Source organism: Serratia sp. HRI, assembly GCF_010119335.3.
GTDB lineage: Bacteria > Pseudomonadota > Gammaproteobacteria > Enterobacterales > Enterobacteriaceae > Serratia > Serratia nevei.
The window spans coordinates 2,348,144-2,578,829 of sequence record NZ_CP083690.1; the positions used below are offsets into that span (position 1 = coordinate 2,348,144).

Annotated in this window: 185 protein-coding genes, 12 tRNA genes, 6 rRNA genes, 4 other RNA genes, 2 pseudogenes and 1 riboswitch (2 of these 210 cut by a window edge); of the genes and pseudogenes, 53 read left to right on the forward strand and 156 right to left on the reverse strand. The window is 59.6% G+C overall.

What is annotated here, in order from left to right:
• From GF111_RS11370 to GF111_RS11380, 3 genes are all read right to left on the reverse strand, one after another.
• Nucleotides 1-442, reverse strand: partial view of a YncE family protein gene (locus GF111_RS11370; protein ID WP_038879328.1) — the beginning only. Its footprint begins 791 nt before the window's first position; 442 of the gene's 1,233 nt are visible here — the first part of the coding sequence; its start codon is at nucleotides 440-442; its stop codon lies off the left edge, out of view.
• Between the two features lie 47 nt (nucleotides 443-489).
• Nucleotides 490-3,399 carry a condensation domain-containing protein gene (locus tag GF111_RS11375; RefSeq protein WP_147190227.1) on the reverse strand — a complete coding sequence of 970 codons (2,910 nt, stop codon included), beginning with the start codon at nucleotides 3,397-3,399 and terminating at the stop codon, nucleotides 490-492.
• Between the two features lie 78 nt (nucleotides 3,400-3,477).
• A complete protein-coding gene (locus GF111_RS11380) occupies nucleotides 3,478-5,571 on the reverse strand; it encodes a TonB-dependent receptor (RefSeq protein ID WP_038879335.1) in 2,094 nt (697 codons plus the stop codon).
• A 535-nt stretch (nucleotides 5,572-6,106) separates the two neighbouring features.
• Between GF111_RS11380 and GF111_RS11385 the strand changes: the two genes are divergently transcribed.
• The gene (locus tag GF111_RS11385) at nucleotides 6,107-7,717 is read left to right on the forward strand and encodes a condensation domain-containing protein (RefSeq protein ID WP_147190225.1); all 1,611 of its coding nucleotides are present in this window, start codon (nucleotides 6,107-6,109) and stop codon (nucleotides 7,715-7,717) included.
• 64 nt (nucleotides 7,718-7,781) lie between these two features.
• The gene (locus tag GF111_RS11390) at nucleotides 7,782-10,877 is read left to right on the forward strand and encodes an amino acid adenylation domain-containing protein (protein WP_147190223.1); all 3,096 of its coding nucleotides are present in this window, start codon (nucleotides 7,782-7,784) and stop codon (nucleotides 10,875-10,877) included.
• A 42-nt stretch (nucleotides 10,878-10,919) separates the two neighbouring features.
• Here the strand turns inward: GF111_RS11390 and GF111_RS11395 are convergent, their stop codons facing one another.
• Nucleotides 10,920-12,263, reverse strand: coding sequence for a condensation domain-containing protein (locus tag GF111_RS11395; protein WP_147190221.1), 1,344 nt, complete (start codon nucleotides 12,261-12,263; stop codon nucleotides 10,920-10,922).
• A gap of 276 nt (nucleotides 12,264-12,539) precedes the next feature.
• Nucleotides 12,540-13,856, reverse strand: a complete 1,317-nt coding sequence (gltP, locus tag GF111_RS11400; protein ID WP_015376334.1) for a glutamate/aspartate:proton symporter GltP — start codon at nucleotides 13,854-13,856, stop codon at nucleotides 12,540-12,542.
• A 901-nt stretch (nucleotides 13,857-14,757) separates the two neighbouring features.
• On the opposite strand from gltP, the gene acs reads away from it, so the two are divergent.
• From acs to actP, 3 genes are all read left to right on the forward strand, one after another.
• On the forward strand, nucleotides 14,758-16,716 hold the full coding sequence (gene acs / locus GF111_RS11405) for an acetate--CoA ligase (RefSeq protein WP_038879348.1): 1,959 nt from the start codon (nucleotides 14,758-14,760) through the stop codon (nucleotides 16,714-16,716).
• Between the two features lie 91 nt (nucleotides 16,717-16,807).
• Entirely contained in the window at nucleotides 16,808-17,119 is a 312-nt protein-coding gene (locus tag GF111_RS11410; RefSeq protein WP_004930047.1) for a DUF485 domain-containing protein, read from the forward strand.
• Nucleotides 17,116-18,777 (forward strand): cation/acetate symporter ActP, encoded by a 1,662-nt coding sequence (gene actP / locus GF111_RS11415; RefSeq protein WP_147191815.1) that lies wholly within the window; start codon nucleotides 17,116-17,118, stop codon nucleotides 18,775-18,777. Before GF111_RS11410 ends, actP begins: the two co-directional genes overlap by 4 nt.
• A 173-nt stretch (nucleotides 18,778-18,950) precedes the next feature.
• On the opposite strand, the gene rrf (GF111_RS11420) is transcribed toward actP, so the two are convergent.
• The 5 genes from rrf (GF111_RS11420) to GF111_RS11440 form a co-directional block, all read right to left on the reverse strand.
• Nucleotides 18,951-19,066, reverse strand: a 5S ribosomal RNA gene (gene rrf, locus GF111_RS11420).
• A gap of 99 nt (nucleotides 19,067-19,165) precedes the next feature.
• Nucleotides 19,166-22,073: ribosomal RNA gene (locus GF111_RS11425) — 23S ribosomal RNA — on the reverse strand.
• Nucleotides 22,074-22,280: 207 nt separating this feature from the next.
• Nucleotides 22,281-22,356 (reverse strand) — tRNA-Ala (locus tag GF111_RS11430).
• 128 nt (nucleotides 22,357-22,484) lie between these two features.
• Nucleotides 22,485-22,561 (reverse strand) — tRNA-Ile (locus GF111_RS11435).
• A 74-nt stretch (nucleotides 22,562-22,635) separates the two neighbouring features.
• A 16S ribosomal RNA gene (locus GF111_RS11440) occupies nucleotides 22,636-24,177 on the reverse strand.
• Together the 16S, 23S and 5S rRNA genes with 2 tRNA genes alongside form the textbook arrangement of a ribosomal RNA operon.
• 636 nt (nucleotides 24,178-24,813) lie before the next feature.
• Here GF111_RS11440 and purH point away from each other — a divergent pair.
• Both purH and purD read left to right on the forward strand, forming a co-directional pair.
• Nucleotides 24,814-26,403, forward strand: a complete 1,590-nt coding sequence (gene purH / locus GF111_RS11445) for a bifunctional phosphoribosylaminoimidazolecarboxamide formyltransferase/IMP cyclohydrolase (RefSeq protein WP_100247391.1) — start codon at nucleotides 24,814-24,816, stop codon at nucleotides 26,401-26,403.
• Between the two features lie 48 nt (nucleotides 26,404-26,451).
• Nucleotides 26,452-27,735, forward strand: a complete 1,284-nt coding sequence (purD, locus tag GF111_RS11450) for a phosphoribosylamine--glycine ligase (RefSeq protein ID WP_047729328.1) — start codon at nucleotides 26,452-26,454, stop codon at nucleotides 27,733-27,735.
• A 48-nt stretch (nucleotides 27,736-27,783) separates the two neighbouring features.
• Here the strand turns inward: purD and GF111_RS11455 are convergent, their stop codons facing one another.
• The 6 genes from GF111_RS11455 to nudC form a co-directional block, all read right to left on the reverse strand.
• Nucleotides 27,784-28,455 carry a DUF1481 domain-containing protein gene (locus GF111_RS11455; protein WP_102780024.1) on the reverse strand — a complete coding sequence of 224 codons (672 nt, stop codon included), beginning with the start codon at nucleotides 28,453-28,455 and terminating at the stop codon, nucleotides 27,784-27,786.
• A 36-nt stretch (nucleotides 28,456-28,491) separates the two neighbouring features.
• Entirely contained in the window at nucleotides 28,492-28,764 is a 273-nt protein-coding gene (gene hupA / locus GF111_RS11460; RefSeq protein WP_004929874.1) for a nucleoid-associated protein HU-alpha, read from the reverse strand.
• Nucleotides 28,765-28,953: 189 nt separating this feature from the next.
• Nucleotides 28,954-29,544, reverse strand: coding sequence for a YjaG family protein (locus GF111_RS11465; RefSeq protein WP_025160203.1), 591 nt, complete (start codon nucleotides 29,542-29,544; stop codon nucleotides 28,954-28,956).
• Between the two features lie 48 nt (nucleotides 29,545-29,592).
• Complete coding sequence (gene nfi / locus GF111_RS11470) at nucleotides 29,593-30,279, reverse strand: deoxyribonuclease V (RefSeq protein ID WP_055317534.1); 687 nt, start codon at nucleotides 30,277-30,279, stop codon at nucleotides 29,593-29,595.
• Between the two features lie 9 nt (nucleotides 30,280-30,288).
• Nucleotides 30,289-31,353, reverse strand: coding sequence for a uroporphyrinogen decarboxylase (hemE, locus tag GF111_RS11475; RefSeq protein ID WP_033636735.1), 1,065 nt, complete (start codon nucleotides 31,351-31,353; stop codon nucleotides 30,289-30,291).
• Nucleotides 31,354-31,391: 38 nt separating this feature from the next.
• Nucleotides 31,392-32,159, reverse strand: coding sequence for an NAD(+) diphosphatase (gene nudC / locus GF111_RS11480; protein WP_038872949.1), 768 nt, complete (start codon nucleotides 32,157-32,159; stop codon nucleotides 31,392-31,394).
• A gap of 101 nt (nucleotides 32,160-32,260) precedes the next feature.
• On the opposite strand from nudC, the gene GF111_RS11485 reads away from it, so the two are divergent.
• The 8 genes from GF111_RS11485 to GF111_RS11520 all read left to right on the forward strand — a co-directional run bounded on the left by GF111_RS11485 (nucleotide 32,261) and on the right by GF111_RS11520 (nucleotide 39,993).
• Nucleotides 32,261-32,764 carry an Rsd/AlgQ family anti-sigma factor gene (locus tag GF111_RS11485; protein ID WP_033655324.1) on the forward strand — a complete coding sequence of 168 codons (504 nt, stop codon included), beginning with the start codon at nucleotides 32,261-32,263 and terminating at the stop codon, nucleotides 32,762-32,764.
• Between the two features lie 39 nt (nucleotides 32,765-32,803).
• Nucleotides 32,804-32,928: riboswitch (TPP riboswitch) on the forward strand.
• A 114-nt stretch (nucleotides 32,929-33,042) separates the two neighbouring features.
• The gene (gene thiC / locus GF111_RS11490; RefSeq protein WP_147190664.1) at nucleotides 33,043-34,986 is read left to right on the forward strand and encodes a phosphomethylpyrimidine synthase ThiC; all 1,944 of its coding nucleotides are present in this window, start codon (nucleotides 33,043-33,045) and stop codon (nucleotides 34,984-34,986) included.
• Complete coding sequence (thiE, locus tag GF111_RS11495) at nucleotides 34,979-35,629, forward strand: thiamine phosphate synthase (RefSeq protein WP_038872934.1); 651 nt, start codon at nucleotides 34,979-34,981, stop codon at nucleotides 35,627-35,629. The genes thiC and thiE overlap by 8 nt, the downstream gene beginning before the upstream one ends.
• Nucleotides 35,622-36,371 carry a HesA/MoeB/ThiF family protein gene (locus GF111_RS11500; RefSeq protein WP_038872931.1) on the forward strand — a complete coding sequence of 250 codons (750 nt, stop codon included), beginning with the start codon at nucleotides 35,622-35,624 and terminating at the stop codon, nucleotides 36,369-36,371. The genes thiE and GF111_RS11500 overlap by 8 nt, the downstream gene beginning before the upstream one ends.
• Nucleotides 36,368-36,568: a sulfur carrier protein ThiS gene (gene thiS / locus GF111_RS11505; RefSeq protein ID WP_038872928.1), complete on the forward strand. Its 201-nt coding sequence runs from the start codon at nucleotides 36,368-36,370 to the stop codon at nucleotides 36,566-36,568. Before GF111_RS11500 ends, thiS begins: the two co-directional genes overlap by 4 nt.
• A gap of 1 nt (nucleotide 36,569) precedes the next feature.
• Nucleotides 36,570-37,349, forward strand: coding sequence for a thiazole synthase (locus GF111_RS11510; RefSeq protein WP_038872925.1), 780 nt, complete (start codon nucleotides 36,570-36,572; stop codon nucleotides 37,347-37,349).
• Nucleotides 37,349-38,482, forward strand: a complete 1,134-nt coding sequence (thiH, locus tag GF111_RS11515; protein WP_038872921.1) for a 2-iminoacetate synthase ThiH — start codon at nucleotides 37,349-37,351, stop codon at nucleotides 38,480-38,482. Before GF111_RS11510 ends, thiH begins: the two co-directional genes overlap by 1 nt.
• A gap of 815 nt (nucleotides 38,483-39,297) precedes the next feature.
• A complete protein-coding gene (locus GF111_RS11520; protein WP_049193488.1) occupies nucleotides 39,298-39,993 on the forward strand; it encodes a response regulator in 696 nt (231 codons plus the stop codon).
• Here GF111_RS11520 and GF111_RS11525 read toward each other — a convergent pair.
• From GF111_RS11525 to GF111_RS11605, 17 genes are all read right to left on the reverse strand, one after another.
• On the reverse strand, nucleotides 39,979-41,253 hold the full coding sequence (locus GF111_RS11525) for a sensor histidine kinase KdpD (RefSeq protein WP_147190666.1): 1,275 nt from the start codon (nucleotides 41,251-41,253) through the stop codon (nucleotides 39,979-39,981). The two genes, GF111_RS11520 and GF111_RS11525, sit on opposite strands and share 15 nt — an antisense overlap.
• A 1-nt stretch (nucleotide 41,254) precedes the next feature.
• Nucleotides 41,255-41,719, reverse strand: coding sequence for an oxidoreductase (locus GF111_RS11530; protein ID WP_147190669.1), 465 nt, complete (start codon nucleotides 41,717-41,719; stop codon nucleotides 41,255-41,257).
• Nucleotides 41,719-42,165 carry a GNAT family N-acetyltransferase gene (locus tag GF111_RS11535; protein WP_049202132.1) on the reverse strand — a complete coding sequence of 149 codons (447 nt, stop codon included), beginning with the start codon at nucleotides 42,163-42,165 and terminating at the stop codon, nucleotides 41,719-41,721. The genes GF111_RS11530 and GF111_RS11535 overlap by 1 nt, the downstream gene beginning before the upstream one ends.
• 167 nt (nucleotides 42,166-42,332) lie before the next feature.
• Nucleotides 42,333-46,556 (reverse strand): DNA-directed RNA polymerase subunit beta', encoded by a 4,224-nt coding sequence (rpoC, locus tag GF111_RS11540; RefSeq protein ID WP_047729347.1) that lies wholly within the window; start codon nucleotides 46,554-46,556, stop codon nucleotides 42,333-42,335.
• 118 nt (nucleotides 46,557-46,674) lie between these two features.
• A complete protein-coding gene (rpoB, locus tag GF111_RS11545) occupies nucleotides 46,675-50,703 on the reverse strand; it encodes a DNA-directed RNA polymerase subunit beta (protein WP_004929900.1) in 4,029 nt (1,342 codons plus the stop codon).
• A 332-nt stretch (nucleotides 50,704-51,035) separates the two neighbouring features.
• Nucleotides 51,036-51,401: a 50S ribosomal protein L7/L12 gene (gene rplL / locus GF111_RS11550; RefSeq protein ID WP_004929903.1), complete on the reverse strand. Its 366-nt coding sequence runs from the start codon at nucleotides 51,399-51,401 to the stop codon at nucleotides 51,036-51,038.
• A gap of 63 nt (nucleotides 51,402-51,464) precedes the next feature.
• Nucleotides 51,465-51,962 carry a 50S ribosomal protein L10 gene (gene rplJ, locus GF111_RS11555; protein ID WP_047729348.1) on the reverse strand — a complete coding sequence of 166 codons (498 nt, stop codon included), beginning with the start codon at nucleotides 51,960-51,962 and terminating at the stop codon, nucleotides 51,465-51,467.
• Between the two features lie 338 nt (nucleotides 51,963-52,300).
• Nucleotides 52,301-53,005 (reverse strand): 50S ribosomal protein L1, encoded by a 705-nt coding sequence (gene rplA, locus GF111_RS11560; protein ID WP_019456443.1) that lies wholly within the window; start codon nucleotides 53,003-53,005, stop codon nucleotides 52,301-52,303.
• A 3-nt stretch (nucleotides 53,006-53,008) separates the two neighbouring features.
• On the reverse strand, nucleotides 53,009-53,437 hold the full coding sequence (gene rplK / locus GF111_RS11565; protein WP_015376316.1) for a 50S ribosomal protein L11: 429 nt from the start codon (nucleotides 53,435-53,437) through the stop codon (nucleotides 53,009-53,011).
• Between the two features lie 165 nt (nucleotides 53,438-53,602).
• Complete coding sequence (gene nusG, locus GF111_RS11570; protein ID WP_004929914.1) at nucleotides 53,603-54,148, reverse strand: transcription termination/antitermination protein NusG; 546 nt, start codon at nucleotides 54,146-54,148, stop codon at nucleotides 53,603-53,605.
• Nucleotide 54,149: 1 nt separating this feature from the next.
• Complete coding sequence (secE, locus tag GF111_RS11575; protein WP_004929916.1) at nucleotides 54,150-54,533, reverse strand: preprotein translocase subunit SecE; 384 nt, start codon at nucleotides 54,531-54,533, stop codon at nucleotides 54,150-54,152.
• 260 nt (nucleotides 54,534-54,793) lie between these two features.
• Nucleotides 54,794-55,978 carry an elongation factor Tu gene (gene tuf / locus GF111_RS11580; protein ID WP_015376315.1) on the reverse strand — a complete coding sequence of 395 codons (1,185 nt, stop codon included), beginning with the start codon at nucleotides 55,976-55,978 and terminating at the stop codon, nucleotides 54,794-54,796.
• Between the two features lie 109 nt (nucleotides 55,979-56,087).
• Nucleotides 56,088-56,163 (reverse strand) — tRNA-Thr (locus GF111_RS11585).
• A gap of 6 nt (nucleotides 56,164-56,169) precedes the next feature.
• Nucleotides 56,170-56,244 (reverse strand) — tRNA-Gly (locus GF111_RS11590).
• Nucleotides 56,245-56,280: 36 nt separating this feature from the next.
• Nucleotides 56,281-56,396, reverse strand: a non-coding RNA gene (locus tag GF111_RS11595) — RtT sRNA.
• Nucleotides 56,397-56,442: 46 nt separating this feature from the next.
• Nucleotides 56,443-56,527: transfer RNA gene (locus GF111_RS11600), tRNA-Tyr, on the reverse strand.
• 25 nt (nucleotides 56,528-56,552) lie between these two features.
• Nucleotides 56,553-56,628: transfer RNA gene (locus tag GF111_RS11605), tRNA-Thr, on the reverse strand.
• A gap of 396 nt (nucleotides 56,629-57,024) precedes the next feature.
• Between GF111_RS11605 and GF111_RS11610 the strand changes: the two genes are divergently transcribed.
• Both GF111_RS11610 and coaA read left to right on the forward strand, forming a co-directional pair.
• The gene (locus GF111_RS11610; protein WP_038874432.1) at nucleotides 57,025-57,573 is read left to right on the forward strand and encodes a GNAT family N-acetyltransferase; all 549 of its coding nucleotides are present in this window, start codon (nucleotides 57,025-57,027) and stop codon (nucleotides 57,571-57,573) included.
• Nucleotides 57,574-57,792: 219 nt separating this feature from the next.
• Complete coding sequence (gene coaA / locus GF111_RS11615) at nucleotides 57,793-58,743, forward strand: type I pantothenate kinase (protein ID WP_033636718.1); 951 nt, start codon at nucleotides 57,793-57,795, stop codon at nucleotides 58,741-58,743.
• 45 nt (nucleotides 58,744-58,788) lie between these two features.
• On the opposite strand, the gene birA is transcribed toward coaA, so the two are convergent.
• The 11 genes from birA to GF111_RS11670 all read right to left on the reverse strand — a co-directional run bounded on the left by birA (nucleotide 58,789) and on the right by GF111_RS11670 (nucleotide 71,922).
• Nucleotides 58,789-59,751, reverse strand: a complete 963-nt coding sequence (birA, locus tag GF111_RS11620; RefSeq protein WP_060435485.1) for a bifunctional biotin--[acetyl-CoA-carboxylase] ligase/biotin operon repressor BirA — start codon at nucleotides 59,749-59,751, stop codon at nucleotides 58,789-58,791.
• Nucleotides 59,748-60,785, reverse strand: a complete 1,038-nt coding sequence (gene murB / locus GF111_RS11625; RefSeq protein WP_047729353.1) for a UDP-N-acetylmuramate dehydrogenase — start codon at nucleotides 60,783-60,785, stop codon at nucleotides 59,748-59,750. Before murB ends, birA begins: the two co-directional genes overlap by 4 nt.
• A 375-nt stretch (nucleotides 60,786-61,160) precedes the next feature.
• Nucleotides 61,161-61,276: ribosomal RNA gene (gene rrf / locus GF111_RS11630) — 5S ribosomal RNA — on the reverse strand.
• Between the two features lie 99 nt (nucleotides 61,277-61,375).
• Nucleotides 61,376-64,283: ribosomal RNA gene (locus GF111_RS11635) — 23S ribosomal RNA — on the reverse strand.
• A gap of 239 nt (nucleotides 64,284-64,522) precedes the next feature.
• Nucleotides 64,523-64,598, reverse strand: a tRNA-Glu gene (locus GF111_RS11640).
• Nucleotides 64,599-64,686: 88 nt separating this feature from the next.
• Nucleotides 64,687-66,228, reverse strand: a 16S ribosomal RNA gene (locus GF111_RS11645).
• A gap of 391 nt (nucleotides 66,229-66,619) precedes the next feature.
• Entirely contained in the window at nucleotides 66,620-67,153 is a 534-nt protein-coding gene (gene hemG / locus GF111_RS11650; RefSeq protein ID WP_025304933.1) for a menaquinone-dependent protoporphyrinogen IX dehydrogenase, read from the reverse strand.
• Between the two features lie 21 nt (nucleotides 67,154-67,174).
• Nucleotides 67,175-68,626, reverse strand: coding sequence for a Trk system potassium transporter TrkH (trkH, locus tag GF111_RS11655; RefSeq protein WP_004934492.1), 1,452 nt, complete (start codon nucleotides 68,624-68,626; stop codon nucleotides 67,175-67,177).
• Nucleotides 68,627-68,661: 35 nt separating this feature from the next.
• Complete coding sequence (locus tag GF111_RS11660; RefSeq protein ID WP_047729358.1) at nucleotides 68,662-69,276, reverse strand: IMPACT family protein; 615 nt, start codon at nucleotides 69,274-69,276, stop codon at nucleotides 68,662-68,664.
• Nucleotides 69,276-70,607: a Xaa-Pro dipeptidase gene (pepQ, locus tag GF111_RS11665; protein WP_047729359.1), complete on the reverse strand. Its 1,332-nt coding sequence runs from the start codon at nucleotides 70,605-70,607 to the stop codon at nucleotides 69,276-69,278. Before pepQ ends, GF111_RS11660 begins: the two co-directional genes overlap by 1 nt.
• Before the next feature lie 112 nt (nucleotides 70,608-70,719).
• Nucleotides 70,720-71,922 (reverse strand): MFS transporter, encoded by a 1,203-nt coding sequence (locus GF111_RS11670; RefSeq protein WP_186766917.1) that lies wholly within the window; start codon nucleotides 71,920-71,922, stop codon nucleotides 70,720-70,722.
• A gap of 233 nt (nucleotides 71,923-72,155) precedes the next feature.
• Here GF111_RS11670 and fadB point away from each other — a divergent pair, with 233 nt between their 5' ends.
• Together fadB and fadA are read left to right on the forward strand one after the other, a co-directional pair.
• A complete protein-coding gene (gene fadB, locus GF111_RS11675; protein ID WP_038874192.1) occupies nucleotides 72,156-74,345 on the forward strand; it encodes a fatty acid oxidation complex subunit alpha FadB in 2,190 nt (729 codons plus the stop codon).
• A gap of 10 nt (nucleotides 74,346-74,355) precedes the next feature.
• A complete protein-coding gene (fadA, locus tag GF111_RS11680) occupies nucleotides 74,356-75,519 on the forward strand; it encodes an acetyl-CoA C-acyltransferase FadA (protein ID WP_025304928.1) in 1,164 nt (387 codons plus the stop codon).
• Between the two features lie 172 nt (nucleotides 75,520-75,691).
• Here fadA and fre read toward each other — a convergent pair whose 3' ends face one another.
• From fre to pepE, 3 genes are all read right to left on the reverse strand, one after another.
• Nucleotides 75,692-76,393, reverse strand: coding sequence for an NAD(P)H-flavin reductase (fre, locus tag GF111_RS11685; protein WP_004934474.1), 702 nt, complete (start codon nucleotides 76,391-76,393; stop codon nucleotides 75,692-75,694).
• Nucleotides 76,394-76,443: 50 nt separating this feature from the next.
• On the reverse strand, nucleotides 76,444-77,940 hold the full coding sequence (gene ubiD, locus GF111_RS11690) for a 4-hydroxy-3-polyprenylbenzoate decarboxylase (protein ID WP_048232423.1): 1,497 nt from the start codon (nucleotides 77,938-77,940) through the stop codon (nucleotides 76,444-76,446).
• 86 nt (nucleotides 77,941-78,026) lie between these two features.
• Nucleotides 78,027-78,752 carry a dipeptidase PepE gene (gene pepE / locus GF111_RS11695; protein WP_147191149.1) on the reverse strand — a complete coding sequence of 242 codons (726 nt, stop codon included), beginning with the start codon at nucleotides 78,750-78,752 and terminating at the stop codon, nucleotides 78,027-78,029.
• A 246-nt stretch (nucleotides 78,753-78,998) separates the two neighbouring features.
• Here pepE and rfaH point away from each other — a divergent pair, with 246 nt between their 5' ends.
• A complete protein-coding gene (gene rfaH, locus GF111_RS11700) occupies nucleotides 78,999-79,487 on the forward strand; it encodes a transcription/translation regulatory transformer protein RfaH (RefSeq protein ID WP_004934466.1) in 489 nt (162 codons plus the stop codon).
• Between the two features lie 45 nt (nucleotides 79,488-79,532).
• Here the strand turns inward: rfaH and hemB are convergent, their stop codons facing one another.
• The 12 genes from hemB to udp form a co-directional block, all read right to left on the reverse strand.
• A complete protein-coding gene (gene hemB, locus GF111_RS11705) occupies nucleotides 79,533-80,555 on the reverse strand; it encodes a porphobilinogen synthase (RefSeq protein ID WP_033636707.1) in 1,023 nt (340 codons plus the stop codon).
• 14 nt (nucleotides 80,556-80,569) lie between these two features.
• Nucleotides 80,570-81,352, reverse strand: coding sequence for a 3'-5' ssDNA/RNA exonuclease TatD (gene tatD / locus GF111_RS11710; RefSeq protein ID WP_038874208.1), 783 nt, complete (start codon nucleotides 81,350-81,352; stop codon nucleotides 80,570-80,572).
• A gap of 53 nt (nucleotides 81,353-81,405) precedes the next feature.
• Nucleotides 81,406-82,176: a Sec-independent protein translocase subunit TatC gene (gene tatC, locus GF111_RS11715; protein ID WP_047729370.1), complete on the reverse strand. Its 771-nt coding sequence runs from the start codon at nucleotides 82,174-82,176 to the stop codon at nucleotides 81,406-81,408.
• A 3-nt stretch (nucleotides 82,177-82,179) separates the two neighbouring features.
• Complete coding sequence (tatB, locus tag GF111_RS11720; protein ID WP_038874181.1) at nucleotides 82,180-82,749, reverse strand: Sec-independent protein translocase protein TatB; 570 nt, start codon at nucleotides 82,747-82,749, stop codon at nucleotides 82,180-82,182.
• Nucleotides 82,750-82,752: 3 nt separating this feature from the next.
• A complete protein-coding gene (gene tatA, locus GF111_RS11725) occupies nucleotides 82,753-83,016 on the reverse strand; it encodes a Sec-independent protein translocase subunit TatA (protein ID WP_004934452.1) in 264 nt (87 codons plus the stop codon).
• Nucleotides 83,017-83,096: 80 nt separating this feature from the next.
• On the reverse strand, nucleotides 83,097-84,728 hold the full coding sequence (ubiB, locus tag GF111_RS11730) for a ubiquinone biosynthesis regulatory protein kinase UbiB (protein ID WP_038874180.1): 1,632 nt from the start codon (nucleotides 84,726-84,728) through the stop codon (nucleotides 83,097-83,099).
• Nucleotides 84,725-85,333, reverse strand: a complete 609-nt coding sequence (locus tag GF111_RS11735) for an SCP2 domain-containing protein (RefSeq protein WP_038874179.1) — start codon at nucleotides 85,331-85,333, stop codon at nucleotides 84,725-84,727. Before GF111_RS11735 ends, ubiB begins: the two co-directional genes overlap by 4 nt.
• A 13-nt stretch (nucleotides 85,334-85,346) precedes the next feature.
• The gene (ubiE, locus tag GF111_RS11740) at nucleotides 85,347-86,102 is read right to left on the reverse strand and encodes a bifunctional demethylmenaquinone methyltransferase/2-methoxy-6-polyprenyl-1,4-benzoquinol methylase UbiE (protein ID WP_025304918.1); all 756 of its coding nucleotides are present in this window, start codon (nucleotides 86,100-86,102) and stop codon (nucleotides 85,347-85,349) included.
• Nucleotides 86,103-86,180: 78 nt separating this feature from the next.
• Nucleotides 86,181-87,728, reverse strand: a complete 1,548-nt coding sequence (gene rmuC / locus GF111_RS11745) for a DNA recombination protein RmuC (protein ID WP_048232418.1) — start codon at nucleotides 87,726-87,728, stop codon at nucleotides 86,181-86,183.
• 140 nt (nucleotides 87,729-87,868) lie between these two features.
• Nucleotides 87,869-88,399 (reverse strand): DedA family protein, encoded by a 531-nt coding sequence (locus tag GF111_RS11750; protein WP_019455291.1) that lies wholly within the window; start codon nucleotides 88,397-88,399, stop codon nucleotides 87,869-87,871.
• Between the two features lie 79 nt (nucleotides 88,400-88,478).
• Entirely contained in the window at nucleotides 88,479-89,261 is a 783-nt protein-coding gene (locus GF111_RS11755; protein ID WP_047729376.1) for a tyrosine-protein phosphatase, read from the reverse strand.
• 130 nt (nucleotides 89,262-89,391) lie between these two features.
• The gene (gene udp / locus GF111_RS11760) at nucleotides 89,392-90,153 is read right to left on the reverse strand and encodes a uridine phosphorylase (protein WP_004934432.1); all 762 of its coding nucleotides are present in this window, start codon (nucleotides 90,151-90,153) and stop codon (nucleotides 89,392-89,394) included.
• Between the two features lie 486 nt (nucleotides 90,154-90,639).
• Here udp and GF111_RS11765 point away from each other — a divergent pair, with 486 nt between their 5' ends.
• A complete protein-coding gene (locus GF111_RS11765; RefSeq protein ID WP_038874174.1) occupies nucleotides 90,640-91,467 on the forward strand; it encodes a dienelactone hydrolase family protein in 828 nt (275 codons plus the stop codon).
• Nucleotides 91,468-91,551: 84 nt separating this feature from the next.
• Here the strand turns inward: GF111_RS11765 and metE are convergent, their stop codons facing one another.
• Entirely contained in the window at nucleotides 91,552-93,840 is a 2,289-nt protein-coding gene (metE, locus tag GF111_RS11770) for a 5-methyltetrahydropteroyltriglutamate--homocysteine S-methyltransferase (protein WP_162419885.1), read from the reverse strand.
• 90 nt (nucleotides 93,841-93,930) lie between these two features.
• On the opposite strand from metE, the gene metR reads away from it, so the two are divergent.
• Nucleotides 93,931-94,875 carry an HTH-type transcriptional regulator MetR gene (gene metR, locus GF111_RS11775; RefSeq protein ID WP_038874173.1) on the forward strand — a complete coding sequence of 315 codons (945 nt, stop codon included), beginning with the start codon at nucleotides 93,931-93,933 and terminating at the stop codon, nucleotides 94,873-94,875.
• Nucleotides 94,876-94,911: 36 nt separating this feature from the next.
• Here metR and GF111_RS11780 read toward each other — a convergent pair whose 3' ends face one another.
• Nucleotides 94,912-95,772: a carboxylate/amino acid/amine transporter gene (locus tag GF111_RS11780; RefSeq protein WP_048232416.1), complete on the reverse strand. Its 861-nt coding sequence runs from the start codon at nucleotides 95,770-95,772 to the stop codon at nucleotides 94,912-94,914.
• 151 nt (nucleotides 95,773-95,923) lie between these two features.
• Here GF111_RS11780 and GF111_RS11785 point away from each other — a divergent pair, with 151 nt between their 5' ends.
• Entirely contained in the window at nucleotides 95,924-96,253 is a 330-nt protein-coding gene (locus GF111_RS11785) for a hypothetical protein (protein WP_094461171.1), read from the forward strand.
• On the opposite strand, the gene GF111_RS11790 is transcribed toward GF111_RS11785, so the two are convergent.
• The 12 genes from GF111_RS11790 to GF111_RS11845 form a co-directional block, all read right to left on the reverse strand.
• Complete coding sequence (locus GF111_RS11790) at nucleotides 96,234-97,190, reverse strand: AEC family transporter (RefSeq protein WP_094461170.1); 957 nt, start codon at nucleotides 97,188-97,190, stop codon at nucleotides 96,234-96,236. The genes GF111_RS11785 and GF111_RS11790 overlap by 20 nt on opposite strands.
• A 60-nt stretch (nucleotides 97,191-97,250) precedes the next feature.
• A complete protein-coding gene (ugpQ, locus tag GF111_RS11795) occupies nucleotides 97,251-97,988 on the reverse strand; it encodes a glycerophosphodiester phosphodiesterase (protein ID WP_047729384.1) in 738 nt (245 codons plus the stop codon).
• Complete coding sequence (locus tag GF111_RS11800; RefSeq protein ID WP_047729386.1) at nucleotides 97,988-99,058, reverse strand: sn-glycerol-3-phosphate import ATP-binding protein UgpC; 1,071 nt, start codon at nucleotides 99,056-99,058, stop codon at nucleotides 97,988-97,990. Before GF111_RS11800 ends, ugpQ begins: the two co-directional genes overlap by 1 nt.
• A gap of 5 nt (nucleotides 99,059-99,063) precedes the next feature.
• On the reverse strand, nucleotides 99,064-99,909 hold the full coding sequence (ugpE, locus tag GF111_RS11805) for a sn-glycerol-3-phosphate ABC transporter permease UgpE (protein WP_019455301.1): 846 nt from the start codon (nucleotides 99,907-99,909) through the stop codon (nucleotides 99,064-99,066).
• Nucleotides 99,906-100,793, reverse strand: coding sequence for a sn-glycerol-3-phosphate ABC transporter permease UgpA (gene ugpA, locus GF111_RS11810; protein WP_015376293.1), 888 nt, complete (start codon nucleotides 100,791-100,793; stop codon nucleotides 99,906-99,908). Before ugpA ends, ugpE begins: the two co-directional genes overlap by 4 nt.
• 78 nt (nucleotides 100,794-100,871) lie before the next feature.
• Nucleotides 100,872-102,191 (reverse strand): sn-glycerol-3-phosphate ABC transporter substrate-binding protein UgpB, encoded by a 1,320-nt coding sequence (gene ugpB / locus GF111_RS11815; protein WP_147191127.1) that lies wholly within the window; start codon nucleotides 102,189-102,191, stop codon nucleotides 100,872-100,874.
• A 187-nt stretch (nucleotides 102,192-102,378) separates the two neighbouring features.
• The gene (locus GF111_RS11820) at nucleotides 102,379-103,566 is read right to left on the reverse strand and encodes a PLP-dependent aminotransferase family protein (RefSeq protein ID WP_047729390.1); all 1,188 of its coding nucleotides are present in this window, start codon (nucleotides 103,564-103,566) and stop codon (nucleotides 102,379-102,381) included.
• Between the two features lie 44 nt (nucleotides 103,567-103,610).
• On the reverse strand, nucleotides 103,611-104,312 hold the full coding sequence (livF, locus tag GF111_RS11825) for a high-affinity branched-chain amino acid ABC transporter ATP-binding protein LivF (protein ID WP_038874157.1): 702 nt from the start codon (nucleotides 104,310-104,312) through the stop codon (nucleotides 103,611-103,613).
• A gap of 268 nt (nucleotides 104,313-104,580) precedes the next feature.
• Nucleotides 104,581-105,351: a high-affinity branched-chain amino acid ABC transporter ATP-binding protein LivG gene (livG, locus tag GF111_RS11830; protein WP_038874156.1), complete on the reverse strand. Its 771-nt coding sequence runs from the start codon at nucleotides 105,349-105,351 to the stop codon at nucleotides 104,581-104,583.
• Nucleotides 105,348-106,631 (reverse strand): high-affinity branched-chain amino acid ABC transporter permease LivM, encoded by a 1,284-nt coding sequence (locus GF111_RS11835; RefSeq protein WP_038874155.1) that lies wholly within the window; start codon nucleotides 106,629-106,631, stop codon nucleotides 105,348-105,350. The genes livG and GF111_RS11835 overlap by 4 nt, the downstream gene beginning before the upstream one ends.
• Nucleotides 106,628-107,554, reverse strand: a complete 927-nt coding sequence (gene livH / locus GF111_RS11840; RefSeq protein ID WP_038874154.1) for a high-affinity branched-chain amino acid ABC transporter permease LivH — start codon at nucleotides 107,552-107,554, stop codon at nucleotides 106,628-106,630. Before livH ends, GF111_RS11835 begins: the two co-directional genes overlap by 4 nt.
• Before the next feature lie 117 nt (nucleotides 107,555-107,671).
• A complete protein-coding gene (locus GF111_RS11845) occupies nucleotides 107,672-108,787 on the reverse strand; it encodes a branched-chain amino acid ABC transporter substrate-binding protein (protein ID WP_134267471.1) in 1,116 nt (371 codons plus the stop codon).
• 405 nt (nucleotides 108,788-109,192) lie between these two features.
• Here GF111_RS11845 and panM point away from each other — a divergent pair, with 405 nt between their 5' ends.
• From panM to GF111_RS11860, 3 genes are read left to right on the forward strand one after another with little or no spacing between them, the layout of a single operon-like run.
• On the forward strand, nucleotides 109,193-109,585 hold the full coding sequence (gene panM / locus GF111_RS11850) for an aspartate 1-decarboxylase autocleavage activator PanM (RefSeq protein WP_038874152.1): 393 nt from the start codon (nucleotides 109,193-109,195) through the stop codon (nucleotides 109,583-109,585).
• Nucleotides 109,582-110,799: a DUF3142 domain-containing protein gene (locus tag GF111_RS11855; RefSeq protein WP_147191384.1), complete on the forward strand. Its 1,218-nt coding sequence runs from the start codon at nucleotides 109,582-109,584 to the stop codon at nucleotides 110,797-110,799. Before panM ends, GF111_RS11855 begins: the two co-directional genes overlap by 4 nt.
• Before the next feature lie 43 nt (nucleotides 110,800-110,842).
• A complete protein-coding gene (locus GF111_RS11860) occupies nucleotides 110,843-112,861 on the forward strand; it encodes a hypothetical protein (RefSeq protein ID WP_370633553.1) in 2,019 nt (672 codons plus the stop codon).
• Nucleotides 112,862-112,924: 63 nt separating this feature from the next.
• Here the strand turns inward: GF111_RS11860 and rpoH are convergent, their stop codons facing one another.
• The 4 genes from rpoH to ftsY form a co-directional block, all read right to left on the reverse strand.
• Entirely contained in the window at nucleotides 112,925-113,782 is an 858-nt protein-coding gene (gene rpoH / locus GF111_RS11865) for an RNA polymerase sigma factor RpoH (protein ID WP_038874147.1), read from the reverse strand.
• Nucleotides 113,783-114,100: 318 nt separating this feature from the next.
• Nucleotides 114,101-115,054, reverse strand: a complete 954-nt coding sequence (ftsX, locus tag GF111_RS11870; protein WP_033636680.1) for a permease-like cell division protein FtsX — start codon at nucleotides 115,052-115,054, stop codon at nucleotides 114,101-114,103.
• Complete coding sequence (gene ftsE, locus GF111_RS11875; protein ID WP_004934337.1) at nucleotides 115,044-115,715, reverse strand: cell division ATP-binding protein FtsE; 672 nt, start codon at nucleotides 115,713-115,715, stop codon at nucleotides 115,044-115,046. The genes ftsX and ftsE overlap by 11 nt, the downstream gene beginning before the upstream one ends.
• A gap of 5 nt (nucleotides 115,716-115,720) precedes the next feature.
• The gene (gene ftsY / locus GF111_RS26710) at nucleotides 115,721-117,301 is read right to left on the reverse strand and encodes a signal recognition particle-docking protein FtsY (RefSeq protein ID WP_147191388.1); all 1,581 of its coding nucleotides are present in this window, start codon (nucleotides 117,299-117,301) and stop codon (nucleotides 115,721-115,723) included.
• A 242-nt stretch (nucleotides 117,302-117,543) separates the two neighbouring features.
• Here ftsY and rsmD point away from each other — a divergent pair, with 242 nt between their 5' ends.
• Nucleotides 117,544-118,164: a 16S rRNA (guanine(966)-N(2))-methyltransferase gene (rsmD, locus tag GF111_RS11890; protein ID WP_033636678.1), complete on the forward strand. Its 621-nt coding sequence runs from the start codon at nucleotides 117,544-117,546 to the stop codon at nucleotides 118,162-118,164.
• Nucleotides 118,154-118,426, forward strand: coding sequence for a DUF1145 family protein (locus GF111_RS11895; protein WP_004934327.1), 273 nt, complete (start codon nucleotides 118,154-118,156; stop codon nucleotides 118,424-118,426). Before rsmD ends, GF111_RS11895 begins: the two co-directional genes overlap by 11 nt.
• A 3-nt stretch (nucleotides 118,427-118,429) precedes the next feature.
• Here GF111_RS11895 and GF111_RS11900 read toward each other — a convergent pair whose 3' ends face one another.
• Nucleotides 118,430-118,786 carry a DUF2500 domain-containing protein gene (locus GF111_RS11900; RefSeq protein ID WP_055317088.1) on the reverse strand — a complete coding sequence of 119 codons (357 nt, stop codon included), beginning with the start codon at nucleotides 118,784-118,786 and terminating at the stop codon, nucleotides 118,430-118,432.
• A 160-nt stretch (nucleotides 118,787-118,946) separates the two neighbouring features.
• Between GF111_RS11900 and GF111_RS11905 the strand changes: the two genes are divergently transcribed.
• Nucleotides 118,947-119,573: a lysoplasmalogenase gene (locus GF111_RS11905; protein WP_047729406.1), complete on the forward strand. Its 627-nt coding sequence runs from the start codon at nucleotides 118,947-118,949 to the stop codon at nucleotides 119,571-119,573.
• 40 nt (nucleotides 119,574-119,613) lie between these two features.
• On the opposite strand, the gene GF111_RS11910 is transcribed toward GF111_RS11905, so the two are convergent.
• Together GF111_RS11910 and GF111_RS11915 are read right to left on the reverse strand one after the other, a co-directional pair.
• On the reverse strand, nucleotides 119,614-119,991 hold the full coding sequence (locus tag GF111_RS11910) for an AprI/Inh family metalloprotease inhibitor (protein ID WP_047729408.1): 378 nt from the start codon (nucleotides 119,989-119,991) through the stop codon (nucleotides 119,614-119,616).
• A 55-nt stretch (nucleotides 119,992-120,046) separates the two neighbouring features.
• Complete coding sequence (locus GF111_RS11915; protein ID WP_038874135.1) at nucleotides 120,047-121,510, reverse strand: serralysin family metalloprotease; 1,464 nt, start codon at nucleotides 121,508-121,510, stop codon at nucleotides 120,047-120,049.
• Between the two features lie 682 nt (nucleotides 121,511-122,192).
• Here GF111_RS11915 and GF111_RS11920 point away from each other — a divergent pair.
• Entirely contained in the window at nucleotides 122,193-124,511 is a 2,319-nt protein-coding gene (locus GF111_RS11920) for a zinc/cadmium/mercury/lead-transporting ATPase (RefSeq protein ID WP_048232403.1), read from the forward strand.
• A gap of 59 nt (nucleotides 124,512-124,570) precedes the next feature.
• On the opposite strand, the gene GF111_RS11925 is transcribed toward GF111_RS11920, so the two are convergent.
• The 3 genes from GF111_RS11925 to tusA all read right to left on the reverse strand — a co-directional run bounded on the left by GF111_RS11925 (nucleotide 124,571) and on the right by tusA (nucleotide 125,350).
• On the reverse strand, nucleotides 124,571-124,846 hold the full coding sequence (locus GF111_RS11925) for a type II toxin-antitoxin system mRNA interferase toxin, RelE/StbE family (protein WP_048232401.1): 276 nt from the start codon (nucleotides 124,844-124,846) through the stop codon (nucleotides 124,571-124,573).
• The gene (locus GF111_RS11930) at nucleotides 124,846-125,043 is read right to left on the reverse strand and encodes a hypothetical protein (RefSeq protein WP_033649649.1); all 198 of its coding nucleotides are present in this window, start codon (nucleotides 125,041-125,043) and stop codon (nucleotides 124,846-124,848) included. The genes GF111_RS11925 and GF111_RS11930 overlap by 1 nt, the downstream gene beginning before the upstream one ends.
• A gap of 61 nt (nucleotides 125,044-125,104) precedes the next feature.
• Entirely contained in the window at nucleotides 125,105-125,350 is a 246-nt protein-coding gene (gene tusA / locus GF111_RS11935; protein WP_025304890.1) for a sulfurtransferase TusA, read from the reverse strand.
• 220 nt (nucleotides 125,351-125,570) lie between these two features.
• Between tusA and GF111_RS11940 the strand changes: the two genes are divergently transcribed.
• The 3 genes and pseudogenes from GF111_RS11940 to GF111_RS11950 all read left to right on the forward strand — a co-directional run bounded on the left by GF111_RS11940 (nucleotide 125,571) and on the right by GF111_RS11950 (nucleotide 127,361).
• Nucleotides 125,571-126,230 carry a 7-cyano-7-deazaguanine/7-aminomethyl-7-deazaguanine transporter gene (locus GF111_RS11940; RefSeq protein ID WP_047729415.1) on the forward strand — a complete coding sequence of 220 codons (660 nt, stop codon included), beginning with the start codon at nucleotides 125,571-125,573 and terminating at the stop codon, nucleotides 126,228-126,230.
• 51 nt (nucleotides 126,231-126,281) lie between these two features.
• Nucleotides 126,282-126,717, forward strand: a pseudogene (locus GF111_RS11945) (GNAT family N-acetyltransferase).
• Between the two features lie 80 nt (nucleotides 126,718-126,797).
• Nucleotides 126,798-127,361, forward strand: coding sequence for a DcrB family lipoprotein (locus tag GF111_RS11950; protein WP_047729417.1), 564 nt, complete (start codon nucleotides 126,798-126,800; stop codon nucleotides 127,359-127,361).
• Between the two features lie 35 nt (nucleotides 127,362-127,396).
• Here the strand turns inward: GF111_RS11950 and glpC are convergent, their stop codons facing one another.
• The 3 genes from glpC to glpA are packed head-to-tail and all read right to left on the reverse strand — an operon-like array spanning nucleotide 127,397 to nucleotide 131,500.
• Nucleotides 127,397-128,596 carry an anaerobic glycerol-3-phosphate dehydrogenase subunit GlpC gene (gene glpC, locus GF111_RS11955; RefSeq protein ID WP_055317090.1) on the reverse strand — a complete coding sequence of 400 codons (1,200 nt, stop codon included), beginning with the start codon at nucleotides 128,594-128,596 and terminating at the stop codon, nucleotides 127,397-127,399.
• Complete coding sequence (glpB, locus tag GF111_RS11960) at nucleotides 128,593-129,861, reverse strand: glycerol-3-phosphate dehydrogenase subunit GlpB (RefSeq protein WP_055313077.1); 1,269 nt, start codon at nucleotides 129,859-129,861, stop codon at nucleotides 128,593-128,595. Before glpB ends, glpC begins: the two co-directional genes overlap by 4 nt.
• Nucleotides 129,851-131,500 (reverse strand): anaerobic glycerol-3-phosphate dehydrogenase subunit A, encoded by a 1,650-nt coding sequence (gene glpA / locus GF111_RS11965; protein ID WP_048795660.1) that lies wholly within the window; start codon nucleotides 131,498-131,500, stop codon nucleotides 129,851-129,853. The genes glpB and glpA overlap by 11 nt, the downstream gene beginning before the upstream one ends.
• A gap of 364 nt (nucleotides 131,501-131,864) precedes the next feature.
• Between glpA and glpT the strand changes: the two genes are divergently transcribed.
• Together glpT and glpQ are read left to right on the forward strand one after the other, a co-directional pair.
• On the forward strand, nucleotides 131,865-133,217 hold the full coding sequence (glpT, locus tag GF111_RS11970; RefSeq protein ID WP_047729425.1) for a glycerol-3-phosphate transporter: 1,353 nt from the start codon (nucleotides 131,865-131,867) through the stop codon (nucleotides 133,215-133,217).
• Nucleotides 133,218-133,300: 83 nt separating this feature from the next.
• Nucleotides 133,301-134,380, forward strand: a complete 1,080-nt coding sequence (gene glpQ, locus GF111_RS11975) for a glycerophosphodiester phosphodiesterase (protein WP_015376272.1) — start codon at nucleotides 133,301-133,303, stop codon at nucleotides 134,378-134,380.
• Nucleotides 134,381-134,597: 217 nt separating this feature from the next.
• Here glpQ and yigL read toward each other — a convergent pair whose 3' ends face one another.
• Nucleotides 134,598-135,395 carry a sugar/pyridoxal phosphate phosphatase YigL gene (gene yigL, locus GF111_RS11980; RefSeq protein ID WP_047729429.1) on the reverse strand — a complete coding sequence of 266 codons (798 nt, stop codon included), beginning with the start codon at nucleotides 135,393-135,395 and terminating at the stop codon, nucleotides 134,598-134,600.
• Between the two features lie 4 nt (nucleotides 135,396-135,399).
• The gene (gene pldB, locus GF111_RS11985; protein ID WP_047729431.1) at nucleotides 135,400-136,443 is read right to left on the reverse strand and encodes a lysophospholipase L2; all 1,044 of its coding nucleotides are present in this window, start codon (nucleotides 136,441-136,443) and stop codon (nucleotides 135,400-135,402) included.
• 147 nt (nucleotides 136,444-136,590) lie between these two features.
• On the opposite strand from pldB, the gene rhtB reads away from it, so the two are divergent.
• Nucleotides 136,591-137,211 carry a homoserine/homoserine lactone efflux protein gene (gene rhtB / locus GF111_RS11990; protein WP_025304879.1) on the forward strand — a complete coding sequence of 207 codons (621 nt, stop codon included), beginning with the start codon at nucleotides 136,591-136,593 and terminating at the stop codon, nucleotides 137,209-137,211.
• 46 nt (nucleotides 137,212-137,257) lie between these two features.
• On the opposite strand, the gene rhtC is transcribed toward rhtB, so the two are convergent.
• From rhtC to pldA, 3 genes are read right to left on the reverse strand one after another with little or no spacing between them, the layout of a single operon-like run.
• Nucleotides 137,258-137,878 carry a threonine export protein RhtC gene (rhtC, locus tag GF111_RS11995; RefSeq protein ID WP_016929486.1) on the reverse strand — a complete coding sequence of 207 codons (621 nt, stop codon included), beginning with the start codon at nucleotides 137,876-137,878 and terminating at the stop codon, nucleotides 137,258-137,260.
• A 12-nt stretch (nucleotides 137,879-137,890) separates the two neighbouring features.
• Entirely contained in the window at nucleotides 137,891-139,723 is a 1,833-nt protein-coding gene (gene recQ / locus GF111_RS12000; protein WP_147190539.1) for an ATP-dependent DNA helicase RecQ, read from the reverse strand.
• 43 nt (nucleotides 139,724-139,766) lie between these two features.
• Nucleotides 139,767-140,645: a phospholipase A gene (pldA, locus tag GF111_RS12005; protein WP_038874113.1), complete on the reverse strand. Its 879-nt coding sequence runs from the start codon at nucleotides 140,643-140,645 to the stop codon at nucleotides 139,767-139,769.
• 203 nt (nucleotides 140,646-140,848) lie between these two features.
• Here pldA and GF111_RS12010 point away from each other — a divergent pair, with 203 nt between their 5' ends.
• The gene (locus GF111_RS12010) at nucleotides 140,849-141,319 is read left to right on the forward strand and encodes a thioesterase family protein (protein WP_033649641.1); all 471 of its coding nucleotides are present in this window, start codon (nucleotides 140,849-140,851) and stop codon (nucleotides 141,317-141,319) included.
• Nucleotides 141,320-141,385: 66 nt separating this feature from the next.
• Nucleotides 141,386-142,273 (forward strand): EamA family transporter RarD, encoded by an 888-nt coding sequence (rarD, locus tag GF111_RS12015; RefSeq protein WP_047729434.1) that lies wholly within the window; start codon nucleotides 141,386-141,388, stop codon nucleotides 142,271-142,273.
• Between the two features lie 16 nt (nucleotides 142,274-142,289).
• On the opposite strand, the gene corA is transcribed toward rarD, so the two are convergent.
• Complete coding sequence (corA, locus tag GF111_RS12020; protein WP_004934262.1) at nucleotides 142,290-143,240, reverse strand: magnesium/cobalt transporter CorA; 951 nt, start codon at nucleotides 143,238-143,240, stop codon at nucleotides 142,290-142,292.
• 446 nt (nucleotides 143,241-143,686) lie between these two features.
• Here corA and GF111_RS12025 point away from each other — a divergent pair, with 446 nt between their 5' ends.
• Nucleotides 143,687-144,160 (forward strand): WbuC family cupin fold metalloprotein, encoded by a 474-nt coding sequence (locus GF111_RS12025; RefSeq protein WP_025160392.1) that lies wholly within the window; start codon nucleotides 143,687-143,689, stop codon nucleotides 144,158-144,160.
• A 41-nt stretch (nucleotides 144,161-144,201) separates the two neighbouring features.
• Here GF111_RS12025 and uvrD read toward each other — a convergent pair whose 3' ends face one another.
• From uvrD to GF111_RS12055, 6 genes are all read right to left on the reverse strand, one after another.
• Nucleotides 144,202-146,364, reverse strand: coding sequence for a DNA helicase II (gene uvrD, locus GF111_RS12030; protein ID WP_038874108.1), 2,163 nt, complete (start codon nucleotides 146,362-146,364; stop codon nucleotides 144,202-144,204).
• A gap of 78 nt (nucleotides 146,365-146,442) precedes the next feature.
• Nucleotides 146,443-147,159, reverse strand: a complete 717-nt coding sequence (yigB, locus tag GF111_RS12035) for a 5-amino-6-(5-phospho-D-ribitylamino)uracil phosphatase YigB (RefSeq protein WP_047729437.1) — start codon at nucleotides 147,157-147,159, stop codon at nucleotides 146,443-146,445.
• A complete protein-coding gene (gene xerC / locus GF111_RS12040) occupies nucleotides 147,159-148,070 on the reverse strand; it encodes a tyrosine recombinase XerC (protein WP_033654013.1) in 912 nt (303 codons plus the stop codon). The genes yigB and xerC overlap by 1 nt, the downstream gene beginning before the upstream one ends.
• Nucleotides 148,067-148,780 (reverse strand): DUF484 domain-containing protein, encoded by a 714-nt coding sequence (locus GF111_RS12045; protein WP_147190541.1) that lies wholly within the window; start codon nucleotides 148,778-148,780, stop codon nucleotides 148,067-148,069. Before GF111_RS12045 ends, xerC begins: the two co-directional genes overlap by 4 nt.
• Nucleotides 148,777-149,601: a diaminopimelate epimerase gene (dapF, locus tag GF111_RS12050; RefSeq protein WP_038874096.1), complete on the reverse strand. Its 825-nt coding sequence runs from the start codon at nucleotides 149,599-149,601 to the stop codon at nucleotides 148,777-148,779. Before dapF ends, GF111_RS12045 begins: the two co-directional genes overlap by 4 nt.
• A gap of 71 nt (nucleotides 149,602-149,672) precedes the next feature.
• Nucleotides 149,673-149,879, reverse strand: coding sequence for a lipoprotein (locus GF111_RS12055; RefSeq protein ID WP_048232385.1), 207 nt, complete (start codon nucleotides 149,877-149,879; stop codon nucleotides 149,673-149,675).
• Between the two features lie 78 nt (nucleotides 149,880-149,957).
• Here GF111_RS12055 and cyaY point away from each other — a divergent pair, with 78 nt between their 5' ends.
• A complete protein-coding gene (cyaY, locus tag GF111_RS12060) occupies nucleotides 149,958-150,278 on the forward strand; it encodes an iron donor protein CyaY (protein WP_004934237.1) in 321 nt (106 codons plus the stop codon).
• 36 nt (nucleotides 150,279-150,314) lie between these two features.
• On the opposite strand, the gene GF111_RS12065 is transcribed toward cyaY, so the two are convergent.
• Nucleotides 150,315-152,867 (reverse strand): class I adenylate cyclase, encoded by a 2,553-nt coding sequence (locus tag GF111_RS12065; RefSeq protein ID WP_038874091.1) that lies wholly within the window; start codon nucleotides 152,865-152,867, stop codon nucleotides 150,315-150,317.
• Between the two features lie 316 nt (nucleotides 152,868-153,183).
• On the opposite strand from GF111_RS12065, the gene hemC reads away from it, so the two are divergent.
• From hemC to hemY, 4 genes are read left to right on the forward strand one after another with little or no spacing between them, the layout of a single operon-like run.
• Nucleotides 153,184-154,125 (forward strand): hydroxymethylbilane synthase, encoded by a 942-nt coding sequence (gene hemC / locus GF111_RS12070; RefSeq protein ID WP_147190543.1) that lies wholly within the window; start codon nucleotides 153,184-153,186, stop codon nucleotides 154,123-154,125.
• Nucleotides 154,122-154,862 carry a uroporphyrinogen-III synthase gene (hemD, locus tag GF111_RS12075; RefSeq protein ID WP_038874086.1) on the forward strand — a complete coding sequence of 247 codons (741 nt, stop codon included), beginning with the start codon at nucleotides 154,122-154,124 and terminating at the stop codon, nucleotides 154,860-154,862. The genes hemC and hemD overlap by 4 nt, the downstream gene beginning before the upstream one ends.
• Nucleotides 154,863-154,884: 22 nt before the next feature.
• A complete protein-coding gene (hemX, locus tag GF111_RS12080; protein WP_038874084.1) occupies nucleotides 154,885-156,009 on the forward strand; it encodes a uroporphyrinogen-III C-methyltransferase in 1,125 nt (374 codons plus the stop codon).
• 3 nt (nucleotides 156,010-156,012) lie between these two features.
• The gene (gene hemY, locus GF111_RS12085; protein ID WP_147190545.1) at nucleotides 156,013-157,209 is read left to right on the forward strand and encodes a protoheme IX biogenesis protein HemY; all 1,197 of its coding nucleotides are present in this window, start codon (nucleotides 156,013-156,015) and stop codon (nucleotides 157,207-157,209) included.
• 431 nt (nucleotides 157,210-157,640) lie between these two features.
• Here the strand turns inward: hemY and GF111_RS12090 are convergent, their stop codons facing one another.
• The 21 genes from GF111_RS12090 to trxA form a co-directional block, all read right to left on the reverse strand.
• On the reverse strand, nucleotides 157,641-157,868 hold the full coding sequence (locus GF111_RS12090) for a hypothetical protein (RefSeq protein WP_186766939.1): 228 nt from the start codon (nucleotides 157,866-157,868) through the stop codon (nucleotides 157,641-157,643).
• A 46-nt stretch (nucleotides 157,869-157,914) separates the two neighbouring features.
• A non-coding RNA gene (locus GF111_RS12095) (RtT sRNA) lies at nucleotides 157,915-158,043 on the reverse strand.
• A 35-nt stretch (nucleotides 158,044-158,078) separates the two neighbouring features.
• Nucleotides 158,079-158,155: transfer RNA gene (locus GF111_RS12100), tRNA-Pro, on the reverse strand.
• A gap of 74 nt (nucleotides 158,156-158,229) precedes the next feature.
• Nucleotides 158,230-158,316, reverse strand: a tRNA-Leu gene (locus GF111_RS12105).
• Nucleotides 158,317-158,357: 41 nt separating this feature from the next.
• A tRNA-His gene (locus tag GF111_RS12110) sits at nucleotides 158,358-158,433 on the reverse strand.
• Nucleotides 158,434-158,499: 66 nt separating this feature from the next.
• A tRNA-Arg gene (locus tag GF111_RS12115) sits at nucleotides 158,500-158,576 on the reverse strand.
• Nucleotides 158,577-158,711: 135 nt separating this feature from the next.
• Complete coding sequence (locus GF111_RS12120; RefSeq protein WP_038874078.1) at nucleotides 158,712-160,115, reverse strand: amino acid permease; 1,404 nt, start codon at nucleotides 160,113-160,115, stop codon at nucleotides 158,712-158,714.
• 366 nt (nucleotides 160,116-160,481) lie between these two features.
• Nucleotides 160,482-161,222: a lipopolysaccharide N-acetylmannosaminouronosyltransferase gene (gene wecG / locus GF111_RS12125; RefSeq protein ID WP_147191366.1), complete on the reverse strand. Its 741-nt coding sequence runs from the start codon at nucleotides 161,220-161,222 to the stop codon at nucleotides 160,482-160,484.
• Between the two features lie 14 nt (nucleotides 161,223-161,236).
• Entirely contained in the window at nucleotides 161,237-162,604 is a 1,368-nt protein-coding gene (gene wzyE, locus GF111_RS12130; protein WP_038874075.1) for an ECA oligosaccharide polymerase, read from the reverse strand.
• Nucleotides 162,601-163,686 carry a TDP-N-acetylfucosamine:lipid II N-acetylfucosaminyltransferase gene (locus GF111_RS12135; RefSeq protein ID WP_047729453.1) on the reverse strand — a complete coding sequence of 362 codons (1,086 nt, stop codon included), beginning with the start codon at nucleotides 163,684-163,686 and terminating at the stop codon, nucleotides 162,601-162,603. The genes wzyE and GF111_RS12135 overlap by 4 nt, the downstream gene beginning before the upstream one ends.
• Nucleotides 163,683-164,933, reverse strand: a complete 1,251-nt coding sequence (gene wzxE, locus GF111_RS12140; RefSeq protein WP_147191367.1) for a lipid III flippase WzxE — start codon at nucleotides 164,931-164,933, stop codon at nucleotides 163,683-163,685. The genes GF111_RS12135 and wzxE overlap by 4 nt, the downstream gene beginning before the upstream one ends.
• A gap of 1 nt (nucleotide 164,934) precedes the next feature.
• The gene (rffA, locus tag GF111_RS12145) at nucleotides 164,935-166,065 is read right to left on the reverse strand and encodes a dTDP-4-amino-4,6-dideoxygalactose transaminase (RefSeq protein WP_147191369.1); all 1,131 of its coding nucleotides are present in this window, start codon (nucleotides 166,063-166,065) and stop codon (nucleotides 164,935-164,937) included.
• Nucleotides 166,052-166,783: a dTDP-4-amino-4,6-dideoxy-D-galactose acyltransferase gene (gene rffC / locus GF111_RS12150; RefSeq protein ID WP_147191371.1), complete on the reverse strand. Its 732-nt coding sequence runs from the start codon at nucleotides 166,781-166,783 to the stop codon at nucleotides 166,052-166,054. The genes rffA and rffC overlap by 14 nt, the downstream gene beginning before the upstream one ends.
• A complete protein-coding gene (gene rfbA, locus GF111_RS12155) occupies nucleotides 166,761-167,642 on the reverse strand; it encodes a glucose-1-phosphate thymidylyltransferase RfbA (RefSeq protein WP_094460671.1) in 882 nt (293 codons plus the stop codon). Before rfbA ends, rffC begins: the two co-directional genes overlap by 23 nt.
• A gap of 48 nt (nucleotides 167,643-167,690) precedes the next feature.
• Nucleotides 167,691-168,764: a dTDP-glucose 4,6-dehydratase gene (gene rffG / locus GF111_RS12160; RefSeq protein WP_186766902.1), complete on the reverse strand. Its 1,074-nt coding sequence runs from the start codon at nucleotides 168,762-168,764 to the stop codon at nucleotides 167,691-167,693.
• The gene (wecC, locus tag GF111_RS12165; protein WP_094460670.1) at nucleotides 168,755-170,017 is read right to left on the reverse strand and encodes a UDP-N-acetyl-D-mannosamine dehydrogenase; all 1,263 of its coding nucleotides are present in this window, start codon (nucleotides 170,015-170,017) and stop codon (nucleotides 168,755-168,757) included. Before wecC ends, rffG begins: the two co-directional genes overlap by 10 nt.
• Nucleotides 170,014-171,144 carry a non-hydrolyzing UDP-N-acetylglucosamine 2-epimerase gene (wecB, locus tag GF111_RS12170; RefSeq protein WP_055317098.1) on the reverse strand — a complete coding sequence of 377 codons (1,131 nt, stop codon included), beginning with the start codon at nucleotides 171,142-171,144 and terminating at the stop codon, nucleotides 170,014-170,016. The genes wecC and wecB overlap by 4 nt, the downstream gene beginning before the upstream one ends.
• Before the next feature lie 85 nt (nucleotides 171,145-171,229).
• The gene (wzzE, locus tag GF111_RS12175) at nucleotides 171,230-172,282 is read right to left on the reverse strand and encodes an ECA polysaccharide chain length modulation protein (protein WP_147190161.1); all 1,053 of its coding nucleotides are present in this window, start codon (nucleotides 172,280-172,282) and stop codon (nucleotides 171,230-171,232) included.
• 20 nt (nucleotides 172,283-172,302) lie between these two features.
• The gene (wecA, locus tag GF111_RS12180; protein WP_147190159.1) at nucleotides 172,303-173,400 is read right to left on the reverse strand and encodes a UDP-N-acetylglucosamine--undecaprenyl-phosphate N-acetylglucosaminephosphotransferase; all 1,098 of its coding nucleotides are present in this window, start codon (nucleotides 173,398-173,400) and stop codon (nucleotides 172,303-172,305) included.
• Nucleotides 173,401-173,696: 296 nt separating this feature from the next.
• Entirely contained in the window at nucleotides 173,697-174,956 is a 1,260-nt protein-coding gene (gene rho / locus GF111_RS12185; protein ID WP_004934188.1) for a transcription termination factor Rho, read from the reverse strand.
• A gap of 400 nt (nucleotides 174,957-175,356) precedes the next feature.
• Nucleotides 175,357-175,683: a thioredoxin TrxA gene (gene trxA / locus GF111_RS12190; protein ID WP_004934187.1), complete on the reverse strand. Its 327-nt coding sequence runs from the start codon at nucleotides 175,681-175,683 to the stop codon at nucleotides 175,357-175,359.
• 131 nt (nucleotides 175,684-175,814) lie between these two features.
• Here trxA and rhlB point away from each other — a divergent pair, with 131 nt between their 5' ends.
• Together rhlB and ppx are read left to right on the forward strand one after the other, a co-directional pair.
• Nucleotides 175,815-177,101: an ATP-dependent RNA helicase RhlB gene (gene rhlB, locus GF111_RS12195; RefSeq protein ID WP_038874055.1), complete on the forward strand. Its 1,287-nt coding sequence runs from the start codon at nucleotides 175,815-175,817 to the stop codon at nucleotides 177,099-177,101.
• Nucleotides 177,102-177,106: 5 nt separating this feature from the next.
• Nucleotides 177,107-178,603, forward strand: a complete 1,497-nt coding sequence (ppx, locus tag GF111_RS12200; RefSeq protein WP_048232357.1) for an exopolyphosphatase — start codon at nucleotides 177,107-177,109, stop codon at nucleotides 178,601-178,603.
• 32 nt (nucleotides 178,604-178,635) lie between these two features.
• Here ppx and rep read toward each other — a convergent pair whose 3' ends face one another.
• Nucleotides 178,636-180,660, reverse strand: coding sequence for a DNA helicase Rep (rep, locus tag GF111_RS12205; RefSeq protein ID WP_004934177.1), 2,025 nt, complete (start codon nucleotides 180,658-180,660; stop codon nucleotides 178,636-178,638).
• 109 nt (nucleotides 180,661-180,769) lie between these two features.
• Between rep and ppiC the strand changes: the two genes are divergently transcribed.
• A complete protein-coding gene (gene ppiC, locus GF111_RS12210; RefSeq protein ID WP_004934175.1) occupies nucleotides 180,770-181,051 on the forward strand; it encodes a peptidylprolyl isomerase PpiC in 282 nt (93 codons plus the stop codon).
• Between the two features lie 25 nt (nucleotides 181,052-181,076).
• Here the strand turns inward: ppiC and GF111_RS12215 are convergent, their stop codons facing one another.
• The 9 genes from GF111_RS12215 to bcsR all read right to left on the reverse strand — a co-directional run bounded on the left by GF111_RS12215 (nucleotide 181,077) and on the right by bcsR (nucleotide 197,113).
• A complete protein-coding gene (locus GF111_RS12215) occupies nucleotides 181,077-182,579 on the reverse strand; it encodes a pitrilysin family protein (protein ID WP_038874051.1) in 1,503 nt (500 codons plus the stop codon).
• A 259-nt stretch (nucleotides 182,580-182,838) separates the two neighbouring features.
• Nucleotides 182,839-184,125, reverse strand: a complete 1,287-nt coding sequence (locus tag GF111_RS12220) for a dicarboxylate/amino acid:cation symporter (protein WP_038874048.1) — start codon at nucleotides 184,123-184,125, stop codon at nucleotides 182,839-182,841.
• A 274-nt stretch (nucleotides 184,126-184,399) separates the two neighbouring features.
• Complete coding sequence (gene hmsP, locus GF111_RS12225; protein ID WP_110593601.1) at nucleotides 184,400-186,406, reverse strand: biofilm formation regulator HmsP; 2,007 nt, start codon at nucleotides 186,404-186,406, stop codon at nucleotides 184,400-184,402.
• 229 nt (nucleotides 186,407-186,635) lie between these two features.
• Nucleotides 186,636-190,109 carry a cellulose synthase complex outer membrane protein BcsC gene (gene bcsC / locus GF111_RS12230; RefSeq protein WP_038874042.1) on the reverse strand — a complete coding sequence of 1,158 codons (3,474 nt, stop codon included), beginning with the start codon at nucleotides 190,107-190,109 and terminating at the stop codon, nucleotides 186,636-186,638.
• Nucleotides 190,091-191,203 carry a cellulose synthase complex periplasmic endoglucanase BcsZ gene (gene bcsZ / locus GF111_RS12235; protein ID WP_080347974.1) on the reverse strand — a complete coding sequence of 371 codons (1,113 nt, stop codon included), beginning with the start codon at nucleotides 191,201-191,203 and terminating at the stop codon, nucleotides 190,091-190,093. Before bcsZ ends, bcsC begins: the two co-directional genes overlap by 19 nt.
• 5 nt (nucleotides 191,204-191,208) lie before the next feature.
• Entirely contained in the window at nucleotides 191,209-193,515 is a 2,307-nt protein-coding gene (gene bcsB, locus GF111_RS12240) for a cellulose biosynthesis cyclic di-GMP-binding regulatory protein BcsB (RefSeq protein WP_055317102.1), read from the reverse strand.
• 62 nt (nucleotides 193,516-193,577) lie between these two features.
• On the reverse strand, nucleotides 193,578-196,181 hold the full coding sequence (gene bcsA, locus GF111_RS12245) for a UDP-forming cellulose synthase catalytic subunit (protein ID WP_047729469.1): 2,604 nt from the start codon (nucleotides 196,179-196,181) through the stop codon (nucleotides 193,578-193,580).
• Nucleotides 196,178-196,918, reverse strand: coding sequence for a cellulose biosynthesis protein BcsQ (gene bcsQ, locus GF111_RS12250; protein ID WP_047729472.1), 741 nt, complete (start codon nucleotides 196,916-196,918; stop codon nucleotides 196,178-196,180). The genes bcsA and bcsQ overlap by 4 nt, the downstream gene beginning before the upstream one ends.
• Nucleotides 196,919-196,921: 3 nt before the next feature.
• On the reverse strand, nucleotides 196,922-197,113 hold the full coding sequence (gene bcsR / locus GF111_RS12255; protein WP_038874033.1) for a cellulose biosynthesis protein BcsR: 192 nt from the start codon (nucleotides 197,111-197,113) through the stop codon (nucleotides 196,922-196,924).
• 189 nt (nucleotides 197,114-197,302) lie between these two features.
• On the opposite strand from bcsR, the gene bcsE reads away from it, so the two are divergent.
• The 3 genes from bcsE to bcsG are packed head-to-tail and all read left to right on the forward strand — an operon-like array spanning nucleotide 197,303 to nucleotide 200,713.
• Nucleotides 197,303-198,871, forward strand: coding sequence for a cellulose biosynthesis protein BcsE (gene bcsE / locus GF111_RS12260; RefSeq protein WP_047729474.1), 1,569 nt, complete (start codon nucleotides 197,303-197,305; stop codon nucleotides 198,869-198,871).
• Entirely contained in the window at nucleotides 198,858-199,061 is a 204-nt protein-coding gene (gene bcsF, locus GF111_RS12265; protein ID WP_004934139.1) for a cellulose biosynthesis protein BcsF, read from the forward strand. The genes bcsE and bcsF overlap by 14 nt, the downstream gene beginning before the upstream one ends.
• The gene (gene bcsG, locus GF111_RS12270) at nucleotides 199,058-200,713 is read left to right on the forward strand and encodes a cellulose biosynthesis protein BcsG (protein WP_055313129.1); all 1,656 of its coding nucleotides are present in this window, start codon (nucleotides 199,058-199,060) and stop codon (nucleotides 200,711-200,713) included. Before bcsF ends, bcsG begins: the two co-directional genes overlap by 4 nt.
• A 299-nt stretch (nucleotides 200,714-201,012) precedes the next feature.
• On the opposite strand, the gene dppF is transcribed toward bcsG, so the two are convergent.
• The 15 genes from dppF to GF111_RS12345 form a co-directional block, all read right to left on the reverse strand.
• The gene (dppF, locus tag GF111_RS12275) at nucleotides 201,013-202,002 is read right to left on the reverse strand and encodes a dipeptide ABC transporter ATP-binding subunit DppF (RefSeq protein ID WP_047729477.1); all 990 of its coding nucleotides are present in this window, start codon (nucleotides 202,000-202,002) and stop codon (nucleotides 201,013-201,015) included.
• A complete protein-coding gene (dppD, locus tag GF111_RS12280; protein ID WP_004934132.1) occupies nucleotides 201,999-202,979 on the reverse strand; it encodes a dipeptide ABC transporter ATP-binding protein in 981 nt (326 codons plus the stop codon). The genes dppF and dppD overlap by 4 nt, the downstream gene beginning before the upstream one ends.
• A gap of 15 nt (nucleotides 202,980-202,994) precedes the next feature.
• A complete protein-coding gene (gene dppC, locus GF111_RS12285; RefSeq protein ID WP_038874021.1) occupies nucleotides 202,995-203,897 on the reverse strand; it encodes a dipeptide ABC transporter permease DppC in 903 nt (300 codons plus the stop codon).
• 11 nt (nucleotides 203,898-203,908) lie between these two features.
• Nucleotides 203,909-204,928: a dipeptide ABC transporter permease DppB gene (gene dppB, locus GF111_RS12290; RefSeq protein WP_043129106.1), complete on the reverse strand. Its 1,020-nt coding sequence runs from the start codon at nucleotides 204,926-204,928 to the stop codon at nucleotides 203,909-203,911.
• 170 nt (nucleotides 204,929-205,098) lie between these two features.
• Nucleotides 205,099-206,706 carry a dipeptide ABC transporter periplasmic-binding protein DppA gene (gene dppA / locus GF111_RS12295; protein ID WP_047729481.1) on the reverse strand — a complete coding sequence of 536 codons (1,608 nt, stop codon included), beginning with the start codon at nucleotides 206,704-206,706 and terminating at the stop codon, nucleotides 205,099-205,101.
• A 601-nt stretch (nucleotides 206,707-207,307) separates the two neighbouring features.
• Complete coding sequence (locus GF111_RS12300) at nucleotides 207,308-208,999, reverse strand: glycosyl hydrolase family 18 protein (RefSeq protein ID WP_038874014.1); 1,692 nt, start codon at nucleotides 208,997-208,999, stop codon at nucleotides 207,308-207,310.
• A 425-nt stretch (nucleotides 209,000-209,424) separates the two neighbouring features.
• Nucleotides 209,425-209,553, reverse strand: a non-coding RNA gene (locus tag GF111_RS12305) — RtT sRNA.
• Nucleotides 209,554-209,589: 36 nt separating this feature from the next.
• Nucleotides 209,590-209,718: non-coding RNA, RtT sRNA (locus GF111_RS12310), on the reverse strand.
• 36 nt (nucleotides 209,719-209,754) lie between these two features.
• Nucleotides 209,755-209,831, reverse strand: a tRNA-Pro gene (locus tag GF111_RS12315).
• Nucleotides 209,832-209,951: 120 nt separating this feature from the next.
• Nucleotides 209,952-211,283 carry an MFS transporter gene (locus GF111_RS12320; RefSeq protein ID WP_038875891.1) on the reverse strand — a complete coding sequence of 444 codons (1,332 nt, stop codon included), beginning with the start codon at nucleotides 211,281-211,283 and terminating at the stop codon, nucleotides 209,952-209,954.
• Between the two features lie 95 nt (nucleotides 211,284-211,378).
• Nucleotides 211,379-212,923, reverse strand: a complete 1,545-nt coding sequence (gene uhpB / locus GF111_RS12325; RefSeq protein WP_055312449.1) for a signal transduction histidine-protein kinase/phosphatase UhpB — start codon at nucleotides 212,921-212,923, stop codon at nucleotides 211,379-211,381.
• Entirely contained in the window at nucleotides 212,920-213,510 is a 591-nt protein-coding gene (gene uhpA, locus GF111_RS12330) for a transcriptional regulator UhpA (RefSeq protein WP_038875895.1), read from the reverse strand. The genes uhpB and uhpA overlap by 4 nt, the downstream gene beginning before the upstream one ends.
• Nucleotides 213,511-213,629: 119 nt before the next feature.
• On the reverse strand, nucleotides 213,630-215,324 hold the full coding sequence (eptB, locus tag GF111_RS12335; protein WP_038875898.1) for a kdo(2)-lipid A phosphoethanolamine 7''-transferase: 1,695 nt from the start codon (nucleotides 215,322-215,324) through the stop codon (nucleotides 213,630-213,632).
• Between the two features lie 225 nt (nucleotides 215,325-215,549).
• On the reverse strand, nucleotides 215,550-215,975 hold the full coding sequence (locus tag GF111_RS12340; protein ID WP_004934114.1) for an organic hydroperoxide resistance protein: 426 nt from the start codon (nucleotides 215,973-215,975) through the stop codon (nucleotides 215,550-215,552).
• 160 nt (nucleotides 215,976-216,135) lie between these two features.
• Nucleotides 216,136-216,600 (reverse strand): MarR family winged helix-turn-helix transcriptional regulator, encoded by a 465-nt coding sequence (locus GF111_RS12345; protein ID WP_038875900.1) that lies wholly within the window; start codon nucleotides 216,598-216,600, stop codon nucleotides 216,136-216,138.
• 97 nt (nucleotides 216,601-216,697) lie between these two features.
• On the opposite strand from GF111_RS12345, the gene GF111_RS12350 reads away from it, so the two are divergent.
• Nucleotides 216,698-217,297 (forward strand): HD domain-containing protein, encoded by a 600-nt coding sequence (locus GF111_RS12350; protein ID WP_047729488.1) that lies wholly within the window; start codon nucleotides 216,698-216,700, stop codon nucleotides 217,295-217,297.
• Here GF111_RS12350 and GF111_RS12355 read toward each other — a convergent pair whose 3' ends face one another.
• The 4 genes from GF111_RS12355 to GF111_RS12370 all read right to left on the reverse strand — a co-directional run bounded on the left by GF111_RS12355 (nucleotide 217,298) and on the right by GF111_RS12370 (nucleotide 223,120).
• Complete coding sequence (locus GF111_RS12355) at nucleotides 217,298-218,668, reverse strand: carbohydrate porin (RefSeq protein ID WP_369916783.1); 1,371 nt, start codon at nucleotides 218,666-218,668, stop codon at nucleotides 217,298-217,300.
• Between the two features lie 151 nt (nucleotides 218,669-218,819).
• Entirely contained in the window at nucleotides 218,820-220,223 is a 1,404-nt protein-coding gene (locus GF111_RS12360) for a glycoside hydrolase family 1 protein (RefSeq protein ID WP_094460666.1), read from the reverse strand.
• A gap of 14 nt (nucleotides 220,224-220,237) precedes the next feature.
• Nucleotides 220,238-222,100, reverse strand: a complete 1,863-nt coding sequence (gene bglF, locus GF111_RS12365) for a PTS beta-glucoside transporter subunit IIABC (protein ID WP_147190157.1) — start codon at nucleotides 222,098-222,100, stop codon at nucleotides 220,238-220,240.
• Nucleotides 222,101-222,361: 261 nt separating this feature from the next.
• Complete coding sequence (locus tag GF111_RS12370) at nucleotides 222,362-223,120, reverse strand: SDR family NAD(P)-dependent oxidoreductase (RefSeq protein ID WP_038875906.1); 759 nt, start codon at nucleotides 223,118-223,120, stop codon at nucleotides 222,362-222,364.
• Nucleotides 223,121-223,234: 114 nt separating this feature from the next.
• Between GF111_RS12370 and GF111_RS12375 the strand changes: the two genes are divergently transcribed.
• Together GF111_RS12375 and GF111_RS12380 are read left to right on the forward strand one after the other, a co-directional pair.
• On the forward strand, nucleotides 223,235-224,098 hold the full coding sequence (locus GF111_RS12375; protein WP_102779465.1) for a LysR family transcriptional regulator: 864 nt from the start codon (nucleotides 223,235-223,237) through the stop codon (nucleotides 224,096-224,098).
• Nucleotides 224,099-224,191: 93 nt separating this feature from the next.
• A complete protein-coding gene (locus GF111_RS12380) occupies nucleotides 224,192-224,941 on the forward strand; it encodes an NAD(P)-dependent oxidoreductase (protein WP_038875909.1) in 750 nt (249 codons plus the stop codon).
• Nucleotides 224,942-224,992: 51 nt separating this feature from the next.
• Here GF111_RS12380 and GF111_RS12385 read toward each other — a convergent pair whose 3' ends face one another.
• The 7 genes and pseudogenes from GF111_RS12385 to GF111_RS12415 all read right to left on the reverse strand — a co-directional run.
• Nucleotides 224,993-225,229 carry a DUF4282 domain-containing protein gene (locus tag GF111_RS12385; protein WP_019452598.1) on the reverse strand — a complete coding sequence of 79 codons (237 nt, stop codon included), beginning with the start codon at nucleotides 225,227-225,229 and terminating at the stop codon, nucleotides 224,993-224,995.
• Between the two features lie 193 nt (nucleotides 225,230-225,422).
• Nucleotides 225,423-226,589, reverse strand: a complete 1,167-nt coding sequence (locus GF111_RS12390) for an MFS transporter (protein ID WP_148940397.1) — start codon at nucleotides 226,587-226,589, stop codon at nucleotides 225,423-225,425.
• Nucleotides 226,590-226,763: 174 nt separating this feature from the next.
• The gene (locus tag GF111_RS12395; protein WP_224217840.1) at nucleotides 226,764-227,507 is read right to left on the reverse strand and encodes a nucleotidyltransferase domain-containing protein; all 744 of its coding nucleotides are present in this window, start codon (nucleotides 227,505-227,507) and stop codon (nucleotides 226,764-226,766) included.
• A gap of 1 nt (nucleotide 227,508) precedes the next feature.
• Nucleotides 227,509-228,021: a DUF962 domain-containing protein gene (locus tag GF111_RS12400; protein WP_147191915.1), complete on the reverse strand. Its 513-nt coding sequence runs from the start codon at nucleotides 228,019-228,021 to the stop codon at nucleotides 227,509-227,511.
• Between the two features lie 206 nt (nucleotides 228,022-228,227).
• Entirely contained in the window at nucleotides 228,228-229,271 is a 1,044-nt protein-coding gene (locus tag GF111_RS12405; protein WP_047729502.1) for a virulence RhuM family protein, read from the reverse strand.
• A gap of 89 nt (nucleotides 229,272-229,360) precedes the next feature.
• Nucleotides 229,361-230,194, reverse strand: a pseudogene (locus GF111_RS12410) (DUF4942 domain-containing protein).
• Between the two features lie 132 nt (nucleotides 230,195-230,326).
• Nucleotides 230,327-230,686 carry the 3' portion of a TA system toxin CbtA family protein gene (locus tag GF111_RS12415; protein WP_147191515.1) on the reverse strand. It continues 9 nt past the right edge of the window, so 360 of the gene's 369 nt are visible here — the last part of the coding sequence; its start codon lies off the right edge, out of view; its stop codon occupies nucleotides 230,327-230,329.

Below are 230,686 nucleotides of genomic sequence, written 5' to 3' on the forward strand. Positions count from 1 at the left end.
TGATGCCCGCCTGCTTGTAAGCCTGCTCCAGCACCGCTTTGTCCAGCAGCTTGATGCTGCCCAGCGCGTGGTTGGTGGTGGTGTCCACCACCCCGACTTCGCCGTTGAAAGCCTGCGTCAGGTACAGGCGATTGCCCGCGTCGTTCAGCGCCACGCCGAAGCCTTTCACCTGCAGCGGGATCTCTGCCTTGATCGCCAGGGTGTTGGGATCCAGCCGCAGCACGCGGGAGCGCGCCTCTTCCTTCCAGTCCGGCGCGCTGACGAACAGCGCCTGTTGCGAGGTGCTGTAGGCCATCTCCACCACCGTCGATGACAGCGCCTCGCGCTTGATGTCCTGCGGTTTGATGCCGACATCGTCCGCCTGCGCGGCGCCGGCGACCACCAGAGAGGCCGCCACCAGCAGCGACAGTAACGCGCGCGGGGTTGCTAGGGTTCCAGACATCCTTTTATCTCCTTGAAAATCATGCTTTCGGTTAGAGTGAAACAACGTCATGCCTGCGGCCCGGGCGGCAGCGCCGCCAGAGCGATATCGCCAGCGATGTGCTGCGCAAACTGGGTAAAGACGTGCTGAACGCCGTCGGCGATCAGATGGGCCTGCTCCCGGCTGTAGTGGTCCTGGCGGTAGGTCATCATCACCCGCAGGGATTTCTTCCCGGCCAGATCGTCTTCCATCACCTCAAACTGCAGGCCGAGCAGCGATTCGGCTTTCTCCGGCTCCACCTGACGGTAGGCGATCGCGCTGCCGTCCTGCAGCCGGAACTCGCCGTTCAGCTTGATGCGGCTGTGGATCTGGATAAACACTTCAAACATGTGGTTCTTGCGGTCGGCGTCCACGCCGAACAGCCCTTCCTCCACCAGATCGATCGGAATATCGGTGTACGGCAGCGAGCCGTTGATGGTGTTTTTCACCTGGCTGACCAACCCGGCCACCGTCAGCCCCTCGTCGAAGCGCACGCGGTGCACCACTACGGTGGTGAAGTAGCCGACGGTATCGAAGAACTCGGCGTCGTTACGGCCGGAGGTCGAGGTGCCCACCAGCAGATCCGCCGGGCCGCCGAGCAGGCGCAGCGCCGAGGTAATCCCGGCATACACCACGTTGAACAGCGAAGCGTTGTTGCGGCGGGCGAGCTGATACAGGCCTTCCGCCACGGCAGGATCGACCTCGAACTCCAGCCAGCCGCCGTTGACGTCCGCCGGTGCCGGCACCGCCGGGTGGGTGGACGCTTCTTGCCGGAAGATCGGCTGGCCGACCGGCGCGCCGCGCAGCGCGTCGAGCCAGTAGTCCAGATGTTGCTGCTGCACCCCGGAGGCCCGCTGCTGCCGGGCGAAAGTGTGGAACTGCGGCGGTTGCCCGCTCCACTGCGGCGCCTGGCCGACGACGCGATGGCGATAGGCGACGCCCAGCTCATCCATCATCAGGTTGAGCGACCATTCATCCAGCACCACATGGTGGAACAGCAGCGACAGCAGCTGTTGGCCGTTGTCCGCATCGCGCAGCAGCGTGACGCGCAGCGGCAGCTCGGCGGCCAGATCGAACCGGTGCTGGCCGGCATCGGCCAACAGGGCGGCGGCGTTGCCCGCCGGCGTTTCCTGAGAGAAGCGGAACCATTGGTAGTCCGACAGTTCGGCGGCCGGCACCACCACCTGCACCACCTCGCCCTGCTGCTCGACGAAGCGTGAACGCAGCACGGTATGGCGAGTCATGACGTCGATAAACGCCTGACGCAGCGCCGTTTCATCCACCGCATCGAAGAAGCGCAGAGAGAACGGCAGGTTGAAAATCTCGTCATGGCCAAAGGCTTCATACACCTTCCACAGCGATTCCTGCGCCAGCGACAGCGGCGCCTGCGCGCGATCATGGTCGTCGGCGGTGGCCACCGCGGCATTCGGCTGCGCGACGTTCAGGCGTTTGGCGTAGCCCGCCAACCCGCGCGCCGTCGGATGGCTGAACAGATCGTTAATGTTGATTTCGATCTGATGCAGGCTCAGCAAGCGACCGATCACCCGGGTAGCGACCAGCGAATGGCCGCCGCGATCGAAGAAGTCTTCATCCAGGGTCATTTCCGGCGCCACCAGCGCCTCACGGAACTCCTGCAAAATCAGCGGTGCAACGCTTTCGTCCGCGTCGCCGTTCGCCGCCGGCGCGGCCATCGCCGGGGAAGCGGCCTCAGCCGCCGGCAAGGCGACGGCAATCCGCTGCCCGGCCAGGAACGCGCTGAACTGCTCCAGCAGGAAAGGCGCCACATGGGGAGACAGGCGCGGGTCGGTGACCAGCTCGAGCGTCAGCGTTTCTGCCTCCGGCAAGCCCAGCAGCAGCGCCAGTTCAAACAGCGTATGCAGCGGCGGCAGCAACAGGCGTTCGGTGTGAACGCCTTCCAGCCGCCACTCTGCGGCCAGATCGTCGCGCCAGGCCACCAGCAGCTGCGCCCGTTGCGGGTCCGGCTGTTCAGCCACGGCCTGCGCCAGCAGCCGCTGCCCGACATCGCTCTCGCCATGCTGCACGGTCAGGCGCATCAGCGGCGGCGCCGTCAGGCCAAGCTCCAGGCCGACGAACTCCGCCGTTTCTGCGGCCGGCACGCACAGCTGCACCGCTTGGCCGCCGGCCTGCGCGGCGACGAACTCGGCAAACCGTGCCGCCACCGCCGCCAGCAAGGCCCGCGGCGTGTCGTTGGCGGGCAACAGCGAGCGAGCAATGCGCGTGACCACGCGCGAGCCCACCGGCGGCAAGGCTTCAGCGCGCTGCGCCGGGCTGCGGTAATCCTGCAGCGAGACCGCCTGGCGCACCCACGGCAGCTGCGGCTCCGAGGTTTCCGCCAGCTCGACCGGCGCCACCGCGAAAGACAGAGGCATCGCATCCCCGTTGTAACGGGCGGACAGCATCGCCGGCAGGTGGCGCCACGGCAGCGTTTCCGCCAGGATGTCATGCAAGACCACGCCCAAAATCACGGCATCGCCCGGCATGAGCAACAGCAGGCAGCGCAGCGGCGCTTCGCTTTCCAGTTCAAACGGCGTTGCCTGCGCCTGCAGCAGGCAACCCATGGCGTGTTGTTCGTCCGCCACCTGACGAAGGCTCACCGGCAACGGCGCCGAGCCGGCGGGGCGTTTCACCAGACCGTTTTCGTCCTCAAAAACGTAGCGCACGTCCACGCCCGGCGTTTCCCGCACCAGCGCCTGCAGCGCCGCCGTCAGTTGGGCAACATTCACCTTTCCCGTCAGGCGCCAGGCCAGCGCCCGCTGCCCGCGTGCGTCACCCTGCTGCAGATGGGCAAACCATGCCCGCTCTTCGGCTTCGCTCACCGGCCGTTCGCCGTTCGCTGACGTCGCGCCCAGCGCCTGAAACGCGCTCTCCAGCCGCTGGGCCTCTTCATCGCTCAGAATGCTGTCAAAATCACCGATCACTGCGTTATCTCCTTTGCCCGGCCGTGCCGGGATAGCGCATAAAAAGGGGGACATTCGTCCCCCGTCATCGCGATAGCGTTAGAAATTCAGCTCAACTGCTGCGCCGACCATGCGCGGGCGCTGCTGCGTCGCGGTGTAGATGTCGTTGCCACCAACCATAATGCGGCGCTCGGAGTCGAACAGGTTTTGCGCAAACAGCGTGGCGCGCCCATAGGCGAAGGTGTAGGCCAGTTGGGCGTTAGCCGACCAGTAGGAACCTATACGCCCGCGCGAATCGTTGTCATACGCCGAGTAATAGGAGTCCGAGAACGCCACGTTAGTGCTCACTTCCCACCCTTTCAGGAACTGATATTTGGCGCCCATGTTGGCGGTGTAAGCCGGCGCGCGTCCCAATTCATGCCCTTCCACGCCGCTGCCCGAGAACTTTTTGATCTTGGTTTTCAGCAGACCAACGTTACCGAACAGCTCGAAGTCCCAACGCGGCTGCCAGGTGGCGCCGATTTCCGCACCGTAGGTTTCCACCTTGTCGGCGTTACGGATCACGCTGGAGTTTTCACCCAAGTAATAAGGCAGCTGCATGTCTTTGTAATCGTTGTAGAACACGTTGCTGGTCAGCACCACGTTGGCGTCTTTCAGGTGATGACGGGTGTACAGCTCATAGTTCCAGACATACTCGGAACCGTAGGTGTAACTGACGATCGGACTGCTGAGAGTAATGCCCGCGCCGCCGGCGTTATAACCGCGGGCGATCTTGGCGCCGTAGGTTTGAGTGTCCGTCGGTTTCCAGGCCACGTCCAACTTCGGCAGGAACACGGTGTAGGTTTCGTCGAAGTCGATGCGCACCGCCTGGCTGCCACCGTTGCGTTTGCGATGTTCGCGTTCCAAACGGCTGGCGGCGGTCACGTCCACCTGCGGCGTCAGCGCATAGGTCAACTCAGCGAAGGCCGAGTTAGTGTCGGTTTTATCTTTAAACGTCGCGCCGCCGAAGATATTGACGAACTCATCCTGCTTGGCGTGAAAATAACGCAGCCCCGCCAGCCCGTGCAGGCGACTGTCCGCGCCGCCGAAGCGCACCACCGGCTCCACGTGCACCTCTTTGCCGCCGATGTCGGCGTACGGCAACTTATAAGCCGTGGCACGGTTAATGTTGAAATCGGTATAGATAACGCGGTTTTCCAACGCCAGGCCATCGGAGGCCTCCCAGGCCAGATCCCAGATACCGCTGTTCACATTGCTTTTGAACACCGGCCGGCGGATGTCGTGACGCGCACTCGCAGGATGCGGTTGCGGGTTGAGGCTTTCGTTCTGCGGCGCGGAGCTGCCGAAGTGGTTAAAGGTCAGTTTGGTGGTCAGATCGCGCAAACCGGCCGGATTGAACAGCAGCTTGGCGCGAGCGGTGGTGGCCTCCACTTCACGCGGATCGCCCACCGGCTCATAGGCCGGCAGGTCAGCATCGCTGCGGCGGCGCTGGCGATCGACGCTGACGCGAAACGCCAGCTGATCTTCCACCAGCGGGCCGGACGCCATGGCCGCCAACTGTGAAGAGTGCTGATTGCCGGCCCCGCCCTTGAAGGCGCTTTCCCATTCGAAGGTCGGATCTTTACTGGCCATGACGATGGCGCCGGCGATGGCGTTGCGCCCCTGAATATAACTTTGTGGGCCGCGGAACACTTCAACGCGATCCAGATCCCACAGCGATTGCGGTCCGTAGGCTTGTTCGTTATAGGTCAGCGAACGGCCGTCCAACGACAGATTGAGGCGCGGACGGGTGCCGCTGAGGAAAGCGCCAGCACCGGTGGTCGGGCCGGAGCCGTCAACGCCACGCACGGTTGGCAGATCGTTGCCGATGCCGACATCCACCACGTTGGGGGTCATGCGCAGCAAATCGGGAACCTGTGTCGCATTAGGCATTGAGGCGATGCGGTTGCTGTCGAACACTTCGACGCTAGAGCCGGTGTCAAAAATGGAACGTTTGATCTTCTCACCGGTGACCAGCAGCGTTTCCGCGTCCTGGTAGGTTTCGTTGCTCTTCGTTTCCGCCGCATTGACGTTACCGATCGCCAGTGAACAAACCCCTAAAAATACGGAGGAAAACGCCCCAATGGCTTTCAACCCCGCTTTTTCCCCGTTTCCTACGCTTTCATGCCGTTGAGCCGCAAAATGCTTGCCCATAGATGTCTTCTCCTTTCATCCCAGAGGTGCACAAAATTTGATTTTTTTTTACACAACCTACATCGACACTCACACAGACCATGACGCTCCGGCCTTCCCGACCTTTGTGTTGCTTATCCCTGCGGCAAACCCATGCCTTCCGCGGCCCGACGGGTGCGGCCCCGTCCACGGCCAAGCCGCCGGCGGAGCGGCCGGCAGCTTGTATAAAAACGTAAAATAATGTTAAGAATGATAATATTTTGCATTTTCTAATGCAAATCATTATCAACAAAGGTGCGAGGCAGGCCGCGATAGCCGCCAGAAAACCTTATACTTTCGCAGGTAAAACAGGCGCTGTAATAACAAGCAATCATTACAATACTAAGAATAATATAGATAAATTATTCACACCCAACGATACCCCCGTCAGCTCTCGCTAAAACCCCTTATAGATAGCACCCTCGCGCCAAATGGATCAAATAATAATAATTTTCATTCCTATTAACATTTGGATATATTCTTGCAGTCTCGTTGGCTGAATCAAAATGGATACCCGATGAAAGCTTTGACCACGATGCAGGCCGCCTATTGGGTAGGCCGACAGTCCGCTCCTCCCCTCGGCGGCATGGCCGCCCACCTGTATGCGGAATTCGACGGCGGCGAGCTGGATCTCGCCCGACTGCGCCAGGCCGTCGATGCGCTGTACCTGCGTCATCCGCTGTTGCGCCTGCGCATTACCGATGATGGCCGCCAGACGATCGCGCCTCCCGGCCCCCGGCACGCCTTGCATCTCGACGACTGGCGGCACGCCGATACAGCGACGCTGGCAGCCGCGCTCGCCGCCAAACGCCAGGCAAAAAGTACCCAGCTGCTGCCGCTGGAACAGGGCGTGCCCTGCGATATCAGCCTGAGCCTGTTGCCGGAAGGGCGCAGCCGCCTGCATGTCGATCTCGATATGATCGCCGGCGATGCCATGAGTTTTCGCCTGTTGATGGAAGATCTGACGGCGTTTTATCACCAGTGCCCACCGGTGCCCTTCCATGACGCGCCGCCGGCCTACTTCGATCACCTCGCACAACGTGACGCCGACGAGGCGCTGCGTCAGCGGCGCGAACGCGGTCAACGTTGGTGGCGTGAGCGCCTGGCGCAGGTGCCACCGGCGCCGCGCCTGCTGCGCACGCCGGACCGCTGCCGCAGCGATCGCCTGGCCATACAGCTGAATGCAGAGGAAAGCCGCGCGCTGGAGAACGTCGCCAAACGGCACCACACCTCGCTCTCGACGCTGTTTCTCGCACTGTTCGCCCTGGCCGTCGGCCAGGGTTGGAACATGACGCGCTTTCGGCTCAACGTGCCGCTGTTCCACCGCGAGAGCGAACGGGAGGACGCGCATCGCCTCATCGGCGATTTCTCTAACCTGGTGCTGCTCGGCGTGGAGCTGATCCCGACGGAAAACCTGAGCGCCTTCTGCCGGCGCCTGATGACGCAGCTGGCGGAGCTGATCGAGCATGCGGATTACCCCGGCGTGAGCGTGATGCGCGATCTGTCGCGCCTGCACGGCAGCCTACAGCCTTCACCGGTGGTGTTTACCGCCGGTTTCGGCATCCGCGGCAAGACGCTGTTTTCCGAACGGGTCACCGACACCTTCGGCCGTCTCGGCTGGGTCATCTCTCAGGGGCCGCAGGTGGCGCTGGATGCGCAAGTCGCCCACGTCGACGACGGCATTCTGATCAACTGGGACGTGCGGCTCGACGCGTTCCCCGAGCAGGTGCTGCCACGCCTGCTGGCCTGTTACCGGGCGCTGCTGCACCTGGCCGCGCGGCAAACGGCGGCGTTCGATCGCCCGCTGTCGCACCTGCTGGCGCAATGCACGCCCGACGCGCTGGCGCAGCAGGCGCCGGTGCGCCAGGTGCTGCATCGGCTGCTGGCGCGGGTGGCCCCCGAGGCCGGCTTGCGTGACCACGACGACATCCGCCGGTTAGCCTTGCCGGATGCCGGGGTGAACGCGCTGCTGACGGTGCTCAACAAGTATCTGGCGGCGGGGCTGACGGCGCAGGATCTGGCGGCGCATTCCTCCCCTGCGGCGCTGGCGGCATTGATCTGCCAACGCTCGCCCGAGGCAGGAAGGCATGCGAAAACGCTGCTCGCCGCGCTGGCGCCGCAGCACTGAGATCGGTTTCCGGGCGCGCAGCGCCCGGCTCGTTTTAATCGGTTAACGACTATAGGGAAGTACCATGGAGACAGCTTTAACCGCACTGCAGCAGGCCTATCTTCTGGGCCGCAGCGATCGATGGCCGCTCGGCGGCGTGGCGATGCACGACTTTCGCGAATACCACGCCCGGCAGCTGGACGTACCGCGCCTTGAAACGCGCCTGACCGAGCTGGTACAGCATTACCCGGCGTTGCGCACCTGCATCAATGTGCAGCGCGGCACGCAGCACGTACGCCCGGAGGTGACGCTGCATCTGGATCGCCACGATTTGCGCGCCCTTGATGGCGAAGCGGCGCAGCGCCAGATCGAACAGCTGCGCGCGCGTTACTCCCACCAGCGCCACGATCCGAGCCAACCGCTGTGGCGCATCGCCGTGCTCCAACTTGCCGAACAGCAGGATCCGACGGGATCGCCGTACGATACGCTGATCCTCACCAGCTTCGATGCGTTGATCCTCGACGGCCAGGGGATCTCCACCGTGATCGCGCGCCTGTTTGACGATCGCCCTCTGGCGCCGACCACCGCTGCGCTTCCGCCCCCTGCTGCACCTGCGGCGCAGCGCCAGGCCGATGCCGCCTACTGGCGCGACAAACTGCAGGATGTCACCACCCCGTCGGCACTGCCGTGGCGCGCCCCGCTCGCCAATCTCACCTCGTCGCGCTATCGCCGCGCCACCCTGACGCTGCCGCGCGATACGATAAAACAGCTCGGCCGCCTGGGATCGCCACACGCGCTGCTGCGCAACAGCCTGCTGTCGGCGCTGATCCTCGATACGCTGGCCCACTGGACCACCGACGGCGAGCTGTGCGTCGGCGTGCCGGTGGCATTCCCCGCCGCCGACGGTGCACTGGGCAACGCCTCCAGCTTCGTGGCGGTACGCTATTCGCGCCACGGCGAAGATTTTCTCCAGCGCGCACAAGCCCTGCAGGACGACGTGCTCGGCGCGCTCGATCACCTGACGTTTTCCGGCGTCGATCTGGCGCGGCAGTTGCTCGGCCAAAGCCAAGGCGGCCCGGCGCTGCCGGTGATCCTGACCAACTGCCTGGGCTGGGAGACGCTGCCGGCCGAGGCGCCGGTGCGCTTCCACGACGGCCTGACCCAAACGCCGCAGGTCGCCATCGACATTCGCCTGACGCTGGACAGCGAAAAAAACCTGCAGCTGTGCGTGGACTACGCCGAGCAGGCGCTGCACGGTGAACAGGTAGAAGCCATGCTGGCGGCATTGCAGCGACGCATCCTGCACAGCTGCCAACGGGCCGATCTGGCGATCGCGCCGCGGGACTTCATCGATCTGGCGCATTACCGCCACAACGACAGCGAAGCGAATTACGCACCTTATCCTTATCTGGCACAGCTGGCCGAGCGGCTGTTCGGCGCGCAAGGCGGCGGCAACGCGCTGATCTGCGGCGAACAGACGCTGACCTACCGCGAGCTGGGCCAGCGGATCGCCACGGCGATCGCCAATCTGCAGAATCGCGGCGTGCAGCCGGGCAACGTGGTCGCGCTGTATCTGCCGCGCAGCCCGGAACAGATCATCCTTAGCCTCGCCTGCGCCCTGCAGGGCGTGATCTGGGTACCTGTCGATATCAACTCGCCGCCGGAACGCACTGCCTACCTGCTGGAAAACTGCCGACCGACGCTGGTGGTGCACGGCGGCGATCTGGAGACGCCCATTGGCGTGACGCCGGCGACCCTGCTGGCGCCGACGGATCGCACGCCTGCACTGCCGGATGAACAAACGCTGGTTGAACGCAGCGCCAGCCAGGCCGCGAGCTACTACCTGTATACCTCCGGCACCACCGGTAAGCCCAAATGCGTGGTGCTCAACAACCGCGCCACCGCCAACGTCGTCCACCAGACCCAGCAGCGCTGGGCGGTCACCGCCGACGACGTCTTCATTTCCGTCACGCCGCCGCACCATGACATGTCGATGTTCGATCTGTTCGGTTCGCTGTGCGCCGGCGCCACGCTGGTGCTACCGGCGCCGCATCAGGAAAAGGACGCCATCAGCTGGAACCAACTGGTGGAAAAGCATCGGGTCACCCTGTGGTGTTCGGTGCCCGCGATTCTGGAGATGCTGCTCACCTGCAAAACGGCCGATAGCCTGCGTTCGCTACGCCTGGTGGCGCAAGGCGGCGACTACATCAAACCGGCGACGGTACAAACCCTGCGTACCCTGCGCCCGGATCTCGCGCTGTTCTCGCTCGGCGGACCGACCGAAACCACCATCTGGAGCATCTGGCACCCGATCGCCCCGCAGGAGAAAGGCACCGTGCCTTACGGCCGCCCGCTGCCGGCCAACCGCTACTTCATCTGCCATGACGACGGCAGCCACTGCCCGGCCGGCGTGGTCGGCCGCATCCATACCGCCGGGGTCAACCTGGCGTTGGGCTACCTGGAGCAGGGGGAGCTGAAGCAGCACGATTTCGTTACCCTCGAAGGGCCGGATGGGCAACCGCTGCGCGCTTTTCGCACCGGCGATCAAGGCTACTACCGGGCGGACGGCAACATCATGTTCGCCACCCGGGTGAACGGCTATGTGAAGATCCGCGGCGTGCGCGTCTCGTTGCCGGAAATCGAAGACGTGCTGCGCCGCCATCCGGCGATCCAGGACATGGTGGTGGTGGATTACCCCAGCGGAGAGAACAACGAGGCGGCGCTCGGTGCCCTGTATCTGACCCGCGACGGTACCCCCCTGCAGCTGTCCGAGATCCGCGCCTTCGCCACCGGCTATCTGCCCTGTACCCATATTCCGACACGCTTTATCCATGCCGAGGCGCTGCCGCTGTCCGCCAACGGCAAAACCGACCGCCATCGCATCCGTGCCGACCTGAGCCACCAGCAAACCGCGCCGGCGCTGAACGCCTGTGCAGCCCCACCGCCGAACGCGCCTTTGGCGCGCAGCGCAGAGATCCTGACCATTTACTGGCAGGCGATCGGCGTGGCACCGCGCCCGGAATGGGGAGAAGAGACGGCATTTATCGCCATGGGGCTGAAGCTGCCGCATATCAAACAGGTGGCGGAACGCCTCAATGACGCTTTCGGCACCCGTCTGGTAAGCAGTTCCCTCCTGCCGTGCAAGAACGCGCGCGAAGTGGCGGCGTTGCTGGCCAGCTGAAATCACACCACTTGGGCGGGGACATCCCCCGCCCGCTTTTTATCAGGCGGGCAACGCCGTCAGGGCCGCCAGCGGTTGCTCCCAGGCTTCCCGCTGCAGCGCGCGCATCAGAAACTCTTGCAGCGCCTCGCCATAATCCAGCGCATCCTCCGCCGGGAACTGCTCCAGATAAATATCGATATCCACCTGCAGATCGCGGGCGTCGGTGCGGCCGCGATAAGTCAGGTTAAAACCGTCGCCCGAGCCGCCGGCCAATACGCGGCGGGTGCCGCTACAGCCGACAAAACGAGGCGTATCGAAGGGTTGCACGTTGATGAAGGGGGAAATAAAGAAGCGCGAGTCAGGATCCACACCGCGATCGGCGGCCAGTTGGCGCAGGCGGTAGCCGGCGTGGCTGCGCAGCTCGCGCAGCTGCTGCGTTAGAGCGGTGAGAAAGCCCCCCAGCGTCTCCGCTGGCGGCGGTGACACCAGCAGCGGCAGCGTGTTGACCGCCAACGAAGGCACGTTGGTGGCGGCCTGCCCGCGGCGATTCATCGCCGGCATCCACATCGGCAACGCCTCGCCCTGCCGGGTGTCGCGGGGCATCACCTGAAACAGCCAGGCCGCCGACAGCGCCACCAGCAAGTCAGGCCAATTGATGCCGCTGCGCTCCGCCAGCTGCGCCAGTCGTTGCGATACCGCCGCCGGTAGCCGGTGGTGGGTGCTCAGACGCCGCACGCCATAGGCCTCACCGCCCTTGCGCACCGTCGGCAACGCCTGCGACGGCGGCAGATAGCTCTGCCAAAAGCGCCGATCGCGCTCGCATCGATCAGAACCCGCGTAGGCCAGCTCAGCCTGTTGAAAGGCGTCGAAGGCGCCCAGAGGCATACCCGCGCTGCCTTCACCCAGATAGTGTGCATACAACGCGGCGCAGCGGTGTTCAATTAGCGCCATACCGAAACCATCAACCAGAATATGGTGCGCACGTACGTACCAGAGGTAGCGCTCCGGCCCCAGCTTGATCAGCCAGGCGGCGGCTAACGGCTCGCAGTGCAGCGCCCGGCGCTGCGCGATATCTTCGCGCATCAGGTTTTGCGCCGCCTGCCAGGGATCGCCGTGCGTTTGCAGATCGATGCGTTGCAATGGCGGTATACGCCGTGGATCGTGCCGTAACGGCGGAGGAGCGTCGCCATGCCGTTCGCCAAAGCGCAGGGCAAACGCCTGCGTCTCGGCGAGGGTGGTGGCGATCGCCCGGCAGAGCGCCTCTTCCTCTACCGCGCCGCACAGTTCGGTGCAGTGTGCGACGGTGGACAGGGCCTGCCCGGGGTGTAAGGTGTGTTCTTCCCAGAAATCAAGCTGCGCTGGCGCCAGCGGCAACCATTCAGAGGCCAAAGCGGTGTCCGACATGTTACCTACCTTTGATAAGCCCGAATAAAGACGCCGAACGGGCGTAACCCCGCCGTTCAACGGCTTTTGTGTGTCTCCATACATCATTAAATGAAAATGATAATAACATCTATTATCATTTCTATTAATTTGGTAACACTTTAGATTCTGTTAAGCGGGGATGCAAGTCGCGCAGTGGGGACGGAGAAAAGAAAGTGGCTGAGAGAAGACGGCTAAAAAACAAAACGCCCCGGCACAGCTGCCCGGGGCGTTTTTAACGTCGGCGATGCTCGGTGATTAGGCCTGGTTGGCCGGCTTCACCTTCTGCGCCAGAAACTCCGTTTCGTAGGCCAGCGCCTTCTTGCGATCGAACTGGTGTTCCCACTTGGCGATCACCAACACCGCCAGCGCGTTACCCACGACGTTCAGCGCGGTGCGCGCCATATCCAGGATACGGTCCACGCCGGCGATGAACGCCAGGCCTTCCAACGGAATGCCGACGCTGCCCAGCGTGGCCAGCAGCACCACGAACGAGACGCCCGGCACGCCGGCGATCCCTTTCGAGGTGACCATCAGCGTCAGCACCAGCACGATCTCCTGCCCCAACGACAGCTCGATGCCGTACAGCTGGGCGATAAAGATAGCGGCAATGCTCTGGTACAGCGTCGAGCCATCCAGGTTAAAGGAGTAGCCGGTCGGCACCACGAAGCTGGTGATCGACTTGGGCGCGCCGTAAGCCTCCATCTTTTCGATGATGCGCGGCAGCACCGTTTCCGAGCTGGCGGTGGAATAAGCCAGGATCAGTTCGTCTTTCAGGATACGGATCAACGTCCAGATGCGCAGGTTGCACAGCCGGGCGACCGCTCCCAGCACCACCAGGGCGAAGAACGCGATGGCAAAGTACACCAGCACCACCAGCTTGGCCAGCGGCAGCAGCGAGGCGAAACCGAAGTTGGCTACCGTGACCGCAATCAGGCCAAACACCCCGATCGGCGCATAGCGCATGATCATGTGGGTGACTTTGAACATGCTCTCGGACACCGCCTTGAACACCTTCAGCAGCGGCTCTTTGGTCTCTTTCGGCAACGACGACAGCCCCAGACCGAACAGCACCGAGAAGAAGATAATCGGCAGCATGTCGCCCTTGGCCATCGACGAGAAGACGTTCGACGGGATCAGCGACAGAATGGTCGCCACCAGACTGTGCGAACCGCTTTGCACCTGTTCGGTGGTTTTCTCATACTGCGAAATGTCCACCGTGGTCAGCGTCGACATATCGATGCCGTGGCCAGGTTGGAATACGTTGGCCAGCGTCAACCCCACCACGATGGCAACGGTGGTGATCACTTCGAAGTAAATAATGGTTTTCAATCCGATGCGGCCCAGCTTTTTCGCATCGCCCACGCCGGCAATACCGACGATCAGCGTGGAAATAACGATCGGTACCACAATCATCTTGATCAGGCGAATAAAGATATCACCCGCCGGGCTGAGAATATTGCTGACCAGCCACTCACGAGATTCTGTCTGGTTGTGCAATACCGCGCCAACAATAATACCCAGTACCAACGCGATCAGGATTTGCCAAGCCAGGCTAATTTTTACACTTTTCATACCCAAAAAGTCCTCAAAGACTCTTTTCGCCGTACAAAGTCGCAACACGGAGAAAAGAATACTTAATCATTTATTACAGGCTTATGTTAATTCAGTGGAAGCGTTCACCTGCCCTGGGTGCGACGCAGTATAAATCTGTATCATCCGGGCGGCATGCTCTGCAAGCCTTGATTTGTCAGGGTTGAGCGCTGAATCGAATCACAAAAAATTCGCGTTACTATTTCAAACGGCATAATTACTTGTTATTAAAAACATAATTTTTCATATAATGAAGCACATAACCGCGCCGACGACGTTTTTTTGAACGCCATTAAAATGCGTTATTTTTCGTCTATTCTGCATATTTAATCCGCATAAAATGTTTATATTTTGTTACGCAAAAGTCAAATGAATGAGAATTGACCGAGTGACATTTTCGGCCATAAATGCAGCACCGCTTTATATTTAGCTTAAAAATCGAACGATGGCGCAGAATGAATACCCCTGGGTATCACCCGAACTTTCATCAGGAAATTAAAGGTTAATAAAACGTTATTTCACGGTGTGCCGTCCATCGTTATATCGCGTTAATACCAACTTCGAATATTAATAACGAAAAATAATCCAAAAAGATTTATAGCGCGAAATAACGCAGGCCTTTCCGGCGCGATTAATCACGAGGCAAACAGTCTCATCTTTTTTTATTCTTTTTTGTTCTTTAGATAAGTGTTTTTGGCTAAAAACGCGGGTTTATGATGATTTAAACGCCAAAGAGATAGATACGTCCTGCAAATGCGACAGAACTATTACAAATCAATATCTTTGTTGCGTGATCTGCCGCGCAAAAAAGAAACAAAGAATCGTAGCAAACTATACTTAACCTTCAGTTGACATATCATTAACAACTTCAAGGAGAAAAGCTATGAGCCAACTGCATAAACACGCTATTCCTTCTGCAATTGCAGAGCGCGCCCTGATTAATCCGGCACAATACCAACAGTATTATCAACAGTCGGTTCAAGACCCAGAGGCTTTCTGGGGTGAGCATGGCAAAATCCTGGACTGGATCAAACCCTATACCAAAGTTAAAAACACGTCGTTCGATCCCGGCCACGTCAGCATTCGTTGGTTTGAAGACGGTACGCTGAACCTGTCTGCCAACTGTCTGGACCGCCATCTGACTGAGCGCGGCGACCAGACCGCCATTATCTGGGAAGGCGATGACCCGACCCAATCCAAAAAGGTGACTTACAAACAGCTGCACCACGATGTCTGCCAGTTCGCTAACGTGCTGAAAAAGCTCGGCGTGAAAAAAGGCGACGTGGTGGCCATCTATATGCCAATGGTGCCGGAAGCGGCGGTCGCAATGCTGGCTTGCGCGCGTATCGGCGCCGTACATTCGGTGATCTTCGGCGGCTTCTCGCCGGAAGCGGTCGCCGGACGCATTATCGACTCCAACGCCAGGCTGGTGATCACCGCCGATGAAGGCCTGCGCGCCGGCCGCGCCGTGCCGCTGAAAAAGAACGTCGATGATGCGCTGAAAAACCCCGGCGTGGTCAGCGTGGCTAACGTGGTGGTGTTCCAACGCACCGGGAAACCGGGTTACTGGCAGGAAGGGCGCGATCTGTGGTGGCATGAGCTGACCCAGGGCGTCTCCGCCGACTGCCCGCCGGAAGAAGTGAACGCCGAGGACCCGCTGTTTATCCTGTATACCTCCGGCTCGACCGGCAAACCGAAAGGCGTGCTGCACACCACCGGCGGCTACCTGGTGTACGCTGCGATGACCTTTAAGTATGTGTTCGACTACCACGACGGCGACATTTATTGGTGCACCGCCGACGTGGGCTGGGTCACCGGCCACAGCTATCTGTTGTACGGCCCGCTGGCCTGCGGCGCCACCACGCTGATGTTCGAAGGCGTGCCTAACTATCCGGGCGTCAATCGCCTGTCGCAGGTGATCGACAAGCACCAGGTCAACATTCTGTATACCGCGCCGACCGCCATTCGCGCCCTGATGGCCGAAGGCGACAAGGCGATCGAGGGCACCCGACGCGATTCGCTGCGCATCATGGGCTCGGTCGGCGAGCCGATCAACCCGGAAGCCTGGGAGTGGTATTACAACAAGATAGGCAACGCAAAGTGCCCGATCGTCGATACCTGGTGGCAAACCGAAACCGGCGGCTTCATGATTACCCCGCTGCCGGGCGCCACCGAGCTGAAGGCCGGTTCCGCCACGCGGCCTTTCTTCGGCGTACAGCCGGCGCTGGTCGATAACGTCGGCACACCGCAGGAAGGCGCATGCGAAGGCAACCTGGTGATCGTCGACTCCTGGCCGGGCCAGGCACGTACCCTGTTTGGCGATCATGACCGCTTCGAGCAAACCTACTTCTCGACCTTCAAAGGCATGTACTTCAGCGGTGACGGCGCCCGCCGCGACGAGGACGGTTACTACTGGATCACCGGCCGCGTCGACGACGTGCTGAACGTCTCCGGCCATCGTCTTGGCACCGCCGAGATCGAGTCTGCGCTGGTATCGCACCCGAAAATCGCCGAAGCGGCGGTGGTCGGCATTCCTCACAACATCAAAGGCCAGGCGATCTACGCCTACATCACGCTGAATCACGGCGAAGAACCGACGCCGGAGCTCTATACCGAAGTGCGCAACTGGGTGCGTAAAGAGATAGGGCCGATCGCCACGCCGGACGTGCTGCACTGGACAGATTCGCTGCCCAAAACGCGCTCCGGCAAGATCATGCGGCGTATCCTGCGCAAAATTGCCGCCGGCGACACCAGCAACCTGGGGGATACCTCCACGCTGGCGGATCCGGCCGTAGTCGACAAGCTGTTGGAAGAAAAACAATCAATGAAAGTGCCGTCATAATTTACGCCGCTTCAGGCCGCTCATTCGGATAACGCGCCGTTGAGCGGCCCTGGCGCGGCGTACTCTATCAATACCTACTGGAGACACTCTGATGAATGACACCATTTATCAAGGGATTGAAGAAAACCCGCGCTTTAAAGAGCTGGTGAGAAAACGCGGCCGGTTCGCCTGGCTGCTTTCGCTGATTACGCTGGCGCTGTACGTCGGCTTTATTCTGTTGATCGCCTTCGATCCGCAATGGCTCGGTACGCCGATCGCCGCCGGATCGACCATCACCCGCGGGATCCCGGTCGGCGTCGGGCTGATCGTGATCTCTTTCGTCTTGACCGGGATCTACGTATTTCGCGCCAACGGCGAGTTCGATCGCCTCACCGCAGAAATTTTGCGTGAGGTGAAACAATGAAGCGTCTATGCTCCGCCCTTTCCGCCGCCGCGTTGCTGTTGCTGCCCGATCTGGCCTATGCCGACGCCATCGGCGGCGAAGTGCATCGTCAGCCGCTGAACATCCAAGCGATCGTGATGTTTATCCTGTTTGTCGGTGCCACGCTCTACATCACCTATTGGGCCTCCAAACGCACCCGTTCCCGTCAGGACTACTATACCGCGGGCGGGCGCATCACTGGCCTGCAAAACGGCCTGGCGATAGCCGGTGACTTCATGTCCGCCGCCTCATTCCTCGGTATCTCCGCACTGGTCTACACCTCGGGCTATGACGGACTGATCTACTCCATCGGCTTCCTCATCGGCTGGCCGATCATTCTGTTCCTGATCGCGGAGCGCTTGCGCAACCTCGGCCGCTATACCTTTGCCGATGTCGCCTCTTACCGTCTGCAGCAGAAACCGATCCGTACCCTGTCGGCCTGCGGCTCGTTGGTGGTGGTGGCGCTGTATCTGATCGCGCAGATGGTCGGTGCCGGCAAGCTGATCCAGCTGCTGTTCGGGCTCAACTACCACGTAGCGGTGATCCTGGTCGGCATCCTGATGGTGCTGTACGTGCTGTTCGGCGGCATGCTGGCCACCACCTGGGTGCAAATTATCAAGGCGGTGCTGCTGCTGGCCGGCGCCAGCTTTATGGCGCTGATGGTGATGAAATCGGTCAACTTCGACTTCAATACCCTGTTCGCCGAAGCGGTGACGGTGCATCCGAAAGGCATCGCCATCATGAGCCCTGGCGGCTTGGTCTCCGATCCGATTTCCGCGCTGTCGCTCGGCCTGGCGCTGATGTTCGGCACCGCCGGTTTGCCGCACATCCTGATGCGCTTCTTTACCGTGAGTGACGCCAAAGAAGCGCGCAAGAGCGTGTTCTACGCCACCGGTTTTATCGGTTACTTCTATATCCTGACCTTTATTATCGGCTTCGGCGCCATCTTGCTGGTCAGCGCCAATCCAGCGTTCAAAGACGCCACCGGCGCGCTGCTGGGCGGCACCAACATGGCGGCGGTGCACCTGGCCAATGCCGTTGGCGGCAACTTCTTCCTCGGCTTTATCTCGGCGGTGGCCTTCGCCACCATTCTGGCGGTCGTTGCAGGCCTGACGCTGGCCGGCGCATCGGCCGTTTCCCACGATCTGTACGCCAGCGTGATGAAAAACGGCAAGGCGACCGAACGCGATGAGCTGAAGGTCTCCAAAATCACCGTCGTGGTGCTCGGCCTGGTCGCTATCGCGCTGGGGATTTTGTTCGAGAAGCAGAACATCGCCTTTATGGTCGGGTTGGCGTTCTCTATCGCCGCCAGCTGTAACTTCCCTATCATCATCCTGTCGATGTACTGGTCGCGTTTGACCACTCGCGGTGCAATGATTGGCGGCTGGCTGGGCCTACTGACGGCGGTGATTCTGATGATCCTCGGCCCGACGATCTGGGTGCAGATCCTCGGCCATGAAAAGCCGATTTACCCGTATGAATATCCGGCGCTGTTCTCGATGTTCGTGGCCTTTGTCGGCACCTGGCTGTTCTCGATCACCGATAGCTCGCTGGCCGGGCAGCAGGAGCGGGAACGCTTCCGGGCTCAGTTTGTCCGTTCGCAAACCGGGCTGGGCATCTCTCAGGGCAGCTCGCATTAACCGAATAATAAGTGAAAAAAAGCAAACACACCCTAATCAAAGGCCCTTCGAGGCCTTTTCTCTGGCTGTTTATCGGAGAGAAGCAGGGGAAAGCAGCGCAGCTGCGCTTTTTTGCGTTTTACGCATAGCAAAAAGCCCTGAACTGATGTTCAGGGCTTTCGGCTTGGTTTGATGCCTGGCAGTGTCCTACTCTCGCATGGGGAGACCCCACACTACCATCGGCGCTACGGCGTTTCACTTCTGAGTTCGGCATGGGGTCAGGTGGGACCACCGCGCTATTGCCGCCAGGCAAATTCTGTTTTATTCCAACCGCTTCACTCTCCTGAAGCCATCAGAACCAATCTCGGAACTTCGCTGAAAATCTCTCTAAAAACACCTTCGGTGTTGTAAGGTTAAGCCTCACGGATCATTAGTACTGGTTAGCTCAATGCATCGCTGCACTTACACACCCAGCCTATCAACGTCTTAGTCTTAAACGTTCCTTCAGGGGCCTTAAAGGCCCAGGGAAGACTCATCTTGAGGCAAGTTTCGCGCTTAGATGCTTTCAGCGCTTATCTTTTCCGCACTTAGCTACCGGGCAATGCCATTGGCATGACAACCCGAACACCAGTGGTGCGTTCACTCCGGTCCTCTCGTACTAGGAGCAACCCCTCTCAATCTTCCAACGCCCACGGCAGATAGGGACCGAACTGTCTCACGACGTTCTAAACCCAGCTCGCGTACCACTTTAAATGGCGAACAGCCATACCCTTGGGACCTACTTCAGCCCCAGGATGTGATGAGCCGACATCGAGGTGCCAAACACCGCCGTCGATATGAACTCTTGGGCGGTATCAGCCTGTTATCCCCGGAGTACCTTTTATCCGTTGAGCGATGGCCCTTCCATTCAGAACCACCGGATCACTAAGACCTACTTTCGTACCTGCTCGAGCCGTCACTCTCGCAGTCAAGCTAGCTTATGCCTTTGCACTAACCTCACGATGTCCGACCGTGATTAGCTAACCTTCGTGCTCCTCCGTTACTCTTTGGGAGGAGACCGCCCCAGTCAAACTACCCACCAGACACTGTCCTCACCCCAGATTATGGGGCCGAGTTAGAACATCAAACATTAAAGGGTGGTATTTCAAGGATGGCTCCACGCAGACTGGCGTCCACGCTTCAAAGCCTCCCACCTATCCTACACATCAAGGCTCAATGTTCAGTGTCAAGCTATAGTAAAGGTTCACGGGGTCTTTCCGTCTTGCCGCGGGTACACTGCATCTTCACAGCGAGTTCAATTTCACTGAGTCTCGGGTGGAGACAGCCTGGCCATCATTACGCCATTCGTGCAGGTCGGAACTTACCCGACAAGGAATTTCGCTACCTTAGGACCGTTATAGTTACGGCCGCCGTTTACTGGGGCTTCGATCAAGAGCTTCGCCTTGCGGCTGACCCCATCAATTAACCTTCCAGCACCGGGCAGGCGTCACACCGTATACGTCCACTTTCGTGTTTGCACAGTGCTGTGTTTTTATTAAACAGTTGCAGCCAGCTGGTATCTTCGACTGGCTTCAGCTCCATCCGCGAAGGACTTCACCTACATGCCAGCGTGCCTTCTCCCGAAGTTACGGCACCATTTTGCCTAGTTCCTTCACCCGAGTTCTCTCAAGCGCCTTGGTATTCTCTACCTGACCACCTGTGTCGGTTTGGGGTACGATTCAATGTTACCTGGAGCTTAGAGGCTTTTCCTGGAAGCAGGGCATCAACTACTTCTGCACCGTAGTGCATCGTCATCACGCCTCAGGGTTGATATGCAACCGGATTTACCAGGTCACACCCCCTACACGCTTAAACCGGGACAACCGTCGCCCGGCTAGCCTAGCCTTCTCCGTCCCCCCTTCGCAGTAACACCAAGTACAGGAATATTAACCTGTTTCCCATCGACTACGCTTTTCAGCCTCGCCTTAGGGGTCGACTCACCCTGCCCCGATTAACGTTGGACAGGAACCCTTGGTCTTCCGGCGAGCGGGCTTTTCACCCGCTTTATCGTTACTTATGTCAGCATTCGCACTTCTGATACCTCCAGCAACCCTCACAGGCCACCTTCAACGGCTTACAGAACGCTCCCCTACCCAACAACGCCTAAGCGTCGCTGCCGCAGCTTCGGTGCATGGTTTAGCCCCGTTACATCTTCCGCGCAGGCCGACTCGACCAGTGAGCTATTACGCTTTCTTTAAATGATGGCTGCTTCTAAGCCAACATCCTGGCTGTCTATGCCTTCCCACATCGTTTCCCACTTAACCATGACTTTGGGACCTTAGCTGGCGGTCTGGGTTGTTTCCCTCTTCACGACGGACGTTAGCACCCGCCGTGTGTCTCCCGTGATAACATTCTTCGGTATTCGGAGTTTGCATCGGTTTGGTAAGCCGGGATGGCCCCCTAGCCGAAACAGTGCTCTACCCCCGAAGATGAGTTCACGAGGCGCTACCTAAATAGCTTTCGGGGAGAACCAGCTATCTCCCGGTTTGATTGGCCTTTCACCCCCAGCCACAAGTCATCCGCTAATTTTTCAACATTAGTCGGTTCGGTCCTCCAGTTAGTGTTACCCAACCTTCAACCTGCCCATGGCTAGATCACCGGGTTTCGGGTCTATACCTTGCAACTATTCGCCCAGTTAAGACTCGGTTTCCCTACGGCTCCCCTATACGGTTAACCTTGCTACAAAATATAAGTCGCTGACCCATTATACAAAAGGTACGCAGTCACACCACGAAGGTGCTCCCACTGCTTGTACGTACACGGTTTCAGGTTCTATTTCACTCCCCTCGCCGGGGTTCTTTTCGCCTTTCCCTCACGGTACTGGTTCACTATCGGTCAGTCAGGAGTATTTAGCCTTGGAGGATGGTCCCCCCATATTCAGACAGGATGTCACGTGTCCCGCCCTACTCATCGAACTCACGACCTGTGCATTTTAGTGTACGGGGCTATCACCCTTTGCTGCGCGACTTTCCAGACGCTTCCACTAACACACAAGCCGATTCAGGTTCTGGGCTCCTCCCCGTTCGCTCGCCGCTACTGGGGGAATCTCGGTTGATTTCTTTTCCTCGGGGTACTTAGATGTTTCAGTTCCCCCGGTTCGCCTCATGCCACTATGTATTCATGACATGATAGTGTGTCGAAACACACTGGGTTTCCCCATTCGGGTATCGCCGGTTGTAACGGTTCATATCACCTTACCGACGCTTTTCGCAGATTAGCACGCCCTTCATCGCCTCTGACTGCCTAGGCATCCACCGTGTACGCTTAGTCACTTAACCTCACAACCCGAAGATGTTTCCATCGTTCGTGCTGCAAACATTTGAGAGACTCTATGACAGGTTACTCTTTACCCCAATACTTCTACGGAGGGATAAATTTCAGCCGTCATGTTTCAATTTTCAGCTTGTTCCAGATTGTTAAAGAGCAAAATACTTCGCAGCATACTGTTTCCAATATACTCTGAAGTATTGAAATACCGGACTATATGGTGGAGCTAAGCGGGATCGAACCGCTGACCTCCTGCGTGCAAGGCAGGCGCTCTCCCAGCTGAGCTATAGCCCCATACAGTCGCTGAAACACCTTTGGACTACCAACTCGTAAAAGAGTTAATTCTTTCTTAGGCAAGGCATGCGAAAGGGAAGTTTACCTGGGTAAACGACCGCGCGCATAACGCAGCATAAGGGAGAATTTGGTAGGCCTGAGTGGACTTGAACCACCGACCTCACCCTTATCAGGGGTGCGCTCTAACCACCTGAGCTACAAGCCTATAAAGGTATTTCTGCTCGTTACTTTCTATCAGACAATCTGTGTGAGCACGCCACTCGAACTAATATCTTTAGGTAAGGAGGTGATCCAACCGCAGGTTCCCCTACGGTTACCTTGTTACGACTTCACCCCAGTCATGAATCACAAAGTGGTAAGCGCCCTCCCGAAGGTTAAGCTACCTACTTCTTTTGCAACCCACTCCCATGGTGTGACGGGCGGTGTGTACAAGGCCCGGGAACGTATTCACCGTAGCATTCTGATCTACGATTACTAGCGATTCCGACTTCATGGAGTCGAGTTGCAGACTCCAATCCGGACTACGACATACTTTATGAGGTCCGCTTGCTCTCGCGAGGTCGCTTCTCTTTGTATATGCCATTGTAGCACGTGTGTAGCCCTACTCGTAAGGGCCATGATGACTTGACGTCATCCCCACCTTCCTCCAGTTTATCACTGGCAGTCTCCTTTGAGTTCCCGGCCGAACCGCTGGCAACAAAGGATAAGGGTTGCGCTCGTTGCGGGACTTAACCCAACATTTCACAACACGAGCTGACGACAGCCATGCAGCACCTGTCTCAGAGTTCCCGAAGGCACCAATCCATCTCTGGAAAGTTCTCTGGATGTCAAGAGTAGGTAAGGTTCTTCGCGTTGCATCGAATTAAACCACATGCTCCACCGCTTGTGCGGGCCCCCGTCAATTCATTTGAGTTTTAACCTTGCGGCCGTACTCCCCAGGCGGTCGATTTAACGCGTTAGCTCCGGAAGCCACGCCTCAAGGGCACAACCTCCAAATCGACATCGTTTACAGCGTGGACTACCAGGGTATCTAATCCTGTTTGCTCCCCACGCTTTCGCACCTGAGCGTCAGTCTTCGTCCAGGGGGCCGCCTTCGCCACCGGTATTCCTCCAGATCTCTACGCATTTCACCGCTACACCTGGAATTCTACCCCCCTCTACGAGACTCTAGCTTGCCAGTTTCAAATGCAGTTCCCAGGTTGAGCCCGGGGATTTCACATCTGACTTAACAAACCGCCTGCGTGCGCTTTACGCCCAGTAATTCCGATTAACGCTTGCACCCTCCGTATTACCGCGGCTGCTGGCACGGAGTTAGCCGGTGCTTCTTCTGCGAGTAACGTCAATTGATGAACGTATTAAGTTCACCACCTTCCTCCTCGCTGAAAGTGCTTTACAACCCGAAGGCCTTCTTCACACACGCGGCATGGCTGCATCAGGCTTGCGCCCATTGTGCAATATTCCCCACTGCTGCCTCCCGTAGGAGTCTGGACCGTGTCTCAGTTCCAGTGTGGCTGGTCATCCTCTCAGACCAGCTAGGGATCGTCGCCTAGGTGAGCCATTACCCCACCTACTAGCTAATCCCATCTGGGCACATCTGATGGCAAGAGGCCCGAAGGTCCCCCTCTTTGGTCTTGCGACGTTATGCGGTATTAGCTACCGTTTCCAGTAGTTATCCCCCTCCATCAGGCAGTTTCCCAGACATTACTCACCCGTCCGCCGCTCGTCACCCAGGGAGCAAGCTCCCCTGTGCTACCGCTCGACTTGCATGTGTTAAGCCTGCCGCCAGCGTTCAATCTGAGCCATGATCAAACTCTTCAATTAAAAGCTTGATTTGCTTCCACTCGAGAAGCGATGCTCAAAGATTTACTGCATGAATTTTACTTCAGTTAGTCACTCTTCAAGACTTGATATTTTTTTGCATCCGAAGATGCTGGATATCGTCTTGTGGAGTGCCCACACAGATTGTCTGATAAATTGTTAAAGAGCAGTGAGTTAGGCGCTTTCGCTTGCTAACTCGAGGTGGCGTATATTACGCTTTCCTCTTTCAGAGTCAACCCTAATTTTTAGGATTTTTTCTCTGCGACCCCCGGATACTCTGTGAAGTTGTTCACATGTTCCGTGTCGATGGAGGCGCATTATAGGGAGTTCCTCGCAGGCCGCAACAGGTATTTTCAGCAAAAACGATCGTTCGCTGCATTCCACAGCAAAACCCCGCCTTATACCAACTTGCACACAGTGTTATCCACAGATGCGATTTGCACGGAAAATTTACGAGCGCCACGCAAACGTTTTCGCTACAATTCCCCGCGACGAAACGATCCCCCTTTTTATGGGGGCGTTACCTGAATATGTGCCTGACCCTCCCTTTATAAGGCAAAAAACCTTCCTTATAGAGAGAACGAGGTGGACATTCACGTAACGCTCTTTAATTGCGACTCAAAGCCAAGGGATAAAACCATGCAACAACCTCGTCCAATCCGCCGGGCCCTGCTCAGCGTGTCTGACAAAGCCGGTATCGTTGAATTCGCCGAAGCGCTTTCCCAGCGCGGCGTTGAACTGCTCTCCACCGGCGGTACCGCCCGCCTGCTGGCAGACGCCGGTCTGCCCGTTACCGAAGTATCCGACTACACCGGCTTCCCGGAAATGATGGACGGACGAGTTAAGACCCTGCACCCGAAAGTTCACGGCGGTATCCTCGGCCGCCGCGGCCAGGACGACGCCGTCATGAACCAGCATGACATCAAGCCTATCGACATGGTGGTCGTCAATCTGTACCCGTTCGCCCAAACCGTGGCGCGCCCGGATTGCTCGCTGGAAGACGCGGTCGAGAATATCGATATCGGCGGCCCGACCATGGTGCGCTCCGCCGCCAAGAACCATAAAGACGTTGCCATCGTGGTGAAGAGCAGCGACTACGCCGCCATCATTACCGAGATGGACAACAACGACGGCTCGCTGCGCTATGCCACCCGCTTCGATCTCGCCATCAAGGCCTTCGAGCACACCGCCGCCTACGACAGCATGATCGCCAACTACTTCGGCGCGCTGGTGCCGGCGTACCACGGCGAGACCGAACAGCCGTCCGGCCGCTTCCCGCGTACCCTGAACCTCAACTACATCAAGAAGCAGGATATGCGCTACGGTGAGAACAGCCACCAGCAGGCCGCCTTCTATATAGAAGAAGAGGTAAAGGAAGCGTCCGTCGCGACCGCCGAGCAGCTGCAGGGCAAGGCGCTGTCCTATAACAACATCGCCGATACCGACGCCGCGCTGGAATGCGTGAAAGAGTTCGCCGAGCCGGCCTGCGTGATCGTCAAACACGCCAACCCTTGCGGCGTGGCGATCGGCGACGACATCCTGGCCGCCTACGAGCGCGCTTACCAAACCGACCCGACCTCCGCCTTTGGCGGCATCATCGCCTTTAACCGCGAGCTGGATGCCGCCACCGCGCAGGCGATCATCAGCCGCCAATTCGTGGAAGTGATCATCGCACCAAACGTCACCCAGGAAGCGCGCTCCCTGCTGGCAGCCAAGCAGAACGTGCGTGTGCTGGCCTGCGGCCAGTGGCAGCAACGCGTGGCGGGGCTGGACTTCAAACGCGTCAACGGCGGCCTGCTGGTGCAGGATCGCGATCTCGGCATGGTGACCGCCGCCGATCTGCGTGTGGTATCCGAGCGCCAGCCGACCGAACAGGAACTGCGCGACGCGCTGTTCTGCTGGAAAGTGGCCAAGTTCGTGAAATCCAATGCCATCGTTTATGCACGTGACAACATGACCATCGGCATAGGCGCCGGCCAGATGAGCCGCGTTTACTCCGCCAAGATCGCCGGCATCAAAGCAAGCGACGAAGGGCTGGAAGTGAAAGGGTCTGCCATGGCCTCCGATGCCTTCTTCCCGTTCCGCGACGGCATCGACGCCGCGGCGGCGGTCGGCATTACCTGCGTGATCCAGCCGGGCGGCTCTATCCGCGACGACGAAGTGATCGCCGCCGCCAACGAACACGGCATCGCCATGATCTTTACCGACATGCGTCACTTCCGCCATTAATTCCTTTTGCCGCGTGCGCTCCGGCGCACGCCATTCGTGGAGCCCCTGATGAACATTTTGATTATCGGCAACGGCGGGCGCGAGCACGCGCTGGCCTGGAAAGCCGCCCAGTCTCCGCTGGCGGATAAAGTCTACGTTGCGCCGGGCAATGCCGGCACCGCGCTGGAAGCCAATCTGGAAAACGTGGCGATCGCCGCCACCGACATCCCTGCGCTGGTCGCTTTCGCCCAGAGCCATGACATCGGTCTGACCATCGTCGGGCCGGAAGCGCCGCTGGTGATCGGCGTGGTCGACGCCTTTCAGGCCGTCGGCCTGAAAATCTTTGGCCCGTCGCAGGCCGCCGCGCAGCTCGAAGGCTCCAAAGCCTTCACCAAGGATTTCCTGGCGCGCCACCGCATCCCGACCGCCGAATATGAAAACTTCACCGAGGTGGAGCCGGCACTGGCCTATGTGCGCCGCAAAGGCGCACCGATCGTCATCAAGGCTGATGGCCTGGCGGCCGGTAAAGGCGTGATCGTCGCGATGACGTTGCAGGAAGCGGAAGAAGCCGTGCGTGACATGCTGGCCGGCAACGCCTTCGGCGACGCCGGTCATCGCATCGTGGTGGAAGAGTTCCTTGATGGTGAAGAGGCCAGCTTCATCGTGATGGTCGACGGCGAGAACGTGGTGCCGATGGCCACCAGCCAGGACCACAAGCGCGTCGGCGACGGCGACACCGGCCCGAACACCGGCGGCATGGGCGCCTACTCCCCGGCGCCGGTCGTGACCGACGAAATCCACCGGCGCGCCATGGACCAGGTGATCTGGCCGACGGTGCGCGGCATGGCGGCGGAAGGCAACACCTACGTCGGCTTCCTTTACGCCGGCCTGATGATCGCCGCCGACGGCCAGCCGAAGGTGATCGAATTCAACTGTCGTTTCGGCGATCCGGAAACCCAGCCGATCATGCTGCGCCTGCGTTCCGATCTGGTGGAACTGTGCCTGGCGGGCGCGGAAGGCCGCCTGAACGAGAAAAGCTCCGACTGGGACGAACGCCCTGCGCTCGGCGTAGTGCTGGCGGCCGGCGGTTATCCGGGCGACTATCGCAACGGCGAAGTTATCCAGGGATTGCCGCAGCAGGAAAGCGCCGACGGTAAGGTGTTCCATGCCGGTACACGCCTGCAGGGCAAAGACGTCGTCACCAGCGGCGGCCGCGTGCTGTGCGTAACCGCGCTGGGCGACACCGTGGCTCAGGCGCAGCAACGCGCCTACCAGCTGGCCGAAGGCATTGAGTGGCCGGGCAGCTTCTGCCGCAAAGACATCGGTTATCGCGCGATTGCGCGCGGCAAGTGATTGACCGTATAAGGTCATGACGAGAGGCTCCGCAGCGCGGGGCCTTTTTTATAGCTGGTCTTCTTTCGGTTCCCAGCTGCAGAAGTCGTCGTTCGCTACCAGCAGCAGTTCGCTGCCTTCCGGCGCTTCCAACCAGGCGACACTCACCGGCCGGCTGCTGCTGCGGGCGCGTTTTTCGATCCAGGCGATGGCGGTGGCATCCAACCCAGGTTTTAAGCGCTGGCCGTCGCAGGTTTGCACCTCGCCCTGCATCCAACGCCCCTGCAGCAACTTCACCTTGCCGGCGCGCAGCGCATTGCTCACTTCGAGGATCCGCCGCGCCTGATATTGGTACAGGGCGATTTCATCGCGGGTCAGCGGCTCGCGGCGTGTCGCCAGCTGGCGCTGCATAAAGCTCACCGTGCCGTCGTCGGCAAAGCGCAGTTGAATAGAATCTCGATCGCCGTCAGCGTCGTTACGTTTGATTTGGCGCAGCACGTCGCCCTGATAGGTGTATAGCGTGGTGATGGTACCCGGACCGCGGTAAGGGCTGTAGACGCTGACCAACACCTGCGGACGGTGTTGCTCATCGTCTTTACGCCACAGGCGTATCACGCCCTGATCGGCCACGAAGCCGCTGGCGGTAAAGCTGGGAATATCGGAATGGAAACTGCAGGCGCTCAGGCCGACGGCGATGCCAACGGCCATGAGCACCCGACGAGTAAACAAAAGGGGCGCCATCGCCCCTCTGTTTAATCTTTTCACCGAGGCGCGGTCTTATTTAACAGCGTCTTTCAGTGCTTTGCCAGAAACGAACGCAGGCACGTTGGCTGCTGCGATTTTGATTTCTTTGCCAGTCTGCGGGTTGCGGCCAGTGCGCTCGCTACGATGGTTTACTTTGAAAGTACCGAAGCCAACCAATTGTACTGCATCACCTTCTTTCAGAGACTCAGTAATAGCAGCCAGGGTGGATTCCAGAGCCAGTTTAGCTTGTGCTTTGGAAAGGTCAGCCTTGTCCGCGATTACATCAATCAGTTGAGTCTTGTTCATAAGTTATCCTTACAGTGTGTTTATCGTTTGCAAAGCATCGAGTGCGACGGATATGCCGATTGACAGCACTCTCCTGCATACACGCACCGATAGCCACTTTTTTTACGCCCCCCAAATGTAGACCAGACAGGGTGCGGATGTGAAGCCTTAAGGCATGACAAATCAGGCGTTAAATCACGTTTTGTTGCCTTATTGCGCTAAATTTATCCCGATGTTGCTGACACCCGCCTCTCGCAGGTCGGATCGCAGCCCCTTGATCAGGTCTATATCGCGCTCTTCACAGGCGTCCAACAGGCGGAAAATTTCCCATTGAATGTCCCATTCTTCCTCTACCGCAGGCAAACTTTCCAACTCTTCGTCGGTCATTTCCTTACCGGCTTGGGTCATTTCCAACATCGCCACGGTGCGAATCGATGTTTCGCTGATGGCGATGGCGTGCTCCAGCGTCTCCCCGCCGAGCCGCGAATGGATCAGTTCCCCTAATGCGATACAGGCATCAATTGCCGGGTAAACGCCGTAAAGATCGTAATCTTCCGCCGACGGAATCGCCTCTTCCAACTTCTCGAGCTGGCTGTCGAAGTTGACCTTGGCATCCTTCACTACCAGCGTTTCCCACACCAAATCCAGAATGCGGCGATAAACCGCCGGATCGCCGAACTCGGTCTGTTTGCAGAACATCTGGTAATTCGGGTACATACGCTCGCACAAACTGGCCATAAAGGTCAAATGTTGCCAGGCCTCGAGCCGTTCCAGGCGTAAATGAATCGGGTTACGTAGCATGCTTTACTCTCTTACGCGTTATCTGCGGCGCAGTGTACCCGAAATCGCTCATGGCGACACCTCCGGATGCTGCTGCAACCACCGCTGAAACGCCGGACGACGCGATGCGATGGCGTCGGCCCAGCGGGTCGGCTCGGGTAAACGGTAGCCCGCCATGCAGCGTTGCACCCACGCCAGCGCGCTGTCGGCGCCCACGCGATGCCCGGTGGAGATGAACAGCGGGTTGCAACGCGCCTTGCTGCGCCACACCCAGCCCAGCTGTTCACCCTTATCTTCCAGCGGCGCCAGCGCGCCGACGGCGGCGTCCAGCGGTGCAAATTTGCCGCACAGGCGCTTCTTGGCCACGCCGACAGTCGGCACATCGACCAGCAGGCCGAAATGGCTGGCGACGCCGAGACGCCGCGGATGCGAAATGCCATGCCCATCGACGAAGATCAGCCCCGGTTTCTGCTGCAGCTGCGCCCAGGCGGCCAACAGCGCCGGGTATTCGCGAAACGACAGGAAGCCCGGGATGTAGGGCATGACGGTGGCGATACGTGCCACCTGATACTCCACCAGCTCCAGCGACGGATAGCGCAGAATGGCGATGGCGGCGCGCGTCACCGCCCCCTCTTGTTCGAAGCCCACGTCGGCGCCGGCGATGAAGGCCGGCGGTTCGGCCGGCAGATCGTCGTAGCGAATGACTTCAGCCGCGCGCCGCAGCTGTTCGGCGCGCAGGGCCGCCATATCGGTCACATCGGATCCTTAACGGTGGTATTTCGCCGAGTGCGCGTGTACCGCCTCGACGAAGGCGCCGGCGTGCTCCGGCGGCACATCCTGATGGATGCCGTGGCCCAGGTTGAACACATGGCCGTTGCCGTGGCCAAAACCGGCCAGAATGGTCTCCACCTCTTCTGCGATACGCGCCGGGGAGGCATACAGCATCGACGGATCCATATTGCCCTGCAGCGCCACTTTGTCGCCGACGCGCCGACGCGCGTCGGCGATGTCGGTGGTCCAATCCAGCCCCAACGCATCGCAGCCGGTGGCGGCCATCGCCTCCAGCCACTGCCCGCCGCCTTTGGTGAACAGCGTCACCGGCACGCGGCGGCCGTCGTTTTCACGCAGCAACCCGTCGACGATCTTGTGCATGTAGTGCAAAGAGAACTCGCGGTAATCGCGCCCGGTCAGTACGCCGCCCCAGGTGTCGAACACCATCACCGACTGCGCGCCGGCTTTAATCTGGGCATTGAGGTACAGGATCACGCTGTCCGCCAGCTTGTCCAGCAACAGGTGCAGCGTGGCCGGTTCGGCATACATCATCTTCTTCAGCTTGGTGAAGGCCTTGCTGCTGCCGCCTTCGACCATATAAGTCGCCAGCGTCCACGGGCTGCCGGAGAAACCGATCAGCGGCACTTCGCCCTTCAGCTCGCGGCGAATGGTACGCACCGCGTTCATCACATAACCCAGCTCCACTTCCGGATCGAACACCGGCAGCTTGTCGACGTCGGCGCGGCAGGTCACGGGGGAGCTGAAACGCGGGCCTTCGCCGGCTTCAAAGTACAGGCCGAGCCCCATGGCGTCGGGAATGGTGAGAATGTCGGAGAACAGGATGGCGGCGTCCAGCGCATAGCGGCGCAGCGGCTGCAGCGTGACCTCGCAGGCCAGCTCCGCGTTCTTGCACAGCGACATGAAATCACCGGCCTGGGCGCGGGTCGCCTTGTACTCCGGTAAATAACGACCGGCCTGACGCATCATCCATACGGGGGTCACATCCACCGGCTGGCGCAGCAGCGCGCGCAGGTAGCGATCGTTCTTCAACTCAGTCATTTCTGGGGCTCCCTTAATAATCTGCCGGCCATTGTACATTATTCTGCCCGGCACAGCGCCACGGTGTCCTCAATCAACCGGCGCGCCACGGTGCCGGGCGGCGGCAACAGCGGCAGCTGGTCGTAGCGATACCAGCCGGCGTTGAGCAGCTCCTTGGGATCGTGGCGAATGTCACCCTGATGGTAATCGGCCATAAAGGCCATCATCAGCGAGTGTGGGAACGGCCAGGGTTGTGAAGTGACGTAGCGCAGGTTCTTGATTTCAATATTGCTCTCTTCCATCACTTCGCGCACCACCGCCTGCTCCAGCGTTTCGCCCACTTCGACGAAGCCGGCCAGCACCGTGTGGATACCGCCGCGATGGCGCACGTGTTGCGCCAGCAGGATCTGATCGTCGCGCCGAATGGCGACGATCACGCAGGGTGCAATCTGCGGGTAGTACCGCTCTTTGCAGTGGCCGCACAGACAGGCGCTTTCGGTGCGGCTGAGGTGCATTTCATGGCCGCAATAGCCGCAGTAGCGATGAGAGCGGTAGAAATCCGCCAGCTGCACGCCGCGCCCGGCAAGCTGGAACAGACCGCGATCCTGATCCAACAACTGACGCACCGATCCCATCTCCCGCGGCATCGCCTGGCGCACCAGCCAAACCGGCGCGCCCTCCCATTCACCGATGGTGCGCGCCATGTGGCCCTGCAGCCCGAGGGCGGCGGCCTTCCCCGACGGCAATTCACCGTTTGGTAACCAAAGTTTGCTTTCATGGCTGACGATCCACCAGCCGTTTTCATTGCCCGTTAATGCAAGTTCCATATCGTTGTTGCACAACCTCAGCTTCACTGGCACTCTACAAATCGGCTTTGTTACATTTTAATAACTTACCGGTTACTTTTATTACTTACACGGAGTCAAACATGCTCAACCGTTTGGAAAGGCTGACTCAGCGCGTTGGCGGTAGTAATGAATTAGTTGATCAATGGCTTCAGGCCCGCAAACAGTTGCTGGTCGCCTACTGCACGCTGGTAGGCCTCAAACCGAATAAAGAAAAGCATACGCCGCTGAATGAAAAAGCGCTGGAGAACTTTTGCCACAACCTGGTGGATTACCTCTCCGCAGGGCATTTTCATATCTATGACAGAATTATCAAACAAGTGGAAGGCGCGGCCAGTCCGAAAATGTCGCTGGCGGTGAACATCTACCCCAAGCTGTGGGCCAATACCGAACAGATCATGGCGTTCCACGATCGCTATACCGAAGTGGATATCGATCAGGAGATTTGTCTGGAATTCCACCAGGCCCTGTCGGATATCGGCGAAACGCTGGCGGCACGCTTTGCGCTGGAAGATAAGCTGATCCTGCTGGAAGCGGAGGCCGCGCAGCAACCGCTGCCGGACCAGGCGCTGGATCCCGCGCGTTAAAATTTTATAGTTTTTTTTCTTATCCCTCCTATACTGGGGGGCATCTTGTCGGAGTGCCTAGCGCCTGATTTGTTCATCGAATCAGCCAGGCTGAGACCGTTAATTCGGGATCCGCGGAACCTGATCGGGTTAATACCCGCGAAGGGAACAAGAGTAATCTATCGCCACAGGCACGGCCTTCCCCTTGCGGGCGCCCTGCCTTATCGGCCACCATCATTACTCCCTCCGAGCTCCAGACAAGCAACTTTCCCAACCCAACACACTGGTAGGAACTTGCTATGTCTAACGTTAATCCACCGCGCGCCCGTAAAGCGCAACGCGAAGCCGCCCAGCAGTTTATCGACACCCTGCAAGGCATGGCTTTCCCGAACTCACGCCGCATCTATCTCCAGGGCTCGCGCAGCGATATCCAGGTGCCTATGCGCGAAATTCAGCTCAGCCCGACCCTGGTCGGCGGCAGCAAAGACAACCCACAGTATGAACCCAACGAGGCGATCCCGGTGTATGACACCGCCGGCCCCTACGGCGATCCGCAGGCCGAGCTCGACGTGCACGCCGGCCTGGCCAAGCTGCGTACCGGCTGGATCGACGCGCGCGGCGATACCGCCACCCTAAGCGGCGCCAGTTCCGGCTTTACCCAACAGCGGCTGGCGGACGAGGGGCTGGATCACCTGCGCTTCGAACATCTGCCGCTGCCGCGCAGGGCGCTGCCGGGCAAGTGTGTGACCCAGCTGCACTATGCCCGCGCCGGTATCGTCACCCCAGAGATGGAGTTCATCGCCATCCGTGAAAACATGGGGCGCGAGCGCATTCGCGGCGAGGTGCTGCGCCACCAGCATCCGGGCCAAAGCTGGGGCGCCAACCTGCCGGACAACATCACGCCGGAGTTCGTGCGTCAGGAAGTGGCCGCCGGCCGCGCCATCATTCCCGCCAACATCAACCATCCAGAAGCAGAGCCGATGATCATCGGCCGCAATTTCCTGGTGAAGGTGAACGCCAATATCGGCAACTCGGCGGTCACGTCGTCGATCGAAGAAGAGGTGGAGAAGCTGGTGTGGTCCACCCGCTGGGGCGCGGACACCGTGATGGATCTCTCTACCGGCCGCTATATTCACGAAACCCGCGAGTGGATCCTGCGCAACAGCCCAGTGCCCATCGGCACCGTGCCGATCTACCAGGCACTGGAGAAGGTCAACGGCGTGGCGGAAAACCTCACCTGGGCGATGTTCCGCGATACGCTGCTGGAACAGGCGGAGCAAGGGGTCGACTACTTCACCATCCACGCCGGCGTGCTGCTGCGCTACGTGCCGATGACCGCCAAACGCCTGACCGGCATCGTATCGCGCGGTGGCTCGATCATGGCCAAATGGTGTCTGTCGCACCATCAGGAAAACTTCCTCTATCAGCACTTCCGTGAAATCTGCGAGATCTGCGCCGCCTACGACGTTTCGCTGTCGCTCGGCGACGGCCTGCGCCCCGGCTCGATTCAGGACGCCAACGACGAAGCCCAGTTTGCCGAGCTGCATACGCTGGGCGAGCTGACCAAAATTGCCTGGGAATACGACGTGCAGGTGATGATCGAAGGCCCGGGCCACGTGCCGATGCAGATGATCCGCCGCAACATGACTGAAGAGCTGAAACACTGCCACGAAGCGCCGTTCTACACCCTCGGCCCGCTGACCACCGATATCGCCCCGGGCTATGACCATTTCACCTCCGGCATCGGCGCGGCAATGATCGGCTGGTTCGGCTGCGCCATGCTGTGTTACGTCACGCCGAAAGAGCACCTCGGCCTACCGAACAAAGAAGACGTCAAGCAGGGCCTGATCACCTATAAGATCGCCGCTCACGCCGCCGATCTGGCCAAAGGCCATCCGGGCGCGCAGATCCGCGATAACGCCATGTCCAAGGCGCGTTTCGAATTCCGCTGGGAGGATCAGTTCAATCTGGCGCTCGATCCGGCCACCGCGCGCGCCTATCACGACGAAACCCTGCCGCAGGAATCCGGCAAGGTCGCCCACTTCTGCTCGATGTGCGGGCCGAAATTCTGCTCGATGAAGATTTCGCAGGAGGTGCGCGACTACGCCGCCGCCCAGGAGGCCACCAAGCCGATCGAAGTGCAGCTGACCGGCATGGAGAAAATGTCCGCCGAGTTCCGCGCCCGCGGCAGCGAGCTGTATCACAGCGCCGGCACCCTGCAAGAGGAGACAAGCAATGACTGATATCACGACCCCCTTCCCGGCTACGCCCCACAAACTGGGGCTTTACCCAGTCGTCGACAGCGTGGAATGGATCGCTCGTCTGCTGGAGGCCGGCGTCACCACGATCCAGCTGCGCATCAAGGATCTGCCGGATGAGCAGGTCGAAGAGGACATCGCTGCCGCCATCGCGCTGGGCCGGCGTTATCAAGCGCGACTGTTCATCAACGACTACTGGCGGCTGGCGATCAAGCACGGCGCCTACGGCGTGCATCTGGGCCAGGAAGATCTCGATACCACCGATCTGGCGGCCATTCACCGCGCCGGGCTGCGGCTCGGCGTGTCCACCCATGACGACGCGGAGCTGGCGCGCGCGCTGGCGGTGAAACCCTCCTACATCGCGCTGGGGCACATCTTCCCCACCCAAACCAAAGACATGCCTTCGGCGCCGCAGGGGCTGACGGAGTTGAAACGCCACATCGCCGGCCTGGCGGATTACCCGACGGTGGCGATCGGCGGGATCAGCATCGATCGCGTACCGGCGGTGCTGGCGTGCGGCGTCGGCAGCGTGGCGGTGGTCAGCGCCATCACCCAGGCGCCGGACTGGCGTGCGGCGACGGCCGAGCTGCTGAGGCTGATCGAAGGCGAGGGCCCAAACGATGCTTAACGATCAGGAATTCCTGCGCTACAGCCGCCAGCTGCTGCTGGAGGACGTCGGCCCGGAAGGCCAGGAGAGGCTCAAGCGCGCCACGGTGCTGATCGTCGGTTTGGGCGGGCTCGGTTCCCCGGCTTCGCTGTATCTGGCCGCCGCCGGCGTCGGCACGCTGCTGTTGGCCGACGACGACCAGCTGCACGTCACCAACCTGCAGCGGCAAATCCTCTACCGCAGCGCCGATACCGCCACCGGCAAGGCGGCGCTGGCGCAACGCCATCTGCAGGCGCTGAATCCGTTGGTGGAATCCATCCCGCTGGCGCAGCGGCTGGAGGGGCAAGCGCTGCGCGACGCGGTCGCCCGCGCCGATCTGGTGCTGGACTGCTGCGACAATATGGCGACCCGTCATGAGGTCAATGCCGCCTGCATCGCCGCCGCCAAGCCGCTGATCAGCGGCAGCGCGGTCGGTTTCAGCGGCCAGTTGCTGGTGCTCGAGCCGCCCTATGCGCACGGCTGCTACGCCTGCCTGTACCCGGAGCAGGAAGAACCGCAGCGCAACTGCCGCACCGCCGGGGTACTCGGCCCGGTAGTCGGCGTGATCGGCACCCTGCAAGCGCTGGAGGCCATCAAGATGCTGTCCGGCATGCCTTGCTCCCTCAGCGGTAAACTGCGGCTGTTCGACGGCAAGCAGCAGAGCTGGAGCACACTGCAACTGAGCCAGGCCCGCGCCTGCCCGGTATGCGGAGGCGCGGCATGAAAATCCGTCTGAACGACCAACTGCTGGAGCTGGCGCAGCCGCTCAGCGTCGCCGCCCTGCTGACCCAGCTGGAACGCCACCAGCCGGGCACCGCGCTGGCTATCAATCAAACCATCATCCCGCGCGCCGACTGGGCCGACCATCAGGTGCAGGACGGTGACGACATTTTGCTGTTTCAAGCGATCGCCGGAGGCTGACATGCTGAAAATCGCCGATACCACTTTTACCTCGCGCCTGTTCACCGGCACCGGCAAGTTCGCCACCCCGGCGTTGATGCTGGAGGCGCTGGCGGCCTCCGGCTCACAGCTGGTGACCATGGCCATGAAGCGCGTCGATCTGCGCGGCGGCAACGACGCCATTTTGGCGCCGCTGCAGCAGTTGGGCGCCCGGCTGCTGCCCAACACCTCCGGCGCCAAAACCGCCGCCGAAGCGGTGTTCGCCGCCCGGCTGGCGCGTGAAGCGCTCGGCACCCACTGGGTGAAGCTGGAGATCCATCCCGATGTGAAATACCTGCTGCCGGATCCGATAGAAACGTTGAAGGCGGCGGAAACGCTGGTAAAAGACGGTTTTGTGGTGCTGCCCTACTGCGGTGCCGATCCGGTGCTGTGCAAACGGCTGGAAGAGGTGGGCTGTGCGGCGGTGATGCCGCTCGGCGCCCCTATCGGCTCCAACCGCGGTCTGCGCACCCGTGACTTCCTCGAGATCATCATCGAGCAGGCCAAGGTGCCGGTGGTGGTCGACGCCGGCATCGGCGCGCCGAGCCACGCGCTGGAAGCGATGGAACTGGGCGCCGACGCGGTGCTGGTGAATACCGCCATCGCCGTGGCGCACGACCCGGTGCAAATGGCGCGGGCGTTTCGCCTGGCGCTGGAGGCCGGCGAGCTGGCGCGCAGCGCCGGATTGGGCGCTAGCCAGCGCGGTGCGGCCGCCTCAAGCCCGCTGACCGCCTTCCTCAGCCAGCCGGAGGAGGCACAGTGATGGGCGACGATTTCAGTAGCCGCTGGCAACAGCTGGATTGGGACGACATTACGCTGCGCATCAACGGCAAAACCGCACGCGACGTGGAACGCGCGTTGAACGCCGACAAGCTGACGCGCGACGACTTTATGGCGCTGATCTCTCCCGCCGCCGCGCCGTATCTGGAACCGCTGGCGCAGCGCGCGCAGCAGCTGACCCGTCAGCGCTTCGGCAACGTCGTCAGCTTCTATGTGCCGCTGTACCTCTCTAACCTGTGTGCCAACGACTGCACCTACTGTGGCTTTTCGATGAGCAACCGCATCAAGCGCAAAACGCTCGATGCGGCGGAGATCGCACGCGAGTGCGAAGCCATCAAGGCGCTGGGGTTCGAACACTTGTTGCTGGTCACCGGCGAGCATCAGACCAAGGTTGGCATGGACTATTTCCGTCAGCACATTCCGGCGATCCGCCGCCACTTCAGCTCGCTGATGATGGAAGTTCAGCCGCTGGCGCAGGACGAGTACGCCGAACTGAAAGCGCTGGGCCTGGACGGCGTGCTGGTGTATCAGGAAACCTACCATCCGGCCACCTATCTGCAGCACCATCTGCGCGGCCAGAAGCAGGATTTCCATTGGCGTCTGGCCACGCCGGATCGCCTGGGGCGCGCCGGGATCGACAAGATCGGCCTCGGCGCGTTGATCGGCCTGTCCAACAGCTGGCGCACCGACTGTTACCTGCTGGCGGAACATCTGTTCTACCTGCAGCAAACCTACTGGCAGAGCCGCTACTCGATCTCGTTCCCGCGCCTGCGCCCCTGCGCCGGCGGCATTGAGCCGGCGTCGATCATGAGCGAGCCTCAGCTGGTGCAGCTGATCTGCGCCTTCCGGCTGTTCGCGCCGGACGTTGAGCTGTCGCTGTCTACGCGTGAGTCGCCGTACTTCCGCGATCATATGATCCCGGTAGCGATCAACAGCGTCAGCGCCGGATCCAAGACGCAGCCCGGCGGCTATGCCGACGACGTACCGCCGGAGTTGGAACAGTTCGAGCCGCACGACGGCCGCACGCCGCAGCAGGTCGCCGAGGCCATCAGCAATGCTGGGCTGCAGCCGGTGTGGAAAGACTGGGACGATTATCTGGGACGCAGCGCGCAATAAGCGGCAACGTTTACCGCCGCGTGAAGAAAACGCTGGAACGACCGCGCAATGCCAAACGGTGGCGCTGGCGCCGGCAGGCCCGCCGGCTATAGTGGCCTTGCCGGCCGCCAAACCCGGCGCCGGCCGGGGCCGTCTCCCTCTCGATGGCCCCGCCTTATCCCATCCCGGATCGCGCCGGAGATTCTCCTGCGCGACACCGGGCCCTCGTCCGCGGCAACGCGCATATGGCATATCGCAGCCTGTAAGGGTGTACGGACAGGTTGTCTTGTCGGCTAAAGGACATGTGGCATAACGGTGCTCGGCACTCACTCAGCGGTGAGACTCAGAGGACGCTGTTGCGGTAGAAAAGTGGGGAAAGAGGAAAAAGAAGGTACAGCGACGAAGAGAGGTTCGAGTAGTCATCCCCGGTGCTGCCAATGGCCCTGGTGTTGGCCGCGGATCTTTTTGCCGCCTGCTCCCTGCTTACGGACAAGAGCAGGCGGTTTATTTTGTGAGACTGGCACCCCCCCAGGACGCGAATCACACAGTATGTGCGCTAATTAACCACATAAACGGTTAAATGTGAATGTCTTTTGAGTGTTTTTTTATTTATTATCGAGTGTTTTATGAGTTTGCCAAGGAAAATCAAACTGATATCGCCGCAAGCTCCGGAGCATCATCTATAATCCAGCACGGGTTCTTGCGCAGGTTTTTCAGCGCTCGCGGTCAACATCAAAAAAGCCAAGGTTGTCATGAAGAAAACGCCAAATTACATCGATGCAATCAGCGCGTTGCTCACTCTGAAAGGAGTTGGCGACAGAAAGCATGCCTCCACGATGGCCAACATACTGAACCTTCAATACAACAGCGCCAAACAGAAACTGGATGGCAAAAGAGGCATTACCCTCGATGAAGTCAAAAAGGTTTTCCAGTATTTCAACGAGCCCTTTGCCGGCCAAAGGACGCATAACGGCGTCTTTATCATGAACAGCATTCACAAGCGCTGCAACATTGAGGTCGACGAGTGCCCGGTCACGCAAGCGGACAACGACGAAACCTACGCCTACAAAAAAGACGATCTTTTTATCATCAGCACCAATCGGGAACATGCCGCCGATGCTCCGCTATACAAAGTCAACAAGATAGACTTCCTGCCGGCCCCGCGTATCGCGATCCTGGATAATGACGGCGATATTCTCGAACTGTTGAAGAAGATCGCCAGCCGATACGGCATCGAGACTGAGACCTTTCAGACGGCGGACGCCATGCTGGCCGCGCTGGAACAGCAGTCCTTTGAGGCGTTTATTCTGGACTGGCTGTTGGATTTCGGCGAGACCTCCGAACGCGTCGTGAAAAAAATTAAAGACGTTCTCGATCCGCACGCCCGCATTATTATTCTGACCGGCCAGCTGAATCACTACGAGAAAAACATCGGCGATATGATCCTGCACTATGACGTGCACCTGGTGGAAAAACCGACCAAGCCGCTGATTATCTCCTCGCTGCTGCTGTCGAATCTATTCTTTAATTAGTTTGACCGGGATGCGGATCAAAAACGATGAGCCTACTCCTTCGACGGATTTGGCTTTAATGGTGCCTTTCATCGTCGTGACGTAATTTTTGATAATGGTCAGCCCCAGCCCCAACCCCTGCCGCGTTTCCCTTTCCACCCCCTGATTGAACGCCTTATATAACCTATCCAGGTTATCGACGTTAAACCCGATGCCGGTATCTTTTACCCGCAAATACAGGTTGCCGTGGCACAGCTTCACATTGAGGGTAACCACGCCCCGGTGGGTAAATTTGTCCGCGTTGCTGAGCAGGTTGGCCAATATTCGGTAGAGCTTGTATTTATCAGAACCAATCAGGCCGGCATAAGACGAACGGTGAATCACGAGGCGATTGCCGCGCCCGGCGCCGATGCCGGTTACGGCATCGTCCACCACCTCATTCAGCCGGAAGGTAGAAATATTGATTTTAACTTCTCCCATCTCAAGCCGAGAATAATCCATCACCTCGCGCGTTTGTTCGGCGATCTTATTACCGTGATAGGAGATCAGGCGGGCTTCTTTTTTCAGCTCTTCCTGCGCCAGCTCGTGTTCCATGATATCTGCGGCAATGACGATGGCCTGGGTCGAGCCGGCGATCTCGTGGTAGATGGAAGAAATAAAGATGTTCTTGTTCTTGATGATCTCTTTCAACGAGAAGGCATTCCTCAGCACCAGGAACATCATCAGGAACACCAAAATCAGCGAAAAGAGGGCGAACATCTCGGCTTTACTCGAGTTGTCCTGAATGATGCCTTTCACTTCGGTAAAGTTTTTAATCTGTATCCGATAAATAATTTCCTGGATATCGACCAGCGTACCCTCGATATCATCCATATAAGAGAGAATGTCCGCCTTGTTTTTCTGCCCCACCAGCAAGCCGGTGGAGAGATCGTCCAACACGCGGTACTGCAGCTTCAACAGCGCAACATTCTTGATGAACTCGTCGTCGTAATAAAAAGAGTCGCTGAAGGTCGAACGGCTCTCCAGGATCTGAATCTTAGAGTAGAAGATTTTCTTTTTGATCTGGAAGGCGTCGTAGTCGTTGTTTTCACTGAGCAGCAGCGCGGTTTTGGTCCTTTCAAACGCCAGAAAAAGGATCTCGGCCACCGAGTAGTTGTCCAGATTGGGCTCGATTTGCTTGTAGCGCTCTTTTACGCCGCCGAAGTTAATGGCAATCAACAAAATCAATAAGGAGAAGATGGCAACCAACGCGATAAGAGTACCGATCAGTTTTTTGCTCATCTTATTTCAGCTCCAGCCGTTTAACTTGCCAGACGGTTTTCGCATTCACATCCAGGTTATTCAGCTCGGCGTAGCCATCGCGCGGATAAATAATGGCGAACGGCCCCAGCTCCCCAACGTCTATCGGCTTGCCACCGCGCTGATAGGCGACGATCACGCGGTATTTAATCATCTCGTCAATCGGCATCGAGTAGGAGTAATCGTCCCAGGCGAAAGCGCGCACCGACTGGCCTTTCAGGTGATAGGCTTTCACCAGCTCGGCAAACTCAACGCCGGTAAACGTATCTTCCGGGGTGAAATTGGTCGAGGTTTTAATCGTGTGCACCGGCATTTCCTCCAGCATCTGCCGGGTTATCTTGATCTTCTCGCCGTCGAGCGGTTTCAGGTAAAAATAGTCAACTGCCGCATACAGCGGTGCGCTGAACAGCGAAAGCAGCAGTAACGTCATCAATCCTTTGATTGTCATTATTCACCCTCTTTACGTTTCACCAGTTCAGCCTGGCCAAACTCATCCTGCCCGACCACGGCCCAGCCGTGATGTTGATAAAAGCCTTCGGCTTTGGAGCCAGGATCGGTGGTTAAGTGGATAGCTTCAGCGCCGTGCTCAAACATCCAGTGAGTGACCCGGGCCAGCAAGGCGGAGCCGATCCCCTTCGACTGGTATTCCGGCTTCACGAACAGACCACCGATCAGCGGTTCAGGGATGAATAGCCCGAAGCCAACGCCGGCATAGTCGTCGCCATGCTTGCAGATCCAGCCGCCGCCCTGGTTGATGTCCTCCAGCGCCTGTTTGCGCTGCAGGTACTGGATCTGATGCGGGTGCAGCAGGTTTTCTTCAACGGAAAAGCGGATCTCATACAGGTAAGGCAGGTGTTGCGCCGTCAATTTTTCGAAGGTAATGAGGCTGTCCATGTTCGCACTGTCCTTGGTTGTCTGGTAAAAAGCGCCGGTCAATTTCTGCTGTAACCATAGTAGCAAAGTTTGCTCGGCCCCGGCATGAGGCGAAAAAAAACCGCCCCCGAGGGAGCGGTTTATCTGGCGATGGGCCCGGCATGCCGGGCCCGCGGCGCGGATGACGATTACTCGTCGTCGCTGCCGCCCAGGCCTGCGTTGAGCAGCTCGGCCAGGTTAGCCGTCGCTTCTTCCGCGCTGACTTGCGGAACAACCGGCGCTTCCCCCTGAGCACGACGACGCATGCGATCCTGATGATAAGCGTAACCGGTACCGGCTGGGATCAGACGGCCCACGATGACGTTCTCTTTCAGGCCACGCAGTTCATCACGCTTGCCGGCTACGGCAGCTTCGGTCAGAACGCGCGTCGTTTCCTGGAACGATGCAGCGGAGATGAAGGACTCGGTCGCCAAGGAAGCCTTGGTGATACCCAGCAGATCGCGCGAGAAGGTTGCCGCAATTTTACCTTCAGCTTCCAGCTGACGGTTGGCAATCTTGACGCGAGACACTTCAGCCTGCTCGCCTTCCAGGAACTCGGAGCCACCAGCGCTAACGATGGTGCCTTTACGCAGCATCTGACGAACGATAACTTCGATGTGCTTATCGTTAATCTTAACGCCTTGCAGACGGTAAACTTCCTGCACTTCGTTGGTGATGTAGCGGGTAACCGCATGCACACCACGCAGACGCAGAATGTCGTGCGGAGACTCTGGGCCGTCGGAAACGACGTCACCACGTTCCACCACTTCGCCTTCGAACACGTTGAGCTGACGCCATTTCGGAATCATCTCTTCGTAAGCGTCGCTGCCGTCCAGCGGAGAGATCACCAGGCGACGTTTGCCTTTGGTCTCTTTACCGAACGAGATAATCCCGCTGATTTCAGCCAGGATTGCCGGCTCTTTCGGACGACGTGCTTCGAACAGGTCGGCAACGCGCGGCAGACCACCGGTAATATCCTTGGTACCGCCGGATTCCTGAGGAATACGCGCCAGGGTATCACCCGCACCGATCTGAATGCCGTCTTCCAGCTGAACGATCGCTTTGCCCGGCAGGAAGTATTGAGCAGGCATATCGGTGCCTGGGATCAATACGTCTTCGCCCTGAGCGTCAACGATTTTCAGTGCCGGACGCAGGTCTTTACCGCTACCGGTACGCTCTGCGCTGTCCAGAACTACCAGAGAAGACAAACCGGTCAGTTCGTCGGTCTGGCGAGTAATGGTCTGGCCGTCAACCATGTCCGCGAAGCGAATGAAGCCGCTGACTTCACTGATGACCGGCATGGTGTGCGGATCCCAGTTAGCAACGGTTTCGCCGCCGTTAACTTCTTCACCGTCGCCTTTGCCCATCACGGCACCGTAAGGCACCTTGTAGCTTTCTTTGGTACGGCCGAATTCGTCGATCAGTTTCAGTTCGGTGTTACGCGAGGTGATCACCAGCTTGCCCGCAGCGTTCATAACGAACTTCGCGTTGCTCAGCTTGAGGCTACCCTTGTTTTTCACCTGGATGCTGGATTCAGCAGCCGCACGAGATGCCGCACCACCGATGTGGAACGTACGCATCGTCAGCTGTGTACCCGGCTCACCGATGGACTGTGCCGCGATAACGCCGATGGCTTCACCTTTGTTGATGATGTGGCCACGTGCCAGGTCGCGACCGTAGCAGTTTGCACACACACCAAAGTCGGTTTCACAGCTCACCACGGAACGGACTTTAACACTGTCGACAGAGTTCTCTTCCAACAGGTCACACGCCTTCTCGTTCAGCAGGGTGTTGCGTGGCACCAGAATGTCCGCCGTACCCGGCTTGAGGACGTCTTCTGCCGTCACACGGCCCAGAACGCGTTCACGCAGTGGCTCTTTCACGTCGCCACCTTCGATAACCGGAGTCATCAGGATGCCGTCGTGGGTGCCACAGTCGTCTTCGGTCACCACCAGATCCTGCGCCACGTCAACCAGACGACGGGTCAGATAACCGGAGTTCGCGGTTTTCAGTGCGGTATCCGCCAGACCTTTACGAGCACCGTGGGTGGAGATGAAGTACTGGAGTACGTTCAGACCTTCACGGAAGTTCGCGGTGATTGGCGTTTCGATGATGGAGCCGTCCGGCTTCGCCATCAGACCACGCATACCGGCCAGCTGACGAATCTGAGCGGCGGAACCACGCGCACCGGAGTCGGCCATCATAAAGATGCTGTTGAAGGAAACTTGCTGTTCCACTTCGCCGTCACGGTTAACCACGTCTTCTACCGACAGGTTTTCCATCATCGCTTTCGCAACGCGTTCGTTCGCTGCAGCCCAGATATCGATCACTTTGTTGTAGCGTTCGCCGGCGGTAACCAGACCAGACTGGAACTGCTCCTGGATCTCGGCAACTTCGGTTTCCGCTTCTTCGATGATCTCCGCTTTCTTGGCCGGGATAACCATGTCGTCGATACCTACGGAAGCGCCGGAACGGGCTGCGTAAGCAAAACCGGTGTACATGATCTGGTCAGCAAAGATAACGGTCGGCTTCAGGCCCAGGATGCGGTAACAGGTGTTCAGCATCTTGGAGATCGCTTTCTTGCCCAATGGCTGGTTAACGATCGAGTACGGCAGACCTTTCGGTACGATCATCCACAGGATGGCGCGGCCGATGGTGGTGTCGATGATGCTGGTCTGAGAAGTCCATTCGCCTTCGGCGTTTTTGACGTCTTCGGTGATACGCACTTTAACGCGCGCATGCAGCGACGCCAGGCCGGCGCGGTAAACACGCTCAGCTTCTTTGGAACCGTTCAGCACCATGCCTTCGCCCTTGGCGTTAACACAGTCGCGGGTCATGTAGTACAGACCCAGTACAACGTCCTGAGAAGGAACGATGATTGGCTCGCCGTTCGCTGGGGACAGGATGTTGTTGGTGGACATCATCAGCGCACGCGCTTCCAGCTGGGCTTCCAGCGTCAGCGGTACGTGAACAGCCATCTGGTCACCGTCGAAGTCAGCGTTATAGGCCGCACAAACCAGCGGGTGCAGCTGGATCGCTTTACCTTCGATCAGAACCGGTTCAAACGCCTGGATACCCAAACGGTGCAGGGTTGGTGCACGGTTCAGCAGTACCGGGTGTTCGCGGATCACTTCGTCCAGGATATCCCAAACGACGGCTTCTTCACGCTCAACCATTTTCTTGGCGGCTTTGATGGTGGTGGCCAAGCCACGCAGCTCCAACTTGCCGTAGATGAACGGTTTGAACAGTTCCAGCGCCATCTTCTTAGGCAGACCGCACTGATGCAGACGCAGGTATGGACCTACGGTGATTACGGAACGGCCGGAGTAGTCAACGCGTTTACCGAGCAGGTTCTGACGGAAACGACCCTGCTTACCTTTGATCATGTCGGCCAAAGATTTCAGAGGACGTTTGTTGGAACCGGTGATGGCACGACCGCGACGGCCGTTATCCAGCAGGGCGTCTACCGCTTCTTGCAGCATACGCTTTTCGTTGCGCACGATGATGTCAGGCGCAGCCAGATCCAGCAGGCGTTTCAGACGGTTGTTACGGTTGATCACGCGGCGATACAGATCGTTCAGATCCGACGTCGCGAAACGACCGCCATCCAGCGGAACCAGCGGGCGCAGATCCGGTGGCAGTACCGGCAGCACGGTCAGGATCATCCACTCCGGCTTGTTGCCAGACTGTACGAACGCTTCCAGCAGCTTGATACGCTTGGTCAGCTTCTTGCGCTTGGTTTCGGAGTTGGTTTCGTTCAGCTCTTCACGCAGCTGCTCGCACTCGGCTTCCAGATCCATGTTTTTCAACAGGGCCTGAATAGCTTCCGCACCCATCTTGGCGTCGAATTCGTCACCGAACTCTTCCAGCGCGTCCAGATACTGCTCTTCGGTCAGGATCTGACGGCGCTCGAGGTTGGTCATACCGCCTTCGACCACCACATAGGATTCGAAGTACAGTACGCGTTCGATGTCACGCAGCGGCATATCCAGCAGCAAACCGATGCGGGATGGCAGCGATTTCAGGAACCAGATGTGCGCGGTCGGCGAGGCCAGCTCGATGTGGCCCATGCGCTCACGACGCACTTTGGTCTGGGTCACTTCAACGCCGCACTTCTCACAGATCACGCCGCGGTGTTTCAAGCGCTTGTACTTACCGCACAGGCACTCGTAATCTTTTACCGGCCCGAAGATACGGGCGCAGAAAAGGCCGTCACGCTCTGGTTTGAACGTACGGTAGTTAATGGTTTCCGGCTTCTTAACTTCACCGAACGACCACGAACGGATCATGTCTGGCGAGGCCAGAGCAATCTTGATCGCATCAAACTCTTCGGTCTTAGTTTGCGCTTTCAGAAACTTCAATAAGTCTTTCACGGATTGGCTCCTGTCGGAGTTAAACCTGTTGGGTACCCACAACCGCAGTAGGTACCCGTGTGACCTGAACAACCACCCTCAGGCTCCCTTAGGCGGGGAGCCTGAGCCGGAATGACGATTACTCGTCTTCCAGTTCGATGTTGATGCCGAGCGAGCGGATTTCTTTCAACAGTACGTTGAAGGATTCCGGCATGCCTGGCTCCATCCGGTGGTCGCCATCCACGATGTTTTTGTACATCTTGGTACGGCCGTTAACGTCATCCGACTTAACGGTGAGCATTTCCTGCAGGGTATAAGCCGCGCCGTATGCTTCCAGTGCCCACACTTCCATCTCACCGAAGCGTTGACCACCGAACTGCGCTTTACCACCCAGAGGTTGCTGAGTAACCAAGCTGTAAGAACCGGTTGAACGGGCGTGCATTTTATCGTCAACCAAGTGGTTCAGTTTCAGCATGTACATATAGCCGACAGTAACCTGGCGCTCGAATTGCTCACCGGTACGGCCATCGAACAGCGTGATCTGACCGGAGGTCGGGATACCGCCCATTTCCAGCAGCTTCTTGATTTCAGTCTCTTTCGCACCGTCAAACACCGGCGTTGCGATCGGCATACCTTTTTTCAGGTTCTCTGCCAGACGCAGCACTTCGTCGTCGCTGAAGGTGTTCAGGTCAACTTTCTGGCAAACGTCGTCGCCCAGATCGTAGGCCTTCTGGATGAACTCACGCAGCTTGGCCACTTCCTGCTGCTGCTTCAGCATCTGGTTGATCTTCTCACCGATGCCTTTCGCAGCCATACCCAGGTGGGTTTCCAGGATCTGACCGATGTTCATACGTGATGGTACGCCCAGCGGGTTCAGTACGATGTCTACCGGCGTGCCGTTTTCATCGTAAGGCATATCTTCGATCGGGTTGATCTTGGAGATAACACCCTTGTTACCGTGGCGGCCCGCCATCTTGTCACCCGGTTGGATCTGACGCTTAACGGCCAGATAAACCTTGACGATTTTCAGCACGCCCGGCGCCAGATCGTCGCCCTGAGTGATCTTACGACGCTTGGCTTCCAGCTTCTTCTCGAAGTCGGATTTCAGTTCGTCGTACTGCTCAGCCAGCTGCTCCAGCTGGTTTTGCTTCTCTTCGTCGGTCAGGCCCAGTTCCAGCCAGCGATCGCGCGGCAGCTTGCTCAGCTTGTCGGCTTCGATGCCACCGGCAACCAGCACCGCGTGGATACGTGCAAACAGGCCGGCTTCCAGGATCTGCAGTTCTTCAGTCAGGTCTTTCTTCGCCTGCTTCAGCTGCATCTCTTCGATTTCCAACGCGCGCTTGTCTTTTTCCACGCCATCGCGGGTGAAGACCTGCACGTCGATAACCGTACCGGAAACGCCGTTCGGTACACGCAGAGAAGAGTCTTTAACGTCAGACGCTTTCTCACCAAAGATCGCACGCAGCAGTTTCTCTTCCGGCGTCAGCTGGGTTTCGCCTTTAGGCGTTACCTTACCGACCAGAATGTCACCGCCGGTCACTTCCGCACCGATATACACGATACCGGATTCATCCAGCTTGGAGAGCGCAGCTTCACCCACGTTAGGGATGTCGGCGGTGATCTCTTCAGGCCCCAGCTTGGTGTCGCGAGACACGCACGCCAGTTCCTGGATGTGGATGGTGGTGAAGCGATCTTCCTGCACCACGCGCTCGGAGACCAAGATGGAGTCTTCGAAGTTGTAGCCGTTCCAAGGCATGAACGCTACGCGCATGTTCTGGCCCAGTGCCAGCTCGCCCAGGTCTGTCGATGGGCCATCCGCCAGCACGTCGCCGCGCTCGATTGGCTCACCCAGATTCACACACGGCATCTGGTTGATGCAGGTGTTCTGGTTAGAACGGGTGTACTTGGTCAGGTTGTAAATATCGATACCTGCTTCGCCCGGATACATCTCGTCTTCGTTAACTTTGATAACGATACGGGAAGCATCCACGTACTGGATCACACCGCCGCGTTTGGCAACGGCGGTTACGCCGGAGTCAACCGCTACAGCGCGTTCCATACCGGTACCGACCAGCGGCTTGTCAGCACGCAGGGTTGGTACGGCCTGACGTTGCATGTTCGCACCCATCAATGCACGGTTGGCGTCATCGTGTTCCAGGAATGGAATCAGTGAAGCACCAACGGAAACAACCTGCTGGGTGGATACGTCCATGTAGTCAACCTGGTCGCGGCTGAACAGGCTTGATTCGCCTTTGCTACGACAGGTGACCAGGTCTTCTACGAAGCGGCCTTCTTCATCCAGGTTGGAGTTCGCCTGGGCGATAACGAAGTTGCCTTCTTCAATAGCAGACAGGTAGTTGATTTCATCGGTCACCACGCCGTCACGCACGCGGCGGTACGGGGTTTCCAGGAAGCCATACTCGTTAGTCTGTGCGTACACGGACAGGGAGTTGATCAGACCGATGTTTGGACCTTCCGGCGTTTCGATTGGGCACACGCGGCCATAGTGGGTCGGGTGTACGTCTCGAACTTCAAAGCCGGCGCGCTCACGGGTCAGACCGCCCGGGCCCAGTGCGGAGATACGACGCTTGTGCGTGATCTCGGACAGCGGGTTGTTCTGGTCCATGAACTGGGACAGTTGGCTGGAGCCGAAGAACTCTTTCACCGCCGCCGAAATCGGCTTGGCGTTGATCATGTCCTGAGGCATCAGGGTATCCAGATCGCCCAGAGACAGGCGCTCTTTCACCGCACGCTCAACACGCACCAGACCTACGCGGAACTGGTTCTCGGCCATTTCGCCGACGGAGCGGATACGACGGTTGCCCAAGTGGTCGATATCGTCCACTTCGCCCTTGCCGTTACGGATATCGATGAGCTTCTTCATCACTTCGATGATGTCGTCTTTGCTCAGGATGCCCGAACCTTCGATCTCGTCGCGCAGCAGAGAACGGTTGAACTTCATGCGACCCACCGCGGACAGATCATAGCGGTCTTCGGAGAAGAACAGGTTCTCGAACAGGCTTTCGGCAGCTTCGCGCGTTGGCGGCTCACCAGGGCGCATCATGCGGTAGATTTCTACCAGCGAGCTCAGACGATCGTTGGTCGGATCGACACGCAGCGTTTCAGAGATGTACGCGCCGTGATCCAGATCGTTGGTGAACAGCGTTTCGATGCGCTTGTGGCCGGACTGGCTCAGCTTGGCCAGCAGATCCAGCGACAGCTCCATGTTGGCTGCGCAGATCAGTTCGCCGGTATTGGTATCGATATAGTCTTTCGCGACCACTTTGCCCGCGATGTACTCTACCGGTACTTCAATGCTCTGAATGTCGTCTTTTTCCAGCTGACGGATATGACGAGCGGTGATGCGACGGCCTTTCTCTACGTAGATCTTGCCGTTGGCTTCGATGTCGAACGAAGCGGTCTCACCACGCAGGCGCTCTGGCACCAGCTCCATCTGCAGCTTGTTGTCGCGGATTTCGAAGACGATCTTGTCAAAGAACAGGTCGAGGATCTGTTCAGTGGTGTAGTTCAACGCGCGCAGAATGATGGTCGCAGGCAGTTTGCGGCGACGGTCGATACGCACGAACAGGTTGTCTTTCGGATCGAACTCGAAGTCCAACCATGAACCGCGGTAAGGGATGATACGTGCGTTGTACAGCACTTTACCCGAGGAGTGGGTTTTACCCTTATCGCTGTCGAAGAATACGCCAGGACTACGGTGCAACTGAGATACGATAACCCTCTCAGTACCGTTGATCACAAAGGTGCCGTTTTCGGTCATGAGCGGAATTTCGCCCATGTAGACTTCTTGTTCCTTGATGTCTTTGACCGTACCTTCAGGCGCTTCGCGCTCATAGATAACCAGGCGCAGTTTTACGCGCAGCGGTGCAGAGAACGTCACACCACGGATCTGGCACTCTTTGACGTCGAAGACCGGCTCACCAAGACGGTAGCTAACGTATTGCAGCTCCGAATTGCCACTGTAGCTCTGGATAGGGAAAACAGAACGGAATGCGGCTTCAAGGCCGTACTGCCCTTCTGGATCTTGCTCGATAAACTTCTGGAACGAGTCAAGCTGGATAGAAAGGAGATATGGTATGTCCAGCACTTGTGGACGTTTACCAAAATCCTTACGAATACGTTTTTTCTCGGTATAGGAGTAAACCATAGGGTTCCTCAGCTCGCTGATCAGTGACCCAATCTGTCCGTCCGATTAGGGACAGTTCATGCAACACCGTTTTGTCGACCGGAAAGCGGGAACACTTTCCGCAATGTCTCTTGCTATCACGCTTAAACCATTTCATCGCGTCTTCCCCCAGAACTCCTGGTAGTGCAAAGACCGCGGTATATTAAGTCGTCAATAGAAACAAACATTGGGAGGCGAAACCAGCAGCCAAACAGTGTGAAACGCTACTGGCGCCCTACAGCGCAAAAAGGCTGGTGACTAAAAAGTCACCAGCCATCAGCCTAAAAGACTAGGCTGCAACCGGAAAGGTTGGCTTATTTAACTTCAACTTCTGCGCCAGCTTCTTCCAGAGATTTTTTCAGAGCTTCTGCGTCATCTTTGCTCACGCCTTCTTTCAGAGCGGCTGGAGCAGATTCAACCAGGTCTTTAGCTTCTTTCAGACCCAGGCCGGTAGCGCCACGTACTGCTTTGATAACAGCAACTTTGTTAGCGCCTGCAGCTTTCAGGATAACGTCGAATTCAGTTTTCTCTTCAGCAGCTTCAGCTGGGCCAGCAGCAACAGCTACAGCAGCAGCAGCAGAAACGCCGAATTTTTCTTCCATAGCGGAAACCAGTTCAACAACGTCCATTACGGACATAGCGGCAACTGCTTCCAGGATTTGGTCTTTAGTGATAGACATAACAATTGTTCCTAAAATTCAGAAATAGTTTAAATACGTTAGCAAAGGCTAAGAAAGAGTGGCTTATGCCGCTTCTTTCTGATCGCGTACTGCAGCCAGAGTGCGAACCAGTTTGCCGGCAGCGGCTTCTTTCATGGTTGCCATCAGGCGTGCGATTGCTTCATCGTAAGTTGGCAGCGTCGCCAGGCGGTCGATTTGCGCCGCAGGGATCAGCTCACCTTCAAAGGCCGCAGCTTTAACCTCGAATTTTGCATTCGCTTTCGCGAACTCTTTGAACAGACGAGCAGCAGCGCCCGGGTGTTCGTGAGAGAATGCAATCAAGGTAGGACCGACAAACGTGTCTTTCAGGCATTCGAATGGAGTGCCTTCAACTACGCGACGCATCAGGGTGTTGCGAACAACACGCATGTAAACGCCAGCTTCACGACCTGCTTTACGCAGTTCAGTCATTTTATCTACGGTAACGCCACGGGAATCCGCAACAACCGCAGACAGCGCGCCTTTGGCTACTTCGCTGACTTCAGCAACAATCGCTTGTTTGTCTTGAAGATTTAATGCCATTAGCTTTTTGCTCCTGGATTAGCCGGGGAAAATCCCCCGGAACTCACTTCACTCGGCGCTTTGTAAAACGCCACGCCGAGCGGCTTAACACGGTGAGCAGAATCCAGCAAAGACATTCTTTTATAAAAAAGAAAAATTTTCTTAGGCTCTGTCACCGTCTACGCAGGAAGGATTAAGTATCTTGCGATACACCTGCGGTCTTGGACGGAGGCCTGGATAGGCCAGGCTCCAACCGAAAAATCTTTGTTTTGCCTACGGCATAGCCAATAGCAAAACCTTGGGGCATAAGATTCTAGACAAATCTCGGCCCCAAGTCAAAGCGATAATCGCAAATGCGATTAGTTCGCTGCAGCAGACAGACCGCTCTGATCGATAGCAACGCCAGCACCCATGGTGGTGGAGAGGCTAACTTTCTTGATGTACATGCCTTTCGCCTGAGAAGGTTTTGCTTTTTTCAGCGCAACCAGCAGGGCTTCCAGGTTTTCTTTCAGTTTGTCTGCGTCGAAATCAACCTTACCGATAGTGGTATGGATGATGCCGTTTTTGTCGTTACGGTAGCGAACCTGACCTGCTTTAGCGTTTTTCACTGCTTCAGCAACGTTCGGAGTAACGGTACCCACTTTCGGGTTTGGCATCAGGCCGCGTGGACCCAGGATCTGGCCCAGTTGACCCACAACGCGCATTGCATCCGGGGAAGCAATAACAACGTCGAAGTTCATTTCGCCTTTCTTGATCTGGTCAGCCAGATCGTCCATACCTACCAGCTCTGCGCCGGCAGCTTTCGCTGCTTCAGCGTTAGCGCCTTGGGCAAATACGGCAACGCGAACGGAACGACCGGTGCCGTGTGGCAGAACGGTAGCGCCACGAACGTTTTGGTCAGATTTACGAGCGTCAATGCCGAGGTTAACGGCAACGTCAACGCTTTCTACGAATTTAGCGGTGGCCAGCTCTTTCAGCAGAGCAACAGCTTCAGTGATGTCATACTGTTTAGTAGCATCAACTTTGTCACGGATCACGCGCATGCGCTTGGTCAGCTTAGCCATCTCTTAATCCTCCACTACCAGGCCCATGGAACGAGCGGTACCTTCGATGGAGCGAGTCATCGCTTCAACGTCAGAACCAGTCATGTCCGCAGCTTTGGTTTCTGCGATTTCACGTACCTGAGCACGGGTCACTTTACCTACTTTGTCTTTGTTCGGCTTACCGGAACCAGACTTGATACCAGCCGCTTTTTTCAGCAGAACTGCTGCTGGCGGGGTTTTGGTAACGAAAGTGAAGGAGCGATCAGAATAAACGGTGATAACAACCGGAATCGGCAGACCTTTTTCAACGCTGTCAGTCTTAGCGTTGAATGCCTTACAGAATTCCATGATGTTAACGCCCTGCTGACCCAGAGCTGGACCCACTGGTGGGCTCGGGTTCGCCATACCAGCTGCAACTTGCAGCTTGACGTAGGCTTGTACTTTCTTAGCCATTTAAATTTCCTCGGTTTGGGTAGTATCGCCTCGTAAGAGGCTCCCCGTGTTTCACCCCGCCCAACATGCATCAGGCAAGGCATATAAAAACAAAAGGCGCGAAATTGTAGTTCAATTTCGCGCCTTTGACAAGCGGCAACGCGCCACTCGCTGCTGATTATTCGATCAGCCTTTCTCAACCTGGCTGAAGTCCAGTTCCACCGGCGTTGCACGGCCAAAGATGGAAACGGAAACTTTCAGGCGGCTCTTCTCGTAATCGACTTCTTCGACCACACCGTTGAAGTCGGCAAACGGGCCGTCGTTGACGCGCACCAGCTCGCCCGGTTCGAACAGCGTTTTCGGACGCGGCTTGTCACCCACCTGCTGCAGGCGGTTCATGATCGCATCAACTTCTTTATCGCTGATTGGCGCAGGACGGTCAGACGTACCGCCGATGAATCCCATGACGCGCGGTACGCTGCGCACCAGGTGCCAGCTGGCGTCATTCATCACCATCTGCACCAGCACGTAGCCAGGGAAGAACTTACGCTCGCTCTTACGACGCTGGCCGCCACGGATTTCAACCACTTCCTCCGTAGGCACCATCACTTCGCCGAACAGCTCTTCCATATCGTGCAGTTTGATGTGTTCACGCAGCGATTGTGCTACGCGACCTTCAAAACCGGAAAACGCCTGAACGACGTACCAACGTTTTTTTGGAGCTTCAGACATTTTAGAACCTCAGGCCAGTAATAAACGACACCAGACGGACCAGAATACCATCCAGCCCCCACAGAATCAGTGACATCACGGCGGTTACCGCGGCAACGATCAACGTGGTGTGTAGCGTTTCCTGACGAGTTGGCCAAATCACTTTACGTACTTCGGTACGCGCTTCGCGGGCAAACGCAACGGTGGCTTTGCCTTTGGTGGTCATCAGAGCCACTGCACCTGCAACGGCGATGATCAGCACAACTGCCAGCGCGCGCAATGGCAGGCTTAAATCACGGTAGTAATAGTTACCGACAATAGCCACAACCAACAGAACGGCGACGATCAGCCACTTTGCCGCTTCCAGGCCGCGTCCGCTCCCTTGAGCCTCGGTATTCGCACTCATAAACCAACCTGTCACAATGATGATTCAGAACAAACAACTTTGCCTCGCATTGCGAGGCAAACCAAACCGATCGGATACCGCTTCAGCGCTATCCCGGTGTTTTACGCTATGACGTATTTCAGTCAATACGGTTTAAGAGCCCATCTCACCAATGATTATGACTGCAAAATCGCTGATGAGATAGGTTCTAGTTCACAGCGTAGAAAAAGGGCATCAAATGATGCCCTTTTACCGCGTGTCGCGTCAAACTTTATCAGCGATTAAGCGATAACTTTAGCAACAACACCAGCGCCAACGGTACGGCCGCCTTCACGGATTGCGAAACGCAGACCGTCATCCATCGCGATTGGGTGAATCAGGGTGACAACCATGTTCACGTTGTCGCCTGGCATTACCATCTCTACGCCTTCTGGCAGTTCGATGGTACCGGTCACGTCAGTGGTACGGAAGTAGAACTGTGGACGGTAGCCTTTGAAGAATGGAGTGTGACGACCACCTTCATCTTTGCTCAGGATGTACACTTCAGATTCGAACTGGGTGTGTGGCTTGATAGAGCCCGGCTTAGCCAGTACCTGACCACGTTCGATTTCTTCGCGCTTGATACCACGCAGCAGAACACCTACGTTCTCACCAGCACGGCCTTCGTCCAGCAGTTTGCGGAACATTTCAACGCCAGTACAGGTAGACTTAACGGTGTCTTTGATACCAACGATTTCAACTTCTTCGCCAACTTTGATGATACCGCGCTCAACACGACCGGTAACAACGGTACCACGACCGGAGATGGAGAATACGTCTTCGATTGGCAGCAGGAACGGCTTGTCGATAGCACGCTCTGGCTCTGGGATGTAGCTGTCCAGGGCTTCGGCCAGTTCGATGATTTTCGCTTCCCACTCAGCTTCGCCTTCCAGCGCTTTCAGCGCGGAACCGCGGATTACCGGCAGGTCGTCGCCTGGGAAGTCGTAAGCGGACAGCAGTTCGCGAACTTCCATTTCTACCAGTTCCAGCAGCTCTTCATCATCAACCATGTCGCATTTGTTCATGAATACGATGATGAAAGGAACGCCAACCTGACGACCCAGCAGGATGTGCTCACGGGTCTGAGGCATTGGGCCGTCAGTCGCAGCTACTACCAGGATCGCGCCGTCCATCTGAGCAGCACCGGTGATCATGTTTTTCACGTAGTCGGCGTGCCCTGGGCAGTCAACGTGCGCGTAGTGACGAGTCGGGGTGTCATACTCAACGTGAGAGGTGTTGATGGTGATACCACGAGCTTTTTCTTCTGGCGCGTTATCGATCTGGTCGAAAGCACGTGCAGAACCGCCGTAGGTTTTAGCCAGTACGGTAGTGATCGCTGCAGTCAGGGTAGTTTTACCGTGGTCAACGTGGCCGATAGTACCGACGTTAACGTGCGGTTTTGTACGTTCAAACTTTTCTTTAGACATCGATTGTCCCTCTAAGACACGGATAAATCGGTGGTATCACCACATCAACCAAGCATTTGCTCGTTGAATCCAGAACAGAAAGAAAATCAGGGGGCGAGAAATTAAGAAGTGGTGCTGATAGGCAGATTCGAACTGCCGACCTCACCCTTACCAAGGGTGCGCTCTACCAACTGAGCTATATCAGCACATCTTGGAGCGGGCAGTGGGAATCGAACCCACATCATCAGCTTGGAAGGCTGAGGTAATAGCCATTATACGATGCCCGCATCCTGGAACTCGGCTACCTGATTTTTCTGTAGAATTTTGGGATGGAGCAGGATTGTTCATCACTCGGCTCGCATCCTTCGGGCCGGCTGCGCCTTGCGCTGCACAGCTCGAACCTTGCCGAAGGCTTTCGCCCTCTCCTCCCGCCATCAACCGTTGCGGTATTTATCGCATCTCAGTTAATCGCCGAAGGCAAGATTTGGTGGTGGGGGAAGGATTCGAACCTTCGAAGTCTGTGACGGCAGATTTACAGTCTGCTCCCTTTGGCCGCTCGGGAACCCCACCAGATTTTAACTACTTGTGACTCGAATGGTGCCGGCTACCGGAATCGAACTGGTGACCTACTGATTACAAGTCAGTTGCTCTACCTACTGAGCTAAGCCGGCATCAAGTGCAGCGCATTCTAGGTAGAGCGGGCGACCTATGCAACAAAAAAATTGCTTTACGCGCACTTTCGCTCATAAATCAGTCAATTTTGCATACTGTCATGCAATTCGCAGCCTGCGGCGTGCAAACATTCATCACTCGCGGCAATCATTCTCTACAATTTTATCCACTTTTTGCAAGCCTTGAGCGCCGCTTTCTCCGTGTCGGGCTTCTCAAAATACTTAACCCACGCAGGTAAACTGTGAGCGGGATCGATGCACCAAAAAGGGGATACCTGCCCCGGACTGCGGCGTGGGCTACACTGATCCCTCGCCCTTTTGCCGTCGCCATGCCTTTCGCCGCTGTGGCTCAGTTATTGCTTCTCTTCATTACCCCCATCCCAGGAGGAATGACCGATGAAAATAGTGCTTATCAACGCCGCTACGCTACCGATTTACCGCGATGAATTGGCCCGCCTGTTGACCGATGCCGTCACGCACGGCGCTTCTGTCGGTTACGACACCTTAATCCCTCACGAAGACGCAGAGAGCTACTTCCACAGTCTGCGGCCGGCCTTGGCCAAAGGTGAACTGCTGCTGTGGATTGCCCGTGACGAGCGCGGCGTCGTTGGCACCGTGCAACTCGAGCTCTGTCAGAAGCCGAACGGCCGTAATCGTGCGGAGGTAGTGAAGCTGTTGGTACATAGCCGCGCTCGACGAAACGGCGTAGGTCAGGCGCTGATGAAGTCACTGGAGCACGCGGCACTGCAACAGCAGCGCGGGCTATTGTACCTGGATACGCAGGCCGGTTCGGCGGCAGAAGCGCTTTATCGCAGCCTGGGTTATCGCTGTTTGGGCGAGCTGCCGGATTATGCGGCAGGGCCCGATGGGCATTACCATCCAACCGTTATTTATTACAAACGCCTGTTCGCCGTGAACCAACCTTCGCGCGCCATCGCCAGCTAGCCTTCAGGCGGTATCCGGCCCCGATGATACCGCCTTGCAACCCCTCTTTATCAACTGCGCGCCGCTTCGCACAATTGACATAAACTGCTGCCTATCGACAACTTTTGCGAAAAAAGTCTACGCCAAAAACGAAGCTGTCTATAATATGCAGCTTGTTTATTCTCTGGAGCTGGCGTCCGGCGCCTTTCCCAACCTGCGTTAACAGGCAGAATTTGGCTTATGATAAAAAGAGATCAATCTTTAGCAACGCCCTACCTACAGTTCGATCGTACCCAATGGGCTGCATTGAGAGATTCGGTGCCGCTGACGTTGTCGGAAGAAGAGATCGTTAAACTGAAAGGGATTAACGAAGATCTCTCGTTGGAAGAAGTTGCGCAGATTTATCTGCCGCTGTCACGACTGTTGAACTTCTATATCAGCTCCAACCTGCGGCGGCAGGCGGTACTGGAGCAATTCCTCGGCACCGACGGGCAAAAAATTCCCTATGTCATCGGCATCGCCGGCAGCGTAGCCGTCGGTAAGAGCACAACAGCGCGCTTGTTGCAGGCACTGCTGAGCCGCTGGCCGGAACACCGCAGCGTTGAGCTGATCACGACCGACGGCTTCTTGCATCCTAATAAGGTGCTGAACGAACGCGGCCTGATGAAGAAAAAAGGCTTCCCGCAGTCTTACGATATGCATAGCCTGGTGAAATTCGTGTCGGAAGTGAAATCCGGCGCCAAACGCGTCACCGCCCCGGTTTATTCCCATTTGATCTATGACGTTGTGCCCGAGGGCAATAAAGTCATCGAGCAGCCGGATATTCTGATCCTGGAAGGGCTTAACGTATTGCAAAGCGGTATGGATTACCCTCACGATCCGCATCGCGTATTCGTTTCCGATTTTGTCGACTTCTCTATATATGTCGATGCCCCAGAGACGCTATTGCAAAGCTGGTATATCAATCGCTTCCTGAAATTCCGTCAGGGCGCATTTTCCAATCCTGATTCTTATTTCCATCACTATTCAAAATTGCCGGAACCGGAAGCGATTAATATCGCCACGCAATTATGGAATGAAATTAACGGATTGAATTTGCAGCAGAATATACTGCCTACGCGCGAGCGAGCCAGCCTGATCATGACCAAAAGCGCTAACCACGCCGTTGAAAGCGTGCGTTTAAGAAAGTAAGCCTACAGATCGATTCAGGGGACGTTGCCGTCCCCCTTTCACTAACTATTCCGCACTGCGCAGCGATATCTCCCCGCCGATGAAGGGTTTTATCTCCCCGTCTTGTTCCAGCAGTAGCGCCCCCTGCGAATCGATGCCTCGGGCGATGCCCACAATCTGCCGCTCGCCAATCAGGAGCTTGACCGGTCTGTCGATAAAGTTATCCAGGGTACGCCAGCGACCGATAAAGGGCGCCAGTCCGTCTATCTCAAACTGTTTCAACGACTGACGCAGCTCATTGAGCAGGGTTGCAGCCAGCTCATTACGATCGATCTGAATTCCCGCTTCCTGTAGGTTAATCCAGCCCTGGGTAATGGCGCTGGCGTTGGTATCCCGCATCGCCAGGTTGATGCCGGCACCGATGACCAGTTGAGCCGCATCGCCGGTTTTTCCCGTCAGTTCGACCAGAATCCCGGCCAGTTTACGATCGTTCAGATAAAGATCGTTAGGCCACTTAACGCGCACGTCTGCGGCACCGAGACGCTGCAGAACTTCCGCCATCACCATCCCGATTACCAAGCTGAGCCCCATGGCCGCCGCCGGGCCTTGCTCCAAGCGCCAGAACATCGACAAGTATAAATTAGCGCCGAATGGAGAGATCCACTGCCGCCCACGGCGCCCACGCCCCGCCTGTTGGTATTCAGCGACGCAGGCGTCACCGGAGTGCAGCTCGGCGATGCGGTCCAGCAAGTATTGGTTGGTGGAATCGACCACCGGCAACACGCTTACACGCTTGTCTTCCAGCAGGCTGAGGATACGCTCGGCTTCCAACAGCTGGATGGCACCAGGCAGGCTGTAACCTTTGCCTGGCACGGTAAAAACATCCAGCCCCCACTCGCGAATGGTTTGAATATGCTTATTGATCGCAGCACGGCTCATGCCGAGTGACTCACCGAGGTGTTCCCCGGAATGGAATTCGCCGTCGGCCAGCTGCGCGATCAGTTTTAACGGAACCTTGGTATCTTTCATGACAACACCGCCACGGCATTCAGCTCACCGGTCGCGCCAATAAAACGCACCTCAGGCTCCAGCCAGACGCCAAATTTATCGGCCACCGTCTTGCGTACGTGGCGCGCCAGCGCCACCACATCCTGGCTGTGGGCGTTGTCGATGTTCACCAGTACCAGCGCCTGCTGGCGGTGTACCGCAGCCCCACCGAGACGATATCCTTTCAGCTCGCATTGGTCGATAAGCCAGCCGGCGGCCAGCTTCACCTGGCCATCCTGCTGCGGATAATGCGGTATGCCAGGATATTTGGCGATGAGTTCTGCGGCTTTCTCTGCGTTCACCAGCGGATTCTTGAAGAAGCTGCCGGCATTGCCGGTTTCACGCGGATCGGGCAGCTTGCTGCGGCGCATGGCGCATACGGATTCAAATACCTGAAGCGGCGTCACCGTAGCGGGATCCAGCTTAGCCAGATCGCCGTAGCTCAATTTGGGTTGCCACTGTTTGTTGAGGCGTAAACCCAGCCCAACAATGACATGCCCGGTTTGGAAACGGTGTTTGAAAATACTTTCCCGGTAGCCGAAACCACACTCGGCAGCCGGAATGCGATCGATAGCGCCGGTAGAGAAATCCAGCAGATCGACATACTCGCAAACGTCTTTCAATTCGACGCCGTAGGCGCCGATGTTCTGAATAGGTGCGGAGCCGGCCAATCCAGGAATCAACGCCAGGTTCTCCAGACCGCAGATCCCGGCCTGCAGCGTATATTGCACCAGATCATGCCAATTCTCACCGGAGCTGACGTGGAGATGCCAGGCATCACTATCTTCCCGGACGTCGATACCCTTTAGCTGATTGACCATGACCGTGCCCGAAAAATCCTCCAGGAACAGCACGTTGCTACCTTCACCGAGAATCAGCAGCGGCTCCTGACGCTTGCGCGTTTGTTGCCAAACCTTGAGCATCTGCTCAATTCTATCGGCTATGACCAGGTGCGCTGCGTTGACCGGGAGCGCAAACGTATTGTGGTTTTTTAAAGACGCGCTTTCAGTAGACATAACGTTCAATACCTATACGGAAATAATCTTTCGCCTAGTCTACTCGATTCGAGGCGTCTGGCTAATATTTGTTTTAATTAACGTGAAATTTATCGAATAATACACTGAAGAATTAAGACTTATCTTTGATATAACCGGATAATTCTCATCAACACCTTAATAAATAGGCATTTTTATTATTTAAATAATAATCTGAAGCTATCAATTATATATGAACTGGCTATTCCCCCGACAAAAAACATTATTCTTCCTTATAAGACTAAGCTACATATGCCAAAAAGGTATTTTTCAAAGCAATAGATACAGTCAGGATATTTATTTTACGCATAGCAAAAAGCCCTGAACTGACGTTCAGGGCTTTCGGCTTGGTTTGATGCCTGGCAGTGTCCTACTCTCGCATGGGGAGACCCCACACTACCATCGGCGCTACGGCGTTTCACTTCTGAGTTCGGCATGGGGTCAGGTGGGACCACCGCGCTATTGCCGCCAGGCAAATTCTGTTTTATTCCAACCGCTTCACTCTCCTGAAGCCATCAGAACCAATCTCGGAACTTCGCTGAAAATCTCTCTAAAAACACCTTCGGTGTTGTAAGGTTAAGCCTCACGGATCATTAGTACTGGTTAGCTCAATGCATCGCTGCACTTACACACCCAGCCTATCAACGTCTTAGTCTTAAACGTTCCTTCAGGGACCTTAAAGGCCCAGGGAAGACTCATCTTGAGGCAAGTTTCGCGCTTAGATGCTTTCAGCGCTTATCTTTTCCGCACTTAGCTACCGGGCAATGCCATTGGCATGACAACCCGAACACCAGTGGTGCGTTCACTCCGGTCCTCTCGTACTAGGAGCAACCCCTCTCAATCTTCCAACGCCCACGGCAGATAGGGACCGAACTGTCTCACGACGTTCTAAACCCAGCTCGCGTACCACTTTAAATGGCGAACAGCCATACCCTTGGGACCTACTTCAGCCCCAGGATGTGATGAGCCGACATCGAGGTGCCAAACACCGCCGTCGATATGAACTCTTGGGCGGTATCAGCCTGTTATCCCCGGAGTACCTTTTATCCGTTGAGCGATGGCCCTTCCATTCAGAACCACCGGATCACTAAGACCTACTTTCGTACCTGCTCGAGCCGTCACTCTCGCAGTCAAGCTAGCTTATGCCTTTGCACTAACCTCACGATGTCCGACCGTGATTAGCTAACCTTCGTGCTCCTCCGTTACTCTTTGGGAGGAGACCGCCCCAGTCAAACTACCCACCAGACACTGTCCTCACCCCAGATTATGGGGCCGAGTTAGAACATCAAACATTAAAGGGTGGTATTTCAAGGATGGCTCCACGCAGACTGGCGTCCACGCTTCAAAGCCTCCCACCTATCCTACACATCAAGGCTCAATGTTCAGTGTCAAGCTATAGTAAAGGTTCACGGGGTCTTTCCGTCTTGCCGCGGGTACACTGCATCTTCACAGCGAGTTCAATTTCACTGAGTCTCGGGTGGAGACAGCCTGGCCATCATTACGCCATTCGTGCAGGTCGGAACTTACCCGACAAGGAATTTCGCTACCTTAGGACCGTTATAGTTACGGCCGCCGTTTACTGGGGCTTCGATCAAGAGCTTCGCCTTGCGGCTGACCCCATCAATTAACCTTCCAGCACCGGGCAGGCGTCACACCGTATACGTCCACTTTCGTGTTTGCACAGTGCTGTGTTTTTATTAAACAGTTGCAGCCAGCTGGTATCTTCGACTGGCTTCAGCTCCATCCGCAAGGGACTTCACCTACATGCCAGCGTGCCTTCTCCCGAAGTTACGGCACCATTTTGCCTAGTTCCTTCACCCGAGTTCTCTCAAGCGCCTTGGTATTCTCTACCTGACCACCTGTGTCGGTTTGGGGTACGATTCAATGTTACCTGGAGCTTAGAGGCTTTTCCTGGAAGCAGGGCATCAACTACTTCTGCACCGTAGTGCATCGTCATCACGCCTCAGGGTTGATATGCAACCGGATTTACCAGGTCACACCCCCTACACGCTTAAACCGGGACAACCGTCGCCCGGCTAGCCTAGCCTTCTCCGTCCCCCCTTCGCAGTAACACCAAGTACAGGAATATTAACCTGTTTCCCATCGACTACGCTTTTCAGCCTCGCCTTAGGGGTCGACTCACCCTGCCCCGATTAACGTTGGACAGGAACCCTTGGTCTTCCGGCGAGCGGGCTTTTCACCCGCTTTATCGTTACTTATGTCAGCATTCGCACTTCTGATACCTCCAGCAACCCTCACAGGCCACCTTCAACGGCTTACAGAACGCTCCCCTACCCAACAACGCCTAAGCGTCGCTGCCGCAGCTTCGGTGCATGGTTTAGCCCCGTTACATCTTCCGCGCAGGCCGACTCGACCAGTGAGCTATTACGCTTTCTTTAAATGATGGCTGCTTCTAAGCCAACATCCTGGCTGTCTATGCCTTCCCACATCGTTTCCCACTTAACCATGACTTTGGGACCTTAGCTGGCGGTCTGGGTTGTTTCCCTCTTCACGACGGACGTTAGCACCCGCCGTGTGTCTCCCGTGATAACATTCTTCGGTATTCGGAGTTTGCATCGGTTTGGTAAGCCGGGATGGCCCCCTAGCCGAAACAGTGCTCTACCCCCGAAGATGAGTTCACGAGGCGCTACCTAAATAGCTTTCGGGGAGAACCAGCTATCTCCCGGTTTGATTGGCCTTTCACCCCCAGCCACAAGTCATCCGCTAATTTTTCAACATTAGTCGGTTCGGTCCTCCAGTTAGTGTTACCCAACCTTCAACCTGCCCATGGCTAGATCACCGGGTTTCGGGTCTATACCTTGCAACTATTCGCCCAGTTAAGACTCGGTTTCCCTACGGCTCCCCTATACGGTTAACCTTGCTACAAAATATAAGTCGCTGACCCATTATACAAAAGGTACGCAGTCACACCACGAAGGTGCTCCCACTGCTTGTACGTACACGGTTTCAGGTTCTATTTCACTCCCCTCGCCGGGGTTCTTTTCGCCTTTCCCTCACGGTACTGGTTCACTATCGGTCAGTCAGGAGTATTTAGCCTTGGAGGATGGTCCCCCCATATTCAGACAGGATGTCACGTGTCCCGCCCTACTCATCGAACTCACGACCTGTGCATTTTAGTGTACGGGGCTATCACCCTTTACTGCGCGACTTTCCAGACGCTTCCACTAACACACAAGCCGATTCAGGTTCTGGGCTCCTCCCCGTTCGCTCGCCGCTACTGGGGGAATCTCGGTTGATTTCTTTTCCTCGGGGTACTTAGATGTTTCAGTTCCCCCGGTTCGCCTCATGCCACTATGTATTCATGACATGATAGTGTGTCGAAACACACTGGGTTTCCCCATTCGGGTATCGCCGGTTGTAACGGTTCATATCACCTTACCGACGCTTTTCGCAGATTAGCACGCCCTTCATCGCCTCTGACTGCCTAGGCATCCACCGTGTACGCTTAGTCACTTAACCTCACAACCCGAAGATGTTTCCATCGTTCGTGCTGCAAACATTTGAGAGACTCTATGACAGGTTACTCTTTACCCCAATACTTCTACGGAGGGATAAATTTCAGCCGTCATGTTTCAATTTTCAGCTTGTTCCAGATTGTTAAAGAGCAATATCTTAAACATGACTCGAAAGTCATCTTTAAGATATGGTGTATCGTCAGATACTGGGGACCGCCGCTTTCACCGGGTGGGTCGGAAGCTTGGCGTCCCCTAGGGGATTCGAACCCCTGTTACCGCCGTGAAAGGGCGGTGTCCTAGGCCTCTAGACGAAGGGGACACGACACCGTACTTTTATGACGCTTTTGCTCGTTACTTTTTCATCAGACAATCTGTGTGAGCACGCCACTCGAACTAATATCTTTAGGTAAGGAGGTGATCCAACCGCAGGTTCCCCTACGGTTACCTTGTTACGACTTCACCCCAGTCATGAATCACAAAGTGGTAAGCGCCCTCCCGAAGGTTAAGCTACCTACTTCTTTTGCAACCCACTCCCATGGTGTGACGGGCGGTGTGTACAAGGCCCGGGAACGTATTCACCGTAGCATTCTGATCTACGATTACTAGCGATTCCGACTTCATGGAGTCGAGTTGCAGACTCCAATCCGGACTACGACATACTTTATGAGGTCCGCTTGCTCTCGCGAGGTCGCTTCTCTTTGTATATGCCATTGTAGCACGTGTGTAGCCCTACTCGTAAGGGCCATGATGACTTGACGTCATCCCCACCTTCCTCCAGTTTATCACTGGCAGTCTCCTTTGAGTTCCCGGCCGAACCGCTGGCAACAAAGGATAAGGGTTGCGCTCGTTGCGGGACTTAACCCAACATTTCACAACACGAGCTGACGACAGCCATGCAGCACCTGTCTCAGAGTTCCCGAAGGCACCAATCCATCTCTGGAAAGTTCTCTGGATGTCAAGAGTAGGTAAGGTTCTTCGCGTTGCATCGAATTAAACCACATGCTCCACCGCTTGTGCGGGCCCCCGTCAATTCATTTGAGTTTTAACCTTGCGGCCGTACTCCCCAGGCGGTCGATTTAACGCGTTAGCTCCGGAAGCCACGCCTCAAGGGCACAACCTCCAAATCGACATCGTTTACAGCGTGGACTACCAGGGTATCTAATCCTGTTTGCTCCCCACGCTTTCGCACCTGAGCGTCAGTCTTCGTCCAGGGGGCCGCCTTCGCCACCGGTATTCCTCCAGATCTCTACGCATTTCACCGCTACACCTGGAATTCTACCCCCCTCTACGAGACTCTAGCTTGCCAGTTTCAAATGCAGTTCCCAGGTTGAGCCCGGGGATTTCACATCTGACTTAACAAACCGCCTGCGTGCGCTTTACGCCCAGTAATTCCGATTAACGCTTGCACCCTCCGTATTACCGCGGCTGCTGGCACGGAGTTAGCCGGTGCTTCTTCTGCGAGTAACGTCAATTGATGAACGTATTAAGTTCACCACCTTCCTCCTCGCTGAAAGTGCTTTACAACCCGAAGGCCTTCTTCACACACGCGGCATGGCTGCATCAGGCTTGCGCCCATTGTGCAATATTCCCCACTGCTGCCTCCCGTAGGAGTCTGGACCGTGTCTCAGTTCCAGTGTGGCTGGTCATCCTCTCAGACCAGCTAGGGATCGTCGCCTAGGTGAGCCATTACCCCACCTACTAGCTAATCCCATCTGGGCACATCTGATGGCAAGAGGCCCGAAGGTCCCCCTCTTTGGTCTTGCGACGTTATGCGGTATTAGCTACCGTTTCCAGTAGTTATCCCCCTCCATCAGGCAGTTTCCCAGACATTACTCACCCGTCCGCCGCTCGTCACCCAGGGAGCAAGCTCCCCTGTGCTACCGCTCGACTTGCATGTGTTAAGCCTGCCGCCAGCGTTCAATCTGAGCCATGATCAAACTCTTCAATTAAAAGCTTGATTTGCTTCCACTCGAGAAGCGATGCTCAAAGATTTACTGCATGAATTTTACTTCAGTTAGTCACTCTTCAAGACTTGATATTTTTTTGCATCCGAAGATGCTGGATATCGTCTTGTGGAGTGCCCACACAGATTGTCTGATAAATTGTTAAAGAGCAGTGCCGAGAAACTCATCGGCGCGGGCTGCGTATATTACGCTTTTCACCCGGAGAGTCAAGCGTTTATTTCGCTTTCTTCTCGCTGACCCGGCGGCTTGTCAGTCGTTGTTCCCGGTCAGTGGAGGCGCATTATAGGGAGTTCTCGGCGGGCCGCAACCCCTAATTGCAAAAAACTTTTCAAGCGCGGCTTTTTTCGGCAAAACGCTGGCCAAACCCGCATTTTTGTCACTTTTCGTACTGGATCTGGCTAAATTCCTGGGCGAAACGGTCGACCTGCTGCCAATCGGTGTACTCCACTTCCTTACTGGTATCCGTTTCACCGCCCGTCATACGCATAATAAATTGAATCATGATGCGGTCGAACCAGCGATAGCGCGGATAACGCAATGCGCCGGCAAACACCGCGCACTGTTTTGGCTGCCACGGCGAGGCCAGCAGGAACTTGCGAGTATAAGCGTTGGTTTGCGGCGAGCGCTTTTCCGGTTTACGCGCGGTCAGGTTCACGGCAAAGAACGCGCTCGGCATTCGATTCAGTTGCTCGGCATGACGCTTGACGAATTTATCCAGCGCCGGGTTAAAGTGCCCGTAACGGATAGAAGCGCCGATCATCACCTGCTGATACTGGCTAAGATCGACCTGTTCCGCCTGCAGCAGATCGATCACCTCACAACGCAGCGTGTCCTGCAGCTTGCTTGCTATATAAGAAGCGATAGCGCGTGTTTGCCCGTCACGGCTCGAATAAAGTATCAATGCCTTCATGGCGTACTCCTTATATCAGACTCACTCACGCCAGAAGGTTGGCGTGAACAGCACCAGCAATGTGAACACTTCCAGGCGCCCGAACAGCATCGTCACCACCAGGATCCACTTGGCCGCCGCCGGCATCGTGGTGAAGTTATCCGCCACTACGCCCAGGCCGGGGCCGAGGTTATTGAGCGTTGCCGTCACTGCGGCGAACGCGGAAAAATCGTCAACGCCGGTGGCAATGATCGCCAGCATGCTGACGATAAACACCAGCGCATAGGCAGAGAAGAATCCCCATACCGCCTCCAGAATGCGTTCCGGTAGCGCACGGTTGCCCAATTTGATGGTATAGACCGCGTTGGGGTGCACTAACCTTTTCAACTCACGCGAGCCCTGCAGGTACAGAAGCAGGATACGAATCACCTTCAGGCCACCGCCGGTCGAGCCGGCGCAACCGCCGATGAACGCCGAGCACAGCAACAACATAGGCAGAAACAGCGGCCACTTGGCGATGCTGTCGGTCGTAAAACCGGCCGTGGTCGCCATCGATACCACCTGGAAGAACGCCTGATTGAGCGTTTCCATACCGCTCTTATAGACGCCATGCCCCCAGAGCACCAACGTGCATACCACCACCAACGTCAACTGGACGAAGATGAACATGCGGAATTCAGGATCGCGCCCATACACCTTCAGACTGCGACCGCTTAGCAAAGCGAAGTGCAGGCCGTAGTTACAGCCGGAAATCAGCAGGAACACGGCGATGATGGTGTTGATGGTCGGACTGGCGTAATAACCGATACTGGCATCGTGGGTAGAAAAACCGCCGATGGCGATGGTCGAGAAACTGTGGCCAATGGCGTCGAACACCGACATCCCAGCTCCCCAGAGCGCCAGCGCACAGGCGACGGTCAGCAATACATAGATTAGCCACAGGGTTTTGGCGGTTTCGGCGATGCGTGGACGCATCTTGTTGTCTTTCAGCGGCCCGGGCATTTCCGCCCGATACAGCTGCATGCCGCCGACGCCGAGTATCGGCAGTATCGCCACCGCTAACACGATGATCCCCATGCCGCCCATCCATTGCAGCATCTGGCGATAGAACAGAATGGCCTTCGGCAGCGAGTCCAACCCCACCAGCGTCGTCGCACCGGTGGTCGTCAATCCCGAGAAGGATTCAAAGAAGGCGTCGGTCAGCGACAGGTTGGGCCGTTCCGAAAACAGGAACGGCAACGCCCCCACGCTGCCCAGCACGGTCCAGAACAGCACGACGATCAGGAAGCCTTCTCGGGGCTTCAGCTCGTGTTTCTGTTTGCGGTTCGGCCACCACAGCATCAGACCGATGGTCAGCGCCACGAAGAAGGTTTGGCTGAACGCACGCCCCGCCCCATCGCGGTAAATCAATGCCACCAGGCCGGGAATAAACATCGTCCCGGAGAACAGGATGACCAGCAGACCAACGATACGGGTTATGGCGCGAAAATGCATTTCAGCACGATCCTTAGCAATTCAATTGGGAGGAATTATTGCGAAATGGGGGTTAATTGCAAATTACCGCGACTGAGATCACGCAATTTATTTCCAAACAGCTCAACCTCGGTGGTCGGCAAGGCCAGATGCAGCACAACGGCGGCGCCGTATTCGCCCTGCAGGATCCGACCTGCGGTTTGCTGCAGCAAGTTCTCCACCAGCGCCAACTGCGCATAGTCGCACTGCAAGATATATTCGGCTTCCGGCACCTTTTGTGCCAACGCCAACTGCTTCAACGCCTGTTGAACACCGTTGCCATAGGCTTTCACCAGCCCGCCGGTGCCCAGCTTGACGCCGCCATAGTAACGAACGACCACGGCGGTCACTTCGCCAATACCGCTGCCCATCAACTGCGCGAGGATCGGTTTGCCGGCGGTGCCCGACGGTTCTCCGTCGTCGGAAAACCCCAGCTGCTGCGAGTCATCGGGGCTGCCGGCGACGAAAGCCCAACAATGGTGCCGCGCCGCCGGGTGCTCATCCCGCACCTGCTGAATAAACGCCTTTGCCGCTTCTACCCCGCTGGTCGGCGCCAGCAGGGTGATAAAACGGCTCTTCTTTATTTCTTCGGTAAAGCAGGTTGCTTCCGCCGGTATCGGGTACGGCCGCATCAGGCCAGGTTCAGATCGCGCGTCATGTTCTCGATGCGCTTTTCGTGGATCACGATGTTGTCTTCGATGCGGATGCCGCCGTACGGCTTCAGCGCATCGATGCGATCCCAGGCGAAGTGCTGCTTGAACTCACCGCTGCGCCACGGCGCCAACAGAGAGTCGATGAAGTACAGACCCGGCTCGATGGTCAACACCATGCCCGGCTGCAACACGCGGGTGCAGCGCAGGAACGGATACTTGGACGGCGCCGCCAGATGGGTGCCTTGCTCGTCCTGCATAAAGCCGGCGGCGTCGTGCACCTGCAGGCCCAGCGGGTGGCCCAGCCCGTGCGGCAGGAACGGCGTGGTGATACCCGTTTCAACCATCGCCTCTTCGCTGAGGCCGTTCACCAACTTGTGATTCTTGAGCAGCTTGGCGATACGCTGGTGCATCTGCACATGGTAGTCGGTATAACGCACGCCGGTTTTGATGGTATCGATCAACGCCAGCTGCTCACCGTTGAGATCTTTCACCAGATGGGCAAACTCGCTGCCGCTTTGCGCCGCGTAGGTGCGGGTTAGATCGGCGGCGTAGCCGTTATATTCCGCGCCGGCGTCGATCAGGAAACTCAGGGATTCGGCCGGCGGCTGATGATCCAGCTTGGTGTAGTGCAGCACCGAAGCGTGTTCGTTCAGCGCCACGATGTTGTCGTAAGGCACGTCGGTATCGCGGTGGCCGGTCGCCGTCAGGTAGGCCAGGTTGATGTCGAACTCGCTCATGCCGGAGAGGAAGGCCTCATGCGCCGCACGATGGCCGGTTACCGCCGTCTTCTGCGCTTCCCGCATGCAGGCCAGCTCATAGCCGGTTTTGATCGAACGGTGGAAATCCAGGTAGTTCAACACCGCTTTCGGGTTGATGTTCTCAGAAGGGATGCCGAGATCGCGGGCGCGCTGTTGCGCATAACCGATATAGCCCACGCGCTCGCGCTGCGGCGGAAGCTGCTGGGCGATGGCGTCGGCGTTGGCCAGCGGCATCAATTCGAGGGACTTGGTCCAGAAACTGTTCGGCAGCGGCTCTACGCTGTGCCAGTAGTCAACCGGGGAGTAGAACCACAGCTTCGGCTTGTTGACACCGTCGATCCACAACCAGCAGTTCGGCACCGACGTCACCGGCACCCAGGCTTTGAAATGCGCGTTCACTTTGAACGGATAGCTATGATCGTCCAAAAATACCTTTTGCAGTTCCCCGGAGTGAATCAGCAGCGCATCCAACTTGTTGCGCTCCAGCACTTCGCGCGCGCGTTTTTGCAGCTCTGCCAGGTGGTCGTTATACAAAGAAGCCAGCGTTTCCATCACAGTACCCTTATGCCTTAGCACGAAAGAAGTCATCTTAACACAGCGCTCCGACGCACCAACCTCATCGCGTTGGGCATGCGGAGCAGCTCGCAATTCCCTGCAAATGCCGTTACATCCGCAGTTTAACCATTAACCAGCCGGCCAGGCCGAGCAACGCTATCGCCAGCGCCAGCGCCCACAGGCCATGGTGCTCCAACAACACCGCGCCGGCCGCGGCGACGCCCGCCAGACACTGCTGCAGAAAGCCGCACAGCGCCATCGCATAGGCACCGTACTCTTTGGCGTCGCTGACCGCCATCGCCATGCTGTTGGGAAACAACACCGCCTGGCCAAAAATGGTCAGGCAATACAGCGCGATGAACAGCGCCATACCGGAAAGGCCGGCCAGAATGCCGCTCCACCACAATATCAGGATCGCCACCGTCGCCAGAGCCACGATGCCGCTGCCGGTTTGCATCAGTTTTTTCCCGCCGACGCGCGCCACCCTACGGTTCACCGTCAACGCGCCGCTAAAGTAGGCGATGCCGATCACCAAGCCCAGCGCGCCGAACGCCGTGACGTTGAGACCAAAACCCTGTTGCATGACGAACGGGCTCACCTCCTGCAGCGTCACCGTGGTAGCGAAACCCAGCCCGCCGACGCAGGCCGGCCAAAAAAATCCCGGCCGCCGCAGGATGGCGAAGTAGGTAGCCGTCATCGCCGGGCGAGGCCCGCGATCGCGCCCCGCCTCCAGCGGCAGCGTCGCCATCAGCGCCAGAATGGCCAAACCGGTGGCGCCCATCAAGACGAAGCCCATCTGCCAGTGCGAATATTGGCTGAGCAGGCCGCCGACAAACTGACCGCCGCCCAGCGCGGTGATAAAAGCGATGGAGAGCACCGACAAACGCCGCGCCAGTTCGTCGCCGCTCCAGTTATCCCGCACGATGATACGCGCAATGATCGCCGCGCCACCGGCACCTACACCCTGCAGCGCGCGCAGCGCCAGCAGCTGGGTGCCGTTGCTGCACAGCGCCAACAGCCCGCTGCAGCCAATGAAAAGCAGCAGGGAAAGCGTCAGCGGCGCTCGGCGGCCAAAGCGATCGGCAGCCGCCCCCCAGAACAGCACCGGCAAGGCAGCGCCGATGACGAAGATCGAAATGGACAGCTCGGTGGCGCGCCGGCTCATTGCCAACTCGCGCATCACCGTCGGCAGCGAAGGCAGGTACACGGTCGTCGCCATCTGCGCCATAAACACCAACAGACACGCCAGCGTCATGGTTCTGGCGGGAATGCTCCATAAGCCGCTGCGTTTAACACAAGCCGCCTTATTCATGCTTAACCTCGTCTGAATGATAAATCGCTGCAGGCAAGTGTATGAGGGCCGACAAACTCCAGCAAATGCCGATAGCACATAAAATATAACTTCGTTTTAAATCAAAAAACTAACTTGGCGAGATGTGATCAGACCAGCAAATATGCAATCTCTCATTTGCATATTTTTAACATAAAAACCACACTCCTCAACATCTGGTCATACCAGATCATACGCTGATTCAGGAGATAGACATGCTCTACCAAGGCGAAACATTACAACTGCACTGGCTCGATAACGGCATCGCCGAGCTGGTGTTCAACGCATCGGGCTCGGTCAACAAGCTGGACACCCGCACCGTCGCCAGCCTAGGCGAAGCGCTCACCGTGCTGGAAAACCAACCTGAGCTGAAGGGGCTGCTGCTGCGCTCCTCCAAAGCCGCGTTTATCGTCGGCGCCGATATCACCGAATTCCTTTCTCTGTTCGCCGCACCGGCTGAAAAGCTGCAAGAGTGGCTGGTGTTCGCCAACAACGTCTTTAACCGGCTGGAAGATTTGCCTGTGCCGACCATTTCGGCCATTAACGGCTATGCGCTCGGCGGCGGTTGCGAATGCATTCTGGCGACCGATTTCCGCGTCGCCTCACCGGACGCGCGCATCGGCCTGCCGGAAACCAAATTGGGCATCATGCCGGGCTTCGGCGGTTCCGTCCGCCTGCCGCGCCTGCTGGGTAACGACAGCGCGCTGGAAATCATCGCCGCCGGCAAAGACGTCAGCGCCAAAGACGCGTTGAAAGTCGGCCTGGTGGATGCGGTGGTGGCACCGGAAAAACTGGCCGAAGCGGCGCTGAAAATGCTGCAACAGGCGATCGACGGCAAGCTGGACTGGCGCGCCGTGCGTCAACCTAAGCTGGAGCCGCTGAAGCTCAGCCCGATTGAAGCCGCGATGAGCTTCACCACCGCCAAAGGCATGGTGCTGCAGACCGCCGGAAAACATTACCCGGCGCCGATGACCGCGGTGAAAACCATTGAAGCCGCCGCCAAGCTGGGCCGCGATGAAGCGCTGAAACTGGAAACCGCCAGCTTCGTGCCGTTGGCGCGCTCCAACGAAGCGCGCGCGCTGGTCGGCATCTTCCTTAACGACCAGTTCGTGAAGGGCCAGGCGAAAAAGCTGGCCAAGAATGTGGATGCGCCGAAACAGGCGGCGGTGCTGGGCGCTGGCATTATGGGCGGCGGCATCGCCTACCAATCGGCGCTGAAAGGCGTGCCGGTGATCATGAAAGACATCAGCGACAAGTCGCTGACGCTGGGCATGAGCGAAGCGGCCAAGCTGCTCAATAAGCAGCTGGAGCGCGGCAAGCTGGATGGCCTGAAAATGGCGCAGGTGCTGTCGACCATTCAGCCGACGCTGGACTACGCCGGCATCGAGCGCGCACAGGTGATCGTTGAAGCGGTCGTCGAGAATCCGAAGGTCAAAGCCGCCGTGCTGTCGGAAGTGGAAAACCTGATCGGTGAGGACACCGTTCTGGCGTCGAACACCTCGACCATTCCGATTAATCACCTGGCAAAATCGCTGAAGCGCCCGCAAAACTTCTGCGGCATGCACTTCTTTAACCCGGTACACCGCATGCCGCTGGTTGAAATCATCCGCGGCGAACAGACCAGCGATGACACCATCGCCAAAGTGGTGGCCTACGCCAGCCGCATGGGCAAAACGCCGATCGTGGTGAACGACTGCCCGGGCTTCTTCGTCAACCGCGTGCTGTTCCCGTATTTCGCCGGCTTCAGCCTGCTGCTGCGCGACGGCGCCGACTTCCGTCAGATCGATAAAGTGATGGAAAAACAGTTCGGCTGGCCGATGGGCCCGGCCTACCTGCTCGACGTCGTGGGCATCGACACCGCGCACCACGCGCAGGCGGTAATGGCCGCCGGCTTCCCGGATCGCATGAGCAAAGACTATCGCGACGCCATTGACGTGATGTTCGACAACCAGCGCTTCGGTCAGAAAAATCAGCTGGGCTTCTACCGCTACAGCCAGGACAGCAAAGGCAAACCGCGCAAGGACCACGACGAGCAGACCGATGTGCTGCTGGCCGAAGTGAGCCAACCGCGCCAGACCATCAGCGACGAAGAAATCATCGCGCGCATGATGATCCCGATGATCAACGAAGTGGTTCGCTGCCTGGAAGAGAAGATCGTCGCCAGCCCGGCGGAAGCCGATATGGCGTTGGTCTACGGCATCGGCTTCCCTCCGTTCCACGGCGGCGCGTTCCGCTACCTGGATACGCTCGGCACCGCCAACTACGTTGAGCTGGCCCAGCGTTACGCACACCTCGGCGCCCTGTATCAGGTGCCGGCCGGTCTGCGCGCCAAGGCCGAACGCAATGAAAGCTACTACCCGGTGGCGACACCGCTGTCCGACGTCGCTACCCGCCAACCGGCATGAGGTCATAAAGATGGAAAACGTAGTTATTGTTGATGCCGTACGCACGCCGATGGGCCGCTCCAAGGGCGGCGCCTTCCGCCAGGTGCGCGCCGAAGATCTCTCCGCTCACCTGATGCGTGAAGTGCTGAGCCGCAACCCGGCGCTAGACGCCGCCGAGATCGATGACATTTACTGGGGCTGCGTGCAGCAGACGCTGGAACAAGGCTTCAACATCGCCCGCAACGCCGCGCTGCTGGCCGAGATCCCGCACCGCGTACCGGCGGTGACCGTCAACCGCCTGTGCGGCTCTTCGATGCAGGCGCTGCACGACGCGGCGCGCGCCATCATGGTCGGCGACGCGCACGTCAGCCTGATCGGCGGCGTGGAACACATGGGCCATGTGCCGATGAACCACGGCGTGGATTTCCATCCGGGGCTGAGCCGCAGCGTGGCCAAAGCCGCCGGGATGATGGGGCTGACCGCCGAAATGCTGGCCAAGATGCACAACATCAGCCGCCAGATGCAGGATGAGTTCGCCGCCCGCTCCCACCAGCGCGCGCATGCGGCGACGCTGGCCGGCTACTTTAAAAACGAGATCATACCGACCAACGGCCACGACGCCGATGGCGTGCTGACCCGTTACGATTTCGATGAAGTCATTCGCCCGGAAACCACCGTCGAAAGCCTGTCGGCCCTGCGTCCGGCGTTCGATCCGGTCAACGGCACCGTCACCGCCGGCAGTTCTTCCGCCCTGTCGGACGGCGCTTCCGCCATGCTGCTGATGAGCGAATCGCGCGCCAAAGCGCTCGGTTTGAAGGCCCGCGCCCGCATCCGCTCGATGGCGGTCGTCGGCTGCGATCCTTCCATCATGGGTTACGGCCCGGTGCCGGCCAGCAAGCTGGCGCTGAAACGCGCCGGTCTGAGCGTGCAGGACATCGATCTGTTCGAGCTGAACGAGGCGTTCGCCGCCCAGTCGCTGCCGTGCATCAAGGATCTGGGGCTGATGGATAGCATCGACGACAAGATCAACCTGAACGGCGGCGCCATCGCGCTCGGCCACCCGCTGGGTTGTTCAGGCTCCCGCATCTCGACCACCCTGTTGAACAACATGGAACGTCGCGACGCGCAGTTCGGCCTGGCGACCATGTGCATCGGCCTGGGCCAGGGTATCGCCACCGTGTTTGAACGCGTTTAGCTGTGTCTATCTTGGGATGACCGCGTCACCACTTCAAATCGCGGCATCCCGCCAAGTTTAGTTGCCGTTCTTCCCGCCTGTCAGGGGCGGGTTTTTTATGCCTGAAGTTTGCCGGCGCCCAAATAAAAACGGGGCGACCCTCGGCCACCCCGTTCACTGCGCACCGCATCGGTCAGATAAACGAAAACGCGTCGCCGAACATATGCGCTTCCAGCGCGCCGCGCTCGGCGCAGAAACGCTCACGGGCGATTTTCGCCATCTCGAAACGCCCGGCGATGTAGATGTCATGCTCCGCCAGCGTGCCGAAATCCTGCAGCACCGCGCTGAGCACGGTGCCGCTGCGGCCGCGCCATTCGGCTTCCGGCTGCTCGACCACCGGGATCACCTTCAGATTCGGATGCTGCAACGACAGCGCTTCCAGCTCGCTCAAATCGTACAGGTGCTTCAGCTCACGCCCGCCCCAGTAGATCGAAATGTCGCGATCGGGCTGCTGCTCCAACGCGGTCAACAAGATTGAGCGCGCGTAAGAGAAGCCGGTGCCGCCGGCGATCAGCACCAGCGGACGGCTGCCCTCTTCCCGCAGCCAGGCGTCGCCGTGCGGCACGTCGACGGTGATCGCCTGCTCTTTCAGGATGCGATCCATCACCGCCATGGCGTACAGATTCAGCTCCGAAGCGCCGATGTGCAGCTCGATGTAATCTTGCTGCGTCGGGGTTGATGCCAGCGAGAACGGGCGCTTGTCGCGCTCGTCCATCACCACCATCAGATATTGCCCTGCCTTGAAAGAAAACGGCTGCTCGGGCACCAGACGTACCCGATAAACCGTATCGGTAATGGCCTCTACCGAGGTCACTTTACAGCTCAATATTGTCATGCGTTCCCTCTGTCGGGTCATCAATGCAAAGCTGAGAACAGGGCCTGACGCTACAGCGTCGGTTCCCTGCCACTGAAGATTGCGAGCTCATCCCAGATTTCGTCGACGCGCGCACGTACCTTTTCATCCATCTGAATCGGACGGCCCCATTCGCGATCGGTTTCACCCGGCCATTTATTGGTGGCGTCCAGCCCCATCTTCGAACCCAGACCGGAAACCGGCGAGGCGAAGTCCAGATAGTCGATCGGCGTATTCTCCACCAGAACGGTATCCCTTGCCGGATCCATTCGTGTGGTGATCGCCCAAATCACGTCGTTCCAGTCGCGCGCATTGACGTCGTCATCGCAGACGATAACAAATTTGGTGTACATAAACTGCCGCAGAAACGACCAGACGCCCATCATCACGCGTTTAGCGTGGCCGGCGTACTGTTTTTTCATGGTCACTACCGCCAGGCGGTACGAGCACCCTTCCGGCGGCAGATAGAAATCGACGATTTCCGGGAACTGTTTTTGCAGGATCGGCACGAACACTTCGTTCAGCGCCACGCCCAGGATCGCCGGCTCATCCGGCGGGCGGCCGGTGTAGGTCGAGTGGTAGATCGCGTTGCGGCGCTGGGTGATGTGGGTGACGGTGAACACCGGGAATTGGTCGATTTCATTGTAGTAACCGGTGTGGTCGCCGTAGGGGCCTTCCGGCGCCATTTCACCCGGCTCGATATAGCCTTCCAGCACGATTTCGGCGCTGGCGGGCACTTCCAGATCGTTGGAAAGGCACTTGACCACTTCGGTTTTATTGCCGCGCAGCAGCCCGGCAAAGGCATATTCAGACAGGGTATCCGGCACCGGCGTGACCGCACCGAGGATGGTGGCAGGATCGGCCCCCAGCGCTACCGCGACCGGGAAACGCTCGCCGGGGTGCGCCTGGCACCACTCCTGATAATCCAGCGCGCCGCCGCGATGCGACAGCCAGCGCATGATCACTTTGTTCTTGCCCAGCACCTGCTGGCGATAGATGCCGAGGTTTTGCCGTTCCTTATGCGGGCCGCGGGTCACCGTCAGCCCCCAGGTGATCAGCGGCGCGGCGTCTTCCGGCCAGCAGTGCATCACCGGAATACGGCCCAGATCAACATCCTCACCCTGCCATACCTGCTCCTGACAAGGCGCGGATCCCAGCACCTTGGTCGGCATGTTCAGCACCTGCTTGAACTTCGGCATTTTGTCGAACAGATCGCGGAAGCCTTTCGGCGGCTCCGGCTCTTTGAGGAACGCCAGCAGTTTGCCGACTTCGCGCAGCGCGCTGATGTCTTCCTGCCCCATGCCCATCGCCACGCGATTGGCGGTGCCGAACAGGTTGCACAGCACCGGCATGTCGTAGCCTTTCGGGTTTTCAAACAGCAATGCCGGGCCGCCCGCCCGCAGGGTGCGATCGGCAATCTCCGTCATTTCCAGGTAAGGATCGATCGGCTGGCTGATGCGTTTTAGTTCCCCTCTCTTCTCCAGCAACGAGAGGAAATCGCGTAAGTCACGGTATTTCATGCTGATCATTATAACGGCCAGTGGGGAGGGCATTATAAGCCCTCTTCACGGTTGTTGCTGCAATTTTGTTAATGCCGCCCGCTGCGGGGTGGCTCTCAGCCGCAGTTGAACGGCACCAGCGTGGCCAACGCACGCGTATCCTGATATTCGCGCGTCTCCTCGCCGTGGCGGAACACCTTGAAGCCCTGCCCGTTAGCGCTGAAGTAACGCAGCGCATTGCCTTCAACGTGCAGCAGGCTGCCTTCACGCAGCGCCACCACCGATTCACTCGGGTTGATCGCGCAGAACTCCGCCAGGCGCTCGTCACGGGTTTCGCCCATGTGGCCGCTGATAGGCGCGTCGATGTAATGCGGGTTGATCTGCACCGGGAATAGCCCCAGCGCCGGCAGCACCACGCTGCAGCGCACCGGCATATCATTGGTGGTGCGAATGCTCGGCGTGGCCACGTTGCAACCGGCGCTCCAGCCGACGTAAGGCACCTCACGCTCGCGCACTGCGCGCTGGATGGGCACGATCAGGCCTTGCTCGTGCAGCATTTGGTTCAGCAACCAGGTATTGCCGCCGCTGACCAAAATGCACTCCGCCTGCGCGATCGCCGCCGCCGGCGAAGCGGCGTGATGGATACTGGTGACTTCGATGCCCAGCGTTTGCGCCAGCTCCTGCGCACGCTGGTCGTAGTCATAACGGATCAGGGCGTAAGGGATAAAGACGGCGGATTTGATGCCGCGACGCGCAATCATCGCCAGCAGTTGGCTTTTGGCGTACCCCAGCAGCTCGGCTTCGCCAGACAGCTTGCCGTTGCTCAACAGAAACAGCTCCATTTCTTTCCCCCTCGGTCAAAAACGATGAATAGCGTCACAGCCGGTAGCGCAACGCCTTGCCATACTGTGACGGTAACAAATTTTCAGCCCTCTGTTATACCAGCGCCGTATCGATAAGTGTGTGACCCCTCGCTAATAGCCGCATATTCATAGAGATAGGTGATGTTACACGCTGAAACTTGCATCACTATGTATCCGGAATAGCTTTTGATATGCTTACCGGCTGGCAGAAAGGCATGTGAAATTATGGAATCCTGGTATCTACTTTATTGCAAACGCGGTCAGCTGTTGCGAGCGCAGGAACATCTGGAACGGCAGCAGGTAAACTGCCTCAGCCCGATCATCACGCTGGAAAAGATCGTGCGCGGCAAGCGCATCGCGGTCAGCGAACCCCTGTTTCCCAACTACCTGTTTGTGGAGTTCGACCCGGAGCGCATTCACACCACCACCATCAGCGCCACCCGCGGCGTCAGCCACTTCGTGCGTTTCGGCGCGTTGCCGAGCGTGATCCCGAGCAAGGTGATCGATGAGCTGCGCACGCACGCCAGCGAAACCTATGTCGATCCGGAAACCCCGCAGCCGGGGGACACCGTTCTGATCGTCGACGGCGTATTCGAAGGGCTGCAGGCGATCTACACCGAGCCGGACGGCGAGGCGCGTTCCATGTTGTTGCTGAACCTGATCAACAAACAGGTCAGTCAAAGCATCGACAACCGACAGTTCCAGAAGATGTAATGCAAAAGGCGCCCTCAGGCGCCTTTTTGTTGGCTCATTTGGCGCTTAACGACGCATCGCGTCGTCGTGCAGCCACTGGGCGACACGCTTGGCGAAGTAGGTCAACACACCGTCGGCGCCGGCGCGTTTGAAGCACATCAACGACTCCATCACCGCAGGTTGCTCTTGCAGCCAACCGTTCTGAATCGCCGCCATATGCATCGCGTACTCGCCGGACACCTGATAAGCGAAGGTTGGCACGCCGAAGGTATCCTTCACGCGGCGTACGACGTCGAGGTACGGCATGCCCGGTTTCACCATCACCATGTCCGCGCCTTCCTGCAGATCCTGTGCAATCTCCTGCAGCGCTTCGTCGCTGTTGGCCGGATCCATCTGATAGGTCTTCTTATTGCCGCCCTTCAGGTTGCCGCTGGAGCCCAGCGCATCGCGGAACGGGCCGTAGTAACAGGAAGCATACTTGGCGGAATAGGCCATAATCTGGGTATTCACCAGGCCCTGCAATTCCAGACGATCGCGGATCGCCCCGATGCGGCCGTCCATCATGTCACTCGGCGCCACGATTTCCGCACCCGCTTCGGCATGGGACAGCGCCTGACGCACCAGGATGTCTTTGGTCACGTCGTTAATCACATAGCCCTGCTCATCGATGACCCCGTCCTGCCCATGCGTGGTGTAGGGATCGAGCGCTACGTCGGTCAGAATGCCCAACTCAGGCACCGCGTCTTTCAGCGCGCGCACCGTGCGCTGCACCAACCCTTCCGGGTTATAGGCTTCTTCCGCATGCAGCGATTTCAGGCCCGGCTCGATCACCGGGAACAGGGAGATCACCGGCACGCCGAGTTTGGCGATGGTTTCCGCTTCCTTGACCAGCAGATCGATCGTCATGCGCGATACGCCCGGCATCGAGGCCACTTCTTCCTGACGGTTGCTGCCTTCCATGACAAACACCGGATAAATCAGGTCGTTGACCGTCAGTTGGTTCTCGGCGACCAGGCGGCGGCTGAAGTCATGACGGCGCACGCGGCGCATACGGCGACCAGGAAAGGTACCCGGAAATGCATAGCTCATAGTTTTCTCCTAGCTCAAACCAGCCGGAATAGCCGGCGGGCGTTCTCATCGGTTTTTTGCCCCAGCCATTGCGGCTCTTCCTGTCGCCAGACGGCGACCTGATGCACGATATGGGGCAGGAAACAGGGTTCGTTGCGGCGAGATGCGGGTTTAGGTTGTAAATCCCGGGGCAACAGATAAGGGGCGTCCGTTTCCAGCAACAGACGCTCGGCCGGGATCTGCGGCAACAGGGCGCGCAATTCCAGGCCGCGCCGCTCGTCGCAGACCCAACCGGTAATCCCGATCGACAGGCCCAGCGACAGGCAGCTTGTTAATTCTTCGGCGGTGCCGGTGAAGCAGTGCACCACGGCCGCGGGCAGTTTATCCAACCACGGCGTCAGTAGCTCGGCAAAACGTGCGTGTGCGTCGCGGCAGTGGAGAAACACCGGCAGCGCCAACTCCGCCGCCAGCGCCAGCTGCGCGGTGAACGCCGCTTCCTGCTGTGCGGGCGTCGAGAAGTTGCGATTGAAATCCAGGCCGCATTCGCCGATCGCCGCCACTTCAGGGCACGCGGCCAACGCATAAATCTGCTCGGCGGTGTGTTCATCCCAACCGCTGGCATAGTGCGGATGCACGCCGGCGGTAGACCAACCGTAGCCCGCATGTTGCTGCGCCAGTTCGGCGGCCTCGCGGCTCTCCGCCAGATCGGTGCCGGTAATCAACATCCCCGTCACGCCCGCAACGCGGGCGCGTTCCACCACCGCCTGGCGGTCTTTGGCGAATTGGCTGCTGGTAAGATTAACGCCGATATCAAACATGGTTTTTTCCAAAGCAAAAGCCGCCCGATGGGCGGCTTCGCAATCAATGTGGATCAGGGTGTTGGAGGTTCGTCACCCTCGTCTTCTTCTTCCGCCTGCGGGCGACGTTTACCGGTATAGAAGCGAGCGAAGAACACCCCCACTTCAAACAGCAGATACATCGGTATTGCCAACAGGGTTTGCGAGAACACGTCCGGCGGCGTCAACAGCATGCCGACCACAAACGCGCCGACCAACACATACGGCCGTTTCTTCTTCAGATCTTCCGGCGAGGTGACGCCGCTCCAGCACAGCAAAATGATGGCGACCGGCACTTCGAAGGCAACGCCAAACGCCATAAACAGCGCCATGACGAAATCGAGGTAGTTTTTAATGTCGGTCGCAATGGTCACCCCCATCGGCGCGGTCTTGGCAAAGAAGCCGAAGGCCAGCGGGAACACGATGAAGTAGGCGAAAGCCATGCCGAGGTAGAACAGCAGGCTGCTGGACACCAGCAGCGGCATCATCAGGCGGCGTTCATGCTTGTACAGCGCCGGTGCGATGAATGCCCACACCTGATACAGAATCATCGGCGCGGAGACGAACACCGAGACGATCATGGTCAGCTTGATCGGCGTAAAGAACGGTGACGCCACGTCGGTAGCGATCATGCTCGCTCCGGCCGGCAGCTGCTTGAGCAGCGGCGCAGAGACCAGCTGGTAGATGTCGTTGGCGAAAAACACCAGCACCACGAACACCGCCAGCACGCAAATAATCGAGTTCAACAGCCGCTTGCGCAGCTCTATCAGATGACTGATAAGGGGTTGGGTATCTTCAACAGCCATGTATTAACGATCGCCACTAGGTTGGTGAGACGCTGGGGTTTTATCCGCAACAGGTTCGACAGGTGCCGGCGCGGTTTCCACCGGTGCTTTAGCCGGTTGCACCGCCACAGGCGCAGCCGGGGAAGCAGCCGCGACGGCCTCAGGCTCCGCTGCCGGTTTTGGCACGGCGGCGGGCGCGCTGGCGCTGGTTGCCGCTTCCGCCGGCGTCACGCCGTCGTGCAAGGCTTCCGGATCGGTGACCTGCGGGTTATGAATGGTGTTCGCCAGCTCTTCTTTCTCGCCCCGGTAAGTGCGTTTCAATGATTCCGCCGCGTCTTTCAGCTCATCCATTGACGCCTTCAGCTCCGGCGTCAGGTTCTGCAAACCGGCCTGTTCGGCTTTTTTCAGGCTGTCCTGCAGCTCCTGCAGCTTCAGCTCCTGAGACAGTTCGTGCTGCACCGAGGCCGCCAGCGAGCGCAGCGCGCGGATCCAGCCCGACACCGTTCTGACCGCGACCGGCAACCGTTCCGGCCCCAGAACAACCAGGCCGATCACCAGCACCAGCAGCAGCTCACTAAACCCAATGTCAAACACGGTTTATACCTGCTCTTTGTTCTTCGACTCTTCCGGTTTCACTTCCGGCTGCTTATCGGTAATAGGCTTGGCCGAGAAGTCAGCGTCATCCAGGCTGCTTTTCTCAGCCGTGTTGGGGGTCGACGGCGTGTCGTCGCCGATCGCCTTCTTGAAGCCCTTGATCGAGGCGCCGAGATCGGAGCCCAGCGTGCGCAGTTTTTTGGTACCGAACAGCAGCACCACGATCACTGCGATGATCAACAATTGCGTAATACTAATACCGCCCATTTTAATTACCTCTAATTTTAAAGGGTCTTTCAAAGCCAGCCCGCATTATAGAGCCGACTTTACCAGAGTGACGAATTAAATCAGGTGGTTCGCTTCCAGCCAATCACCCAGCATACGATGCCGGCGGCCATCATCCAGGCGGGAAACACCTCGATTTGCCCCAGCAGCAACAGCGTGCCGCTTACCAAGAGTGTAGCGCCAACGCCGAACAAATAACGTGACTGCCCCTGACGAACCCGCTGAGCCTGCATTTGGTTAGTCAGCTTATCAACGCTTTGTTGCAACAGTTTATGCTGCTGCAGGCTGTCGTAAAACAGCTCGGGCAGTTCCGGCAGCTTCTCCGCCCAGAACGGCGCTTTTTCTTTGAGCGCGCGCACCACGGCAGGGATGCCGACCTGATCGCGCAGCCAGCTCTCGAGGAACGGCTTGGCCGTGGTCCACAGATCCAGCTGCGGGTAGAGCTGGCGCCCCAGTCCTTCAACATACAGCAAGGTCTTCTGCAATAACACCAGCTGCGGCTGCACTTCCATATTGAAGCGGCGTGCGGTGTTGAACAGGTTCAGCAGCACGTTACCGAAGGAAATCTCCGCCAGCGGTTTCTCGAAAATCGGCTCGCAAACGGTGCGGATGGCGAATTCAAAGTCTTCCACGTTGGTGTCGCGCGGCACCCAACCGGAGTCGACGTGCAGTTCCGCCACCTTGCGGTAATCACGGTTGAAGAAGGCGATGAAATTTTCCGCCAGGTAGCGTTTATCATCCTTGTTCAGCGAGCCGACGATGCCGCAGTCGATGCCGATATAGCAAGGATCTTCCGGATGTTCGTAGCTGACGAAAATATTACCGGGATGCATGTCCGCATGGAAGAAGCTGTCGCGGAATACCTGGGTAAAGAACACCTGAACGCCGCGTTCCGCCAACAGTTTCATGTTGGTGCCCTGCTGCTCCAGCGTGGCGATATCCGAGACCGGAATGCCGTAGATGCGCTCCATCACCAATACGCTTTCACGGCAGTAGTCGGAATAGACTTCCGGTACGTACAGCATCGGGCTGCCGTCGAAATTGCGGCGCAGCTGAATGGCGTTGGCCGCTTCGCGCAGCAGGTTCAATTCGTCCAGCAGGGTTTTCTCGTACTCACGCACCACTTCGCGCGGGCGCAGACGGCGGCCGTCCGGCAACAGCTTCGGCACCCAGCCGGCCAAACGGTACATCAAGCGCACGTCGGCCTTGATGATCGGCCCGATATCCGGCCGGATCACCTTCAGCACTACTTCCTGGCCGGTGGTTTTCAGCCGCGCGGTATGCACCTGCGCGATCGAAGCAGAGGCCAGCGGCTGCTGATCGAAATCGTCGAACCAGGTTTCCAGCGGGCCGCCCATCGCCAGTTCGATATGTTTACGCGCCAGCGCGCCGTCGAAAGGCGCGACCCGGTCCTGCAACAAAGTCAGCTGATCGGCAATCTGCGGCGGAAACAGATCGCGGCGGGTCGACATCATCTGGCCGAACTTGATCCAGACCGGCCCCAGTTCCTGCAGCGCCAGCCGCAGGCGTTCACCCAGCGGCTTGTCCTTGTGCCGATTCGGCATCCAGAACAGCAGCCGGCGGCCGAAGCGCAGCGGCAGCGTCAAACGCATTTTAGGGATCAGTTCGTCCAGCCCATAGCTGAGAAAAACGCGGACGATAAAATACAAACGGCGCAGTTCGCCTGGGGTCATCGCTTGCCCTCCAACTTGTCCATGCGGGCAGACAGCGCTTCCGCGCTGCGGGCGAGTGCATCAACTTCCTCGTTGAACCACACCACTTCCAGCGGCCCCGGCGCCAGACGCCACTCTTCCGTCAACGCCTCCGCCATGTCCTGCTGCCGGCGCATAAAGCCGGCTTTCAGCAGCGAGGCGCCTTTTCCCAGCGCCTGCGTAATGCCCTGGGCGGCGATATCGCCGATATAGGGCGCCAGCCACTCCGCCGGATCCCACTCCGCCAGATCGAGCAGCCCAACCAGCTGTTGTACCACCTGAATATCGCCTTCCACCGTCAATTCGCCGCTGCGCATCAGCACCGGCAACTGCTGGCGATCGCGCAGCTTCAGTAAGGCGGGAATGCGGCTGCGCACGGTGCAATCGGCGCTGTCCTCAGACTGCCCCAGCACGTCCACGCGCAGTTCGCTGAACACCAGTACCAGCGGTGAAGCCAGCTCTTCCAGTTCGATACGCAACACCTTGCCCGCCAGGCGTTGGCGAGCGGCTTTCATGCTGCGATCGCGAAACAGCAGATTATTCAGCGAGGTTTCCAGCGCACCGGTCAGCAGAGGGGTAAACAGCATCGGCATCTCCCTCTCAGAACTTGAAGCCGCGATGCAGGGCGACAATCCCACCGGTCAGGTTGAAATAGGTGACGTTTTCAAAACCGGCGTTGCCCATCATACCCTTCAGGGTTTCCTGATCGGGGTGCATGCGGATCGATTCCGCCAGGTAGCGGTAGCTGTCCGGATCCTTCACCACCAGCTCGCCGATCTTCGGCAATACGTGGAACGAGTAGGCATCGTAAGCTTTGCTCAGCGGCGCCAGCAGCGGCTTGGAGAATTCCAGCACCAGCAGGCGGCCGCCCGGCTTCAACACGCGGAACATCGAGCGCAGCGCTTTGTCTTTGTCGGTGACGTTGCGCAGGCCAAAGGAGATGGTGATGCAATCGAAGTAATTATCCGGGAACGGCAGCGCTTCGGCGTTGGCCTGCACGTAATTGATGTTGCCGACGATGCCACGATCGCGCAGCTTCTCGCGTCCCATCTTCAGCATCGAATCGTTGATGTCCGCCAGCACCACCTGCCCCTGCTCGCCGACCATGCGGGAGAACTTGGCCGCCAGGTCGCCGGTACCGCCGGCCAGATCCAGCACGCGCTGCCCGCGGCGCACGCCGCTGCAGTCAATGGTGAAACGCTTCCAGATACGGTGGATGCCGAACGACATCAGGTCGTTCATCACGTCATACTTTGCCGCTACCGAATGAAAAACGTCCGCCACCATGGCCTGTTTTTCGTCTCTAGCGACGGTGCGAAAACCGAAATCGGTGGTTTCCTGCGGTTGATCTGCCATTGTCCTGCCTGCTATTCAGTCAATTTTGTGTGGATGAGTGTACCAGAAGCCTGGGGAATACCCCACCTCGCCACGGCCTCAGCCGTGCGAAACGAAGCCTGGTTCCCCGGCGGTATCGTCACCGTCTTTCGTCTGCGGCAGCGCGGCGACATCATCGTCGTTCGCCTCTTCCGCTTCATCGTGTTGCGCGCCGGCTTGCTGCGCCAGCAGCGGGTTGATCGGCCGTTTGACCTCAACCCCCAACGCGCGAAAACCTTCAATTTGGCCAATAAGGTTACCACGGCCTTCGCTCAGTTTGTTCATCGCCTGACGATAACTGCCCTGCGCCTTGTCCAGGCTCTGCCCCAGCGCGGACATATCGTCCACGAACAGCCGCATCTTGTCATACAGTTTCGCCGCGCGATCGGCGATGCGCTGGGCATTTTGGCTCTGATGCTCATAACGCCACAGGTTGGTGATGGTACGCAGTGCCACCAGCAACGTGGTCGGGCTGACCAGCATGATGTTGTGCTTAAGCGCTTCGCTGATCAGCTCCGGCTCGCGATCGATAGCCAGCAGGAAGGCAGGCTCGACCGGAATGAACATCAGCACATAGTCCAGCGAGCGCAACCCCGGCAGCTGCTGATAGTCCTTGCGGCCCAGCATGCGGATGTGGCCGCGCAGCGAGGCGATATGTTCGCTCAGCGCCGCCTCGCGCTCCGCCTCATCCTCGCCGTTGAAATAGCGCTCGTAGGCGATCAGCGACATCTTGGCGTCGATCACCACATCCTTGCCCTGCGGCAGGCGCACGATCACATCGGGCTGCATGCGGCTCTGGTGATCCACCCGCACGTTGACCTGCGTTTCATACTCGTGCCCTTCGCGCAGGCCGGAGGCCTCCAGCACCCGGCTCAGCACCACTTCGCCCCAGTTGCCCTGCGTTTTGTTGTCGCCTTTAAGCGCCTTGGTGAGGTTAATGGCCTCGCGCGCCATCTGTGCGTTCAACTGCTGCAGATTACGTATCTCGTGCGTCAGCGTGTGACGTTCCCGCGCCTCCTGACCAAAGCTGTCCTGCACCTGACGGCGGAAACCGTCCAGCTGTTCACGCAGCGGCAGCAGCAACCGATCCAAGCTTTGCTTATTTTGCTCGTCCACCTTACGGCCGCTGTGTTCAAAAATGCGGTTGGCGAGGTTTTCAAACTGGGTGGTGAGGCGTTGTTCGCTGTTGATAAGCAGGCGCTGCTTCTCCTCCGCCGCCATGCGCGTCTCTTCCAAACGGATGGTGACTTCGCGCAGCTCGGCCTCCTGCGCGCTGTTAACCTCGCGCTGGGCACGCAGCTCCTGGTTAAGCAGTTCGCATTCGTTGCGCCAATGGTTGAGCTGTTGAAGCTTTTCATGCCCGGCCGCCAGCTGGCTGTGCAGGTTACGCAGCTCCAGCTCGCTCTGCCGCAGCTGCTGCTCGTGGCGCTGCAGAGCCTCCTGCCGCGCCACCGTTTCCTGCTGCGCCTGCTGCAACGCTTGCTCCAGCAACCGCAGCTCGGTTTCATGCTGCGCATTCGTCTGTTGCACCCGCAGACTGGCGATCAACCACCCCAACAGCATGCCGATCGTTACGCCGCCAATCCCATAAATCAGACTGGTATCCACCCTGCCTCCTGTTGCACCTTGCCGTTCCGGCGTTTCGCACGCCCATTGCCCGTCACGTTAAGGGGAGCCTGTATGGATGTCCAGCCTGATTTTGCCCGCCGCGCACAATATTGCGCGGCGCTGCGCAATTTAGCGAGAAATCAGCCCAGCCACTGGCTGAGCCACTTGATGCCGAATGCCCCCGGCGCCAGAATGCCGAACGCCCAGATCATCGCCGATGTGACGTTGGCTAACTGGAAATAACGCTGCGGCATGCCGCAAATGCCGCCCACCAGCGGTACCACGGCGCGCAGCGGGCCGAAAAAGCGGCCGATGAAGATGCCCAGCACGCCCCAGCGTTCAAAGAACGCGTGGCCGCGCGCCAGCAGCTGCGGATTGCGCGACAGCGGCCACATATGCGCCACCCGGTCCTGATAGTGATAGCCGATCCAGTAAGAGAGCCAGTCGCCGAAAAACGCCCCGACGGCGGCAGCGGCCCAAATCGGCCAAAAGGCGATGCCGCTTTCGCCGATCAGCGCGCCCAGCGCCAGCAGGATCACCGTGGCCGGCAGCAGCAGCGACAAAAACGCCAGCGACTCGCCGAACGCCAGGAAAAAGATGATGGGAATGGCCCAGCCTTCGTGCTGACGCACGACGTCGCTGACCCAGTTGATAACGTCATTGAGGCTCAATGCGGGGCTCCTGATACGCGATAATTCGCCGCCTAGGATAGGCCGGGGCGAGTTAAACCCCGGCTAAACGCGCGGCGATTTACTCGAGGTAGAACGCCTGCAGCGCTTCGCGCTGGGCTGCGCCCAGGCCATATTCCGCTTCCAACCAGCGGTCGGTGGAACCGTATTGCTGACGGATGCAGCCCAACGCCGTTATCAGGAACTCCTCGCGCGCGCTGAGCACGTAAGCGAATTGCTCCAGCGCCGCCGCATTCAGCTTGATAGACAGCTGATCCAACATCTGCTCGCGGAAAGTGGCCAGCGTGGTTTCGGTCAGCAGATAGTCTTCCAGCACCGTAGCTTCGTCGGCCCCCAGCGCGAACAGCACCAGTGCCGAACCGACCCCGGTGCGATCCTTGCCGACCGCGCAGTGCTGCACGATGGCGCCGCCGCCAGGATTGCTCAACAGCTGCGCCAGCCGCTGATAGGCCGCATTACCGAACGGCAGGCGGCGATACAGCTCCAGCATGAACGCCCGGGCGTCGAAGGCGGCCAGCGTCTCGTTGGTGAGCTTCTCCAGGTTGGCGTTGACTTCGCTGCTCAGCGGGTTAGCCGGCACGTGGTGATAGTCGGCGCCACTCCACAGAATATCCGGCTTGGCCTGCACCTCGTCGGCATCGCGGTAGTCCAGCACCGAGCGCACCGGCACGCCGGCGAGAAAGGTGCAGTCGTTTTCCGTCAGCCGCTCGAGGGAACCGGAGCGGAACAGCAGGCCGCGCTTGATGCGGCGCCCGTCGGCCACGCCGTTGCCGCCGAAGTCGCGGAAATTGATGCCGCCGTCGAGCGGCGCGAGCGAAGGATGAAGCAGGATCTGGGCGGTCATAAACGTCCTCGTTGTTTTTGTTATGACAACGCGCGGCGGCCATCGGCGCAGCGCTGAGGAGTATCACCGTAACAGATTCGCCGCGAATGGAAAAACGGGCCGCGTCGGCGGCCCGCTGGGGGAAAGGCGATTACAGCAGGCGGCGAGCGGCGTCCACCACGATCTGCACCGCTTTGCTTTCGGTGTTTTTCATAGTCTCTGCGTTCGGGATCTCTTGCTGGGTGCGGTTGACGATCACCCCGGCCACCATGCCGGCGCGCAGGCCCTGGCTGGCGCACATGGTCAGCAGCGTGGCGGATTCCATTTCATAGTTCATCACGCCCATCGCCTGCCACTCTTCCATCGAGCCTTTGAAACGGCTGACCACGCGGCCGGAGTAAGTGTCGTAACGCTCCTGGCCCGGATAGAAAGTATCGGAGGAGGCGGTCACGCCGATGTGCGTGGTGGCACCGCTGGCCTTGGCCGCTTCCACCAGCGCGGTGGTGCAGGCGAAGTCCGCGACCGCCGGGAACTCCATCGGCGCAAAGTGCAGGCTGGCGCCGTCAAGGCGTACCGCCGCCGTGGTGACCAGCACGTCGCCGACGTTGATGTTCGCCTGAATGGCGCCGGTGGTGCCGATGCGCAGGAAGGTGCGAATGCCCAGCTGCGCCAGCTCTTCCACCGCGATAGAAGTAGACGGGCCGCCGATACCGGTAGAGCACACGATCACCGCCTTGCCGTCCAGCTCTGCGCGCCAGGTAGTGAATTCACGATGGGAGGCCAGATGCACCGGATTTTCCATCAGCTTGGCAATCTTCTCTACGCGCTGCGGATCGCCCGGCACGATGGCAAGCTGGGCCCCTTGTAAATCGTTCTTGGTGAGGCCGAGATGAAAAACGTCAGACTGAGACATACGAGACTCCTCATGGATCATGTTTATTGGGAGGAACAAAAACGCACTCTACTGAAAATCGCCGCTTAATTTCGTGACGATAGTCACTATGAAAAGAGAAACAAATTACATGCTACATATTTTTTGTGATTTTTATCACAAAAAATATTGTGACGCCCCCAGAACGCACCGCTAAACCTCAGTCTAGCCGACAAACCTTGCTGTTCCCTGCCCGTTGGTTGCCGGCTGAAACTATTTAGCTGTTCAATTCAAAATAACCTCATCTTATCGGTTGCTTAGGAGTAAAAAAGCCCTCTAACGCACCTTATGGCACTTACGCAGGGCAAAACGCGTAATAACATGATAAAAAGCGCTTAAAAATGCCGCAAAGCCAGATAATTAGCCGTTTTTTATCAACTTGTCCGAAAGTGCGCCACGCAGCGCCAATAATGGGTAATCTTTCCTATAGTTAATCTCAGCGCTTTTTTCTATTGCACGGAGACCGCAATGAAAACCGAACATGTGATGACATTAGAACAGGCTCAGGGGGGATTCGCCCCGGCCGCCGCGCCGTTGGCCGCCTCCGCGATTATCACCGACGAACAGGGCATTCACGCCGGGCAAACGACCATTCCTTCTCAGGGTGACGCGCTGCCGGCCTACGTCGCCAAACCCGCCGACCAGAGCGGCCCCTTCCCCATCGTCCTAGTGGTGCAGGAAATCTTCGGCGTCCATGAACATATTCAGGATCTGTGCCGCCGCCTGGCCAAGCAGGGCTATCTGGCGATCGCGCCCGAACTCTATTTCCGCCAGGGCGACGCCAACGACTACACCGATATCGGCGAGCTGTTCCAGCAGTTGGTCACCAAGGTGCCGGATCGTCAGGTGCTGTCGGATCTGGATCACGCCGCGCACTGGGCTATCCGCCACGGCGGCGACGCCGGCAAGCTGGCGATCACCGGTTTTTGCTGGGGTGGCCGCATCACCTGGCTGTACGCGGCGCATAACCCGCAGTTGAAGGCGGCGGTCGCCTGGTATGGCAAACTGGTCGGCGAGAAAACGCTGAATTCACCGAAGCAGCCGGTCGACGTCGCCACCCACCTGTCGGCGCCGGTGCTGGGGCTGTATGGCGGGCAGGACAGCGGCATCCCGCTGGAGACGGTGGAAACCATGCGCCAGGCGATCCGCGCCGCCAACGCCGAGGCCGAAATCGTGGTGTATCCCGAGGTCGGGCATGCGTTCAACGCCGATTATCGTCCCAGCTACAACGCCGAAGCGGCGCAAGACGGCTGGCAGCGCATGCTGGCGTGGTTCGCCCAGCACGGCGTCAAATAATTTCCCTCGCATAAAAAAGGGCGCCGAAGCGCCCAATCATCACACCAGTAAATCTATAAGCGGCGGTTTATCCGCCGCACGGCATCACGCTTGCTCGCGCAGGCGCTGTGCCGCCAATACCATGTTGGCCAGCGACTGCCGGGTTTCCGGCCAGCCGCGGGTTTTCAGGCCGCAATCCGGGTTAACCCACAGGCGTTCCGCCGGGATGTTCTGCGCCGCTTTACGCAGCAGCGCTTCAATCCATTCCACGCTCGGCACGTTCGGCGAGTGAATATCGTAGACGCCCGGCCCGATTTCGTTCGGGTATTCGAACGCTTTGAAGGCTTCCAGCAGATCCATATCGGAACGCGAGGTCTCGATGGTGATCACGTCGGCGTCCAGCGCGGCGATGGAGTCCATGATGTCGTTGAATTCGCAATAACACATGTGGGTGTGGATCTGGGTGTCGTCCCGCGCCACGGCGGCGTTCAGTTTGAAGGCGTCCACCGCCCAGTTCAGGTACGCGGCCCAGTCGGATTGGCGCAGCGGCAGCCCTTCGCGCAGGGCGGGTTCGTCGATCTGGATGATGCCGATACCGGCTTTTTCCAGATCTTCCACCTCGTCGCGCAGCGCCAGCGCAATCTGCTTGGCAATCACTTCGCGGGTCACGTCTTCACGCGGGAACGACCAGCACAGGATGGTCACCGGCCCGGTCAACATGCCTTTCACCGGCTTGTCGGTCAGCGACTGGGCGAATTTGGCCCATTCGACGGTGATGGCTTCCGGGCGGCTGACGTCGCCGATGATGACCGGCGGCTTCACGCAGCGGGAGCCGTAGCTCTGCACCCAGCCGTTTTGGGTAAACACGAAGCCGTCCAGGTTCTCGCCGAAATACTCCACCATGTCGTTGCGCTCGGCTTCACCGTGCACCAGCACGTCCAGCCCGAGGCGCTCCTGCTCGACGATCGCCTGTTTGATGTGCTCACCGATGCTGGTGCGGTAGTTGTTGCCGTCCAAACGGCCCTGTTTGAAGTCCAGACGCAGGCCGCGGATCTCGGTGGTCTGCGGGAACGAACCGATGGTGGTGGTCGGCCAGGCCGGCAGGTTGAAACGTTCGCGCTGCGCCCTGGCGCGTTCGGCGTAAGCGCTGTGGCGTTCGCTGTCCTGCGCGGTGATCGCGGCCAGCCGGCGCTCAACCTGTGGGTTATGTACGCGGCTCGACTGACGGCGGGCGCGGATCGGTGCGCTGTAGGCATCCAGTTCAGCCTGCTTGGCCGCGTCAGGCGCGTTCAGCGCCGAGCTCAACAGCGCCAGCTCGGCGCATTTTTGCAGCGCGAAGGCGAACCAGCTTTTCACTTCTTCGTCCAGACGGCTTTCCACGCTCAGGTCGATCGGGCTGTGCAGCAGTGAACAGGAGCTGCCGATCCACAGTGGGCGGGTGCCCACCAGCGGCTGAAGACGTTCGAACCAGCGGCTCAGATCGGCGCGCCAGACGTTGCGGCCGTTGATGACCCCCAGCGACAGCAGCCAGTCGTTCGGCAATGCGGCGCTCAGCGCGGCAATATCGTCATGGCCGGCGACCAGATCGACGTGCAGCCCCTGCACCGGCAGCGTGCGGACGGTATCGAGGTTGTGGCCGACGCTGTCGAAATACGTGGTCAGCAGCAGCTTCACCTGCCCCTGCAGCGCGTCGTAAGCCGGTTTGAACGCATCCAGCCAGGCTTGCGGCAGCTCCAGCACCAGCGCAGGCTCGTCAATTTGCACCCACTCGACGCCACGTTTCGCCAGCTCGGCCAGCACCTGTTGGTAAACCGGCAGAATCTCTTTCAGCAGCGACAGACGGTCAAACGGCTCGCCCTTCACCTTACCCAACCACAGATAGGTCACCGGGCCCAGCAGCACCGGCTTGATGCGATGGCCGAGCGCCAGCGCTTCGTCCACTTCGTCCAGCAGCTGAGTCCAGCCCAGCTTGAACTGCTGGCCTTGCTGGAATTCGGGCACCATGTAGTGATAGTTGGTGTTGAACCATTTGGTCATTTCCGCCGCGGCTGCCGGCTCGCCGGTCGGTGCGCGGCCACGGCCGATGCGAAACAGCGTGTCCAGATCGATCGAACCATCCACATTCTGATGGCGCGCCGGCACGTTGCCCAGCAGCAGGCTGGTGGTCAACACATGATCGTACCAGGCGAAATCGCCGACCGGCACCAAATCCACCCCGGCCTGCCGTTGCTGCTGCCAATGACGAGCACGCAGCTCGCGGCCAACCGCCAACAGCTCTTCCTGCGTTGAGTTGCCGGCCCAGTAGCTTTCCTGCGCTTTCTTCAGCTCACGTCGAAGCCCAACGCGAGGAAAACCCAGTGTGTGATTCAAAATTGCCATCGTCATATTCCCCATTTAGACGTCCAGATGTTTACACATCCATAATCAGCAGGTACTGTATTAACCACAAGCGCAATTTATTCACTGTCAATGTGAAGGACTCTCATGATCGAACTGAAACATTTACGGACGCTGCAGGCCCTGCGCAACAGCGGCTCGCTGGCGGGGGCGGCGGCCCAACTTCATCAGACGCAGTCTGCCCTGTCGCACCAGTTCAGCGATCTTGAACAACGTCTGGGCTTCAAGCTGTTCGTGCGCAAGAGCCAGCCCCTGCGCTTCACCGCCCAGGGCGAGATCCTGCTGCAGCTGGCGGAGCAGGTGCTGCCGCAGATCCAGCAGGCGCTGCAGGCCTGCCACGAGCCGCATCAGACCACGCTGCGCATCGCCATCGAATGCCACAGCTGCATTCAGTGGCTGACGCCGGCGCTGGACAACTTCCGCCGGCGTTTCCCGCAGGTGGTGATGGACTTCACTTCCGGCGTGACTTTCGATCCGCAACCGGCCTTGCAACAGGGCGAACTGGATCTGGTGATGACGTCGGATATTCTGCCGCGCAGCGGCCTGCACTATTCGCCGATGTTCGATTTCGAGGTGCGCCTGGTGCTGGCGCCGGATCATCCGCTGGCCGGCAGGCCGCACATCGAGCCGGAAGACTTGAGTGACGAAACGCTGTTGATTTACCCGGTGCAGCGCCAACGGCTGGATATCTGGCGGCATTTTCTGCAGCCGGCGGGCGTCAGCCCGGCGTTGAAGAACGTCGATAACACGCTGCTGCTGATCCAGATGGTATCGGCGCGGATGGGGATTGCGGCGCTGCCGCACTGGGTGGTGGAGAGTTTCGAACAGCAGGGTCTGGTGGTGACCAAAACCCTGGGTGACGGCCTGTGGAGCCGCCTGTACGCTGCCGTGCGCGACGGTGAACAGCGCCAGGCGGTGACCGAAGCCTTTATCCGCTCGGCCCGCCAGCACGCCTGCGATCATCTGCCGTTTGTGCGCGACGCCGCACGCCCCGGCGCGACCGGCGCCAAAGCGTTGGCGGCCGGCGTATAAACTTTCGGGCCCCCCGGGCCGGGGTGGCCCGCCCGCTTAGCCAAGCTGTTTCGGCGCCACCCAGCGGCGATGCACCCACAGCGAAGCGACGATCACCGCCCCGCCGATGATAAAGCTCGGCCAATGCGGCTGCTGTTGCCAGATGGCCAGGTTGACCAACAAACCGGCCGGCACATGCATATTGTTCATGATGCCGAGCGTGCCGGCATCCACCTGCGTCGCGCCGTAGTTCCACATGAAGTAGCCCAGCCCCGACGCCACCACGCCCAGCCAGATCAGCACGCCCCACTGCAGATTGGTGGTCGGCAGCTGCTGCGGATTGCCCCACAGGAACCAGGCCACCACCGCCACCGCCGCAGCCCCCAGGTAGAACCAGGAAAAAGCGGTGTGCTGCGGCAAGGGGTGCACTTCCATCAAGCGCTTATAGCCGACCATGCCGATGGCGAAGCTGATATTCGCCGCCTGCACCAACAGCAGCCCCCACCAGAAATGCTCACTCAGCTGGTGATAGCGGATAATCGCCGCGCCCAGCACCGCCAGCAACGCGCTGAAGACATAGCCCCAACGCAGACGCCGGCCGCTCAGCAAGTCGTAGATCAGCGTGATGTACAGCGGCGTCAGCACGGTGAACAGCAGGAATTCCGGCACCGTCAGGTACAGATAGGCGCGGAAGCTGAACAGGTACATGATGCCCAGCTGGAAGGCGCCCACCAGCATATACAGCAGGATCACCTTGAGTTTGATGTTGCGCCAACGCAGAAACGGCAGAAACACCAGCGCCGCCAGCCCGATGCGCACCAGCGCCGAGAATCCGCTGTCGACGTGGCCCGCCAGGTACTCGCCAATCAGGCTGAAAGAAAATGCCCACAGAATGGTGGTTATAACCAAAAGCAGCACGATGGGTTCACCCTAAAAAGACCGAAAGGGCGATTGTAACGGAAGATGCGCACCGCGTTGGTGAAAAGGCGGTTTACATCAGAACAAAATATAAACTACCGGCAAAATTTCACCGCTGGGTTAGGCTTAATAAAAAGGCGAGGTAACCATCATGAAAACTTCTCACATCCTGTTCGCCCTGCTGTGGCTGCCCGGCCTGGCTGCGGCGGCCAACGGCGTAACCGATCTGCGTTCACAGCAGCAGGTTCTCAACCAAAGCAGCCAGCAGGCCCAGCAACAGCGCCAGTTGAACAATCAACAAATGGACCAACGCCGCCAGCAGCAACAGCGGCAGTTCGACAATCAGCGGCAACAGCTGATGCAAACCACGCCGAACGGCGGGCAACTGCTGCCTAACGGCAATCAGCCGCGCGATCCGTTCAATCGCACCGCACCGGCGGTACCGCAGGCACCGATGCCGGCTACGTCCGTACGCCCATAACGGTGAGGATCAGCGGCGTGGTGATCGCCGCCAGCACGGTGGACATCACCAGGCTGGTGGCGGCCGGGCCGGTGAGCGTATTGAACTGGCGCGACATCAGGTAGACGTTCACCCCCACCGCCATCGATCCCAGCAGCACCACAACGCGGGTTTCCATCGGCGGCAGATCCATCATCCAGGCCAGCAGCCAAATCACTAGCGGCTGCACCAGCAACTTCAGCACGCAGATGGCGCTGCTCAGCTGCCAGCCTTCGCTGATGCGGTACTCGGCAAGCCCCATCCCCAGCACCACCAGCGACAGCGGCGCCGCCACCTGGCCGAGCATGCTGACCGGCCGATCGACGAAGGTCGGCAGCGGCAGGCCGGTCAGGCTGAACAGAGTGCCGGACAGAATGCCGACGATCAGCGGATTGGTCAGCACGCTACGCGCGGTTTTAGCGAAGCCGCTCAGCGTCGGCGAACCGTTGCGCGCCCATTCGATCGACACCGTCACCAGCGTCCACAGGATCAGGCCGTTGAACACCAGCACCAGCGCCACCGACGGGATCGCCGCCTCCCCCAGCATCACGCCGGCGATCGGCAAGCCGAGCATCACGTTATTGGAGAAAATACCGCCCAGCGCAAACACCGATCCGGCGACGCCATCCAGCCGGAAGAGATGCCGGGCGACGAGGCGGCCAAGCACGAACACGATCAGGCAACTGCCGAAGAACGCGATCAGCAGCCGAGCGTCGACCGCCGGGCGCTGCGAGAAGTCGCACATCATGCGAAACAGCATGGCGGGCAAGGCGAGGGAAAACACGAAACGCGTCAGGCCATCGGTGATGCTGGCAGGCCATTTCCCCCAGCGAATCAACCCATAACCCAACGCAATCAGGACGAACAGCGGTAAAGACAGCACGATCTGGTGCCAGAGTGACAGGATAAAGCCAGGCATCGCATTCCTTCCGGTGGTGCGGCGGCAAGGCTTGTCGTCGCGGGATTCATCGGTGCCGGATTAAAAATCCGGGCCGATCAAATCTATCCGGTCGGTGCAAATGCAGTCAACGCCCCAGTCGAGCAGCAGGCGCGCGCGATCCGGTTGGTTGACGGTGTACACCAGAATGCGCAACCCGGCGTCTTTCAACGCTTTTACCCGCTCGGCGGTCAGCGCTTTGTGATCGATATGCAGCGAGACGCAGTCCAGGCGTTCGGTCAGCTCGCGCCAGTTGTCGTCCCAGTCCTCGAGCAGCAGGCCGCGCGGCAAATCCGGCACGGTGCGCTGCGCCGCCGCCAGCGCTTCTACCGAGAAGGAAGAGAGCAGCGGATCGGTCTGCCCTTGCCACAGCAGCCGCGCCGCCAGCGCCACCACCCGGCCGGTTTCATCGTCGCTGCCGGTGGTCGGCTTGATCTCGATATTGGCCATCAGGCCGTGTTCCTGGCAGCGTTCCGCCACCTCCGACAACAGCGGCAACCGCTCGCCCTTGAAGGCCGAGCTGTACCAGTTGCCGGCGTCCAGCTGCACCAGCTTGTCCCACGGCAGTTCGCCCGCCACGCCCCAACCGTTGCTGGTGCGATCCAGCGTGTCGTCGTGCAGCAGGAAAATTTGCCCGTCCTGCGCCAGCTTGGCATCGAACTCGATCATCTTGTGGCCGTGGCGCGCGCCGACGTCGATCGCCGCCAGGGTGTTTTCCGGCGCCAGAGAACCGCCGCCGCGGTGGGCGACGATATGAGGGTAAGGCCAGGGTCTAGTCATCAATCCATCCGTAATCCGCTGTGGGTGTCAAAGAAGTGCAGCGCCTGAGCAGGCAGCTGCAAATATAGCGTACTGCCCGCCGCCGGCAAGGTTTCGTGCGACAGCCGCGCGATCACCCCGTGGCCGCCCCACTGGCCGTGCGCCAGATTGTCGGCCCCCAGCAGTTCCAGCGTCTGCAGCTGCAGCGGCACGCCCTGGCCTTGCGCCACCCGCTGAATATGCTCCGGCCGAATGCCCAACGTCAACTGCCGCCCCGCCCACTGAGGTTTGGCCGCCGGCAACGGCAGCACCATGCCGTCCGCCAGCAGCAGCTGGCCGCCGTCGGCGCTGAGGGTGCCGGGCAGCAGGTTCATCGCCGGCGATCCGATAAAGCCCGCGACAAACAGCGAAGCCGGCCGTTGGTACACTTCGCTCGGGGTGCCGATCTGCTCCGCCACGCCCTTGTTCATTACGATGACCCGCTGCGCCAGCGTCATCGCCTCCACCTGATCGTGAGTCACGTACAGGCTGGTGGTTTTCAGACGACGATGCAGCTGTTGCAGCTCCAGGCGCATCTGCACCCGCAGCTTGGCGTCCAGGTTGGACAGCGGCTCATCGAACAGGAATACCGCCGGCTCGCGCACGATGGCGCGCCCCATCGCCACGCGCTGGCGCTGGCCGCCGGAAAGCTCGCGCGGTTTGCGTTTGAGCAGCGGCTCCAGCTCCAGGATGCGCGCCGCCTCCTCCACCCGCTGGCGGATATGATCCTTGCCGAAACCGCGGATCTTGAGGCCGTAGGCCATGTTGTCGTACACGCTCATGTGCGGATAGAGCGCGTAGTTCTGGAACACCATCGCGATGCCGCGATCCTTGGGCTCCAGATCGGTCACGCGCCGGGTATCGATATAGATATCGCCGCTGGTGGTGCGTTCCAGCCCGGCCACCATCCGCAGCAGCGTGGATTTGCCGCAGCCGGACGGGCCGACCATCACGATGAATTCGCCGTCCGCCACATCGAGGTCGATCTGTTTGATCACCGGCGTTTTACCGTCGTAAGACTTGGTGACCGCCTGTAGTTTTAATCCTGCCATCGTCGTTATTTCTCGCTATCAACCAGACCGCGCACAAACCAGCGCTGCATCAGAAGCACCACCGCCAGCGGTGGCAATAAAGTCAGAATCATCGCCGCCATCACCTGGTTCCACTGGGTCGGCGCGCCGGAAGTGGAGATCATGCTCTTGATGCCCGCCACCGCAGTGCCCATCGAGGCGTCGCTGGTGATCAGGATCGGCCACAGGTATTGGTTCCAGCCGTAGATAAAGGTGATGACGAACAGCGCCGCCAGATTGGTTTTCGACAGCGGCAGCACGATGTCCCAGAAGAAACGCATCGGCCCGGCGCCGTCGATGCGCGCCGCCTCCAGCAGCTCATCCGGCAACGTCATGAAGAACTGACGCAGCAGGAAGGTCGCGGTGGCCGAGGCCATCAGCGGCAGCGTCAGGCCGGTGTAGCTGTCCAGCAGGTTGAGGTTGGAGATCACCTCCACCGTCGGGAAAATACGCACCTCCACCGGCAGCATCAGGGTGAGGAAAATCAGCCAGAAGAACAGGCTGCGCAGCGGAAAGCGGAAGTACACGATGGCGTAAGCCGACAGCACCGACACCGCGATCTTGCCGAAGGTGATCGCCAGCGCCATGATCACGCTGTTCAGCAGCAGCAGCGAGAACGGCACCTTGAGGTTGCCCACGCCGCCCTGCCAGATATTGCGGATGTTCTCCCACAGGTGGCCGCCGGGCACCAGCGTCATCGGCACCTGAAACACCTGCTTGTCGTCCAGCGTGGCGGCGACAAAGGCCACGTACAGCGGGAACAGCACCACCAGCACGCCGATAATCAGCATCACATGGCTGAAGATATCCAGCCCGCGTCGATTCTCAATCATTGATAGCGCACCTTACGTTCAACAAAGCGGAACTGGATCACCGTCAGGCCGATCACCAGCAGCATCAGGATCACCGACTGCGCGGCAGAGCTGGAGAGATCCAATCCGGCGAAGCCTTCGCGGTAGATCTTGTAGATCAACGTGGTGGTGGACTGCACCGGCCCGCCGCCGGTGGCGGCGTCGATCACCGGGAAGGTATCGAAGAAGGCGTACACCAGATTGACCACCAGCAGGAAGAAGCTCACCGGCGCGATCAGCGGCAGCACCAGATGGAAGAAACGCCGCACCGGGCCGGCGCCGTCGATGGCCGCCGCCTCCACCAGCGAGCGCGGGATCGATTGCAGCGCCGCGAGGAAAAACAGGAAGTTATAGCTTATCTGCTGCCATACCGAGGCCAGCACCACCAGGAACATCGCCTGGCCGCTGTTTTGCGCATGGTTCCAGTTATAGCCCAGTCCGTTGAGGAAATGGGTGATCAACCCCAGGCCGGGGTTGAACAGAAAGATCCACAGCACCGCCGCCACCGCCGGCGCCACCGCATAGGGCAGGATCATCAGCGTGCGATAGAGGCGGCTGCCGCGCAGCACGTAGTCCACCAGCGCGGCGAAGAACAGCGACACCGCCAGCCCGATGCCCGCCACCAGGAAGCTGAAGATCAGCGTGGTGTAGAACGAGTCGAGATAGTAAGGATCCTGAAACAGCTGCTTAAAGTTATCCAGCCCGACAAACTGGCTGGACAGGCCGAACGGATCGAGGCTCTGCACCGAATACCACAGCGCCTCGCCGGCGGGCCATAAAAAGAAGACGGCGGTAATCAGCAGCTGCGGCAACACCAACGCATAGGGCAACCAGCTGCAGCCGAAACCGGGACGGGAAGATGACATAGCAGTTAGACCATTAATCGGGTACGGAAGGATCGGCGTGAAGACGCGAGCCCGATCGGACGGGCCCGCGACGCAGGGTTACTTGGTTGATGCTTCGAAACGGCGCAGCAGCACGTCACCGCGCTGCACGGCGGCGTCCAACGCCTGCTGAGGCGTTTTCTTACCGGTCCACACGCCTTCCAGCTCCTCATCCACCACGCTGCGGATCTGCGGCATGTTGCCCAGGCGCAGGCCCTTGGTGAACGGCAACGGCGGCTTGTTCAGCATCTGGCGAGTGGCGACGTCGGCACCCGGGTTCTTGTCGTAGAAGCCCTGTTGCTTGGTCAGATCGTAAGCCGCGGTGGTGATCGGCAGATAGCCGGTCTTCTGGTGCCATTCGGCGGCGATTTCCGGCTGCGCCAGGTACTGCAGGAACTCGGCCACGCCCTTGTAGGTGGCGGCGTCTTTGCCATTCATCACCCACAGGCTGGCCCCGCCGATGATGGCGTTCTGCGGCGCGTTTTTCGCGTCGGCGTCGTACGGCATCATGCCGACGCCGTAGTTGAATTTGGCGTAGTGTTTGATGTCCGCCAGTGAACCGGAAGAAGCGGTGGTGATGGCGCAGTCGCCGTTATAAAACTTCTCGGTGGATTCGTCTTTGCGGCCGAAGTAGGTGAAATCGCCCTTCTTGTTCATCGCCTCCAGCAGCTCGATGTGCTTGACCTGCAGCGGCTTGTTGAACTCCAGCTTGGCGTTGGTGCCGCCGAACCCGTTGTTTTCGCTGGCGAACGGCACGCCGTGCCAGGCGCTGAAGTTCTCCAGCTGGATCCAGCCCTGCCAGCCGCTGGCGTAGCCGCACTTCATGCCGGCCTCACGCAGCTTGGCAGTATCCGCCGCCAGCTCCTGCCAGGTTTTCGGCGGCTGGTCCGGGTTCAGGCCGGCCTTCTTGAAGGCGTCTTTGTTGTAGTACAGCACCGGCGTGGAGCTGTTGAACGGCTGAGACAGCAGATGGCCGCTCTTGTTGTCGGTGTAATAGCCGGCTACCGTCGGCACGAATACCGACTCGTCGAAGTTGATGCCGGCCTTTTTAAACACTTCGTAGACCGGTTTGATGGCCTTGCTGGCCATCATGGTGGCGGTGCCCACCTCGTAAACCTGCAGGATCGCCGGCGCCTTGCCGGAGCGGTAAGCGGCGATGCCCGCCGCCAGGCTCTGTTCGTAGTTGCCTTTATAAACCGGCACAATCTTGACGTCGCTGTGCGACTGGTTGAAGCGATCCGCCAGGGAATCCACTTCCTTACCCAGTTCGCCTTCCATCGAATGCCAGAACGGGATCTCGGTCGCCGCCAGCGCCTGAGTGCTGACCGCCAGGGTCAACGCGACGCACAGCGTGGTTTTGCGAATAGCGTAGGTGAGCATGCCTAACTCCTGAAAAAAGCTGGTGTAAAAGCGCGTGAGCGAAAAGAATCAGTTTTTTTTTGGAAGCTAACATGCCATGCGCGGATGACAGAAAAATAACCGTTATATGACAGCCACATGACGGCAAGGTGAAGTGAAGATGGCGGTTTGATGTCGGCGGCGGGCATGGGCTCCGCCGCCGCGAGGATTACAGCGAACGGCGCAGACGCGCCACCGCTTCCTGCATCTGCTGTTCGGTGGCGGTGGCGAACGACAGGCGGAAGGTCGAACGATCCGGGTTGTCGGAGAAGAAGTATTCCCCCGGCACGAACACCACGCCCTGCTGCAGGGTAGCGTTCAGCCATTCGGTGGCGTTGAACGGCTGGCGGAAACGTGCCCACAGGAACATGCCGCCCTTCGGCTTATCGAAGGTGATGTAGTCGCCCAGCTCCTGCTCCACCAAACCGGCCAGGATCTCGCCCTTCTGTTTGTAGGCGGCGCGGATCTTGTCGATTTGCGCCGGCAGGCGGCCCAGGCCGAGGTAGCATTCGACGATGCTCTGCGACAGCGCGCTGGCGTGCAGATCCGCCGCCTGCTTGATGATCGCCACTTTATGCAACAGGAACGGCGGCAGGATCGCCCAGCCCAACCGCAGGCCCGGCGCCAGGATCTTGGAGAAGGTCGAGGTATAGATGATATGGTCGGTGTTGCCCAGCACCCGCTGCGACACCTGATGCAGCGTCGGGTGGCGCTCTTCGGTGAAACGCAGCTCGCCGTACGGATCGTCTTCGATGATCAGGAAGTTATGTTCGGCGGCCAGCTTCACCAGCAGTTCGCGGCGCGCGGCGCTCAGGGTGATGCCGCTGGGGTTGCCGAAGTTCGGCACCACGTACACGCCCTTGATGCGCTGGGTTTTCAGCAGCTCGGCCAGCTCTTCCACCACCATGCCGTCGCTGTCGGACGAGACCGACATGATGCTGGCTTCCGCCAGCTCCAGCGTTTGCAACGCCGCCAGGTAGGTCGGGCGCTCCACCACGAACACGTCGCCGGGGTTGACGATGGCGCGCATCACCAAATCCAATGCCTGCTGCGAGCCGGCGGTGACCATCACCTCTTCCGCATCAGCGGTGACGCCGCGCTCGGCGCACAGCGCGCAAATGCGCTCACGCAGCAGCGGGCTGCCCTCAGTCAGGCCATACTGGAACGCGCTTTTCGGCTGTTCGGTGATCGCCTGCTGGGTGGCAATGCTCAATCCTTCGAAATCGAACAACGCATCAGAGGGGATGCCGCCCGCCAGCGAAATGACGTGTTCCATCTTGCTGTGCTTAAGCAATTCACGGATGGCCGAACTTTTTACGTTAACGATGCGCTGCGCGAGTAACCCTTCTGTCTTCATTTCTTCTTCTCGTACCTGATTATTTTAATTCGTAGGGGGGCGGATTAACCGCCCAGATACGCCGACCTCACTGCTTCGTTGGCTAACAATGCAGCCCCCGTATCTTCCAACACCACGCGGCCGTTTTCCAGCACATAACCGCGGTCCGCCAATTTCAGCGCCTGATTGGCGTTTTGCTCCACCAGGAAGATGGTCATGCCCTCTTCCCGCAGCTGCTGAATGATGTCGAAAATCTGCTGGATGATGATCGGCGCCAGCCCGAGCGAGGGCTCGTCGAGCAGCAGCAGCTTCGGCTGGCTCATCAGCGCGCGGCCGATGGCCAACATCTGCTGCTCGCCGCCGGACATGGTGCCGGCGCGCTGGCTTCGGCGCTCCAGCAGGCGCGGGAACAGAGTGAACACCCGTTCGATGCGCTGTTGATACTGCCGGCGATCGGCGAAGAAGCCGCCCATCGCCAGGTTTTCTTCCACCGTCATGCGCGAGAAGACGCGCCGCCCTTCGGGCACGATCGCCACCGCTTCGCGCATGATGCGCGAGGTTTGCCACTGGGTGATGTCCTGGTTCTGAAAGACGATGCTGCCTTCGCTGGCGCGCGGCTCGCCGCACAGGGTGCCGAGCAGCGTGGTTTTACCGGCGCCGTTGGCGCCGATTAACGTCACGATTTCGCCCTGGCTTATCGTGAGACTGACCTGATGCAGCGCCTGAATTTTGCCGTAATGGGCGGATACCTGATTGAATGACAACATAAAGACTGCGCCCCATCATTGTGCGTGAGCATCGCTGGTGATTATTTCGCTGCGCAGCAAGGCGCGAGCCGTGAGGTTTGGTGGGCCAAATAAACGGTGAGTAACGCAGCGGCGCGGCGAAATAGCCCCAGCCCTGCGGGTCGCGCCCCAAAAACCCGCTCTCTGCGTTGTCAGATTCGAACATAGTCCCGCTATGTTCTTCATCTTCCGCCTTGATAGCGGGTTTTTGGGTCTGCGACGATGCCGCGAACAATGATGGGACACAGTCTTAAGCCTCGCCCAAATAAGCCCGGATCACGTCCGGGTTGTTGCGGATCTCCGCCGGTGTGCCCTGCGCCAGCGGCGTGCCCTGATTCACCACGTAAATGCGGTCGGAAATGCCCATCACCAGCTTCATGTCATGCTCGATCAGCAGCACCGATACCTTATGCCGATCGCGCAACTCGACGATCAGGTGATCCAGCTCGTCGGTCTCTTTCGGGTTGAGGCCGGCGGCCGGTTCGTCCAGCATCAGCAGCTCCGGCCGGGTCACCATGCAGCGAGCGATCTCCAGCCGCCGCTGCTGCCCATAGGCCAGGTTGCCCGCCGAACGGTTGGCCATCTCCAGCAGGCCGACGCGCTCCAGCCACTCCGCCGCGCGCGCCAGCGCTTCGGCTTCGGCGCGGCGGAAGGCCGGGGTTTTCAACAGCCCGGCGAACACGCCGCTTTTCAGGTGCTGATGCTGCGCCACCAGCAGGTTTTCGATCACCGTCATTTCACGGAACAGCCGCACGTGCTGGAAGGTGCGCACCACGCCCATGCGGGCGATGGCCTGCCCCGCCAATCCTTCCAGGTGGCGATCGCGCAATTTGATGGTGCCGCCGGTCGGGCGGTAAAAACCGGTCAGGCAGTTGAACACCGTGGTCTTACCGGCACCGTTGGGGCCGATCAGCGACACGATTTCGCCTTCGTTCAGCGTCAACGCCACGTTGTTGACCGCCAGCAGCCCGCCGAAACGCATCGACAGGCCCTCCACCTGCAGCAAAGGTTGAACGCTCATGCCTGCTCCCCCTTACCCGCGTGAATGTCCGCCGCCTGCAGCTTCAGCTGCGGCCGTTTCATCGGCAACAGCCCCTGCGGCCGCCAAATCATCATCAGCACCATCAGCGCACCCAGCAGCAACATGCTGTATTCATTCAGATCGCGCATCAGCTCGCGCGACACCACCAGCAGGATCGCCGCCAGAATGACCGCGAACTGCGAGCCCATGCCCCCCAGTACGACGATCGCCAGTACGAAGGCCGACTCGACAAAGGTGAAGGATTCCGGGCTGACGAACCCCTGCCGCGCGGCGAACAGCGTGCCGGCAAACCCGGCGAAAGCGGCGCTGATGGTAAAAGCGGTCAGCTTGATGCGCGTCGGGCTGAGGCCCAGCGAGCGGCAGGCGATCTCGTCTTCGCGCAGCGCTTCCCAGGCGCGCCCCAGCGGCATGCGCAGCAGGCGGTTGATGACGAACAGCGTCAGCACCACCAGCAGCAGTGCCACCAGATACAGGAACACGATGCGATCGCTCGGATCGTATTTCAGGCCGAAGAAGTTATGGAAGGTATCCCAACCACCGTCGCGCACGCTGCGGTTGAACTCCAGGCCGAAGAAGGTCGGTTTCGGGATCTGGCTGATGCCGTTCGGCCCGCCGGTGATCTCGGTATTGTTCAGCAGCAGGATGCGCACGATCTCACCGAAGCCGAGCGTCACGATTGCCAGATAGTCGCCGCGCAGACGCAGCACCGGGAAACCGAGCAGGAAGCCGAAGGCGGCGGTGACGATGCCCGCCAGCGGCAGGCTCTCCCAGAAGCCGAGGCCGTAATAGTGATTCAGCAGCGCGTAGGTGTAGGCGCCGATGGCGTAGAAACCACCGTAGCCGAGCACCAGCAGACCAGACAAGCCCACCACCACGTTGAGGCCGAGGCCCAGCATCACGTAGATCAGCGTCAGGGTGGCGATATCCACCGTGCCGCGCGAGACCAGGAACGGCCAGGCGACCGCCGCGACGATGAGCAGAGCCGCCAGCAGCTTTTGCCGCGGCGTGGTGCCGTCGAAGCTCGGCAGCACAAGCGCCGGGCCGGAGACTTTTTTCAATCCCTGCTGCAGCAGCGGGCGCAACAGCTGGAAGAAAAAGACGATGACGCAGCCGATGCCGATCCACATCCAGCGTACTTCCGCCGCGCCGTGCACCACCAGCTTGGTGCCGTCCAGGCTGAGCTGCATGCCCATCAGGAACGACGCCATCACGAACAGCACCGCCGTGGCGATCAGCGCATTGAGCAGATTGAGTTTCATACTTTCTCAACCTCCGGACGCCCGAGGATGCCGGTCGGCATGATCAGCAGCACCACGATCAGCAACGCGAACGACACCACGTCTTTATATTCAGTGCTGAGGTAGGCGGAGGTCAGCGCTTCCGCCACGCCCAGCACCAGGCCGCCGATCATCGCGCCGGGAATGCTGCCGATACCGCCCAGAACCGCGGCGGTGAAGGCTTTCATACCGGCCATAAAGCCGATGTAAGGGTTGATGACGCCGTAGAACTGGCCGAGCAATACCCCGGCCACCGCCGCCATCACCGCCCCGATGACGAAGGTCAGCGAGATCACCCGGTCAGTGTTGATGCCCAGCAGGCTGGCCATCTTCAGGTCTTCCGCACAGGCGCGGCAGGCGCGGCCCATGCGCGAATAGCGGATAAACAGCGTCAGCGCCAGCATCGCCAGGAAGGTCACGAGCCAGATGATCAGCTGCATGGTGCTGATGGTGGCGGCGAAGCCGTTGCTTTCCCCCAGCACCCACTGGCCGGTCACCAGGCTGGGCAGCGCCAGATCGCGTGAGCCCTGCGTCAGGCTGACGTAGTTTTGCAGGAATATCGACATGCCGATGGCCGAGATCAGCGCAATCAGGCGCTTGGAGTTGCGCACCGGCTTGTAGGCCACCCGCTCGATGCTCCAGCCGTAGGCGCTGGCGATGACGATCGAGACCAGGAACGCGGCGCCGATCAGCAACCAGCCGACGTCGATGCCGAGCATCATCAGGGCGGCGATGACGATAAAGGAGACATAGCTACCGATCATGTACACCTCGCCGTGGGCGAAGTTGATCATGCCGATGATGCCGTAAACCATGGTGTAACCGATGGCGATCAATGCATAGGTGCTGCCCAACGTTAAGCCGTTGAACATCTGCTGCAGAAAATAGAGGAGCTGCTCTGACATACTCTGAACCCTTGGCTGCGAAACCCGCCGGCGGAGAACCGGCGGGTAAAGGGAGACGGGGCCGGCAAGCCGACCCGCCGGGCGCAGCGGGCTGCGCCCCACCCTAATCATTATGGCTTATTTGATCGGTGTGGACGTGCCGTTGGCATGCCATTCGAACACGCCGAACTCGAAGCCTTTCAGATCGCCCTTGTCATCCCAGGTCAGCGGCCCCATCACGGTCTCCACCGGCTTGCCGGTTTTCAGATCCTTGACGATGTCCGCCGGCTCCTGGCTGCCGCTGCGCTCCATGCCGGTGGTCAGCGACTGCAGTGCGGCATAGGTGGTCCAGACGAACGGGCCGGTCGGATCCAGCTTCTTGGCTTTCAATGCATCGACGATCGGCTGGTTGGCAGGCACCTGGTCGTAGCGTTTCGGCAGCGTCACCAGCATGCCTTCCGAAGCGGCCCCGGCGATGTTGGACAGCGAGGAGTTGCCCACGCCTTCCGGCCCCATGAAGCGGGTGGTCAACCCGGCCTGCTTGGCCTGACGCAGGATCTGGCCCATTTCCGGGTAGTAACCGCCGAAGTACACGAAATCGATATTTTCTTTCTTCAGGCGCGCCACCAGGGTGGAGAAGTCTTTGTCGCCGGCGGTGATGCCTTCGAACATCGCCACTTCGGCGCCCTGTTTTTTCAAGCTGTCGCGCACCGAGCGGGCCAGGCCTTCACCGTATTGCTGCTTGTCGTGCACCACGGCGATGCGCTTCGGCTTGATGTCGCTGAGAATGTATTTGGCGGCGGTCGGGCCCTGATCCGAGTCCAGGCCGGTGGTGCGCAGGATCATCTTGTAGCCGCGGGTGGTCAGATCGGCGTTGGTTGCCGCCGGGGTAATCATGATCACGCCTTCGTCTTCATAGATATCGGACGCCGGCTGGGTAGACGAGGAGCACAGGTGGCCGATCACGTAGCGAATGCCGTCGTTGATCACCTTGTTGGCGACCGCAACCGCCTGTTTCGGGTCGCAGGCGTCGTCGTATTCCACGCCAACCAGCTTGTCGCCCTTGATGCCGCCCTTGGCGTTGATGTCGGCAATCGCCTGGCGCGCGCCGGTAAACTCCATGTCGCCATACTGCGCGACCGGGCCGGACATCGCCCCGACGATCGCCACCTTGATGTCTTTCGCCATGGCCGCCTGGCTCATGGCCATCGCAATACAACCCGCCAGCAGTGCCTTACCTGTTGTTAATTTCATCCGCAAATCCCCATCTGTCGTTGTGAACGTACCTGTTGTGTTTGCCCGCGCCCGATCGTTATTGACCGCTTTTGTTATAAGTAATAATGATTTAGGCTTTTTATCGGCATTATTTTCTAATAAGACTTTATTTTTCATGCCATTAAACAGGAATTTTCTTCTGCAAATCAACTTCATCCGGCAGAAACAAGCGGTGTAAACAGGATAAAATTCGAATTAAATCTGCGCTCTTTACCTTGAGGCGTAGTGCGTTGTGCTGGTTAACAATCCGTTTACTAACTATTTACTCGGAAAATGCCCCGTGCAAAAAACATATTGCACAGTAATCGTACAGAAAAACTTACACAACGCTCTGCACAAGATCTATTACACTGTCGGCATCATTTAGCTGCGCGGAAATTCTGCATGAAACTGACCATCGAGCGCCTGACCGCGCTGTCCCCGCAAGACCTTATCGACCTCGGTAAAATTTGGCCGCACCAGCAGCCGGAACAGTGGCAAAGCTGGCTGAGCGACGGCAAGGTGCTGTTCGCCGCCCGCTTCAACGAGCGGCTGCTGGGGGCGGTGAAAATCGCGCTGCAGGACGACCGCGCCGAGCTGCAGGACCTGCTGGTGCGCGAAGTGACGCGCCGCCGCGGCGTCGGTCTTTACCTGGTGCAGGATGCGCAGCGTCAGCTGCCGCAGGTTGCCCACTGGCAGCTGTCGACCGCCGGCCTGGCGCCGCGCGAACGCGGGGAAGTCGATAACTTCATGCGCGCCTGCGGCTTCGCACCGCAGGGCGATCTCTGGCAAAAATGAAAGGCCGGCTGGCGGCGCTGGTCTTGATTGCGCTGGGGCTGGCGGCCGCACTCCTCGGGCGCCAGCAGGCGCTACGCCTGGCCTCAGGCTGGGATCAGCAGGTTTATGTCTGGCAGCGGGTTTGGACGCCGCAGCACGCCGATGCGCTGACGCACAGCCGCGATGTGTTCGGCGCGCTGCGCGTGCTGGCGCTGCAGGTGCATCCGCGCGAAGGCTGGCGGGAAATCCCGGCCGATCTCAGCCTGCTGAAACAGGACGGCCGCCCGCTCTGGCTGGTAGCGCGCCTCGACGGCCAGCTGCCGCAGCTGGACCAAGAAGCCATTATCCAGCGGCTGCTGGCGCTCACCCAGCGCTGGCAGGCGGCCGGGCTACCCGTCACCGGCGTCGAGATCGATCATGACGCCGCCACCGCCCGCCTGCCGGACTACCAACGCTTTCTACAGCGGCTGCGCCAACGGCTGCCCACCGCTTTGCAACTCGGCATCACCGCCCTGCCGGCCTGGATCGGCTCGCCCAACCTGCCCGGCGTACTGCAACAGGCCGACAGTTCCGTCCTGCAGGTGCACGCGGTGCTCTCGCCGCAGCAGGGGCTGTTTGACGGCCCCTTGGCACTGCACTGGGTGCGGCAGTACGCCGCCGTCACACCGAAGCCGTTTCGCGTCGCGCTGCCGGCCTATGGCATGGCGCTGCTGGGGTTTGATGCGCAGGGCGCGCAGGTGGAGAGCGAATCCTCGCTGCGCGTGGCGGGCAACGGCCGCGAGCTGACGGTCGCGCCGCAGCAGATCGCCGATTTTCTGCAGATGCTGGCGCAGCAAACGCCGCCCCGGCTGCGCGGCATTATCTGGTTCCGCTTGCCTCTGGCGGACGATCGGCGCGCCTGGTCGCTCGCCACGCTGCGAGCGGTGATCGAACGGCGGCCGCTGAACGTCGAGTGGCAGGTAAAATTTAGGCCTCAGCCACAGCAAAACGGGCTTTATGATCTGATAATTCAGAACAACGGGCCGGTGGACGCCCCGCTGCCGCAAGAGGTGCTCATCCGCGCCGACGACTGCCTGGCGGCGGACGCGGTCGGCAACTACCGGCTGGAATCCGCACCGCAACGGCAACGCTTTATTCGCATCAGCGGCGACCAGCTACGCGCCGGGCAATCCCGGCCGCTGGGCTGGCTGCGCTGCCAACAACTGACGCCAGGAGGCACCCTTGTCACACCTTGATTCGCGCGCGGCACGGAACACCCGCCGCCTTCTTCCGCTGGCCATGCTGATCGGCGCCGCGCTGGCGCTGCCGCTGAACGGCTATGCCTGCGGCCCGGATTTTCCTAACCGGCTGCTGATCGACCGCAACGGCACCCTGCTGTATATGCCGGAGGGTAATTTCGCCTTCGAAGCCGGCCGATTGGTGCCGTCGGACAAGCAGCTGCCGCACTGGCAAGCCCCGCCGCCGCCAATGCCGCCGAAACCAATGCCGCAGTCGCCGGAAACGGTGGCGATCGGCAAAATGCGCGCCGCCAAAACGGTAGAAGAGGCTGACGCCGTCAATACGCAGGGGTTGTCCAACGCCGCGCGCCTTTATCAACTGGGCGCCGTCGCGTTCGCCAGCCACGATCCGCGCGCCACAGAGTATTTCCAGCAGGTGCTGAAGCTCCCGGCCGCCGAACAGGGCGACTGGGGACTGCGGGCGCAGTATTCGCTTGGACGGGTGTTGATGAATGACCACGGCACGCCGATGAATGAATCAGATGAAGCGGCTCCCGCCGCCAATCATCCGCCTAAAGCCGAACTTGAACAGGCGCTGGCGGCGTTCCAGCAGGTGATCGAACGGGTGAAAAGCGGCGCCGCCGATCCCGATCAACTGGCGCTGAGCAGCCTCGGACAGCAGGCGCGCATCCACCTGTGGCTGGGTGACGTCGCTCCCGCCGCCCACCTGTACGCCCAGCAGGCGGCGCAGGGCGATCCGAGCGGCGGGCAGTCGCTGCAGTACGTCTCCAGTTTCCTGGTCAATCCCGACCATCTGGAAACGCTGAAACAGGTTATCGGCGATCCCTTAATCCAACAGCTGGTGACCATTGAACTGTTCGCCCGCAGCGGCAACCTGCAGATGGCGGATACCGACGGCAACGGCCGCTCCGCACAGATCATCAGCCAGATCCTGGCGCTGCTGGACGGCACGGTGAAAAGCGGCTTCGCCGGCAGCGATCGGCTGGCGGCATTGGCCTACCGTTCCGGGCAGTATCCGATGGCGGCCAGCCTGCTGAAAAACGCTGGCGACAGCGGCCTGGCGTGGTGGCTGCGCGCCAAAATGGCGCTGCGTGACGGTGATGTGAAAGCCGCCACCGCCGCCTACGCCAAGGCGGCAAGCGCGTTCCCCGCCGACGAAAGCTGGGGCGAACAGCGCAACGCCGACTTCGTCGCGGAAACCATCGTGCCCGAGTGCCGGGTGGCCGGCGAACAGGCTATCCTGGCGCTGAACCGCGGCGACTATCTGCAGGCGATGGACCTGCTGTATCGCGGCAAGGCGCTCTACTGGGCCGACGTGGCCGATGTGGCAGAGCGCGTGCTGACCGTCGATGAGTTGAAAGGCTTTGTCGATAAGCACGCCCCGGCGCCGACGACGCCGCTCAAGCCGGTTAACCCGGACGACTACGGCGGCCAGCAGATCACGCCGGAAGTGCAGCTGCGCGAGCTGCTGGCGCGGCGCTTGATGCGCGCCGGGCGGGCCGCGGAGGCGCAGGCCTACTTCGATATCCCTAACTACCGCCAGGCGGCGCAGCAGTATGCCGACGAGCTGAAGGCCGCCAAGGATAAGTCCGCCGCGCCGCTGACGCGCGCGCAGGCTTACTATCGCGCCGCCAACCTGCTGCGTGCCCAGGGGCTCGAATTTACCGGCTATGAGATGACGCCGGACTACGCCATCTATGGCGCCGGCTATTCCTATCTGGGGGATGCGTTCGATACTCGCGAGCTGAAGCACAAAAGCTGGATAGACAACGCAGAAGCGGCGCGCGCCAAGGCGGCGCTGCCGGCACAGGACAACCGTTTCCTGCACTATCGCTGGCAGGCCGTGGGGTTGGCGCAACAGGCGGCCGATCTGCTGCCGCCGAAAAGCCAGGCCTACGCCGCCGTGCTGTGTAACGCCGCCAGCTGGGTTATCAAGCGCGACGCCAAGACCGGCCGGGCGCTTTATCAGCGCTACATCAACACCGGCACCCGCTACCCGTGGGCGGCAAAATTCGGCTACGACTGCCCGGCGCCGGACTTCGCCGCCGTGGCGCCATAACGCCGAATTTCAGGCATGAAAAAGCCCGGCTTGCCGGGCTTTTTTTTCGAATATCGCATCGACTCAGGCTTCGATCGCCATTTTCAATTTCTTCATGGCGTTCTTTTCCAGCTGGCGCACGCGCTCGGCGGAAACGCCGTACTGATCGGCCAGCTCCTGCAGCGTCGACTTGTTGTCGTCGTCCAGCCAACGGGCGCGGATGATATGCTGGCTGCGCTCGTCCAGACCTTCCAGCGCATAGGCCAGTTTGTCTGCGGCGTTGCTTTCCCAGTTATCTTCCTCGATGCCTTCGGCGAAGTCGGAGCTCTTGTCCTGCAGGTACAGCACCGGCGCCATCGCCTGGCCATCGCGGGCCTCGTCGTCCGGCGTCGGATCGAAGGTCATGTCCTGCGCCGCCATGCGAGATTCCATCTCGCGCACGTCTTTGCTGGTTACGCCCAGCTCGCGGGCCACCAGCTCCACTTCGTCCTGGTTGAACCAGCCCAAACGCTGTTTGGTTTTGCGCAGGTTAAAGAACAGCTTGCGCTGCGCTTTGGTGGTCGCCACTTTCACGATGCGCCAGTTGCGCAATACGTACTCGTGGATTTCCGCCTTAATCCAATGCACCGCAAAGGAAACCAGACGCACGCCGACTTCAGGGTTGAAGCGGCGAACGGCTTTCATCAGGCCGATATTGCCTTCCTGAATCAGGTCCGCCTGCGGCAGACCGTAGCCTGAATAGTTGCGGGCAATATGAGCGACAAAGCGCAGGTGAGACAGGATGAGCTGCTTAGCGGCATCCAGATCGCCCTGATAATGCAGCCGTTCAGCCAGCTCCCGCTCTTCCTCTGCCGTCAGCATCGGATAGGCGTTGGCTGCCCGGATATAGGCTTCCAAGCTACCTTGGGGTACTAAGGCTAAAGTTTGCATTTCTTTGGTCATTCAAACCCTCTCTATGAGAATACAAAATCATGCAGGTGATTATTACAGCGGGGAAATGATTGATTCTACGGCAGTTGCTGAAGCAAAAGCGGTTCCACACGCCGGGCACCTTAACATTTGCTGCTAATTTTTGACCGTACTCCGCCCTATAAGTTCACCCTTTTTTGCAAGCATTGTTGCTGACAATACGTGACGAGGGTGCAGGCCGATAGGGAATTTGTGCGCTAAGAAGAGAGATGTGGTGCTGACTTCGCTTGAGGTCACTCTTCTCCCGCAACGCGATCAAAAGCAGCAGGAGAAGAGTATACCAAAAAAATCTTACTGTGGTGTAAATCGGCGTAAATGTTGCACTGTCGCCAGCCAGGCGGCGATCCAGCCGATCATCGCGGAGATGATCAGCAGCAGCAGCGCCTCATCCCAGCCCAGCCCGTGCAGGGTGAAGGTGGTGCCGAATACCTTGGCTACCCCGGCGACTACCGACTCCAGCTGCCACACCAGCGCGCCGGAGAGCACCAGCGACAGCAGCGCGCCGGCAAAGCCCAGCATCGCCCCGCCGTTGAGGAACGGCCGCAGGATAAAGCCGTCGGTGGCGCCGATCAGCTTCATCACGTTGATGGTGTCGCGACGGCTGAAGATGCTCAGACGCACGCTGTTGCCGATCACCAGGAACACCGCCACGATCATCAGCACGCCGATGATCGCCGCAATCTGGCCCGCCAGCCCGGTGAGCGCCGCCAGGCGGGCAAACCAGCTGTCATCCATACGCACTTCTTCCACGCCCTGCACCGCCGCCACGCGATCGCGCAGGGTGTTGAGGGTATCCGAACTCTGGAAGCTCATCTTCGGCGTGACGATCGCCACCGCCGGCAGCGGGTTCTCTTCCAGCATGTCCAACGCGCCGCCAAAGCCCGACCAGTTACGGAACTCGCCGCGCGCTTCTTCACGCGACAGGTAGTTCACCTTCTCCACACCGGCTTCCGCCTTGATGGCGTCGAGCACTTTCAGCGCCGCGTCGTCATCGAGCGATTTATCCAGGTAGACCGTCAGCTGCGGCGTCGGGTACCACTGGCTGGCCGCGGTGCTGACGTTTTTCCACACGATGTAGCACACGCTCGGCAGCGTCAGGGAGATGGCGATCACCATCACCGTCAGCAGCGTCGCCAACGGCTGACGCAGCATGTCTTTGATGGCGTTCATCCAGGCATAACGCCACTGTTCGCGCCAGCCGCCGCGCAGCGCCTTGCTCTTGGCGGTTTTTGCGTTATTGGCCATGGTGAGCGCCCCCTTGCATGCGGCCCTGACTCAGCGTCAGGATGCGGTAATTACGGCGGGCGATAAGCCCGGTGTCGTGCGTCGCCATTAATACGGTGACGCCGACGCGGTTGAATTCTTCAAACAGGCGCAGAATGCCTTCCGACAGCGCGTCGTCCAGGTTGCCGGTCGGTTCATCCGCCAGCAGCACCGCCGGCTTGTTCACCACCGCACGGGCGATGCCCACGCGCTGCTGCTCACCGCCGGACAGCTGAATCGGGAAGTTTTTCGCTTTATCCAGCAAACCGACCTTGTCCAGCGCGGCGGAGACGCGGCGACGGATGTCTTCGGTGCTGGCGCCGGCGATGATCAGCGGCATCGCCACGTTGTCATACACCGTGCGATCCAGCAGCAGATGGTGATCCTGGAAGATCATGCCGATCTGCCGACGCAGGAACGGCACCTCGCGGTTTTTCAAACGGCTGATGTCGTGGCCGCCAAACCAGATGTGCCCGGCGCTGGGCCGTTCGATACCGCAAATCAGTTTCAGCAGGGTACTTTTCCCCGCGCCGGAATGGCCGGTCAGAAACGCCATTTCCGCCGGGCGCAGATGGAAATCGACCCCCTGCAGCGCTTGCCGTCCGCCCAGATAAGCTTTACTGACCTGTTCAAAGCGAATCATCCGTATTAATCCTCTCGGGCAAAAAGTGCCTCAATAAAATCGTCAGCCTTAAACGGCCGCAAATCTTCGATGCCTTCCCCGACGCCGATATAGCGAATCGGGATACCGAACTGATCGGCGATGGCGAAGATCACCCCGCCCTTGGCGGTACCGTCCAGTTTAGTCAGCGTGATGCCGGTTAAGCCCACGGCCTCATTAAATAATTTCGCCTGACTGACCGCATTCTGGCCGGTGCTGGCATCGAGCGTCAGCATAACCTCATGGGGGGCCTGGTCGTCCAGTTTTTTCATGACGCGGACGATCTTCTTCAGCTCTTCCATCAGGTGCGATTTGTTCTGCAGACGGCCGGCGGTATCGGCGATCAAGACATCGATGCCGCGCGCTTTGGCAGCCTGCACCGCATCGAAGATCACCGAAGCGGAATCCGCGCCGGTATGCTGCGCCACCACCGGGATGCGGTTGCGTTCGCCCCACACCTGCAGCTGCTCTACCGCCGCGGCGCGGAAAGTATCCCCCGCCGCCAGCATCACCGACTTGCCTTCCGCCTGGAACTGACGCGCCAGCTTACCGATGGTGGTGGTTTTACCCACGCCGTTCACGCCGACCATCAGGATGACATACGGGGTTTTCCCGCTGACATCCAGCGGCTGATCGACCTTGGCCAGAATTTCGGACATTTCCTCCTTCAGCTTGCCGTACAGCGCTTCGGCGTCTTTCAGCTGCTTGCGGCTGGCGTGCTGGGTCAGGGAGGTGATGATCTTGCGCGTGGTTTCTACGCCGACATCGGCGATCAGCAGCTGTTCTTCCAACTCGTCGAACAGGTCGTCGTCGATCTTTTTACCGCGGAACAGCCCCATAAAGCCGGAGCCGAGGTTTTGCTTGGTCTTCAGCAGGCTGCGCTTCAGGCGAGCGAAGAAGCCTTCTTTGGTCGGGCGCTCCTGCTCTTGCGCAGCGGCCGGCACCACAGGTTCAAACGGTTCTTCTTCTTCCTGCTCGGGTTCTGGCTCGACGACTGGCTCAGGCTCGACGACAGGCTCAGGTTCGACGACCGGCTCGGGCTCAACAACCGGCTCAGGTTCAACAACCGGCTCAGGTTCAACGACAGGCTCGGACTCAACAATCGGCTCGGGCTCAACAATCGGCTCAGGCTCGGCGATCGGCTCAGGCTCGGCGATCGGCTCGAGCTCAACGACCGGCTCAGGTTCCACAACCGGCTCAGGTTCGACAACCGGCTCTGGCTCGACGATCGGCTGCTGCTGCGCCACTACCTGCTCGGTCACGCTGACAATCTCTTCGGCCAACGCTTGCGACGTTGGGTGTTCGGCCGCCGCCGGCAGGTTCTCCGCGATTTGTTCGCCGGCCTGACCGTTATCCCACTCTCCCGGGGTGTCGACGGAGGCGGCAGGTTCAGATTCCTGGGCGGGGAGCTTGTCATCCAGCTTGGCGGCTGCCGGTTCAGCCGGCGTCTCCGCAGCCTGAGGCTCCGCCTGCTCTACCGGCTGCTCAGGTTGCTGTTGCTCTTCTTCCTTTTCCTTCTGGCCAAAGCCCAGCCAGGAGAAAAACCCACGTTTCTTATCTTTTGCCATGTTATGACTCTACTCCGTACCGAAGGCTCGCTTACCCTACATACCTGAAGGATATATGCTGACAATAATCCGCCGAGTCTATCACTTTCCCTCGCGCAGCAACACGCATCCGGCATGCTTTCCGGTGTGAAATCAGACAACAACGTTTTACCGTTCCCCCCGACGCCCGTCACCGGTAGAATAGGGACAACTTTTCGTTAACCTCTGCGGCCCCGCGCCGTAAAAGAAATCAAACAACGCTTATGACAAGACTCTCGCCACGGGCGGCGGCCAAAAAACCGCCCCAGGCCGCAGCCGGACAGATCCGCATCATCGGCGGCCAATGGCGCGGTCGCAAGCTTCCGGTGCCGAACAGCCCGGGGCTGCGCCCCACCACCGATCGGGTGCGCGAAACCCTGTTCAACTGGCTGGCGCCGGTGATTCAGGGCGCGCGCTGTCTGGACTGTTTCGCCGGCAGCGGCGCATTAGGGCTGGAAGCGCTGTCGCGCTACGCCGGCAGCGCCACGCTGCTGGAATTCGAACGACCGGTGGCGCAGCAGCTGGAAAAAAATCTGGCGCTGCTGCAGGGCAAAGGGGTGGTTATCAACACCAACGCGCTGAGCTGGCTGGCGGGCGAGGGCCAACCGTTTGACGTGGTGTTTCTCGATCCGCCGTTTCGCAAAGGCCTGCTGGCGGAGACCGCCTTGTTGCTGGAGCAGCGAGGCTGGCTGGCCGACGAGGCCTGGATCTATGTAGAAGCCGAGGCGGAAAGCGCCGCGGCGGACGTGCCTGCCAGCTGGCAGCTGCATCGGGAGAAAGTCGCCGGCCAGGTGGCCTATCGCCTTTATATTCGTTCGCAAGAGAAAACCGACCATGCTGATTAATCTGGGCCGCCTGCTGATGCTGTGCGTGTGGGGCTTCCTGCTCTCTAACCTGTTCCATCCGTTTCCCAAGCCGCTGAAATATTTCATCGACGTGGCGCTGTTCTTCATGGTGGTGATGCACGGCCTGCAGCTGGTGCTGCTGAAATCCACCCAGCCGAAGGATCAGCCGATCAGCTACTGGCAAGAAGCCAAGATCTTTATCTTTGGCGTGTTCGAGCTGTTGGCCTGGCAGAAGAAACAGCCGCCCATCAAGAAAAAGTGACCGCTACGGCTTAACGGTGAAAGAGACGAAGCGCGTGCCCTGCATGTTCAACGTGCCCTGCGCGCCTTTTTCTATCGGGTTGTATTGCCACTGTTTCAGCCGAAGCGTGATGTCTTCACCGCCCTGTACCGGGCGGAACACCACCTCGTAATACATCGGCTCATTGACCAGCGGTTCGCGCTGCGGCGCACGGGTTTTGGCGACCGGGAAGCTGCGCTTGTCGCTCACCGTCACCTGCAGACTGCGCATCGGTGCACGGTCGTTTTCCGCCTCCTGCTGGCGCTGTTTGAAATAGCGTTGCGTGGCCAGCACGGCGATCAGCGCAATCACGGCGACAAAAAACAACGGTGGCTTGCTCATCGGTTTCCCCATTTCCTTCACGGCCAAATCGGCGTAAACATAGCATTCTCAAGAAAGCATTGTCGATCGTCGGCAGGCTACCTACACTGAAATAAGAAGTGACATGGGTGACAGTTTGGAGCCGGTTGTTGCGGCTCCCTCATACATAAGGAAGACATCAATGAGTTGGCCGTTTCTTGCCGTATTCTTTTCCGGTTGGCTGTTCGTCGACGCCTCATACCGTGGGCCGCGCTGGCAACGCTGGGTGTTCAAACCCGTCACGCTGCTGCTGCTGTTGCTGTTGGCCTGGCAGGCGCCGGTGCTCAGCGCGGCAGGTTATCTGATCGTACTCGGCCTGCTGGCGACGCTGATCGGCGACGCGCTGCTCCTGTTGCCGCGCGAGCGGGTACTGTACGCCATCGGCGCCTTTTTCCTCTCCCACCTGCTGTATACCCTGAGCTTCGCCAGCCAGATGACGTTCAGTCTGTTCTGGCCGCTGCCGCTGGCGCTGCTGGTGATAGGCGCGTTGCTGCTGGCCACCCTTTGGACCCGGCTGGAAGAGATGCGCTGGCCGATCGTCACCTACGTGGCGATGACGCTGCTGATGGTCTGGTTGGCGGGCGAACAATATTTCCTGCGCAGCACCGATTTCGGCTTCTCGCTGCTGACCGGCACCTCGCTATTGCTGCTGGCCAACGTCGTTTGGCTGATCAACCGCTACCGTTTCACCTTCCGCGCAGCGGACGCCATCGTCGCTTTCTGTTACTTCTCCGGCCACTTCCTGATCGTGCGCTCACTCTACCTGTAACGACCTGCCGCGGGTTCGGCACGCCGAACCCGTTTCCACATCAAGCCAACGCTTTCAACGTTAAGGCATCATCGGCGCCCAGCTGATTGCGATACAGATCGCCGTCGCGCGAGAAGAACGCCAGCGTGCTGCCATCCGCCCGCAGCAGGGCGATGCCATCCGGCGCCGGGCGCCAGCCCACCACCTCGGCCGCAAACACGCTTTGCAGACAACGTTGCCGATCCACCAGCTGATAGCCGTTGGTTTCACTTTGCTCATTCGCCAAAAACTCGATTTGGCATTGCCGTTCGCTGTCGGCAACCTGCCATTGCCCCGCCAGCGACTGCGCGGTCGGCAGCGCCAGGCTGCCGGCCATGACCGCACTCGTCACCATCATGCCGCCCGCCGCCAGAGCGGTGTGCGTTAAAGTACCTTTCATACCGGGCTCCCACATCACGCCCGGCCGAGACTGCGCCGGGCGTGTCGTTGCTGTGTTACACGATAAAGTCGGTGGCGACGTCTACCTGACCGACGATTTTCACCAGGAAGTCCGGCGACTGATGACCCCCGATGTTCACCGCCAGATCGGTCACGTTGTTGGAAGCATTGTAGCTGAGCAGTGCTTCACCGGCCGCGCCGCTGAAATGATCGACGAAGTGGATGAAATCGCTGCTCTGCGCCTCTTTGTTGAAGAACGACAGGTCAATTTTGTCGATCCCTTTCTGGAAGTCGCGGATCCAGTCCGAAGCACCCGGTGCAGAATCGCTGGCAGCGGTGAACACGAAGGTATCCTGGCCGGAACCGCCCCACAGCTCATCCGCCCCGCCGCCGCCGAACAGCACGTCATTGCCCGCGCCGCCTTTCAGCACGTTGTTGGCCGCGTTGCCGACGATCACGTCATTGCCGGAACCGCCAATGGCGTTCTCGATGGTCACCCCGGCGGCGATCGAGACGTTGCCCTTCAAACCGCCCACGTCGGAGAACGATTTCTCATTCAGGTTGATGCGCTGGTTCGCGGTGTAACCGGAGAAGTCGAAGGTATCGTTGCCGCCCGCATCCCAGACCGCAAAGATCAGTTTTTGCGAGTTGCTGGTGGTGCTGAGGAAGTCACGACCGGTGTTGGAGTTAAAGCCGTACACGGTGTCGCCGGTGCGGGTCGACAGATTGGCGCCATACAGATGTTGAATGGCGGCAATGTCATCCAGCAGCGGAGCAGCGGCGTAATGACCGCCGTTATCCCCACCGGTGTTGGTTTCGCTCCAGTAGCTCATCAGGCTGAACTGGCGGGTATCTTCCGCATAAGTGGCGTCGCGGTAGGTTGGGTTGCCTTCACCGGCGTTGTAATCGCCCGGGTGGCTCAGGCCCAGCGCATGGCCAATCTCATGGGTGAACGTCTGGCGGCCGTAGTCTTCGGTCGCCGGGTGTTTCACGTTGGATTGGTTGACGTTGTACCAGGTCTGGCCGCCCAGATCCTGACCCTGCCAAATGGTGTTCGGCAGGAAGGCATAGGCCTGAGTGCCGTAATCATAGTGGCCGGGGCGATCCTGGCTGTAGTTGCCGAAGGTGATGTTGGCTTTTTGACCGGCCGCCACTTCGGTGAAGGTGATATTGGCGACGTCGGCCCAGGACTGCAGCGACAGCTTAGCCTGCTGCTGCTGTTCCGCGCTGAACTTGCTCAGCCCGGTGTCGCCGGCGACGTTGGTGGCAGAGAACTTATAGTCCGGGAAGGAGAAGGTTAATTTAACCGGCTGGCCAAATACCTTGTAACCGTTCCAGGTTTGATTCTCTCGGGTAATAAACAGCCCAGCTTGCTCGTTAGAAAATGAATCCTTGCCATTAATCTGAATCCCGTTGCCACGCTCATGATAATGCAGCAGGTCGGCTACAGCATCGTAGCCGGTTTTAGCGGCTGCGAAGTTGGATTCAGTAATTTCAATTGCCTTTTTAGTAGATTGCATTGGTTCGATTCCACTCATTATCTGATCGCTATCAATCAGACAGATAGACATAACCTCCCCGTAAGCTACGGTGAATGAACCTTAAGCTTGCTGGAAGGGGCTTATGCGCCGTTGTCGGCAGTGTATTAGGTAGAATTAATGCATATATATCAGCAAATAAGATTGCCATTAAAAATGGTAATCGATTCCAATTATAGGCAGGGCCGCGAAACTGAACATAAAATAATCAACCTTTTATTGTCTAAACGAAAGTTTGTTATGCTGCTTTTTAGGTTTATTTACAAAACAAATGAAACTTAACGAGGATAAGTTGGCACCAAACTTCAATAACAATGCGGCCTGCAGGCACAAGCGAATCATGCTGGCTTGGTACGGGCAAAAAGGTAAATTTTGCTAAAGCGTTATAGGTTAATAACTCTTTATTATTAGGTCAGGCGACTTTTTAGTTTCTATAGGAATATTATTTTCTTATTTAAACTAACGGCAGTGAGGCTTTTCACCCAAATAGGGGATAAGAAAAGCCTATAGATTTAAATTCGCATTATTCATTATTGAATGAATACCCCTTTATACACTCGAACGCCGTTAGCAATAATTCTCATCCGGCGCTTGACTCTGGAGTTGACTCCAGGGTGTAGAGTCAGCTGAGCAAACCCGTTTAACAGCCCGAAGGGGGGACGTTATGCACAACCAGCAAAACCATAATCATCAGGAACATCATCACGCCGAAGGCGGATGCGGCTGCAACCACAGCCACAGCAAAACTCAGCATGGCTGCAGCAGCGAGCCGAAAAACGCCGCCGCACAGGCCGAACACGCCCACCACCATCACGATCATGGCGATAGCGGCTGCTGCACCGCCGCGCCCGACGATCCGGACGAGGAAAGCGACAGGCTGGCCGCCGCTCCCCCTTCCGGTAGCCAACGTTTCAGCTGGAAAGTCACCGGTATGGACTGCCCCAGCTGCGCCAAGAAAATCGAAAATGCCGTCACCGCACTCCCCGGCGTCGACAGCGCGCGCGTGTTGTTCGCCACCGAGAAACTGGTGGTCGACGCGCAGTCCGACATCAGCCTGCGGATCCAGGACGCGGTCGCCCAAGCCGGCTTTACCCTGCTCGGCACTCAGACCGCCAAAGCCGCCGCGCCGAAAACCTCACGCTTCGGCGAATTCGCACCGCTGCTGCTGTTAGCCACCCTGATGGTCGTCAGTTGGGTGCTGGATCGGGTTAACCCGGAGCTGGGCCGCATCGCCTTTATCGCCACCACGCTGGTCGGATTGGCACCGGTCGCCGCCAAGGCGCTGCGTCTGATTCGTTCCGGCACGCCGTTCGCCATCGAAACGCTGATGAGCGTGGCGGCCATCGGCGCGCTGTTCATCGGCGCCACCGCCGAGGCGGCGATGGTGCTGCTGCTGTTTATGGTCGGTGAACTGCTGGAATCCTACGCCGCCAACCGCGCGCGGCGCGGGGTGACGGCGCTGATGGAGCTGGTGCCGGAAGATGCGCTGCTGCTGCAAGGTGCGGAGCGCAAACGCGTGCCGGTCGCCAGCCTGCGTCCGGGCGATGTGATTGAAATCGCACCCGGCGGGCGCCTGCCGGCCGACGCCGCGCTGCTCAATCCTTTCGCCAGCTTCGACGAAAGCGCCCTGACCGGCGAATCGGTGCCGGTCGAGCGCCAACAGGGTGAGAAAGTGGCCGCCGGCAGCCTGTCCGTCGATCAGGCGGCGCAGATGAAGGTGATCTCCGAGCCCGGCAAAAACGCCATCGACCGCATTTTGCAGCTGATTGAAGAGGCCGAAGAGCGCCGCGCGCCGATCGAACGCTTCCTCGATCGGTTCAGCCGTTACTACACCCCGGCCATTATGCTGCTGGCCGTCGCGGTGATCCTGGTGCCGCCGCTGTTGTTCTCACAGCCGTGGGATACCTGGATCTATCGCGGCCTGACGCTGCTGCTGATCGGCTGCCCATGCGCATTGGTGATCTCGACCCCGGCGGCCATTACGTCCGGGTTGGCGGCTGCCACGCGGCGCGGTGCGCTGATTAAAGGCGGTGCGGCGCTGGAGCAACTGGGCCAGATCCAAACTATCGCCTTCGATAAAACCGGTACCCTGACCGAAGGTAAGCCGACGGTGACCGACGTGCTGCCGATCGGCACGCTCACCGAACAGCGGCTGCTGCAGCTTGCCGCCGCGGTGGAAGCCGGTTCACATCACCCGCTGGCGCAGGCGATCATCAACCGCGCCGCCGAAAGCGGGACGGAGCTGCCGCTGGCGCAGGCGCGCCGCGCGCTGGCCGGCGTCGGCGTGGAAGGGATCGTGGACGGCAAGACCGTGCTGATCAGCGCGCCGGGCAAGCTGGCACCGGGCCTGCTCGACGCCCAATGGCAGAGCCAGGTAGACAAGCTGGAAAACGCCGGCAAAACGGCAGTGGTGGTGCTGGAAGACGGCGCGCCCATCGGCTTGCTGGCGCTGCGCGATACGCTGCGCGGCGACGCCAAACAGGCCATAGCCGAACTGAACGCGCTGGGCATTCGCGGCGTGATGCTGACCGGCGACAACCCGCGCGCCGCCGCAGCGATCGCCGGCGAGCTGGGCCTCGACTATCGCGCCGGTCTGCTGCCGGAAGATAAGGTCAGCGCGGTCACCGAACTGAGCGAACTGCGCCCGACGGCGATGATCGGCGACGGCATCAACGACGCCCCGGCGATGAAGGCCTCCAGCATCGGCATCGCCATGGGCAGCGGCACCGACGTGGCATTGGAAACCGCCGACGCCGCCCTGACCCACAACCGGCTGGTAGGCGTCGCGGAGATGATCCGCATCTCGCGCGCCACCCACGCCAATATCCGGCAAAACATCACCATCGCATTGGGGCTGAAGGGGGTCTTCCTGATCACCAGCCTGCTGGGGCTGACCGGTTTGTGGCTGGCGGTGCTGGCAGACTCCGGCGCCACCGCGCTGGTCACCGCCAACGCGCTGCGGCTGTTGAAAAAGCGCCAATAACGCGGCGCCAGGCCGGGTTCCTCAATGGAAACCCGGCATTATCGATTGCAGCGGCGATATTAAGGATATTGTCGGCGCGTATGTAAAACCCGCAACACCCGGATGTGAGTTTCCAGCACCTGGTAAACCAGGAGATAATGGGGATGCAGGGGGATTTCATGCGTGCCGTCCACTCTGCCGCGCCGGAAAATTCGAGGATGTCTGGCGGCGGGAATGACGGCCTCCATGATGAGAGCCTTCATTTTTCTGGCCGCCAGAGGGTTATCATTGGCGATAAATCCCACAATCTCCCCCAGATCCTGACGTGCGACTCGAGTCCATTCGATGTTGAGCATTATGCCTGCTTCGCTTTGATCCTGGCTTCTGCAGCAGCGATAACAGCATCCATTTCAGCCATCACGTCATCATGAGGAATACCGGGCCGTGGCTCATCCATGGCTTCCTGAACTCTTTCAAGAAACCAGCGCTCATAGCCCTGTGTACGCTCCTCATTTTCCATCTTGGCAACCGTAGGCAGCAGTAAAATACTCATCGTTTGTCCCCTTCGAACGCTCCCCAATCGCAGGGAGCTTATCTCACGAGACGATTAAAAACTATACACCTTTACGTAACAGATAACGGTATGGCGCCTGCTCGGTCTCCTGCGCCACCAACGTGTGTTCCATAAAGCGGCAGAACCCCGGAATATCGCGGGTGGTGGCCGGATCGTCGGCGATAATCAGCAGCGTTTCGCCGTTGTCCATATGGCGCACGGTTTTACGCACCATCATCACCGGTTCCGGGCAACGCAGGCCCAGCGCGTCGAGCGTCTGGTCTGCCTGGGCAAATAAGTCAGTCATGCAATTTTTCTCGTTCAAAAACGATCGGCGAACGCTCGCCGCATCTCATTAGCGCCTAGTTTACGCCGGTAGTTTTTCTGCGCAAGATGCGTTAACGTTTGCGTTAAATTTAACCATTGCATTGGTTGCGCAAACGCGTATCATGCCGCCGCGCAGCGTTTTTTGCTGTTTTGACAAGACACACTGGGTTCCCTCACCCCACTGCTAAAAAGGCTACAACATGTATTCGTTTACCGCACAGCAGCGCTTCACGGCGTTGGTCTGGCTTTCGCTGTTTCATATCGCCATCATTACCTCCAGCAACTACCTGGTGCAGCTGCCGATCACCGTTTTCGGCTTCCATACCACCTGGGGCGCCTTTACCTTCCCGTTTATCTTCCTGGCGACCGATCTGACCGTGCGCATTTTCGGCGCGCCGCTGGCGCGGCGGATTATCCTGGCGGTGATGGTGCCGGCGCTGTTCATCTCTTACGTGATCTCCACCGTCACCTATCAGGGAGAGTGGCAGGGATTCGCGGCGCTGGGCAGTTTTAACCTGTTCGTGGCGCGCATCGCCGTCGCCAGCTTTATGGCCTACGTGCTCGGCCAGATCCTCGACGTTCACGTCTTCAACCGCCTGCGCCAGCGCAGCGCCTGGTGGGTAGCGCCGGCGGCGGCGATGTTCTTCGGCAACATCAGCGATACGCTGGCGTTCTTCTTCATCGCCTTCTACAAGAGCAGCGATCCCTTCATGGCCAACAACTGGGTGGAGATCGCGCTGGTGGATTACAGCTTCAAGGTGATGATCTGCCTGCTGTTCTTCCTGCCGATGTACGGCGTGTTGCTGAACATGCTGCTCAAACGCATCGCGGCGCGCAGCGGCAGCCTGCAGCTGAGCTGAGCTGAGCTGAGCCGTGCTATTCTGGGCGGCCCTATCCTTTGGAGGCCGCTCATGACCCCAATCGTCCGCACCGCCACGCTCGAAGAAATCCACCGCCTTTACCAACGCATCCCCGAATTCGGCAGCCTGCATAGCCTGGCCGATCTGCAGCGGCGCATCGGCCCCGCCCCCGCCAGCCTGTTGATCGCCGAAATCGACGGCCAGCCGGCCGGTTTCAAGCTCGGTTATCAACGGCAGGAAACGGTGTTCTACAGCTGGTTGGGTGGCGTGCTGCCGGCCTTCCGTCGCCACAGCGTGGCGCAGGCCTTGCTGGCCGAACAGGAACGCTGGGCGCGGGCGCAGGGCTATCGCCAGCTGACGGTCAAAAACCCGTAACCGGTTCCGCGCCATGCTGACGATGCTGCTCACCCATCACTATCAGATTGTTCAGCTGGAAAAGAAAGGCGAAGTGGCTGATTATCGGCTATTACTGGAAAAAAACTTGTGACAACATCTGCCTTGCATTTCAACCTGGAATAGGTTGCGATACGACAGTGAATCCCTACCGGAAAGGAATAAGGAAGCCCGATGCGTAAAGTAGCGAAATTGATGGGTATCAGCCTGCTGGCGCTTGGCCTCGCGGCCTGCGACGGCAACACCAAAGACACCAAGGCAGCGCCAGACGGCGCGGCGGCCAGCGCACCGGCCGGGCAGCAGGTGAGCCTGCTGGACGGTAAACTGGCGTTCACCCTGCCGGTCGGCATGGCGGATCAGAGCGGCAAGCTGGGTAACCAGGCCAACAACATGCATGTTTACGCAGACAGCACTGGTCAGCGCGCGGTGATCGTGATCCTGGGCGACAAGACCGCCGACAGCCTGGAGACTCTGGCCAAGCGCCTGGAGAATACCCAGCGCGCGCGTGACGCCAACCTGCAGGTGATCACCAACAAGGCGCTCGACGTCAACGGCGTGCCGCTGCGTCAGCTGGACAGCATCATCACCAGCAGCGGCGAAAAAGCCTATTCCTCCGTCCTGATCGGCTCGCTGAACAACAACATGCTGACCATTCAGGTGACGCTGCCGGCGGACAATCAGCAGCAGGCGCAGACCGAAGCCGAAGGCATCATCTCCACCCTGAAGCTGAAGCAGTAATCCCACAGAGGGCCGGCTTGCCGGCCCTTGAGTTTTTACGCCAACGCCTGCGCCAGCAGGGCGATCGGATGTTCACAGCGCTTGCTGGTGGACATTTCTATCTGCCATTTGCAGGTCTCGCAGTCGGTCACCACCAGATCCACCCCGCTCTCTTCGATCTGCCGAAACAGCGGCGCGCCGATGCCTTGCGAAGTGGCGTAGTTCTCCGATTTAAACCCGTAGGTGCCAGCGATGCCGCAGCACTGGGAATCCAGCACCACCAGCTCCAGCCCCGGTATCTGCCGCAGCAGCTCCAGCGTGTAGGCGGTCCAGCCCATCTTCTCCATATGGCAAGGCGTGTGATAAGCCACCCGCAGCGGCGTGTGCTTCAGCGGCAGGCTGCGCCCCTGATTGATCAGGCGATAGAGATAGCGCGTCGCCAGCTCCACCCGATCGCGCACCGGGGTAGTGTCCACGTCCAGCAGATGGGGGTATTCGTCGCGCAGGGTGAAGGTGCAGCTCGATGAGGTCGCCACCACCGGAATGCCGCGCTCCAGCACCGCTTCATGCAGCGACTCGGCGTTGACCCTGGCCTGCTTTTTGGCCTGATCGATAAACCCGTTGGCAATCAGCGGCACGCCGCAGCATTTCTCGCGTTTCAGCAGCTGCACGCCGATATCCAGCGCGTTGAACACCCGGATCAAATCCTTGCCCAGCTGCGGATGGTTATAGTTGACGAAGCAGCCGTGGAAAAACGCCACCTGCTCGGCATAACGCTGCTGATCCTGGGCCTGTTGCCGGTACCAGCGGCGGAAAGTGCCGAACGAGTATTTCGGCAGCTCGCGACGGTGATCGATCTTCAGCGCCTTGTCCAACAGCTTGCGCACCGGTTTCAGCCCGGTAGCGGCGTTGACGATCGGCGCGAACGGCGTCGACAGCGAGCCCATGATGTCGGTGTGGCTGAGGATGGCGTCGCGCAGCGTCGGCTTGCTCTGGGCGAAGTCGGCGCGGGCGCGCTGAATGATGTCGCCGATTTTGACGTCGGACGGGCAGGCCACTTCACAACGCTTGCAGTTGGTGCAGTATTTCAGCGCTTCGTCGTACAGCGCCGGATCTTTCAGCCGCAGCCGCTCGCCGTCCGGCCCCGCCTGTTTTGGCCCCGGATAGAGCGGGTTCACTTTGGCGACCGGGCAGTAGGTGGTGCAGACGGTGCATTTGATGCAGCTTTCAAAGCTGTGGTCCTGATGCAGGCTCATGCGTTTTCCTCCGCGGCGATCTGCTGCGCGACGTGCAGCGCACCGATCAATGACACGCCGGCGCCGCAACCCTGCTGCAGCGGATCGTAGCCGCCGGCGACCGCGCCGATGGCATACAGATTGTCGAACGGCATTCCCTGCTTCATCGCCCGCAGCCTGCCGTCGGTGCGCACGCCAAACTGCAGATAAGGCTGCGGTGCAAACAGCTCGCGCCGGCTCCAGTCGGCGCGATCGGCGCGGCTGTGCACGTCCAGTCCGAAGATCGGCTCGCGCACCCCGTCGAAATCCGCCACCAGCCCGTTGCTGAAGAAGCTGCCGCTGGCCAGCACCACCTGCTGTGCCCGCAGCGGAATATCGCCGTGGTTGCGGGTATACAGGCCGGTGACACGGCCGGCTTCACACTCGGCGCGCAGCACGCTGTCGCCAGGCATGAAAACGCCGCCCAGCTGTTGGAAACGCCGCCGCAACGCCTGATGCAAGCGCATGCCGGGCACCGAAGGCGGCAGCGTCGGCAGCAGCCGGATCGGTTTGCCGACCGCATCCTGCAGCACCGCCAGCGACGCGTCGTCCTCCAATCCCAAACAGGCCGGCAGGAAGAGCGCGTCGGCCTCGCCCGCCAACCGCCGCAGCTCCTCGGCCATCGGCGGCAGGCTTTCCATCAAATCCAGCACCCGGGCGATGTTCACCGCGCGGAACTCACTGGGGTTATTGCGCAATCTGTCCAGCGCCGGCATGTGCAGATAGGCTACCTCCGTCTCTACGCCGAGCTCGCGGCTCAGGGAGTCGGCGGCCATCTGCGGCTGGAAGTCGAGGAACCCCTCGATGCCGATCACCGCGATGCGCCGCCACGGCAGTTGGCCGGTCAGCGGCAGCGTCGGGATCGCCTGCGGGCTGAGCCAGGTGGCGCGGCGCGTGCCTAGCGGCGTAATGCGCAAATGGTTATTGGCGCCCTCACCCTGCAGCTGCAGCCCGCAGCGCGCCAGCAGCCGCTGTGCGGCGGCGGACAACGCCGCCACCCGACCGGGCCCGATCAGGGCATACGGATGCTGCGGCGCCTGCTGCGCCAGCTGCGGTAGCGCCGCCAGCGGCATCTCGACCGGCGTGCCGTCCGGCAATCTCGCCAGCAGATCGAGCGAGCCGGAGGAGAAGTAGAGCGCGCTCTGGCCGGAACTGACCACCGCGCAGCGTTTGCCCTGTTCGGCCACGGCAATGGCGCAGCTCAGGCCCGCCAGGCCGCCACCAATCACCACTACGTCAAATCGCATCATCCGCCTCCTGCTCCTTGTCGGCCTGGGCCTCAAGCCCGCATAACCCCTGGTAAACCCAACTGGTAAATTCACTCTCACGCAGCGCGTCGCCCCAGGCGATCGGCCGTACGCCTTTCCACCGTTCGTTGAGGAACTGCGACAGCTGCGCAATGGACTGCTGCGGCGTGCTGACCTTGAAGCGCGTCAGCAGCCCGGCGGCGCGGCAGGCGCAGAGTTCCCCCTGGCAGGTGCCCATGCCGACGCGGGTGCGGCGGCGCAGATCCACCAGGTTATTGACGGTCAACGAGTTGACCGCATAGCGCACTTCCCCGGCGGTCACCGCCTCGCATTCGCACACCAGGCTGGTGTCGAGCCGATCGGCCGCCGGCACCTGGCTGGCGCGATCGCCGTGGCGGTAAATTGCCGAGCCGCGAATGCTGGCGGGCAGAGAAACCACGCTGCGCACCGTTTCCTCTGCCGACTGGCGGGAGCCGGGCAACGCATCCTGCGCGGTGGTGCACGGGCGGTTTACGCCAAGCTTTTCACACACCTTGTCGGTGGCCCACTCCGCCATCAGGCGGTAGGTCATCAGCTTGCCGCCGGTGATGGTGATAAACCCTTCCAGCCCGTCGCGAGCGGCGTGATCGAGCAGCACGATGCCGCGGCTGACGTTGCGCCCGCTGGGATCGTCGTCGCTGGCCACCAGCGGCCGCACCCCGGCGTAGGCGCGCAGAATGCGGGTCTGCGCCAGGGTGGGCGCCAGCAGCGCTCCCTCGCGGATCAGAATGTCCACCTCCTGCGGGGTCACCAGCATGTTGTCAATTTGATCGTAATCGATATGGGTCGAGGTGGTGCCGATCAGCGAGATGGTGTCACCCGGCACCAGGATGTCGGCGTCTGCCGGTTTGCGGCAGCGGTTGATCACCATGTTGTTGATGCGGTGGCCGAGGATCAGCAGCGCCCCTTTGGCCGGGAACATGCGGATGCGCAAGTCAGCGTATTCGGCGATCTGCTGGCCCCAGATGCCGGCGGCGTTGACCACCACCGGCGCATGCAGCTCATAACGCCGCTGATTCTGATGGTCGTAAACGCGCACGCCCGTCACCCGGTCGCCGCTGCGCAGCAGCCCCACCACCTGGTGGTAGGTCAGGATCTGCGCGCCGTGTTCACGCGCATCCAGCATGTTGGCGGCGGTCAGCCGGAAGGGATCGACGGTGCCGTCCGGCACCCGCACCGCGCCGATCAGCGCCGGGTTGGCCGCCGGCTCCAGGCGCAGCGCCAGCTGCGGGTCGATCGCTTCGGCGTCGATGTCGGCCTGGCGACAGGCGGCGATAAACTGTTGCTGATAGTCCAGCGAGTCCTGCGGCAGGGTGATGAACAGCCCATCGGTGCGCTCGATGCAGTGGTGGGCAATGCGTTTCAGGATGCGGTTCTCTTCGATGCACTCGCGCGCCGACTCGCCGTCGGTCACCGCATAGCGCGCGCCGCTGTGCAGTAAACCGTGGTTGCGGCCGGTGGCGCCGGTGGCGATGTCGTGGCGCTCCAGCAAGATGCAGCGCAAGCCGCGCCGCGCACAGTCGCGGGCGATGCCTGCACCGGTGGCACCGCCGCCGATGATGATCACATCCGTTTCGCCGCCGTCAAAATAGCTGCTCATGTCGCTCCCTCAGGATCGGTAGTTATGAGCCTATTGAGCCACGGTTATTAGGGTCTTTGTTTGATAAGGAACAATAACGAACATGAAACGAAATAAAAATGTCCACAAAAAACCATCAATGTGATCATAATCACGATTTTTGGACGTTTTTCTATTTCATAACGTTAACGAATCGCTCAAAATCCGCCGTGGTTTCATGAAAGTGTAACAATTGCGCCATTCGTCACAGCGACACCAGGCGTATTTGATGACAATGGCGCTCGTTATGGAACACAAAAACACCACATTCGATATCCGCTCAATCATCAAATGAACGTAAAAGGTCATATTGATGTGATAACAGATAAAGCCATCGGAGGCGCTCATGTTGAGTATTTTTAAGCCGGCCGCACACACCGCCCGTGTGCCGAGCGATAAGGTAGACCCGCTCTACCGTAAGCTGCGCTGGCAAATTTTCCTGGGGATCTTCTTCGGTTACGCCGCTTACTATCTGGTGCGTAAGAACTTCACCCTGGCCATGCCTTACCTGATCGAACAAGGCTTCAGCCGCGGTGACCTCGGCTTCGCGCTGTCGGGCATTTCCATCGCCTACGGCTTCTCCAAATTCATCATGGGTTCGGTCTCCGACCGTTCCAACCCGCGGGTGTTCCTGCCCGCCGGCCTGATCCTGGCGGCGGCGGTGATGTTGTTCATGGGCTTCGTGCCATGGGCCACCTCCAGCATCGCCATCATGTTCGTCCTGCTGTTCCTGTGCGGCTGGTTCCAGGGCATGGGTTGGCCGCCGTGCGGCCGCACCATGGTGCACTGGTGGTCGCAGAAAGAACGCGGCGGCATCGTTTCCATCTGGAACTGCGCCCACAACGTGGGTGGCGGCCTGCCGCCGCTGCTGTTCCTGCTGGGTATGGCCTGGTTCAACGACTGGCACGCGGCGCTGTACATGCCGGCCTTCGGCGCCATCCTGGTGGCCCTGATCGCCTTCGCCCTGATGCGCGACACCCCGCAATCCTGCGGCCTGCCGCCGATTGAAGAGTACAAAAACGACTATCCGGACGACTACAGCGAAAAAGACGAAGAAGAGCTGACCGCCAAGCAGATCTTCATGCAGTACATTCTGCCGAACAAGCTGCTGTGGTACATCGCGGTCGCCAACGTGTTCGTCTATCTGCTGCGTTACGGCATTCTGGACTGGTCGCCGACCTACCTGAAAGAAGTGAAACACTTCGCGCTGGACAAGTCGTCCTGGGCCTACTTCCTGTATGAATACGCCGGTATCCCGGGCACCCTGCTGTGCGGCTGGATGTCAGACAAAGTGTTCAAAGGCAACCGCGGCGCCACCGGCGTGTTCTTCATGACGCTGGTGACCATCGCCACCGTGGTGTTCTGGATGAACCCGGCCGGTAACCCGACCGTGGACATGATCTGTATGCTGGTCATCGGCTTCCTGATCTACGGCCCAGTGATGCTGATCGGCCTGCACGCGCTGGAGCTGGCGCCGAAGAAAGCCGCCGGCACCGCCGCGGGCTTCACCGGCCTGTTCGGCTACCTGGGCGGCTCGGTTGCGGCCAGCGCCATCGTCGGTTACACCGTGGACTTCTTCGGTTGGGACGGCGGCTTCATGGTGATGATCGGCGGCGGCGTGCTGGCGGTTATCCTGCTGCTGCTGACCATGCTGAACGAAAAGAAACACCACGCGGAAATCGCCGCCAAGCGCGGTTAAGCGTCACACGACTTTTGCATGATTTAAAGGCCGCCCTGCGGCCTTTTTACTACCCTGCCCCCAACAACACGGAGAAAAACGGAATGCGGACTCAAGTCAAAGCCCTGCTGACAGGGATCATTCTCGCCACCTCGATGGTCAGCGCCGCGCAGGCGGCGGACAAAGTGGTGATCGCCCACCGCGGCGCCAGCGGCTACCTGCCGGAACACACCCTGCCGGCGAAAGCGATGGCCTACGCCCAGGGCGCCGATTACCTCGAACAAGATCTGGTGATGACCAAGGACAACGAGCTGGTGGTACTGCACGACCATTACCTCGATCGCGTCACCGACGTCGCCGAACGCTTCCCGGACCGCGCGCGCAAAGACGGCCGCTACTACGCCATCGACTTTACGCTGGCGGAGATCAAATCGCTGAAGTTCACCGAAGGCTTTGAAATCGAAAACGGCAAGAAGGTACAGGGTTATCCTGGCCGCTTCCCGATGGGCAAATCCGACTTCCGCGTACACACCTTCCAGGAGGAGATCGAGTTCGTGCAGGGTCTGAACCATTCGACCGGCAAAAACATCGGCATCTACCCTGAAATCAAGGCGCCTTGGTTCCACAAACAGGAAGGCAAAGACATCTCCAGCAAAGTGCTGGCGGTGCTCAAGCAGTACGGTTACACCGGCAAGAACGATAACGTCTACCTGCAGTGCTTCGACGCCAACGAGCTCAAACGCATCAAGAACGAGCTGGAGCCGAAGCTGGGCATGGATCTGAAGCTGGTGCAGCTGATCGCCTATAACGACTGGCAGGAAACCTACGAGCAGAAAGCCGACGGCAAGTGGGTAGAATACGACTACGACTGGATGTTCAAGCCGGGCGCGATGAAGAAAATCGCTCAGTATGCCGACGGCATCGGGCCGGACTACCACATGCTGGTCGTGGCGGATCAATCCAAGCCGGGCCACATCGTGCTGACCGACATGGTGAAAGAAGCGCACGCCAGCAAGCTGGCGGTGCACCCGTTCACCATCCGCGCCGATGCGCTGCCGAAGTACGTGACCGACGTGAACCAGCTGTATGACGTGATTTACAACCAGGCCGGCGTCGACGGTGTGTTCACCGACTTCCCGGACAAGGGCGTGCAGTTCCTGCAGAAGCAGGGCCAGCACAAGTAATGCCAAGGGCGCCGCAAGGCGCCCTTGGATTGCTGACAAAGAAGGAAAAAGCGTGGTTTTTCCTCCTTTGTGGATATCAGTCGAAAATCAATAAATTGATTTTCCTTGTTTTTTTAGATATTGCCTTCTGTCAGCTCGGCAACGTCATCCGGTTTATGATTGACTTTAAGGGCGCCGCAAGGCGCCCTTGTTATTTCAGAGAAACGGCCGGGTTATTTCAGAGGAACATCTTGCGCAGGTAGTGCGGCACCGCGTTATCGACGTTGGAGCCGATCACTTCCAGCTCCGGCAGCATATCCTTCAGGCGCTGATGCGCGTCGCGCATGATGCAGCCCTTGCCGGCCATCGACAGCATCTCCAGATCGTTCATGCCGTCGCCGAAGGCGATGCACTCTTGCAGCGTATAGCCGATGATTTTGGCCACTTCTTCCAGCGCATGCCCTTTCGACACGCCGCCCGCCATCACTTCCAGGCAGGTCGGGAACGAGAAGCTGACATTGACCCGATCGCCCCAGCGCGCGTTGATGGCATCTTCCACCTGCAGCAGCCGCTCGTGATCTTCGCAGGTGAAGTAGACCTTACAGACGCCGTCGGTTTCAAGCAGGCCCGGCTCGAACAGCTGATATTTGAATACGGATTCTCGGAAGAACTCTTCCTGCTCAGGGCTTTCGCGGTTGATGAACCAGTCATCGTTACGGTAGACGTTGGTGGTGATCTCCGGATCGTCGTGCAGCATACCGTACAGATCGCGGGCGATATCCCCGTCCAGGTTATGGCTGAAGATCAACTCGCCGGCGGTGTTGTGCACCCGCGCGCCGTTGGAGGTGATCATAAAGGCGCTGATCTCCAGGCTATCGCGGATCTGCGCCACGTCGATATGGTGGCGGCCGGTGGCGAACACGAAATGCACGCCGCGCTGGGTCAGCAACTTCAGCGTTTCTTTGGCGTACGGCGACAGGGTATGGTCGGGAGACAGCAGAGTGCCATCTAAATCGGAAGCGACGACGTGATACATAGCGTTATGTTCTAACCTCTGATGGAGTTGTCGGCGGCAGCGCGCCGCCTAAGTGTTGAGCAAAGAAGCGCAGGATTGCGTTCAGTGCTTCGGCGCGCATCGCGTCCCGCTCGAACAGGATCTCATGGCGTGCGCCGTTGATAACCCACGGGAGCCCCCCTTCGCAAGGGCGCCCCGCGTCTGACAGAGCCTGACAAAAAGCCTGATGCGAACGGTTGTCGACCACCCGTTCCTCACCGGCCTGCAAAAGCAACAGCGGCGTTGTTATCTCCCCGGCCTGAGCGATAATCTGCCGGCCGGCGCGGATGCTCTCCCGCACCCAATGGTAGGTCGGCCCGCCCACCTGCAGCTCGGGGTAATCGGCGTAATAGCGCAGGCTGCGCCGATAGCGCTCGCGGCTGTGGGTCAACACGTTGACCACATAAGGCAACGGACGCCACTGGCCGGTGCCCACCGCGTAGTAGTCGCGGATCGCCGGGCGGCTCTCCGCCCAGTCGAGGATGCGGTCGGCCAACCAGACCGGCATCGGCAACTGGATGCCGAACATCGGCGCGCAAAACGCCGCCGCGTCGAATGCCTGCGGCCGACGCTGCAGGAACTGCGCCAGGATCGCGCCGCCCATCGAATGCGCCAGCGCGAAGCGCTGCCGATAACCGCGCGATTCGACCTCGCGCTGCCAAAGCTGCTCGAAATCGTCCACATAGTCGGCGAAGTTTACCACATGACCGCGGTGCGTATCCGCCAGTAAACGGCCGGAGCGCCCCTGGCCGCGATGATCGACGATCACCACGTCGTAACCGCAGTGGAACAGATCGTAGGCCACCTCGGGGTATTTCACGTAGCTTTCGATGCGGCCGGGGCTGACCACCACCACCCGCTGATGTCGCGCGGAGCGAAAACGCACAAAGCGGATCGGCACGCCGTCCACGCCGCTGAACTCGCCCTCTTCCCGCAGCCGCCAAAAATCCAGCAGCGGCCCGGTGGCGAAGGCAGCGAACTGCGTTTCACGCGTTAACCAGTCATCGGAGCTGAGAGTGAACGAGGTCATCGAGAGCGTTTTCCCTGTGGGGCCGGCGGAAAATGTGACCGCTGGCACAAGAAATCATACTAGCGTATTGTGATTCAATTCTTACAAAAAACGGCGCCGCCTCGGCGCATTGTGGCACAAAACGACACTTTCAGGGAGCCGAGAACCATGACCTTGGACTGGTGGTTAACCTACCTGCTGACCACGCTTATCCTCAGCCTGTCCCCCGGCTCAGGCGCCATCAACACCATGAGCACCGGCATCAGCCACGGCTATCGCGGCGCCGCCGCGTCGATCGCCGGGCTGCAGGTCGGGCTGAGCGCACACATCGTACTGGTGGGCATCGGCCTCGGCGCGCTGATTTCTCAATCGCTGCTGGCGTTCGAGCTGCTGAAATGGCTGGGCGCCGCCTACCTGGTGTGGCTCGGCATCCAGCAATGGCGCGCCGCCGGGGCGCTGGATCTGCATGCGCTGGCGGGCAGCATGCCGCGCCGCCGTCTGTTCCGCCGCGCGGTGCTGGTCAACCTGACCAACCCGAAAAGCATCGTGTTCCTCGCCGCGCTGTTCCCGCAGTTTATCTTGCCCAATCAGCCACAGGCCGAGCAGTATCTGGTGCTCGGCGTCACTACCGTGGTGGTGGATATTCTGGTGATGATCGGTTACGCCACCCTGGCGACGCGCATCGCCGGCTGGCTGAGAACGCCGCGCCAGATGCAGCTGCTCAACCGGGTATTCGGTTCGCTGTTCATTTTGGTGGCGGGGCTGCTGGCGACCGCCCGCAAAGCCTGACAAAAAAGGCCGGGCATCGCTGCCCGGCCTTTTTTGTCACCGCCGGTCAGCGGGTAAAGATCAGGTGTAACCCGAAGCCGGTAAACAGCACGCCGGCTACCCCGTCGATCCACTTGGCCAGCCGCTGGTAGCCGCGGCGCATCGCCGGCAGCGCGAACACCACCGCCACCAGGCTGAACCAGACGAAGGTCTCGGCGACGATCAGCAGGAACAGTCCCCAGCGCGCCCCGGCGCCGACGCTGTCGCCGACGAACAGTGAGAACACGCTGCCGAAATAGATCACCGCTTTCGGGTTGGACAGATTGGTCAGGAAGCCGCGAATAAAGCTGCGCCCGGCCTTCGGCAACGCCACCTGGGCCTCCGCCGCCGGCTGCGCTTGCTGCGCCCGCGCGGAACGCAGCAGCTGCCACCCCATCCAGCACAGGTAAATGCCGCCGCCGACCATGATGATCTGATGCAACCAGGCCATCTTCTGCAGGATCAGATGCAGCCCCATCAACGCCACGCCGGCCCATACCACGATGCCGAGCGAAATGCCGACCACGCCCATCATCGCCTCGCGGCGCGAGCGGCTGGCGGCGGTTTGCGACACGAAAAAGAAGTCCGGCCCCGGGCTCATCAGCGCAATCAGATGTACCAGCGCCACGGTGAGAAACAACATCAGCATGATTTATCGCCCTCAGTCTTCATCATTGTCGAGATGGTCGCGGATCATCGCCATAAAGGGCGCGCCGAAACGCTCCAGTTTGCGCTGGCCGACGCCATTGACGCTCAGCAGATCGCCGGCCTTGATTGGCATCTGTTCGGCCATTTCCAGCAGCGTGGCGTCGTTGAACACCACGTAGGGCGGAATGTTTTCTTCGTCGGCGATCGATTTGCGCAGTTTGCGCAGCTTGGCGAACAGCTTGCGATCGTAATTGCCGCCGTAGGATTTCTGGTTGGCGCTGCTGCGCGACTTCAGGCTCTGGATGCGCGGCACCGCCAGCTGCAGCGCCACCTCACCGCGCAACACCGGGCGCGCCGCCTCGGTCAATTGCAGCGCCGAGTGCATGGCGATGTTCTGGGTGATAAAGCCCAGGTGGATCAGTTGACGCAGCACGCTGGTCCAGTGTTCGGTGGTTTGATCGCGGCCGATGCCGTACACCGGCAGCTTATCGTGGCCGTATTCGCGAATGCGTTGGTTGTTGGAACCGCGCAGCACTTCCACGATGTACCCGAGGCCGAAGCGCTGGCCGACGCGGTACACGCAGGACAGCGCCTTGCGCGCGTCCTCCAGCCCGTCGTAGCGCTTGGGCGGATCGAGGCAAATGTCGCAGTTGCCGCAGTTCTCGTGCTTGCCTTCGCCGAAGTAGTTGAGCAGCACCAGACGGCGGCAGGTTTGCGCCTCGGCGAACGCGCCCATGGCGTTCAGCTTGTGGCGCTCGATATCCAGCTGCTGTCCGGCGGGTTTTTCCTCCAGGCAGCGGCGCAGCCAGGCCATGTCGGCCGGATCGTACAGCAGGATGGCTTCGGCCGGCAGGCCGTCGCGCCCGGCGCGGCCGGTCTCCTGATAATAGGATTCGATATTGCGCGGGATATCGAAATGCACCACGAAGCGCACGTTGGGTTTATTGATGCCCATGCCGAAGGCGACGGTGGCCACCACCACCTGCAGATCGTCACGCTGGAACGCTTCCTGCACCTGCGCGCGGCGATCGTTGTCCAGCCCGGCGTGGTAGGCGCCGACGCTCAGCCCGCGGCTTTGCAGACGCGCAGCGGTGTCTTCCACCTTGGCGCGGCTGTTGCAATAGATAATGCCGCTCTTGCCGCGCTGATCCTGCACGAAGCGCCACAGCTGATCGAGCGGCTTGAATTTTTCCACCAGCGTGTAGCGGATGTTCGGCCGGTCGAAGCTGCTGACCTGCACCAGCGGGTTCTGCAGCGACAGCAGGCGCACGATATCGCCGCGGGTGGACTCGTCGGCGGTGGCGGTCAGCGCGATCACCGGCATCGACGAGAAGCGCTGTTTCAGCTGACCCAGCGCGCGATATTCCGGCCGGAAGTCATGGCCCCACTGCGAAATACAGTGCGCCTCATCCACCGCCAGCATCGCCGGCGGACAGTGATCGAGCAGGCTGAGGAAGCTTTCCATCATCAGCCGTTCCGGCGCGATGTACAGCATCTTGATGGTGCCGTTGCGGCAGCCGGCCATAACGTCCAGCTGCTCCTCGCGGGTTTGCGTCGAGTTGTAGCAGGCGGCGGAAACGCCGTAGGCCAACAGTTGGTCGACCTGGTCCTTCATCAGCGAGATCAACGGGGAAACGACCAGCGTCAGGCCGTCCATCACCAGCGCCGGGATTTGGTAACACAGCGACTTGCCGCCGCCGGTCGGCATCACCACCAGGCAATCCTGCCCGCCGATCGCGGCGTTGATAATCGTTTGTTGGCCCGGACGGAATTGCTGGTAGCCAAAGGTATCGCGCAATACCTGCTCGGCCAGCAACTCTCTGTTAATCACTGCTGCGGTTGACACACACTTCCCCATTTTTTCATCGGTACACACCCACCGGGTATGATTACATAATATCGTTCAGCATGACACCAACGCCCACCCGTGTCTGCCGGAAGTTGTAGTCGATCAGCGATTCGCCGTAGCCGCTGAACACCTGGGTATAGAAGCGCACGTTGCGGGTAATCGGATAGCTCCAGCCCAGTTCCGCGCCGCCGTAGCCGCTGTTCCAGTTGTAGTGGCTGTCGACGCTGAACACGCTGTCGCCCCAGGCGTAACCGACCTTCAGCCGGTAGTATCCCATGTATTTGGTGATGTCCGGGTTGTCGTCGTTGCTCGAGCTCTCCGAGAAACGGAACCAGGGCTTGAGATCCACCTGCCAGTTGCCGTTTTGCGCCATCAGCCGCGCATAGCCGCGATTCCAGCTGCGCGACGTCGGATCCGAGCGGCCGTTAGACTGATGATTAACGCCGATTTCAACATCGCGCAGCGTCCAACCGGCAAAGCGGTAATCGGTCGCCCACCCCACGAACAGCTGCGGCTCGTAGTTGGTTTCGCGGAACGGCGAAGACTCGCCGCGGTTGGACAATTGCCACCAGGAGCGCTGAGTATAAGACGCGCCGAGCACCGAGCTGTCGCCGGCAATGCCCCGCCACAGCGGAAACGCCAGGCTAAGCTGGTATTTCACCTCGTCCTTGCGCGCCTTGTCGGCCCAGTTGTACGTCTTGATGGCCTCTTTGTTGATATCGCTGGTGTCGGTGTACAGCAGGTAATTGGGATCGTAAGGATACAGCGTGAACGGATTATCGTGCTCCTGCAGCAGGTTGGCGATAATGCTGCCGCGCACCGCCGGCTTATCGTGAATCTGCTGCTCTTTGGCTTCCTCAGCCAATGCCAGCGCCGGCATCAGCAGCGTGGCGGAAACGATCCCTGACAAAATGCGCATAACCTCTCCTCACTCCAACGAAAAAGGGCAAGCCCGGAAAAAATCAGGCCATTTTACACACAAAGGGGGCTTTACCGCAGCGCAGGTCGGTTTTATTGGAATAGTCTGGTAAGCAACAAAGGTTAAGCATAAAATCAACATTCCATTAACCTGGACTGACCAGTTAGCTCCCTTAAAACGCAAAAGAAAAACGGAAACCCGCTATGTCGACCACACCACTGACCCTGGAAGCCGCCCGCCGCAAGATCGGCGAAATCTTTGTCTACCACATGCCGTTCAACCGCGAGCTTGGCCTGGAGCTGCGCCGCTTCGACGATGATTACGTCGAGCTGAGCTTCACCAACCAACGCAAGCTGGTGGGCAACGCGGCACAGGAAATTCTGCACGGTGGCGTGATCGCCGCAGTGCTTGACGTCGCCGCCGGATTGGCCTGCGCCGGCGGCGTGCTGACGCGCCTGGAGCCGCTGATCGAAGAGGAGATCGCCGCCAAGCTGTCGCGCATGGGCACCATCGATCTGCGCGTCGACTACCTGCGCCCCGGCCGCGGCGAGCACTTCGTCGCCTCCGCCAGCGTGCTGCGCAGCGGCAACAAGGTCGCCGTCGCGCGCGTAGAGCTGCATAACCACGACGGCCTGCATATCGCGAGCGCCACCGCCACCTATCTGGTCGGCTGATGATTGTGTGCGGTGAGCGTCTTCAGTACACTCACCGCATCTTACGTTCCCCACCCGAGTGACGTCATGGACGCAAAGCAAACGCGTCAGGGTATTTTCTTCGCCCTGGCCGCCTATTTTATGTGGGGCATCGCCCCGGCCTATTTCAAACTGATTCAGCAAGTGCCCGCCGATGAGATCCTCACCCACCGGATCATCTGGTCGTTTTTCTTCATGCTGGCGCTGATCTCGCTGGGCCGCAGCTGGCCGAAAGTGCGGGCCGCCTGTCAAAATCGCAAACGGCTGCTGCTGCTGGCGGTCACCGCGCTGTTGATCGGCGGCAACTGGCTGCTGTTCATCTGGGCGGTGAACAACCACCATATGCTCGAGGCCAGCCTGGGCTACTTCATCAACCCGCTGGTTAACGTGCTGTTGGGGATGCTGTTTCTCGGCGAACGCTTCCGCCGCATGCAGTGGGTGGCGGTGGCGCTGGCGTTCACCGGGGTGCTGGTACAGCTTTGGCAGTTCGGCTCGTTGCCGATCATCGGTCTGGGGCTGGCGTTCAGCTTCGCCTTCTACGGCCTGCTGCGCAAGAAAATCGCCATCGACGCCCAGACCGGCATGCTGATCGAAACGCTGTGGCTGCTGCCGGTGGCGGCGGCCTATCTGTTCCTGTTCACCGACAGCCCCACCAGCCACCTGAGCGCCAACCCGTGGTCGCTGAACCTGCTGCTGGTCGCCGCCGGCATCGTCACCACCGTGCCGCTGCTGTGCTTCACCGCGGCGGCCACCCGGCTGCGCCTGTCGACGCTCGGTTTCTTCCAGTATCTCGGCCCGACGCTGATGTTCCTGCTGGCGGTCACCTTCTACGGCGAAACCGTCGGCCAGGACAAGCTGGTGACCTTCGGCTTTATCTGGGCGGCGCTGATCCTGTTCACCCTCGACGCGCTCTATACCCAGCGCAAGCTGCGCTGAGCCCGGCGCCGCCGGGTTACAGCCAGTTCTTGCGCTTGAAGTACAGGTAAGGGGCCAGGCCGGCCAGGATCATCAAGGTGATGGCACCCGGGTAGCCGAACGACCATTTCAGCTCCGGCATGAATTCGAAGTTCATGCCGTAGCTGGAGGCCACCAGCGTTGGCGGCAGGAACACCACCGACACCACCGAGAAGATCTTGATGATGCGGTTCTGCTCAATGTTGATGAAGCCCATCGCCGCCTGCATCAGGAAGTTCACCTTCTGGAACAGCGATTCGTTGTGCGGCAGCAGGGATTCGATGTCGCGCAGCACTTCACGCGCCTGCTCCAGCTGGCCGGTCGGCAGACGCGCCTTGCGCACCAGGAAGTTGAGCGCGCGCTGGGTATCCATCAGACACAAACGCACCTTCCAGCCGATATCTTCCAGCTCCGCCAGCGTCGACAGCGCGGCGTCGTATTCGTCGCCCTGATGCCCTTCCATGATCACCCGGCTGAGCTGTTCCAGATCGCTGTAGATGTTCTCTATCTCGTCCGCCAACTGCTCAATCTTGGTTTCGAACAGATCCAGCAGCAGTTCGTAGGCGTTGCCTTCGAGCATGGTCTGGTTGCGGGCGCGCATGCGGTACAGGCGAAACGCCGGCAGTTCACGCTCGCGCAGGGTATACAGGCGGCCATCGCGGATGGTGAACGCCACCGTGGAGTTGCCGGCGTGATCTTCCGCATCTTCAAAGTAGAAGAAGGAGTGGATATGCAGACCGTCTTCGTCTTCGAAGAAACGGGCGGAGGCTTCGATGTCGTCCAGCTCGGGACGCGTCGCCAGGCTTTGTCCCAGCTCATTCTGCACGCGCTCACGCTCGCCCTCTTCCGGCTCGACCAGGTCAACCCACAGCGATGACGTGAGATCATCCGAGTCGTCCAGCTCCAGACGGGACAAGCGGCGGTTATCTAATTTAAAAGCGCTCAGCATGTGCCAAAACTCCGTGAAGGTAACGGGTGTGGACAACGCGTTGAAGCACAGAAACAGAGGGGATGCGTATCACCGATTTGTTTCAGACCATGAAGAGATCTGACTCATAGCGACGCTTTGCGGGGTCGCCGACAACCACGAAGGCTATCAGCAAAAACGGAGAGCCTTAGAAGTTATACCTGCGGCGCAGGTCAGTGAGCCAGTATCTACTGGGTGTGTCCAAGGCGTCTGTCCTCAATGATAATAGTGCGCGCATGTTACGCCGAGAGGAAAAAGCCTGTCAACACGTTAGGCGGGATAATTGCGCAACAAATCATCACGATGATCAATGGTAAAAATGGCGCTTAAACCGTGCTGAAAAAAGTCGCGGCGATCGCTTACCACCACCAAGAATGTTGTTAATATGACATCACCCTAATGGTACGACAAGCATGCGGATTTAAATGATGAAACAGATTACCGCCCATGAACTGACCGCGATGAGCGAACAGGCCGCCAGCGTGGCCCGCCTGCGCGCGCACCGCACTTTACACGAAGAGTTGAGCGACCCGGTGCAACGCCTGGCGATCGCCATGGAACCCGGCACCTATATCCGCCCGCACCGTCACCCGCAAACCTGGGAATTGCTGACGCCGCTGCGCGGCCGTTTTGTCGTGCTGCAGTTCAACGATGACGGCGTCGTGACGCAACGCACCTTGCTCGGCGAAGAAACCAAAGTGCTGGAGATGCCGGCATTTACCTGGCATGCGGTGCTGTCGGTCGATGCCGGCGGCGTGGTGTTCGAAGTGAAGCAGGGCCCGTATCAGGCGCTGACCGAAGAGGACTGCATGCAATGGGCACCGCAGGAAGGCGGCGAAGGCACCGAAGCGGTGATGCGCTGGTATGCCACCGCGCAGGTCGGCGATCGCTACCCTCACTGATAACGATTGCAGGGGCGTGCCCCTGCAACTCTCCCCGCTCTTTATACCGTTTCCAGGCGAGCGTAGGCCGCCACCAGCCACTTGATGCCCTCGCCCGGGAAAGCGATCTGCAGCCGGCTGTGCTCGCCGCTGCCCTCCAGATTGACGATGGTGCCTTCGCCAAACTTGGGGTGGCGCACGCGCTGGCCCAGCTTGTAGCCGGTATCGTTCTCACTGATCGGCGTGCCCATGCGGCGGTGATTGACCGGGCGCGATACGCTGGCGCGCAGGCGCACTTCTTCCACGCACTCTTCCGGCAGCTCGCCGATAAAGCGCGACGGCCGGTGGTAAACCTCTTTGCCGTACAGACGGCGCGTTTCGGCATAGGTCAGCGTTAGCTTCTGCATGGCGCGCGTTACGCCCACATAGGCCAGGCGGCGCTCCTCCTCCAGACGGCCGCCTTCATCCAGCGACATCTGGCTCGGGAACATGCCTTCTTCCATGCCGACGATAAACACCAGCGGGAACTCCAGGCCCTTGGCGGAGTGCAGGGTCATCAGCTGCACCGCGTCCTGATAGGCGTCGGCCTGGCCTTCGCCCGCCTCCAGCGCCGCATGCGACAGGAACGCCTGCAGCGGCATCAGATCCTGATCTTCTTCCTGATAGCTGAACTGGCGCGTTGCCGTCACCAATTCCTCAAGGTTTTCGATGCGCGCCTGCCCCTTTTCGCCTTTCTCCTGCTCATACATGATGAACAGCCCGGAATCGCGGATCACCCGGTCGGTCTGCACGTGGAGCGGCATGTCGGCGGTTTCATGCGCCAGCGACTCCACCAGTTCGATAAAGCGCTGCAGCGCCGACGCGGCGCGGCCGGCCAACACTTTGTCCTGCATCAGCTCGCGCGTCGCCTGCCACAGCGTCAGCTGACGATCGCGCGCCGCCTGGCGCACCACGTCGAGGGTACGATCGCCGATGCCGCGCGTCGGGGTGTTGACCACGCGCTCGAAGGCCGCATCGTCGTTGCGGTTGGAAATGAGGCGCAGGTAAGCCAGCGCATCCTTGATTTCCTGGCGTTCGAAGAAGCGCTGGCCGCCGTAGATGCGGTACGGCATCGCCGTCTGCAGCAGCGCCTCTTCCAGCACGCGCGACTGGGCGTTGCTGCGGTACAGGATGGCGCAGTCGTTCAGCGCCCCGCCGTTGTCCTGCCAGGTCTTGATGCGGTTGACCACGAAGCGCGCTTCGTCGAGTTCGTTGAAGGCACAGTAGATGGAGATCGGTTCGCCTTCGCCGCCTTCGGTCCACAGGTTTTTGCCCATGCGCCCGTCGTTGTTGGCGATCAGGGTGTTGGCCGCTTTCAGGATGTTGCTGGTGGAACGGTAGTTCTGCTCCAGGCGGATGGTTTCCGCACCGGGGAAATCTTTCAGGAAGCGCTGGATGTTTTCCACCTGCGCGCCGCGCCAGCCGTAGATCGACTGGTCATCGTCACCGACGATCATCACGTTGCTGTTGCCGCCCGCCAGCAGACGGATCCAGGCGTACTGGATGCTGTTGGTATCCTGGAATTCGTCCACCAGCACGTTGGTGAAACGTTCGCGGTAGTGGTTGAGGATATGCGGCTTGTTCAACCACAGCTCGTGCGCGCGCAGCAGCAGCTCGGCGAAATCCACCAGCCCCGCGCGATCGCAGGCTTCCTGATAGGCCTGATAGATGCGCAGCCAGGTGGCCTCTACCGGATTGTTGTAGGTCTCGACGTGCTGTGGCCGCAGGCCCTCGTCTTTCTTGCCGTTGATGTACCACATCGCCTGACGCGGCGGCCACTGCTTCTCGTCGACGTTCAGCGCCTTGATGATGCGCTTGAGCAGCCGCAGCTGGTCGTCGCTGTCGAGGATCTGGAAATCCTGCGGCAGGTTGGCTTCCAGGTGGTGGGCGCGCAACAGACGATGCGCCAGGCCGTGGAAGGTGCCGATCCACATGCCGCCCTGGCTGGTGCCGATCAGATGTTCGATACGGTGGCGCATTTCCGCCGCCGCCTTGTTGGTGAAGGTTACCGCCATAATCGAATACGGCGAACAGTTCTCCACCGACAGCAGCCAGGCGATGCGATGCACCAGTACCCGGGTCTTGCCGCTGCCCGCCCCGGCCAGAACCAACAGGTTGCTGCGCGGCGCCGCCACGGCTTCACGTTGTTTTTCATTCAGGCTGTCGAGCAGATCGGAGACGTCCATAGGCACCACTAATGGTTAAGGGAAAACCCGCCGCTGACGGGTTTTTCACTGGAAATTTATACAGAGTTCTGGCAGGGATTATAACAATGCTGTCAGCGATGCCAACTGCGAAATCTCAATATGCGGCAGCAGGCGGCTGTCGGCAGCCTGCATCAGGCAGCGTTGCCGATCGTTGATCCAACAGGCCTGCAGCCCCGCGCGCAGCGCACCGGCGACGTCGGTAGTCAGATCGTCGCCCACGTGCAGGATCTGCTCGGGCGCCACGCCCAGCCGCTCGACGGCCAGGTGGTACATGTCCTGGTACGGTTTGGCGCGCCCGTCCGGCCCGGAGCGCAGCACGAACTGGAAATAGCCGTCCAGGCCACACTGTGCCGGATCGGCGTTGCCGTTGGTGATCGCCACCAGCGGATAGCGCGCGGCCAGCGCCTTTAGCGTGGCGTGGGTCGCTTCCGGTACCTCGATGCGGCTGCGCCACAGCGCGAAGTTTTGCATCGCCGCATCGGCCCCGATCGCCGCGTCGGCATCGCGCAGCCCCTGCCGGCTCAGCGCCAGATGAATGGCGCGCCAGCGCCACTGGGTGACGTCGTGGTAGATCTCCGGATCCTGTTCGCGCAGCTCCTGGCGCAGGTGGTGAAAATCCGCCGACTGGAAGCTGTTCAGACCGGGATGGTAGCTCTGCAGGAAGGCCACCGACTGTTGTTCGGTCTGTCTAATCACCGGGCGATTGTCATACAGCGTGTCGTCCAGATCGAAAGTCAACGCCGCCAGCGGGCGCAGCGGGCGATAAAAATGCATCAGGATTTCCCCCGTTTGGCGCGCGGATGCGCGGCATCGTACACGTTCGCCAGATGTTGAAAGTCGAGGTGGGTATAAATTTGCGTGGTGGTCAGGTTGGCGTGGCCGAGCAGCTCCTGCACCGCGCGCAGATCGCCGCTCGACTCCAGCATGTGGGTAGCGAAGGAGTGGCGCAGCTTGTGCGGGTGGATATGGCTGTTGACGCCCTGTTTCACACCCCATTCGGCGAAGCGCTTTTGCACGTTGCGCGTCGAAATGCGCCGCCCCTGATTGGACAGGAACATCGCGTCATCTTCCGGCCCGAACAGATCGCGCATCGCCAGCCAGTGTTCCAGCCAGGTGACGGCGGTGCGCCCGATCGGCAATTTGCGCTCTTTGCTGCCTTTCCCCATCACCCACACCTCGCCGGCGGCCATGTCGACATGGCGGCAATCCAGCCCCACCAGCTCGGAGAGGCGCAGGCCGGCGCCGTACATCACCTCCAGCATGGCGCGATCGCGCACCGCCAGCGGATCGTTGAGATCGATCTCCAGCAGCTGGTTCATTTCATCGACGTCGATGTTTTTCGGCAGATGGCGGCCGCTACGCGGCGTGCGGATGCCTTTGGCGGGGTTGGCGTGCAATACGCCCTGGCTGACCAGCCAGTCGAGGAAACTGCGCAACGAAGAGAGCCGCAGCGCCAGGCTGGCGGACTGCAGGCCGGCGCGTTTGCTGCGCGCCGCCAGCATGCGCACCCGGGCGGCGTCCAGCGCCGTCCAGTCGGTGACGCCGATCTCCTGCGCCAGGCGCATCAGCGCCGCCAGCTGGCGCGAATAGCTGAGCTGCGTCAGCGGGCTGAGTTGCCGTTCTACCTTGAGATAACGCAGAAAAGCGTCCACCGGCTGCTGCAGGCTGGGCGCAATCGGCGTCATGCGCGTTCGACCCAGCGTTCCAGCAGTTCCGGCAGCATGCGCGCCAGTTGATTGAGCATCACCGTGCCCATGCCCTGCTGATAGTGTTGCGTATCGCGGCTGCTGAAGATCACCATGCCCAGTTCGCCGTCGTCGCCCAGCATCGACAGCGCCACCGAGCCAATCTGGCCAATCTGTTTGGCCTGCGGCAACAGCAGCAGCAGTTCGGGGCCGTTCAGGCCGCCGAGGTAGTGTTGTTCGCTGCCCAGCCGCTGAATGCGGAACGGCTCGAACGCCGAACGCGTCAGCGCTAGGTGGGTGAAGTCGGAAGGCGCGCCGATCTTCCAGCGTTCGGCAAACAGGCGCACCGTAGCACCGGCCAAACCGAAGCCGCGCGCCCAGCGCTGCAGCCGGTTGAGCATGTCCTGCAGGCTGTCGGCGGTGGCCAAATCGGCCTGCAGGTGCAGCAACCGGGCGAACAGCCCTTCGTTGGCGCTGGCCTGTTCCATCAACAGCGTGATCTCTTCTTCCAGCCGTTCGATGTGATTGCGCTGGCGGGCCAGATGCCATTCCACCAGCGAAACGGTGCCGCGCACCGGGTGCGGCACGCGCATCTGCTCAACCTGGCGTACGTTGCGAATAAAGAAATCCGGGTTCTGCAGCAGATACTGCATCACGGTGTCGTCATCCAGCGCCAGGCCGGCGACGCTCTGTTCTTCTACGCTCTTCATAGATGAATAAATCCGTCATAGACATGGGTTGCCGGGCCGGTCATAAACAGCGGGTTGCCCGGCCCTTTCCAGCGAATATGCAGGCTGCCGCCCGGCAGTTCTACATGCACCTCTTCTGACAGCAATTCCTGTTGGATCCCCACCGCCACCGCCGCACAGGCGCCGCTGCCGCAGGCCTGCGTTTCGCCGGCGCCGCGCTCGTAAACGCGCAGCTTGATGTGATCGCGGCTGACCACCTGCATAAAGCCGATGTTGGCCCGTTCCGGGAAGCGCTCATGCCCTTCCAGCACCGGCCCAAGCAGCTCCACCTTGGCGGTTTTTACATCATCCACCTGCAAAACACAATGCGGGTTGCCCATCGACACCACGCCGCACAGCACGGTCTGTTCCGCCACGCGCATGATGTAGGTCTTTTCGGCCTTGGCGGCGCGGAACGGCACCGCCTGCGGATCGAAGTTCGGCTCGCCCATGTTGACGCACACCAGATCGTCGTCGGTGACGCTGAGCACCATGCGCCCGGTTTGGGTGCTGACGCGGATATCGCGCTTGTTGGTCAGCCCTTTCAGCCGCACAAAGCGCGCGAAGCAGCGCGCGCCGTTGCCGCACTGCGCCACTTCGCTGCCATCGGCGTTGAAAATTCGGTAGTGAAAATCCAGCTCGGGATCGTAAGGCGGTTCTACCACCAGCATCTGGTCAAAGCCGACGCCCAGGTGCCGATCGGCCAGCCGGCGGATCAGCTCAGGTGAAAAATAGACATTCTGTGTAACGGCATCGACCACCATAAAGTCGTTGCCCAGACCGTGCATTTTGGAGAACTGCATATCATACTCCGCTATCTGGACGCGCTATCCGTCTTGATTTTGCGGCGGCGCTCGCCACCGCAAACAGGGTGTTACTGGTCGACCATCGACGGTTTTTGCTGAGAGCCAGACTGCTCCTGCTGGTTCTTTTGCACCTGATCGCCCGTTTGCACCGGCGGCTTGGCCGGTTTTTGGCCGGCGGAATCGGCAGGTGGGAAGTAAAGCGGGCCCTTCAGACCACAGCCGGCGAGGCCGGTCAGCAGAACTGCCATCAGCGCATAGCGTAGTTGTTTTTTCATTTGCATTAATGCCTGTAATTCATGCGTCCAAGGTCTCTATAATCGCAGGTGGATCATGAAAAGCAATAGGAATTGAATATGAACGACAGCGAGTTTCATCAGTTGGCCGACCAGCTGATGCTGAATATTGAAGAGACACTGGACGATTTTGACGGCGATGCGGACATCGATTACGAAACCAATGGCGGCGTGATGACGCTGAGCTTCGAAAACGGCACCAAAATTGTCATCAACCGCCAGGAGCCGCTGCACCAGGTTTGGCTCGCCACCAAGGCCGGCGGTTACCACTTCAACTACCGCGACGGCGTCTGGCTATGCGATCGCAGCGGGCAGCCGTTTTATCAGCTGCTCAGCGAAGCGGCCAGCGCACAGGCCGGTGAGGAACTGCATTTTTCCTGAGGCGATGTAGGGCTCGGCAACCGAGCCCTTGCGGCGTCAATGCAGCTGGAACTGCTGTTTGAGCGGCTGCGCGGCGCCATCGGCCACCGTCACGCACAGGCTGGACAGCACGTTGCTGCGGAACGGGATCACCTGCGTGCGCCCGTCGAGCTGCACGATCTGATAGAACTGCGGCAGGTTGAAGTTGATGAAGCTGGAGCCGTAGGTAAAACGATCGTGCGATGAGGAGTAGAAGCGGCTGACGTCGCGCACCAGCTCCTCTTTACTGCCCTCGCAGTGGTGATACACCTCCACCCGATTCGACTCGTCCAGAATATAGATGTTGAAGCCCTTGTCATCCGAGGTGTCTTCGAAGAAGAACTGGATGATCCCCTCGCTGGCGAAGCCATCCACCACCGGCGGCAGATGCACCTGATCGGTTTCCACCTTGATAGACAGGCCGTGCAGCTTGTTGTTGGAGATCGCACCGTAAAACTCCACCGCGTTCTCCAACTTTTGCACCGACACACTCAGGCGCTCGAAGAACAGCCCCCAGGTCTGCCCGGCGACGCGTACCGCCTTGAAGCGGCCGGGCTCCAGGCGGGTGCTGGACAGGCGCAGCTCAATGCACTCCGACACCAACTGCTGGATGCGGGTGCGGATCAGGCCGCGCAGGTGCTGGCTGTAGCAGAACACTTCCACCGACTCCGGCGGCGCGGCGTCCTGGTGCATTTTGCCGAGAATGGTTTTCAGCGCTTCCAGCACCGACTGTTCGCCGCTGAAATGCAGGGTGCGCACTTCGTTCCAAGAGTTGCGATACAGCAGATCGATGCTGCCCACCAGGCACTGCTGCTGCTGGCCGAAGCTGAACACGTCCAGCTTGCGGAAATCGAAGTGCACCACCTGATTGCGGAAGGCGGCGGTCGGATCGTTTTCCAGATTGACGATGATCGCCAGATGGCGAATTTCGCACGGGCTGTACAGCGCTTTCGGCGTCGGCGCCGGCAGGCGCAGCGGGAAGTGATGAGAAACGTCGGCCACCAGTTCCTGCAGCTTGGCGGTGTCGCACAGGTTGCCGCTCTTGATGTGCAGGCGGGTCTGCGGGGTCAGCAGGCCGTTGAAATAGGCCCAGGCCACCAGCTTGTTCAGGTAGCGGTTATATTCCAGCGGCTGATGGCTGACGATCGAATCCATGGCCGGCGCCTGATTATACAGGTACCAGCCGGTGCGGTTGGCGCGGCCTACCGGCACGTGAATAAAGGTTAAATCGTTTTCCGACAGGTCCGGCGAAATCTGCGGGTTCACCAGCGTCACCTTGCCGGGCAGCGCCTCGAACGCCGCGTACAGTTTGCGGGTCAGCACGCCGATATCCTGCGGGCTGGCGCTGACGCTGAGGTTGTTGCGGCGGGCGAAACGGATCAGGTTGCGGTAGCTCTGCATCATCGCGTCGAGCAACTCGTTATGCGCTTCACGCACCCGTTCGATTTTCCAGTTGGCGCGGTTGTCCAGCATCGCCAGACGCTCTTCGCTCCAGCCCCACTCGCTGACCAGCTGGCTGAGGATCTCGCGCCGCCAGCCGACGCAGGCCTTGGCCAGCGACAGCTTTTCACACACTTTCAGGTAGAAACAGCGGCGGGCCAGATCGAGGCGGGTGGTATCGTTGATGTCGGTCAGGTAACGGGTCACGCGCTCGAGCATCATGCAATAGGCATCGAGCCCGAAGCTGACGATCTCCCCCTGATGCAGGCGGTGTTTGATGTCCGTCGCCAGCAGCTGGGTATTGGGGTATTCCCAGGAATAGGCTTCCAGCAGCAGGGTCTTCAACACTGCCTTGTAAGGCGAATCGATGCTCTTGTACAGCTGCCACAGGCTGGCGCCGAAGTACTCTTCCGCCGACAGCGAACTCAGGCCGCCGAGATCAAGCCACTCGTTCGGCGTCAGCGCGCCCTGCGCGTACAGCGACAGCACGTATTCATCGTAGTGCGCTTCTTCTTCGCCCGGCACCATGTTCCACAGGATGCGTTTGCCGGCCAGGCGCACCGCTGTGCGGTAGAATTCGTCGAGCAACAGGATATGCTGCGTCGAGCCGCAGTCTTCGCCGCCCAGGCTGCCGCTTTCATTATGGCGGAAGCGGTTTTCGTCGATCAGGAAGAAGCTGACTTCCACCCCCATCGAGGCGGCCCACTTCTCAAGCAGGCTGCATTTTTGCTGCAGGCGGGAGCGTTCCTCGTTGTCCAGCCAGGACTGGTGGCAGACCCAGATGTCGAGATCCGAGCTGCAGCTTTGGCCGATAGACGAGGTGCTGCCCATCGAGTAGACGCCGGTGATCGGCAGCTCACCGCTGGCCGGTTTGTCAAACGGGCTGCCCCATTTGTCTTCTAAATCGTTCAGGTAATCTTGTTGAGTTTCATCAGGCGTGTAGAGGCAAATGCCGTGGGGAACGTTACCGTTCAGGTAACCCGGCATCAGCGGGTGGTGGTGGTGCAGTAAGGTGGGCAGCAGACTGTATACCCGTTGAAATGCGGGCTTCATAGCCGCTAGGGCGCGATCGACGCGTAGCTGATTGATCGCATCCAGTCTCTGCTTCAATGTCTCGATGTAGAGGTACAAGACGTCTCGCCTGATTATCCCGGTGTTTAGAAAAAAACCCGTATTCCATAAGCGCCGTTAGTGTAAGAAGAATATTTGGCGACTTATTGCTGGAAACGTGATCAATTTAACACCTTGCTGATTGACCGTAAAGGAGGTAACGCTTCACAATTATTGTAGCGCTTCCCTAAACGATTTACCCGCAGTGTTAACTGCCCCAAAGCACATCACACGTCCCTTTGATTCCGTTGTCCTTTTTCCGCCTCCGGCTTCTTGCACTGACAGTATTGGCTCTCAGTGGTAGGATGGATGGCGAAATATAAAAACGGTAACAAGCATGTTAGACAAAATTATTCGAATTGCCACCCGACAAAGCCCGCTTGCACTTTGGCAAGCACATTATGTGCAGCAACGTCTGATGGCCTGCCATCCCGGCCTGCAGGTCGAGTTGGTGCCGATGGTCACCCGCGGCGACGTTATTCTGGATACGCCGCTGGCGAAAGTCGGCGGTAAAGGCCTGTTTGTTAAAGAACTCGAGCTGGCGCTGCTGGAAGGCCGCGCCGACATCGCCGTGCACTCGATGAAAGACGTGCCGGTCGATTTCCCTGCCGGCCTGGGTTTGACCACCATTTGCGAACGCGAAGATCCGCGCGACGCTTTTGTTTCCAACCGTTTCGCCTCGCTCGATCAGCTGCCGCAGGGCAGCGTGGTCGGCACTTCCAGCCTGCGCCGCCAGTGCCAGCTGCGTGAACGCCGCCCGGATCTGATCGTGCGCGACCTGCGCGGCAACGTCGGCACTCGCTTGGCCAAGCTGGACAACGGCGATTACGACGCGATTATTCTGGCGGTGGCCGGCCTGAAACGCCTGGGGCTGGAGCAACGCATCCGCAGCCCGCTGAGCGCCGAAGAGTGCCTGCCGGCGGTCGGCCAGGGTGCGGTCGGCATTGAATGCCGCCTCGACGACAGCGTCACCCGCGCTCTGCTGGTGCTGTTGAACCATGCTGCCACCGAAACCCGCGTACGCGCCGAACGGGCGATGAACACCCGTCTGGAAGGCGGCTGCCAGGTGCCGATCGGCAGCTATGCCGAACTGGATGGCGACAGCCTGTGGCTGCGTGCCCTGGTCGGCGCGCCGGACGGCAGCCAGATGGTGCGCGGCGAACGCCGCGGCCCGGCCGCCGAGGCCGAACGGATGGGCGTTGAGCTGGCGGAAGAGCTGCTGGCGCGCGGCGCACGCGAGATCCTGCGCGAAGTTTACCAGGGAAATCCGCCGGCATGACGATCCTGGTAACCCGCCCATCGCCTTCGGGCGAGCAGTTAGTAAGCCGGCTGCGCGCACTCGGCCGGGTTGCCTATCATGCACCGCTGATCGACTTCGCCCCCGGCAGCGATCTGCCGCAGCTGCCGCAAGCGTTGCAGCAGCTTAGCGCCGGCGATCTGGTGTTCGTGCTGTCGCAGCATTCGGTGAACTATGCCGATTCGGTCATCGGCCGCGCCGGGCTGAGCTGGCCCGCGCACCTGACTTATTACGCCATCGGCCGCACCACCGGGCTGGCGCTGCACTGCGTCAGCAGTTTGCCGGTGGAATACCCGCGTGAACGCGAGATCAGCGAAACGCTGCTGCTGCTGCCGGCGCTGCAAAAGCTGGCAGGCAAACGCGCGCTGATTTTGCGCGGCAACGGCGGCCGCGAGCTGCTGGGCACGACGCTGAGCGAGCGTGGCGCCGACGTCAGCTATTATGAATGCTATCAACGCAGCCCGGTGCACTACGACGGTAGCGAGCAAAGCGCCCACTGGCAGCGCGCCGGTGTGGATACGTTGGTGGTGACCAGCGGTGAAATGTTACAACAGCTCTATACGTTAGTTCCTGATTACTATCGTTCTTCATGGCTGCTGCGTTGCCGCCTGGTAGTAGTGAGCGAACGCCTGGCTACCCTCGCCCGGGACTTGGGCTGGCGTACGATTCGGGTAGCTGACAACGCCGATAATGACGCGCTGATCCGCGCGCTACAATAATCTGACTATGGGATGTGCCACTATGACGGAACAAAATACCCCATCCGCCCCGGTTGAAGAGCCAACCACCGCGGTTGAGAGCTCCCAGCAGCCAGCCGCTGCCAGCCGCAAAGGAAAGAACACCGGCCCGGTGCTCGGCGCGATCGCTATCGTGCTGGTCATCGCCCTCGGCGCGGGCGGCTATTACCACACGCACAAGCAGGCGCAACAGCTGATCGCCGCCAATCAGGCGCTGCAGCAGCAGCTTGAAGGCGTGAAGCAGAGCCAACAGCAGGAAAGAAATGCGCTGGAGGGCCTGTTGCAGCAGCAGGGTAAAACCCTGGACGCCGCCGATCGCGAGCAGGCGAATCTGGCGCGCCAGCTGAGTGAACTGCAGGAAAAAGTGGCGACCATCTCCGGCAGCGACGCTAAAACCTGGCTGCTGGCGCAGGCCGATTTCCTGGTGAAAATGGCCGGCCGCAAGCTGTGGAGCGATCAGGACGTCACCAGCGCCGCCGCGCTGCTGAAAAGCGCCGACGCCAGCTTGGCGGACATGAACGATCCGAGCCTGCTCGACGTGCGCCGCGCCATTACCGAAGACATCAGCACGCTTTCTACGCTGACCCAGGTCGATTACGACGGCATCATCCTCAAGGTCAATCAGCTGTCCAATCAGGTGGATAACCTGCGTCTGGCGGATAACGATACCGACGAAGCGCCGATGGATCAAAACAGCAGCGAACTCTCCAGCTCGATCGGCGAGTGGCGGCAGAACCTGGCCAAGAGCTGGCGCAATTTCATGGCCGACTTCATCACCATCCGTCGCCGCGACACCAGCGCCGAGCCGCTGCTGGCACCGAACCAGGACATCTACCTGCGCGAAAACATCCGTTCGCGCCTGCTGGTGGCCGCGCAGGCCATCCCGCGTCACCAGAACGAGACCTACAAGCAATCGCTGGAAACCGTGTCCACCTGGGTGCGCGCCTATTTCGACACGACCGATCCGGCGACCAAGGCTTTCCTGGAAGAGCTGGACAGCCTGAGCCAACAGTCGATCTCGATGGACGTGCCGGATCAGCTGAAAAGCCAGCCGCTGCTGGAAAAAGTGATGCAGACCCGGGTGCGCAACCTGATGACCCAGTCCCCTGCCGCTCACCAGGAGGGTTAAGCCATGTTACGCGTGCTATTTCTGTTCCTGGTGGTGATCGCCAGCGTGGTGCTCGGGCCGATGCTGGCCGGGCATCAGGGCTATGTGCTGATCCAGACCGACAATTACAATATTGAAACCAGCGTCACCGGCCTGGTGATTATGCTGGTGCTGCTGTTTGTGGTGCTGCTGGCGATCGAGTGGATCCTGCGCCGTCTCTTCCGTACCGGCGCCCACACGCGCGGTTGGTTTATCGGCCGCAAGCGCACCCGCGCGCGCCAGCAAACCAAAGCCGCGCTGATCAAGCTGGCGGAAGGCGACTACAAGCAGGTCGAGAAGCTGATGACGCGCAACGCCGACCACGCCGAACAGCCGGTCGTGAACTACCTGCTGGCCGCCGAGGCCGCACAGCAACGCGGCGACGACTTCCGTACCAATCAGTATCTGGAGCGCGCCGCCGAAGCGGCCGACACCGATCAGCTGCCGGTGGACATCACCCGGGTTCGTATCCAGTTGGCGCAGGGCGAGAACCACGCCGCGCGCCACGGCGTCGATCGCCTGCTGAACCAGGCGCCGCGTCATCCGGAAGTGCTGCGTCTGGCGGAACAAGCCTATCTGCGCACCGGCGCCTATGCGTCGCTGCTGGAAGTGCTGCCGTCGATGCGAAAAATCGAACTCCACAGCGAAGAACAGCTGCAGGCATTGCAGCAACAGGCGTATATCGGGCTGATGAATCAAGCGATGGCGGACGAAGGCAGCGAAGGCCTGAAGCGCTGGTGGAAAGATCAGAGCCGCAAGACGCGTCACGAAGTGCCGCTGCAAATCGCGATGGTGGAACACCTGATCGAATGCAACGACCACGAACTGGCGCAGGAGATTGTACTCGACAGCCTGAAGCGCCAATACGACGAGCGCCTGGTGCTGTTGCTGCCGCGGCTGAAATCCGGCAACCCCGAGCAGTTGGAAAGAGCGCTGCGTCAGCAGATGAAACAACACGGCGCGACGCCGCTGCTGAACAGCACGCTGGGGCAGTTGCTGATGAAGCACGGCGAGTGGCAGCAAGCGGCCGACGCCTTCCGCGAAGCGCTGAAACAGCGCCCGGATGCCTACGACTACGCCTGGTTGGCCGATACGTTGGAAAAACTGCATCGTTCGGATGAAGCGGCGCAGATGCGGCGTGAGGGGCTGATGTTGACGCTGAAACAGAACGGCGGCGAATAACGCCCTGCCCGAGAGAGAAAAGCGCGGCGCCGATGCCGCGCTTTTTTTTGCCCAATGGCTTTCTGAAGCGCAAAAAAAAACACTTGCCGCAGGGCAAGTGTATAAAGAAGCAATCAGGTCTAGGACAACAGGGGCGGTGCCTCACTCAACGTTCTGCCCTGAGCGTGATGACGGGTTAGTCATCGTTCTCGTGGGCGATAGGCACCCTAAATCGGCTCTGCGTCATTCCCAGGGTTTATGAGGCCTTAAGGCGAACATAAGAAGTGGAATGAGCATCTACGCAAGAGATATTGCACTTGGCGTGCCAACTTTTAAATTGAGGCTCTCATATAGAAAAATATAGCTCAATATATTGAAATTATTGATTTTTTATTTAACTCTTCCCTTCCCGTCACAAATCACTCTCTGGTGTTCCTTGCCGGCGGCCTGTATCAGGTTGTCGCCTCGAAACGACGACTTAAGTCAAAGCTAGTTTTATCTTTTAAAATCAATGAATTATTTGTCTCAGCCTGACGACAACGCAGGATGGTATTGTCGCTGAAAATCAACACGTTTGCATGCCGACACCAGATGCTCCCCCAGGAAGGCAAAAAGCCCGTGCGGTGCTGCACGGGCTTGTCGATGTTCCCTTCGTCATGCTGAGAAGAACTTGCTTTCATAAACGACAGACGTAAAAAAACCGACTTGCGTCGGTTTCTTTGAGAGTGGTCGGCAAGAGAGGATTACGCGCATCTTTGATGCGCGCCCTGCGGGCCATTGCTGAAGCAACGTTGTCTCGCTTCGCGAGGCTCGAACCTCCTGCGGAGGTACTCATCCTCATAAACGACAGACGAAAAAAAACCTGCTTTAAAAAGCAGGCTTTTCGAATGTGGTCGGCGAGAGAGGATTCGAACCTCCGACCCACTGGTCCCAAACCAGTTGCGCTACCAAGCTGCGCTACTCGCCGATTTGTGTTGCTCATACTACCTGATTTATCAGACCGTTGTCCATATAAATCTTATATTTATCAGATATTTTGCGTGGTGCGAAGAGAGGGACTTGAACCCTCACGTCCGTAAGAACACTAACACCTGAAGCTAGCGCGTCTACCAATTCCGCCACCTTCGCACTGTCACAAAATACTGCTAAATCTTCACTTCGTTAGGAAGTGGGGTGGCTAATGGGACTCGAACCCACGACAACTGGAATCACAATCCAGGGCTCTACCAACTGAGCTATAGCCACCATTACTACTTCTTCTTCTTACTCACGCGGTAATATTACCACCGCAGCTCCTGCGCACAAACTTAATGGCGCGCCCGACAGGATTCGAACCTGAGACCTCTGCCTCCGGAGGGCAGCGCTCTATCCAGCTGAGCTACGGGCGCGTAGCGCCGTTGCGGGAGGGGATACTACGGATTTACGCCAATTCTGTCTAGTGCTTTTTCGCAGAAATGTTGCGTTTGATTACGCTTTGCTCACTCCCGCGCACAAAAGCGCACTCCGTAGCCCCTTTTCACCATTTATTGGCGCGTTTCTACCCGATTTTCAGCCGGATGATGTTTCTTGTGCATGCCGAAAGCGAAGTAGCACAGGCTGACGCCGGCCAAGAAAATCGCCCCGACCAGTAGGGAAATCCGCGTATCCGGGTTGATTCCCATGCCGACCAGCACGCAAATCAGAAAAGCGATGGTCAGATAGTTCACATACGGGAACATGATCGACTTAAAGCTGTGATTTTTGATCGCTTCCTTATGAGCGCGGCGGAAATAGAGCTGGCTTATCAGCACCACGAACCACGGCACCATGCCCGGCAGCACGCTCGCGCTGTAGACATAGACGAACACCTGCTCCGGATTCGGGATGATGTAGTTCAGCGCGGAACCCACCAACAGGCAGCCGATGGTGACGGCGATGCAGTTCACCGGCACGCCGCTGGCGGAAAGCTTGGTCAGCGCCGCCGGCAGCTGGCGATTCTTGGCCAGGGCGTACAGCATGCGGCCGCCGCTGTACATGCCGCTGTTGCAGCCGGAGAGCGCGGCGGTCAACACCACGAAGTTGATGATGCCGGCGGCGGCAACGATGCCGATCTTGGCGAAGGTCAGCACGAACGGGCTGCCGGTGGTGCCGATGCCATTCCACGGGAAGATGGTGACGATGACGAAGATTGCGCCAACATAGAAGATCAGGATGCGCCACAGGATATTGTTGATCGCGCGTTTCAGCGTCACCTGCGGGTTCTTGGCTTCCCCGGCGGTGATGCCCACCAGCTCAACCCCCTGATAGGACGCCACCACGATGCACAGCGCAAACAGGAAGCCTTTCCAGCCGCCGGCAAAGAAACCGCCGTGCGCCGTCAAATTGGCGAAACCGATAGGTTCACCGCCGTTGCCGAAGCCGAAGAAGATAACCCCCAGCCCCACCAGAATCATCACGATGATGGTGGTGACTTTGATCATGGCGAACCAGAACTCCAGTTCCCCATACAGGCGCACCGCCGCCAGGTTGGCCAGCGCCACCATTGCCACGGCGATCAGCGCCGGCACCCACTGCGGTATTTCCGGGAACCAGAACTGCACATACACCCCGATGGCGGTGATCTCCGAAATGCCGACGGCAATCCACATAAACCAGTAGCCCCAGGCGGTCAGGTAACCGAAATAGGGATTCATGTACTTATGCGCGTAAACGGCAAACGAGCCCGCGACCGGCTCGAGGAACAGCATTTCTCCCATCGAACGCATAATGAAGAACACGAACAGCCCGGCGATGATGTAAGCCAGCAGCACCGACGGCCCCGCCCACTTCAGCGTACTGGCCGACCCCATAAACAGGCCGACACCGATGGTGCCCCCCAGAGCGATAAGCTCGATATGCCGGGCCTCAAGGCCTCGGTGTAGCCCTTGCGGTTTTTCTTTGTGTGCCATAAATCCTCAATAATTTTTCTCGGGTTGTGTTTGCCTGCCGGCCGCTGCCGGTCGTTATTGTCATTATTAAAAGAATAAATCATCCCCTGCCGATCGGGTTGGCATCAACGGGTGGTCGGAGCGAAGTTACCGTGAGAGGGACATCGTTCAGCGCTGTCGCATCAGGCTTCAGCGGCCAGGGATAATTTCCGGGCGGTATCGTTTCGCATTTCGCCGCTATAAGCAAACCGCAATTTAAAACTTTATGGAATAAATGCAGCGGCGTTTAGGGCCGGGGGTTATAGATATGCGGCAGAAACGTGCAAAAGCAGATTATTGGTACAGCAGACCGGAGCGGAACAGCCCTTTCCGCCCCGGATGAGGGGGTTACATCTTGCCGCTGTAGTAGTAGCCGACAAACTTCAGCAGCTTCAACTGCCGGCCGATGCGGCTGGGCTGGCTGAGCAGGCGGTAGAGCCATTCCAGACCGAGGTTCTGCCACACCTTGGGCGCACGCTTCACATGGCCGGTAAAGACGTCGTAGGTGCCGCCCACGCCCATGTACAGCACCTGCGGATGCACCTTGCGACAGTCGCGCATCAGAATCTCCTGCTTCGGCGATCCCATCGCCACCGTCACGATAGCGGCGCCGCTGGCACGAATACGCTCGAGCAGCGCCTCTCGCTGATCCGGTTTGAAATAGCCGTCCTGGCTGCCCACCAGGTTGACATTCCACTGGCTGCGCAGCTTTTGCTCGGTTTCCGCCAAGACCCCGGGCTTGCCGCCGACCAGGAAGACCGGCGTGCCTTCACGGCCGGCGCGCTGCATCAAGGCTTCCCACAGATCGGCCCCCGCCACGCGCGAAACGTCCGCCGCCGGGTATTTGCGGCGAATCGAACGCACCATGCTGATGCCGTCGGCGTACTTGTACTCCGCCTCATCCAGCAACGCATGCAGCGCCGGGTCCTCTTCCGCCTTCAGGATCTTTTCCGCGTTCATGGCCACCAGCGTGCCCTGTTTTACCCGGCCGCCGTCGAACAAAAAGTCCATGCAGTGCGCCATATCGCGAAAGCCCCACAGGCTGAAACCGCGCAGCTCATACTGCGGCACCGAAATCTTTGCTTCCATCGTTCTCATTACCCTTACAAAAGACCGTTGGCCCGAGGCGGAGACGCCAGCGCGCGGGCGCGCGTCACTCTGGCCTTGATCAGCCCGGCGGTATCGAACAACCAATACAGCAACTTCGCCAGCACCAGACAGGCGCCGAAAATAATGCAGAAGAACACCACGCGCGACACGAAAGAGTCCACCCCTTCGCGCGCCAGCACGATGATGTTGAACACCGCACCGAAGCAGAAGCCTTGCAGAATGGCCGCCTTATAGCGGTTCGGTTCGGTTTTGCCCAACTCATACAGCCAGTCGAACCACTTGATGATCATGCCCACCAGAATCGCGCCGAGCGGAATAAACAGCGCACCGCCCATCACCACCAGCGAACCGATCAGCGTCGGCGAAATCGCCAGCCCGGAGTGGTTGTTCAGCACTTCCCAGGTGAAATAGTTGGCCGAGTTCAGCACCACGTCCGGCCGGCCCGGCCATAGCCAGGTTGGAATAAAGACGTAGAAATCACGCACGATCGGCGCCAGGCCCTGGAAATCGATCTTGTCGTAATTTTGCAGCAGCAGCGCCAGGTTTTCCCACGGCGAGAAGGTATCGCGGGTCAGGTAGAGGAAGGTATAGAACGCTTCCGCGCCGCTGACATCCAGGCTATAGCGCTTCAACGCCAGCCAGAACATGCCGACCACGCCGAATATGCCCGCCGCCGCCAGCATCCACAGCGTGATCCAGCCGCGCACGATGCCGATAAACAGGAACAGCGCGAAGGCGATGATGATGTTGGCGCGGGTGCCGCCGACGATCACGTAGGTCAGAATACCGAACGCCACCGTCGCCACCAGGAACAAGAACCAGGCGCGCAGATCCTGCCGCAGGAAATAGACCACCAGCATCGCCGGAATGAAGAAGTAGAAGAACCGCTTGAGCGCCACGCCGGACACGTCGCTGGAGAAAATCTGGCTGTAGGAATTGAGCTTGAACAGCAGGAAGCCGTTCTGCATGAAGAAGATCCCAACGGTACCGATCGCCACCAATGCCAGCAGCACCCAGGTCATATGAGTCTCTACCCGGTTCATGGTAAACAGCGCCGCACGCGGCTCTGTGCGGCGCTTGCGCAGCCGGGTCTTGTAGGTGACGTAATAGATGGCGTAAAACGCCGTCGCCGACAGCAGGGCGTACAGCAGAAACTCCACCGGCACCACCTCGACGTCAAACTGGAACACCAGCAGGCAGGTCAAAGGAAAACCGAAATAGAACGTCAGCAAATACAGCAGCGAAAAGAAGACGTTGAAGTTAAAGCGCACGCGCCGAAACTCCTGGTAGGTTAGCGTCAGAATAAACGTCAGGCTGACCAGATAGACGACAAACAGGCCGCCGAATTGCGCCAACGTCATGAGTGCTCTCCCGCCGCCAACGCCAGGGCTTGCTGCCAGCCGTCGACATAGTTCGGATTGAAGAAGGCGATCGTCTGTTTATCCACCGCCGCCAGCTGACGCTGCGCTTCGCGCACCACCGCCTCGTCCAGCGAATCGCCGTAGAACAGCACCGGCAGATGCTGTTCCGCCAAATCCTGCCAGAACGGGTTTTGCCGGCTGAGCACGAAAGGCACGCCGAACTGAATCAGCAGGCACAGGGTGCCAATCCCCTGCTGGCGATTGAAAATGAAATAGCCCAGATCGCAGGCGCGTAAAATATTGAGGTAGTCCTCAAACGCCACCTGCTGCGTGAGCAGCTGCAGGTTTTTCTCGCCGAACAGCGGCAACCCGGCGGCGCGCACCTGCTCGATGTAGGCATCGTTGTTGGCCGGATAACCCATCGGCAGGATCACGCGCACGTCGGCGCCGAACTGCTGATGGATCGCCTGCAGCGCTTCGATATGCCGATTGCTGCGATCGCCGGAGTTGCCCACCAGAATCGTCATCGGCCCGGCCAGGTTTTTCTCGACGTGAACGTCGGTCAGCGCCGGATCCATGCGGGTCGGGAAGTACAGCAGCGAGGCCGGCACCCGCGCATGGCGCTGCTGGTAGTGAATCACGTCGCCGCGAGTGGCAAACACGTTCCCTACACGCCCCTGCGCAATGCGGCGCAGCAGATAGAACAGCCGGAATTTCCAGCTGGTGGCGTCTTCATACAGATCGGCGCCCCAAATATGCCAACTGACCTGACGCGCCTTGATCTTGCCGCTCAGCAGCGCCAACCACAGCCCCGGATTGAACTGGCCGTGCAGGAAGAAACGCGCATCGCGATCGGCCTGGGCACGGGCGATGACCGCCTCCGCCAGGCTTTTCTTGTCTGCGTAGGGCTCAATGTTCAGGGCGGGGAAATCACCCAGTGCCGCCACATCCTTGGCCGCCACCATAAAATGCCGCGTCTGCTCAGCCGGCAAACGCGGCGCCAGCACGTCGTTGAAGAAGCGCAGCACCGTCTGGTTATGATGCGGGATATCGGATCCCAGAACGTGAATCAGTATGGTCATACTCGTCTACGATAAATAAGGAACACGCAGCTACAGAGCGCGAAATACACGATGTAGGTTGCCATATAGGCCTGAGCCGCCCCCAACGCGCCGTGCAGCGGGATCAGCCAGTGCGAGAACACCGTCAGCAGCAGAAACTGGCTGACTTCCGTCAGGATATAGAAGCGCAGCGACGCTTTGGCGATCACCAGATAGCCGAACACATAGGCCCCGACTTTCAGCACGTCGCCCACCAGCTGCCAGGCAAACAGATCGCGCATGGCGACAAACTTGTCCGAGAACAGCAGCCAAATAGCGAAATCGCGCAGCACCCAAACCGTAAAGCTCGCCGCCGCTACCGCCGGCAGCACGAATTTCAGCGAACGCACGATCTCCCGTGAGATGGCGCCCTTGTCCGTCAGCCGCGACAGCGTCGGCAGCAAATAGACGGTAAACGAAGCGGTGATAAACTGCAGATAGGCATCGGAAATGCTGCTGACGCCCTGCCAAATCCCCACCTCATCCCAGCCGTAATGGGCGGCCAACAGGTTACGCATCATCACGTAGGCCACCGGCAGCGTCACCGACGTGATCAACGCCATGAGGGTGAACTTGCCGAGATTGCCGGCCACGAGTTTGTCCCAACGCGGTGCCAGATAGCGCAGCGGCAGCGTTTTGCGCCGCCACAGCATCAGCCCGGCAGGCAACACCACCAACGCCGGCACCAGCGCCAGCCCCGCCAACGCGCCTTCATAGCCACCCAGCGTGAAGCACAGGTAATAAGCCACCACGCCAATCAGGCTGCCGCCGATCACCGCCAGCGCATTGCCCATCGCGTCGCGGTAGCCTTTCAGCACCGCCATGAACAGGTTGGCGTAGGCGATGCCCATCTGAATGAAGGCGACGGCGCGCACCACATCGACGTAATCGGCATGCCCGAACAGCCCGATGCTGATCGGTTCGGCGGCGAACAGAAACACCAGCGCCAGCAAGGTCGAAAAACCCAGCACGATGCTCGATGCGGTGCCTACCGCCAGACGCAGACGCTGCGGATCCTGGTGGTACTCCGCCACGTATTTGGTGATGCCGTTAAAAATGCCCGCGCCGGACAGCACGCCCAGCACGGTAATCAACTGGCGGAAGTTACCCGCCTGCCCCACCCCGCTGGGGCCAAACGCCACCGCCAGCAGCTTCACCACCAACAACCCCACGCCGATTTTGATCAGCGTGGAGCCGGCGGTCCATATCGATGCTTTTGCCAGCGACATATCAGGCAAAGAAGCTCAGGATGGTATTGATTACCGTACGCTGATTGACATCGGACATATTGTAGAACAGCGGTAAGCGCACCAGGCGCGCGCTTTCCTGCGAGGTATAACGGTCTTCGCCGGCAAAGCGACCAAAACGTTCGCCGGCCGGGCAGTCATGCAGCGGGATATAGTGGAACACCGCCATGATCTCGGCTTCCTTCAGGTAGTCGATAAAGGCCGTGCGATCGTCGATATCCCGCAGCTTGATATAGAACATGTGCGCGTTATGCACGCAGTCGGCCGGGATTACCGGCAACTCGATGCGGCCGGCCTTCGCCAACGGCAGGAAGCTGTCATAGTACTTCTGCCACAGTGCCAAACGGCGCTGGTTGATGCGTTCCGCCACTTCCAGCTGGCCCCACAGGTAAGCGGCCTGCAGGTCAGACATCAGATAGCTGGAACCGATGTCGCGCCAGGTATATTTGTCCACCTGACCACGGAAGAACTGGCTGCGGTTGGTGCCCTTCTCGCGGATGACTTCCGCCCGATCGATCAGAGCCGGATCGTTCACCAGCGTCGCGCCGCCTTCGCCGCCGGCGGTGTAGTTTTTGGTTTCATGGAAGCTGAAGCAGCCGATATGGCCGATGGTGCCCAATGCCTTGCCTTTGTAGGTCGACATCACGCCCTGCGCGGCGTCTTCCACCACGAACAGGTTATATTTCTTCGCCAGCGCCATGATGGTATCCATCTCGCAGGCAACGCCGGCATAGTGCACTGGCACAATCGCGCGGGTTTTATCGGTGATCGCCGCTTCGATTTTGGTTTCGTCGATGTTCATGGTATCCGGACGCAGGTCGACGAACACCACTTTGGCGCCGCGCAGCACAAAGGCGTTGGCGGTGGAAACGAAGGTAAAACTCGGCATGATCACTTCGTCACCCGGCTGTATATCCAGCAGGATGGCGGCCATTTCCAACGACGCGGTGCAGGAAGGCGTCAGCAACACTTTCGCGCTGCCGAAACGCTGTTCCATCCACTGCTGGCTGCGGCGGGTAAAGCCGCCGTCGCCGCATAGCTTGCCGCTGCCCATAGCAGCCTGCATATATTCCAGTTCAGTGCCAACAACCGGTGGAGCGTTAAATGGAATCATGTCTACCTCTGTATAACCAATACGCGGTGCTTTCAATCACGGCACCCTGTCGTTGATAGAGTCGTAATGCGGCGATATTGCCTACCTGCGTCGCGACCCGTAGGCGCTGCATACCTTGACGCCGACATTCGGCGATCGCCACCGTCATCAGCCGAGTGCCAATGCCCCGGCCGGATACGCCGGGAAAAGCCGCCAGCAGACCGATACGCATTTCCTGGCCGCCAATGTCACGCAGGCTGACAAAGCCTTCGGGTTGCCCCTGGTTGTTCAGAGCCAACAGGCACTGATGATCGAACGTGCCTAAAACGGCCTTTTCAATCCACAAAGCATAAAACCGGCCGCTGTCATCAGGTTGATACCAAGGCGCGCGAAAGCGGCTGACGGAGAACGCCTGAGCCGCCGCGGCACGCAATACCGGGATATCGGACTCGGTTGCCAGACGGGAAGTCTGGGCTCCGTCGCCGGGTTCCGCCGCTCGTTCACGCTCGAGAGCCAGGACCAGATCGACCTCACCCTCAACCAGACGAAATCCCAAGCCGGCGAGGCCATCCGCCAATGCCAGTTGCTGCGCGGGAATTTTGGCCTGCACCAGGGCATAAGCCGCCAAGTCGGCTTCGGCAAGCGCCGGAGCCGAGGAGGAGAAGCTGAGTTTCGCGCTGTCTAGCGCGAAAAACTCGCTTTCCCACGCCAAAGGCTCAATAGTGGCGTGAACGCACATGCAGCAGATCCGACAAATAATTGCCGTAGCCCGTTTTGGCCAATGAGGTGGCGGCGCGTTTCAGCCCCTTGTCATCCAGCCAGCCGTTACGCCAGGCGATCTCTTCCAGGCAGGCGATTTTAAAGCCCTGGCGCTTTTCTACCGTCTGCACGAAGCTGCTGGCTTCCAGCAGGCTGTCGTGAGTCCCGGTGTCCAACCAGGCGAAACCACGCCCCAACAGCTCGACGGTCAGTTCACCGCGCTCCAGATACATCTGGTTGATGCTGGTAATTTCCAGCTCGCCGCGCTCGGAAGGCTTCACCTGCTTGGCAAACTCCACCACCTGGCTATCGTAGAAGTACAGGCCGGTCACCGCCCAATCGGATTTCGGTTTCTTCGGCTTTTCTTCGATCGACAGCGCACGGAAGTTGTCATCAAATTCCACGACGCCAAAGCGTTCAGGATCCATCACCTGATAACCAAACACGGTGGCACCTTCGGCGCGGGCCGCGACGGTTTTTAATTTCGGGCTGAAAGATTGGCCGAAGAAGATGTTATCTCCCAACACCAGGCAGCAAGAATCACCGTTGATAAACTCTTCGCCGATCAGAAACGCCTGCGCCAAACCTTCCGGCTTAGGCTGCGCAGCGTAGCTGAGATTGACGCCGAACTGCTCACCGTTCCCCAACAAACGCTCGAAGGAAGGCAAGTCCTCCGGGGTAGAGATAATCAAAACATCGCGGATCCCCGCCAGCATCAGCACCGACAACGGATAATAGATCATCGGCTTGTCGTAGATCGGCAGCAGTTGCTTGGACACACCACGAGTAATCGGATGCAGACGCGTGCCGGAACCGCCGGCCAGAATAATACCTTTCATATTTACTCCAAAACCCGCCGCACCGTCGCAAAGCGACGCGGCGTTAAATTAATCTGATAGCCCCAAACGCTCGCCGGCATAAGAACCGTCTTGCACTCGGCGCCACCAGGTTTCATTAGTCAAATACCAGGCTACCGTCTTGCGAATGCCGCTTTCGAAGGTTTCCTGCGGCCGCCAGCCCAGCTCACGATCAATTTTGCCGGCGTCGATAGCGTAACGCATATCGTGGCCCGGGCGATCCTTCACGTAAGTGATCAGATCGCGGTAGTTCTCCACGCCCTGCGGTTTGTTCGGCGCCAGTTCTTCCAGCAGATCGCAAATGGTCTGCACCACTTCGATATTCTTGCGCTCGTTATGGCCACCGATATTGTAAGTTTCGCCTACCACGCCTTCGGTCACGACCTGATAGAGCGCGCGCGCGTGATCCTCGACATACAGCCAGTCGCGCACCTGCGCGCCGTTGCCGTAGACCGGCAGCGGTTTGCCGGCTACCGCATTCAGGATCACCAGCGGGATCAGCTTCTCCGGGAAGTGATAAGGGCCGTAGTTGTTCGAGCAGTTGGTCACGAGGGTTGGCAAACCGTAGGTGCGCAGCCAGGCGCGCACCAGATGATCGCTCGACGCCTTGGAGGCGGAATAGGGGCTGCTCGGCGCATACGGTGTGGTTTCGGTGAACAGATCGTCGGTGCCGTGCAGGTCGCCGTACACTTCGTCGGTGGAGATATGATGGAAGCGGAAGGCCAGTTTCTTCTCCGCCGCCAGCGGCTGCCAGTAGTGGCGCGCCGCTTCCAGCATAGTGTAAGTGCCAACCACGTTGGTCTCGATAAACGCCGCCGGGCCGTCGATAGAGCGATCGACGTGGCTTTCCGCCGCCAGGTGCATCACTACGTCCGGCTGATAGTGGGCAAATACCCGATCCAGCTCGGCGCGATCGCAGATGTCGACCTGCTCGAAAGCATAGCGATCGCTCTCAGCCACCACCGCCAAAGACTCAAGGTTACCGGCATAGGTCAGCTTATCCACCACCACCACGCTATCGCCGGTGGCCTCGATGATGTGCCGCACGACTGCGGAGCCAATAAAACCGGCACCACCGGTGACTAAAATACGTTTCAACGCCATACTCCTTTGGTATCAATTACCCATGTTTGTTTTACATCTTCCGGCCGGATGGCCTTGAACTGCTGGTGATCGACCAACATCACGATCACATCAGCCTGCTGCAACGCCTCAGCGATTGGCATCAACGTCACATGGCCCGCCAGCGACTTCGGCAGCTGTTCGACGTTCGGTTCCACCGCCAGCGTTTCGCCGACGTGCCATTCGGCAATCAGATGTGCGACCTCTACCGCCGGGCTTTCACGCAGATCGTCGATATTCGGCTTGAAGGCCAGGCCGAAGCAGGCAATTTTGACCTCGGACGCGCGCTTGTCGGTGGCGGCCAGGCAATCGGCCACCGCCGCTTTCACCCGGTCGACCACCCACAGCGGTTTACCGTCGTTCACCAGGCGAGCGGTGTGGATCAGGCGCGCCTGCTGTGGGTTCTGCGCCACGATAAACCACGGATCGACAGCGATGCAGTGACCGCCGACGCCCGGCCCCGGCTGCAGAATATTCACCCGCGGATGGCGGTTCGCCAGGCGGATCAGTTCCCAGACGTTGATCCCCTGTTCGGCGCAGATCAACGACAATTCGTTGGCAAAGGCGATATTCACGTCGCGGAAGCTGTTTTCCGTCAGCTTGCACATCTCGGCAGTGCGCGAGTTGGTGATCACGCATTCGCCCTCGAGGAAAATCTTGTACAGCGCGCTGGCACGTTCCGAGCACTTCGGCGTCATGCCACCGATCACGCGGTCGTTTTGAATCAGTTCCACCATAACCTGCCCCGGCAGCACGCGCTCCGGGCAGTAGGCGATATTCACGTCCGCCGCTTCGCCCTCTTGTTGCGGGAAGCTGAGATCGCTGCGCGCCTGCGCCAGCCATTCCGCCATCTGTTCGGTGGCACCCACCGGCGAGGTGGACTCAAGGATCACCAGATCGCCCTTTTTCAGCACCGGCGCCAGCGATTTCGCCGCCGCTTCGACATAGGCCAGATCCGGCTCGTGATCGCCCTTGAACGGCGTAGGCACCGCGATCAGGAATGCATCGGCCGCCAGCGGTTTGGTCACCGCCTGCAGGAAACCACCGTCGACGGCGTCCTTGACCACTTTGTCCAGATCCGGCTCGACGATGTGGATCGCACCGCGGTTAATGGTATCTACCGCATGTTGGTTAACATCTACACCCACCACTTTTTTCTTGCGGGAAGCGAACGCCGCCGCCGTTGGCAAGCCGATATAACCCAGGCCGATAACCGAAATAGTGTCAAAACTCATAGTGTCACCTGATGGTTCTTTAAAGCTTCGAGGATACGCTGGCAGGCATGCCCGTCACCGTATGGGTTGTGCGCCCGACTCATCGCGTGATATTCGCTTTCGTCCGTCAACAGCCGGGTCACCGCTTCAACAATTTTGGCTACATCGGTACCGACCAGGCGTACCGTGCCCGCATCTATCGCTTCCGGGCGTTCGGTGGTGTCGCGCATCACCAGCACCGGTTTGCCTAACGATGGCGCCTCTTCCTGAATACCGCCGGAATCGGTCAGGATCATATAGGCCTGAGTCATCAAATAGACAAACGGCAGATAATCCTGCGGTTCGATCAGCATGACGTTGTCGATGCCTTTCAAGATGCGATTCACCGGCTCACTGACGTTCGGATTGAGATGCACCGGATACACGACCTGCACTTCCGGGTGGTTGCGGGCAATCTCCGCCAGCGCGCTGCAAATTCGCTCAAAGCCGCCGCCAAAACTTTCGCGGCGATGGCCGGTGACCAGAATCAGTTTCTTGTCAGCGTCGAGGAACGGATAACGCTGCGCCAGGCCAGCCTGCAGCGCGGTATCGCTCATCACGCGGTCGCGCACCCAGAACAACGCGTCGATCACCGTATTGCCCGTCACGAAAATACGGTTGTCCGGCAGCAGCTCGCGCAACAGATTTTGGCGCGAGTTCTCGGTTGGCGCAAAATGGTACATCGCCAGATGGCCGGTCAGTTTGCGGTTGGCCTCTTCCGGCCAGGGAGAATACAGATTGCCGGTGCGCAGCCCGGCTTCGACATGCCCGACGGGGATGCGTTGATAGAACGCCGCCAGGCTGGTCGCCAGCGTAGTGGTGGTATCGCCGTGCACCAGCACCACGTCCGGTTTGAAGTCTTCCAGCACCCCTTTCAGCCCTTCCAGGATGCGGCAGGTGATTTCCGTCAGCCCCTGACCGGGTTTCATGATGTTCAGGTCGTAATCCGGCGTAATCTCAAACAACCGCAATACCTGATCCAACATCTCACGATGCTGTGCCGTTACGCAGACTCTTGCGTCAAAGGCCTCATCCTGGGCCAGTGCATGTACCAGCGGCGCCATTTTAATGGCTTCCGGCCTGGTGCCGAAAACAGTCAACACTTTCACAGCGAATCTCTTTTGGTCGGTTAATCGCAGGCCCCGCCTGCGAATGGGGCGCTCACGCGCCCTGCATCAGATTATTATATTATTTTTAACTACGCGGCCGACGCGCCAAGGCAACACCCGCGCCAACCAAAGCGCCCATCGCGCCCCACAGAATCAGCCAGAAGACCCGGCGTGGGCTGTCGCGTTTTACCGGCTCTTCCGGCGTACGCAAGTAGCGATAGGTCTGGAACTTCTCATCCAACGTCGGACCAACGTTCAGCGTCGCCAGCATCGCGCGGTTCTGCTCGTAATCCAGGTCATAGGTCGGGCCGGAAGCCTGCAGACCTTCCAGACGCGCCTGCAGCATTGGCCGGCCCAGCAGGAACAGATCCGAATCCGGCAGTTGCTCGGCCGGAGTGTCGGTTTGCGTACGGCTTATCCCCTGGCTCTCGGCGATTTTCAACGCCTGCTGTGTGGTGTTCAGCTCACGCTTGTAAACCGACTCCGCTACCGCTTCCTGACGCTTGACTTGCGCCTTCATTGAAGTGGTACGGGCGGCCCACGCCCCCTGGATCTCTTCGTTCAGGTGCAGGGCTGCGCGGTGGCTGGCGAAGGCCACGTATTGGCGCAGTAGGCGGTTGGCGTCAGCGGCGGTTTCCGCCGTCAGCTTCACACCGTCATTCGGCACTTTCTTGTCGTCGCGCGGCGTGAACAGGATGTTGTTGATCAGCTCGTCGAGCAACGCCGCATCGGCGCGGGCATCCCCTTCCTGACGCTGCTTGTAGTAATCGCTCTGCAGCCAGAAATCGCGACGCGTATCGTAGGCCGCCAGCTGCATGATGAACTCATTGTACGCTTCGTCCACGATGCTCGGCTGATCGCCGGCCGTCGCCGGCAGCGTGCGCACGTCCAGATTACGCAGGAACTGCTGCTGCGAGTAGTAACCGCCCAGCGCATTCACCGTAGGTCTATCCGTGATGGCGGTCGCACTCCACTCTTGCTTAACCAGATAAGAGACGATCAGCGCGACCGCCGCGAACAGCACCGCAATGCCGATAATCCACGGTTTGCCGCGCCACAGGGTGCAGCACAGGCCGCGGATATCGAGTTCGTTATCCACCGCCGGGGTATGCTTGTCAGACGTTGTTTCTGGATTCATCACAGCCAAAAAGCCTCTGGTTAAGATACTTGCTTGTTATCGCTCGAACGCCGCAGGCGACGCTTGATACGCTTAATGTACCGCGCAACCCGCCAGGCACGCTTGATGCAGTAACCGTACAGGAAGAAAGCAAGCAAGAATAATGCCAACATAACCCACTCTGGGATAAAAGTCAGGCGTTCGCCGATCACGCCAACCGCCGCCAGCAATGCGGCCGCCAGGGTGATCAACACGAAAGCCTGCCGCGGCGTAAAGCCGGCGCGCATGATCAGGTGGTGAATATGTTGACGATCGGGAGAGAAGGGGCTCATCCCCTTGCGTAAACGACGATACATGATTGCTATCATGTCCATCAGCGGAATAGCGATGATCCACAGCGCGGTCACCGGGTTAATCGAGTGTGCCTTTCCCTGCGAGCTTTGCAGCAGCAGCCAAATGGCGGTAAAGCCGATCAGAGTACTGCCGGCGTCCCCCATGAACACCTTATAACGGCGGCCAAGGATGCCGAGGTTGAGCAAAATATAGGGAACGATGGTAGCAATCATCGCAAAGCACCAGAACGCCAGCTCATGATGGCCGCTCAGGTACAGCAACAGACCCAGCGCGCCGAAGGAGACGCACGACAAGCCCCCCAGCAGGCCATCGATGCCGTCGACCATGTTGAAGGCGTTGATCGCCGCCCATACCGCGAACAGCGTCACCAGATAGCCGAACGGCCCCAGCAGCATCTCCCAGTCGCCCAGCACATGGCCGAAGCTGCGCAGATAGAGGCCAGCGAACACCATCATGGCGATGCCGACCAACGCCTGCACCAGGGCGCGGATTTTAACGCTGATGTCGAAACGATCGTCGAGCGCGCCCACAAACACCAGAATGCCGGCGCAGATAAGATAAAGCTGGGCGTGCGCGATAGGTTGTTCAGAAATCCAAAACGCGAAGCACAGCCCGGCATAAACGGAAATACCGCCGACCAGCGGAATCAGCCCCTGATGGCGTTTGCGATAATTGGGTTTATCTACCAGACCAATACGTTTTGCCGCCTTGCGGGCAACAAAGAGAAAAGCCAAAGAAAACAGGAAAACAAATAGAATTTCAGTACTCATAGTGAGTAAGTTCACAGTTAACAGATCTCTGTAGAAGATAAGGCAGCTTACCACGGGCAATAGCTTGCGCCATCGGCCCCCGCCACCTTTCGGTCATTTCCTATGACAACGGTGATTCATGCCTATTATCTTCGCTTCGGCTGACAAAACGACAGCAGCAAAGCCGACCGGCGAGAAACCGACCGACAAACAAGATGAATTCTCAATAAGTCAAGGAAACAACTTACTTTTCCATTACTGCTACTTATCGTATCCGCCAAAAGCGAAAAACGCCACGACTAGGCGTGGCGTTCAGCGAATTTTTTAACGAATTATGAGCGTTTCATCATATCGAAGAATTCATCGTTGGTTTTAGTCATCGCCAACTTATTAATGAGGAACTCCATCGCGTCAATCTCCCCCATCGGATGGATGATTTTGCGCAGGATCCACATTTTTTGCAGCTCTTCGGAGGTGGTGAGCAGCTCTTCTTTACGGGTACCGGAGCGGTTGTAATCGATCGCAGGGAATACGCGTTTCTCGGCGATTTTACGCGCCAGGTGCAATTCCATGTTGCCGGTACCTTTAAATTCTTCGTAGATCACTTCGTCCATCTTCGAACCGGTATCAACCAGCGCGGTCGCGATGATGGTCAGGCTGCCGCCCTCTTCCACGTTACGTGCCGCACCGAAGAAGCGCTTCGGACGATGCAGGGCGTTGGCGTCCACACCACCGGTCAGCACCTTGCCTGAGGCCGGTACCACGGTGTTGTAGGCACGCGCCAGACGGGTGATGGAGTCGAGCAGAATGATCACGTCTTTCTTGTGTTCAACCAGGCGCTTGGCCTTCTCGATCACCATTTCGGCCACTTGCACGTGACGCGAAGCCGGTTCGTCGAAGGTCGATGCGATCACTTCGCCTTTCACCAGACGCTGCATCTCGGTCACTTCTTCCGGACGTTCGTCGATCAACAGCACCATCAACACGCAGTCAGGGTGGTTGTAGGCGATGCTCTGCGCAATGTTCTGCAGCAGCATGGTTTTACCGGCTTTCGGCGGTGCCACGATCAGGCCACGCTGGCCGCGGCCAATCGGCGCCGCCAGATCCAGTACGCGCGCCGTCAGGTCTTCGGTCGAACCGTTGCCGCGCTCCATCCGCAGACGGGAATTGGCGTGCAGCGGCGTCAAGTTCTCGAACAGGATCTTGCTGCGGGCGTTTTCCGGCTTGTCGTAGTTGACTTCGTTGACTTTCAACAGGGCAAAATAGCGCTCGCCTTCTTTTGGCGGACGAATCTTACCGGAAATGGTGTCACCTGTGCGGAGGTTGAAGCGGCGGATTTGGCTAGGGGATACGTAGATGTCGTCGGGACCGGCGAGGTAGGAACTGTCTCCAGAGCGGAGGAAACCGAATCCATCCTGCAATATCTCGAGCACGCCGTCGCCGAAGATATCTTCTCCGCTTTTCGCATGTTGCTTCAGAATGGAGAAGATAATGTCCTGCTTGCGCATGCGGGCAAGGTTTTCCAGCCCCATATTTTCGCCGAGAGTAATCAGCTCAGAAACCGGCGTATTCTTTAATTCGGTAAGATTCATAGTGGTGGGTTCTTAAACTCGGGGTATGTCTCGAACTTGTATCGTGAATGGTATGGCAGCGAGATGCGTGCCTGTTTACTGGACGTTCGATCACCGGGCGCAGAGCCGTCGCGGTAAGAAATGGCTTACATCGGGCGCACGCATTGACGGTTGAAGATCGAAGGTACCTTAAAAATGATTTTTGCAAAACCGTTTGATTGCCAAAACACGGGCTGAGTTCAGTTTACTTTCAACGCCAGTGGTTCGACACAGAGTATAGCTTTAGATTCAAACTCTTTAGATTTAAAACTTCGGGCAAGTTCTATATGCAGTGTGGTTAAACTTAACACGCTTCTTGGCAGGCGTCTAGCGGTGAATTGAACATCACCGCCAGGCGCCTGATACTGGGCTTCCCGCCCGATTACAGATTCGCGTTCAGGAAATCTTTGAGCTGACCTTTGGACAACGCGCCAACCTTGGTCGCGGCCACTTCACCGTTCTTGAACAGCAACAGCGTAGGGATACCACGGATACCGTACTTAGGCGCGGTAGCCGGGTTCTGATCGATATTCAGCTTGGTGATGGTCAGTTTGCCTTCGAACTCTTCGGCAATCTCATCCAGAATCGGAGCAATCATCTTGCACGGCCCACACCATTCAGCCCAGAAATCGACCAGGATCGGCCCTTCCGCTTTCAGCACATCGGCTTCGAAGCTGCTGTCAGTCAGGTGAATAATTTTATCGCTCATGTTCTACTCCACAGGATTATGTCTACCTTGTTGGTGTAGCATTAACCAACTCAAGGTGATTTTATTGCACCGCGTTTATTTCAACGGATGTGCTTTCGTAAAGCAATAGTTAGCTGATATTCTACCACACTATGAGCAAAACACACTTGACCGAACAGAAGTTTTCCGACTTCGCCCTGCACCCGTTAGTCCTTGAAGCCCTTGAGAAAAAAGGGTTTCACAATTGCACGCCCATCCAGGCGTTAGCATTGCCGCTCACGCTCTCCGGGCGTGACGTTGCAGGTCAGGCGCAAACCGGTACCGGAAAGACGCTGGCGTTTTTGGCGTCTACTTTTCACTATTTGCTGACTCACCCGGCGAAACAGGATCGCCAGACCAATCAGCCGCGCGCCTTGATCATGGCGCCTACGCGTGAACTGGCGGTGCAAATCCACTCCGATGCAGAAGCGCTCTCCCAGAGCACCGGCCTGAAACTGGGCCTGGCCTACGGCGGCGACGGCTACGACAAGCAGCTGAAAGTGCTGGAAAGCGGCGTGGACATTCTGATTGGCACCACCGGCCGTTTAATCGATTACACCAAACAGAACTATGTCGATCTCGGCGCGATGCAGGTCGTCGTGCTGGATGAAGCCGATCGCATGTACGATCTCGGCTTTATCAAAGACATCCGTTGGCTGTTCCGCCGCATGCCTGCGGCCGATCAACGCCTGAACATGCTGTTCTCCGCCACCCTGTCCTATCGCGTACGCGAGCTGGCCTTCGAGCAGATGAACAACGCCGAATATGTTGAAGTGGAACCGGAACAGAAAACCGGCCACCGCATTAAAGAAGAGCTGTTCTACCCGTCCAACGAAGAAAAAATGCGTCTGCTGCAGACGCTGATCGAAGAAGAGTGGCCGGATCGTGCCATCATCTTCGCCAACACCAAGCACCGCTGCGAAGACATCTGGGGCCATCTGGCCGCCGACGGTCACCGCGTTGGCCTGCTGACCGGTGACGTGGCGCAGAAAAAACGCCTGCGTATCCTCGACGACTTCACCAAAGGCAACCTCGATATCCTGGTCGCCACCGACGTCGCCGCGCGCGGTCTGCACATCCCTTCCGTCACGCACGTTTTCAACTACGATCTGCCTGACGACTGCGAAGACTACGTGCACCGCATCGGCCGTACCGGCCGCGCAGGCGCCAGCGGCCACTCCATCAGTCTGGCGTGTGAAGAGTACGCGCTCAACCTGCCGGCGATCGAGACCTATATCGACCACAGCATTCCGGTGAGCAAGTACAACAGCGATGCGCTGCTGACCGATTTGCCGGCGCCGAAGCGCCTGTCGCGTCCGCGCGGCGGCAACGGCCCACGTCGCAACTCCGCGCCTCGTCGCGGCGGTGCGCCGCGCAGCAACCGTAAACGTTCGAGCTGATCGCCATGCTCAGTTCCAGCACGCTTTATGCTGCCATCGATCTCGGCTCCAACAGCTTCCACATGTTGGTGGTGCGCGAGGTAGCCGGCAGCATTCAGACTCTGGCGCGGATCAAGCGCAAGGTGCGCCTGGCGGCCGGGCTGGATCAGAACAATCACCTGTCGCATGAGGCCATGCAACGCGGCTGGCAGTGCCTGCGGCTGTTCTCCGAACGCCTGCAGGACATTCCGCGCGAGCAGATCCGCGTCGTCGCCACCGCCACGCTGCGCCTGGCGTCCAACGCCGATGAGTTTCTGCAGGTCGCCGAGCAAATCCTCGGCTGCCCGGTGCAGGTGATCAGCGGCGAAGAAGAGGCGCGGCTGATTTATCACGGCGTCGCGCACACCACCGGCGGGCCGGATCGGCGGCTGGTCGTCGACATCGGCGGCGGCAGCACCGAACTGGTCACCGGCACCGGCGCACAGGCATCGCAGCTGTATAGCCTGTCGATGGGCTGCGTTACCTGGCTGGAGCGCTATTTCAGCGATCGCAACCTCGGGCAAGAAAACTTCGAACGCGCCGAACAGGCCGCGCGCGAAATGGTGCGGCCGATCGCACCGCAGCTGCGCCAGCAAGGTTGGCAGATCTGCGTCGGCGCTTCCGGCACCGTGCAGGCGCTGCAGGAAATCATGGTGGCGCAAGGCATGGATGAACGCATCACCCTGCCCAAACTGCGCCAGCTGAAACAGCGCGCTATTCAGTGCGGCAAGCTGGAAGAGCTGGAGATCGAAGGGTTGACGTTGGAGCGCGCGCTGGTCTTCCCGAGCGGCCTGTCCATTCTGTTGGCCATCTTCCAGGAGCTGGGCATCGAGAGCATGATGCTGGCCGGCGGGGCGCTGCGTGAAGGCCTGGTTTACGGCATGCTGCATCTGCCGGTGGAGCAGGATATTCGCATCCGCACCATCCGCAACCTGCAGCGTCGCTACCTGATCGACACCGAGCAGGCCGAACGCGTCAGCCAACTCGCCGCCAACTTCTCGCAGCAGGTCGCCAACGAGTGGCAGCTGGATGCGCGATGTCGCGAACTGTTGCACAGCGCCAGTCTGATCCACGAACTCGGCCTCAGCGTCGATTTCAAGCAGGCGCCGCAACACGCCGCTTACCTGATCCGCAACCTGGACTTACCCGGCTTTACCCCGGCGCAGAAAAAACTGCTGGCCACCCTGCTGCAAAACCAGAGCAACACCCTCGACCTGTCGCTGTTAAACCAGCAAAACGCCCTGCCGCCGCGCACTGCGCAGCGTCTGTGCCGCATTTTGCGCCTGGCGATCATCTTCGCCAGCCGCCGCCGCGATGACACGCTGCCGGCGGTGCGGTTACGCGCCAATCAGGACGATGAACTGACGGTGATCTTACCGCCGGGTTGGCTGGAACAGCATCCGCTGCGCGCCGAGGCGCTGGAGCAGGAAAGCCACTGGCAGAGCTACGTCCACTGGACGCTGCGGTTGGAAGAACAGCGTTGAAATGACCAGGGCGCGATTCGCGCCCTGTCTTTTTAATTCCCGCCTTTGGCCTTGGCCAGCTGGGCGCGGATATTGGCCAGATGGCTCTGCCCCTTCTGCATCCGCTCCTGCGGGCTCACCACTTTGCGCTCGGTTTCCCACGCCAAATCGTCCTGCGGCAGTTCCAGCAGGAAGCGACTCGGCTCCGGCCGCACCAGTTCGCCGTACTGACGGCGCTCGCGACACAGGGTGAAGATCAGCTCTTTTTGCGCGCGGGTGATCCCCACATAGGCCAGACGCCGCTCTTCATCGACATTATCTTCATCGATGCTGCTCTGGTGCGGCAGCAGGCCCTCTTCCATGCCCACCAGGAATACGTAGGGGAACTCCAGCCCTTTGGAAGCGTGCAGCGTCATCAGCTGTACCTGATCCAGCTCTTCTTCGCTTTCACCGCGCTCCATCATGTCGCGCAGGGTGAAGCGCGTCACCACCTGGGTCAGCGTCATCGGCTCGTCCAGATCGTTGCCTTCCAGCATCTCGGTCATCCAGCCGAACAGCGTGTTGACGTTCTTCATCCGCATTTCGGCGGCCTTCGGGCTGGTCGAGGTTTCAAACAGCCAGCTCTCATAGTCCACGCCGCGGATCAGATCGCGCACCGCCGCCACCGGCTCACGTTCCGCCTGCTGGGCGATACCGCCGAGCCAATGGGTAAAGCGCTGCAATGACTCCAGCCCGCGCCCGGTCAAGTGCTGGCTCAGCCCCAGATCGAAACTGGCGTGGAATAAACTCTTGTTGCGCTGGTTGGCCCATTCGCCGAGCTTCTGCAGCGTCGCCGGGCCGATCTCGCGCTTGGGGGTATTGACGATGCGCAGGAAGGCGCTGTCGTCCTCCGGGTTGGTCAGCACGCGCAGGTAGGCCAGCAGATCCTTGATCTCGGGGCGCGAGAAAAACGACGTGCCGCCGGAAATCTTGTACGGGATGCGGTTCTGCATCAGCATCTTTTCAAACACCCGCGACTGGTGGTTACCGCGGTACAGGATCGCATAGTCGCCGTAGTTGGTCTTTTTCACGAAGTGGTGGGCGATCAGCTCCCCCACCACCCGCTCGGCTTCGTGATCCTCGTTGTTGGCGGTCACCACTTTCAGCTCTTCACCATACCCCAGCTCGGAAAACAGCCGTTTTTCAAATACGTGCGGGTTATTGGCGATCAGAATGTTAGCCGCCTTCAGGATACGCTCGCTGGAACGGTAGTTTTGCTCCAGCTTGATCACCTGCAGCGCCGGGAAATCTTCCTTCAGCAGCACCAGGTTCTGCGGCCGCGCGCCGCGCCAGGAGTAGATCGACTGGTCGTCGTCACCCACCACGGTAAAGCGCGCGCGGTTGCCCACCAGCAGCTTAACCAGCTCGTACTGACTGGTGTTGGTATCCTGGTACTCATCTACCAGCAGATAGCGAATACGCTGCTGCCAGCGTTCGCGCACCTCTTCGTTGCGTTGCAGCAACAGCGTCGGCAACAGGATCAGGTCGTCGAAGTCCAGCACGTTGCACGCCCGCATATGGGCGTGGTACAGGCCGTAGCAGTGGGCGAACAGCTTGTCGCGCTCCGAGCGCGCCAACTCCGCCGCCCGCTGAGGATCGATCAGGTCGTTTTTCCAGTTGGAGATGGTCGAGATCAGCTGCGCCACCAGCGTTTTGTCGCTTTCCAGCCACTTTTCGGTCAACTCTTTCAATAGCGCCAGCTGATCCTGGTCATCGAACAGCGAGAAGTTGGACTTCATCCCCAACGCCACGTATTCCCGTTTGATGATCTCCAGCCCCAGGGTATGGAAGGTGGAAATCATCAGCCCGCGCGCCTCTTTACGCCCCAGGGTTTGCGACACGCGCTCTTTCATCTCGCGTGCGGCCTTGTTGGTAAAGGTCACGGCGGCGATGTGCCGCGCCTGATAGCCGCAGTGGTGGATCAGGTGGGCTATCTTGTTGGTGATAACGCGCGTCTTGCCGGAACCGGCACCGGCCAACACCAGGCAGGGCCCGGTAACGAATTCGACGGCTTGTTGTTGGCTGGGGTTTAATCGCATGGTGCTGGCTTGCTCGACTGTAAAACGTGGAAGGGAATTGTAGCAGAAAGCGCCGATGAGATTTAGCGGGTATAATCAGCGCAATTTTCGCATCGACAAAGGCATTACCATGGCAAAAACGGCGTGCGCCCTGCACATTCTGGTAGACAATGAAAAGCTGGCCAACGAGCTGCTGGCCAAGCTGAAGCGCGGCGTCAGCTTCGACACGCTGGCGCGCAAATACTCGAGCTGCCCGTCAAAACGCAACGGCGGCTCGCTGGGCGAATTCAACAAGGGCGCGATGGTGCCGGCGTTCGATAAAGCGGTGTTCAGCATCCCACTGCTCAAACCTTACGGCCCGGTCAAAACCCAGTTCGGTTACCACATCATCAAGGTGCTGTACCGCAACTGAGGGGGCCTGAGCCCCCTGCTGCGCATTACTGCGCGCCGGCGTCCGTCGCCGGCGCAGCCACCGCGGTGTCGGCCGGTTTGGCTTCTTCCGTCACCACCGCCGGCGCCGGCATCATGATGCCGTCATAGGTTTCCTGCAGCTGCTTCATGCTCATTTCCGGCTCGCCCTTCGGCTGCATCAGCACCAGCGTCGCCTCCTGAGAAAGCTGCAGCTTCAGCGCCTGATTCAGCGTCTCCAGCGTCAGGCTGGACAGGAACTCCTGGCGCAGCTTCTGATACAGCTCCGGCGCGATATCCACCACCCCGCTCTGCTGCGAACGCAGGCGCTGGCTCATCAGCACGTCGGTATCGGTGCGGGCGTAGGTCGCGAACAGCTTGCTCAGCTGATCGTTTTTCTGCGCCAGCAACGCATCGAATTCCTCTTTGGACAGGCCGTTGTCACGCACGTTGGCCAGCTCGCGGGCGATAAAGCCCAGGCTGCCGTTCAGGTTGTTGTTCGGCGTATCCAGATGGATGGCGCACTGCCCGCGCTGGTACTGCACGCGGCAGTCAAAGCCCAGATGCAGGTTCTTCTGGTCGCTTTTTTCCAACGTCTGCTGGAGATGCCAGAACAGCGCCTCTCGGGCAAGATCGCCACGCCAGTAGCGGAGCAGGCTCTGCGAATCGCGAATCGGATGCCACGGCGAATCCCACATGATAGACAGCGTATCCTGCTTCACCTGCTCGCTGATCAGGCTTACCGGCTGCTGCGGCAGCGGCGTCAGCGTCGGCATCGGGGCCGGGGTTTCACGTTTGCCCTGCAGCGGCGAGAACGCCTTGTTGATCTGTTCGCCCAGGCTGCGGCTGTCCACCTTGCCGACCACGAACAGCGTCATGGCGTCCGGGGTATACCACTGTTGATAGAATTTCTTCAGCTGCTCGAGATTGACCGGCCGTTTCGCCGGCTGCGCCGGATCGTGCGCCAGCAGCGTCGAGCCTTTCAGGCGGTAACGCCACCAGGCATCTTTGGTATTGGGCGGGAAAGTGCCGACCGGATTGATGTTGGAATTCATCACCGCATGCACCGTATGCTCGTCGATCGCCAGTTTGCCGGTGGTGTCCGCCAGCCAGGCCAGCGCTTCTTTCAGCAGGTCGGGCCGGTTGTTCGGCAGGCTGAGGTTATACATGGTGAAATCATACGAGATGATCGCCGGCGGCAGCGGCCGCTCGTTATCCACGCTCTGTTGCCACAGGGCGCGCAGCTGCGGCGCGGTAAAGCTTTCGCTGCGCGCCAACGCCAGCCGCGGCAGCAGATGGGCGAAGCCGGTCTGCTGCGAAGACTCCACCAGGGAGCCGGTATTGACGATCAGCCGCAGTTCCACGCGGTCGCTTGGCCGCTGCGGCGTGTCGAGAATCTGCCATGAAAACCCGTTGGCCAGCGACCCCTGCTGCCAGGCAGGATCGGGTTGTAGTGCTTCAGCCTGCACGCTGCTACTGGCGGCAGCCAATAGCAGCCCACCAACTATAAGATGAATTCTGGTGCCCTGCATGTGAACCCCTACTTAATGACTATCCAATTTCTTATGCAAATGCGTGTATTCCATTCAATGGAATCATAAAAATACGCCCTGAGTTTCACAGTGGGGCGGAAAGCAGAAAGTGTACCATCGTGTTAGACCGCGCGCCTTTGCGGATGTCACTCATTAGAGTGAAAAATAATAGATAGCGGGGTTTTTAATGCAAGAAATCGTTACGAGGCAGGGGGTTTCCCTCACCGGCTGCGGCTGCGGCCGGTGATTCGCCGCCAATTCAGGCGGAAGGCTGCGTTTTGTCCGCGCCGGCGTTTTTGTTGTTCAGCGTGTCTTTCAGCTGTTTCTCATCCAGTTGGTCGCACCACTTCGCCACCACCACGGTCGCCACCCCGTTACCCACCAGGTTGGTCAGCGCGCGGGCTTCCGACATAAAGCGATCGATGCCGAGGATCAGCGCCAGGCCGGCCAACGGCAGATGGCCGACGGCGGAGATGGTGGCGGCCAGCACGATAAAGCCGCTGCCGGTCACGCCCGCCGCCCCTTTGGAGGAAAGCAGCAGCACCACCAGCAGAGTAACCTGATGCATGATGTCCATGTGGGTATTGGTCGCCTGCGCGATAAACACCGCGGCCATGGTCAAGTAGATAGACGTGCCGTCCAGGTTAAAGGAGTACCCGGTCGGGATCACCAGACCCACCACCGATTTCTTGCAGCCCAGCTTCTCCATTTTATCCAGCATGCGCGGTAGCGCGGACTCGGACGACGAGGTCCCCAGCACGATCAACAGTTCTTCTTTGATGTAGTTGACGAATTTGAAGATGCTGAAGCCGTTGGCGCGGGCGATGCTGCCCAACACCACCACCACGAACAGGATACAGGTAATGTAGAAGCACACGATCAGCTGGCCGAGTTGCACCAGGGTACCGACGCCGTATTTACCGATGGTAAACGCCATGGCGCCGAAGGCCCCCAGCGGCGCCAGGCGCATGATCATGTTGATGATGCCGAAAATCACCCGCGAGAAGCTGTCGATCACGTTGAAGATCAGCTGCCCTTTCTCACCCAGACGATGCAGGGCGAAGCCGAACAGCACCGCGAACAGCAGCACCTGCAGAATGTTGCCGCTGGCGAACGCGCCGATCACGCTGCCGGGAATGATATCCAGCAGGAACGGAATGATGCCCTGCTGCTGGGCCTGCTCGGCGTAGACCGCTACCGCTTTGGCGTCCAGCGTGCCGGGATCGACGTTCATACCGGCGCCCGGTTGCACCAGGTTGACGATCACCAGGCCGATAATCAGCGCGATGGTGCTGACGATTTCAAAATACAGCAGCGCGATGGCGCCGGTGCGGCCCACCGCCTTCATGCTTTCCATGCCGGCGATGCCGGTCACCACGGTGCAGAAGATCACCGGGGCGATAATCATCTTGATCAGTTTGACGAAGCCATCGCCCAGAGGTTTCATCTCGGCGCCGAGGTCAGGATAGAAATGGCCAAGCAGGATACCCAGCGTGATCGCCGTCAGCACCTGAAAATAGAGGCTCTTAAAGATTGTTGTTTTCATATGAACGTCCTATGGGGGGGAAGACACGCACCAGGCAGCAGTCTAAAAATCCAGCCTGTTCATCGCTTGCGCGGAAAATAACACCCACTTAACAACATGGAAATAATTTGTTGCACCCGCCCCACGGGGTTGATGTGAATTTAAGAGCTGAAACGCGTCAGTCTGGGTGCAAAGCTGAAAATTGCGTAAGCCTTTGTTTGCACTAACGCAAAAGAGGTAGGGAAAGAATGGCGATTTTCGGACGGGGAAAAGTACCGGAAAGGTAACGCGACGCTCACGGCGCCGCGCGGCAAAACTCGGCTTCGAACGCTTCGCGCGGCAGCGGCCGGGCAAACAGGAATCCTTGCCCGCTGCGAATGCCGTGCTTCAGCAGCCAGTCGCGCTGCTCGGCGTTTTCCACGCCTTCGGCCATCACCGGCAACGCCAGCACTTCAGAGATCGAGCTGACGATGCGCACCATCGCATCGTCGGCCGGCAGCCCCTGAATGAAACTGCGGTCGATTTTAATCAAGTCAATCGGCAGGGATTTCAAGCGGTTCAGGTACTCCAGGCTGGAGTAGCCCATGCCGAAGTCGTCCAGCGCGATCGACAATCCCAGATCGTGCAGCTCACGCAGCAGCGCCAGCGCACGGTCGAGATCGTCGATGCGTACCGTCTCGGTGATCTCCAGCAGCAGCTTGCGCGGATCGATCCGATACTGCGCCAGCAGGTTTTTCAGATGTGGAACGAACGCCTCATCCTGCATCTGAATACCGGAAACGTTGACCGCCAGCGGCAGCTCAATGCCGTGTTGCTGCCAGTCCGCCAGGATACGGCAGGACTCTTCCAGCACCCAGTTGCCGAGGGGCACGATCACGCCCAGCTCTTCCGCGAGCGGGATAACGTCGGCCGGCAGGGTATAGCTGCCGTCATACTGCTGCCAACGCAGCAGCGCTTCGGCGCCAATCACCTCGTTGGACTGCATGTCGATCTGCGGCTGCAGGAACAGCGTAAAATGCCGCTGTTCGATGCCGTGCAAGATCTCGCTCTCCTGCGTCAGCCGCTTCTGCGTGCGTTCCGTCAGGCTGGGTTCGAAGAACAGGATCTGATTTTTCCCTTCACGATGCGCGGACATCATCGCCGAGGTGGCGCTGCGCAGCAGCTGTTCCGCACTTTCCCCCTGATTGAGGTAGTGCGCGATGCCGATGCTGGCGTTGGGCCGCAGCGCCAGCCCCTCCAGCGTCAACGGCGCGTTGATCTCCGCCATGATGCGCCGCGCCAGCTGCATGGCGTGGAACGGCCGCTCGGTGCCCTTGGCCAGGATGGCGAATTCGGTATTGCTCAGCTGCGCCAGCACGCCGTTTTCGTCGATGCAGCCGCGCAGCTTCTTCGCCAGCGCCAACAGCAACGCTTCACGCATCGCCGGGCTCATCACGCCCGAGGCCTCATGCAGCGTCTCGATGCCGATCACCAGCAGGTTAAAACGCTCGGGGCGCAGGCTGGAAGCGATATGCTGTTCCAGCAATGCGTTCAGCAACGCCGGATTCGGCAGTTCGGTCACCGGATGGCGGGTGCTGAGGCGGCTCATGTCGGCATGCGCCTTGGCCAGCGTCTGTTGATTGCGGTTGTAGTTGCGCACCAACAGGCCGAGCTCGTCGTCCTGGTGCAGCGCCGGCAGCATCAGCTGGTGATAGGGCGCTTCGTCCTGCGAGATGTTTTCCAGCTCCTTGGCCATCGCGCGCAGCGGATGCACCATCAGCCGGTTCATGCACCAGGTGATGGCCACCGACAGAATCAGCGCCAGCAGCAGGTAGGTCGACAGCATGGTCGACAAAATGCTGAGGATAAACTGATACATGCGGAACGAGTCGGCCTGCAGCACCAGATAGGCCAGCGGCTGCTGGTTGGCCGGCACCCGCTCCAGCGAATAGAGCGGTACGGAAATTTGGATCGGCAGTTCAAACAGCCGGGCGATCAGCGTCGGCACCGGCCTCTCAGGCGGGAAATTGGCGTGCAGCGCCTGAAACTCGTTCGGCAAGACGATATCCGCCCGGCTCAAAATGCCGACCGGCAACAGCGTATTCAGCACCTTTTTGGCTTCCGGCACGTCCATGCGCAGCACCGCTTCCGCCAACGGCTGACGCACGGAATGAGCGATATTCTCCAGTTGTTGGGCGTAGTCATCCCTGCGCTGCTGCACAAAGTGGAATAACTGGATCACGATAAAGATACAGATCGTGACCAGCGCCACGCCGGACACCGTCGCCATCTGCTTAATCGTTAACGAACGCCTGACCCGCAAACCTGCTCTCCGTGAAATCGGGCTGAAACAAAAAGGGGGCTGACTCTCACCCCGTCCCCTCGAACCGGGCTGAGTATACTCGATCATCGGCTGTTTTAATCTGGCTATGCCGCAGGCAAAGCCAAGAAAATCGCGGGTTTCAGTCTTTTCCTAAAGCGAACAAACGCGACCCGGACACAGGGTAACAAAACTCCCCGGTGTCCGACACTCCGAATCTTTCCCCTCCCGGTTACTTGAAGTCGGCGTAAGGCGTCAGCGGTTGCGGCGGCAAATCGAGATCTCCCTGCCAGCCGGCCAGGGAATAACGCAGATAAATCAACGCATGGCTCGGCGTATAGTCCTTCGCCTGCTGAATGTCGATGCCGGCACCGAGCGTCCAGTGCGAACTGAGGCGGCGTTCGACGATCGCCCGCAGCGTATAACCGACGCCGCTCGAGGCGCTGCCGTCCTCGACGGCGAACTTATCGGGCAGTGAATCCGGGATCAGCCCCTGCAGCGGATAGCGGCGCTGGCTGTCGGTTTTCGAATGGGACAGCGAAACCGAACCGCCCAGCTCCCACGACCAGTTTTCGGTGCGCTGGCGATAGTTGACCGGCAGCGACAGCGACAGATATTGCTGCGGGCTGTAATAGCCGCCCTGCCCCAGCGAATAGCCGCTCAAATCCTTCTGGTAGTGCCACAGCATGGTATTGAGCCCGACGCTCAGACGGCGATTGTCTTCGTTGATCAGCTTGTAGTAGTAGCCGGCCATCAACCGCTGCCGCTGGTTGTCCGCCACGTTCTTGCCGGTAATCTGGTGCGCGCTGAGATCGGCCCACACGCCGTTCGCCTCGCCGCGATCGTAGCTCGCGCTCAGGCTGACGCCGGTGGCGCGCACGCCGCCCCAGGTGGTGCCGGTGTTCGGATCTTTGGCACCGCCGAACGCCAGCAGCGAGCTGGAGATCGGCCGCCGCGAGGCCGCCAGCGTCCAACCGATGTGGTTCCAGTCGCCGCTGTAGGCCAGGCCGCCGGTCCAGTCGACCACCTCAAAGCCCATCGGCGTCGTGCCGATGTCGGCGGCCCAGCGGTCGTTTTTCCAGCCGGCCGCCACGCTGGTGCCGGTAGTTTTCTGGTGTTCATCGCCGCGGCACCCTTGCGTATTGCAGGTGCCGAAGGTCTCGTAGTATTTGCCGCTGCCGTCGGTCGAGAAGCGGCCGGCGTCCAGCTGCACGGTGTCGGTGCGCAAGAAGGCGCGCCCGTCATACAGCGGCATGTCCATCTGCAGCATGGTGTCATGCGCGTTGAAATCGGAAATGCCGCCGGTGCCGCTCGAGCGCCAGTAATCGTGATCGAGCGTGACGTTCACGTCTTGCTGCCGATACAGATCCGCGGCGTCGGAACGGATGCCGCGTTTCAACCAATCATCACTCGGGTTATTGCGCGTCAAATAGGTGTAGCTGTCATTGCCCTGCGGCAGCGTCGGCGTGATGCCGCCGGCGACCATCGCCTGGCGGTAATCCTGCTGCGCCCGCTCCGGTTGCCGCTGCGCCCGTTCCAGACGGGCGGCGTCGCGGTAGATCAGCGCCTTGGTCTGCCCAACGGGCTCCGAGGCCGCCGCCGTTTTCAGCCGGCTGAAGAGCGCTTCGGCCTGCTGCGGATCGCCGACCGCCCCCCAGGCGTTGGCCACCCGCCGTTGGCTGTTGAGCGAAGCGTCTTGCGGCTGCGGTTCGGTTTTCAGCCGCTGGCGCGCCGCGTCCAAATCCCCTTGCGCGACATAGGCTTCGATCTCGCCCAGTTGCGCATCCGGGTTGTTCGGTTCGCGCCGTTTCACCCGCTGATAATCCTCCAGCGCCGCCGCATACTCCCCGCGCGCCAGCGCCCAGTCGGCCAGCAGCAAATCGATGCGGGTGTCCGCCGGCTGCCGGCGCAGATAGGCTTCCGCCGCCGGTTCGTCACCGGCCGCCCGCAGCCGTTCGGCCTGCGCGATCACCGCCTGCATTTTCAGCCGCTGCGCCAGTTCGCGCATGTTGTCGTTCCACTGCGCCGCAGGCAGCGTATTGAGCTGCGCCAGCGCCTGGTCGTCGCGATCGCTGCCGGAAAGGTAGAGCGCATAGGCATAGGCCAACTGCGGATTGGCGCGCTGACGCTGCGCCAGCTGCCGGAACAGCGCGTCCGCCTGCTGCGGCTGCCCGGCCTGACGCAGCGCCTGCGCATAGCGATAGGTCAGCCAGACGTCGTCGGGATCCATCGGCTGAGCGCGGCGATAGATTTCCGCCGCCTGCTGCCACTGCTGCTGTGCCGCCAGTGCCTCCGCCTGCTGTTTCAACATATCGAGCCGCAGCCCGTCGAGAGTGCTGCGCAGTTTGGCCTGTTGGCTGCGCGGCAGGCCGTTGAGGTAGGCCAGCGCTTTTTCCGGCGACTGGCGTTGATAGAGATTCACCAGGCCACGCAGCGCGCTGCCGTTGCCGGGGTCGCGCCGCAGCGCCTGCTGATAAAACCCTTCCGCCGCGGCGTCATCCTTGCTCGCCACCGCCACATCGCCCAGGCCGATAAACGCATCGCCGTTGCTGTCGTCGAGCTGGCGCGCCTGCTGGTATTTCTGCCTGGCCAGCGTGAGATTGCCGGCCTTCAGCGCCTTGTCGCCTTCGTCGATCGCCAGCCAGTAGCCGGTGCTCTTGATCAGGCTTTGCCACTTGCCGCTGTCGTAGCCGTTCTTGTCGGCGGCCAGCGCCTGGCGGAACAGTTTCAGCGCCTGCGGGCGGTTGCCGGCGCGCGAATAGGCCTGGCCGAGCGCGCCCAGCACCTCGGCGTCGTTCGGCGTCGCCGCCAACGCCTTTTGTAACTCCGGAATGGCCGCCCGGCTGCCGCCTTTATCCACCTGTGCCAGGCCGCGTACCCGCGCCTGATACGCCGGATCGGCCAACAGTTTCTGCTGTCTGGCCAGCTCTTCGCGGGCGCTGGTCGCCTGATCGCCGGTGTCGAACACGCCGAGGAAGCGGTTGAGCGCCGCCACGCTTTGCGCGCTGACCGGCATCGCTTTGACCTTGTCCAGCCACAGATCGGCGGCATCGCCGCGCCCGGCCGGATCGGCGGCAATCTTCTGCAGCAGCTCATAGGCCTGCGCGTCCTGGTTCTGACTGAACAGCATGCGCGCCAGCGACATACGCAGCGCCACGTTGCCGGAATATTGCTGATCCAGCGCCTGCAGCTGCTTCAACGCCTTCGCCTCCTGCCCCGGCAAACGCGCCACCAGCCGCCAATATTCCACCGCCAGATCGAGCGTCGGCGGCTCGCCGTGGAACAGCGCATCGTACTGCGCCTTGGCCTCCGGCAACCGGCCGGCGGTCGCCATCAGGCGGGCCTGCTGCAGCTTTTGCCGGGTTTCCGGCTGCGTCAGCAGCATGTTCATTTGCGCCTGGCGATAGGCGCTGGACTGCGGCGCGAGGGTTTTCAGCTTGTCCAACTGCTGCTGCGCCAGCGCCATATTGCCCTGCCGCAGCGCCAAACGCATGCGCGCGGCGATCACGTCCGGGTTGTTCGGATCCATTAGCTCGAGCCGGTACAACGACTGGCGCACCAGATCGTCCTTGTTGCCGGCCTCGCCAATACGCACCTGTTCCAACAACCACTGTTCCGGCGCCACGGCTTCCGCAGCGCGTGCCTGCGGCAACATCGCCAGACTCAGCGGAATCAAATTCAGCCAGTTTATTTTGAAGTTGTGCATTGGCCGTCCCACGAGGGTTGCAATTCACCCTGACGATTAAAGCGATAACGTTGTTGATCCCACCCCTGACCGAACAGCGTCAGCGAGGCGCTGAAATAGGCGTCGTCACCCGGCGGATATTCGCTGATGCGTTGCCGCTGTGTCGTCAGTGCCTCGGCCTGCGTCGCCAACATCGGCAGCATCGAGGCGGAAAAGCCGACCGGGCCGGTGCCGGTGGTTTTGCCGCTGGCGGTATCGGTTTTTTCCGGCGGCACGCCCTGTTTGGCGGTGAGCTGCGCCATCGGCTGGAAGCGTTCGAGCAGCGCCGCCTTGTGCTCATCGTCGTCCGCCAGCATGCCGGCCCACAGATAAACCCGAATGGCGTCGTAGCTGCCGACGTTCGGCTTGACGGTATCCGGCTGCCAGCCGGCACCGACCCGCCACACCACCCAGTCCGGTGAGAAGCCGTGCGGCGCAGTGTCCAGCCACAGCCGCTGATTGACCTGGCGCATCGCGCGCCACGGGCCGTTCAGCGCCGCAAAACGCGCCAGCAGCTGCGGCGGCAGGTAGCTGGGGTTCAGCCGCCAGCGATCTTCCGCCACGAACCCGACTTTGCCCGGCAACAGCATCAGGCCCAGGCCGGGAATGTCGGCCACTTCCTCGCGGCCGATGCGTTGCAGCAGCAGCGTCCCCAGGGTTTGATAACGCCGGCTTTTCCACAGGCGGCCGGCTTCGAGCAGGTTGTAAGCGATCCACAGATCGGCATCCGACGCCGAATTGGCGTCCAGCACCTTCCACTGCTTGTCGTCGCTCTCGCCCCACAGCCAGGCGGGCAAACGGGCGCTGAGATCGCCCGCCGCCAGGTTGTTCTCCGTCCAGGCCAACAGCCGATCGAAGGTCGGCCGGTCGTTGGCCACCAGGGCGAAGAACAGGCCGTAACTCTGTCCCTCGGAGGTGGTGATTTTGTTCGGGCTGCTCGGATCGATCACCCGCCCCTGCGGGCTGATGTAGTACTGCTTGTACTGTTGCCAGCCCGGCCACTCGCAGGCCGCCGCCGCGCTGAACGCGCACAGCAGCAGCATGCCGAGCGACAGGCGTTGCAGCATCGCGCTCACCGCCGTCAATCCCGATCTTCAGGCGCCAGACGACGCCGGCTGAAGGCCTTCAGGCCGCGCCAAAGCATCAGCCCCAGGATCACCACCAGCACCACCGCGATCACCGCCAGCAGCACCGGATGGGTTGAGAGGGCATACCACAGCCGCTCCCACCACGGCAGGTGGCCGACATAGTAAATATCGCCGACGCGCAGGCTATTCACCCCCGATTCGCGGATCACCGCCACCGAGCCGAACACTGCGGCGCGTTTGCCGCTGTCCAGCAGGGCGTCGTTCAGCAGCTCATAGCCGCGCGGGCTGTCCGCCAGCAGCGCCACGATGCTGCGCTGGTCGTTGAACGGCGACTGCACGCCGATGATCGCCGACATCGCCCCCTCGGAGCTGACGGTGGTCTTGCTGTCCGGTTTGGTATCTTCCGCCAGCACTTCCGCAGTGGGCAGCGGCGGCTGCCGCGTCGGCTGTTTCACCCAGCTTTGGGTCGCGTCCACCAGCAGGCTGATTTTCTTGTCATCGCGCAGCTCCGGCGGGATGGTGCCGACTATCAGGATATCGTCGTCGCGATCCTTGGCCTGCGACCAGTCGTCGCTCAGCGTGAAGGCCAGTGCCGGGTAGCCGGTTTGCGCGCCGATCACCCCCAGCGCGTTCAGCAACGCGCTGACCTGCGCCGGCTGCGGTTTCTGGTTCACCAACACCAGCGTTTGCGACAGATCCGCCAGGCGACTGAACGGGAAGCCGGCGTTGGCGAAGGCGCGCAGGTCCGGCATCGCCATAAAGTGGCGGTAGCCGGAGAAATCGATGGTGGACGCGCCGTCGATCACCGCGTGGTTTTGCGTGAAGGAGTAGGTTTCGCAGCGCCCTTCCGCGCCGCTGGCCAGCAGCGTGGTGTAATCGAAGTCAAAGCGCAGCTGGTTGGTGGCGCCCAGCCGCAACGCCGGAATACTGACGTTCTTGTCGGAGTCGAGCAGCCCCTGCGTCAGCGGCAGGCGCAGCAGCTGCGCGCCCTGCTCGTGTTCCGGCACCAGCGAGTACGCCTGCACGAACTGGTTGTTCAGGCTGACGCTCAGCCGCGAACCGTCCTGAATGCGCGGCGCCGTATAACGGTATTTCAGGTGCATGTCGATGCCGGTGCTGCGGATCAGGAACAGATCCGGCGGCAGGTTCATGGTCAGCGAGATCGGGCCGGGTTCAATGCCGCTGGTTTGCAGCTGCTCGGCGTATTGCTGCAGCTCGGCGAAGGTCATCGGCCGATCGGTGCGCACCCAGTTCGGCGCGTCGTAAGGCTGGCGCGGCGCGAGCTGTTCCACCTTGTCCACCGTCACGTTCTGGCCGCGGAACAGGATGTTGCCCTGCGCGATGCCCTTCACCGCGGTGATCAAATCGTTGTCGTCACGCCCCTGAATCAGCAGCAGTTTGACGTACGGATTGTCCGGGTGGCTGATCATTTCCACCGTCGGGCCGTTGACCGCCGGATAATCGCGCAGGAAATCCGGGCGCTGCTGGTTGGTGGCGAACACCACCGCGTGCTGCGTCGGCAGCGCGTTGTACAGCGCCGGGAAGGATTGCCCGCGCCACTGCGCCTTGCTGCCGAACCAGGACGCCAGAATGCCCGCCGCGCGCTGCTGGGCCAGATCCGGCTGGCCGGCGAACACCATCGGCAGCGTCAGCGGCCGATTATCGCGGCTGTCGAAGAACGGCTCAGGGAAGTGCGACAGCTCGTTTTTCACCGGCAGCGTCTGGAAACGCAGCTTCAACGCGCTCGATTTGCTGACGTCGAGCCACAGCGAGGTGCTGGCCGGGTTTTCGCAGATGTTCTGATAATGGCCGACGAACACCAGCCGAACGCGGTTAAAATCGGTGATATAGCGCGGATCGATCGCCATCTGGATGCGATTGGGCTTGCCCAGCTGCTCCTTGGCGATCGTGGTCACCCCCATCAGCTCTTCGTTCAGGTAGACCTTGACGTGCGACTCCACCGGGATCAGCGCCGGCGACGGCGTAAACTCCATATCGAGCATCGCCTGCGAGACCACCTCATCGCTGCGCACGCCGAATTCGATCTGCCCGTCCGGCCGGGTGCCGCGCAGAACAAAGGTGCCCGGCGGCGGCGCTATCTGCGCAAACGGCAGCGACACGTCGCGCACCGGCGCATTCGGATCCTGCGGCGCGGCGGCCGGCGGTGGCGCGGTCGCCGTATCGGCCGCCGCAGCGATCGGCGGCTGGGCCGCCACGGTCGGCGCGGTGGCGGTTTCGGCCTGCGACAGGGTGCTGATGCCTAAGGCCAGAGCAGTTAACCAGGTTATTTTTCTCGTCATCGTATCATCATCAATGTTGGAGCCTGTTCACCGGGCGAGTGAGCGGGCGGTTGAACTCGCAGCTAACCCACTGTTTCTTGTTGACCCAAGGTCGGATCCCTGCCGACGCCGCGCGGAATAAACGACACTACCCAGGCGGTCAGCGAAGTGACCCCGACCAGCAGACCGCGCACCAGCGGCGGCGCATAGTCCGCCATGCGCACATACCCCCGGAAGCCCAGCGCCAGCACGTCGCGCAGGCTTTCGATCGGCCGGTCTTCAGGGAACCCGTCCTGCCACAGCGCCCAGGTATCGGCGCGGGCGAAGGTACACTGAATGAAATCGATGTGTTCACGGGTGGAGAGGTCGATCAGGCGCACCCCCACCTTGTTGCCGAAGGCGCGCGTCACCACGCAGGGGAAGCTGTACTCCTGCTGGCCGCGCTTGAGCAGCAGCGAGGCTTTGTCGCCGTCTTTCAACGCGTTTTCCACCCGCATCTCAATGCCCACGCCGCCGTCGGAGTAATCGCGCAGCGTGCAGGGATACAGATGGCCGTCGGCGCGCGCGATCGCCGCCGGCATGGCGATTTCCACGCGGTGCGCCTGACGCACCTGCTTGGCCTCCACCGCCACCGCCACCGCGCCGCCGAGAATCGTCATGTTGTACAGCACCCACACCAGGCTGATGATCACCGTCATCACCTCGTCCGTCGGGCCATAGGCCAACCGCCAGACGCCGAACGCCAGCCCGGCCAGGTTCAGGACCACCAGGAACATGTAAGGCCGGGTGATCACCCAGTCGACGTGCTCCTCCTCCACCAGCCCGCCCTTGGCGGTGACGTTGAATTTGCCCTTGTGCGGATTGAACAGCGCTACCGTCGTCGGCCGCGCGATATACCAGGCCAGTACGGTTTCATAGATTTCGCTCCAGAACGAATGGCGGTATTTCCCCTGGATACGCGAGTTGGTCAGGCTGGCGTGGATCATGTGCGGCAGCACATAAAGCGCGATCGCCAGCGCCGGCGCGAAGATGATGTAGGCATGCAGCAGCAAAAACGCCAGCGGCGCAGTGAGGAAGATCAGCCGCGGAATGCCCGACAGGAAGTGCAGCATGGCATTGGCGTAGCACAGGCGCTGCGCCAGTTTCAGCCCCTTGCCCAGCAGCGGGTTGTCCAGCCGGAAGATCTGCACCATACCGCGCGCCCAGCGAATGCGCTGGCCGATGTGCGCCGACAGGCTCTCGGTCGCCAGCCCGGCGGCCTGCGGAATGCGGATGTAGGCCGAGGTGTGCCCGCGCCGGTGCAAGCGCAGCGAGGTGTGGGCGTCTTCGGTGACGGTTTCCACCGCAATGCCGCCAATCTCGTCCAGCGCGCTGCGGCGCAGGATGGCGCAAGAGCCGCAGAAGAAGGTGGCGTCCCACATGTCGTTACCGTCCTGCACCAGCCCGTAGAACAAGGTGCCCTCGTTGGGCGTCTGGCGGAAGCGGCCGAGGTTGCGCTCGAACGGATCCGGCGAGAAGAAGTGGTGCGGGGTTTGCAGCATCGCCAGCTTTTTGTCTTTGAAGAACCAGCCCATGGTCAGCTGCAGGAAGGAGCGCGTCGGCACGTGGTCGCAGTCGAAAATCGCCACGAACTCGCCGGTGGCCTGCTTCAGCGCATTGTTGATGTTGCCGGCCTTGGCGTGTTCGTGGGTCGGCCTGGCGATGTATTTCACTCCCACTTCGTCAGCGAACGCCCGGAATTCGGGGCGGTTGCCGTCATCGAGGATATAGATGTTCACCTTTTCTTTCGGCCAGTCGATGCCCAGCGCCGCGTAGATGGTGGGCTTCACCACCCCGAGATCTTCGTTGTAAGTCGGCACCATCAGATCGATGGTCGGCCAGGTGGCGCTATCGGCGGGCAACGGTACCGGCTGCCGGTTAAGCGGCCAGACGGTCTGGAAATAGCCCAGCACCAGCACCACCCAGGCGTAGGTTTCCGCCACCAGCAGCAACAGGCCGCACACCAGGCTGAGCGGATCGTCCCAGTTCAGCGTGGCGGTATAGCGCCACCACAGGTAGCGACAGGATACGGTCAGCGACAGCACGATCAGCATCAACCCCGGCAGGCGCCCCGGCACCCGGCGCACCACCATCGCGATCCCCCACAGCAGCAGGACGAACACGAACTGCGCCGGCAGATCGAACGGCTGCGAGATGCACAGCATGGCGAGGATCGCTGCCAGCACGCTGACCAGAATAAACAGCGCGCGCCGCATGCCGCGGCTCATGCGGCCGAGGCGCTCCACCGAGCGCTGCTCCACGCCGGCGTTCTTCAGCCGTTGCGGCAGGCCCTGCAGCCAGTCGGCATAGCGCTGCTGCAGGCGGCGCCAACCGGCGAAATAGTCGCGCTGCACCGGCGTGCGACCGCTGCGAAACAGTAGCAGCCACAGCCCCTGCAGCAGATAACGCAGCGCATCCGCCGGGCGCGGGCGGTCGGCGGACAGATGCGGGAACCAATAAGCGCGGCCGGCGCGCACGCGCTGCCAGGCCGGCGATTCGAAGCGCAGCAGCAGCCAGCCCAACGCCACCAGCAGCGTGGCGAAAAAGGCGGTCAGCGCCGACGCGCCGTTGCGCCGATAGCCGCGGTAGCGCATCTGCACCGCCTGACGCACCGGCGGCACCAGCAGCAGGCTCAGCACCCGGCTCATGGCGCAACGCCCCGCTTGAGGTTGATCAGGCACCAGTTGGCCAGCGTCAGCACTTCATCCGCCGCCAGACTCTCGGGGCGGTACTCGCCCAACGGCTGCTTGACCGCCAGCGCTTCCGCCAACGCTTCGTCGCGATGGATCACCACCGGCAACAGGCCGCTCAACGTTTGCAGCCACAGCTGATGCAGATCCTGCTGCAGCTGGCTGGCGGAGGAGTAGTGATTGACCAGGAAACGGCAGTCGTTCGGCAGCGTCTGCTGATGGAGCCGTACCTGGCAGTTGGCGTCGGGGTTCAACAGCACGAACACGCTGTCGGCAAGCTGCAGCGCCTGCTGCGCCAGCACGCCGTCCCCGACCGGAACATCCAGCAGGATCCAGCGCTGCGGATCGCCGGCGATCAGTTGGCGCACATTGTCGCGCCAGCGTTCCGGCTGTTGCTGACACTGGCGCTGCACTTCCAGCCGTTCCGCCGCATTCAGGCGGCCAAAGGGCAGAAAGTCGAGGTTTTCACAGTAACGCAGCGCCCCTTCCTGCCAGCGGCCGCCGTCCCGCTCCGCGCGGGCCCAGCCGCGCGCCAGCTCGAACGGCGTGTTGAAATGCAGGCGCAGCAGATTGTCCGGCGTGAAATCGATCGCCAACACCGACTCGCCCAGCTGCTGCAACGCCCAGGCGAGCGCCGCCGTGACCGACGTCGTCCCCATTCCACCCCGCAACCCTTGCAGCGCGATCACCGGCATAGATCAGTGGCTCCCCGTGGTCTGCGCCAATTCGGCCAACAGCGGCCAGCGCGTCATCATCTGCGTTAACCGCTCCTGCCGCGAAATATCGACATAGCTTAATTTCGGCAATGAAAAAGCCTGGCTGAGCGCCTGCAGGTCATCCTGGCTCTCCCCAGGTGCCGCTGCACGAAAATGGGTGGGTGCGTGATTCATTCTTCCGCCTTGGCGAAAATAGGCTATGTTAATTAACTATAGCAACGATACAAAAAGAGAGAGGCAATAAGATGATTCTCAACAAATATTGTTGAAGAGCGTCGGAGATTTGTTATTGCCAGGATAAAAATGGCTATCTTTAAATATAAACGCCTTTAGTCGGCTTTCAACGAAAGTAGAACACATCCTATGGCGCACTCTTTTTCTCTAGGCATTCGGCAGATTTGGGAAGAGCTGTCGGTGATGCAGGCCCCCGGGCTTTATTGGATCAATATCGACAGGCAAAGCGACGCCGCGCTGCTGTGTCGCCAGGTTATCGCCGCCCAGCCTGCCACCCATAAAGTCGCCCTGATCTGCAGCGGCGATAAACCCGATCGCCTGCTGGCCGAGCTGGCTTCGCCTGCTTTGCAGAAGCTGCCGCTGTATCAATTACCGGAGAAAAAAGCCGCGCTGACGCAGCTGAGCGACGATCTGATGCGCGCCCTGCGGCCGCAAAATCGCTTACTCATCCTGCTGGCCCACGCCAGCCTGTGGCAAACCTTCACCACCGAAGAGCTGCGCGAGTGGACCCGTACCCTCGCCGCCTGGCTGCGGCGGCAGGGGTGTACGCTGTTGATCCTCAGCCACGGAGGCGGCATCAATAAGCTCAAGGGGCAGCTCAGCGCGCAGCATCGCATCCTGAACGGCCTGTCCAGCCTGCAATGGCAGCAGGACAGCGCGCAATACCTGGTGAACTGGTGGAGCACCGAAAACGGCATCAACGCCAATCAGCTGCTGACGCTGTACGCCGCGGAAGGCGGCTGGCAGGGTGAGGATGAAAATAGCCAACCCTCCCCCACCGCCTTGCGCAGCGACGAAGGCCTGTATCTGGCCGAGCGCAGCATCCTGGAAGGCGCGCCGCCGCTGTCCGCCAACTGGCAGCTGCTGGAGAGCAACGACGAACTGGCGCAGCACGGCATGCTGAGACTCTCGGCGACGTTGATTTTCGCGCTGTACCAAAGCGACCAAATCGATCACCTGGCGCACCAAATCCACACCCTGCGCCGCAGCCGCGGCAACGGCCTGAAAATCGCGGTACGCGAGATGAGCGCCAGCCTGCGCTACAGCGACGAACGGCTGCTGCTGGCCTGCGGCGCCAACCTGATCGTACCGCACGTCGCGCCGCTGTCGCGTTTTCTGACCATGCTCGAAGGCATTCAGGGGCAGCGCTTCTCGCGCCATGTCCCCGCCGACATCGATGCGCTGCTGGCCGGCTTGCGCCCGCTGCAGCTCAAAGGCTATATGCGGCCGGAACCGTTCAGCCAGGCGGTGCTGTCGCTGATGGGCAATACGCTGCTGCCCGAGGACGGCAAAGGGGTGATGGTGGCATTGCGGCCGGCCACCGGCCTGCGCGCCGAACAGGCGATGACCCTGTGCCACCTGCGGCGCTTCGGCGACGTGATGACCGTCGTGCAGGGGCGGCTGGTGCTGTTCCTCTCCACCTGCCGCATCAACGATTTGGATACCGCGCTGAAGTTCATCTTCCGCCTGCCGGTTGATGAAGCCTTCAGTAACCGGGTGGTGTGGCACCAGGACGTCGATATCATTTCGGAAATCAAACGCATGGCCCAGGGGCGCTGGCAGATTTCGGCCACCGGCGCCGCCGGCACCGCGCCGCGCCCCAGCGTGAAAGCGGCCGAGGTGCCCGCAGAACGGCGGCAGCCGGTCGCCTTCACGCTGCCGCTCGGCCCGCAGGAGGAACCGCATGCTGAACCTTAACGACATCGTGCAACTGATCCTGCTGTGCGCGCTGATCTTCATTCCGCTGGGCTACGCCTTTCACCGGCGTTTTCCGCATTTGCGTCAATACTGGCAAAACCTGTTGTTATCGCCGCGCTATTTGAAATCCGCCGGTTTGTGGGTGCGCACAGGCTCCTCATCTCAGATTAAACGTAAGAAGCAGCCATGAATCCAAACTCGAAGACGCAATCCGATAACGCTCTGTGGCGCTACTGGCGCGGGCTGGGCGGCTGGAACCTCTACTTTCTGGCCAAATTCGCCCTGCTGTGGTTCGGCTACCTGAATTTCCACGCGCTGCCGAACCTGGTGTTCATGGCATTTCTGCTGATGCCGATCCCATCACCGCGCCTGCACCGCTGGCGCCACTACCTCGCTATCCCGATCGGCATTGCGCTGTTCTACCACGACACCTGGCTGCCGGGCATCAACAGCATTCTCAGCCAGGGCTCGCAGCTGGCCGGCTTCAGCGCCCAGTATCTGCTGGAGCTGATCAACCGCTTTATCAACTGGCAGATGGTCGGCGCGGCCTTCGTGCTGCTTATCGCCTACCTGTTCGTCGCGCAGTGGGTGCGCGTCACGGTGTTCACCGTGGCGGCGCTGGTGTGGCTCAATATCGTCAACATCGCCGGGCCGGCGGTCTCACTGCTGCCCGCCACCTCCACGGCCTCGGCCGGCGGCGCCAATACGCCGGCCACGTCGGCGCCGGCGGCGGGGGACGCTGCGCCGGCAGACAGCCTGCCGCCGACCAGCGCCAATCTGACGGCCTACCTGAATCAGTTCTACGAGCGGGAAAAAGGCCGCGCCACCGCGTTCCCGGCCACCTTGCCCGCCGACGCCCAGCCGTTCGATCTGCTGGTGATCAACATCTGTTCGCTGGCCTGGGCCGATATGGAGGCAGCCAACCTGCAGAATCACCCGCTGTGGTCGAAGATGGACATCATGTTCGACAGCTTCAACTCGGCCACCGCCTACAGCGGCCCGGCGGCCATCCGCCTGCTGCGCGCCAGCTGCGGCCAGCTTTCGCATCACGATCTGTATCAACCGGTGAACCAGCAGTGTTACCTGTTCGACAACCTGGCGAAGCTCGGCTTCAAGGAACAGCTGATGCTCGATCACTCCGGGGTATTCGGCAACTTCCTGAAAGAACTGCGTGAACAGGGCGACATGCAGGCACCGCTGATGTCACAGGCCGGCATCGGCAACGAGCTGACCTCGTTCGACGGCGAGCCGATTTATAACGATCTCGAATTGCTGACCCGCTGGCTGGATCAACAGCAAAAAGCCGGTGACGGCCGCACCGCCACCTTCTTCAACGTCATTCCGCTGCACGACGGCAACCGCTTCGTCGGCTCCAGCAAAAGTGCCGACTATCAACCGCGCGCGCAGAAGCTGTTTGATCAGCTGAACACCTTCCTTGACCAGCTGGAGAAATCCGGCCGCAAAGTGGTGGTGGTGATCGTGCCGGAACACGGTGCGGCGTTGGTGGGCGACAAGATGCAGATGTCCGGCCTGCGCGATATTCCCAGCCCGAACATCACCCATACGCCGGTCGGCATCAAACTGATTGGGATGAAGGCGCCGCATCAGGGCAGCCCGCTGCAGATCAAAACGCCGAGCAGCTATCTGGCGCTGTCTGAACTGGTGTCGCGCCTGGTGGACGGCAAGGTCTTCAGCGAATCCAGCGTCGACTGGCAGGCGTTGACCCAGGGGCTGCCGCAGACCCCGGTCATCTCCGAAAACGACAACGCTATTGTGATGCAGTATCAGGGCAAGCCCTACATTCGCCTGAACGGCGGTGACTGGGTGCCTTACCCGCAATAAGCGCGGCCTCATCCCCCCAAAGCACGCCGCCGGCGTGCTTTTTTATTGGGTTTTTATAATAAAAATAGTGAAACCGCTCGACCGAGAGAATGTTATTAACAACAAACCGTTAAACTCTATTATTCGATTATTATTCTCATACGAAGATTCTTAAAAAAATAACGATTTGTCAGAATAACGTTAAGGTAAGAATTTAAAAAACGGGTTGTCGCGATCGTTTACTGACTAACCCATTGATTGAATAATAAAAAACGCCGGCGCAGTGCCGGCGTTTGATTTAAGCAGGAACATCCGACGCCTTACGCCCCCGGATGTTCGTCCTGATCGACCGCAAAGCAGGCCACCATCTGCTCACCGTACTGTTTCAGCTGCGGCTGCAGCTGCACGCAGGTGCCGAAGGCGCGGCGGCAGCGGGCGTTGAACGCGCAGCCCGGCGGCGGGTTCATTGGGCTGGGCAGTTCGCCGGTCAGCTTGATACGCTCGCGGCGCATATCCGGGTTCAACCGCGGCGTCGCCGACAGCAGCGCCTGAGTGTAAGGATGGCGCGGATTGTTGAAGATCGCCTCTTTGCTGCCCTTTTCCACGCAGCGGCCGAGGTACATCACCATCACCTCGTCGGCGATGTGTTCCACCACCGACAGATCGTGCGAGATGAACACATAGGACAGCCCCAGCTCCTGCTGCAGATCCATCATCAGGTTCAGCACCTGAGCGCGCACCGACACGTCCAGCGCCGACACCGGCTCATCGGCGATCACCACGTCCGGGTTCAGCATCAACCCACGGGCGATGGCGATACGCTGGCGCTGGCCGCCGGAAAACATGTGCGGGTAGCGGTCGTAATGCTCGGTCTTCAGGCCGACCTTCGCCATCATCTCCAGCGCTTTTTCCCGCCGTTCGGCGGCGCTGAGCGGGGTATTGATCAACAGCGGCTCCTCGAGGATCTGCCCGACCTTCTTGCGCGGGTTGAGCGATCCGTAAGGATTCTGGAACACGATTTGGATCTTCTGGCGGCGCAGTTTCTCGGCCGAGACGTCCGGCTTCAGCAGGTCCTGCCCCTGATAGTACAGCTCGCCGCCGGTCGGCACTTCGATCATCGTCAGCAGGCGGCCGAGCGTCGATTTGCCGCAGCCCGACTCGCCGACCACCGCCAGCGTTTTGCCGCGCTCCAGGGTGAAGGAGACGCCGTCCAGCGCCTTGACCAGCCGCTCCGGCGCGAACAGGCCCTTTTTCACCGGGTAATGCTTCTTCAGGTCGATCGCCTGCAGTAAAGGTTGATTCTGGCTCATACGGTCGGCCTCCCCGCATCATCCAGCGGTGTGTGACATTTAACCTGACGGCCGGGAATGCTGCGCAGTTCCGGCTCCTCGTTACGGCAGCGCTCGTTGGCGTAGGGACAACGCGGGTTGAGCAGGCAACCGGTCGGGCGATCGTATTTGCCCGGCACCACGCCCGGCAGCGAAGCCAGGCGCGCCTTGTCGGCGGCGAACTCCGGCAGCGCGCGCAGCAGCGCCTGGGTATAAGGATGGCGCGGCGCACGGAAAATCTCCGCCGCCTTGCCGGATTCCACCACCTGGCCGGCATACATCACGATGATGTGGTGCGCGGCTTCGGCCACCAACGCCAGATCGTGGGTGATCAGCAGCAGCGCCATGTTTTCGCGCTGCTGCAGGTCCAGCAGCAGTTCGATGATCTGCGCCTGGATGGTCACGTCGAGCGCGGTCGTCGGCTCATCGGCGATCAGCAGCTTCGGCCGACAGGCGATGGCCATGGCGATCATCACGCGCTGGCTCATGCCGCCGGAAAGCTGGTGCGGGTACACGTCCAGCCGCGAGGCCGGATCGGGAATGCCCACCTGGGTCAGCAGGTCGATAGCGCGCTGGCGGCGAGTGCGGCGGTTGCCGCCCTGATGCACCTTCAGCGCCTCCATGATTTGGTAACCGACGGTATAGCACGGGTTCAGGCTGGTCATCGGATCCTGGAAGATCATCGCTACTTCAGAACCCACCAGCTGGCGGCGCTCTTTTTCGGAGATCTTGCGCAGATCCTGGCCGTTGAACTCCAGCTTGTCGGCCATCACCTTGCCGGGGAAATCGATCAGGCCCATGATCGCCAGCGAGCTGACGGATTTGCCGGAGCCGGATTCACCGACGATGCCGACCACCTGGCCTTGCTCCACGCTGTAACTGATGCGGTCTACCGCGCGAAACGGGGTGCCTTCGTCACCGAAGTGCACCGAAAGCTTGTCTACATTCAATAACGCCATCTCTCTCGTCCTCTGTTACTGCTTGAGTTTGGGGTCGAGAGCGTCACGCAAACCGTCCCCCATCAGGTTAAATGCCAGCACCGTCAGCAGGATCGCCAGGCCGGGGAAGGTCACTACCCACCAGGCGCTTTGCGCGAACTGCAGCACGTCGGAGAGCATGGTGCCCCACTCCGGCGTCGGCGGTTGCGCGCCCATGCCCAGAAAGCCGAGAGCGGCCATGTCCAGAATGGCGTTCGAGAAACCGAGAGAAGCCTGCACGATCAAAGGCGCCAGGCAGTTAGGCAGAATGTTGACGAACATCTGGCGCAGCGCGCCGGCGCCCGCCACCCGCGAAGCGGTGACGTAATCGCGGTTCACTTCCGCCAGCACCGCCGCACGCGTCAGACGCACATAGTGCGGTAGCGCGACGAAGGTGAGCGCCAGCGAAGCGTTGACGATCGACGGCCCGAACACCGCCACCAGCACCAGCGCCAGCAGCAGGCTCGGCAGGGCCAGCATGATGTCGACGACGCGCATGATCACCGCGTCCACCGCACCGCCGAAGTAGCCGGCCAGCAGACCGAGCACCACGCCCATGATCAGCGACAGCACCACCACCAGGCAGCCGACCAGCAGCGACAGACGCGCACCGTACATCAGGCGCGACAGCACGTCGCGGCCCACGTCGTCGGTGCCGAGGAGATATTGCCAGCTGCCGCCCTCTTGCCACACCGGCGGCTTGAGCAGCGCGTCGCGGAACTGGTCCGCCGGCGCATGCGGCGCCAGCACCCCGGCGCCGAGCGCGATCACCAGCATCAGAACGATATACACCAGGCCGACCACGGCCCCTTTATTGCGCTTGAAATAGTGCCAGAACTCCTGAAACGGGGTCATCGGCTTCGGCGCACCTTTAACTGCAGACTCAGTGATTTGAGACATGAGAGCGCCCCTTATTTCTTGTGGCGAATACGCGGGTTGACCACGCCGTAGAGCACGTCTACCAGCAGGTTAACCAGAATGATCATACAGGCGACCAACAACACCCCGCCCTGCACCACCGGGTAATCGCGGCGTTGCAGCGCGTCGATCAGCCAGCGGCCCAGTCCCGGCCAGGAGAAGATGGTTTCCGTCAGAATGGCGCCGGCCAGCATGGTGCCGACCTGCAGCCCGATCACCGTCACCACCGGCAGCAGCGCGTTGCGCAGCGCGTGGACGACGATCACCCGCATGCGGCTCACGCCCTTGGCGCGCGCGGTGCGGATGTAGTCTTCACCCAACACTTCCAGCATCGAGGAGCGGGTCATGCGCACGATCACCGCCAGCGGGATAGTGCCCAGCACGATGGCCGGCAGGATCATGTGCATCACCGCGTCGATAAAGTCGCCCGGCTCGCCCCAGATCAGAGTGTCTATCAGCATGAAGCCGGTCAGCGGATGGCTGTCGTCGAGAAAGACCGTGTCGCTGATGCGGCCCGACACCGGCGTCAGGTTAAGCTGCACCGACACCAGCATGATCAGCATCATTCCCCACCAGAAAATCGGCATCGAATAGCCGGTCAGCGAGATGCCCACCGCGGTGTGATCGAAGACCGAGCCGCGTTTGACCGCCGCCAGCACCCCAACCGGGATGCCTACCAGCACCGCGAACAGCATCGCGCAGAAGCCCAGCTCCAGCGTGGCCTGAAAGCGCGGAACGAACTCGCTCCAGACGGAGATGCGGCTTTTGAGTGAGGTGCCCAGATCGCCGTGCAGCACGTTGGACACGTAGGAGAAATATTGTTGATAGAGCGGCTTGTCCAGCCCCATTTCCGCCATCAGCTGCGCGTGGCGCTCGGCGGAGATACCGCGTTCCCCGGCCATGATGGTCACCGGGTCGCCGGGGATCATATGGACGAATGCAAAAGTCAGCAATGTAATGCCGATAAACGTTGGGATAACTAACCCCAAACGTCGGAGTATGAACTGCAACATATCCCGAACTCTCTGTATCAATGCCCGGCAGCTCATCGTCCGCCAGGCTTATTAACGCTCACATGCCTTTGAACGATTCGACGGCCATACGCCGGAGACTGGTCAGCAGGGGCGCAAACCTGTTGCGCCCCTGCAAGTCCATTCGTGCGTCTCCGGTAAAGCGGTCGAAATCAGTCTACAGAGACATTCTCGAAGTGATGCTTACCGAGTGGATCCACGACGTAGCCTTTCACTTCCTTACGCACAGGCTCGTACACGGTGGAGTGTGCGACAATCAGCGCCGGAGCCTGATCGTGCATCACCACCTGCGCCTGCTTGTACAGTTCGATGCGCTTGTCGTGGTTGGATTCGGCGCGCGCCGGTTGAATCAGATCTTCAAACGGCTTGTAGCACCAGCGGGAGTAGTTGGAGCCGTCTTTCGCCGCCGCGCAGCTGAACAGCGTGGCGAAGAAGTTGTCCGGATCCCCGTTGTCGCCGGTCCAGCCCATCATCACCGTCTGGTGCTCGCCCGCTTTGGCGCGCTTGAGGTATTCACCCCACTCATAGGTCACGATTTTGGCTTTCACGCCGATCTTGGCCCAGTCGGCCTGGATCATTTCCGCCATGCGGCGCGCGTTCGGGTTGTAAGGACGCTGTACCGGCATCGCCCACAGGTCGATGCTGAAACCGTCGGCCATGCCCGCTTCTTTCAGCAGTGCTTTCGCCTTGGCCGGATCGTAAGCATAATCCTGTACCGCGTCGTTATAGCCCCACATGGTCGGCGGGATCAGGTTCTTGGCCGCCTGGCCCGCGCCCTGATAAACCGCGTCGATGATCGCCTGCTTGTTGACCGCCATGGTCAACGCCTGGCGCACCTTCAGGTTATCCAGCGGCTTTTTCTCGACGTTGAACGACAGGTAACCCACGTTCAGGCCCGGCTGTTCCATCAGGTTGATGGACTTGTCTTGCTTCATGCGGGCGATATCGGCCGGGTTCGGGTACGGCATCACCTGACATTCGTTTTTCTGCAGTTTGGCGTAGCGCACGGAGGCGTCAGGCGTGATGGAGAACACCAGGCGATCGATCTTCGGCTTGGTGCCCCAGAAACCGTCGAATGCCTTGTACAGGATCTTGGAGTCTTTCTGGTATTGCAGCAGCTGGAACGGACCGGTGCCGATCGGATTCAGGTCGACTTTCTCCGGCGTGCCGGCTTTCATCATCACGTCGGCATATTCGGCGGACAGGATGGACGCGAAGTCCATGCCCAGGTCAGCCAGGAACGGCGCCTCCGGGCGGTTCAGCACGAAGCGCACGGTGTTGTCGTCCACTTTTTCAATCTTGGCGATCAGCTTAGGCATGTCCATGCCTTCAAAGTATTCGTAACTGCCGCCGGACACTTTGTGGTAGGCGTTGTTCGCATCCAACTGGCGCTCAAAGGAGAACACCACGTCGTCGGCGTTGAAGTCGCGCGTCGGCTTGAAGTCTTTGCTGCTCTGCCACTTCACGCCTTTGCGCAGGTGGAAGGTGTAGGTTTTGCCGTCTTCGCTGACGTCCCACTTCTCAGCCAGGCCCGGCTGCAGTTCGGTGGTGCCGATTTTGAATTCGACCAGGCGGTTGTAGATCGGTACCGAGCTGGCGTCGTAGGTGGTGCCGGAGGTAAACAGCTGCGGGTTGAACCCTTCCGGGGAACCTTCAGAACAGTAAACCAACGTCTTGGCCTGAACGCTGGCCGCCACGGTCAGCGCGATCAGCCCAATGCCGAATTTCAGAACCCCCGATTTACCCAAGGAACGTGTCATCGTTAGTGCTCCATTGTGTGATGTGATGTGTGTAATTGCCGCCAGACCTGTATTTTTTATTGCGTGGCCTGTGCGATCGGCGCCCGAAGGCAGAAGGCGTACGAGGAGAGAATGCCGGATGGAACGCATCGCGGCGGGGACGTCTGAGCGCGTGGAATTCACTCAAACAACTCTCGCTCTTACCCCTGAGGCTATCAAGTTGCCAACTGTTTGGGGTGTCGTCAATATAACCAGTGGGGATTTACGCAGACTGTGAGAAACAGCAAACAAACATAAAAAAAACCTTTTGTTAACAGTTCCAGCATGAAAATTTATGCTAAGCGGTCATTTTTAGCGCATTGGTCTGACCCTCACAAACTTACTGGTTTTTAACTCCGTTAAAAAACCCCAAAACTTTGTTGCTGAATGATGAATATCTGAACGGTTATTTTTGTGATCGCCGTTAAAGACAGGAGGAAATGCTGAAGGATTACCCAAAAGGGTGAGTCCGATGACCGCGTTTTGCGCCGGCGAGGGCCACAATCTGTGCGGCGTAAAAAAACTTTCGGCGGTGAAAAAGCCGGGGGCGAAAGGATATCCCCCGGCAACGCACTGCAACCGATTATTGAACGCCGGCGCTGTTGCCCAGGCTGGCGTTCATGCTGTTGAGAATATCGCCGTTGTCCGCATCGATCTCCCAGGAGAATAGGCCGCCCAACTGCTTATCCAGCACGTACTTGCCTTTCGCCTGCACCGAGCGGGCATCGTCGAAGGTGATCAGATCGCCGGTGGAAGGCTTGAACACGTAAGGCGCTTCCGCCGTGGCGTCGTAGGTGTACTGCCACTCGCCGCTCATGAACTGGCTGGCGATTTGGCGGTAGTCCACGATGCCGTTCTCCCAGGTGCCTTTAACCGGCCCGGTGGCGGTGCCGGTAAACGGAATATTGTTCTGGTAGCCGTTCACCCCGGTCCAGCCGCGGCCATACATGGCGGTGCCGACCACGATCTTGCCCGGCTTGACGCCCTGCGCCAGCAGCGCATTGACGCCGTTCACCGTGGTGTAGGCGGTGTCCGGTTTCCAGGCCGGCGCATTCAGCGCGGTCTGATGCCCCAGGTTCTTCAGATCGAAGGCGCCGTAGAAGTCGTAGCTCATCAGGAAGATGTGATCCATCGAGTTCTGCGCGACGTTGTAAGCCACCTTATCGATCTTGTCCTTGCCGGCGCTGATGGCGGAGGTCAGCTCATACTTGCGGCCGGTTTCCGCCGACAGCTGATCCAGCATCGCCCGCAGCTCCTTCATCAACAGCACATAGGTTTCCCCGTCCTGCGGGCTGCCCAGGTTCGGGTTGGCGCCTTTGCCGCCCGGGAACTCCCAGTCGATATCCACGCCGTCGAAGAACTTCCAGGTCTGCAGGAACTCTTTCACCGAGCCGACGAAGCGATCGCGCTTCACCTTGTCGCCCATGAAGAAGAACGGGTCAGACAGCGTCCAGCCGCCGATCGACGGCAGGATTTTCAGGTCAGGGCGCGCCTGCTTCAGCGCCATCAGCTGGCCGAAGTTGCCCTTGTAGGGGTCATCCCAGGCGGTGACGCCCTTCTGCGCTTTTTGCAGCGCGGCAAACGGATCGTGGATCGAGACTTTGAAGTCCTCGCGGCCCTGACAGGAGCGCTGCAATGCCTGGAAACTGCCTTCGATCTCTTTCAGGCTGTCGTTGATGCCGTTGCCGCCGCAGATCGGGATAAAGCCGTACAGCAGGTGGGTCAGGTTTTGCGCCGGGATCTTGTCGACGGTGAAATTGCGCCCGTAAACGCCCCACTCGACGAAATAAGAACCGACGACTTTGCCGGAGTTTTGTTTATAAGGTTTGTTCTTTTCCAGCAGCGGCTCTTTCAACGGCGCCAAATGGCTGCCGTCGGTGTCGGCCACCACAATTTCGGTGGCGTCGCTGGCGGTGCAGCCGTCAGCATTGCACAACGCCACCTGCATTTGATAACGGCCACCTTTATTCACTTTAAAATTCGCCGTGCCGGAAGATCCGGTTGAAGGACCGCTCCACGCCTCTTTGCCATTTAATAAAATTTTTGCCGTCTTGCCGGTGTCGCCATTCCATAAATTCCAGGAGACCGAAACGTCGGCGGCATTTTTTACCTTCACCAGATTATTATAAGCGGTGGCCGCCTGATCGACTTCGACGATAGCGAACTTGGTGTTGCCCCAGGCGATGGTCGGTTTGCCCGGTGCGGCGGCCTGCGCCGCGGAACACAGCGTGCTGCCGATCAACAGCGCCAACAGCGGTTTATTAAATTTGCGCATAACTGATTCCTTTATTCCGAGAGGATAAACATAAAAGAGTTAATCGACGCCACGCATTGCCGGAGCAAAATGATCCCGCAATAATCCACGAAGATTAACGTTAATAAATAATCACGGTATTTCCCACGCGGCGGGAATAAGAGTTCCCGCGTTGTCCATTCAGACTATAGGTAAAAAAAACGTGAAAACAAGAGCGCTATCAACCGGGTTTTATTTGGCAAGCATGAATTTATTTAAATATGAAAATAAGAACCTAATGGGAATAAGGAGTGTGAATTAATTAAGCGTAAAGGATAAATATATTTCACGAGGACGGCAGATTGAGGCACGCCATAAAGCGCAGCCGGCCATATCGGCGGAGGTGCTCATCCTCATAAACGACAGACGAAAAAAAGCCTGCTTTAAAAAGCAGGCCTTTCGAATGGTGGTCGGCGAGAGAGGATTACGCGCATCTTGGATGCGCGCCCTGCGGGCCGTTGCTGAAGCAACGTTGTCTCGCTTCGCGAGGCTCGAACCTCCTGCGGAGGTACTCATCCTCATAAACGACAGACGAAAAAAAACCTGCTTTAAAAAGCAGGCTTTTCGAATGGTGGTCGGCGAGAGAGGATTACGCGCATCTTGGATGCGCGCCCTGCGGGCTGTTGCTGAAGCAACGTTGTCTCGCTTCGCGAGGCTCGAACCTCCTGCGGAGGTACTCATCCTCATAAACGACAGACGAAAAAAAACCTGCTTTAAAAAGCAGGTTTTTCGAATGGTGGTCGGCGAGAGAGGATTCGAACCTCCGACCCACTGGTCCCAAACCAGTTGCGCTACCAAGCTGCGCTACTCGCCGATGCGGGGCGCATCTTACTGCTGGCGGTTATAGGCGTCAATCACTTTTTTGCCCCTGCATTTCAAGTGGTGATAAAAGCGCCATAATGCGCTGCACCGGGGGTTGCGCAGCGTATTTCACTCAGGCGTTAGCGGTTTTCAGCGCCGGCGTCTGCGCACGCAGGAACGGCAGCAGGAACAGCGCCGACAGGCAGGCGGCGATGGAAATCACCACGAAGAAGCCGTTCCAGTGCCAGATCTCCATCACCCGCGCAATCGGGTAGCCGGACAGCGCCGCGCCCAGGTAGGCGAACAGGCCGACGAAACCGGTCGCCGCGCCCGCCGCATCCTTGTGCGAGCACTCCGCCGCCGCCATGCCGATCAGCATCTGCGGGCCGAAGATGAAGAAGCCGATGGCGAAGAAGCAGCAGGCCTGCAGCAGGTAGGTCACGCCTGGCATCAGCCACAGCGCCGCCACCGACAGGAAGATACCGATGGCGAAGATCAGGTTCATCGGGCCGCGGTTGCCGCGGAACAACTTGTCGGAGCCCCAACCGGCCACCAGCGAACCGATAAAGCCGCCCACTTCAAACAGCGAAATGGCCGAGTTGGCGGTCATCAGCGAATAGCCCTTTTCCTGCGTCAGGTAGAGGTTGCCCCAGTCGTTGATCGCGGTGCGCACGATGTACACCAGCACGTAAGAGACCGCCAACAGCCAGATGTACTTGTTGGTCAGCACGTAGCGTTTGATGATCTCGCGGTTGCTCAGCCCCTGGCCTTCCGATTCCTGCACCAGCTCCATGGCGTCGTTACGCCATTTGCCGACGCTCGGCAGCCCCAGGGTGGATGGCTTGTCGCGCAGGCGCCAGCACATCAGCAGGCCGAGCACCACGCCGATGATGCCGGGAATGATCATGCCGTAACGCCAGCTGAAGTGCAGCGAGATAAAGCCCACCAGCAGCGGGATCAGCGCGCCGCCGACGTTGTGCGAGGTGTTCCAGATCGCCCACCAGCTGCCGCGCTCGGAGCGCGAATACCAGCTGGTGAGGATTTTGGAGCACGGCGGCCAGCCCCAGCCCTGGAAGAAGGCGTTGAGGATCCACAGCGTGCCCAGCATCAGCAGCGACGAACTGAGGCCGAAGAAGATATTCAGCACCCCGGTCATGATCAGGCCCAGCCCCATAAAGTAACGCGGGTTGGAGCGATCGCTGATCATGCCGGAAATGAATTTCGAGCAGCCGTAGGTGATGTAGAACAGCGTGCCGAGGATGCCGACGTCGGACATCGTCAGGCCCAGATCGCTCAGCATCGCCGGCATGATGAAGTTGAAGCTTTTGCGCGTGAAGTAAAACGCGGCGTAGCCGATGTACATGGTGCACATCAGCTGGATGCGCCAGTATTTGTAGCTGGCATCGATCTGCCGTTGATCGGTGACCTGCGGCGCGTCCGAGCGGCTTTTAAGGAAAGACCACATGTGGAACCTCAGAGGATTGAATAAAGTGCCGCTATGATGCTCCTCGCGCGCGCGGGAGGATTACGCCGGATTCCCGACGCGGCTAGGAGTTTTTCCTAGTTTTGCGCTTGCGCCGGTGAAACTGTGGGTAAGATCACACTCAAACAGGCGCCCCGTTCAGCGGTGAACCGCAGGCTGCCGCCGAGGGCGCTGATGCGCTCCTGCATGCCGCGCAGGCCATACCCCGGCTGATGGTTTTCCGCATCGAAACCCACGCCGTTGTCGCGGATGGTCAGGGCGATCAGCGGCGCGGCGCCTTTGCGCGGCTGCAGGCGCGCGTCCAGCTCCAGGCGGCTGGCACCGGCGTGGCGGCACACATTGGTCACCCCTTCCTGACATACCCGGTACAGCGTGATTTTCAGCGTTTCATCCAGCAGCTCGTCCGGCACCTGCCACTGCAGGCTGCTCACCAGCGACGCGTCCTGCGGCAGCGACTCCCGCAGCATCGCCGCCACCGCCGCCGACAGCGGCAGGTTGTTCAGCGCCGCCGGCCACAGCTGGGTCAGCACGTCGTGCACCCCGTCGTAGACCCGCAGCGCCAACGCATCGATGGCGTCGGCGCAGCCGATCACCGCCGGTTCCGGCGCCAGGCGCTTGACGATGCTGGCCTGGGTGCGGATCACGGTGATGGTCTGCCCCACTTCATCGTGCAGCTCGCGCGCCACCTCGCGCCGGGTTTGCTCCTCCGCCGTCACCAGCGCCCGCGCCAGCTGACGGTTCTCCGCCAGCCGCAGCCGCAGCTGCTGATTCAGCTCGCGCTGGCGCTGAATGCCGGCCCCCAACAGCAACCCGGTCAGGCTTTGGGCCAGCAGCGACAGCAGCAGATCGCGGTGCGACTCCGGCTGCGGCGGCTCGTTGACCATCAGCGCCACGCCGTTGAGCAGCGTCGCCAACAGCGCACCCTGCCAGCCGTAGCGGTAAGACATGAATACGATAGGAATGGCCAGGCAGAACGGCGCGAAACGGCGCAGCTCGGCGGCGTTCACCTGCTGCTGCAGCCAGATGCTGAACGCAAACAGCAGCAGATAGCTGGCCAGGTGGCCGAGGCGCAGCTCCACCGGCTTGTGGATCAGTCCCGGCTCCAGCGGCACCCAGATTTGGCGCGCCAAATAGTGCCACAACAGCAGGCAGGTCGGCGCGATGGTGAAACCGCCGGTCAGGCCGAGCAGCAGCGCGCGGGCGCCTTCGCCGCTCACCAGCTGCCATACCAGCGCCTGCAGCAAGGCGGCGGCGGCCACCACCGCGCCCTGCAACAGCGGCCACCGCCATTCGCTGTCGCTCTGCTGATGGCGCAACAGCCACGGCGAGGCCAGCAGGCTGAGCAGCACCGTCAACACCAGCACCGCCACCGACGCCCACAGCGCCGGGCCGTAACCGAACTGGTCCGCCAGCAGCGCCATCAGCAGCAGATCAGCCAGCAGGATCCCCGGCCAGAAACGGTACGGGCTCTGCAGCAAAATGCCCATGCGCAGGCCGAACGGGAACAGCAGCAGCGCCTGCCAGGGCGGGTCGATCAGCGCGGTGCCGATCCCCCACAGGCAAAACGCGCTGGCGGCGTAGATGAAAAACAGCGCCAGCTGGGTGATCAGGCGCTGCGTCACAGGTTCAGCATCCGTCTGGCCAGCTCGACGTTATTGTTGATACCCAGCTTGGCGAACAGATTGGCGCGATGCACATGCACCGTCTTCGGCGACAGCCCCAAGGCGGCGGCGATCTCGCGCACCTCCTGGCCCTGCGCCAGCAATAGCGCGATTTCGCGCTCGCGGCGGGTCAACGGATCGACCCTCACCCGCGCCAGCTGCTGGGCGATTTCCGGCATCAGGTAGACGCCGCCGCCGGCGACGGTGCGCACCGCGGTGATCAGATCTTCCGGCTTGCAGCGCTTGGAGAGGAAGCCGCTGGCGCCGCGATCCAGCGCCATTTCCACCAGCGCCGGGTTGTCGTGCATCGACAGCATCACCACGCGGATGCCGGAGGGAATGTCCGCCAGCAGATCCAACCCGCTGCCGTCGGGCATCGAAATGTCGCAAATGCAGATTTCCGCCTCCAGCCCCGGCAGGCCGGCGCGCGCCTGCGCCGCGCTGCTGAACTCGCCCACCACCTGAATATCGGCCTCCAGCGACAGCAGCTGCACAAAGCCCGAACGCACAATGTCATGATCGTCGATAAACGCCACGCGCAGGGTCATGGAAATCTCCGGTTAGAAGGGGAAGTGCGCAAGTATACCGTATGCACACACCGGAATAATTGATGAAGAGAATGTATTGGCGGAAATTACCGGGTGCGCAAGGCTCCCGGCGGGAGGGATTACAGGCTGGCAGGCGCCGTTTTATTCTGCGGGAGATGGCACCAGTTGTTTTTATCCACGATGCCACCGTTCGGCGAGGTGTAACCGAGGCAACCGAGGACGGTGTCGAACAGCTCGACGTGACGGTGCGTTCTGCCGATGCGTTGCTGCGCCTGCAGTTGCTCAAAGGCGCTGAGGTGCTGCGGGTTCTCGAGGAACTTGTCCGACGCCCACACCATCATCGGCACGCGGAATTGTTCCGGCGGCGCCATTTCGCGCGGCGTGCCGTGCAGGTGCGTATTCTCGCCGATCGACTCGCCGTGATCGGCGGCATAGAACACGATGGCCTTCTTGTCCCGCACCTGGTCGATCACGTTACTGATAAAGCTGTCGGTATACAGCACCGTATTGTCGAAGGCGTTGATCAGCTGCGCCTTGGTGCAGGAGTCATCCACCCCCATGCACTCCGGCTGATAGCGCGCATAGCTGCGCGGATAACGCTGCGAGTACAGGTAGTGCGAGCCTTTGGTATGCAGGATCACCAGGTGTTTACCCTTCGGATAACGCGCCAGCGACTCCTTCATTTCGTCCACCAGCAGCATATCGTCGACCGCCTTGCCGTCGTTGCGCTTCTCGGACGCGATCATCTCGCGGAACGCATAGTTGTCCACTTCGGTGTTGTTGTAGAACCACACCTCACTCTGCATGGCGAACAGCTCGGAAGAGAAGCCCAGTTCCTTCATCACCGCGAACACGTTTTGCTCTTTCAGCGTGCGCTGCGGGTTGTCCTCGGTGCCGTCTTCGCGCACGAACATGCAGCGCAGCGACAGCTTGGTGGCGGTGTCGCAAGACTCGCCGCGGAACGCCACCAGATTCTTCTCTTTCGACAGGCGCGGCGTAGTATCGCGCTCGTAGCCCAGCATGCCCATGTGATCCCAGCGCGTGGTCTCGCCGATGATGAACACCACGTAGGTATCGTCGATGTCCGCCGGCGGCACATAGGTGAAGTGTTTGCCCGGATCGAACAGCGTGCTCTGATCCTGACTTTCGTCATAGCGGGTATAGGCGAACAGCCCCAGCGCCGACAGCCAGTTAGACGGCAGGTACGAGTGCGCCACCACGCCGCCGTAGCTCGGCAGATCGATGTTGGCGAGCTTCTCTTGCACGCTTTGCTCGTCGTCCAGCATACGCAGCGGCAGCCAGACCAGCGCCACCACCGCCAGCAAGACCAGCAACGGTTTGATGCGATGACCGGGGGTTTTCAGCTGTTCGATCAGGGTGTAACGCAGGCTGTTTTTCCAGATCAGCAGCAGCGGCAAGGCGCTGAGCGCCACCATCCACAGCACGAAGTGCAGACCAACCACCTCTTTCGACAGATCGGTGTCGGTGGTCATCACCGACACCACGATGCCGTAGCCGATCACCACGTTGAAAAACGTCATGTAGTAGCTGGCGGCCACCGAAATCAACACCAGCAGCGAGGCGACGATGCGATAAAACAGCCGGCCGCCGAGCGATACCAGCCGCATGATGAAAAACGTAAACAGGACGATAGCGATGACTTCCGTCACCGCCGAAATAAGCTTAATTCCCTGAAGGCCGTGCGCCAGCGAATCAAAACGGCGATAGAAAACGGACAGGTTTAGAAATATGCCGATATAGATCGCTAACAATAACGATAAATTCTGCTGTGATAGCGATTTAACTTTGTTCATGTAACGCGGTGGCTCCGGGGACGGTGTAGCGGTTCTGACTCAGTCAGACACTGATTGCGGCTTCTGGTTCAGCCAACCGGCAATAAGCGTTATTTTGCGGGTAATAAGCAAGAGAATTCTCACAAAACGGACAAAATTTACCGTTTTTTTGAACGATTTTCAGGCAGGGTACGCAAGAAAATGGAGGGATAAACCCTCCATTTTTTCCAGATTTCGGCAAAAATCTTACTTAACGTTCAGAGTCACATCGATATTTCCACGGGTAGCGTTGGAGTATGGGCACACCACGTGCGCCTTTTTCACCAGATCTTCCGCCACGCTGCGCTCGATGCCCGGCAGCGAGATATCCAGCTGCACTTCGATGCCGAAGCCGTTCGGGATCTCACCGATGCCGACGGTGCCGTCGATCTTGGCTTCGGCCGGGATTTTGACCTTTTCCTTCGCCGCGACAAACTTCAACGCGCCGAGGAAGCAGGCCGAGTAACCGGCGGCGAACAGCTGCTCAGGGTTGGTGACTTCGCCGCCGGCGCCGCCCATCTCTTTCGGCACGCCCAGTTTCACGTCCAACACGCCGTCGGAGGAGGTCGCACGGCCGTCGCGGCCGCCGGTTGCGGTGGCGTGCGCGCGGTAAACCACTTTCTCAATAGACATCGTTCATTCCTTCTTGCTGGTTGGCGAGATGACTACGGCTTCCACGAGGTAAAGCCGGTCACATATTTATCTTTTGCGATTAAATCGTGCGCTACTTATTTTTGACACTTAGTAACCAGTGTAGACCACCCGCGCCGTTCTTGCGTTCGGCGGCGGCGGGTCAAATCTGATCGATCAGGCTGCCGCGCAGCTTTTCCAGCTGCTGTTTGAGCGAGACGATCTCGTCCAGGCTGCAGTCAGTGGCGCACATCACCGCCTCGGGCACCGATTGCGCCCGCTCGCGCAGCGCGCGGCCGGCTTCGGTCAGGGCGATGATCACCTGCCGCTCGTCGGTGGTGGCGCGATAACGCACCAGCAAACCGGCGGTTTCCAGCCGCTTCAGCAGCGGCGTCAGCGTGGCGGAATCGAGGAACAGCCGCTCGCCGATATCCGATACCGTCACCCGATCGCGCTCCCACAGCACCATCATCACCAGGTATTGCGGGTAGGTGAGTTCGAGCTGACTCAACAGCTTGCGATAAACTTTGTGCAACGCCAGATTGGCGGAGTACAGCGCGAAACAGAGCTGCTGATCGAGCTGCAGCAGGTTCTTCGCCTTGGATTGTTCGGTCTCGGTGCTTTTCATGTGTGTGAATATAGATAGCGCACGATGTAATCGCAAGCTATTTCTTGTGAGGTATGCTACCTTTTTTTCATGCAGAGGATGCTCGGAGGGAAAGGAAATGACGAACACGCTTGCAGAACGCGCGCGCCGCTACGCCACCAAGGCGCATGCGGCCATCGATCAGCGCCGCAAATACACCGACGATCCGTACATCGTCCACCCGCAGGCGGTGATGGAGCTGGTGCGCAGCGTACCGCACACCGAAGAGATGCTGGCGGCCGCCTGGCTGCATGATACGGTGGAAGACACGCCCACCACCCTCGGCGATATCGACAGCCATTTCGGGCCGAAGGTGGCAGAGCTGGTGCGGATGCTAACCAACGTCAGCCACGCCGAGGACGGCAACCGCTTCGAGCGCAAAAACCGCGATCGACGCCACAGCGCCGCCGCGTCGCCGCAGGCCAAAACCATTAAGCTGGCGGATCTTATCGACAACACCCGCTCGCTGCTGGACTACGATAGCCACTTCGCCCAGACCTACCTGATCGAGAAACAGCGCCTGCTGGAGGTGCTGACCGAAGGCGACCCGACGCTGTGGCGCCAGGCCAGCCATATCGTTGAACAGGGGCTGCTCAGGTTGCAGCAGCCACCGCACAACGTGCCCGCCAGCTGGTTCGAACACGCCCGCCGGCGCTACCGCGAGAGCGACGCGGCCTGATCAGAAGGTCACCACCGTTTTCAACGCCGTCACCCAGGCGTCCTGCGTCTCGCTGACGCCCGCCGGGTGATGCCAGTACTGCAGGCCCGGCTGCAGCTGCAGCCACGGCGTGACGTTAACCCGGTAATACAGCTCCGCCGTCACCGAGTGGCCCGGCACCGGCCGGTAGTTCGGATCGTGATAATCGCTGATGCCGCTCATCTGGTTGAGATAACGCTGATTGTCTTTGTAGCGGTCGCTCAGCTTCACCACCGAGACGCCGAGCCCCAGCCAGTCGTCCGGCCGCGCATCGAACAGCCCGCGGTAACGGATGCCGGTCGAGGTAGACCAGTGCAGGTAGTTGCTGCGCTGATCTCCCAGCCCCAGGCTGTAAAACACGCTCAGGCCACGGTTGACGTCATCCGCATGGCGCGTCACCTGCTGGTTGAAACCGGTATACAGGAACCAGGTGCGATCGTGGCTGCGATAGCCCTGCGGATCGCTGGCGCCCGGCCCGCCGGACACCCCTTCATAGAGATCGCTCTGGCGCGCGTTGGTGAACAGCACGCCCAGGTTATACACCCCCGGCAGTTGGTTGACGGCGTGAGTTTTCAGCTCCAGCTCCATCGGCAACAGGAAGCCTTTGCTGCCCTTGGTGGACCAACTCCAGGCGTGGCTGCGGCTGGGGGCGCTCGGGTTCTGCTCCATCACGCCGCCCTTGAGCGTCAGGCCGTCGGTCAGCTTGTATTGCAGCGTGCTGCCCCAGTAATGCACGTTCCAGTTGTACCAGGTCAACGAATTAGCGGACTTGCCGCCGCACAGCGTCAGCGTCTGAAAATCGCAGGGGATGATCTGATCGAAATCCTGCACCTTGTTCATCATGCCGATGCGCCACTGCAGCCGGCGATCGAGGAAGGAGCGGCTGAAGGTCAACCAACCCAGCCGGGTAATCGACTGCCCGCCAAAACTCTCCTGCGACAGATCGGTCAGGCCGACGCGCGGATCCTGCAAGCGATCGCGGGTCAGGTTGTTGTCATGGTTGCGGTTGACGATATTGCCTTCGATCGCCGCGTCCGGAATGCCGGTCAGCGCCTGCAAATCCTGGCTGAAGGTCAACGAGAACTGGTCGATGTAAGACGCCTGTTTATCGTGGTTGTAACCGCCGCCGGCGTTATACGACAGCTGGCTGAGGTAGCCGAGATTATAGTGGAAGCCGTGATCCTCCAAGATCGGCCTGATCCCCAGCATATCCCCCAACAGCCCGGGCTGCGGCGGCTCAAAGCCGAGCGCCACCCCTTCCCATTTGGCGGTGGGGGCTTCGACGTCCTTGCCGGTTTGCAGCGTTTCCGCCTGCGCCTGGCTACAGAGCAGCGCCAGCGCCGCCAGGGTCATGGAACGAGGTAATAAGCTTTTCATCATTATTATATTTCTCCGCATAACGGCTGAGTGCGGGCAACAGCATTCCCTGGGAGAGAATTTCCCATCATGAACAGCAGCGAATAACGTTAGGTTAACGCCCGGCGTTTGCCGCCGGGCTTAGAGGCTAGCGCCGCTCTTTCAGGCTGGCGCCGTTGCTGTGGATCACATCGCGATACCAGTAGAAACTCTTCTTGCGGCGGCGCTCGAGGCTGCCGTTGCCGGCATCGTCCCTGTCGACGTGAATGAAGCCGTAGCGCTTCGACATTTCCGCCTTCGAGGCGCTGACCAGATCGATCGGCCCCCAGCTGGTGTAGCCCATCACCTCGACGCCGTCGTCGATCGCTTCCGCCACCTGCACCAGATGGTCATTGAGGTAGTTGATGCGGTAGTCGTCGTGGATGCTGCCGTCGGCCTCGACGCGATCTTTGGCGCCCAGCCCGTTCTCGACGATGAACAGCGGCTTCTGATAGCGGTCGTACAGCACGTTGAGCAGGTAGCGCAGCCCGATCGGGTCGATTTGCCACCCCCACTCCGAGCTGGCCAGGTGTGGGTTCGGCACCATATCGAGAATGTTGCCGCGCGCCGTCTCGTACTGCGCCGGGTCGGCGGTGACGCAGCCGCTCATGTAGTAGCTGAACGAGATGAAATCGATGGTTTCGCGCAGCGTTTGCCGATCTTCCTCGGTGATCGCCACCTGAATGCCGTTTTCACGGAAGAAGCGCTGCATATAGGCCGGGTAACAGCCGCGCGCCTGCACGTCGCCGAAGAACAGCCAGTCGCGGTTTTGCCGCTGGGTTTCCAGCAGATCTTCCGGCTTGCAGCTCAGCGGATACAGAATGCCGCCCAGCAGCATGTTGCCGATTTTGCCCTCCGGCACGATCTCGTGACAGGCCTTCACCGCTCTGGCGCTGGCCACCAGCTGATGGTGGATCGCCTGATAGATGGCGCTCTTGTCGCTCTCCTGCGGCAGGCCGACGCCGGTGAAAGGCGCGTGCAGCGACATGTTGATTTCGTTGAAGGTCAGCCAGTGTTTGACCTTGTGCTTGTAGCGTTCGAACACGGTGCGCGCATAGCGCTCGAAGAAATCGATGGTGCGCCGATCGCCCCAGCCGCCGTAGTGCTTCACCAGACCGTAAGGCATCTCATAGTGCGACAGCGTGATCAGCGGCTGAATGCCGTATTTCGCCATCTCGTCGAACAACCGATCGTAAAACGCCAGCCCGGCTTCGTTCGGCGTCTCTTCGTCGCCCTGCGGGAAAATGCGCGTCCAGGCGATCGAGGTGCGCAGACACTTGAAGCCCATTTCGGCGAACAGCGCGATGTCCTCCGGATAGCGGTGATAGAAATCGATCGCCACGTCCTTGATGCCGCTGTCGCCCGCCGCGCGCGGCGTAATGGCGCCGAAGATGCCCTGCGGCTGCAGATCGGAGGTCGACAGCCCCTTGCCGTCGGCCTGATACGCGCCTTCTACCTGGTTCGCCGCTACCGCGCCGCCCCACAGAAAATGTTGCGGAAACTTGCCGTTCATCGCTTGCTCCTCAATTAGCGTAATAAAGTCAGCAGCGGCGCCTGTTCCTGCACCGGAGACAGGCCGCTGGTCAACACGTCCACGTAGTCATCGCTGTTGCTGATGATGATCGGTGTGGTGGTGTCATAGCCGGCGGCATGGATCGCCGCCTGGTCGAACTCGATCAGCAGATCGCCCGGGGCAACCCGCTCGCCTTCCCGCACATGGGCGGTGAAATGCGCCCCGTCCAGCTTCACGGTATCGATGCCGACGTGGATGAGAATCTCCGCGCCGTCGTCCGATTCGATGCCGATGGCGTGTTTGGTTTTGAACAGCGACGCCACGCTGCCGCTCACCGGCGCCACCACGCGCCCCTGCTGCGGCGCGATCGCCACCCCTTTCCCCAGCAGGCCGCTGGCGAAGGTTGCGTCGTTCACCTGATCCAGCGGCACAATGTCGCCGGCGATCGGGCTGAGGATGGCCTGTTTGCGGTTAAGCGGCGCGGCGGCTTCAGGCTGCGCCGTCTCTTCCTCCGGTGCGACGCCGAACAGATAGCTGGCCAGCGCGGCGAACACGAACGACAGCAGGGTGCCGCCGATCGCGCCCCATACCGTGGCGTCAATGCCGCCGCCGGGGATGATCTGCGCGAAGGTGAATACGCTCACCAGGCCGAACGAGTAGACCGAGGTATGGAAGTAGCCGATCACCGCACCGCCCAGCGCGCCGCCAATGCAGCCGAAGATGAACGGGCGTTTGTTCGGCAGCGTAACGCCGTATACCGCCGGTTCGGTGATGCCGAAAATCCCGGCGCCGATGGCCGAAGCGGACAGCGCCCGCAGCTTGGCATCGCGGGTGCGCAGCATCACGCCCAGCGTGGCGCCGACCTGCCCCATCACCGCCGGCAGCAGCAGCGGCACCATGGTGTCGCGCCCCAGCACGCTCAGGTTATTGATCATCAACGGCACCAATCCCCAATGCAGACCGAAGATCACGCACACCTGCCACATCGCCCCCATAAAGGCGCCGGCGATGATCGGGTTAAAGGCGTAAATGCTCTGATAGCCGTTGGCCAGCAGGTGGCTGAGCCAGGTCGCCGCCGGGCCGATCAGCAGGAAGGTCAACGGCACGGTGATCGCCAGGCACAGCAGCGGCGTGATGAAATTGCGCAGCGCGCTGTGGATCACCCGGTTAAACAGCGGCTCCAGGCGGCAGGACACCCAGGCCGCGAAGATGATCGGGATCACCGACGAACTGTAGTTGATGAAGGTCAGCGGAATGCCGAAGAAGTATTCGCGCACCGCCCCCGGCTGCTGCGCCGCGTCGAACGCCGCCATCATCAGCGGATGCGTCAACGCGCCGCCGATCGCCATGGTGACGAAGGGGTTGCCGCCAAATTTTTTCCCGGCGGTGTAGCCGAGCATGATCGGGAAGAAGTAGAACAGCGAGTCGCTGGCGGCGAACAGCATTTTGAAGGTGCCGCCGCTCTCCAGCAGCCAGCCGCAGGCCAGGCTCAGCGCCAGGAAGCCTTTCAGGATCCCCGAAGCGGCCATCACCCCGAGCAGCGGGGTAAAAATACCGGACACCAGATCGATAAATCGGCTGAGCAGGTTGTCTTTTTTGCCGCCCGCGTCGTCGCTCGGCGCGCCCTCGGCCAACCCGCCAACGCGGTTAACCGCGTCGAACACCTCCGCCACGTGGTTGCCCACCACCACCTGGAACTGGCCGCCGCTCTCCACCACCATGATGACGCCGGGGTTTTTCTTCAGCGCTGCCGCGTTGGCGCGAGTGTCGTCACGCAGCTTGAAACGCAGGCGGGTGGCGCAGTGCACCAGGCTTTTCACATTGTCGCGGCCACCGACGCCGGCCAAAATCTCACTGGCTAATGTGTCATATTTCATACGGTTATCCTTAGACTTCGCGTTCTGCCTCTCCCCTCCCCGCACTGGCCTGGCGCTGAGGCGGAATTCGGCGCAAAAAAAAAACCTAAACCTCGCGGCCTCTGCCCCATCGGGGAACAGAAACGCGAGGTTTAGGTTTTGCCTGCCGTAGCAGTAACAACCCTAAATCGGTTGAGTTATGACGTTAACACCGCGGATTTTGCCGGGGCAAGCCTTTGCGCCGGCAAATTGCCGAACTGTGATCGCGGGGGCAAAACGACCTCAATGCGCGAAATAATGCATGCCGCCATCTACCGGGATCACCGCGCCGGTGATATATCGCGCGAGCGGGGAGCAAAGAAACGCCGCCAGATAGGCCATGTCTTCCGGTTCGCCGAAGTAGCCGATCGGGATATGTTGCGCAATAAACGCCTGGCGTGCTTCATCGCAAGCGTATAAGCGCTCGCGGATCTGTTCACTGTTGATGCGCCCCGGCTGTAACGTATTGACGGTAATCCCCTGCGCAGCCACATCGCCGGCCAGTCCTTTGGCCCACAGATGCAATGCGCCCTTGGCGGCGCTGGCGGCGCTCAGGCTGCGCGGCTCCATCGAGCCGCTGATGTTGATAATCCGGCCCCAGCCTTGCGCCTGCATGGCCGGCAACAGCGCCTGAGTCAATCTGCGGGCCGGCGTGAAGTTCAAAGCGAAAGCGTCATCCCAGCTGCGATCGCTGTCGTTCAACGTCGTGGGGTGAAACGCGCCGACCGCGTTGATCAGAATATCGACTGTCCCCACCTGGCACAGCGCCTGCGCCGCCAAACGGGCGAGAGCCTCAGGCTCGGTCACATCGGCAACGATCACCTGCGGACGCGCCGCCCCTTGCCGTTCCACCTCATCCGCCAAGGCCTGCAGCCGGTCACCGCGTCGTGCGGTGGCCACTACCTTGACACCTTGAGCGGCCAATACCCTGACCATGCCGGCACCGATCCCTTCGCTGGCGCCCGTGACCAATGCCGTGCGTTGCTGTAATTGCAAATTCATAAGAAAAATTAATTGAATAATTCAATTTAAGAGGAAACGTTCATACATTGAATCACGCCGTTATTCGTGTGAATATTCCCGAAAATCGCATCATTAATGTGCAGGAATTCACCGATGTTTGACTGGCAGGATTTAAAACACTTCGTGGCGCTGGCGCGCACCGGTTCGTTGTCGGCGGCAGCGCGGGAGCTGGGTTGCGATCACGCCACCGTCGGGCGACGCGTAGCGGCGCTGGAACAGGCGCTCGGCCTGCGTTTGATCGTACGACTGCCGCGCAGCACACCGTTGACCCAGGACGGACAGGCGATTGCCGGGCTGGCGGCGGAGATCGAGGCGCAAAGCCAGGCTATTGCCCGCCATGCGCGCAGCGCCGGCGCAGCGCCCCAGGCCGGCGTGCGCATCAGTACGCCGCCGTCGATCGCCGCGCATATTCTCGCGCCGCGCATTGCCGCATTTAACCAGGCTTTTCCACAGATCGTCGTCACGCTGTCAGGTGAATCGGCGCTCGCCGAGCTGGATCGCGGCGAAGCCGACATCGCCGTGCGCATGGTGCGCCCGCAGCAGCCAGAGCTGCTGACGCAGCGCATCGGCATGATGCGCTACGCGCTGTATGCCGCACCGGAGCACGCCGCACTACCCGACGCGGCGCGCCGCTTTCTCGCCTATGACCATCACTACCAACAGCAGCCGCATCAGCAATGGCTGCAACAGCTGTTGCAGGGGCGTCCGGTGGTCTTTCAGGCCAGCGATCTGTTTTCACTGCAACAAGCGGCGCGTTCAGGGCTGGGTGCCGCCGTTTTGCCGACTTTCGTCGCCGATGGCGATCCGGATCTGGTCCCGTTGCCCACGGCCAATGCCGCGCCAACGCGCGAGCTTTGGCTGGTGACGTATCCCGATTTGGCGCGCACCACTGCCGTGCGCGCGGTGATGAATTTCCTGGTCGAAACGCTCGGCAAAACGTGCCCATTACCGGCATAAAGCATCAGAATGACTAATATAAATACTGGACAAAAGTCACGCGGGGGATTATTACTGGTCAACACTTAATCGAGAGTAGGGATGGCAGTCATCATGGTGTTGCGTACTGATGTAGGACGGATTCTGATCACCGGCGCCGGCGGCCGGGTAGCCACGGCGTTTCGTCAGGCAATGGGCGATCGCTACGCGCTGCGCCTGGCGGAACGCGACATCAGTCTGCTGAACGATCTGCAACCCGGCGACGAAGTCATCAGCTTCAACATCGCCGATCTCGACGCCTGCCGCGCGGCCTGCGCCAATATCGACACCGTGTTGCATCTGGCGGCCGATCCCTCCCCCGACGCCGACTTCTGCGGCTCGTTGATGGACAACAACATTCTCGGCACCTTCAATATCTTCCGCGCGGCGAAAGACGCCGGCTGCCGCCGGGTGGTGTTCGCCAGCAGCGCGCAGGCGGTGGAAGGCTACCCGCTCGACTATCAAATCCGCCCGGACGACGCGCCGAAACCGAAGAACCTGTACGGCGCCAGTAAAGCCTTCGGCGAAGGCATCGCCGCCTACTTCGCCCATCAGGAAGGGCTTTCTGCCCTGTCGGTGCGCATCGCCAACTTCACCAGCCTGAGCCCGGGAGATCGGCTCAGCGCCCGCGACATGAGCGCGTTTCTCAGCCATCGCGACGCCGCCGATCTGCTGGAGCGCTGCATTCGTGTCGAAGGGGTGCAATATGCGGTGGTGCACGGGGTTTCCAATAACCGCTACACGCGTTTATCGCTGGAAGAGACCCGTCGCCTGCTGGGTTACGCCCCACAGGACGATGCGTTCAGCCTGCTCGGCTTCGAATAGCTTGGGCGGAAAGGGAAACAACGCCGGGAGGCACCCGGCGTTGGGACAGCATTACGGTTTTTCGGCGATCTTGCGCAGATATTCGTTATTTTTAAACGCAATGATGATCATCTCGAACGCCACGCGCACGAACACACCGCCGACGATGATGCCGAACAGGCCACGGAAGAACTCGCCGTAGAACATCATGCCGATGCCGCTGATCAACACGCCCAACAGCGCCAGCCAGTAAACGGCGGTGATGATTTTTGGCGTCAGCATCGCGTCGAAGAAGAAGATATTTCTCATGTGGATCTTTCCTTAGGCAGGTCTTTCATTATCCCAGAGGCGCCGCACCGAGCGGCGGCCACTTATACACAAAGATAATGATAGCGGCTAAGAGTTGATGCCGAACAGATAAATGGGGGCGGGAGAGGATAAGCGTTTATGTTTTATGCGGCTAACGGCGTGCGGCGGATAAAAAACCGCCGCACGCTGTCGCTTAGCCGTTGGCGTAAACGACTTTTGCGGCGGTGCGGCTGGTGAACAACACCAACAGCAGCGCCAGCCCGGCGATAATCGCCCCCATCACCGGCACGAAGCTGTAACCCAGACCGGCGGAGACCACCGCGCCACCGGCGGCGGCGCCCAGCGCGTTGCCCAGGTTGAAAGCGCCGATGTTGACCGAAGACGACAGCCCCGGTGCTTCGCTGGCCACGCGCATCACGCGCATCTGCAGCGGCGGCACCACGGCAAAGGTCGCCGCGCCCCAAATCACCATGCTCACCGCTGCGCCGATGTCACTGCGCGCCAGCAGCGGGATCAGCAGCATGATGGCCACCAACAGCAGCAAGAAGCCCTTCAGCGTCGCGCTCTCGGAACGGTCGGCGAACTTGCCGCCGAGGTAGTTGCCGATGGAGAAACCGACGCCGATCAGCACCAGCATCACCGTCACGAACAGCGGCGTCGCCTCGGTGATGTGCTGCAATACCGGCGAGATGTAGGTATAGAGCGTGAACATCGCGCCCGCCCCCAGCACGGTCGTCAGCAGCGCGGTCAGCACCTGCGGCCGCACCAGCACCGACAGCTCGCGTTTCACGTCAGGGCGCGCGCCGGCGCTGCCTTTCGGCAACGAGAACCACAGCCCCAGCATGGCGATCACGCCCAACCCGGCCGTCGCCAGGAACGACATGCGCCAGCCGATGGTTTCACCCAGCCAGGTTGCGGCGGGCACCCCGCCGATATTGGCGATGGTCAGCCCCATAAACATGGTCGCCACGGCGCTGGCCTGTTTCTCTTTCGGCACCACGCTGGCGGCCACCACCGATCCGAGGCCAAAGAAGGCGCCGTGGTTCAGGCTGGTGATGATGCGCGACAGCATCAGGGTGGTGTAATCCGGCGCGATGGCCGACAGCACGTTGCCCAGGGTAAAGATCGCCATCAGGAAAATCAGCGCGTTTCTGCGCGCCCGGTGCGACAGCAGCAGCGTCATCAGCGGCGCGCCGACCATCACGCCGACGGCGTAGGCGCTGATCAACATGCCGGCCATCGGAATGGAGACGTCCACCCCTTTGGCGATGGTCGGCAGCAAGCCCATAGGAGAGAATTCGGTGGTGCCGATGCCGAACGCCCCCACCGCCAGGGCTAACAAGGGATAATTCACTTTCATGCAACAACTCCGGTTTACCGCTGCCGAAGCGCGGGAACAGTTAAGATGCCGAAAGTATGACATTGATCACAACAAAGATAAGCAGGCGGGAGGCTAAAAGACTTTTGCAAATTTGTTAAAAGTGCGGTGGGAGGGGGCATCCGTAATCCGGTGTGATCACGCGTGGCAGCCGCCCTACCGCTGCCCTTCCATCCACGCAAGAAAATCCATCATCCGGTCGGCAAAGGCAGCGTCGTTCGCCTCGCCAACCGCATGAGCCAGCAAGTACGTCATGTCAGCCTGCTGTGCCGGATAGCGCGCCAGCAGCTGTTCGGCATAGTCGGTTAACGTTGTCGGCCAGAATGCGCTGCCCTCGGCGCGCAGCATGTTGGTGGCGCGGATCAGCTTTCTGGCCGCTTCGCGCTTTAAGCGCTTCTCATCCGGCACCGGGCTTGTCTGCAGCAGTAGCTGCTCCCGATAACGCACCAACACGGGCCGTAAATCGGCATTGACCGCCAGCGCGATGCGCCGATCGGGCCGAAACAGCGGAAAAGCGGCGGAAACGTCTTCGCCCCACAGGCAGCGGCAGTGATGCTTCAGCCAAAATCCCCAGGAATGGCAATGCTCAGGGTTCAACGCCTCCTCGACGCTGCCGATGTCAAAGTCGACCTTGCTCACGATCCGCTGCTCCAGCTGAAAAGCCTGCCGCCACGCCTCAAGGTGCTGCAACGCCTCGCTATCGGCCGGCTTGGTGAGCAACAGCGTGATGTCCAGATCGGACACGCCGGGAATGGCTTCGCCGCGCGCGACGCTGCCGTAGAGGTATATGCTGTGGATGAGCGCCGGGAATTGGCACGGTAGCCCCGACGTCAGCGCCTCCAGCAGCGGGATAAAAGCCAGCTGCAGCGGAAACGCCGTCACCGTAGGAATCAAGCCCACCTCATGCCCTTCCACTGCGCACTTTGCCCGAGCGCATTTCGATGTTCCGCTGCAGTTCGCGCAGCCCGCCAGCCAGGAAGCAGGCTTCCGCCAGCACGAACAGCGGGCCGATGATAAGGCCCGTCACGTCGTCCATAAACGCCGGTTTTCTCCCCTCCCAGAAATGCCCGACAAACTGAAACAGCCAGCCGATGACGAAGCCGCCGATGCCGACGCTCAGCCACGCCGCCGTCGACAGCGACGCCACCCAGGCGCCGAACACGAGGCACAGCAGCAGCAACGCCAGCATCATGATGCCAAGGCGCAGGTTCAGCCGCAGGTAATAGAGGGCCGCGACGATAACCACCGCGGTGGCCGGCGAAAACGGCAGCCATCCCGCGCCCCACCCCGGCCGGGAGAGCAGCGCCAGCAGGCTGACGACGATCAGCGGGATGCCGATAAAATGCGTGGCGATATTGCGCACATCGCGGTGATAGGCGGCATAAGCGGCAAGTTGATCTTCCAGACTTCGCATGTTGACCTCCGAATGATGCGCGCACGGCCGAGCCGGCTCATTGCATTAAAGATAGCCGTATCGTTCAGCATAGGAAAATGATCGGATCACAGGAGTCGCATTTGATAGCCATCACCATTGAATTTACTCAGTTTTATCTAGTTCGATTTTGAACCATGCCCCCTATTATGCCCCCAAATGATTTTGCTTGTGGGGTTCAAGGGGCTTTATGGCTGCTTCTTGGTGTCTGTTTTCCACTGTAGTAAACCGGCGATATCCTGTTCCCCCGCCGCTTCTTTTAAGCGGCGCTGCTGCTCGGCATACTGGACGTATTCAGCCTGCGCTTTTTCATCTGCCGCTTTCTTACTGACCGTGCCAGCCCCTTGCAGAACATCACGGTCGTTAAATTGCAGAAATTGATCCAACTTATCCTGCCAATCACGCAGGAACACCTGTTGACGACGCCGCGCCTGATCTTCAGCGAAATCTAACCACATGTTGACCACGCGATTGAGTTCGCTGACTTCGTCCTGATTGAGGTAATTTTTCGCCACCGTCACGTCGCTTTTGCGCACCTCCTCACCCTTATAGCTGCTCAAGCCCATATGGGGCTGGTTAGCGTCAGCCCGCTGATGGATGAGTTCGGCAGCGGTGTGGCCTGTGCAGGCAAAATGCAGCTTGTTTTGGATAGTTTGGAAAAACAACGTTGTCTCTTTAAGTGACGGCTGATAGTCGGCGGCTAATGCGAAGATCTCCCTAACCCGCAAATAAACCCGACGCTCACTGGCACGGATATCACGGATGCGCTCCAGCATCTCATCAAAGTAATCAGGTACAGCGGATGAACCCACGGGCGGATTTTTAAGCCGCTCGTCATCCATCACGAAGCCTTTGATCAGGTATTCCTGAAGCGTTTGGGTTGCCCACTGCCGGAACTGAGTTCCTCGGGGTGAACGAACACGATAACCAACGGCAAGAATAACGGGCAGACTATAGTGCAGGATATTGCGACTTACCTGACGGCCCCCTTCCTGCTGAACCTGTAAGTAAGACTTACAGGTTGCGTTTTGTTCAAGTTCCGCTTCTTCGTAGATCGCTTTGATGTGTTGCGTAATCGCCTGGGGAGTCACTTGATAAAGATTCGCGATGGTCGCCTGGGGCAGCCACAGCGTTTCTTGCTCAAAACGACATTCAACACGCACTTCACCGTCATCGCTGGCAAACATAACAAACTCACCTGCCGGTGATTGGGTTAAGTGCTTGTCTGCCATGTCGCCTCCGCTTTAATCTGGCTTACCGTGCAGTAAAGCACCTAGTATGCCAGAGATCCATGTAGGAGAGCTCATTACGCGTATGGCGTTTATTTTGCAGGCAACATGCCTGGATAATGCTTAGCGATAATGTCGTTCATCTTCTCCACCAGATCTAACCGTTTGAACATCAGATGCGCGGTTCCCTTCTGAAAGTAACGAATGCTGAAGAAATCATCTTCGTACAACTGCACACCCGGATGATCGCGAATATGTTCCATTAGCCGGGTCGTGACATCACCGCGATTGTCAGGAATAGGTTTGCCATCCAGCAGGAAGAGCATACGCTCCAGATCCGTCAGTTGGTCACGACGCCAGCCCCAGTTCAGGCTAAAGCCCCAGCGATTGTGAGTGACCAGGTTATTGATGATGATCTTTTTTCCAAAACTACATGGGCTGTTAGTTTTGTAATCCCATGAAAGCCCTTTAAATACGTTGACCACCCCACGCTCGAACACTTCCCCCTTACTGTGGTGCAAATGCTCAAAGGTGGCCAGAATGTTTTCCTCGCTGATTTCTGGCAGAACCCCATCCTCCAGATTCTTATGCCACTCATCACGGGCCTGCGCGTCCATAAGAGAAATCATTCCGGATTTCAGCATCAGGTCACGCCAAACACTGCGATCAAGATTGCGGGTGATCACTGGCATAGCCGTTTCTGCTTTTTCCATCAGCCAGCAACCGCAGCGGAAATCTTGTCGCATGGCCCAATCTCTTGCTATTCCTCCACCGAAGCTGTTAGTGATGACCGAGATTTCTTCAAGCTGGTGAATAAGGGCTGCAATCTACGCCAGCGCGGTATTACGTCCAGACACGATGCGTTCGATGCTGGTGGAACAAATCAACTCTGTATGGTCAGTTAAAACTTCGAGTTCAATCTGCATATTTCTTTCTCTATAAACGCCAACACCCGCCGGTTTAAGGGCGGGGGTCGGGTAGTGGTGGTATTAAAAACATTGTGGGCTGTCCTGCACTGGACACCGGTAATCAGCATGCCAGCAGCAATCTAGACAGGTTCATGCCTGCTTTTCTCCCCGGATAACTGAGGTGATGGTCTGGTAACCCATACGGGTCATCAGGCCGGTGGCTCGACGGGCGCGGAGAATATCGATAGCAGTGATAAAGGGCGATTGCGCCTGACAGTCGAACCCTCGGCGGTCAATGCGTACCAGATCAAACTTCTCCACCATGGCATTCAGCGTATCCGCGAGGGAGATACCGTCACCGATATGGGCCTGTATTACGGCATCGTCGCTGAATGCGGTGTCGTTGAGCGTCAGGCCGTAGTGCTGCGCCAGCAGGTAGGTGAGCAAGAATTGCCAGATAGCCATGGGGGACGGGCACGACGGGGCCGCCCGAGTGGATGACGCGGGTAT

What these genes read in the sequence shown, in the direction of transcription:
- GF111_RS11380 (WP_038879335.1), bottom strand. Translation starts at nt 5,571, where the DNA reads ATGGGCAAGCATTTTGCGGCTCAACGGCATGAAAGCGTAGGAAACGGG.
- GF111_RS11385 (WP_147190225.1), top strand. Translation starts at nt 6,107, where the DNA reads ATGAAAGCTTTGACCACGATGCAGGCCGCCTATTGGGTAGGCCGACAG.
- GF111_RS11390 (WP_147190223.1), top strand. Translation starts at nt 7,782, where the DNA reads ATGGAGACAGCTTTAACCGCACTGCAGCAGGCCTATCTTCTGGGCCGC.
- GF111_RS11395 (WP_147190221.1), bottom strand. Translation starts at nt 12,263, where the DNA reads ATGTCGGACACCGCTTTGGCCTCTGAATGGTTGCCGCTGGCGCCAGCG.
- gltP (WP_015376334.1), bottom strand. Translation starts at nt 13,856, where the DNA reads ATGAAAAGTGTAAAAATTAGCCTGGCTTGGCAAATCCTGATCGCGTTG.
- acs (WP_038879348.1), top strand. Translation starts at nt 14,758, where the DNA reads ATGAGCCAACTGCATAAACACGCTATTCCTTCTGCAATTGCAGAGCGC.
- GF111_RS11410 (WP_004930047.1), top strand. Translation starts at nt 16,808, where the DNA reads ATGAATGACACCATTTATCAAGGGATTGAAGAAAACCCGCGCTTTAAA.
- actP (WP_147191815.1), top strand. Translation starts at nt 17,116, where the DNA reads ATGAAGCGTCTATGCTCCGCCCTTTCCGCCGCCGCGTTGCTGTTGCTG.
- purH (WP_100247391.1), top strand. Translation starts at nt 24,814, where the DNA reads ATGCAACAACCTCGTCCAATCCGCCGGGCCCTGCTCAGCGTGTCTGAC.
- purD (WP_047729328.1), top strand. Translation starts at nt 26,452, where the DNA reads ATGAACATTTTGATTATCGGCAACGGCGGGCGCGAGCACGCGCTGGCC.
- GF111_RS11455 (WP_102780024.1), bottom strand. Translation starts at nt 28,455, where the DNA reads ATGGCGCCCCTTTTGTTTACTCGTCGGGTGCTCATGGCCGTTGGCATC.
- hupA (WP_004929874.1), bottom strand. Translation starts at nt 28,764, where the DNA reads ATGAACAAGACTCAACTGATTGATGTAATCGCGGACAAGGCTGACCTT.
- GF111_RS11465 (WP_025160203.1), bottom strand. Translation starts at nt 29,544, where the DNA reads ATGCTACGTAACCCGATTCATTTACGCCTGGAACGGCTCGAGGCCTGG.
- hemE (WP_033636735.1), bottom strand. Translation starts at nt 31,353, where the DNA reads ATGACTGAGTTGAAGAACGATCGCTACCTGCGCGCGCTGCTGCGCCAG.
- nudC (WP_038872949.1), bottom strand. Translation starts at nt 32,159, where the DNA reads ATGGAACTTGCATTAACGGGCAATGAAAACGGCTGGTGGATCGTCAGC.
- GF111_RS11485 (WP_033655324.1), top strand. Translation starts at nt 32,261, where the DNA reads ATGCTCAACCGTTTGGAAAGGCTGACTCAGCGCGTTGGCGGTAGTAAT.
- thiC (WP_147190664.1), top strand. Translation starts at nt 33,043, where the DNA reads ATGTCTAACGTTAATCCACCGCGCGCCCGTAAAGCGCAACGCGAAGCC.
- thiE (WP_038872934.1), top strand. Translation starts at nt 34,979, where the DNA reads ATGACTGATATCACGACCCCCTTCCCGGCTACGCCCCACAAACTGGGG.
- GF111_RS11500 (WP_038872931.1), top strand. Translation starts at nt 35,622, where the DNA reads ATGCTTAACGATCAGGAATTCCTGCGCTACAGCCGCCAGCTGCTGCTG.
- thiS (WP_038872928.1), top strand. Translation starts at nt 36,368, where the DNA reads ATGAAAATCCGTCTGAACGACCAACTGCTGGAGCTGGCGCAGCCGCTC.
- GF111_RS11510 (WP_038872925.1), top strand. Translation starts at nt 36,570, where the DNA reads ATGCTGAAAATCGCCGATACCACTTTTACCTCGCGCCTGTTCACCGGC.
- thiH (WP_038872921.1), top strand. Translation starts at nt 37,349, where the DNA reads ATGGGCGACGATTTCAGTAGCCGCTGGCAACAGCTGGATTGGGACGAC.
- GF111_RS11520 (WP_049193488.1), top strand. Translation starts at nt 39,298, where the DNA reads ATGGCCAACATACTGAACCTTCAATACAACAGCGCCAAACAGAAACTG.
- GF111_RS11525 (WP_147190666.1), bottom strand. Translation starts at nt 41,253, where the DNA reads ATGAGCAAAAAACTGATCGGTACTCTTATCGCGTTGGTTGCCATCTTC.
- GF111_RS11530 (WP_147190669.1), bottom strand. Translation starts at nt 41,719, where the DNA reads ATGACAATCAAAGGATTGATGACGTTACTGCTGCTTTCGCTGTTCAGC.
- GF111_RS11535 (WP_049202132.1), bottom strand. Translation starts at nt 42,165, where the DNA reads ATGGACAGCCTCATTACCTTCGAAAAATTGACGGCGCAACACCTGCCT.
- rpoB (WP_004929900.1), bottom strand. Translation starts at nt 50,703, where the DNA reads ATGGTTTACTCCTATACCGAGAAAAAACGTATTCGTAAGGATTTTGGT.
- rplL (WP_004929903.1), bottom strand. Translation starts at nt 51,401, where the DNA reads ATGTCTATCACTAAAGACCAAATCCTGGAAGCAGTTGCCGCTATGTCC.
- rplJ (WP_047729348.1), bottom strand. Translation starts at nt 51,962, where the DNA reads ATGGCATTAAATCTTCAAGACAAACAAGCGATTGTTGCTGAAGTCAGC.
- rplA (WP_019456443.1), bottom strand. Translation starts at nt 53,005, where the DNA reads ATGGCTAAGCTGACCAAGCGCATGCGCGTGATCCGTGACAAAGTTGAT.
- rplK (WP_015376316.1), bottom strand. Translation starts at nt 53,437, where the DNA reads ATGGCTAAGAAAGTACAAGCCTACGTCAAGCTGCAAGTTGCAGCTGGT.
- nusG (WP_004929914.1), bottom strand. Translation starts at nt 54,148, where the DNA reads ATGTCTGAAGCTCCAAAAAAACGTTGGTACGTCGTTCAGGCGTTTTCC.
- secE (WP_004929916.1), bottom strand. Translation starts at nt 54,533, where the DNA reads ATGAGTGCGAATACCGAGGCTCAAGGGAGCGGACGCGGCCTGGAAGCG.
- tuf (WP_015376315.1), bottom strand. Translation starts at nt 55,978, where the DNA reads ATGTCTAAAGAAAAGTTTGAACGTACAAAACCGCACGTTAACGTCGGT.
- GF111_RS11610 (WP_038874432.1), top strand. Translation starts at nt 57,025, where the DNA reads ATGAAAATAGTGCTTATCAACGCCGCTACGCTACCGATTTACCGCGAT.
- coaA (WP_033636718.1), top strand. Translation starts at nt 57,793, where the DNA reads ATGATAAAAAGAGATCAATCTTTAGCAACGCCCTACCTACAGTTCGAT.
- birA (WP_060435485.1), bottom strand. Translation starts at nt 59,751, where the DNA reads ATGAAAGATACCAAGGTTCCGTTAAAACTGATCGCGCAGCTGGCCGAC.
- murB (WP_047729353.1), bottom strand. Translation starts at nt 60,785, where the DNA reads ATGTCTACTGAAAGCGCGTCTTTAAAAAACCACAATACGTTTGCGCTC.
- hemG (WP_025304933.1), bottom strand. Translation starts at nt 67,153, where the DNA reads ATGAAGGCATTGATACTTTATTCGAGCCGTGACGGGCAAACACGCGCT.
- trkH (WP_004934492.1), bottom strand. Translation starts at nt 68,626, where the DNA reads ATGCATTTTCGCGCCATAACCCGTATCGTTGGTCTGCTGGTCATCCTG.
- GF111_RS11660 (WP_047729358.1), bottom strand. Translation starts at nt 69,276, where the DNA reads ATGCGGCCGTACCCGATACCGGCGGAAGCAACCTGCTTTACCGAAGAA.
- pepQ (WP_047729359.1), bottom strand. Translation starts at nt 70,607, where the DNA reads ATGGAAACGCTGGCTTCTTTGTATAACGACCACCTGGCAGAGCTGCAA.
- GF111_RS11670 (WP_186766917.1), bottom strand. Translation starts at nt 71,922, where the DNA reads ATGAATAAGGCGGCTTGTGTTAAACGCAGCGGCTTATGGAGCATTCCC.
- fadB (WP_038874192.1), top strand. Translation starts at nt 72,156, where the DNA reads ATGCTCTACCAAGGCGAAACATTACAACTGCACTGGCTCGATAACGGC.
- fadA (WP_025304928.1), top strand. Translation starts at nt 74,356, where the DNA reads ATGGAAAACGTAGTTATTGTTGATGCCGTACGCACGCCGATGGGCCGC.
- fre (WP_004934474.1), bottom strand. Translation starts at nt 76,393, where the DNA reads ATGACAATATTGAGCTGTAAAGTGACCTCGGTAGAGGCCATTACCGAT.
- ubiD (WP_048232423.1), bottom strand. Translation starts at nt 77,940, where the DNA reads ATGATCAGCATGAAATACCGTGACTTACGCGATTTCCTCTCGTTGCTG.
- pepE (WP_147191149.1), bottom strand. Translation starts at nt 78,752, where the DNA reads ATGGAGCTGTTTCTGTTGAGCAACGGCAAGCTGTCTGGCGAAGCCGAG.
- rfaH (WP_004934466.1), top strand. Translation starts at nt 78,999, where the DNA reads ATGGAATCCTGGTATCTACTTTATTGCAAACGCGGTCAGCTGTTGCGA.
- hemB (WP_033636707.1), bottom strand. Translation starts at nt 80,555, where the DNA reads ATGAGCTATGCATTTCCGGGTACCTTTCCTGGTCGCCGTATGCGCCGC.
- tatD (WP_038874208.1), bottom strand. Translation starts at nt 81,352, where the DNA reads ATGTTTGATATCGGCGTTAATCTTACCAGCAGCCAATTCGCCAAAGAC.
- tatC (WP_047729370.1), bottom strand. Translation starts at nt 82,176, where the DNA reads ATGGCTGTTGAAGATACCCAACCCCTTATCAGTCATCTGATAGAGCTG.
- tatA (WP_004934452.1), bottom strand. Translation starts at nt 83,016, where the DNA reads ATGGGCGGTATTAGTATTACGCAATTGTTGATCATCGCAGTGATCGTG.
- ubiB (WP_038874180.1), bottom strand. Translation starts at nt 84,728, where the DNA reads ATGACCCCAGGCGAACTGCGCCGTTTGTATTTTATCGTCCGCGTTTTT.
- GF111_RS11735 (WP_038874179.1), bottom strand. Translation starts at nt 85,333, where the DNA reads ATGCTGTTTACCCCTCTGCTGACCGGTGCGCTGGAAACCTCGCTGAAT.
- ubiE (WP_025304918.1), bottom strand. Translation starts at nt 86,102, where the DNA reads ATGGCAGATCAACCGCAGGAAACCACCGATTTCGGTTTTCGCACCGTC.
- GF111_RS11755 (WP_047729376.1), bottom strand. Translation starts at nt 89,261, where the DNA reads ATGACCGCCCAGATCCTGCTTCATCCTTCGCTCGCGCCGCTCGACGGC.
- udp (WP_004934432.1), bottom strand. Translation starts at nt 90,153, where the DNA reads ATGTCTCAGTCTGACGTTTTTCATCTCGGCCTCACCAAGAACGATTTA.
- GF111_RS11765 (WP_038874174.1), top strand. Translation starts at nt 90,640, where the DNA reads ATGAAAACCGAACATGTGATGACATTAGAACAGGCTCAGGGGGGATTC.
- metE (WP_162419885.1), bottom strand. Translation starts at nt 93,840, where the DNA reads ATGGGGAATATGACGATGGCAATTTTGAATCACACACTGGGTTTTCCT.
- metR (WP_038874173.1), top strand. Translation starts at nt 93,931, where the DNA reads ATGATCGAACTGAAACATTTACGGACGCTGCAGGCCCTGCGCAACAGC.
- GF111_RS11785 (WP_094461171.1), top strand. Translation starts at nt 95,924, where the DNA reads ATGAAAACTTCTCACATCCTGTTCGCCCTGCTGTGGCTGCCCGGCCTG.
- GF111_RS11790 (WP_094461170.1), bottom strand. Translation starts at nt 97,190, where the DNA reads ATGCCTGGCTTTATCCTGTCACTCTGGCACCAGATCGTGCTGTCTTTA.
- ugpQ (WP_047729384.1), bottom strand. Translation starts at nt 97,988, where the DNA reads ATGACTAGACCCTGGCCTTACCCTCATATCGTCGCCCACCGCGGCGGC.
- GF111_RS11800 (WP_047729386.1), bottom strand. Translation starts at nt 99,058, where the DNA reads ATGGCAGGATTAAAACTACAGGCGGTCACCAAGTCTTACGACGGTAAA.
- ugpE (WP_019455301.1), bottom strand. Translation starts at nt 99,909, where the DNA reads ATGATTGAGAATCGACGCGGGCTGGATATCTTCAGCCATGTGATGCTG.
- ugpA (WP_015376293.1), bottom strand. Translation starts at nt 100,793, where the DNA reads ATGTCATCTTCCCGTCCCGGTTTCGGCTGCAGCTGGTTGCCCTATGCG.
- ugpB (WP_147191127.1), bottom strand. Translation starts at nt 102,191, where the DNA reads ATGCTCACCTACGCTATTCGCAAAACCACGCTGTGCGTCGCGTTGACC.
- GF111_RS11820 (WP_047729390.1), bottom strand. Translation starts at nt 103,566, where the DNA reads ATGAAGACAGAAGGGTTACTCGCGCAGCGCATCGTTAACGTAAAAAGT.
- livF (WP_038874157.1), bottom strand. Translation starts at nt 104,312, where the DNA reads ATGTTGTCATTCAATCAGGTATCCGCCCATTACGGCAAAATTCAGGCG.
- livG (WP_038874156.1), bottom strand. Translation starts at nt 105,351, where the DNA reads ATGAGCGTTCAACCTTTGCTGCAGGTGGAGGGCCTGTCGATGCGTTTC.
- GF111_RS11835 (WP_038874155.1), bottom strand. Translation starts at nt 106,631, where the DNA reads ATGAAACTCAATCTGCTCAATGCGCTGATCGCCACGGCGGTGCTGTTC.
- livH (WP_038874154.1), bottom strand. Translation starts at nt 107,554, where the DNA reads ATGTCAGAGCAGCTCCTCTATTTTCTGCAGCAGATGTTCAACGGCTTA.
- GF111_RS11845 (WP_134267471.1), bottom strand. Translation starts at nt 108,787, where the DNA reads ATGAAATTAACAACAGGTAAGGCACTGCTGGCGGGTTGTATTGCGATG.
- panM (WP_038874152.1), top strand. Translation starts at nt 109,193, where the DNA reads ATGAAACTGACCATCGAGCGCCTGACCGCGCTGTCCCCGCAAGACCTT.
- GF111_RS11855 (WP_147191384.1), top strand. Translation starts at nt 109,582, where the DNA reads ATGAAAGGCCGGCTGGCGGCGCTGGTCTTGATTGCGCTGGGGCTGGCG.
- GF111_RS11860 (WP_370633553.1), top strand. Translation starts at nt 110,843, where the DNA reads ATGCTGATCGGCGCCGCGCTGGCGCTGCCGCTGAACGGCTATGCCTGC.
- rpoH (WP_038874147.1), bottom strand. Translation starts at nt 113,782, where the DNA reads ATGACCAAAGAAATGCAAACTTTAGCCTTAGTACCCCAAGGTAGCTTG.
- ftsX (WP_033636680.1), bottom strand. Translation starts at nt 115,054, where the DNA reads ATGGCCAATAACGCAAAAACCGCCAAGAGCAAGGCGCTGCGCGGCGGC.
- ftsE (WP_004934337.1), bottom strand. Translation starts at nt 115,715, where the DNA reads ATGATTCGCTTTGAACAGGTCAGTAAAGCTTATCTGGGCGGACGGCAA.
- ftsY (WP_147191388.1), bottom strand. Translation starts at nt 117,301, where the DNA reads ATGGCAAAAGATAAGAAACGTGGGTTTTTCTCCTGGCTGGGCTTTGGC.
- rsmD (WP_033636678.1), top strand. Translation starts at nt 117,544, where the DNA reads ATGACAAGACTCTCGCCACGGGCGGCGGCCAAAAAACCGCCCCAGGCC.
- GF111_RS11895 (WP_004934327.1), top strand. Translation starts at nt 118,154, where the DNA reads ATGCTGATTAATCTGGGCCGCCTGCTGATGCTGTGCGTGTGGGGCTTC.
- GF111_RS11900 (WP_055317088.1), bottom strand. Translation starts at nt 118,786, where the DNA reads ATGAGCAAGCCACCGTTGTTTTTTGTCGCCGTGATTGCGCTGATCGCC.
- GF111_RS11905 (WP_047729406.1), top strand. Translation starts at nt 118,947, where the DNA reads ATGAGTTGGCCGTTTCTTGCCGTATTCTTTTCCGGTTGGCTGTTCGTC.
- GF111_RS11910 (WP_047729408.1), bottom strand. Translation starts at nt 119,991, where the DNA reads ATGAAAGGTACTTTAACGCACACCGCTCTGGCGGCGGGCGGCATGATG.
- GF111_RS11915 (WP_038874135.1), bottom strand. Translation starts at nt 121,510, where the DNA reads ATGCAATCTACTAAAAAGGCAATTGAAATTACTGAATCCAACTTCGCA.
- GF111_RS11920 (WP_048232403.1), top strand. Translation starts at nt 122,193, where the DNA reads ATGCACAACCAGCAAAACCATAATCATCAGGAACATCATCACGCCGAA.
- GF111_RS11925 (WP_048232401.1), bottom strand. Translation starts at nt 124,846, where the DNA reads ATGCTCAACATCGAATGGACTCGAGTCGCACGTCAGGATCTGGGGGAG.
- GF111_RS11930 (WP_033649649.1), bottom strand. Translation starts at nt 125,043, where the DNA reads ATGAGTATTTTACTGCTGCCTACGGTTGCCAAGATGGAAAATGAGGAG.
- tusA (WP_025304890.1), bottom strand. Translation starts at nt 125,350, where the DNA reads ATGACTGACTTATTTGCCCAGGCAGACCAGACGCTCGACGCGCTGGGC.
- GF111_RS11940 (WP_047729415.1), top strand. Translation starts at nt 125,571, where the DNA reads ATGTATTCGTTTACCGCACAGCAGCGCTTCACGGCGTTGGTCTGGCTT.
- GF111_RS11950 (WP_047729417.1), top strand. Translation starts at nt 126,798, where the DNA reads ATGCGTAAAGTAGCGAAATTGATGGGTATCAGCCTGCTGGCGCTTGGC.
- glpC (WP_055317090.1), bottom strand. Translation starts at nt 128,596, where the DNA reads ATGAGCCTGCATCAGGACCACAGCTTTGAAAGCTGCATCAAATGCACC.
- glpB (WP_055313077.1), bottom strand. Translation starts at nt 129,861, where the DNA reads ATGCGATTTGACGTAGTGGTGATTGGTGGCGGCCTGGCGGGCCTGAGC.
- glpA (WP_048795660.1), bottom strand. Translation starts at nt 131,500, where the DNA reads ATGAGCAGCTATTTTGACGGCGGCGAAACGGATGTGATCATCATCGGC.
- glpT (WP_047729425.1), top strand. Translation starts at nt 131,865, where the DNA reads ATGTTGAGTATTTTTAAGCCGGCCGCACACACCGCCCGTGTGCCGAGC.
- glpQ (WP_015376272.1), top strand. Translation starts at nt 133,301, where the DNA reads ATGCGGACTCAAGTCAAAGCCCTGCTGACAGGGATCATTCTCGCCACC.
- yigL (WP_047729429.1), bottom strand. Translation starts at nt 135,395, where the DNA reads ATGTATCACGTCGTCGCTTCCGATTTAGATGGCACTCTGCTGTCTCCC.
- pldB (WP_047729431.1), bottom strand. Translation starts at nt 136,443, where the DNA reads ATGACCTCGTTCACTCTCAGCTCCGATGACTGGTTAACGCGTGAAACG.
- rhtB (WP_025304879.1), top strand. Translation starts at nt 136,591, where the DNA reads ATGACCTTGGACTGGTGGTTAACCTACCTGCTGACCACGCTTATCCTC.
- rhtC (WP_016929486.1), bottom strand. Translation starts at nt 137,878, where the DNA reads ATGCTGATGTTGTTTCTCACCGTGGCGCTGGTACATCTGATTGCGCTG.
- pldA (WP_038874113.1), bottom strand. Translation starts at nt 140,645, where the DNA reads ATGCGCATTTTGTCAGGGATCGTTTCCGCCACGCTGCTGATGCCGGCG.
- GF111_RS12010 (WP_033649641.1), top strand. Translation starts at nt 140,849, where the DNA reads ATGTCGACCACACCACTGACCCTGGAAGCCGCCCGCCGCAAGATCGGC.
- rarD (WP_047729434.1), top strand. Translation starts at nt 141,386, where the DNA reads ATGGACGCAAAGCAAACGCGTCAGGGTATTTTCTTCGCCCTGGCCGCC.
- corA (WP_004934262.1), bottom strand. Translation starts at nt 143,240, where the DNA reads ATGCTGAGCGCTTTTAAATTAGATAACCGCCGCTTGTCCCGTCTGGAG.
- GF111_RS12025 (WP_025160392.1), top strand. Translation starts at nt 143,687, where the DNA reads ATGAAACAGATTACCGCCCATGAACTGACCGCGATGAGCGAACAGGCC.
- uvrD (WP_038874108.1), bottom strand. Translation starts at nt 146,364, where the DNA reads ATGGACGTCTCCGATCTGCTCGACAGCCTGAATGAAAAACAACGTGAA.
- yigB (WP_047729437.1), bottom strand. Translation starts at nt 147,159, where the DNA reads ATGCATTTTTATCGCCCGCTGCGCCCGCTGGCGGCGTTGACTTTCGAT.
- xerC (WP_033654013.1), bottom strand. Translation starts at nt 148,070, where the DNA reads ATGACGCCGATTGCGCCCAGCCTGCAGCAGCCGGTGGACGCTTTTCTG.
- GF111_RS12045 (WP_147190541.1), bottom strand. Translation starts at nt 148,780, where the DNA reads ATGAAGAGCGTAGAAGAACAGAGCGTCGCCGGCCTGGCGCTGGATGAC.
- dapF (WP_038874096.1), bottom strand. Translation starts at nt 149,601, where the DNA reads ATGCAGTTCTCCAAAATGCACGGTCTGGGCAACGACTTTATGGTGGTC.
- GF111_RS12055 (WP_048232385.1), bottom strand. Translation starts at nt 149,879, where the DNA reads ATGAAAAAACAACTACGCTATGCGCTGATGGCAGTTCTGCTGACCGGC.
- cyaY (WP_004934237.1), top strand. Translation starts at nt 149,958, where the DNA reads ATGAACGACAGCGAGTTTCATCAGTTGGCCGACCAGCTGATGCTGAAT.
- hemC (WP_147190543.1), top strand. Translation starts at nt 153,184, where the DNA reads ATGTTAGACAAAATTATTCGAATTGCCACCCGACAAAGCCCGCTTGCA.
- hemD (WP_038874086.1), top strand. Translation starts at nt 154,122, where the DNA reads ATGACGATCCTGGTAACCCGCCCATCGCCTTCGGGCGAGCAGTTAGTA.
- hemX (WP_038874084.1), top strand. Translation starts at nt 154,885, where the DNA reads ATGACGGAACAAAATACCCCATCCGCCCCGGTTGAAGAGCCAACCACC.
- hemY (WP_147190545.1), top strand. Translation starts at nt 156,013, where the DNA reads ATGTTACGCGTGCTATTTCTGTTCCTGGTGGTGATCGCCAGCGTGGTG.
- GF111_RS12090 (WP_186766939.1), bottom strand. Translation starts at nt 157,868, where the DNA reads ATGAAAGCAAGTTCTTCTCAGCATGACGAAGGGAACATCGACAAGCCC.
- GF111_RS12120 (WP_038874078.1), bottom strand. Translation starts at nt 160,115, where the DNA reads ATGGCACACAAAGAAAAACCGCAAGGGCTACACCGAGGCCTTGAGGCC.
- wecG (WP_147191366.1), bottom strand. Translation starts at nt 161,222, where the DNA reads ATGGAAGCAAAGATTTCGGTGCCGCAGTATGAGCTGCGCGGTTTCAGC.
- wzyE (WP_038874075.1), bottom strand. Translation starts at nt 162,604, where the DNA reads ATGACGTTGGCGCAATTCGGCGGCCTGTTTGTCGTCTATCTGGTCAGC.
- GF111_RS12135 (WP_047729453.1), bottom strand. Translation starts at nt 163,686, where the DNA reads ATGACCATACTGATTCACGTTCTGGGATCCGATATCCCGCATCATAAC.
- wzxE (WP_147191367.1), bottom strand. Translation starts at nt 164,933, where the DNA reads ATGTCGCTGGCAAAAGCATCGATATGGACCGCCGGCTCCACGCTGATC.
- rffA (WP_147191369.1), bottom strand. Translation starts at nt 166,065, where the DNA reads ATGATTCCATTTAACGCTCCACCGGTTGTTGGCACTGAACTGGAATAT.
- rffC (WP_147191371.1), bottom strand. Translation starts at nt 166,783, where the DNA reads ATGTGCGTTCACGCCACTATTGAGCCTTTGGCGTGGGAAAGCGAGTTT.
- rfbA (WP_094460671.1), bottom strand. Translation starts at nt 167,642, where the DNA reads ATGAAAGGTATTATTCTGGCCGGCGGTTCCGGCACGCGTCTGCATCCG.
- rffG (WP_186766902.1), bottom strand. Translation starts at nt 168,764, where the DNA reads ATGGCGTTGAAACGTATTTTAGTCACCGGTGGTGCCGGTTTTATTGGC.
- wecC (WP_094460670.1), bottom strand. Translation starts at nt 170,017, where the DNA reads ATGAGTTTTGACACTATTTCGGTTATCGGCCTGGGTTATATCGGCTTG.
- wzzE (WP_147190161.1), bottom strand. Translation starts at nt 172,282, where the DNA reads ATGAATCCAGAAACAACGTCTGACAAGCATACCCCGGCGGTGGATAAC.
- rho (WP_004934188.1), bottom strand. Translation starts at nt 174,956, where the DNA reads ATGAATCTTACCGAATTAAAGAATACGCCGGTTTCTGAGCTGATTACT.
- trxA (WP_004934187.1), bottom strand. Translation starts at nt 175,683, where the DNA reads ATGAGCGATAAAATTATTCACCTGACTGACAGCAGCTTCGAAGCCGAT.
- rhlB (WP_038874055.1), top strand. Translation starts at nt 175,815, where the DNA reads ATGAGCAAAACACACTTGACCGAACAGAAGTTTTCCGACTTCGCCCTG.
- ppx (WP_048232357.1), top strand. Translation starts at nt 177,107, where the DNA reads ATGCTCAGTTCCAGCACGCTTTATGCTGCCATCGATCTCGGCTCCAAC.
- rep (WP_004934177.1), bottom strand. Translation starts at nt 180,660, where the DNA reads ATGCGATTAAACCCCAGCCAACAACAAGCCGTCGAATTCGTTACCGGG.
- ppiC (WP_004934175.1), top strand. Translation starts at nt 180,770, where the DNA reads ATGGCAAAAACGGCGTGCGCCCTGCACATTCTGGTAGACAATGAAAAG.
- GF111_RS12215 (WP_038874051.1), bottom strand. Translation starts at nt 182,579, where the DNA reads ATGCAGGGCACCAGAATTCATCTTATAGTTGGTGGGCTGCTATTGGCT.
- GF111_RS12220 (WP_038874048.1), bottom strand. Translation starts at nt 184,125, where the DNA reads ATGAAAACAACAATCTTTAAGAGCCTCTATTTTCAGGTGCTGACGGCG.
- bcsC (WP_038874042.1), bottom strand. Translation starts at nt 190,109, where the DNA reads ATGCACAACTTCAAAATAAACTGGCTGAATTTGATTCCGCTGAGTCTG.
- bcsB (WP_055317102.1), bottom strand. Translation starts at nt 193,515, where the DNA reads ATGACGAGAAAAATAACCTGGTTAACTGCTCTGGCCTTAGGCATCAGC.
- bcsA (WP_047729469.1), bottom strand. Translation starts at nt 196,181, where the DNA reads ATGAGCCGGGTGCTGAGCCTGCTGCTGGTGCCGCCGGTGCGTCAGGCG.
- bcsQ (WP_047729472.1), bottom strand. Translation starts at nt 196,918, where the DNA reads ATGCCGGTGATCGCGCTGCAAGGGTTGCGGGGTGGAATGGGGACGACG.
- bcsR (WP_038874033.1), bottom strand. Translation starts at nt 197,113, where the DNA reads ATGAATCACGCACCCACCCATTTTCGTGCAGCGGCACCTGGGGAGAGC.
- bcsE (WP_047729474.1), top strand. Translation starts at nt 197,303, where the DNA reads ATGGCGCACTCTTTTTCTCTAGGCATTCGGCAGATTTGGGAAGAGCTG.
- bcsF (WP_004934139.1), top strand. Translation starts at nt 198,858, where the DNA reads ATGCTGAACCTTAACGACATCGTGCAACTGATCCTGCTGTGCGCGCTG.
- bcsG (WP_055313129.1), top strand. Translation starts at nt 199,058, where the DNA reads ATGAATCCAAACTCGAAGACGCAATCCGATAACGCTCTGTGGCGCTAC.
- dppF (WP_047729477.1), bottom strand. Translation starts at nt 202,002, where the DNA reads ATGAGCCAGAATCAACCTTTACTGCAGGCGATCGACCTGAAGAAGCAT.
- dppD (WP_004934132.1), bottom strand. Translation starts at nt 202,979, where the DNA reads ATGGCGTTATTGAATGTAGACAAGCTTTCGGTGCACTTCGGTGACGAA.
- dppC (WP_038874021.1), bottom strand. Translation starts at nt 203,897, where the DNA reads ATGTCTCAAATCACTGAGTCTGCAGTTAAAGGTGCGCCGAAGCCGATG.
- dppB (WP_043129106.1), bottom strand. Translation starts at nt 204,928, where the DNA reads ATGTTGCAGTTCATACTCCGACGTTTGGGGTTAGTTATCCCAACGTTT.
- dppA (WP_047729481.1), bottom strand. Translation starts at nt 206,706, where the DNA reads ATGACACGTTCCTTGGGTAAATCGGGGGTTCTGAAATTCGGCATTGGG.
- GF111_RS12300 (WP_038874014.1), bottom strand. Translation starts at nt 208,999, where the DNA reads ATGCGCAAATTTAATAAACCGCTGTTGGCGCTGTTGATCGGCAGCACG.
- GF111_RS12320 (WP_038875891.1), bottom strand. Translation starts at nt 211,283, where the DNA reads ATGTGGTCTTTCCTTAAAAGCCGCTCGGACGCGCCGCAGGTCACCGAT.
- uhpA (WP_038875895.1), bottom strand. Translation starts at nt 213,510, where the DNA reads ATGACCCTGCGCGTGGCGTTTATCGACGATCATGACATTGTGCGTTCG.
- eptB (WP_038875898.1), bottom strand. Translation starts at nt 215,324, where the DNA reads ATGAACAAAGTTAAATCGCTATCACAGCAGAATTTATCGTTATTGTTA.
- GF111_RS12340 (WP_004934114.1), bottom strand. Translation starts at nt 215,975, where the DNA reads ATGTCTATTGAGAAAGTGGTTTACCGCGCGCACGCCACCGCAACCGGC.
- GF111_RS12345 (WP_038875900.1), bottom strand. Translation starts at nt 216,600, where the DNA reads ATGAAAAGCACCGAGACCGAACAATCCAAGGCGAAGAACCTGCTGCAG.
- GF111_RS12350 (WP_047729488.1), top strand. Translation starts at nt 216,698, where the DNA reads ATGACGAACACGCTTGCAGAACGCGCGCGCCGCTACGCCACCAAGGCG.
- GF111_RS12355 (WP_369916783.1), bottom strand. Translation starts at nt 218,668, where the DNA reads ATGACCCTGGCGGCGCTGGCGCTGCTCTGTAGCCAGGCGCAGGCGGAA.
- GF111_RS12360 (WP_094460666.1), bottom strand. Translation starts at nt 220,223, where the DNA reads ATGAACGGCAAGTTTCCGCAACATTTTCTGTGGGGCGGCGCGGTAGCG.
- bglF (WP_147190157.1), bottom strand. Translation starts at nt 222,100, where the DNA reads ATGAAATATGACACATTAGCCAGTGAGATTTTGGCCGGCGTCGGTGGC.
- GF111_RS12370 (WP_038875906.1), bottom strand. Translation starts at nt 223,120, where the DNA reads ATGAATTTGCAATTACAGCAACGCACGGCATTGGTCACGGGCGCCAGC.
- GF111_RS12375 (WP_102779465.1), top strand. Translation starts at nt 223,235, where the DNA reads ATGTTTGACTGGCAGGATTTAAAACACTTCGTGGCGCTGGCGCGCACC.
- GF111_RS12380 (WP_038875909.1), top strand. Translation starts at nt 224,192, where the DNA reads ATGGTGTTGCGTACTGATGTAGGACGGATTCTGATCACCGGCGCCGGC.
- GF111_RS12385 (WP_019452598.1), bottom strand. Translation starts at nt 225,229, where the DNA reads ATGAGAAATATCTTCTTCTTCGACGCGATGCTGACGCCAAAAATCATC.
- GF111_RS12390 (WP_148940397.1), bottom strand. Translation starts at nt 226,589, where the DNA reads ATGAAAGTGAATTATCCCTTGTTAGCCCTGGCGGTGGGGGCGTTCGGC.
- GF111_RS12400 (WP_147191915.1), bottom strand. Translation starts at nt 228,021, where the DNA reads ATGCGAAGTCTGGAAGATCAACTTGCCGCTTATGCCGCCTATCACCGC.
- GF111_RS12405 (WP_047729502.1), bottom strand. Translation starts at nt 229,271, where the DNA reads ATGGCAGACAAGCACTTAACCCAATCACCGGCAGGTGAGTTTGTTATG.